The 210,268-nt window shown below is 62.4% G+C and carries 177 protein-coding genes, 2 tRNA genes, 3 pseudogenes and 1 riboswitch (1 of these 183 running past the window's edge); of the genes and pseudogenes, 115 read left to right on the forward strand and 67 right to left on the reverse strand.

Annotated elements, in window-relative coordinates; all coding sequences use genetic code 11:
• The 7 genes in view from gspG to gspM are tightly spaced (at most 2 nt apart) and all read left to right on the forward strand, a layout consistent with a single transcriptional unit that may run on beyond the window.
• Window positions 1-379 carry the 3' portion of a type II secretion system major pseudopilin GspG gene (gspG, locus tag IB266_RS17235; protein WP_192261886.1) on the forward strand. 80 nt of this gene lie to the left of the window's left edge, so only the last 379 of its 459 coding nucleotides appear in the window; its start codon lies off the left edge, out of view; it ends in the stop codon at window positions 377-379.
• A gap of 2 nt (window positions 380-381) precedes the next feature.
• A complete protein-coding gene (gspH, locus tag IB266_RS17240) occupies window positions 382-849 on the forward strand; it encodes a type II secretion system minor pseudopilin GspH (RefSeq protein ID WP_192261887.1) in 468 nt (155 codons plus the stop codon).
• The gene (gspI, locus tag IB266_RS17245) at window positions 842-1,228 is read left to right on the forward strand and encodes a type II secretion system minor pseudopilin GspI (RefSeq protein WP_192261888.1); all 387 of its coding nucleotides are present in this window, start codon (window positions 842-844) and stop codon (window positions 1,226-1,228) included. The genes gspH and gspI overlap by 8 nt, the downstream gene beginning before the upstream one ends.
• Complete coding sequence (locus IB266_RS17250; RefSeq protein WP_192261889.1) at window positions 1,221-1,754, forward strand: type II secretion system protein GspJ; 534 nt, start codon at window positions 1,221-1,223, stop codon at window positions 1,752-1,754. Before gspI ends, IB266_RS17250 begins: the two co-directional genes overlap by 8 nt.
• Window positions 1,751-2,596, forward strand: a complete 846-nt coding sequence (locus IB266_RS17255) for a type II secretion system protein GspK (protein ID WP_192261890.1) — start codon at window positions 1,751-1,753, stop codon at window positions 2,594-2,596. The genes IB266_RS17250 and IB266_RS17255 overlap by 4 nt, the downstream gene beginning before the upstream one ends.
• Window positions 2,596-3,699, forward strand: coding sequence for a type II secretion system protein GspL (gene gspL, locus IB266_RS17260; RefSeq protein ID WP_192261891.1), 1,104 nt, complete (start codon window positions 2,596-2,598; stop codon window positions 3,697-3,699). The genes IB266_RS17255 and gspL overlap by 1 nt, the downstream gene beginning before the upstream one ends.
• Window positions 3,699-4,154: a type II secretion system protein GspM gene (gene gspM / locus IB266_RS17265; RefSeq protein ID WP_192261892.1), complete on the forward strand. Its 456-nt coding sequence runs from the start codon at window positions 3,699-3,701 to the stop codon at window positions 4,152-4,154. The genes gspL and gspM overlap by 1 nt, the downstream gene beginning before the upstream one ends.
• Window positions 4,155-4,357: 203 nt before the next feature.
• Here the strand turns inward: gspM and IB266_RS17270 are convergent, their stop codons facing one another.
• Entirely contained in the window at window positions 4,358-5,614 is a 1,257-nt protein-coding gene (locus IB266_RS17270; RefSeq protein ID WP_412548312.1) for an MFS transporter, read from the reverse strand.
• Window positions 5,615-5,754: 140 nt separating this feature from the next.
• On the opposite strand from IB266_RS17270, the gene IB266_RS17275 reads away from it, so the two are divergent.
• Window positions 5,755-6,648: a LysR family transcriptional regulator gene (locus IB266_RS17275; RefSeq protein ID WP_060739538.1), complete on the forward strand. Its 894-nt coding sequence runs from the start codon at window positions 5,755-5,757 to the stop codon at window positions 6,646-6,648.
• A 31-nt stretch (window positions 6,649-6,679) separates the two neighbouring features.
• Here the strand turns inward: IB266_RS17275 and IB266_RS17280 are convergent, their stop codons facing one another.
• Entirely contained in the window at window positions 6,680-10,768 is a 4,089-nt protein-coding gene (locus IB266_RS17280) for a dermonecrotic toxin domain-containing protein (protein ID WP_192261894.1), read from the reverse strand.
• 163 nt (window positions 10,769-10,931) lie between these two features.
• Here IB266_RS17280 and IB266_RS17285 point away from each other — a divergent pair, with 163 nt between their 5' ends.
• The 10 genes from IB266_RS17285 (at window position 10,932) to IB266_RS17330 (ending at window position 21,878) form a co-directional block, all read left to right on the forward strand.
• Window positions 10,932-11,885, forward strand: coding sequence for a LysR family transcriptional regulator (locus IB266_RS17285; protein ID WP_192261895.1), 954 nt, complete (start codon window positions 10,932-10,934; stop codon window positions 11,883-11,885).
• A 624-nt stretch (window positions 11,886-12,509) separates the two neighbouring features.
• Window positions 12,510-13,421: a dihydrodipicolinate synthase family protein gene (locus IB266_RS17290; RefSeq protein ID WP_192261988.1), complete on the forward strand. Its 912-nt coding sequence runs from the start codon at window positions 12,510-12,512 to the stop codon at window positions 13,419-13,421.
• Complete coding sequence (locus IB266_RS17295; RefSeq protein ID WP_192261896.1) at window positions 13,414-14,931, forward strand: aldehyde dehydrogenase; 1,518 nt, start codon at window positions 13,414-13,416, stop codon at window positions 14,929-14,931. The genes IB266_RS17290 and IB266_RS17295 overlap by 8 nt, the downstream gene beginning before the upstream one ends.
• Window positions 14,928-16,274 (forward strand): NAD(P)/FAD-dependent oxidoreductase, encoded by a 1,347-nt coding sequence (locus IB266_RS17300; RefSeq protein WP_192261897.1) that lies wholly within the window; start codon window positions 14,928-14,930, stop codon window positions 16,272-16,274. Before IB266_RS17295 ends, IB266_RS17300 begins: the two co-directional genes overlap by 4 nt.
• Window positions 16,275-16,344: 70 nt before the next feature.
• On the forward strand, window positions 16,345-17,193 hold the full coding sequence (locus IB266_RS17305) for a glycine betaine ABC transporter substrate-binding protein (RefSeq protein ID WP_192261898.1): 849 nt from the start codon (window positions 16,345-16,347) through the stop codon (window positions 17,191-17,193).
• A 78-nt stretch (window positions 17,194-17,271) separates the two neighbouring features.
• Entirely contained in the window at window positions 17,272-18,390 is a 1,119-nt protein-coding gene (locus IB266_RS17310) for a quaternary amine ABC transporter ATP-binding protein (protein ID WP_060739531.1), read from the forward strand.
• A complete protein-coding gene (locus tag IB266_RS17315; RefSeq protein ID WP_192261899.1) occupies window positions 18,387-19,235 on the forward strand; it encodes an ABC transporter permease in 849 nt (282 codons plus the stop codon). The genes IB266_RS17310 and IB266_RS17315 overlap by 4 nt, the downstream gene beginning before the upstream one ends.
• On the forward strand, window positions 19,232-20,083 hold the full coding sequence (locus IB266_RS17320; RefSeq protein ID WP_192261900.1) for an ABC transporter permease: 852 nt from the start codon (window positions 19,232-19,234) through the stop codon (window positions 20,081-20,083). Before IB266_RS17315 ends, IB266_RS17320 begins: the two co-directional genes overlap by 4 nt.
• 12 nt (window positions 20,084-20,095) lie before the next feature.
• Window positions 20,096-21,094 (forward strand): 4-hydroxyproline epimerase, encoded by a 999-nt coding sequence (locus tag IB266_RS17325; RefSeq protein WP_192261901.1) that lies wholly within the window; start codon window positions 20,096-20,098, stop codon window positions 21,092-21,094.
• A gap of 250 nt (window positions 21,095-21,344) precedes the next feature.
• A complete protein-coding gene (locus tag IB266_RS17330; protein ID WP_192261902.1) occupies window positions 21,345-21,878 on the forward strand; it encodes a PAAR domain-containing protein in 534 nt (177 codons plus the stop codon).
• 678 nt (window positions 21,879-22,556) lie between these two features.
• On the opposite strand, the gene IB266_RS17335 is transcribed toward IB266_RS17330, so the two are convergent.
• The 20 genes from IB266_RS17335 to IB266_RS17430 all read right to left on the reverse strand — a co-directional run bounded on the left by IB266_RS17335 (window position 22,557) and on the right by IB266_RS17430 (window position 40,103).
• A complete protein-coding gene (locus tag IB266_RS17335) occupies window positions 22,557-23,003 on the reverse strand; it encodes a hypothetical protein (protein ID WP_003197008.1) in 447 nt (148 codons plus the stop codon).
• A gap of 43 nt (window positions 23,004-23,046) precedes the next feature.
• Window positions 23,047-24,273 carry a beta-ketoacyl-ACP synthase gene (locus IB266_RS17340; RefSeq protein ID WP_192261903.1) on the reverse strand — a complete coding sequence of 409 codons (1,227 nt, stop codon included), beginning with the start codon at window positions 24,271-24,273 and terminating at the stop codon, window positions 23,047-23,049.
• Complete coding sequence (locus IB266_RS17345; protein WP_072407283.1) at window positions 24,273-25,001, reverse strand: 3-ketoacyl-ACP reductase FabG2; 729 nt, start codon at window positions 24,999-25,001, stop codon at window positions 24,273-24,275. The genes IB266_RS17340 and IB266_RS17345 overlap by 1 nt, the downstream gene beginning before the upstream one ends.
• Window positions 24,998-25,465 (reverse strand): hotdog family protein, encoded by a 468-nt coding sequence (locus IB266_RS17350; RefSeq protein ID WP_092203402.1) that lies wholly within the window; start codon window positions 25,463-25,465, stop codon window positions 24,998-25,000. Before IB266_RS17350 ends, IB266_RS17345 begins: the two co-directional genes overlap by 4 nt.
• Window positions 25,462-26,658 (reverse strand): beta-ketoacyl-[acyl-carrier-protein] synthase family protein, encoded by a 1,197-nt coding sequence (locus tag IB266_RS17355; protein ID WP_192261904.1) that lies wholly within the window; start codon window positions 26,656-26,658, stop codon window positions 25,462-25,464. Before IB266_RS17355 ends, IB266_RS17350 begins: the two co-directional genes overlap by 4 nt.
• Window positions 26,655-27,137 carry a DUF3261 domain-containing protein gene (locus IB266_RS17360; RefSeq protein ID WP_192261905.1) on the reverse strand — a complete coding sequence of 161 codons (483 nt, stop codon included), beginning with the start codon at window positions 27,135-27,137 and terminating at the stop codon, window positions 26,655-26,657. Before IB266_RS17360 ends, IB266_RS17355 begins: the two co-directional genes overlap by 4 nt.
• Complete coding sequence (locus tag IB266_RS17365) at window positions 27,134-27,862, reverse strand: class I SAM-dependent methyltransferase (RefSeq protein WP_192261906.1); 729 nt, start codon at window positions 27,860-27,862, stop codon at window positions 27,134-27,136. Before IB266_RS17365 ends, IB266_RS17360 begins: the two co-directional genes overlap by 4 nt.
• Window positions 27,859-29,118 (reverse strand): NAD(P)/FAD-dependent oxidoreductase, encoded by a 1,260-nt coding sequence (locus IB266_RS17370; RefSeq protein ID WP_192261907.1) that lies wholly within the window; start codon window positions 29,116-29,118, stop codon window positions 27,859-27,861. Before IB266_RS17370 ends, IB266_RS17365 begins: the two co-directional genes overlap by 4 nt.
• A 22-nt stretch (window positions 29,119-29,140) precedes the next feature.
• On the reverse strand, window positions 29,141-31,480 hold the full coding sequence (locus IB266_RS17375; RefSeq protein ID WP_192261908.1) for an MMPL family transporter: 2,340 nt from the start codon (window positions 31,478-31,480) through the stop codon (window positions 29,141-29,143).
• Window positions 31,464-32,057, reverse strand: a complete 594-nt coding sequence (locus IB266_RS17380) for an outer membrane lipoprotein carrier protein LolA (protein ID WP_092173584.1) — start codon at window positions 32,055-32,057, stop codon at window positions 31,464-31,466. Before IB266_RS17380 ends, IB266_RS17375 begins: the two co-directional genes overlap by 17 nt.
• Window positions 32,054-32,479, reverse strand: a complete 426-nt coding sequence (locus tag IB266_RS17385; protein WP_060739517.1) for an acyl-CoA thioesterase — start codon at window positions 32,477-32,479, stop codon at window positions 32,054-32,056. The genes IB266_RS17380 and IB266_RS17385 overlap by 4 nt, the downstream gene beginning before the upstream one ends.
• On the reverse strand, window positions 32,472-34,016 hold the full coding sequence (locus IB266_RS17390) for an HAL/PAL/TAL family ammonia-lyase (RefSeq protein WP_192261909.1): 1,545 nt from the start codon (window positions 34,014-34,016) through the stop codon (window positions 32,472-32,474). The genes IB266_RS17385 and IB266_RS17390 overlap by 8 nt, the downstream gene beginning before the upstream one ends.
• Window positions 33,997-34,941, reverse strand: coding sequence for a glycosyl transferase (locus IB266_RS17395; RefSeq protein WP_192261910.1), 945 nt, complete (start codon window positions 34,939-34,941; stop codon window positions 33,997-33,999). Before IB266_RS17395 ends, IB266_RS17390 begins: the two co-directional genes overlap by 20 nt.
• Window positions 34,938-35,672, reverse strand: coding sequence for a glycosyltransferase family 2 protein (locus IB266_RS17400; RefSeq protein ID WP_092173568.1), 735 nt, complete (start codon window positions 35,670-35,672; stop codon window positions 34,938-34,940). The genes IB266_RS17395 and IB266_RS17400 overlap by 4 nt, the downstream gene beginning before the upstream one ends.
• A 206-nt stretch (window positions 35,673-35,878) precedes the next feature.
• Window positions 35,879-37,558, reverse strand: a complete 1,680-nt coding sequence (locus IB266_RS17405) for an AMP-binding protein (protein WP_192261911.1) — start codon at window positions 37,556-37,558, stop codon at window positions 35,879-35,881.
• Window positions 37,555-38,100 carry a hypothetical protein gene (locus tag IB266_RS17410; RefSeq protein ID WP_192261912.1) on the reverse strand — a complete coding sequence of 182 codons (546 nt, stop codon included), beginning with the start codon at window positions 38,098-38,100 and terminating at the stop codon, window positions 37,555-37,557. The genes IB266_RS17405 and IB266_RS17410 overlap by 4 nt, the downstream gene beginning before the upstream one ends.
• Complete coding sequence (locus IB266_RS17415; RefSeq protein ID WP_030140951.1) at window positions 38,097-38,351, reverse strand: acyl carrier protein; 255 nt, start codon at window positions 38,349-38,351, stop codon at window positions 38,097-38,099. The genes IB266_RS17410 and IB266_RS17415 overlap by 4 nt, the downstream gene beginning before the upstream one ends.
• A 9-nt stretch (window positions 38,352-38,360) precedes the next feature.
• Window positions 38,361-38,618 (reverse strand): phosphopantetheine-binding protein, encoded by a 258-nt coding sequence (locus tag IB266_RS17420; RefSeq protein ID WP_060739511.1) that lies wholly within the window; start codon window positions 38,616-38,618, stop codon window positions 38,361-38,363.
• On the reverse strand, window positions 38,599-39,408 hold the full coding sequence (locus tag IB266_RS17425; protein WP_060739510.1) for a lysophospholipid acyltransferase family protein: 810 nt from the start codon (window positions 39,406-39,408) through the stop codon (window positions 38,599-38,601). The genes IB266_RS17420 and IB266_RS17425 overlap by 20 nt, the downstream gene beginning before the upstream one ends.
• Window positions 39,384-40,103 carry a beta-ketoacyl synthase chain length factor gene (locus IB266_RS17430; RefSeq protein WP_192261913.1) on the reverse strand — a complete coding sequence of 240 codons (720 nt, stop codon included), beginning with the start codon at window positions 40,101-40,103 and terminating at the stop codon, window positions 39,384-39,386. Before IB266_RS17430 ends, IB266_RS17425 begins: the two co-directional genes overlap by 25 nt.
• Window positions 40,104-40,461: 358 nt before the next feature.
• On the opposite strand from IB266_RS17430, the gene IB266_RS17435 reads away from it, so the two are divergent.
• Entirely contained in the window at window positions 40,462-41,229 is a 768-nt protein-coding gene (locus IB266_RS17435; RefSeq protein WP_063323262.1) for a ParA family protein, read from the forward strand.
• Window positions 41,230-41,253: 24 nt separating this feature from the next.
• On the opposite strand, the gene IB266_RS17440 is transcribed toward IB266_RS17435, so the two are convergent.
• The gene (locus IB266_RS17440) at window positions 41,254-42,255 is read right to left on the reverse strand and encodes a GntR family transcriptional regulator (RefSeq protein WP_192261914.1); all 1,002 of its coding nucleotides are present in this window, start codon (window positions 42,253-42,255) and stop codon (window positions 41,254-41,256) included.
• Between the two features lie 348 nt (window positions 42,256-42,603).
• On the opposite strand from IB266_RS17440, the gene IB266_RS17445 reads away from it, so the two are divergent.
• The 8 genes from IB266_RS17445 to IB266_RS17480 all read left to right on the forward strand — a co-directional run bounded on the left by IB266_RS17445 (window position 42,604) and on the right by IB266_RS17480 (window position 50,356).
• Complete coding sequence (locus tag IB266_RS17445; protein WP_192261915.1) at window positions 42,604-43,965, forward strand: amidase; 1,362 nt, start codon at window positions 42,604-42,606, stop codon at window positions 43,963-43,965.
• A gap of 37 nt (window positions 43,966-44,002) precedes the next feature.
• Window positions 44,003-44,884 (forward strand): polysaccharide deacetylase family protein, encoded by an 882-nt coding sequence (locus tag IB266_RS17450; RefSeq protein ID WP_060739506.1) that lies wholly within the window; start codon window positions 44,003-44,005, stop codon window positions 44,882-44,884.
• Window positions 44,885-44,911: 27 nt separating this feature from the next.
• Window positions 44,912-46,252, forward strand: a complete 1,341-nt coding sequence (locus IB266_RS17455; RefSeq protein ID WP_060739505.1) for an MFS transporter — start codon at window positions 44,912-44,914, stop codon at window positions 46,250-46,252.
• Window positions 46,253-46,263: 11 nt separating this feature from the next.
• Window positions 46,264-47,025, forward strand: a complete 762-nt coding sequence (locus IB266_RS17460; protein ID WP_103308862.1) for an SDR family NAD(P)-dependent oxidoreductase — start codon at window positions 46,264-46,266, stop codon at window positions 47,023-47,025.
• Window positions 47,026-47,095: 70 nt separating this feature from the next.
• Window positions 47,096-47,845 carry an SDR family NAD(P)-dependent oxidoreductase gene (locus IB266_RS17465; RefSeq protein WP_192261916.1) on the forward strand — a complete coding sequence of 250 codons (750 nt, stop codon included), beginning with the start codon at window positions 47,096-47,098 and terminating at the stop codon, window positions 47,843-47,845.
• A gap of 14 nt (window positions 47,846-47,859) precedes the next feature.
• Entirely contained in the window at window positions 47,860-48,159 is a 300-nt protein-coding gene (locus IB266_RS17470; protein WP_192261917.1) for a hypothetical protein, read from the forward strand.
• Window positions 48,156-49,160, forward strand: a complete 1,005-nt coding sequence (locus IB266_RS17475) for a CobW family GTP-binding protein (RefSeq protein WP_192261918.1) — start codon at window positions 48,156-48,158, stop codon at window positions 49,158-49,160. Before IB266_RS17470 ends, IB266_RS17475 begins: the two co-directional genes overlap by 4 nt.
• Window positions 49,160-50,356 carry an ABC transporter substrate-binding protein gene (locus IB266_RS17480; RefSeq protein ID WP_192261919.1) on the forward strand — a complete coding sequence of 399 codons (1,197 nt, stop codon included), beginning with the start codon at window positions 49,160-49,162 and terminating at the stop codon, window positions 50,354-50,356. Before IB266_RS17475 ends, IB266_RS17480 begins: the two co-directional genes overlap by 1 nt.
• Before the next feature lie 3 nt (window positions 50,357-50,359).
• Here IB266_RS17480 and trxC read toward each other — a convergent pair whose 3' ends face one another.
• Window positions 50,360-50,782 (reverse strand): thioredoxin TrxC, encoded by a 423-nt coding sequence (gene trxC / locus IB266_RS17485; protein ID WP_060739499.1) that lies wholly within the window; start codon window positions 50,780-50,782, stop codon window positions 50,360-50,362.
• Between the two features lie 175 nt (window positions 50,783-50,957).
• Window positions 50,958-51,584: an isochorismate family cysteine hydrolase YcaC gene (ycaC, locus tag IB266_RS17490; protein WP_025211469.1), complete on the reverse strand. Its 627-nt coding sequence runs from the start codon at window positions 51,582-51,584 to the stop codon at window positions 50,958-50,960.
• A gap of 206 nt (window positions 51,585-51,790) precedes the next feature.
• Here ycaC and IB266_RS17495 point away from each other — a divergent pair, with 206 nt between their 5' ends.
• The 4 genes from IB266_RS17495 to IB266_RS17510 all read left to right on the forward strand — a co-directional run bounded on the left by IB266_RS17495 (window position 51,791) and on the right by IB266_RS17510 (window position 54,082).
• Window positions 51,791-52,696 (forward strand): LysR family transcriptional regulator, encoded by a 906-nt coding sequence (locus tag IB266_RS17495; RefSeq protein ID WP_192261989.1) that lies wholly within the window; start codon window positions 51,791-51,793, stop codon window positions 52,694-52,696.
• Window positions 52,697-52,943: 247 nt separating this feature from the next.
• A complete protein-coding gene (locus IB266_RS17500; protein WP_134922565.1) occupies window positions 52,944-53,222 on the forward strand; it encodes a hypothetical protein in 279 nt (92 codons plus the stop codon).
• Window positions 53,223-53,387: 165 nt separating this feature from the next.
• Window positions 53,388-53,684: a type II toxin-antitoxin system HigB family toxin gene (locus IB266_RS17505; protein WP_192261920.1), complete on the forward strand. Its 297-nt coding sequence runs from the start codon at window positions 53,388-53,390 to the stop codon at window positions 53,682-53,684.
• On the forward strand, window positions 53,681-54,082 hold the full coding sequence (locus tag IB266_RS17510; RefSeq protein WP_092253088.1) for a helix-turn-helix domain-containing protein: 402 nt from the start codon (window positions 53,681-53,683) through the stop codon (window positions 54,080-54,082). The genes IB266_RS17505 and IB266_RS17510 overlap by 4 nt, the downstream gene beginning before the upstream one ends.
• A 114-nt stretch (window positions 54,083-54,196) precedes the next feature.
• Here the strand turns inward: IB266_RS17510 and selO are convergent, their stop codons facing one another.
• From selO to IB266_RS31215, 5 genes and pseudogenes are all read right to left on the reverse strand, one after another.
• The gene (gene selO, locus IB266_RS17515; RefSeq protein ID WP_192261921.1) at window positions 54,197-55,660 is read right to left on the reverse strand and encodes a protein adenylyltransferase SelO; all 1,464 of its coding nucleotides are present in this window, start codon (window positions 55,658-55,660) and stop codon (window positions 54,197-54,199) included.
• Window positions 55,661-55,697: 37 nt separating this feature from the next.
• Window positions 55,698-59,060, reverse strand: a complete 3,363-nt coding sequence (gene mscK, locus IB266_RS17520; protein WP_192261922.1) for a mechanosensitive channel MscK — start codon at window positions 59,058-59,060, stop codon at window positions 55,698-55,700.
• A 34-nt stretch (window positions 59,061-59,094) separates the two neighbouring features.
• Window positions 59,095-60,837 (reverse strand): potassium/proton antiporter, encoded by a 1,743-nt coding sequence (locus IB266_RS17525; RefSeq protein WP_060739492.1) that lies wholly within the window; start codon window positions 60,835-60,837, stop codon window positions 59,095-59,097.
• Window positions 60,838-61,148: 311 nt separating this feature from the next.
• Window positions 61,149-62,021: a methyl-accepting chemotaxis protein gene (locus IB266_RS31210; protein WP_409077846.1), complete on the reverse strand. Its 873-nt coding sequence runs from the start codon at window positions 62,019-62,021 to the stop codon at window positions 61,149-61,151.
• Window positions 62,022-62,051: 30 nt separating this feature from the next.
• Window positions 62,052-62,840, reverse strand: a pseudogene (locus tag IB266_RS31215) (MCP four helix bundle domain-containing protein); the annotation flags it as partial.
• 192 nt (window positions 62,841-63,032) lie between these two features.
• Between IB266_RS31215 and IB266_RS17535 the strand changes: the two are divergent.
• Together IB266_RS17535 and IB266_RS17540 are read left to right on the forward strand one after the other, a co-directional pair.
• A complete protein-coding gene (locus tag IB266_RS17535; protein WP_053117769.1) occupies window positions 63,033-63,263 on the forward strand; it encodes a hypothetical protein in 231 nt (76 codons plus the stop codon).
• Entirely contained in the window at window positions 63,260-63,562 is a 303-nt protein-coding gene (locus tag IB266_RS17540; protein WP_060739489.1) for a cell division protein ZapA, read from the forward strand. The genes IB266_RS17535 and IB266_RS17540 overlap by 4 nt, the downstream gene beginning before the upstream one ends.
• Before the next feature lie 217 nt (window positions 63,563-63,779).
• Here the strand turns inward: IB266_RS17540 and IB266_RS17545 are convergent, their stop codons facing one another.
• The gene (locus IB266_RS17545; protein WP_192261924.1) at window positions 63,780-65,582 is read right to left on the reverse strand and encodes an acyl-CoA dehydrogenase; all 1,803 of its coding nucleotides are present in this window, start codon (window positions 65,580-65,582) and stop codon (window positions 63,780-63,782) included.
• A 274-nt stretch (window positions 65,583-65,856) separates the two neighbouring features.
• The gene (gene putA, locus IB266_RS17550; protein ID WP_192261925.1) at window positions 65,857-69,810 is read right to left on the reverse strand and encodes a trifunctional transcriptional regulator/proline dehydrogenase/L-glutamate gamma-semialdehyde dehydrogenase; all 3,954 of its coding nucleotides are present in this window, start codon (window positions 69,808-69,810) and stop codon (window positions 65,857-65,859) included.
• Window positions 69,811-70,272: 462 nt separating this feature from the next.
• Between putA and putP the strand changes: the two genes are divergently transcribed.
• The 4 genes from putP to IB266_RS17570 all read left to right on the forward strand — a co-directional run bounded on the left by putP (window position 70,273) and on the right by IB266_RS17570 (window position 75,919).
• Window positions 70,273-71,757, forward strand: coding sequence for a sodium/proline symporter PutP (putP, locus tag IB266_RS17555; RefSeq protein WP_192261926.1), 1,485 nt, complete (start codon window positions 70,273-70,275; stop codon window positions 71,755-71,757).
• A 458-nt stretch (window positions 71,758-72,215) separates the two neighbouring features.
• Window positions 72,216-74,273: a type VI secretion system tip protein VgrG gene (locus IB266_RS17560; protein ID WP_192261927.1), complete on the forward strand. Its 2,058-nt coding sequence runs from the start codon at window positions 72,216-72,218 to the stop codon at window positions 74,271-74,273.
• Window positions 74,270-75,001 carry a DUF4123 domain-containing protein gene (locus tag IB266_RS17565; RefSeq protein WP_192261928.1) on the forward strand — a complete coding sequence of 244 codons (732 nt, stop codon included), beginning with the start codon at window positions 74,270-74,272 and terminating at the stop codon, window positions 74,999-75,001. Before IB266_RS17560 ends, IB266_RS17565 begins: the two co-directional genes overlap by 4 nt.
• An 81-nt stretch (window positions 75,002-75,082) precedes the next feature.
• On the forward strand, window positions 75,083-75,919 hold the full coding sequence (locus IB266_RS17570) for a 23S rRNA (adenine(2030)-N(6))-methyltransferase RlmJ (protein ID WP_092203467.1): 837 nt from the start codon (window positions 75,083-75,085) through the stop codon (window positions 75,917-75,919).
• A 156-nt stretch (window positions 75,920-76,075) separates the two neighbouring features.
• Here IB266_RS17570 and msrA read toward each other — a convergent pair whose 3' ends face one another.
• The 5 genes from msrA to aceE all read right to left on the reverse strand — a co-directional run bounded on the left by msrA (window position 76,076) and on the right by aceE (window position 85,753).
• Window positions 76,076-76,723 (reverse strand): peptide-methionine (S)-S-oxide reductase MsrA, encoded by a 648-nt coding sequence (gene msrA / locus IB266_RS17575; RefSeq protein WP_060739480.1) that lies wholly within the window; start codon window positions 76,721-76,723, stop codon window positions 76,076-76,078.
• 84 nt (window positions 76,724-76,807) lie between these two features.
• Complete coding sequence (locus tag IB266_RS17580) at window positions 76,808-79,501, reverse strand: putative bifunctional diguanylate cyclase/phosphodiesterase (protein ID WP_192261929.1); 2,694 nt, start codon at window positions 79,499-79,501, stop codon at window positions 76,808-76,810.
• Between the two features lie 182 nt (window positions 79,502-79,683).
• The gene (locus IB266_RS17585; protein ID WP_192261930.1) at window positions 79,684-81,075 is read right to left on the reverse strand and encodes an alkaline phosphatase D family protein; all 1,392 of its coding nucleotides are present in this window, start codon (window positions 81,073-81,075) and stop codon (window positions 79,684-79,686) included.
• 383 nt (window positions 81,076-81,458) lie between these two features.
• Entirely contained in the window at window positions 81,459-83,096 is a 1,638-nt protein-coding gene (gene aceF, locus IB266_RS17590; protein WP_192261931.1) for a dihydrolipoyllysine-residue acetyltransferase, read from the reverse strand.
• A gap of 11 nt (window positions 83,097-83,107) precedes the next feature.
• Window positions 83,108-85,753, reverse strand: a complete 2,646-nt coding sequence (gene aceE, locus IB266_RS17595; RefSeq protein ID WP_060739476.1) for a pyruvate dehydrogenase (acetyl-transferring), homodimeric type — start codon at window positions 85,751-85,753, stop codon at window positions 83,108-83,110.
• Window positions 85,754-86,135: 382 nt separating this feature from the next.
• Here aceE and glnE point away from each other — a divergent pair, with 382 nt between their 5' ends.
• From glnE to IB266_RS17670, 15 genes are all read left to right on the forward strand, one after another.
• The gene (gene glnE, locus IB266_RS17600; protein ID WP_192261932.1) at window positions 86,136-89,087 is read left to right on the forward strand and encodes a bifunctional [glutamate--ammonia ligase]-adenylyl-L-tyrosine phosphorylase/[glutamate--ammonia-ligase] adenylyltransferase; all 2,952 of its coding nucleotides are present in this window, start codon (window positions 86,136-86,138) and stop codon (window positions 89,085-89,087) included.
• 327 nt (window positions 89,088-89,414) lie between these two features.
• Window positions 89,415-90,449, forward strand: coding sequence for a lipopolysaccharide heptosyltransferase II (gene waaF / locus IB266_RS17605; protein WP_060739474.1), 1,035 nt, complete (start codon window positions 89,415-89,417; stop codon window positions 90,447-90,449).
• 1 nt (window position 90,450) lies between these two features.
• Window positions 90,451-91,509 carry a lipopolysaccharide heptosyltransferase I gene (waaC, locus tag IB266_RS17610; RefSeq protein WP_092175915.1) on the forward strand — a complete coding sequence of 353 codons (1,059 nt, stop codon included), beginning with the start codon at window positions 90,451-90,453 and terminating at the stop codon, window positions 91,507-91,509.
• A complete protein-coding gene (locus tag IB266_RS17615; RefSeq protein WP_192261933.1) occupies window positions 91,509-92,633 on the forward strand; it encodes a glycosyltransferase family 4 protein in 1,125 nt (374 codons plus the stop codon). Before waaC ends, IB266_RS17615 begins: the two co-directional genes overlap by 1 nt.
• Window positions 92,630-93,436 (forward strand): lipopolysaccharide core heptose(I) kinase RfaP, encoded by an 807-nt coding sequence (gene rfaP / locus IB266_RS17620; RefSeq protein WP_092334026.1) that lies wholly within the window; start codon window positions 92,630-92,632, stop codon window positions 93,434-93,436. Before IB266_RS17615 ends, rfaP begins: the two co-directional genes overlap by 4 nt.
• Window positions 93,436-94,170, forward strand: a complete 735-nt coding sequence (locus IB266_RS17625) for a lipopolysaccharide kinase InaA family protein (protein WP_192261934.1) — start codon at window positions 93,436-93,438, stop codon at window positions 94,168-94,170. The genes rfaP and IB266_RS17625 overlap by 1 nt, the downstream gene beginning before the upstream one ends.
• Window positions 94,167-94,919 (forward strand): lipopolysaccharide kinase InaA family protein, encoded by a 753-nt coding sequence (locus tag IB266_RS17630; RefSeq protein WP_192261935.1) that lies wholly within the window; start codon window positions 94,167-94,169, stop codon window positions 94,917-94,919. The genes IB266_RS17625 and IB266_RS17630 overlap by 4 nt, the downstream gene beginning before the upstream one ends.
• Window positions 94,919-96,370 carry a lipopolysaccharide kinase InaA family protein gene (locus tag IB266_RS17635; protein ID WP_192261936.1) on the forward strand — a complete coding sequence of 484 codons (1,452 nt, stop codon included), beginning with the start codon at window positions 94,919-94,921 and terminating at the stop codon, window positions 96,368-96,370. Before IB266_RS17630 ends, IB266_RS17635 begins: the two co-directional genes overlap by 1 nt.
• A gap of 318 nt (window positions 96,371-96,688) precedes the next feature.
• Complete coding sequence (locus tag IB266_RS17640; RefSeq protein ID WP_018614096.1) at window positions 96,689-98,446, forward strand: carbamoyltransferase; 1,758 nt, start codon at window positions 96,689-96,691, stop codon at window positions 98,444-98,446.
• The gene (locus IB266_RS17645) at window positions 98,430-99,560 is read left to right on the forward strand and encodes a glycosyltransferase (RefSeq protein WP_060739466.1); all 1,131 of its coding nucleotides are present in this window, start codon (window positions 98,430-98,432) and stop codon (window positions 99,558-99,560) included. The genes IB266_RS17640 and IB266_RS17645 overlap by 17 nt, the downstream gene beginning before the upstream one ends.
• On the forward strand, window positions 99,560-100,456 hold the full coding sequence (locus IB266_RS17650) for an antimicrobial resistance protein Mig-14 (RefSeq protein ID WP_092175944.1): 897 nt from the start codon (window positions 99,560-99,562) through the stop codon (window positions 100,454-100,456). Before IB266_RS17645 ends, IB266_RS17650 begins: the two co-directional genes overlap by 1 nt.
• An 8-nt stretch (window positions 100,457-100,464) precedes the next feature.
• On the forward strand, window positions 100,465-101,865 hold the full coding sequence (locus IB266_RS17655; protein WP_192261937.1) for a PIG-L deacetylase family protein: 1,401 nt from the start codon (window positions 100,465-100,467) through the stop codon (window positions 101,863-101,865).
• A gap of 84 nt (window positions 101,866-101,949) precedes the next feature.
• Window positions 101,950-102,906, forward strand: coding sequence for a glycosyltransferase (locus IB266_RS17660; RefSeq protein WP_192261938.1), 957 nt, complete (start codon window positions 101,950-101,952; stop codon window positions 102,904-102,906).
• 55 nt (window positions 102,907-102,961) lie between these two features.
• On the forward strand, window positions 102,962-103,726 hold the full coding sequence (locus tag IB266_RS17665) for a glycosyltransferase family 2 protein (protein ID WP_192261939.1): 765 nt from the start codon (window positions 102,962-102,964) through the stop codon (window positions 103,724-103,726).
• A 48-nt stretch (window positions 103,727-103,774) separates the two neighbouring features.
• Window positions 103,775-104,878 (forward strand): glycosyltransferase family 4 protein, encoded by a 1,104-nt coding sequence (locus IB266_RS17670; protein WP_192261940.1) that lies wholly within the window; start codon window positions 103,775-103,777, stop codon window positions 104,876-104,878.
• Here the strand turns inward: IB266_RS17670 and IB266_RS17675 are convergent.
• The gene (locus tag IB266_RS17675; RefSeq protein WP_192261941.1) at window positions 104,864-105,469 is read right to left on the reverse strand and encodes a toluene tolerance protein; all 606 of its coding nucleotides are present in this window, start codon (window positions 105,467-105,469) and stop codon (window positions 104,864-104,866) included. The two genes, IB266_RS17670 and IB266_RS17675, sit on opposite strands and share 15 nt — an antisense overlap.
• Before the next feature lie 107 nt (window positions 105,470-105,576).
• On the opposite strand from IB266_RS17675, the gene IB266_RS17680 reads away from it, so the two are divergent.
• From IB266_RS17680 to hldE, 5 genes are all read left to right on the forward strand, one after another.
• Complete coding sequence (locus IB266_RS17680) at window positions 105,577-106,749, forward strand: O-antigen ligase family protein (protein ID WP_192261942.1); 1,173 nt, start codon at window positions 105,577-105,579, stop codon at window positions 106,747-106,749.
• A 15-nt stretch (window positions 106,750-106,764) separates the two neighbouring features.
• Entirely contained in the window at window positions 106,765-108,570 is a 1,806-nt protein-coding gene (gene msbA / locus IB266_RS17685) for a lipid A export permease/ATP-binding protein MsbA (RefSeq protein ID WP_192261943.1), read from the forward strand.
• 327 nt (window positions 108,571-108,897) lie between these two features.
• Window positions 108,898-109,602, forward strand: a complete 705-nt coding sequence (locus tag IB266_RS17690) for a sulfotransferase family 2 domain-containing protein (RefSeq protein WP_192261944.1) — start codon at window positions 108,898-108,900, stop codon at window positions 109,600-109,602.
• Window positions 109,595-110,203, forward strand: a complete 609-nt coding sequence (gene cysC, locus IB266_RS17695; RefSeq protein ID WP_192261945.1) for an adenylyl-sulfate kinase — start codon at window positions 109,595-109,597, stop codon at window positions 110,201-110,203. The genes IB266_RS17690 and cysC overlap by 8 nt, the downstream gene beginning before the upstream one ends.
• A gap of 99 nt (window positions 110,204-110,302) precedes the next feature.
• Entirely contained in the window at window positions 110,303-111,724 is a 1,422-nt protein-coding gene (hldE, locus tag IB266_RS17700) for a bifunctional D-glycero-beta-D-manno-heptose-7-phosphate kinase/D-glycero-beta-D-manno-heptose 1-phosphate adenylyltransferase HldE (protein ID WP_072407151.1), read from the forward strand.
• Window positions 111,725-111,871: 147 nt separating this feature from the next.
• On the opposite strand, the gene IB266_RS17705 is transcribed toward hldE, so the two are convergent.
• The 4 genes from IB266_RS17705 to IB266_RS17720 all read right to left on the reverse strand — a co-directional run bounded on the left by IB266_RS17705 (window position 111,872) and on the right by IB266_RS17720 (window position 115,404).
• Window positions 111,872-112,837, reverse strand: a complete 966-nt coding sequence (locus IB266_RS17705) for a hypothetical protein (protein WP_014336264.1) — start codon at window positions 112,835-112,837, stop codon at window positions 111,872-111,874.
• Window positions 112,838-112,871: 34 nt separating this feature from the next.
• Window positions 112,872-113,684 (reverse strand): aldo/keto reductase, encoded by an 813-nt coding sequence (locus tag IB266_RS17710; protein ID WP_192261946.1) that lies wholly within the window; start codon window positions 113,682-113,684, stop codon window positions 112,872-112,874.
• Window positions 113,681-114,856 carry an NAD(P)/FAD-dependent oxidoreductase gene (locus tag IB266_RS17715; protein WP_192261947.1) on the reverse strand — a complete coding sequence of 392 codons (1,176 nt, stop codon included), beginning with the start codon at window positions 114,854-114,856 and terminating at the stop codon, window positions 113,681-113,683. The genes IB266_RS17710 and IB266_RS17715 overlap by 4 nt, the downstream gene beginning before the upstream one ends.
• A 215-nt stretch (window positions 114,857-115,071) precedes the next feature.
• Window positions 115,072-115,404, reverse strand: coding sequence for a DMT family transporter (locus tag IB266_RS17720; RefSeq protein WP_003197153.1), 333 nt, complete (start codon window positions 115,402-115,404; stop codon window positions 115,072-115,074).
• A gap of 103 nt (window positions 115,405-115,507) precedes the next feature.
• Here IB266_RS17720 and IB266_RS17725 point away from each other — a divergent pair, with 103 nt between their 5' ends.
• Window positions 115,508-116,398, forward strand: coding sequence for a LysR family transcriptional regulator (locus IB266_RS17725; RefSeq protein ID WP_192261948.1), 891 nt, complete (start codon window positions 115,508-115,510; stop codon window positions 116,396-116,398).
• Between the two features lie 22 nt (window positions 116,399-116,420).
• On the forward strand, window positions 116,421-117,695 hold the full coding sequence (waaA, locus tag IB266_RS17730; protein ID WP_192261949.1) for a lipid IV(A) 3-deoxy-D-manno-octulosonic acid transferase: 1,275 nt from the start codon (window positions 116,421-116,423) through the stop codon (window positions 117,693-117,695).
• Window positions 117,696-117,815: 120 nt separating this feature from the next.
• Here waaA and IB266_RS17735 read toward each other — a convergent pair whose 3' ends face one another.
• Complete coding sequence (locus tag IB266_RS17735; RefSeq protein ID WP_060739449.1) at window positions 117,816-119,255, reverse strand: TolC family outer membrane protein; 1,440 nt, start codon at window positions 119,253-119,255, stop codon at window positions 117,816-117,818.
• 154 nt (window positions 119,256-119,409) lie between these two features.
• Window positions 119,410-119,515, forward strand: a riboswitch (TPP riboswitch).
• 175 nt (window positions 119,516-119,690) lie between these two features.
• Between IB266_RS17735 and thiC the strand changes: the two genes are divergently transcribed.
• Window positions 119,691-121,580, forward strand: coding sequence for a phosphomethylpyrimidine synthase ThiC (gene thiC / locus IB266_RS17740; protein WP_092443845.1), 1,890 nt, complete (start codon window positions 119,691-119,693; stop codon window positions 121,578-121,580).
• A 171-nt stretch (window positions 121,581-121,751) separates the two neighbouring features.
• Window positions 121,752-123,044, forward strand: a complete 1,293-nt coding sequence (gene cytX / locus IB266_RS17745; RefSeq protein WP_060739447.1) for a putative hydroxymethylpyrimidine transporter CytX — start codon at window positions 121,752-121,754, stop codon at window positions 123,042-123,044.
• On the opposite strand, the gene IB266_RS17750 is transcribed toward cytX, so the two are convergent.
• Window positions 123,013-123,756, reverse strand: coding sequence for a DUF3298 domain-containing protein (locus IB266_RS17750; RefSeq protein ID WP_192261950.1), 744 nt, complete (start codon window positions 123,754-123,756; stop codon window positions 123,013-123,015). The genes cytX and IB266_RS17750 overlap by 32 nt on opposite strands.
• A gap of 214 nt (window positions 123,757-123,970) precedes the next feature.
• Here IB266_RS17750 and IB266_RS17755 point away from each other — a divergent pair, with 214 nt between their 5' ends.
• From IB266_RS17755 to IB266_RS17800, 10 genes are all read left to right on the forward strand, one after another.
• Complete coding sequence (locus tag IB266_RS17755; RefSeq protein WP_060739445.1) at window positions 123,971-124,588, forward strand: NUDIX domain-containing protein; 618 nt, start codon at window positions 123,971-123,973, stop codon at window positions 124,586-124,588.
• Window positions 124,579-125,031 carry a DUF1249 domain-containing protein gene (locus tag IB266_RS17760; RefSeq protein WP_024618006.1) on the forward strand — a complete coding sequence of 151 codons (453 nt, stop codon included), beginning with the start codon at window positions 124,579-124,581 and terminating at the stop codon, window positions 125,029-125,031. The genes IB266_RS17755 and IB266_RS17760 overlap by 10 nt, the downstream gene beginning before the upstream one ends.
• Window positions 125,032-125,130: 99 nt before the next feature.
• A complete protein-coding gene (gene cpdA / locus IB266_RS17765) occupies window positions 125,131-125,946 on the forward strand; it encodes a 3',5'-cyclic-AMP phosphodiesterase (protein ID WP_192261951.1) in 816 nt (271 codons plus the stop codon).
• A 1,610-nt stretch (window positions 125,947-127,556) separates the two neighbouring features.
• Complete coding sequence (locus IB266_RS17770) at window positions 127,557-127,889, forward strand: DUF6124 family protein (RefSeq protein WP_192261952.1); 333 nt, start codon at window positions 127,557-127,559, stop codon at window positions 127,887-127,889.
• A 299-nt stretch (window positions 127,890-128,188) separates the two neighbouring features.
• Window positions 128,189-128,797: a YqiA/YcfP family alpha/beta fold hydrolase gene (locus tag IB266_RS17775; protein WP_103310538.1), complete on the forward strand. Its 609-nt coding sequence runs from the start codon at window positions 128,189-128,191 to the stop codon at window positions 128,795-128,797.
• Between the two features lie 41 nt (window positions 128,798-128,838).
• Window positions 128,839-130,743: a DNA topoisomerase IV subunit B gene (gene parE / locus IB266_RS17780; protein WP_192261953.1), complete on the forward strand. Its 1,905-nt coding sequence runs from the start codon at window positions 128,839-128,841 to the stop codon at window positions 130,741-130,743.
• Entirely contained in the window at window positions 130,743-131,729 is a 987-nt protein-coding gene (locus IB266_RS17785; protein WP_192261954.1) for an esterase-like activity of phytase family protein, read from the forward strand. Before parE ends, IB266_RS17785 begins: the two co-directional genes overlap by 1 nt.
• Complete coding sequence (locus tag IB266_RS17790; RefSeq protein WP_192261955.1) at window positions 131,726-132,247, forward strand: TIGR02281 family clan AA aspartic protease; 522 nt, start codon at window positions 131,726-131,728, stop codon at window positions 132,245-132,247. The genes IB266_RS17785 and IB266_RS17790 overlap by 4 nt, the downstream gene beginning before the upstream one ends.
• 10 nt (window positions 132,248-132,257) lie before the next feature.
• Window positions 132,258-134,522, forward strand: a complete 2,265-nt coding sequence (gene parC / locus IB266_RS17795; protein ID WP_060739439.1) for a DNA topoisomerase IV subunit A — start codon at window positions 132,258-132,260, stop codon at window positions 134,520-134,522.
• Window positions 134,523-134,701: 179 nt separating this feature from the next.
• The gene (locus IB266_RS17800) at window positions 134,702-135,406 is read left to right on the forward strand and encodes a membrane integrity-associated transporter subunit PqiC (RefSeq protein ID WP_060739438.1); all 705 of its coding nucleotides are present in this window, start codon (window positions 134,702-134,704) and stop codon (window positions 135,404-135,406) included.
• Between the two features lie 341 nt (window positions 135,407-135,747).
• On the opposite strand, the gene IB266_RS17805 is transcribed toward IB266_RS17800, so the two are convergent.
• Window positions 135,748-137,265: an AhpA/YtjB family protein gene (locus IB266_RS17805; protein ID WP_192261956.1), complete on the reverse strand. Its 1,518-nt coding sequence runs from the start codon at window positions 137,263-137,265 to the stop codon at window positions 135,748-135,750.
• Between the two features lie 133 nt (window positions 137,266-137,398).
• On the opposite strand from IB266_RS17805, the gene serB reads away from it, so the two are divergent.
• Window positions 137,399-138,613, forward strand: coding sequence for a phosphoserine phosphatase SerB (serB, locus tag IB266_RS17810; protein ID WP_060739436.1), 1,215 nt, complete (start codon window positions 137,399-137,401; stop codon window positions 138,611-138,613).
• Window positions 138,614-138,781: 168 nt separating this feature from the next.
• Here the strand turns inward: serB and IB266_RS17815 are convergent, their stop codons facing one another.
• The 4 genes from IB266_RS17815 to IB266_RS17830 all read right to left on the reverse strand — a co-directional run bounded on the left by IB266_RS17815 (window position 138,782) and on the right by IB266_RS17830 (window position 144,009).
• Window positions 138,782-140,539, reverse strand: coding sequence for a molecular chaperone (locus IB266_RS17815; RefSeq protein WP_192261957.1), 1,758 nt, complete (start codon window positions 140,537-140,539; stop codon window positions 138,782-138,784).
• A 193-nt stretch (window positions 140,540-140,732) separates the two neighbouring features.
• Window positions 140,733-141,593, reverse strand: a complete 861-nt coding sequence (asd, locus tag IB266_RS17820; RefSeq protein ID WP_192261958.1) for an archaetidylserine decarboxylase — start codon at window positions 141,591-141,593, stop codon at window positions 140,733-140,735.
• A gap of 19 nt (window positions 141,594-141,612) precedes the next feature.
• Window positions 141,613-142,428: a rhodanese-like domain-containing protein gene (locus tag IB266_RS17825; protein WP_192261959.1), complete on the reverse strand. Its 816-nt coding sequence runs from the start codon at window positions 142,426-142,428 to the stop codon at window positions 141,613-141,615.
• Window positions 142,429-142,470: 42 nt separating this feature from the next.
• The gene (locus tag IB266_RS17830; RefSeq protein WP_192261960.1) at window positions 142,471-144,009 is read right to left on the reverse strand and encodes an HDOD domain-containing protein; all 1,539 of its coding nucleotides are present in this window, start codon (window positions 144,007-144,009) and stop codon (window positions 142,471-142,473) included.
• Between the two features lie 166 nt (window positions 144,010-144,175).
• On the opposite strand from IB266_RS17830, the gene motA reads away from it, so the two are divergent.
• Window positions 144,176-145,027 carry a flagellar motor stator protein MotA gene (gene motA / locus IB266_RS17835; RefSeq protein WP_192261961.1) on the forward strand — a complete coding sequence of 284 codons (852 nt, stop codon included), beginning with the start codon at window positions 144,176-144,178 and terminating at the stop codon, window positions 145,025-145,027.
• A 3-nt stretch (window positions 145,028-145,030) separates the two neighbouring features.
• Entirely contained in the window at window positions 145,031-146,077 is a 1,047-nt protein-coding gene (motB, locus tag IB266_RS17840) for a flagellar motor protein MotB (protein WP_103308786.1), read from the forward strand.
• A gap of 188 nt (window positions 146,078-146,265) precedes the next feature.
• On the opposite strand, the gene rsgA is transcribed toward motB, so the two are convergent.
• On the reverse strand, window positions 146,266-147,297 hold the full coding sequence (gene rsgA, locus IB266_RS17845) for a small ribosomal subunit biogenesis GTPase RsgA (RefSeq protein WP_060739429.1): 1,032 nt from the start codon (window positions 147,295-147,297) through the stop codon (window positions 146,266-146,268).
• A 109-nt stretch (window positions 147,298-147,406) separates the two neighbouring features.
• Here rsgA and orn point away from each other — a divergent pair, with 109 nt between their 5' ends.
• Both orn and IB266_RS17855 read left to right on the forward strand, forming a co-directional pair.
• Entirely contained in the window at window positions 147,407-147,949 is a 543-nt protein-coding gene (orn, locus tag IB266_RS17850; protein WP_192261962.1) for an oligoribonuclease, read from the forward strand.
• 218 nt (window positions 147,950-148,167) lie between these two features.
• Window positions 148,168-148,782, forward strand: coding sequence for a trimeric intracellular cation channel family protein (locus IB266_RS17855; RefSeq protein ID WP_170866829.1), 615 nt, complete (start codon window positions 148,168-148,170; stop codon window positions 148,780-148,782).
• Here IB266_RS17855 and queG read toward each other — a convergent pair.
• Entirely contained in the window at window positions 148,764-149,843 is a 1,080-nt protein-coding gene (gene queG, locus IB266_RS17860; protein WP_060739427.1) for a tRNA epoxyqueuosine(34) reductase QueG, read from the reverse strand. The genes IB266_RS17855 and queG overlap by 19 nt on opposite strands.
• A gap of 63 nt (window positions 149,844-149,906) precedes the next feature.
• On the opposite strand from queG, the gene IB266_RS17865 reads away from it, so the two are divergent.
• From IB266_RS17865 to IB266_RS31225, 13 genes and pseudogenes are all read left to right on the forward strand, one after another.
• Window positions 149,907-151,406 carry an NAD(P)H-hydrate dehydratase gene (locus IB266_RS17865; RefSeq protein WP_192261963.1) on the forward strand — a complete coding sequence of 500 codons (1,500 nt, stop codon included), beginning with the start codon at window positions 149,907-149,909 and terminating at the stop codon, window positions 151,404-151,406.
• Window positions 151,394-151,861: a tRNA (adenosine(37)-N6)-threonylcarbamoyltransferase complex ATPase subunit type 1 TsaE gene (gene tsaE, locus IB266_RS17870; RefSeq protein WP_003197219.1), complete on the forward strand. Its 468-nt coding sequence runs from the start codon at window positions 151,394-151,396 to the stop codon at window positions 151,859-151,861. The genes IB266_RS17865 and tsaE overlap by 13 nt, the downstream gene beginning before the upstream one ends.
• A gap of 3 nt (window positions 151,862-151,864) precedes the next feature.
• Window positions 151,865-153,295: an N-acetylmuramoyl-L-alanine amidase gene (locus IB266_RS17875; RefSeq protein ID WP_053117896.1), complete on the forward strand. Its 1,431-nt coding sequence runs from the start codon at window positions 151,865-151,867 to the stop codon at window positions 153,293-153,295.
• Window positions 153,292-155,205, forward strand: coding sequence for a DNA mismatch repair endonuclease MutL (gene mutL / locus IB266_RS17880; RefSeq protein WP_192261964.1), 1,914 nt, complete (start codon window positions 153,292-153,294; stop codon window positions 155,203-155,205). The genes IB266_RS17875 and mutL overlap by 4 nt, the downstream gene beginning before the upstream one ends.
• Window positions 155,205-156,176: a tRNA (adenosine(37)-N6)-dimethylallyltransferase MiaA gene (gene miaA / locus IB266_RS17885; protein WP_192261965.1), complete on the forward strand. Its 972-nt coding sequence runs from the start codon at window positions 155,205-155,207 to the stop codon at window positions 156,174-156,176. Before mutL ends, miaA begins: the two co-directional genes overlap by 1 nt.
• Window positions 156,177-156,267: 91 nt before the next feature.
• On the forward strand, window positions 156,268-156,528 hold the full coding sequence (gene hfq, locus IB266_RS17890) for an RNA chaperone Hfq (RefSeq protein WP_003186419.1): 261 nt from the start codon (window positions 156,268-156,270) through the stop codon (window positions 156,526-156,528).
• Window positions 156,529-156,540: 12 nt separating this feature from the next.
• Window positions 156,541-157,842, forward strand: coding sequence for a ribosome rescue GTPase HflX (gene hflX, locus IB266_RS17895; RefSeq protein ID WP_192261966.1), 1,302 nt, complete (start codon window positions 156,541-156,543; stop codon window positions 157,840-157,842).
• A gap of 85 nt (window positions 157,843-157,927) precedes the next feature.
• Window positions 157,928-159,100, forward strand: a complete 1,173-nt coding sequence (gene hflK, locus IB266_RS17900; RefSeq protein ID WP_060739421.1) for an FtsH protease activity modulator HflK — start codon at window positions 157,928-157,930, stop codon at window positions 159,098-159,100.
• Window positions 159,100-159,969 carry a protease modulator HflC gene (hflC, locus tag IB266_RS17905; protein ID WP_192261967.1) on the forward strand — a complete coding sequence of 290 codons (870 nt, stop codon included), beginning with the start codon at window positions 159,100-159,102 and terminating at the stop codon, window positions 159,967-159,969. The genes hflK and hflC overlap by 1 nt, the downstream gene beginning before the upstream one ends.
• 313 nt (window positions 159,970-160,282) lie before the next feature.
• On the forward strand, window positions 160,283-161,470 hold the full coding sequence (locus IB266_RS17910) for an ATP phosphoribosyltransferase regulatory subunit (RefSeq protein ID WP_122567304.1): 1,188 nt from the start codon (window positions 160,283-160,285) through the stop codon (window positions 161,468-161,470).
• 54 nt (window positions 161,471-161,524) lie between these two features.
• Window positions 161,525-162,817 carry an adenylosuccinate synthase gene (locus IB266_RS17915; protein ID WP_003186407.1) on the forward strand — a complete coding sequence of 431 codons (1,293 nt, stop codon included), beginning with the start codon at window positions 161,525-161,527 and terminating at the stop codon, window positions 162,815-162,817.
• A 1,125-nt stretch (window positions 162,818-163,942) separates the two neighbouring features.
• Window positions 163,943-163,996, forward strand: a pseudogene (locus IB266_RS31220) (hypothetical protein); the annotation flags it as partial.
• 201 nt (window positions 163,997-164,197) lie between these two features.
• Window positions 164,198-164,902 (forward strand): methyl-accepting chemotaxis protein, encoded by a 705-nt coding sequence (locus IB266_RS31225; protein ID WP_412548313.1) that lies wholly within the window; start codon window positions 164,198-164,200, stop codon window positions 164,900-164,902.
• A gap of 215 nt (window positions 164,903-165,117) precedes the next feature.
• Here IB266_RS31225 and IB266_RS17925 read toward each other — a convergent pair.
• Together IB266_RS17925 and IB266_RS17930 are read right to left on the reverse strand one after the other, a co-directional pair.
• Window positions 165,118-165,204 (reverse strand) — tRNA-Leu (locus tag IB266_RS17925).
• A gap of 176 nt (window positions 165,205-165,380) precedes the next feature.
• Window positions 165,381-165,467, reverse strand: a tRNA-Leu gene (locus tag IB266_RS17930).
• Between the two features lie 227 nt (window positions 165,468-165,694).
• On the opposite strand from IB266_RS17930, the gene rnr reads away from it, so the two are divergent.
• The 14 genes from rnr to IB266_RS18000 all read left to right on the forward strand — a co-directional run bounded on the left by rnr (window position 165,695) and on the right by IB266_RS18000 (window position 184,799).
• Window positions 165,695-168,331: a ribonuclease R gene (rnr, locus tag IB266_RS17935; protein ID WP_060739417.1), complete on the forward strand. Its 2,637-nt coding sequence runs from the start codon at window positions 165,695-165,697 to the stop codon at window positions 168,329-168,331.
• Window positions 168,328-169,086 carry a 23S rRNA (guanosine(2251)-2'-O)-methyltransferase RlmB gene (gene rlmB, locus IB266_RS17940; protein ID WP_060739416.1) on the forward strand — a complete coding sequence of 253 codons (759 nt, stop codon included), beginning with the start codon at window positions 168,328-168,330 and terminating at the stop codon, window positions 169,084-169,086. The genes rnr and rlmB overlap by 4 nt, the downstream gene beginning before the upstream one ends.
• Window positions 169,087-169,391: 305 nt before the next feature.
• A complete protein-coding gene (gene rpsF, locus IB266_RS17945; RefSeq protein ID WP_003186395.1) occupies window positions 169,392-169,820 on the forward strand; it encodes a 30S ribosomal protein S6 in 429 nt (142 codons plus the stop codon).
• A gap of 28 nt (window positions 169,821-169,848) precedes the next feature.
• On the forward strand, window positions 169,849-170,079 hold the full coding sequence (rpsR, locus tag IB266_RS17950; protein ID WP_002551829.1) for a 30S ribosomal protein S18: 231 nt from the start codon (window positions 169,849-169,851) through the stop codon (window positions 170,077-170,079).
• Between the two features lie 36 nt (window positions 170,080-170,115).
• Window positions 170,116-171,006: a hypothetical protein gene (locus IB266_RS17955; RefSeq protein ID WP_192261969.1), complete on the forward strand. Its 891-nt coding sequence runs from the start codon at window positions 170,116-170,118 to the stop codon at window positions 171,004-171,006.
• An 18-nt stretch (window positions 171,007-171,024) separates the two neighbouring features.
• A complete protein-coding gene (gene rplI / locus IB266_RS17960) occupies window positions 171,025-171,471 on the forward strand; it encodes a 50S ribosomal protein L9 (RefSeq protein ID WP_003186385.1) in 447 nt (148 codons plus the stop codon).
• 117 nt (window positions 171,472-171,588) lie between these two features.
• Window positions 171,589-172,986 (forward strand): replicative DNA helicase, encoded by a 1,398-nt coding sequence (gene dnaB / locus IB266_RS17965; protein WP_027911801.1) that lies wholly within the window; start codon window positions 171,589-171,591, stop codon window positions 172,984-172,986.
• Between the two features lie 291 nt (window positions 172,987-173,277).
• Complete coding sequence (locus IB266_RS17970) at window positions 173,278-175,578, forward strand: YgiQ family radical SAM protein (protein ID WP_060739414.1); 2,301 nt, start codon at window positions 173,278-173,280, stop codon at window positions 175,576-175,578.
• A 341-nt stretch (window positions 175,579-175,919) separates the two neighbouring features.
• Window positions 175,920-176,846 carry a hypothetical protein gene (locus tag IB266_RS17975; protein WP_060739413.1) on the forward strand — a complete coding sequence of 309 codons (927 nt, stop codon included), beginning with the start codon at window positions 175,920-175,922 and terminating at the stop codon, window positions 176,844-176,846.
• Window positions 176,843-177,304 (forward strand): hypothetical protein, encoded by a 462-nt coding sequence (locus tag IB266_RS17980; protein ID WP_106274289.1) that lies wholly within the window; start codon window positions 176,843-176,845, stop codon window positions 177,302-177,304. Before IB266_RS17975 ends, IB266_RS17980 begins: the two co-directional genes overlap by 4 nt.
• Before the next feature lie 165 nt (window positions 177,305-177,469).
• The gene (locus tag IB266_RS17985; protein WP_192261970.1) at window positions 177,470-180,763 is read left to right on the forward strand and encodes a DUF2126 domain-containing protein; all 3,294 of its coding nucleotides are present in this window, start codon (window positions 177,470-177,472) and stop codon (window positions 180,761-180,763) included.
• A gap of 144 nt (window positions 180,764-180,907) precedes the next feature.
• Window positions 180,908-183,394 carry a circularly permuted type 2 ATP-grasp protein gene (locus tag IB266_RS17990; protein WP_192261971.1) on the forward strand — a complete coding sequence of 829 codons (2,487 nt, stop codon included), beginning with the start codon at window positions 180,908-180,910 and terminating at the stop codon, window positions 183,392-183,394.
• The gene (locus IB266_RS17995) at window positions 183,394-184,287 is read left to right on the forward strand and encodes a transglutaminase family protein (RefSeq protein WP_192261972.1); all 894 of its coding nucleotides are present in this window, start codon (window positions 183,394-183,396) and stop codon (window positions 184,285-184,287) included. The genes IB266_RS17990 and IB266_RS17995 overlap by 1 nt, the downstream gene beginning before the upstream one ends.
• Window positions 184,288-184,421: 134 nt before the next feature.
• A complete protein-coding gene (locus IB266_RS18000; protein ID WP_192261973.1) occupies window positions 184,422-184,799 on the forward strand; it encodes an NUDIX hydrolase in 378 nt (125 codons plus the stop codon).
• A gap of 73 nt (window positions 184,800-184,872) precedes the next feature.
• Here the strand turns inward: IB266_RS18000 and IB266_RS18005 are convergent, their stop codons facing one another.
• Together IB266_RS18005 and IB266_RS18010 are read right to left on the reverse strand one after the other, a co-directional pair.
• Window positions 184,873-185,061, reverse strand: a complete 189-nt coding sequence (locus IB266_RS18005) for a hypothetical protein (protein ID WP_060739407.1) — start codon at window positions 185,059-185,061, stop codon at window positions 184,873-184,875.
• A 68-nt stretch (window positions 185,062-185,129) separates the two neighbouring features.
• Window positions 185,130-185,717, reverse strand: coding sequence for a TIGR00730 family Rossman fold protein (locus tag IB266_RS18010; protein ID WP_192261974.1), 588 nt, complete (start codon window positions 185,715-185,717; stop codon window positions 185,130-185,132).
• Window positions 185,718-186,057: 340 nt separating this feature from the next.
• On the opposite strand from IB266_RS18010, the gene azu reads away from it, so the two are divergent.
• Entirely contained in the window at window positions 186,058-186,504 is a 447-nt protein-coding gene (gene azu / locus IB266_RS18015; protein ID WP_192261975.1) for an azurin, read from the forward strand.
• A gap of 165 nt (window positions 186,505-186,669) precedes the next feature.
• Here azu and nadE read toward each other — a convergent pair whose 3' ends face one another.
• The 3 genes from nadE to IB266_RS18030 all read right to left on the reverse strand — a co-directional run bounded on the left by nadE (window position 186,670) and on the right by IB266_RS18030 (window position 189,883).
• Window positions 186,670-187,497, reverse strand: coding sequence for an ammonia-dependent NAD(+) synthetase (gene nadE / locus IB266_RS18020; RefSeq protein ID WP_092255588.1), 828 nt, complete (start codon window positions 187,495-187,497; stop codon window positions 186,670-186,672).
• Between the two features lie 23 nt (window positions 187,498-187,520).
• Window positions 187,521-188,726: a nicotinate phosphoribosyltransferase gene (gene pncB, locus IB266_RS18025; protein ID WP_060739403.1), complete on the reverse strand. Its 1,206-nt coding sequence runs from the start codon at window positions 188,724-188,726 to the stop codon at window positions 187,521-187,523.
• 248 nt (window positions 188,727-188,974) lie between these two features.
• Window positions 188,975-189,883, reverse strand: coding sequence for a LysR family transcriptional regulator (locus IB266_RS18030; protein WP_192261976.1), 909 nt, complete (start codon window positions 189,881-189,883; stop codon window positions 188,975-188,977).
• A gap of 181 nt (window positions 189,884-190,064) precedes the next feature.
• Here IB266_RS18030 and IB266_RS18035 point away from each other — a divergent pair, with 181 nt between their 5' ends.
• The 8 genes from IB266_RS18035 to IB266_RS18070 all read left to right on the forward strand — a co-directional run bounded on the left by IB266_RS18035 (window position 190,065) and on the right by IB266_RS18070 (window position 199,975).
• Window positions 190,065-191,555 (forward strand): aldehyde dehydrogenase family protein, encoded by a 1,491-nt coding sequence (locus tag IB266_RS18035; protein WP_092205328.1) that lies wholly within the window; start codon window positions 190,065-190,067, stop codon window positions 191,553-191,555.
• Between the two features lie 156 nt (window positions 191,556-191,711).
• Window positions 191,712-192,995 carry an NAD(P)/FAD-dependent oxidoreductase gene (locus tag IB266_RS18040; RefSeq protein ID WP_192261977.1) on the forward strand — a complete coding sequence of 428 codons (1,284 nt, stop codon included), beginning with the start codon at window positions 191,712-191,714 and terminating at the stop codon, window positions 192,993-192,995.
• Window positions 192,996-193,365: 370 nt separating this feature from the next.
• A complete protein-coding gene (locus IB266_RS18045; RefSeq protein ID WP_192261978.1) occupies window positions 193,366-194,502 on the forward strand; it encodes a branched-chain amino acid ABC transporter substrate-binding protein in 1,137 nt (378 codons plus the stop codon).
• A gap of 164 nt (window positions 194,503-194,666) precedes the next feature.
• Window positions 194,667-195,581: an ABC transporter permease subunit gene (locus tag IB266_RS18050; RefSeq protein ID WP_053181516.1), complete on the forward strand. Its 915-nt coding sequence runs from the start codon at window positions 194,667-194,669 to the stop codon at window positions 195,579-195,581.
• Between the two features lie 2 nt (window positions 195,582-195,583).
• Window positions 195,584-196,864 carry a high-affinity branched-chain amino acid ABC transporter permease LivM gene (gene livM / locus IB266_RS18055; RefSeq protein WP_060739397.1) on the forward strand — a complete coding sequence of 427 codons (1,281 nt, stop codon included), beginning with the start codon at window positions 195,584-195,586 and terminating at the stop codon, window positions 196,862-196,864.
• Window positions 196,861-197,733 carry an ABC transporter ATP-binding protein gene (locus tag IB266_RS18060; protein ID WP_192261979.1) on the forward strand — a complete coding sequence of 291 codons (873 nt, stop codon included), beginning with the start codon at window positions 196,861-196,863 and terminating at the stop codon, window positions 197,731-197,733. Before livM ends, IB266_RS18060 begins: the two co-directional genes overlap by 4 nt.
• Window positions 197,730-198,446, forward strand: a complete 717-nt coding sequence (locus IB266_RS18065) for an ABC transporter ATP-binding protein (RefSeq protein WP_053117959.1) — start codon at window positions 197,730-197,732, stop codon at window positions 198,444-198,446. Before IB266_RS18060 ends, IB266_RS18065 begins: the two co-directional genes overlap by 4 nt.
• Before the next feature lie 764 nt (window positions 198,447-199,210).
• Entirely contained in the window at window positions 199,211-199,975 is a 765-nt protein-coding gene (locus IB266_RS18070; RefSeq protein WP_003197302.1) for an SDR family oxidoreductase, read from the forward strand.
• A 119-nt stretch (window positions 199,976-200,094) separates the two neighbouring features.
• On the opposite strand, the gene IB266_RS18075 is transcribed toward IB266_RS18070, so the two are convergent.
• From IB266_RS18075 to IB266_RS18105, 7 genes are all read right to left on the reverse strand, one after another.
• Window positions 200,095-201,228, reverse strand: coding sequence for an AGE family epimerase/isomerase (locus IB266_RS18075; RefSeq protein WP_192261980.1), 1,134 nt, complete (start codon window positions 201,226-201,228; stop codon window positions 200,095-200,097).
• Window positions 201,229-201,425: 197 nt separating this feature from the next.
• Window positions 201,426-201,998, reverse strand: coding sequence for a HupE/UreJ family protein (locus tag IB266_RS18080; RefSeq protein ID WP_060739394.1), 573 nt, complete (start codon window positions 201,996-201,998; stop codon window positions 201,426-201,428).
• Between the two features lie 30 nt (window positions 201,999-202,028).
• The gene (gene ureG, locus IB266_RS18085; RefSeq protein WP_060739393.1) at window positions 202,029-202,643 is read right to left on the reverse strand and encodes an urease accessory protein UreG; all 615 of its coding nucleotides are present in this window, start codon (window positions 202,641-202,643) and stop codon (window positions 202,029-202,031) included.
• Between the two features lie 9 nt (window positions 202,644-202,652).
• Complete coding sequence (locus tag IB266_RS18090) at window positions 202,653-203,327, reverse strand: urease accessory protein UreF (protein ID WP_192261981.1); 675 nt, start codon at window positions 203,325-203,327, stop codon at window positions 202,653-202,655.
• Window positions 203,324-203,824, reverse strand: a complete 501-nt coding sequence (ureE, locus tag IB266_RS18095) for an urease accessory protein UreE (RefSeq protein ID WP_060739391.1) — start codon at window positions 203,822-203,824, stop codon at window positions 203,324-203,326. The genes IB266_RS18090 and ureE overlap by 4 nt, the downstream gene beginning before the upstream one ends.
• Before the next feature lie 271 nt (window positions 203,825-204,095).
• Window positions 204,096-204,728 carry a TetR family transcriptional regulator gene (locus IB266_RS18100; RefSeq protein ID WP_192261982.1) on the reverse strand — a complete coding sequence of 211 codons (633 nt, stop codon included), beginning with the start codon at window positions 204,726-204,728 and terminating at the stop codon, window positions 204,096-204,098.
• A gap of 157 nt (window positions 204,729-204,885) precedes the next feature.
• Window positions 204,886-205,353: a hypothetical protein gene (locus IB266_RS18105; protein ID WP_192261983.1), complete on the reverse strand. Its 468-nt coding sequence runs from the start codon at window positions 205,351-205,353 to the stop codon at window positions 204,886-204,888.
• A 377-nt stretch (window positions 205,354-205,730) separates the two neighbouring features.
• Between IB266_RS18105 and IB266_RS18110 the strand changes: the two genes are divergently transcribed.
• Window positions 205,731-207,806: an AsmA family protein gene (locus IB266_RS18110; RefSeq protein ID WP_192261984.1), complete on the forward strand. Its 2,076-nt coding sequence runs from the start codon at window positions 205,731-205,733 to the stop codon at window positions 207,804-207,806.
• Between the two features lie 129 nt (window positions 207,807-207,935).
• Here the strand turns inward: IB266_RS18110 and IB266_RS18115 are convergent, their stop codons facing one another.
• Window positions 207,936-208,466, reverse strand: a complete 531-nt coding sequence (locus IB266_RS18115; RefSeq protein ID WP_060739387.1) for a ferritin-like domain-containing protein — start codon at window positions 208,464-208,466, stop codon at window positions 207,936-207,938.
• A gap of 120 nt (window positions 208,467-208,586) precedes the next feature.
• On the opposite strand from IB266_RS18115, the pseudogene IB266_RS30740 reads away from it, so the two are divergent.
• Together IB266_RS30740 and IB266_RS18120 are read left to right on the forward strand one after the other, a co-directional pair.
• Window positions 208,587-208,703: pseudogene (locus IB266_RS30740) on the forward strand (FMN-dependent NADH-azoreductase); the annotation flags it as partial.
• Between the two features lie 120 nt (window positions 208,704-208,823).
• Complete coding sequence (locus IB266_RS18120; protein WP_192261985.1) at window positions 208,824-209,714, forward strand: esterase/lipase family protein; 891 nt, start codon at window positions 208,824-208,826, stop codon at window positions 209,712-209,714.
• A gap of 102 nt (window positions 209,715-209,816) precedes the next feature.
• On the opposite strand, the gene IB266_RS18125 is transcribed toward IB266_RS18120, so the two are convergent.
• A partial coding sequence (locus tag IB266_RS18125) for a transposase (RefSeq protein WP_192261986.1) occupies window positions 209,817-210,268 on the reverse strand: 452 nt, incomplete at its 5' end.

Here is a 210,268-nt window from a genome sequence, read left to right on the forward strand (position 1 = left end):
CATTGGCGTACTGGGCGCCATCGTCGTGCCGCAGTTCATGAGCCGACCCGACCAGGCCAAGGTCACGGCCGCCCGTACCGATATCCAGGCGATCGCCACGGCCCTGGAAATGTACCGCCTCGACAACTTCCAGTACCCCTCGACCCAACAAGGCCTGGAGGCGTTGAGCAAACGCCCGTCCGGTACCCCCGCGGCCAGGAACTGGAATCCCCAGGGTTATCTGAAAAGCTTGCCGGTCGACCCTTGGGGCACGCCCTACCAGTACCTCAACCCCGGACACAAATCCTTCGATGGCGGCTATGACCTCTACTCCCTGGGCGCCGATGGCGTGTCGGGTGGTGAAGGGATGGCGGCCGACATCGGCAATTGGGCCGAGTGAACATGCCGCGCCGTTGCCGGGGCTTCACCTTGTTGGAGCTGATGGTCGTTATCGTCTTGATCGGCGTCCTGGCGGGCATGGTCCGCTTCGCCACCGGGCCGGGCCCGGCGCGTGAAGCTCGCCAGCAAGCCCGGGACTTCGTTGCGCTGGTGCAGCAGTTGCGCGAGCGGGCGGTACTGGACGGGCAGGAATATGGGGTGCACGTGCAGCCCGGCGGTTATCAGGCGTTGCGACTCGAAGTCCAGGGTTGGACGGCCGTGTCGATGTCGCATCGATTGCCCGAGGGCTTGACGCTCGGGTTGGAGCTGGACGGTCATGCCCTGTCGCTCGATGCCGTTCACGGCTCACCCCAGTTGCTGATGCTCAGTAGTGACGAGATCAGTCCGTTCAAGCTGTTCATCAACGTCGCAGGGCAAGCGGTTGCCCGGGTATCGAGCGATGGCCTGGCGGAGCCGCTGACCGATGAGTAACGCGCGCAGGCAGGCCGCCGGTTGCCAGGGTTTCACGCTGTTGGAAGTCATGATCGCCCTGGCGATTTTCGCGACGCTGGCGGCGGCCGTACTTTCGGCCAGCCAGTTCGTGCTCAAGCAAAGCGTCACACTTGAGGACCGTCTGTTCGGCGCCTGGCTGGCGGACAATCAACTGAGCGAACTGCGCCTGGAAGTCATCACGTCGCCCGGACAACAGCGACTGAACCGGCACCTGGACCGCCGCGCTTGGGTCTTGCAACAGCGTATCGCCCCGGCCCGTGATGGACGACTGTTGCAGGTCGAGATCCAGGTCAGCCGCGACGACAGCGCGGCCGTCGCGCACCGCACCATCGGCTGGATCCGCAGCCATCATGAATAGGCAAGCGGGTTTCACCTTGCTGGAGCTGGTCATCGCCATCGCCATTTTTGCCTTGCTCGGCCTGGCCAGTTGGCGGTTGTTCGATGGGGTCGTGCGGACCCAGCAGGGAGTCGCTCAACATGAGCGCGACATCAGGGCCTTGCAGCGCGCTGTCGGTGTGATCGAACGGGATGTGTGGCAGGCGGTTGCCGACTCGGTCGTGCTCGCGCCCGGGCATTTGCAGTTGCAGCGCAGCCATTGGCGCAACCCACTGGACCAGCCTCGCAGCGAACGGCAAACAGTCAGCTATCAGCTCAAGGGCGGCGCGTTATGGCGCGAGAGTGTCGGCGAAGGCATGACGCTTGTGCAGCGGCAGATATTGCTCGACGACGTCCGCAGCCTGAGCTGGCGCGTGTTCGACCGGCAACGGGGCTGGCGCAGTGAAACCGCGAGCGGCACCGTGTCGTTGGCGTTGGAGTTGAGCGTGTCTGCGGGGCGTTTCGAACAGATCCGCCGGGTGCTGCTGTTGCCGGAGGCGTCGCCATGAAGCGCCAACGTGGCGTGGCGCTGATCAGCGTGCTGCTGGTGTTGAGCCTGGCATTGCTGCTGGTCGGTGGGCTGTTGCGCAGCCATCGCCTGCTGTTGCACAGCAGCGCGCAGCAACTGCAACAGGTCCAGTTGCGGCAATTGGGATTGGCTGGGGAAGACTGGGCGCGGGTGGTGTTGGAAAGCAGTGGGATAACGCCATCCGGGCCCGTTGACCTGAGCCAGGATTGGGCCCGGCTCGGGCCTGCCATGGAAATGGACGGCGCCGAGCTGCACATCGGTATCGAGGATTTGTCCGGGCGTCTGAATCTCAATGGGCTGCTGGCCCAGGGGCAAATCGATCAGGTCAGCCTCGGTCGCTGGACCCGCTTGCTGGCCTCGCTGGATCTGCCGTCGCTGTCGTTGCCCCAGGTCGGACCGATACAGGAGTTGAGTCAACTGCGCCTGTTGCCGGGCATCGATGGCCCGACGCTACAGCGCCTGGAGCCCTGGGTGGCGTTGCTGCCCAAGGACGCGCGGATGAACATCAATACCGCCCCGCAGCGCGTGCTGATGACCCTCGAGGGCATGGAGGCCGGGGCCGCCCAGGCGTTGGTCAACCAGCGTCGCCACGCGCCATACCCCAGCGTGCAGGCGTTTACCAACGACCCGTTGCTGTCCGGCATGGGCCTCAGCAGCCATGGGCTGGGGGTGGGCAGTCGCTGGTTTCGAATCACCGTGAGCGTGATCCATGCCGACCGCCGTCTGCGCCTGGCCTCGGATATCGAGCGTGATTCTGTCAGCGGGCGCTGGACGGTTCGTCAGCGACGTTTCTTACCTTTCAGCCCCAGTGAGCTTCCTTGATGAAAACCTGGCTTTACCTGACCGCCGAGGGCCTGACCGCGCCTTGCGCCAACTGGCCGTGCTGCGTGTGGTCGCCCAGCGGCGAGCGTCGTCGCCTGCCGTTGCACGAGGCGGCCGGCGAGTTGAGCGGCCGGCCCGTCGATGTACTGTTGCCGATGGAAATGTGCAGCTGGTTGCGCAGCGATCCGTGGCCCTCTCGACGCCAGCCCCGGCCCCAGGCCCTGGCATTCGCCATCGAAGAACAACTGAGTGAAAACCTGGAGGCGCTGCACATCAGCGTCGGCCCGCGGGACCGTCAGCACCGCTATCCGCTGATGGTGACGGAACGCGCCCGGTTCCAGGCGCTGCTGGCGCTGCTCGTCGAGCAAGGCATCGATACGCGGGCGGTGCATGTCGATGCCGACCTGCTTGCCGATGACCAGGCACTGGGCGTGCGCTGGTTCGGGCGCTGGTTGTTGGGCGCAGGGCTGCCGGCGCGGCTGGCGTTGTCGGCACGGGCCCTGGCGACGCTCAAGCCCGGCTTGCCCGAGGACATTCACTGGCTGGACGAAGAGCGCGATTGCCCTGGCATCGATGAATGGCTGCTGAGCGCGGGTGGACGTCCCATCGACCTGTTGCAAGGTGAGTTCCGTCGACGTCGTCGACCGCTGCCATGGCGTGGCGCTTCGGCGGTGGCACTGGGCATGTTGGTGCTCACCTGGGCTTTTTGCGACGCCCGCGTACGTTTTCTTGAAAGCGAAACCCGGCTTTTGTATGCCCAAAGTGAGCAGCGGTTCAGGTCGCTGTATCCCGGGCAGGAGCGGATTGTCGACCTGGCGGTGCAGTTCCAGGCATTGCAGAGTCGGCGCGGGCAAAGCCACGACACTCAGGTCGCGCGCCTGGCCCGTCTGACCGAGCAGGTCATTGGCGCCAGCAACGTCGAGGTGCAGCGCATCGATTTTCGTGAGGGCGAAGGCTGGAAGATCCAGTTGACGGCGAACAGTTTCGTCGAGCTTGAACAACTGCGTGAACGCGGGCAGCAAAATGGCTTACCCGTCACCTTGGGCAGCGCGAGCAAACAGAACAATCGGGTGCAGGCCATCCTCACACTGGAGAACAGTTGATGAACGTCGATCGATGGCGGGTCTTGAAACAGGCGTGGGGAAGCCTGTCGCGCCGGGAACAAGGGCTGTTGCTGGGGCTTGCCGGGGCGTTGTCGATGGCGCTGGCCTACACCGCGATTTGGCAACCGACCTGGCAACGACGGGAGGTTGCCGAACGCCAGTATCAACAACAGGCCGAACTGAACGCCCGGATCCAGCGTGCCGAACCCACCCGGGACATGACTGTCGCCACGCGACCCTTGTCGGTGCGGGTCAATGAAAGTGCGACAGCGGCGGGGTTGGACATGGCGCAGATGGAGGTCGACGGCGACTCGTTGCGACTCGCCGTCAGTGGTGACGCGAGTGCGTTGCTGCATTGGTTGGATCAACAGGAGCGAGAGGGCGCGGTGCTGCGGTCGCTGACGTTGGAAGTGGAGAATGGTGTGTTGGGCGCGCGAGTGGTTTTGCGCCAATGACACACGGCAGTTTTGATCAGGGCACGAGTGGCCTTTGTGGCGAGGGAGCTTGCTCCCGCTCGGCTGCGCAGCAGTCGTAAACGGGTTTACAGGGTTTACCTGTTGCACCGCGGTGGCTGGTTTTGGGGCGGCTGCGCCACCCAGCGGGAGCAAGCTCCCTCGCCACAAAGTGTCCACTTTGTTCCCGATGTGGATAGCGATGGCTAGACCTGCACATTCCCCGGCAACAACGGCAATTTCGCCAGCTTCACCGCCACCCACAACGCAATCACCAGCAAGCCACCGATGAACAGGCCGATCCCGTTCCAGCCGCCCAGGTGCCAGGCCACGCCGCCGGCCGTACCCGCCACGCTGGATCCGGCGTAGTAACTGAACAGATAAAGTGACGAAGCCTGGCCCTTGGCCCTGAGGGCGCGGCGGCCGATCCAGCTGCTGGCGACCGAATGGGCGCCGAAGAAACCGAAGGTGAACACCAACATGCCCAGGACCACCAGCCACAGCGGGGTGGCCATGGTCAGCACGAGGCCGGACAGCATCAGCGCGATGGTCGCCCAGAGCATTTTGCGGCGACCGAGTCTGTCCGCCAGTGCGCCGACTTTGGCCGAGCTGTAGATGCCCGACAGGTACACCACCGACAGCAACCCGACGAAGGCCTGGTCCAGATGATAAGGCTCGGCCAGCAGGCGGTAGCCGATGTAGTTGAACAGCGTCACGAACGCGCCCATCAGCACGAAGGCTTCGAGAAACAGCAGCGGCAACCCGGCGTCGCGAAAGTGCAGGGTGAAACCCTCCAGCAGACTGCGTGGGTGCAGCGAACGGGGACGGAAGTTGCGTGACTCGGGAAGAATCCGCCAGAACACCGCCGCCGCGATCAACGCCAGGCCGCCAATCACCAGCATCGCGGTGTGCCAACTGACGAAGTCGATCAAGACCCCGGTGATCAGGCGCCCGCACATGCCGCCGATGGCGTTGCCAGCGATATACAGCCCCATCGCCAGGCCGATGTGCTTGGGATGAATCTCTTCGCTCAGATACGTCATCGCGACCGCCGCCAACCCGCTCAACGACAGCCCGACCAAGGCGCGCAGCAGCAGGACGCCTTGCCAGGTCGGCATCATGGCGCTGGCGATCGTGCACACCGACGCGGCGAACAGCGCCGTGACCATCACCGATTTGCGGCCGATGCGGTCGGAAATCGGGCCGGTGATCAACAGGCCGATGGCGAGCAGGCCGGTCGCCACCGACAGGATCAGGCTGCTCTGCGCCGCGTTGATGGAAAACTCCCTGGACAACAGCGGCATCATCGGTTGCACGCAATACAGCAGGGCAAAGGTCGCAAAGCCACCGCAGAACAGTGCCAGCACGGTGCGCATGAACATCGGCGTGCCTTTCTCGATGTAGATGTCCTTGAGTTCGGCGACGGTATCGTCCTGCGCACGCGACGGGATTTCATGGGCCAATGGAGCGACAGCAGTTTTCACGGTGGACCTCGCAAGGACACGATCAGGCAGGCAATGAAAAAAGCATATAGCCAGCTAATGTTTCTATCCAATATATTATTCGACCTGTTTAAGACGTTTAACGACCTATTGGATGACCCATGGAACTGCGTCACCTGCGTTACTTCATCGCCGTTGCCGAAGAACTGCATTTCGGCCGCGCCGCGCTGGCCCTGGGCATCTCCCAGCCGCCGTTGAGCCAGCAGATCCAGGCACTGGAACAGGAGATTGGCGCACGGTTGTTCGAGCGCACCAATCGTCGAGTCGAATTGAGCGAGGCCGGGCGGCTGTTCCTTGAAGAAGCACGACGGGTGTTGGTCCAGGTCGACAAGGCCGCCGACGTGGCCCGCCGTGCCCAACTGGGGGAATTGGGCGAGCTGAAAATCGGCTTTACCTCCTCGGCGCCGTTCAACTCCACCATTCCCCAGGCGATCTTCTCGTTCCGTCAGCGCTTCCCGGCGGTGCACCTGAACCTGCGGGAAATGAGCAGCACCCAAGTGGCCGACGCACTGCTGGATGAGGCAATCGAGGTCGGCATCATGCGGCCCTTGCCGCTGCCCGACGCCCTGAGGGAAATCGAACTCAGCCGCGAACCCCTGGTGGCCGTGCTCAGCGCCAAGCATCCCCTGGCCCAGGGCGATGAAAAGGGCCTGTTCCTCTCGGCGTTGGCTCAGGAACCGTTCGTGTTTTTCCCGCGCAGCTACGGCAGCGGGCTCTACGCGCAGTTGCTGAGCCTGGCCCGCGACGCCGGCTTCAGCCCGCACTTCGCCCAGGAAGCCGGTGAAGCCATGACCATCATCGGCCTGGTCGCGGCAGGGCTGGGTGTCTCGGTATTGCCGGCGTCCTACCAACGCATGCGCATCGATGGCGTGGTCTATCGACCGCTGCTCGATCCGGCGGCGGTCTCGGCCGTGTGGCTGGTGCAGCGCAAGGAACAGCGTTCGCCGATGGCGAAGGCGTTTGTGGATTTACTGACGCAAGGCACTGGCTGTTGATCGCCAACCACTCGACCTCGATTCCATCGACCTATCCTTCCCAGACCGTCGCGGGCTTATTGCCGTGGTAATCATAAAAGCCCTGGAGTATCCAGGTGTCGCCCTTGCGTTCGAACGCGGCGCGCCATGCGCCTTTGCCACCGCCGGGGGACAGTTGGGCCATGGTGTACCAGTAGTACCGATAGATTCGCTTGGTGGTTATCCTGCCGGCGCGGATATCTGCCAGGATTTCCCCGACCTTGGCTTCAGCCTCCTTGGGAAAGCTGGCGTATGCCATCTGTGTTTCGGCCAATGGGCTGGTGCGGGTCTGGAATTTATCCGGTACAAGCTCCGGGGCGGGTAAAACCATGGGGGCGGTGGGTGGGGGTGTCCCTGTCACTTTGTTGGACTTGGCCTGTGTAACGATTTCGATGTCGAAGGGTTCATAGTTTGCGAGCGAACTGGTGAAGTTTGTAATGTCTTCGCTGGTGAGCAGCATGGTATTTCGCTGGGTCTTGCCTTTGTTGACAATGAGATAAGGCACTCGATTGTTCCTTATTTCCGTCAACAGGCCAGGCTTGTGCATGCGCTGCTTCTCTTCCCGAAGCGCAGTGATCATCTCGTTGTAGTAATCCTCCGAAGCCATGTAGTTTCCTCGGGCGGCTTGCTCTTGCGGCCCGTCCCCCGGATGTAACGCCTGGGCCTTGGCATTCAATTTGGCTTCCACGGCGTGCAACATGGCCCGGGTGTCTTTGGATATCTTGTCCATGGCCACTCTTTTCCGGCCTTTATGAGGCGTGAAGGTCATGAAGACTGCGCCGGTCAGGTTGTCGGTGATGATGGTGGTGTGCACCTGGATTCGATCTTCGGTAAAGAACACGTTTTTGTGCGAAATGATCGTGTCATATATTTTTATTTTTTGTGTTTCGCTCAGTTCGACGTCAGGCGCGTTGGCTTCGATGTCTTTATAGCTAAGGGTCACGATTCGCCAAGTGTTCATCTTGTCCAGCAGATCGTCGTGGGCGGCCTGATGCCGGGACAGATTGCCCCGGCCCTGGGTCAGGTCCCTTATTTTCGAGAGATAGGCGTTGAGGTCGAGCGCGCCTATGTCGGCCATGCTTTCGTCGAGTAGGCGTTCGAGCAGCGCGTCGGGCATGGTGTGGAAAATCTCCTTTGCCGTGTTGACGGCTTCGAGGGTGGGGTAGCGATTGTTGACCAGCACCCCTTCCACCAATGCATTGAAAGCTCGCTCTCGCGGCGTCTGCGGGGCTCGTCTGAGCAGGCTCTGGAGCGCGCCGCCTCCGCGTAGACGCTGACGTTCTTCAACCTGCCAACGATCATTTTCCCAAATGACGGTCCGTTGGTTGGAGCGGTTGTCGGGCGCGTAGATGATTTGCTCGCCTGCCTGGACCGCGGTCTTGTAATAGCCGCTCCCCAGCATCAGGTAGCCTTGCCCGCTTGCATCCCGGTACCGGTGGCGACCCTCGTGGATCAATCCGTGGCCGTCGAACCCTTTGAGCCGGTACGGCTCCAGCTCCGGGTCCGTCATGGGGGGGAGCGCCGATAGCACCGGGCGTGCTTGCCTGCGACGGCGTCCGGCGCGGGCCATGATCAAGTCCTGCCCCGCCTCGGCGATGACCTCCCCCAGCCCGCCGATAAAATCAAGGGTCCACTGCTGCAGGCTGCCGTTCTCATCGTCTATCGCCGACACCGCGGCACCGCCGGCCATGGTCGGCAGGATCGCTCGTCCCAGCAGGCCGCCCAGCCGGCCTGCCGGGAATATCGACATCGCCCCCGTCAGCAGCAGGACGGCGCTGCGGCGTCCCTCTTGGGCGTAGGTGCTGTCGCGCTCGGCATGGGTCACCGTCAACATGTCTGCCGTCTTGAGCCCATGGGCGATTTGCGTCTCATGCAACGCTTTGAACACATCCCCCTCGACGATGGGCGAGGCGATGGTCTTCGCGAAATCGTCCTGTGCCCTGTCCTGGGCCCACGCGAAGACAGACTGTGTGACTTTCTTGATTTTTTCCTCGAGCGCCAGGTCCTCCGAGGTCGGTGCCATGCTGGCAAGTTGCTTGGCCTGTTCGAGCAGCGGCAGGTGCGAAATGAGCCAACGGGTCATCTCCGACGTGGCAGTGAGTGTTTGCGCCAAGGTTGTTTCCAACGCCCGCGCGCTTGGTGCATCCACGTCCCTGAACGTCTTGCCGTCGGGGGCGCCTGGTGTGTAAAGCGTCAACGAAGGGCGGCTCGCCGTCGCCTTCACCCCAAACGCCAGCACTTCCCTCAGCACGCTGTCGCCCCATTGCAGTTGGCGGACCACCACCTGGTGCCCGTTGACCTTGTCGCGTGCCGCTGCGGTCGGGCCGTCCAGTGCCGCCAGCACCAGCTTCAAGCCGGTATTGTCCCGGTCGTGCCGCAAGTCTCCCGAAATATGCGCGGCCCACACTTGGGCGCGCATCTGTTGCGCTTTCAGGGCCATCCACTGCGCCTGTCGTTCCCGGGCCACGCGTTGCAGCTCGACCGGGAGCCGGGCGCCGATGTTCGCCCTCTCAATGACGTCCACAATTTGCGCGAAGCTCAGCGGCCCTTCCACGGTTGGGTGAGAGGCATTGCGTTCGTCCTGGGTCAGGTTGGACATCGCCCACTGTGTCAGGGAGCGACGGTCATCGACGATTCCCCTCACGCTGCCTTGCGAGACCCCGGAGCCAAACGGCGAGCTACCCGTCGGTGCGTGGGGATCGACCACGGTTCTTCTGATGCTCAGGGACACGTCCTCAGGGTCGACCGGCGGGTATTTCGCCTTGATGACATCGGCGAGCAACTGACGGGTCCGGTCACGAAGAGCGTCCATGGTGGCCAGCGTCACCGGGTCCGGCGGCGGGGGCTGATCCGTCAGAGCGTTGTGCAGGGCCCGCGTCGCCGCCCACCATGCCAGGCGATCGCTGGCGGTAACGTGCGGGTTGCCGTGCAGCCAGTCATTGAGTCTCTTGAGGTTTAGCCGCAGTTCGCGCTCCTCCATGGCGCTCGCCAGGTCCAGCTTGTGGCCGATGTCCGCCGCCGCATCGACCCTGTTCATCCAGGCGGTGATTTCTTCCGATGCCGCGGGACCGTCCAGCACGGCATCGCGCACGGCGGTTTTCTGCCCTGTCCGCAGTTCCGTGACCAGGCGAGCGAGGAAGTGCTCGGTGACAGGCGCGATGTCGACTTCATCCCCAGCGTTGCCGTCTTGCGCCAGGCCGGCCTTGAGCGCCACCAGGGTGTCGTACAGTTGCAACGGCTGGCCCGGGCGGTACAGCACGGCATGTCCCGAATCGCTGACGTTGTCATACCGCGACAAGGCCACGGCGCCCGACACCGGTACGCTGAAGCTCCAGCGGCGGGGTGTGATCCCCAGGCTGAACACCCCGGGTCGGACCCGTTCCGCCAACTGTGCACGAGATGCTGCGTCCGGCGCCGACAACGCATAGTCGGTCAGCGCCTGGTGCATTTGCGGGCTCAATGTCGTGTCCAGCCGATGCAGATCGGCCTGGGCCTTGAGTTGCCTGGCGAGTTCGTCCGCCAGCCAGTCGCCGACCTTGCGGTCCTGGCTGAAGTCGGCCGGCTTGTTCCAGAACTCATCCAATGCACGGGTGAGCAGTCGTTCATAAAGCGCCGGCGTGGCGCTGATCAGCCGCTTGATTTCAGTTTTTGCGGCGCGCTCGTTCAGGGCGACGGGCGCTGCGGCGGTGCTGTCCCGATGGGTGACAATCTCGATGTCGTCCAAGTCACGGAAGAACGCCCGCGGATCGATCCTGCCAGCGACGACTTGCAGCAAAAGCGTTTCGAGCAAGCGGGTGTCCGTCACCGTCTTACCGGTTGCCGGGCCATCGGCTGTGCGCTGCGCAGGCGCAATCGTCTCTTCGCGCAGCGTGCGCACGGACAGCTCGTGCACCGTCATGCTGCCCGCCAAGGCCGGGAAGGTTCTCCTGAACCAATAATCCAGGTGTTGCCTGATCACATTGGAAGGCCGTGGGATGGCGTCGTTCAGGCGGATCATCTGTTGCTGCGCCGCCTTGAGCTGGCTGACCAGCGGGGCATCCGGCAGCGCGGCGCTGTCGGCGAACGGTAAGTCATGGGACGTTGTAAGGGGGGTGTGTTCCACTGCTTTTCTTCCTGGAGGAATGTTGGCAGTACAACCTATTCAGGAAAAGTTCGGGTGGGTGGTATATAGGTACCGCATGCGGGGAGGGGCGATAGCGTAAGAAGATCTCTATCTCTGTTCCCAGTATCTGCCTATTTCTCAAAATGGATGACTCGTTAAAGCTATGGTCAAGCACATCGATCCAGATTTGACGTTGTTGAAAATGCCTTCTCTCAAGGCCGTCAAGTCCTTCGTGGCAGCCGCCAAATATCAGAGCTTCACCCGTGCCGCAGAGGCGCTGTGCGTGACCCAGGCAGCGATCAGCCGGCAAATTCGCGAGCTTGAAACGTATCTTGGCGTAGAGCTGTTCAGGCGAGTAGGTCGTGCGGTCGAGTTGACCGAAGCAGGCGCCATTTTCTTCGACGCAGCGCAAATGTCATTCGTAAATATCTCCCAGGCGGCTGAGCGCATCCGCACTCATAACGCCGGGAAGCGCGTGCTGACCCTGTGCTGCTCTCCCGCATTTTCGGCACTATGGCTGGCGGCGAAACTGCCTACCTTTTTCAGCCAGAATCCCGATATTGATCTCAACCTGATCACCACCCAGAACTTTCTGTCGATGGAGCCTGGCATTCGCCCGGACATTTTCATCACCAAGATGGCCCGGATTCAGGATGGTTACCGCAGCTATCCGCTGTTCCACGACGTGATCTATCCGGTCTGTACCCCGCAATACCGAGACGCTCACCCGCAGTCGTCGAGCCTGGAAGGGCTGCGCAATGGCGTGCTGCTCAATCTCAGCCCCTACGGCCGTTCGCAGGTGGCGGAACATGTGGACTGGAATGTGTGGTTCGCCTTCCATAACGTCAATCTTGACGAGCGCCCGCACGACAGCCCTCACGTGCTCAATGCCAACGACTACAACCTCATCATCAGCATGGTGCTGACCCATCAGGGCGTGTCTCTTGGCTGGAACCACTTGGTGACAAAGCTGATTGACGACGGGGTGCTGGTGCGGCCGGTCGCTGAAGAAGTTGTGCTCAAGGAAAGCCAGCACTACCTGACGTTCAGGGAAGACCGCGAGCACGACGAGGCCTGTTGCCGGTTCAGGGACTGGGTGCTGTCGCAGTTCGAATGAACCGGCCATCCGCGACGCGAACGACATCCTGAGCGTCCAATCGATAACATTTTTTTATGCATTGCCCAGTGAAAAGGTTTCTTGTTGGCAAGCGCGTTCGACACGTAATCTTCACACAAGCCGCCAGTAATCCTCGGGTCGATGCAAGAGGATTCGAGGCATGCAAAAGCCGATGGAGACCTTCCATACGTGCTGAAAATAAGAAACCGTCGTCACTGCCAATTGGGATAGATACGGTCTGACTATGTTGATTAAAGCGATTGCTCATCTGCCCTGTGTCGAACAGTGTCTGCCTGAGGTAAAGGCCGTGTCTCGACCGAACGTATTCTAAAACTTTAGCGTTTTTTCTGCGGCCTGCTCGATGTACTTGAGTGGGTCTGGAAATGTGTCGCGCTGGGCGATTGCGAAAGAACATTGAAGTTCTGCGTTGATAAAGGTTCAGGATTAAATCCTGAGTCAACGTCATCCTCACACCTGCGGTATTTGTTTTTACATCGGGGCACATCCCGGAAATCAGATGGACTTTATTTCGTGTTCCAGGGCTTCGGCCGCGTACGTTTTGCTGTTGTTAATTGGCCGTTTCTTTTTAAGCGCCACGGCCATTCCTATTCGGAGAATATCGTCTTGAAATTCGAAGGCATTTATACACCGGCGGTCACGCCGCATACGCCTGATGGTGAAATCGACTGGAGCGTCTTTTCCGAGGTTCTCGAATCTCTGATCGAAGCGAAAGTGCACGGGATCATCATTGGCGGTTCCACCGGCGAATATTATGCGCAGACTGCCGAGGAGCGCCTCAAGCTCGCCGCACATGCCAGGGAAGTCATCGGCAGCCGCGTACAGTTGATCATCGGCACCGGCGCCATTCGCACCGAAGACGCGGTGTTGTTTGCCGAGGATGCCAAGCGGATCAAGGCCGACGCGATCCTGGTGACCACACCGCCCTACGCGCTGCCGACCGATCAGGAAAACGCCATCCACGCGCTGACCATCGACCGCGCGGCCAATATGCCGATCATGTTGTACAACTATCCGGGTCGCATGTGTGTGCAAATGAACGAGGAATACCTCGCTCGGGTCGGCAAGTCCAAAAACGTAAAAGCCATTAAAGAAAGTTCCGGCGATATGGGCCGCGTTCATTTATTGGCCCGTGAGTTTCCCCATATCGCCTTGTCTTGTGGTTGGGATGACCAGGCACTTGAGTTCTTTGCCTGGGGCGCCAGGAGTTGGGTGTGTGCCGGTTCCAACTTTCTGCCAAACGAGCATGTTGCGTTATATGAAGCCTGTGTCGTCGAGAAGAACTTCGATAAGGGCCGCCAGATCATGTCCGCGATGATGCCGCTGATGAATGCGCTGGACGGCGGCAAGTTCGTGCAGTGCATCAAGTTCGGTTGTGAATTGAACGGGCTCGCAGTCGGTGACGTACGTGCGCCATTGCGTCCGCTCAATTCGGACGACAAACGCAGCCTGCAGACCGTCATCGCCAACGTGAAACGTACCGTCGCCCACATCACCTCGGGAGCCAACAATGCGTGATCTTCTGACTGCGGCTGAATATGCCGCCATCGCAAAGTCGATGTCGTTTCCGAACACCGCCTTCATCAATGGCGCCTTCAAGCCTGCGATTTCCGGCAATACCTTTGCCACCGTCAATCCGGCTACCGGCGAGCTTTTGACCGAGGTTTCGGCCTGTGCTGCCGAAGACGTGGACTATGCCGTCAGCAAAGCCAGGGAAGCCTTCGAAGATGGCCGCTGGAGGCTACTGCCCCCTGGCGAGCGCAAGGCCGTGCTCCTGAAGTTCGCCAAGCTGCTGGAAAAGAATCGTCACGAACTGGCGGTGCTGGAAAGCCTGGACAGCGGCAAACCGGTGCGTGAATGCCAACTGGTCGATGTGCCAGACACCATTCACACCCTGCGCTGGCATGCCGAGGTGATCGACAAGCTTTACGACCACACCGCGCCGGTGGGCAACGATGCCTTGACCATGGTGGTGCGCGAGCCGATTGGCGTTGTGGGCTGTGTGCTGCCGTGGAACTTCCCACTGTTGATGCTCGCCTGGAAGATCGGCCCTGCGCTGGCCGCCGGTTGTTCGGTGATCGTCAAACCCGCTGAACAAACCACCTTGACCACACTGCGTGTCGCCGAGCTGGCCTTCGACGCGGGTGTGCCCGCTGGTGTGCTGAACATCGTCACGGGTACCGGCAAGGACGTGGGCGAACCCCTCGGCCTGCACAAAGATGTCGACATGGTGAGCTTTACCGGCTCAACCGCAACCGGTCGCCGCTTCCTGCATTACGCCGCCGATTCCAATCTCAAGCGTGTAGTGCTCGAGTGTGGCGGCAAGAACCCGGCCGTGGTCATGGACGACGCCGAGGATCTCGACCTGGTCGCCGAGCAGGTGGTCAACGGCGCGTTCTGGAACATGGGCGAAAACTGCTCGGCGACTTCGCGCCTGCTGGTTCACGCATCGGTCAAAGACGAACTGCTCAAGCGCATGGGCGCCTATATCCGCGAGTGGAAAATGGGCGACCCGCTGGACCCGCAGAATCGCGTGGGCGCACTGGTCAGCAGCGACCATTTCGAGAAAGTGAAGTCCTACCTGGATTACGCCAGTGCGAGCAATCTGGAAGCCGTGTATGGCGGCGATACTCATGACGGCGCCTTTATTCAGCCCACCGTAATCGACGGTGTGGATCGCCACAGCCGCCTGTTCCAGGAAGAGATTTTCGGCCCGGTGCTGTCGGTCACGACCTTCAACTCGATCTGCGAAGCCATTGCCCTGGCCAACGACACCCACTGCGGGCTGGCCGCTTCGGTGTACACCGGCAACCTGCGCCGGGCGATCAAGCTGGCTCGCGAAATCCGTGCCGGGATCGTCACCGTCAACTGCTTCGGCGAGGGTGATGCATCGACACCGTTCGGTGGTTACAAGGAGTCCGGTTTCGGTGGTCGCGACAAGTCAGTGTTCGCCCACGACCAGTACACCGAAATCAAAACCATATGGATCGATGTGTCTGATCGGTCGGTTGACGAGACCGTAAAATGAGCGATCACACCATCAAGCGGCTGCCGGTAGACACCGGTGTTTCAGGTTGGGAGGCGATCTCCACGCGTTCTGCCCCTGTGCGAATGCTTGATGGAAACGTGTCGGCGGACTGGCTGATCATCGGTGCGGGATTCGCGGGTCTGTCGGCGGCGCGTCGGCTGTCCCAGCTACGTCCCGACGACATCATCGTGGTGGTCGACGCCCATGAAATCGCCAAGGGCCCTGCGGGGCGCAACTCCGGCTTCATGATCGATGTGCCCCACAGCCTGTCCTCCGGCGAATACTCGGTGGCCGGTGAGTCCGCCACTGCGCAGGAGATCGCACAGAATCGCTTTGCCATCGACTTTGCGGCTCAGGCTGCGGTTGAGTACGGCATGTCGCGGCAGACCTTCGACCCCTCCGGGAAGATCAACGCGGCAGCCACCGCGCGCGGCTTGAAGCTGAACCTCAAGTACGCGAAATCCCTGGCGAGGATCGGCGAGCGGCATGAGTTGTACGACGCAAAACAGATGCTGGAAATCACCGGCTCGAATTACTACCACGGTGGGTTGTATACCCCCGGCGCGGTGATGATTCAGCCGGCGCAGTACATCCGCGACCTGGCGCAGGGGCTGGGGCAGAAGATCAGCCTCTACGAGCGCTCGCCGATTGTCGAGCTGTCGAAGTCCGGGGCCGGCTGGGTGGCGAAATCCCACAAGGGCCGGGTCTCGGCGCCGAAAGTCATCCTTGCGGTCAATGGCCACATCGAAGACTTCGGGCATTTCAAGGGGCGGCTGCTGCACGTCTTCACCTATGCCTCGATGACCGCCGGATTCAGCCACGACGAATTCAAACGCAACGTGACCGGTCACGACCGCTGGGCGCTGCTGCCCGCCGATCCGATGGGCGCAACGGTGCGCAAGATCACCTCGAACGGGCAATCGCGCATCGTCATTCGCACCAAATTCACCTACGACCCGAACATCACCGTGACGCCGATGCGTGTTGCGGCGGTGGCCGAAGAACAACGGCATTCGCTCGACGCACGCTTCCCGGAGTTGAAATCGACACCCATCGAATTCAGCTGGGCAGGGCGCCTGTGCCTGAGCCGCAACAGCGCGCCAGCCTTTGGCGAAGTGGAAGAAAACCTCTACGCCGCATGCTGCGAGAACGGTCTGGGCACGGTGAAGAGCACCCTGGCCGGGGTCATGGCCGCCGAGTTGGCAAGCGGTACGCAGTCGGAGTTCTTGCAGCGCTACAGCCAGGCCCCAGGGCCGAGCAAGTTGCCACCGAAGTTGTTGACTCAGTTGGGCGTCAGTTCAGTCATTCGCTGGCAGGCACTTAGGGCCGGTCGGGAAGGTTGAGGTCGAGTCGCAAGACCGAGGTTCGTTAAACATCCATAACCAGTTTTATAAACGTAGATCGGGGAACGCCATGAAGAAAATCTGGAAGGCAGTCTGTGCGGTTGCGGTAGCAGGCATGATGAGTCTGCCGGTTCACGCCGAAGAGAAAACCATCACCATGGGCACCATGAACTGGGAGGACTTGACCCCCATCACCGGCATCACCAAGAAGGTGCTCGAGGACTCTGGCTACACGGTCAATGTGGTGGAGTTTTCGGAGTGGGGCATTGCCTATGCAGCCCTGACCAAGGGTGATGTTCAGGTTCTGGCCTCCCAGACCGATTACGCCGCCTCCGATTACTGGAACAAGAATAAAAACCGGCTCGAAAAACTGTCGCCGGTCTCGTTCGGTCTGTACCAGGGGCTGGCGGTGCCCAGCTATGTCGACATCGATTCGATCGATCAACTCAATGCCAACGCAGACAAGCTCGGCGGCAAGATCATCGGCATCGAGCCAGGGTCAGGCTTGATGAGCGATGCCAACAACGTGGTCAAGGCCTATGACCTCAAGCTGAAACTGGTCGAAGGCAGTACCGCTGCGATGACCGCCGCGCTGAAGTCTGCTGTGGACCGCAAAGAGTGGGTGGCGGTCACGGTGTGGGATCCGTCCTGGATGACCAAGAAATTCGACCTGAAGTTTCTGAAAGACCCCAAAGGCATCTTCCCGCCGCTGCAAGGCTATTACTGGATCGGCCATAAAGGTTTCGCCGAGGGCAATCCACGTGCCCGTGAGCTGATGGCCAGTGTTTACGTGCCTATCGCCGACATCACCGCCATGAACGCCGAGGTCAAGGACGGCAAGACCATGGATGAGGCCGTCAAGGGCTGGACCGACAGTCACGCCGATTTGTTGAAGCGCTGGGAAAACGTCAAGAAGTGAAACACAGCGCTTTTTTTGCCACTGCCGCCTTTTGATCAATGAGAGAAGTCAGCCAAAACTGACTCGACGGGTTACGACATGACAACGGCTAAAATTGACACTAACGAAGTGCTGGTAGATTGCCAGAATGTCTGGAAAATCTTTGGGGAAAGCGCACCTGCCGCGATGCAAGCTGTCGTTCAGCAGGGGCTTACCAAGACCCGGATTCTGCAAGATTACAGCTGCGTGGTCGGGGTCTCGAACGTCAGTCTCCAGGTCCGCCGTGGAGAGATCTTTTGCATCATGGGATTGTCCGGCAGTGGCAAATCCACCCTGATCAGGTTGCTCAACAAGCTGATCACTCCAAGTTCCGGAAAGGTCCTGGTCAAGGGCAAGGATCTTTCCACGCTTTCAGCGGCACAATTGCGCGAAGTACGCGCCCGGCACATCGGCATGGTCTTCCAGAGCGTGGCCCTGCTGCCCAACCGCACGGTGCTGGAAAACACCGCGTTCGGTCTGGAAGTGCAGGGCATCGGCAAGGCCGAGCGCTACAAGGTGGCTGAGCGTGCGCTGGCGAAAGTGGGCCTGAGCGAATGGTCGCAGCGTTACCCCAGCGAGTTGTCCGGGGGCATGCAGCAACGTGTCGGCTTGGCCCGGGCGATCACTGCCGACCCGGAAGTGATTCTGATGGACGAGCCGTTCAGCGCCCTCGACCCGTTGATCCGCCGCCAGCTACAGGACGAGTTCCGCCAGCTGACGAAAGAGCTCGGCAAGTCTGCGGTGTTCATTACCCACGACCTGGACGAAGCCATCCGCATCGGCGACCGCATCGCGATCATGAAGGACGGGGTGATCATTCAGGTGGGTACCGCCGAAGAAATCGTCCTCAAGCCTGCCGATGATTACGTGGCCGAGTTCGTCGCGGGCATCTCGCGCCTGCATCTGGTCAAGGCCCACTCGGTGATGACCCCGGTCGCGCCGTTCAAGGCGGCCAACCCCGGCTGTGATATTGCGCGACTGATCAAGACCAGGCTCGATGCGGACATCAACGAGCTGATTGGCCTGACCGTGAAATCCGAGCGCGATGCGTTGGCGGTGGTCGATAACGACGTGGTCGTAGGGATCATCACGCCTCGTGATCTGCTGCGCGGTGTGCAGGGAATTGCGAATGAATTCTCAGCCTCGTCAGCGACCGCTGCGCTGGAGGCTTCGGCATGAGCACCCCCGACTTTTCCAGTCAGTTCGATTCGGCCATCGATTCCAGCCTGGAGTGGCTGGCCGATCACGGCGAGTTCCTGTTCAGCGCCGCCAACGACGCGCTGACAGCGGTCTACAAAGGCGTGCTCTGGTGCATCGCCTTGCCGCCGTTTTACGTCATTGCGCTGCTGTTCGCGTTGATCGGCTGGCGCTTGATCGGCCTTCGTTTCGCGATTCTGTCGGGGCTGGCACTGATGTTTTGCGCCTTTATCGGACTGTGGCCGGAGACCGTGAGCACACTGGCTCTTGTCCTCACCGCGACCTTTCTGGCGTTGTTGGTTGCAATCTCGTTGGGCGTGGTCGCGGGGCTCGCGCCTGCATTCGACCAAGTGGTCGATCCGTGCCTGGATCTGGTGCAGACCATGCCGCCCTACATTTATCTGCTGCCCGCCATTGCGCTGTTGGGATACGGCCCGGCCACGGCGTTGTTGGCGACTTTCATTGTCGCGCTGCCACCGGCCTTGCGCCTGACTTCGCTGGGCATTCGCATGACCCCCAAGGAGTTCATCGAACTGGGTGACGCCAGCGGTGTGACCGGGATGCAGATGTTCTTCAAGATCCGCCTGCCATTCGCGATGCCCAGCATCATGGCCGGCGTCAACCAGAGCCTGATGATGGCGTTCGGCATGGTCGTGATCGCCGGGATCGTCGGTTCCGGCGGCCTGGGTGAGTCGATCTACGGGGCGGTGCGCACGCTGGACATCGCCAAGTCGATCAACGCGGCCATCGCCATCGTCATCCTGACCATGATCCTCGACCGCCTGGCGCAGAGTGCAGCGCGGCCTCGTATGGGAGAAAGCCAATGAGCATCGCCGACCTGCGTTTTTCCCCCGGTGAGTTTCTAGCCCCCGTCGTGGACTGGCTCAACGCCAATCTGCATGGCTTGTTCGTCGTCATCAGCCAAGTGGTAGAGGCTGTGCTGGGGCTGGTCGAGCGCCTGTTGCTGGCACCTCATCCCTACATGATGATCGCCATCGTCTTTGTTGCCGCGTTCATCTTCGCCACCAAACGTGTGGCGGTGTTCGCGGCGCTGATGTTGGCGTTCTGCCTGTTCTCTGGCCTGTGGGTCGCGTCGATGCAGACCATCGCGCTGGTGTCCGTGTCGGTGCTGATTTCGGTGGCGATTGCCTTCCCGCTGGGGGTTCTGGCCGCTCGGGTCAAGCGCGTAGACGATGCGTTTCTGCCAATCCTCAACATCATGCAGACCGTGCCGCCTTGGGTGTATCTGATTCCGGCGGTGATCCTGTTCAGCCTGGGGCGTGTTCCGGCGATCATCGCCACCATCGTCTACGGCATTCCGCCGATGCTGCGCCTGACCACGCTGGCGTTCAAACAACTGCCCAAAGACCTGCTGGAACTGGGGCAAGCGTCCGGTGCGTCGCCGAAGGATATTCTGTTCAAAATCGAATTGCCGACCGCCGCACCCACGCTGCTGGTGGGCCTGAACCAGTGCATCCTGATGTCGCTGGCCATGGTGGTACTCGCCGGTCTGGTGGGGGCGGGTGGCCTGGGGGCTGAAGTCACCAGGGGGCTGTCGCGGATGGAAATGGGCCTGGGCCTGCGCGCCGGTCTTGCCATCGTCGCCATCGCGTTGCTGCTCGATCGCCTGTCTCGCGGCGCGCTGCAGCGCCATTCGCCAAGCAAAATGGTTTAACAGGACGTCACCATGAGACGCAGTTTTTTCTGTATCGATTCCCACGCCTGCGGCAATCCGGTTCGCGTTGTCGCAGGTGGCGGTCCGTTGTTGCCATCGGTTTCCATGGCCGAGCGGCGGGAGATATTCGTCCGCGATCACGACTGGGTACGCACCGCGCTGATGTTCGAGCCTCGCGGCCACGACATCATGTCCGGCGTGATCATCTACCCCTCGACTCGCGAAGATTGCGACTTTGGCGCGTTGTTCATCGAAGTCAGCGGCTGCTTGCCGATGTGCGGCGCGGGGACCATCGGGCTTTCGACGGTGGTCATCGAAGAGGGGCTGGTGACGCCGAAAGAACCGGGCAAGCTGGCGATCGAAACCCCGGCCGGCCGTGTCGATGTCGAATACACCCTGGACGGTGAATACGTCGAGTCGATCAAACTGTTCAACGTCGCCAGCTACCTGCACAGCGCGGATGTTGTGGTGCAGGTGCCTGGCGTCGGGCAACTGACTGTCGACATCGCCTACGGCGGTAACTTTTACGCGGTGGTCGAACCGCAGCAATGCTGGCCAGGCCTTGATGGACACAGCACCGCCGATATCGTCGGTCTGAGTGTGAAACTGCGCGCGGCGCTGGCCGGAATCTGCAATCCGTTGCACCCGGAAAATGAGCGGATCACTGGCGTGCATCACGTCATCTGGTGCGACAAACCGCAGAACAGCACAGCGGATGGTCGTTGCGCGGTGTTTTACGGTGACAAGGCCATTGATCGTTCTCCTGGTGGCACCGGAACTTCCGCCAGGATGGCGCAGTTGTTTGGCAAGGGGCGGCTGAGAGTCGGCGACACCTATCGACACGAGAGTCCGATTGGCACGCTTTACGAAGGCAAGGTCGAGGCGGCGATAAAGGTTGGCGAATTCGCCGGCATACGCCCGAGCATCACCGGTTGGGCTCAGGTGACAGGCTACAACACCCTTTTTGTCGATGACAGAGACCCGCTCGCTCACGGTTTCCAGCTCGCGTAAGCGCCTCTCCAGAGTGCATTCTTCGAGCGATTGAAGCCAAGCTTAACGAATCGCCAGATAAACGCTCTGTGCTGTAGGAAAACGCGCATTTCTAGTTGAGACACTTCCTATTCGTTCCAGGTACCACGCCCTTGGGATTGCCACTCGCCTGCGCTGCGACGTCTTATTCATCATTCCGAATCGTCCGGCTCAGTGCTCCTTCCCAGCGGCAAGGGACGCAGCCTGAAGCCCATGAATAAGGTCCCTGGAAATGCACTCATCTTTGGATGCCCCCTATACCAACGAAATCTCCCGTGAAGCTCTCTGTCATTTGGATGACTTGTACTTGGAGCAACGCCACCTGGAGGGTTACGGCGAAGAAGTCGCGGCATTCGTCAATCGACAAAAAGCATTCGTCCAAGCGCATCCGCCAATCGCTATTTATCGAGTGGCCACCGAGGGTAGCCAGACGCGGTACGGCGGAACGATCCAGCAGGTGTCATCTTCATTGACGTTCACCTTGGATAATGGCTGGAAAGTATGCGCCGCGCAGAAAGGCGACCAAGTGGTGTATGCCGATGGCAGCACGGCACGGATCATCACCGGTGCGGGGCAAGCCAATAGCAATATCGCGCTGGTCGGCAGTCGTTTGAGCAATGGCGACGAAATCATCAATACGCTTCAGAAACGTTTCCTGATCATCGTGCGTGAAGGCGTGCCGATGGCGGAGGATTTCCTGCCTGCTCTTAAACTGGCGGATGTTCATCGCCTGCACTCGAATGGGATGAAGGAAGACATCCAATGAACGAGGGTCTGCTGCGCAGCCCAGCGGGAGCAAGCTCCCTCGCCACAAGGTTCATGCTGAACACTCAAACAGAGTGAAGGTGATCTACCTGATGCCTGTGAAAGCGAGGGTGCCGACAACATATCAAACCCTGTGGGAGCGAGCTTGCTCGCGATGACGGCAGCACAGCCAACATCGCCGGTACTGACCCAGCGCTATCGCGAGCAAGCTCGCTCCCACAGTGGAACTGTGGTGTTCGCAATATCCGGGTCTGCCACCAAACCCTGTGGGAGCGAGCTTGCTCGCGATGACGGCAGTACAGCCAACATCGCCGGTACTGACCCAGCGCTATCGCGAGCAAGCCCGCTCCCACAGTGGAACTGTGGTGTTCGCAATATCCGGGTCTGCCACCAAACCCTGTGGGAGCGAGCTTGCTCGCGATGACGGCAGCACAGCCAACATCGCCGGTACTGACCCAGCGCTATCGCGAGCAAGCTCGCTCCCACAGTGGAACTGTGGTGTTCGCAATATCCGGGTACGGCACCCAACCCTGTGGGAGCGGGCTTGCTCGCGATGACGGCAGTACAGCCAACATCGCCGGTACTGACCCAGCGCTATTGCGAGCAAGCTCGCACATGAGGGTTGCGGGATGGCCTGGCATCAATTGCCAGGCTTCTCTAATGGCCCAAACGGCGCTTTTTACTGCACCTTCGCCAAATCCCCTTTCAACGCAACACCAGCCATGATCGCGCCGGCGTGGCATTCGTAGGTGGTGGGGTCTTTGCGTTCGTTGCTCTTGTAGAAGCTGACGATGTTGGTGACGGCGTTGGCGCCGGCGTTCTTGGCGGCCTGGTGCAGGCTGATCAGGGCTGATTGCAGCACCCATTCGCAGGCCACTTCATCGGACTTGTTGAAGGCGTTGGTTTTCTTGTTGGTCACGGCGCCGGGGCTGACCACGGTGACGTTGCCAGCCGGTTTGTTGCCGGCCAGGTAGAACTTCACGCTGCCGTCGATCTTGCCGGTGCGGATGGCTTCGGCGACGACCTTGTCGAACGGCAGGAACAGCGCGGTATCACGGGCCTGGCTGAGGCTTGGCAGGGTGCTGAGCAACAGGGCGGCGGTCACGGCGATTTTCTTCAACGACATCATGGTCTCCTTGACGTAGGGGTAACGGGGTTTTGAATCCGATTCAGCGCCAGCGGCGGAAGATCAGCGAGGTGTTGACCCCACCAAAGGCGAAGTTGTTGTTCATCACGTATTCGTTGCTCATCGACCTGAACTCGCTGCGCAGGTAGTCGAGCTGGCCGCATTGGGGATCGACCTCATCGAGGTTGAAGGTGTGCACGTACTGGTCGCTCTTCAGCATTTCGATGCTGAACCAGGACTCCAGCGCCCCGCAGGCACCCAGGGTGTGGCCGAGGAAGCTCTTCTGCGAGCTGATGGGCATGTGCTCGCCAAACAGGCTGCTGGTGGCCAGGGTTTCGGCGATGTCGCCCTGTTCGGTGGCGGTGCCATGGCCGTTGACGTAGCCGATGGCCGAGGGTTCGAGGCCGGCATCTTCCAGGGCCAATTCCATGGCCCGGCGCATGGTGACCAGTTCGGGGCGGGTGGCGTGCTGGCCGTCGGCGTTGCTGCCGAAGCCAACGATCTCGGCATGAATCCGTGCGCCCCGGGCCAGGGCGTGTTCCAGTTCCTCGAGCACGAGCATGCCGGCACCTTCGCCGATCACCAGGCCATCGCGGCCTTTGTCGTAGGGACGCGGGCTGGTTTGTGGCGCATCGTTTTTCAGGCTGGTGGCGTAGAGCGCATCGAAAACCATCGCTTCGGTCGGGCACAGTTCTTCCGCGCCGCCGGCCAGCATCAACGGCAGGCGCCCGAACTTGATGGCCTCGTAGGCATAGCCGATGCCGTGGCTGCCGCTGGTGCAGGCACTGGAAGTGGGGATCAGGCGTCCGGTCAGCCCGAAGAAGATGCTGATGTTGGCCGCGGTGGTGTGGGGCATCATGCGCACATAGGAGTTGGCGTTCAGGCCTTCGGCCACGCTGTTGAGCAGCATGTTGCCGAACGCCTTGATCTCATCGGTGCTGCCGGTGGATGAACCGCAGGACACGCCCATGCGCCCGTCCTTGATCGATTCGTCGCCCAGCAGGCCGGCGTCGGCCAGGGCCTGTTCCGCCGACGCGACTGCCAGGCGCGAGACCCGCCCCATGCTGCGCAATTGCTTGCGGGTCCAGTGGGCCGGGACCTGGAAGTCGTCGATGGGGCCGGCCAGGCGCGTGTTCAGTTCGGTGAAACGGTCCCACTCATCCATGCGCCGGATGCCGCTGCGGTTGGCGGCGAAGTTGCTGGCGATGGTTTCCCAGTCGCTGCCCACGGAGGTGATGCCGGCCATGCCGGTGACGACGACGCGCTTCATCAGCACAAGCCTCCGTTGACGGCCAGGACCTGCCGGGTGATGTAGCCGGCTTCGGCGGACATCAGGAAGTTCACCGCGCCAGCCACTTCTTCCGGGGTGCCCATGCGCTGGGCGGGGATCATTTTCATCAGTTCTTCCACGGGTACGTTTTCATCGAGCATGGCGGTGTCGATCAACCCCGGCGCGACGCAATTGACGGTGATCTTGCGCTTGCCCAGCTCGATTGCCAACGCCTTGGCCGCGCCGATCAAACCGGCCTTCGAAGCACTGTAGTTGACCTGGCCGCGATTGCCGATCAGCCCGGAAACCGAAGTGATGCAGACGATCCTCCCGGCGGCGCGACGACGGATCATCGGCATCATCACCGGGTGCAGTACGTTGTAGAAACCGTCGAGGTTGGTGCGCATCACCACATCCCAGTCGTCTTCGCTCAGGGCCGGGAAGGCGCCGTCGCGGGTCAGGCCGGCATTGAGCACCACGCCGTAATAGGCGCCGTGGGCTTCGACATCGGCTTCGAGAATGGCCTTGCAAGCGGCGCGGTCGGCCACGTCGAATTGCAGCACCCGGACGTTGCGGCCCAGGGCCTGGATTTGTGCCTGGACCGCCTCGGCCTCGGCGCGACCGCTGCGGCAGTGCAGCACGATGTCGTGCCCGGCCTGGGCCAGGCGCAGGGCGATGGCGCGGCCGATGCCACGGCTGGAGCCGGTGACCAGTACGGATTCAGTCATGGCGGGGTTCCTGTTGCGGACGGTTCATGAAGGTAATGGGCAGCCTGGGGCGGACGGAATACATTGAGCCGGGCCGTGGCATGGATGCCGGGGGCGTGGATGTGGCATTCGAACACGCCCATGCCGTTGTCGTCTTCCAGGGAGCGCACGCCATGGATGCTCAGCTCGGTGCCGACGGGAAAGCAGTCGACGTTGCATTCGAACTTGCGGGTGCCGAGCAAAAAGCCCAACTCCACGGCATCGCCGCGTCGGCGGGCGTGGCAACCGGCAAACGCCGCGACACTCTGGGCCATCAGCTCGATGCCGACCCAGGCCGGCAGTGCGCCGTCGTCGCGGTTGAACAAACCGCCGGGCTTGACGGTGGCGTGGGTGTGGATCTGTTCGTCATCGAACGACAGGATCCGGTCGATGAGGATCATGTCGCCGGCATGGGGCAGCAGTTCGGCGAGCGGCCAGTCAGTCATGGGGCGTCTCCGATAATCAGGCTGACGTTGTTGCCGCCGAAGGCAAATGAATTGCTCATCAGGCGGCGCGCGGTGGCGGGTTTCAGGCGGGTGTTGGCGGTGACCCAGTCGAGCGCTGGCAGGGCAGGATCGGCCTGGCCGTCCCAGATGTGCGGCGGCAGGGCCTGGGCGGTGTTTTGTGTGCTCAGGGCCAGCCAGCAGAACGCCGCTTCCAGCGCCCCGGCCGCGCCGAGGGTATGGCCGGTCATGGGCTTGGTGGACGAGCAGGGCACGCCCGCCGGGAACAGCCCGGCCACGGCCTGGCTTTCCATGGCGTCGTTGTGTTGCGTGGCGGTGCCATGCAGGTTCAGGTAGTCGATCTGGCGGGCGTCGAGGCCGGCGCAGCGCAGGGCTTTTTCCATGGCCTGGCGCGCGCCGCGACCGCTGGGTTCGGGCGCGGAGATATGGTGGGCATCGGAACTGGCGCCGTCGCCGAGCAAGGCAATCGGCGTTCCCTCGCCTGGCGTTTTGCTCATGAGAAACAGCACCGCCGCTTCGCCAATGTTGATGCCGCTGCGGTTCACCGAGAACGGATTGCAGCGTTCGTTCGACACTGCTTCCAACGCGGAAAAACCGTTGAGGGTCAGTTTGCACAGGCTGTCCACGCCGCCGCACAGCACCGCATCGCACAGGCCCAGGTCCAACAGGCGCCGGGCGCTCATCAAGGCGCGGGCGCTGGAGGTACAGGCCGTGGAAATCACGTAGGACGGGCCGCTCAGGCCGAGCCAGTCGGAAAGAAAGTTGGCCGGCGCGCTGAGTTCCTGTTGCTGGTAGTCGTAGCCGTCGGGGAAGCGCTGCTCGCGCAGGTAGTGGGCAATGCCCTGGCTGGCCTCATCGATGCCCGACGTACTGGTGCCCAGGACGATGCCGATGCGAGCGCGACCGTAGGCCTGGATGGCCTGGTCGATCTCGGTGCGAATCTGCAACCCCGCTTCCAACAGCAGTTGATTATTACGGCTGCGTTGCGCCGCCAGGGCAGGGGGGATGGGCGCGAGTTCACCCGGTACCGCGGCGACCGGCAAGGCCCGTTCGGCCACCCAGCCATCCTCGCTGCGCACGCCCGAGCAGTCGCCGGCAAACAGGTTGCGCGCGACAGTGTGCTTGTCGCGGCCCAGGGCGCAGATCACCCCGAGGGCATTCAGGTAGGCGGTCATGGGGCGTTCTCGGTCAACGGTGTGATGCGGTAGCGGGGGCCTTGGGGCAGGCTCATTTCAAAATCCAGCGGCTGCGTGTAGCGCACCTGCCAGCGATTATCGAGGGTCCGTTGCGACGCCTGTCGCCGGGCCGCCGGATAGTTGCCGGACAGCTCGGCTTCGGGGGTCAGGGCGAACAACAGCGCGGCGAACAACTCCCGGGCCTCGGCATTGGGTGGCAGCAGACCGTCGGCCTGCCACTGGCCGTCGACCAGGCGCTGGCGGGCCACGGGAATGCCCAGCGGGTCCATCATCGACCAACGGATGCCGGTGTCTTCGCGCTGGATCACCAGTAGCCAGTCCTGGCGTTGGCCGGCCAGGGTCCGCTCGATGTGCAGTTGCATCGGCAACGCCAGGGTCGGCGTGCGGGCGGGCAGCGGCGCCTGGCTGGCGCAGGCGCTGAGCAGCAACACACAGGCGATCAGCAGGCCACGGATCATCCGGCAGCCCCTTCGCCAGGTTTGCGCGCCACCACATTGACCAGGGTTTCCTCACGCTCGCCAAATGGCTTGGGCCGGCGCAGGCCAAAGCGCTCCAGCAGGCCGAAATCCTTGGCACGGCTCCACCACAGGTACGGGTAGGAGACGTTGCGGTCTTCGAACCGGAACCCTTGATCGCGGATCATCTGCAGGTACTGCGCGGCACTTTTCTGCACGTGCATGGGGTGGCGGAACAGCCAGCGGATCACCCAGGTATCGATGTAGGCTTCGGTGGATTCGGCGAACATCAAATAGCCGCCGGGCTTGAGTACGCGGTAGAACTCGGCGAGGGCTTTTTCCTGCTCCACCAGGTGATGGAACGTCTGGTGGCAGAACAGCAGGTCGACGCTGGCGTCGGGCACCGCCAAGGTCGCGCAGTCGCTGCCGATCAGTTCCACGGTCATGCCTTGGCGCGCGGCTTCCTCCCGGCTCAGGTCCAGGCTGTGAGGGTCGGCATCCACGCCGATCAGGCGTTGTGGCGCGAACACCTGGCGCAGGTACTGGAATGATTTGCCCTGGCCGCAGCCGGCGTCCAGCAGCACCGGATTTGCTGGCAGCGCGGTGCTGAACAGGCTGCGCAGGTCGTTGATCGCCACGCGCAACACGTGGTGCTGCCAGGTGTGGCTGCGCAGGAACCAGAAGCCGAAGCGGGTTTCTTCGACGTAGTTGTCGCTCAGGTAGCTCATGGTTGCTGACTCGGCGCCGGGCTTGCGCAGATTTCCGAGAGCATGCGCAGGCGCCGCTTGGGTTCACTGACAAACGGGTTGCGTTGATCCCAGGCGTAGCCAGCCAGGATCGAACTGATCATGCGCCGGATGTCGTCTGAACCTTCGGTGTAGAAAATCACGTCCTGGAAGGTGCCGGCGTACCAGCCTTCGACATAGCAGCGGAAGGTGTCGACGCCGCGCTTGAGCGGCTCGGCAAACTCGCTTTGCCAATCGACGCTTTCGCCTTGGAGCTGGCGGTGGAGTACGTCGGCGGCCATGCTCGCCGAACGCATGGCAATGGTCACACCGGAGGAGAACACCGGGTCGAGGAATTCCGCGGCGTTGCCCAACAGGGCAAAGCCCGGGCCGTGCAGGGTCTTGACGTTGGCCGAGTAGCCGCCGATGGTCCGCGCCGGGGTGTCCCACTCCGCATTTTGCAGTACGCCGGCCAGGCTTGGGGTTTCGTCGATGAAACCACGCAGGCAGGCATCGAGGTCGTCGGTGCGGCCGGCGAAATGTTCCGCCGCCGCGACCACGCCCACCGAGCAGCGCCCGCCGCTGAACGGAATGGTCCAGAACCACACGTCACGTTTGCTCGGGTGGGTGGTGATGAGGATCTTTTCCCGGTCGAACGCCGGAGTGTCGATACGATCCTCGATGTGCGTGAACACGGCCTGGCGCAGCGGGAAGTTCGACGGCGCTTCAAGGTCCAGCAGGCGCGGCAGGACGCGACCGTAGCCGCTGGCATCGAGCACGAAGTCAGCTTCGACGCAGTACTGGCTGCCGTCTTCACGCTGCACGCCCAGTCGTGGTTTGACGAGGGTGAAGTCGGCACTGGCAATCGCTTGGCCGTAGCGGATCTCCACGCCTTGCAGGGCGGCCTGGTCGGCCAGCAACTTGTCGAAGTCGGCCCGTTGCACCTGGAAAGTGGTGGGCTTGCCGTTGCTGAAGGTATCGCCGAAGTCAAAGGCGCTGTAGCGCTCGCCCCAGGCAAACGCGGCGCCGTTCTTGCGCTGGAACCCAGCGGCATTCACCGCGTCGAGCATGCCGGCTTCTTCAACGAAATCCAGGCAATGGGACAACAGGCTCTCACCGATGGAGAACCGTGGGAAATGCTGGCGCTCGATGACCAGCACATCGTGGCCCTTGCGCTTGAGCAGCGCGGCGGCAATGGCCCCGGAGGGGCCGGCACCGATGACGACGACCTGGCGATGTTCCGTTTCAGTCACAGGCATTGGGATTCCTCGAGTTCCGTAATCATCGTTGGTCTTCTTGAGCGGATGTGGGGTGTTCGTGACGTCCGGCCCACGGCGCCAGCATGAAACTGAAAGCCAGCCCCAGGCTCACCGCCAGGCCGAAGTTACTCACCGCCGGTGTGCTGGAAAGCGCCAGCAGGCCGAACGACAGCCAGGTAGTGATCGCTGCCAGGAAAGTGCCCAGCAGGCTCACCGCCGCGCCACCAATCTGCTCGCGCATCAGGATCGCGTAATCGACGCCGATGGCCGTCACCAGCAGCAGGCCGAACAGGCTGAACAGGGTCAGTGGCTGCCCCAGCCAGCCGAGGCTCGCCAGGCTGCACAGCGCGGCCAGCAATGGCAGGGCGACGATGCGCAACGCCGCACCGACCCCGAACGGCCAGATCAGCACCAGCACGATCAGCACGCAGGAGGCCAGTTTCAACTCGGCGGCGCTGACCTGCGTGGCGGCGAAGACCCGGTTCAGGTCCCCCAGGCGATCCACCAGTTGTACCCCCGGCAGGTCCACGGCTTGCACCCGCAGCAGCGCGGCATCGTTCAAGCCTTGCAGGCTGATCATGGCGGCCACGCCTTGCGCGGTGGGGCCGAGCCAGAGCGTGCGGTACGGCTCGGCCAGGGGCCCGGCCAGCGCGGCATCGATGTCGGTCACCGGCAAGGCCTGCAATTGCGCCAGTTCCGCTTGCAGCGCGGCGACCGGCACGCCCAGGTCCAGCAACGGCTGCCAGACAGCCGGCAACCGGGCCAGGGCCTCACGCACTTTCTGCTGGTCGGCGGGCGGGCTCACCAGTTGGTTCAGCGACAGGTAGCCCTGGAGTTTTTCCAGGGCGATCAACTGATCCAGCCGCTCGTTGAGGGCGGTCTGGCGCTCCAGCAGTTGAGACTGATTGTCGGCGCGGATCAGGAAGAACTGGCTGGTGGGCTGGAAGCCGGTGATGCGCGCGATCTCGCGGGCTTCGTCGGTGAGGTGCTGAGGCGTGCCGATCCACTGGCGGATGTCGTTTTTCGTGGTCAGGTGCCAGAGGCCGCCCGCGCAGAAACTCAGCAGCAACACCAGCAGCACTGGCGTAGGCACCCGTGCCAACAACGCCTGGCGGATCTGGAGCAGGCATTCGCACAGCCGCAGCGGCCACTGGGCCGGACGCAAATCCGCACCGTTGAGCAGCGCCGGCAACAGGCACACCGCGGTCAAGTAGGCACCCACCAGCCCGGCGGCGGAAAATATCGCGATCTGGGTCAGGGCCGGGAACGGCGTCCAGGCCAGGGCCAGGTAGCCGATGCAGGTGGTCGCCAGGCTCAGGCTCAGCCCCGGCAGGGTCAGGCGCAAGGCCGGCCAGCTGCGCCATGGCTTGAGGCTCCAGCTCTTGGACAGGTAGTGCAGGGGGTAATCCACCGCGACGCCGATCAGGCTGGAACCCAATACCAGGGTCATCACATGCATGCGTCCGAACAAGGCCACGCACGCCACGGCACCGAACAGCATGCCCACCAGCACCGGCACGAACGCCAGCCACACCCGCAGGCGTCGGAAGGCCAGCAACAGCAGCAGCAAAATGCCGACCGTCGCGCCACCGCCGACCCAGGTGATTTCCCGCGACGCCTGTTGCTGGCCGCTGGCGGCGTACAGCAGGCCGCTGGCCGCCAGCAGTTGCCCTTGGGCCTGGCTCGCCTGGTCGCGGCTGCGTTGCAGCAGCTCGGCCACTTGCAGCGGCAGGTTCATGTCGAAGGCGGTGCCCTGGGCACGGGCCCGCAGCATCACCCAGCTTTTACCGTCGGCATCGGCGACCAGGGCCCCGCTGCCGATGTCGAATTTGATCGCGCCGCGTTGGGGCTGGCTGTTCTGGATACGCCCGGTCAGGCCCAGCCAATCGTCCTGGTTCGGCACCAGGCTGAAGCCGCTGAACGGGTCGAACAGGGCCTGTACTCGTTGCTGGATGAACGCCTGGGGCTGTTCGATCAGTTGCTGCCGGTCCGCCGCCGAGAGCATCGCCAATCGCCCGTTGAGCAGTTGCGTACGCAACGCCGGCAAGTCGGCCTGCAATGTCCATTGCACCTTGTCGAACAGGCCGCTGGCCTGCCATTGCTCGCCCAGGGTTTGCGCCAGGGCGATGGCTTGCTGGCGATCGGCATGACCGACCAGCACCAGCACCTCGCGATTCAACGGTTCCTGCATGCGCTGCTCGGCGATCAGTTCCAGGGCATCGGGCGACGTGCCCGGCACCAGTTCCATGAGATTGGCCGACAGCGGCGCGCCGTTGCGCCACTGCCAGCCGGCGAGCGCGAGCACGGCCAGCAGTAGGATCAGGAACAGCCGGGGCAGCATCCGTTCACTCGGCAAAATCATGTTGCTCCGCTTCGCTCAAAGGTTGCGCGCTGGTGGCGTCCTGCATGCGCAGCACGGTGCTGTCGCCCTGGGTTTCCAGCAGTTCGATGCGCTGGACCAGTTCGCCTCCGTCAATGTTGATCTGGTTGAAGACCTGCTTGAGCAGCACCGAGCGCGGGGTCAGGGTGAGTTTCCACTGCTGTGGCTCGCCGGACAGGCTCAGTTCGAAATCCCGTTGCAAGCCACTGCTGTCGCCCTGCAATACCGCCAGGAACAGGCGGTTCTGCTCGGCGCCGGCGCTCTTGTTCGGCAGCATCTGCCAGGCATTGCCATCCCGCCGGGCGATGCCCTGGGCGGTAATGCGGTAGTCCTGTTGCAGCGGGGTTTGCAGCAGCCACAGCAGGCCGTGGTTTTTCGCCAGTACGAAGCGGCCCTTGCTGGTGAGAGGCTGGGGCAGTGCGCGCAGGTGTTTTTCCTGGATGAACTGGCCGTGGATCACCTCCGGGCGGGCCAGTTGGTCGCTCAACTGCTGCAGGTCGAAAGCCTGGGCCAACGGCGCCAGGCAACACAGCAGCAGCCAGATCGACAAGCGTTTCATGGCAGTTTCCTTTCGACGGCTTCGACAAAGACCCGGGGCGAGGCCAGCAGCATTTCGCGGCTGGCGATGTCCACGGCCACTTGTACCGAACTGGCGCGGGTCAAGCGCTCGCCGGTGGCTGCGTCGCTGATCAGGTAATTGATCTTCAGCCGGTTTTCCCACTCCACCAGGCTGGCACGCACGGTCAGGGCCTGGCCGAACACGGCGCTGCGCACGTAGCGCAGTTGCAGGTCGATGACCGGCCAGGCATGGCCGGACTCGAGCATATCGTTGTAGTTGTGGCCGATCAGGTCGAGCAGCGCACAGCGAGCCACTTCCAGGTATTTGACGTAGTGGCCGTGCCAGACCACGTTCATCGAATCGACGTCGAAAAACGGCACCACGATGTGGGTGTCGACGTGCAGAACGCCTTGGCTACGCATGCAGCCTCCAATGTTGTTCGGCAATGCGTTGCAGGCACAGGCGCAATTCGCCTTCCAGGGCGCGGTCTTCGATGACCGGAGCGAAATCCTCCGCCAGTTGCTGGTGCATGGCGGCCAGGGCCGGCGGCAACGGCCGCGCGTCTTCAGCACGGCTGCGCAGCCATACGCCCTGGTTGGCCGCCAGCAACGTGGCGGCGGCGACCTGTTCGGTCAGTTCCAGCACGCGGATCGCGTCCCGGGCGGCGATGGTGCCCATGCTCACCTTGTCCTGGTTGTGACATTCGGTGGAACGCGAGAACACGCTGGCCGGCATGGTGTTTTTCAGCGCCTCGGCGGTCCAGGCGCTGGTGCCGATCTGCACGGCCTTGAAGCCATGGTTGAGCATCGCCCGCTCGGCGCTGGCGCCGGACAGGTTGCTCGGCAGGCCATGGTTGTAGCGCTCGTCCACCAGCAAGGCAAGTTGCCGGTCGAGCAGGTCGGCGACGTTGGCCACCAGGTTCTTCAGGCTGTCCATGGCGAAGGCGATATGCCCGCCGTAGAAATGCCCGCCGTGGAGCACGCGCTCGGCTTCGGCGTCGATGATCGGATTGTCGTTGGCGCTGTTGAGTTCGGTCTCGATGAACGAACGCAGCCAGCCCAGGCTGTCGGCCAGCACGCCGAGTACATGGGGCGCGCAGCGCAGGGAATAGCGATCCTGCAGGCGATGCAGCGGCGCTGTCGGCGCATCGATCGCCAGGTCCTTGCGCAGCCACGCGGCGACCTGCATTTGCCCCGGGTGTGGCTTGGCGGCGAACAGGCGCTCGTCGAAATGTTCCGGGTTGCCTTGCAGGGCGACGACGTTCAACGCGGTGATACGGGTCGCCAGTTGCAGCAGGTAGTCGGCCCGGGCGAAGGCCAGGCAGGCCAGGCCGGTCATCACAGCGGTGCCGTTCATCAGCGCCAGGGCTTCCTTGGGCCGCAGCACCAGTGGGGTCCAGCCCAACTCACGGTGCACATCGGCGGCCAGGCGCCGCTCGCCGCGGAACATCACTTCCCGTTCACCGGACAGCGTGGCGGCGACGTAGGACAGCGGCGTCAGGTCGCCGCTGGCGCCCACTGAACCTTCTTCCGGGATCAGCGGCAGGATGTCGTGTTCGAGAAAGGCCTGGAGCCGCTCCAGCAGTTCCACCCGCACCCCGGACACGCCGTGGCACAGCGACTGCAAGCGCGCCGCCAGCACCGCGCGGGTGGCCTGGGCGTCCAGCAGCTTGCCCAGGCCACAGCCGTGGAACGTGTACAGGTGACGCGGCAGGGCCTCGACATGGTGCAGCGGCACCGCCACCACGCAAGAGTCACCGTAGCCGGTGGTCACGCCGTAGATCACGCCTTCCTTGTCCAGCAAGGAGTCGAGGAATTGCGCACCCTTGGCGATGCGCTGGCGGAACGCCGGGTCATCCTGCAACTGCGTCGCGGCCTGACGGTTGGCCAGGGCCAGCACATCTTCGATGCGCAGGGGGCGTTCGCCGAAGGTTACCGGCTCAAGAGTGGGCATCGTCATCGGTCTTCCAGAAAGGGTAAAAGTTGAACCACTGTTGGGGGCCCTGGAGGCAGTACTGCGCCAGGCGCTCGGCATAGTGGCCGGCCCAATGGGCGATCACTTGTTCGCGCTCGTTGCGTTTCCACACCACGGCATCGGCGAAGGGTTCGAGCGTGACGCGATAGCGCCCCTCGTGCTTGAGGCACATCAGCAGGTTGACCGGGCATTTCAGCAGGCCGGCCAGCAGCCAGGGCCCCTGGGGGAATGCCGCCGGGTGGCCCATGAAGTCCACGGTCACGCTGCGTCCGCCGTGCAGTGGCACGCGGTCGCCGGCAATCGCCAGCCACTCGCCGCGCTCCAGGCGCTCGCTCAGTTGCAACATGATCACCGGGTTCAGCTCACTGACCTGGATCAGCCGCAAGTGCGTGGCACCGGCCTCGCCCAGCAAACGGTTGAACTGCTCGGCGTGCTTGGTGTGCACCAGCACGTTCATGGTCACTTTCTCGCCCAGCTCGGCCAGGGCCCGGCACATCTCCAGGTTGCCCAGGTGCGCGCCCACCAGCATTTGCCCACGGGCATCGCGCAGGTGATTGCGCAGTAGCGCCGGGTCGACGATTTCGATCTGGTCGATGCTCAGCTTGCCGTTCCAGACGTCGAGCTTGTCGAGCAAGGAATCGGCGAACGCCATGAACTGCCCGAACACCCGCCAGCGGGTCGGGCGCAGTTCGGGGCGTGCGCTCCAGTCGGCCAGGCGTTGCTGGTATTGCCAGGCCGCCTGGCGCGCGCTGCGGCCGAAAATGAAAAAGTACAGGACGATGCCGTACAGCACCGGGGTCAACAAGCGTCGGCCGAGCACCTTGGCGGCGAGCGCGGTGAGTTTCATCAGCCAGAAGCTGCCGCGCTCCTGGCGGTCGGCCCAATGTTGCTTGTCTGCCTGAAGGCTCATGTCCGCCACCGTCGCCAGAGGATCAGGGGCGCGCGCACCAGCATGCCGAAGAACAGCCGGGTGTGCATGCTGGAAATCAGCACGTTGTCGTGGAACAGGCGAAAATGCGAAACGCCGTCCTGAGGGTAATGGACTCGGGTGTGCAGCCAGTGCATCGGCTGATTGCGCCAGGCCAGGCGCACCAGGATGTCCGAGTCGAAATCCATGCGTTTGCCGATATTGGCCGAGTCGATCAGCGCCAGGGTCGGTGCCAAGGGGTAGACCCGAAAGCCGCACATCGAGTCGCGGATTTGCAGGGACAGGCTGTTGATCCAGACCATGACGTGGGTCAGGTAGCGCGCGTACAGGCGACCTTTCGGCACGCTGGCGTCGTAGTGCGGATAGCCGCAGATCACTGCGTCCGGGTGGGCACGGGATTGCTCGATGAAGGTCTTCACATCACCCAGATCGTGCTGCCCGTCGGCGTCCACCTGCAAGGCGTGGCTGAAACCCAGGCGCGACGCTTCGCGCAAGCCGGTCATGACCGCGCCGCCCTTGCCCTGGTTGACGGCCAGCCTGACCAGATGCACCTGCTCGCCCTCGGCCAGTCGTTCCAGTACGGCGGCACATGCCGGGTTGCTGGCGTCATCCACCAGTACGCAGGGCAGGCCGTTGGCGAGCAACGCCTGGACCACCGCCGAGATGGCGGTTTCGTGGTTGTAGACCGGGATGACGGCGCAGGGGTTATGCATGCGGCATGTCTCGGTGGCTAAGGTGCATTTTGTGGCGAGGGAGCTTGCTCCCGCTGTAGGAGCTGCCGAAGGCTGCGATCTTTTGATGTTGATCTTTCACTTGCGACTCAACTGTCTGGGACAAGATCGCAGCCTCGTTGCACTCGTCAGCTCCTACGCCGCCCAGCGGGAGCAAGCTCCCTCGCCACAGGAGGGCAGTGTGAGCATTAATCATTCGCCATCCCCAACACAATCCGCCCACTGGAGCAGGCGGCCGTGGCATTGCGGTAGGCAAAGTACAGCTTGCCGCGCTCGCGGTCGAAGCGCAGGTGCAGTTGGATGTCGTCACCGGGGCGAACCAGTTGCTGGAATTTCAGCACCTCCATGCCGACGAACCGCGGCGGCAGGTCCAGCAGTTGGCGGCCCAGGCTCAAGGCCCAGTCGACCTGCACCACGCCGGGCAATACCGGGGCGGTGGGGAAGTGGCCGCTGAAGTACGCGAGGTCAGGCGGCACGACCAGGCGCAGGCTCCACTCACCGTCGGTTTCGACCTGCTCCAACACGTCGGGGGCTTTGGGGCGTGGCGCCATCAGCAGCGCCTCGACCTCGGCCTGGGGCAGCTTGCCCTGGGCGTTGAGCGGCAACTGCCGCAGCCAGCGCCAGCGCCGTGGCAGGGCGAGGGTTTCGCAATGTTCGCTCAGGTGCCGGCGCAGGCCCTCGGTCACGGCCCGCCGACCCTGGTTGCGCAAGGCCCGCAGGCCAGCGTCGCTCAGCACCAGCAGCGCGCCGAGGGAGGCGCGGTTCTCCTGCACCACGCCCAGCCGCGCTTCGCTGACCCAGTCGTGAGCCACCAGCGCCTGTTCGAGCATGGGCAGGGAGATGCGCTTCTCTTCGAGCTTGACGATACGGTCCAGTCGCCCGAGCAGCTCGAAGCGCCCATCTTCGGCGATTCGCGCCGCGTCGGCGGTGTGTTCCACATGCCCGGCGGGCAGATAGGGCGAAGCGATCAGCAAGGCGCCGTCGCTGTCCTGGCTCAGCTTGACGTCGGCAAAGGGCTGCCACCATAGGTCACCCTGGCGCCAGGCGATACCGCCGGTTTCCGAGCTGCCGAAAATTTCCGTCGGCCATTGTCCCAGGCGTCGCTGCAAGCTTTGCGCGGCCTCGGCTGGCAAGGCGCCGCCGGAGGAGAACACCCGGCGCACGCTGCTCAGGGCCGGCCAATCGAGGTTGTCGCCCATGCGCTTGAGCAACGCCGGGCTGGCGACCCAGGCGAACACCGGTTGCTCGCGGCTGGCGCGTTGCAGGTCTTCGGGGAACGCCAATTGCCTGCGCCCGAACGGACGCCCGGCGCACAGCGGCCACAGCACTCGGAACAGCAGCCCGTAGATGTGCTGGGTGGCAACGCTGCCGATCATGCAGGCCGGGCCCAGGTCGGCGCCCCACAGCTGTTCCAGGGCCTGGACTTCGTTACTCAACTGCCGCAGGGTTTTCTCGATGCGCTTGGGCTCGCCGCTGGAGCCGGAGGTGCACAGGCTCAGCCAGCAGTGATCGAGGTCCAGCTCGGCGGCGTCCATCGGCGCGCATCGCAAGTCGTCGGGATGGGTGTCGCCGGGCTGGTCGGTCAGCCACAGGTCCACCTCCGACGCCCAGCGCTGGCGTGTCTGCGCTTGCAGGTCGGCAGGAAGCAGGACGCGCGTGCCGGCGTGCCAGGCACCGAGCAGGGCGATGGCCAGGTCGGCTGCATCTTCCAGGTGCACCGCCACCTGGCGCACGCCCTGGGCTTGCAGGCCGGCCGCCAGGCGCAACGCCGCGTCCCGCAGTTGCGAATGATCCAGCGCCGGAGCGACCGCGACGGTGCGTTCCGGCTGAGCCCTGAGCAACATCCGCTCAAGTGTTATCCAATTCATGGGCGGCCTCTTACCCGTTGTCGTATGAGCCATTCAATGGCAAACAGCAGCCCCATCAATCCGTAGGAAATCAGGCCGGTGTACAACATCCACCAGCTCAGCGGCGCCCAGAGGGTCAGGGCGGCGGCGAGCAAACCGTTACACAGGAAAAACACACTCCAGGCCACCGTGACCTGACGCGTATACACCACCGCCTTGGCCGGCAGCTGCGGTTCGCGCAGGCGGGCCAGGCGTTCGATCATTGGCGGGCCGTATTTCAGGCTCAGGGCGAACAGCCCGAGCATGAACCCGCTGATCAGCACCGGGTACCAGCGCAGCAAAAGCGGGCTGTCGAACAGCGCGAGCAACACGCAAAACACGATCGCCGTGGTTGCCATCCAGCGACTACCGGCGCCGCCATTGCCTAACAACGCCCGGGCCAGCCACAGGCTACCCAGCAGCAGCCCGAACTGCCACGGGGCGAAATGCTCCATGCCGAAATACACCGCAAAGGGGTACAGCAGGCCTGCCAGCAGCAGGCCGAGGCCAATCAGCCGGGTCATGCGGCCGGTTGAACCAGTCGATAGACCGCCTCGACCACGTCATTGACGGTGCGCACCGACTTGAATTCCTCGGCGGCGATTTTCTTGCCGGTCTGGCGCTTGATGTGGTCGATCAGGTCAACCGCATCGATGCTGTCGATTTCCAGGTCCTGGTACAGGTTCGATTCCAGCGTCACGCGCTCTGGGTCCAGCTCGAAGAGCTCGACCAGGGCGTCACGCAGGGTGTTGAAAATGTCGTCACGAGTTTGCATGGTCCGGTCTCAGGGGCGTTTTGCAGTGACGAAGGCCGCAAGGCTTGCCACATTGCTGAAATGGTTACGAGTGTCCTTGGCGTCGGCGTCGATCTTGATGCCGTACTCCTTCTGGATCGCCAGGCCTAGCTCCAGGGCATCCACCGAGTCCAGGCCCAGGCCTTCGCCGAACAGGGTCTGGTGGTCGCCGATGTCGTCGACTCCAATATCCTCCAGGCCGAGGGCGTCGATGATCAGCTGTTTGATGTCACGGTGCAGATCGCTCATCTTCGGCGAGCTCCTTGATGAAATAGTGATGCAAGAAATCGTTGAGCCTGCGCGAAGCCTGGGGAGGCGGGCCGAGCGCGGCGAACGCCTGTGGATCTATATCGGCCCCGACGTGAAAACTGAAGTGCACGCGGCGCCGGGGGATGCGATACCAGGGTTCGGCCTTGGTCAGGGTCGTGGGGTTGACCTTGATCGTGACGGGCGTGAGGATTTTCGCACCCCGCAGGGCGATGGCCGCGGCCCCCCGATGAAAGGCCGGCACCTGGCCTGGCTGGGTGCGCGTCCCTTCGGGAAACACGATCAGCGTCTGGCCATCTTGCAGGGTATCGCTGGCGGCATCGAGCATATCCATGCTGCCGTCGTTGCTGATGTACTGGGTTGAACGCAATGGACCACGGGTAAAGGGATTGTCCCACAGGCTTTGCTTGACCACGCAGTTGGCGTTGGGCACCAGCCCGATCAGGAACACCACGTCGATCAGCGAGGGGTGATTGGCAATGATCATCTGCCCGGGGCGCCCGAGCCGTTCGGCACCATCGATCTGGTAGGTGAGCACGCCGGTACGGGCCATGAACCGGATAAAGAACCAGAACAACCGCCCGACGGTACGACGAGCCCTTTGTCGGTGGGCCTGGGCATCGCCGGGCAGCCACGCCAGCAACGGAAAAACCAGCAAACGCAGGCACAGCCCGCCCAGCCCGAACAGGGCGAAGCTTGCGGCGGTCGCGACCAGGCGCCAGTAATAGGCGTCGCGATGTTTACCGGTCACCGGTTGCGTTGCCAGGTCCATACACGATTCTTCCAGGCATGTTGGCAGGTGGTTTCGTTGTTCAGCAGGGTACGCAACAGGTCCAGGGCATGGGGCCAGTCGCTGCCAGATCGCTGGTTGGCCTGCGCGGACAGGTCCAGTTGCCAGTCGTCGCCCTGCGTCAGCAGCAGGCCCATGGCATAGGGGAAGGGCACGTCATCGACCCACGGTGCGTAGACCTGCGGCGGCTGTTCTTCGGTGATCACCAGCAACACCGCCGGCGAGCCTTCGTTCAACAAGGCGGCGGCCTCCAGCACGCCGTGTTCCAAGCCGTCGCCGGTGGCGGCCAAGGCGGTCATTTCGCTGGTTTCGCCGCGCATGATCGACCACAGGCCGATCACGGCGTTGTGCACCGACAGGCTGAACTGAGTTGGCGACAAGGGCTGGTCGGCCGCCAGATCCTTGAGAATCTCGAAAGTGCGCGGGGTTTCGCCGTGGCGGGAAATAAAGACCAACGGTAGGTCCGGCTGGCCCTCGGCCAGTGGCCAGCCGACACTGAAGGCCATCCTCGCCAGGCGGCTGAGGCGACGACGCTGCATGGCAGGCAGGAACGATACGTCAGGGGCGGCATCGCTGGCCGGCAATACAACCGGCTGTCGGCTCCAGGCCTGCCAGTCGTCCACGCTTTCGAGCCCAGGGGCCCACGCGCGCCATTGGGCGATACTGAAATTGATCAAAACTCATCCCACCCCTGCGGGCTTTTATTGTCACGGTTCAGTGGTTTGACCCGCGTCCAACCCTGCATGGCCTTGCGACCCAAGTGGCGCGCATTATCCCGGTGCGGTTGGCTTGTAGCAAATACTGGTTACATTTTGCCCAGCAAAATGTACGAGTCGGTCCACTCGATGCCTGGCTTGGACCATTATCGCGATCGTCACGGGCTTGTCTGTCGGTTGTTTCTGTCTTTATCCGGGCACGATTGACGTCTGAATCGTTGGAAAAGCCACTGTTGCTGTAGTCCTTCTACGCAGAAGGTAGCTAAGCAGTGTCGCGGCCTACTACACTCGGGAATCTTTGATACACGGAGGTTTTGACATGCGGCGTGTGGTGTTCAATCAGAAAGGTGGCGTGGGCAAGTCCAGCATCGCCTGCAATCTGGCGGCAGTCAGCGCCAGCGAGGGCTATCGCACGCTGTTGGTGGACCTGGATGCCCAGGCCAACTCCACTCAATACCTGACTGGCCTGACCGGCGACGATATCCCCATGGGCATTGCCGACTTCTTCAAGCAGACCCTGTCGTCCGGGCCTTTCTCGAAAAAGAACAAGGTGGATATCTACGAAACGCCGTTCGACAACCTGCACGTGATCACCGCCACGGCGGAGCTGACGGACCTGCAGCCCAAGCTCGAGGCGAAGCACAAGATCAACAAGCTGCGCAAATTGCTCGAAGAGCTGGAGGAGGATTACGACCGGATTTACCTGGACACCCCGCCAGCGTTGAATTTCTATGCGGTTTCAGCGTTGATCGCCGCTGATCGGGTGCTGATCCCGTTCGACTGCGACAGCTTTTCCCGTCAGGCCTTGTACGGCCTGCTGGCGGAAATTGAAGAACTCAAGGATGACCATAACGAAGGCCTGGAAGTCGAAGGCATCGTGGTCAACCAGTTCCAGGCCCGCGCCAGCCTGCCGCAGCAGATTCTCGACGAACTGATCGCTGAAGGCCTGCCGGTATTGCCGGTGTACCTGAGCAGTTCGGTGCGCATGCGCGAATCCCACCAGGCCAGCCTGCCGCTGATCCACCTTGACCCGCGGCACAAGCTGACCCAGCAGTTCGTGGAACTGCATGGGTTGCTGGAAAGCTGAGGGCTGGCCGCCGACCGTGGGCGATCAGCTGATTTTGCTCAGGTAAGGTGGCAAGTCCTGCTCCGGCACGACCGATAGCACCTTGAGGCGTTGCAGCATCCGTTGCCGGGCGCGTTGCAAATGCTCCTTGAGGTTCAGCGCGGCGGCGTCGAAGGCACCGTGTAGCAACAGTTCCAGGATCAGGCGGTGCTCGGCCAGCATGGCGGGGTCCGCGCCGATTCCCAGCAGCCGGGAAAAAATCCGGCTGATGATCATCGGGCTTTGGGCCTGGCGAATCAGTGCTGCCATTTTGCGATTTTGCAGGCCGCCGAGGCAGTGCTGGTGCAGGTCTTCCTCGATGCGCTGGATCGTCTCTTCCGGGCAATGCTCAGCCTGTTGCGCTTGGGTTACCCGTTCCAGCATGGCTTGCAGTTGCTCGCGGCTCAGCCCTGGCGCACTTTGACGTAGCGCCTCAGGCTCCAGGCAGGCGCGCAGCTCATAATCTTCGGTGACTTCCCGGGCAGTGAGCGGGCCGGCCAGCCATTGTGAGTAAGGCTCTTTTTCCAGCAAGCCCCGGTCCCTCAGGCGCATCAAGGCTTCTCGCACCACGGCCCTGCTCACGCCGTAATGCTCGGCGGCGGCTTGTTCATCGAGGCGGTAGTGGCCGAAGGTAATGCAGGTCAGCAACGCGCTGCCGATTTCTTCGTGGATCCGCTCGCCCAGTGGTCGCGTGTCCACCAGTTCTTCGCCACGCGCCAGGCCAAGGTGAACATGGCTCAAGGGCAGGCGCAGCGGCTCGATATCCAAGCCCAGGGGATTGATCAAGTACCCACGCCCGTCAAAACGGCTGATCAACCGCTCTTCGTGCAACAAGTCCAGCGCCTTGCGCACCGGGACACGGCTGGTGCCGAACAGCTCCGCCAGCGGTGCTTCCAGTAACACCAAGCCCTGCAGTGCGGTGCCCTCGGTGATTGCATCACGCAATACCTGATGAATCATCGCGTAGCGAGACGCGGTGCGCGGGTCTTGGGCTGGCGCTGCTTTCATCGATTCCTCTGGGCATGACGGCGATGGAGGGATTCTCTCACAGTGTCCTGTGTCACTGAGGGTCACATTGGCGCGCCCTTTCGTGGGGCTCGCTCCATCAAAACGTTACTTTTATGCACCTAAATGTATCTTTTATAAAAATATACATTAGATAAGCATCCCATCTGGATATTGACCAGGCCCCGCTCATCCAAACCGCCCACCCCCGCTCTAAGCCGATGGTTCCGACGCCTATGGGGACTTTTGCGCTCAGCGGCTATGGACTGCGCAAGCGTAGCTGGCACGAAATCTGCTCCATATAAAATGTACATTTTAATAATAGATACGTTTTTATGGATGCCGTAGCCCATGAACCCATTTTCCTCGCTGGATGCCATTGCACTCGCCGAAGCCTTCGCGTCAGGGCGCACCGATCCGGTCCAGGTGCTGGAGCAGGCGCTGGAGCAAGCCGCTCGCGCCGAACACGTGTTCGTGTCGTTGACCGAGGCCCGGGCCCGGCGTGAAGCGCAGGCCTCGGCGGCGCGCTGGCGTGCCGGGCAACCGTTGAGCGGCTTCGACGGCGTGCCGCTGGCCTGGAAGGATTTGTTCGACGTGGCCGGCAGTGTCACCACCGCGGCAGCGGCGGTGCGCCGGAACGCACCGCCCGCTCTGTTGGATGCCGCCAGTGTCAGCCTGCTCAGCCGGGCCGGCATGGTCTGCCTGGGCAAGACCAACCTCAGCGAGTTCGCCTATTCAGGGCTCGGCCTCAACCCGCACTTCGGCACGCCGGTCAACCCGTTCAGCGATGCACAACCGCGGATCCCTGGCGGCTCCTCCAGCGGTTCGGCGGTGGCGGTCGCGGCGGGCATCGTACCGATCTCCATGGGTACCGATACCGCCGGTTCGATCCGCATCCCGGCGGCTTTCAACGCTTTGGTGGGGTTCCGCGCCAGTTCCCGTCGTTACAGTCGCGATGGGGTATTTCCCCTGGCCCACAGCATCGACAGCACCGGCCCGTTGACTCGCAGCGTGCGTGACGCCTGGATGATCGACGAACTGCTTCAGGGGCGCGACCCACGACAAGCGCCGCCGGTGCGCAGCCTGGCCGGGCAGCGTTTCTGGGTCGAGCAAGCGGTGCTGGAGGATGCCCGTGTCGAGGCCGCGGTGCGGGCCAATGTGCTGGCCGGTGTCCAGGCGCTGCGCACCGCTGGGGCGCTGGTGGAGATTCGGCCATTGCCGGCTTTCCAGGCCAGCCTTGCGCTGATCCGCGACCACGGCTGGCTGGGGGCCGCCGAGGCGTTCGCCTTGCATGAGGCCTTGCTCGACAGCGCCGATGCCGAACGTCTCGACCCGCGGGTACGCCGGCGTCTCGAAGCGGCGCGGCCCATGACCGCCAGCCAGGTGCTCAAGCTTTACGACGCGCGATCGACCTTGCAACGCCAACTCGTCGAGGAACTCGACGGCGCGGTGCTGATCACGCCGACCGTGGCCCATGTCGCCCCGCCGCTGGCGCCTTTGGAGGCTGACGACGAACTGTTTGCCCGTACCAATCTCGCGACCCTGAGCCTGACGATGCCCGGCAGTTTGCTCGACATGCCCGGCGTCAACCTGCCCAGCGGCCGTGATAGCCAGGGGCTGCCCACCGGCCTGCTGCTCAGCGTGCCTCAAGGCGAGGATGCCCGGCTCCTGCGAGTCGCGCGCTCGGTCGAAGCGACGCTGGCCAATTCCTGATTGATGTTTGAACAACCACCACAACCGGAGGCCGATCATGGCTAAAGATATTCTTTGTGCATTTGGGGTCGATGTCGACGCCGTGGCGGGCTGGCTCGGCTCCTACGGCGGTGAAGACTCACCCGACGATATTTCCCGCGGCCTGTTTGCCGGTGAAGTCGGCTCGCCGCGGCTGCTCAAGTTGTTCGAGCGCTACGGCCTGCGCACCACCTGGTTTATTCCCGGGCATTCCCTGGAGACCTTCCCCGAGCAGATGAAAGCCGTGGCCGACGCGGGCCACGAGATCGGCGTGCACGGCTATAGCCACGAAAACCCCATCGCGATGACCCCACAGCAGGAAGAGGCGGTGCTCGATAAATCCATCGAGTTGATTACCCAGGTGACCGGCAAGCGGCCTACCGGCTATGTCGCGCCCTGGTGGGAGTTCAGCAAAGTGACCAACGAGCTGCTGCTCAAGAAAGGCATCAAGTACGACCACAGCCTGATGCACAACGACTTCCATCCCTACTACGTTCGCGTCGGCGACAGCTGGACCAAGATCGACTACAGCCAGCACCCGGACACCTGGATGAAACCGCTGGTGCGTGGCCAGGAAACCGATCTGGTGGAGATCCCAGCGAATTGGTACCTCGACGACCTGCCGCCGATGATGTTCATCAAGAAATCGCCCAACAGCCACGGTTTCGTCAACCCGCGGCACCTCGAAGAGATGTGGCGCGACCAGTTCGACTGGGTCTATCGCGAACACGAGCATGCCGTGTTCACCATGACCATCCACCCCGACGTCTCCGGGCGTCCGCAGGTGCTGCTGATGTTGGAGCGCCTGATCGAACACATCCAGGGCCATGCCGGCGTGCGCTTCGTCACGTTCGATGAAATTGCCGATGACTTCATTCGTCGCAACCCCCGCAGCCGTTGATCCGGCATTTAACCGAGGCGTGTTCTCATGTCCATCTATAACAAACTCGACCTGACTGGCTGGAAACCCGAGCAATTGACGCCGGCCCAGGTGCGCTTCGCCACCTGGATCGCTTTTTTTGCCTGGGTATTTGCGGTCTACGACTTCATTCTGTTCGGCACGTTGTTGCCGGAAATCGGCCGGCACTTCAATTGGAGCGAAGTCGAGCAAGCCGAAATCGCCACCTGGGTGGCGGTCGGCACGGCGGTGGTGGCGTTGGCCATCGGCCCGCTGGTGGACCGCTTGGGCCGGCGCATGGGGATCATCTTCACCGTCAGCGGCGCGGCGATCTGTTCGGCCCTGACGGCCATCGGCGGTGCCTGGGGCAAGTCCCCGTTGATCCTGATCCGTTCTCTCGGCGGGTTGGGTTACGCGGAAGAAACCGTCAATGCCACCTATCTGAGCGAACTCTACGCCGCCTCCGATGACCCGAGGCTGGCCAAGCGACGTGGCTTCATCTACAGCCTGGTGCAGGGTGGCTGGCCGGTGGGCGCGCTGACCGCCGCCGGATTGACCGCCGTGTTGCTGCCGACCATCGGCTGGCAGGGCTGTTTTATCTTTGCGGCGATCCCGGCCATCGTCATTGCGATCATGGCGCGCAAGCTCAAGGAAAGCCCGCAGTTCCAGATCCACCAGCGTATCGGCCAGTTGCGCAAAAGCGGCGCGGTCGCCGATGCCCAGGCAGTGGCGTCCACCTATGGCGTCGACTATGAGGAACACAGCAAGGCCGGCCTGGCGTCGGCTTTTCGCGGCACGTCGCGGCGCGCGACATTGGTGATCGGCGCGGCGATCCTGCTCAACTGGGCGGCGATCCAGGTGTTCAGCGTGCTCGGCACGACGGTGATCGTCAGCGTGCACCATATCTCTTTCGAAAACTCGTTGATCATCCTGGTGCTCTCCAACCTGGTGGGCTACTGCGGTTACCTGAGCCATGGCTGGATGGGCGACAAGATCGGCCGGCGCAATGTCATCGCGTTGGGCTGGATGCTGGGCGGGCTGTCGTTTGCCGGCATGCTCTACGGGCCGAGCAACCTGCCGATGGTGGTCGGTCTCTACAGCCTGGGCCTGTTCTTCCTGATCGGGCCCTATTCGGCGGCGCTGTTCTTCATCGGCGAGAGTTTCCCCACCAGCATCCGCGCCACGGGCGGCGCGATTATCCATGCCATGGGGCCGATCGGCGCGGTGGTGGCCGGGTTCGGTGCCACCCAGGTGCTGGCGGCAGGCGGGAACTGGCAGACCTCGGCGCTGTACTTCGGCGCGCTGCCTTGTTTCCTCTCTGGCGCGCTGATGTTCGCGGCACGCCATGTCCGTCCAGAAACCGTGAAGTAAGGAGGCGGCTCATGACCCGTAGAGTTGCATTGATTACCGGTGCCGCCAGCGGCATTGGCCAGGCCCTTGCCGTGGCGTATGCCCGTCACGGTGTGGCGGTGGCCGCCGGCTATCTGCCGGCGGACCCTCACGACCCGCAAGACACCCGCCAGCAGATCGAGGCGTTGGGTGGCGAATGCCTGATGCTGCCACTGGACGTCACCGACAGTCGTTCGGTGGATAACCTGGCCGAGCAGGCATTCAGCACTTTCGGGCGTCTTGATTATGCGGTGGCCAACGCCGGCCTGCTGCGCCGTGCGCCTCTGTTGGAAATGAGCGACGAGGCCTGGAACGCCATGCTCGATGTCGATCTGACCGGGGTGATGCGCACCTTCCGCGCCAGCGTTCGCTACATGAGCGAGGGCGGTGCGTTGGTGGCGATTTCTTCGATCGCCGGCGGTGTGTATGGCTGGCAGGACCATTCTCATTACGCTGCGGCCAAGGCCGGTGTGCCAGGGCTATGCCGTTCGCTGGCGGTGGAGTTGGCTGGGCAGGGCATTCGCTGCAATGCGGTGATCCCGGGCCTGATCGAGACGCCGCAGTCCTTGGACAGTAAAAATTCCCTCGGGCCCGAAGGCCTGGCCAAGGCGGCCCGGGCGATTCCGCTGGGGCGAGTCGGCCGGGCCGATGAGGTGGCGTCGCTGGTGCGGTTCCTGACCAGCGACGAGTCCAGCTACCTGACGGGCCAGAGCATCATCATTGACGGCGGCCTGACCGTGCGTTGGCCGGATTGAAGCCGGGCGTCACGGGTTTTGTTTTCAGTGATGGCCATCCCTGTTTGCCCTGGATCTGGAGGATTGTCCCATGCAACAACTGTTCAACCGCCGCGCCGTGATCACCGGCGCCGGCAGCGGCATCGGTGCCGCCATCGCGCGGGCTTATGCCGCGCAAGGCGCGCGCCTGGTGCTGACCGATCGCGATGCCGAGCGCTTGTCCACCACCGCAAACGACTGTCGCGCACTGTCGGTCGAGGTGTACGAGTGCGTGGCCGATGTCGGCTCGGTCGAAGGGGCCCAGGCTGGGGTCGATGCGTGCGTCGAGCAGTTCGGCGGTATCGATATCCTGGTCAACAATGCTGGCATGCTGACCCAGGCGCGTTGCACCGAGCTGAGCATCGACATGTGGAACGACATGCTCCGGGTCGACTTGACCAGCGTGTTCATCGCCAGCCAGCGAGCCTTGCCGCATATGCTGGCGCAGCGCTGGGGGCGGATCATCAACGTCGCCTCGCAATTGGGCATCAAAGGCGGGGCCGAGCTCAGCCACTACGCGGCGGCCAAGGCCGGGGTGATCGGTTTTACCAAGTCACTGGCCCTGGAAGTGGCCGCCGACAACGTGTTGGTCAATGCCATCGCCCCCGGGCCGATCGAAACACCGCTGGTGGCCGGCATCAGTGAAAGCTGGAAACAGGCCAAGTCCGCCGAACTGCCTTTGCGACGCTTCGGCTTGGCCACGGAAGTGGCCCCCACCGCCGTGCTGCTGGCCAGTGACCCGGGAGGCAACCTGTTCGTGGGTCAAACCCTGGGACCGAATGCCGGCGACGTCATGCCATGAAGGAGTGCTGAAGCATGTGTGGCTTGTGCGGTCTATTGGGCGAAGATGTGCATTGGAGCGATCCGCTGGGTGATGGGCTGCCCCGGCGTCGCGAGCGATTGCGCCGGATTTCAGCGATCAATCGCGTGTTGGCGCCGTTACGGCTCAAGGTCGAGGATTTCCAGGGCACGGCGTATCTACTGCTGGGCGCCACCGGGCGGCAGGAACTGGCCAGTGGGCTCGACCAGCTGTGGAGCCTGGCAGAGTCGATGACGGGCCGCGCGGCGGATCCCCTCGACCCGGTCCTGCTCCAGTCGTTGGAGCCGGCCTCATGAGCATCGCCCTGAACGTCGTGACCGGGTTTCTCGGCAGTGGCAAGACCACCTTGCTCAACCGTCTGCTGCAAGACGAAAGCCTCGGTGACACAGCGCTGCTGATCAATGAATTCGGCGATATCGGCATCGATCACTTGTTGGTCCAGGAGGTGGCGCCGGACACGGTGTTGTTGCCCAGTGGATGCGTCTGCTGCTCCATCCGTGGCGAGCTGAAAGACGCGTTGCTCGATCTGCTGGCGCGGCGTGACCGGGGCGAGATCCCGCCCTTTCGCCGGGTGATCCTGGAGACGACCGGGCTGGCCGATCCGGCGCCGATCCTGGCGACACTCAACAACGACGTGCAATTGCGCGGACGCTTCCATGTCGGCTTGGTGGTGACGTTGGTCGACGCCTGTCACGCCGAGTTGCAGGCGCGCATCCATCCGGAGTGGCTGGCCCAGGTGGCCGCCGCGGACCGCCTGCTGCTGAGTAAGACCGATCAGGCCGCTGCGTCGGCTGTCAGCGCGTTGCGTCAACGGCTGCAAACGCTGAACCCGGGGGTGCCGCTGCTCGACACCCATGATGTGCTCAGTGGCGATCAATTATTGTTGGGCGAAGGCCTGCGCGGCGCCACGCCTGAAGTCGAGGTGGCCCGTTGGCAATTGCATCGTCCGCTGGGCCAAGTTACGCCGCACGGCGAGGCCCAGGTTTGCTGCCTGACCTTCGATCAGCCGCTGGACTGGATCGGCTTCGGAGTCTGGTTGTCGATGCTGCTAAGATGCCACGGCGAACGCATTCTTCGCGTCAAGGGATTGCTCAACGTGAACAGCCTCCAGGCCCCAGTCGTCATCCATGGCGTGCAGCATTGCCTGCACGCGCCGGTACATTTGTCCCACTGGCCCTGTGCGGAGCGCCAATCGCGGTTGGTATTTATCGTCAGGGGCCTGGACCCGCAGCGGTTGCGGCATTCGTTCGATGTCTTCGCCCGTTGCTTCGCCCCGGCGGTTGAGGTGAGCGCCTGATGACCCGTGGTACGCCCATCACGTTGCGGGTGCTCGGCACCTCCGTCACCTTGCTCGAATCCTTGCGGGTTCGCGCCGAACAGGACCTGGGCATTCGCCTGGTCTATCAGGTCCACAGTGTCGAGCAGGCCCAGCGCATCGCGGTGATGCAACCGGACAGCTACGACCTGTACGACCAGTGGTTTCACAACGTTGATTTCGTCTGGCCGGCACGCGCGATCCAGCCCATCGACACCCGGCGCATCGCCCTGTGGCACGAGATCAACGACCTGCCCAAGCGCGGCCGGTTGTCCGCCGCGGATCGCCCGGTCAGCGGCAGCGTGCCCAATGAGCGCTTGTACGTGCAACACGACGGCAGCCTGGGCAGCACCGTCAGCGACTACATCAGCATGTTGCCGTTGACCCACAACGCCGACAGTTTTGCCTATCGCCCGGAACGCTTGCCCACGGGGTTTTCCCGTGACAACGAGAGTTGGGGCTGGCTGCTCGATCCGGCCTGGAGCGGGCGTACCGCGCTGCAAAGCGACGCGGCGATTGGTGCCATCGACGCGGCGCTGGCGATACAGGGCATGGGTTTGGCGTCGTTCAAGGACATCGGCAATCTCAGCATCGAAGAGATCGACAGCCTGGCCGATGTGTTGGTGCGCAAGCAGCGCGAAGGTCATTTCGCGGCGTTCTGGTCGGATGACGAACAGGCGGCGCAACTGATGCTCAGCCCAACCATCGACATCGAGAGCCTTTGGTCTCCGACCCTCATGCGCCTGCATCGGGCCGGGATCAAGTACCGTCTTGCCGTGCCCCGTGAAGGTTATCGCGCCTGGTTCGGTGGGTTGTCCGTGTCACGCCATGCCCGGGGAGCGGTGCTGGATGCCGCCTATGCGTTCCTTAACTGGTGGCTCTCGGGATGGCCTGGCGCGGTCATGGCGCGCCAGGGGTATTACATCAGCAACCCGCCCCGCAGCCGTGATCATTTGAGCGATGCCGAATGGGACTATTGGTACGCCGGCAAGCCGGCCCGTGAAGTGTTGCCAGGCAGCGATGGCGAACCGCTGATCGACATCGGCGAAATGCGTGACGGGGGTTCGTATGAGCAACGCATGGGCCATATCGCCGTGTGGAACTCGGTGATGGACGAGCACAACTACCTGGTGCGGCGTTGGGGGGATTTTCTGCGTGCTGCCAACAAAGGCCGCTGAGCATCAAATCCCCTGGCTGCGCAACCAGCTCATCAATTGCGGCAACGGAAACGCACCGCTCTGACGCGCCACTTCCCGGCCTTCCTTGAACAGAATCAGGCTGGGAATCGAGCGGATCCCCAACTGCGCCGACAGTTGCTGGTTGGCCTCGCTGTCAAGCTTGGCCAAGCGGCATTTGCCCGCCAACTGCGCGGCGGCCTGTTCGAACACCGGGGCGAAGGACTTGCACGGCCCACACCAATCGGCCCACACATCCACCAGCAACGGCAGGTCGCCCTTGATCTGGCTGGCGTAGTCGCCTTGTTTGAGTTCGAACGGTTTGCTCAATAACACCTGGGCCTTGCAGCGCCCGCATTTGGGTTGGTCGCCGAGGCGTTCGGCGGGTATGCGGTTGAGCCCGTTGCAATGGGGGCAGGGGATCAGCATCAGGTCAGTCTCCAGGAAAAATCATTGGCACAGATTGAACACTATATAGAAACCAGCACAAAAACCTGTGGGAGCGAGCTTGCTCGCGATGGCGGTGTATCAGTCAATACTGCATCGACTGTCAGACCGCTATCGCGAGCAAGCTCGCTCCCACAAGGGTATATCGGTGAGGCTGTTACTTGGCGTTGGTCAGCGTGTTGTAGCTGGTCATCAGGTTGCGGTAGTCCGGGATGTGGTTGGAGAACAAGGTCGCCAGACCTTCCACATCGTTGCGCCAGTCGCGGTGCAGTTCACAGGCCAGGCCGAACCAGGTCATCAGTTGCGCACCGGAGGACGACATGCGGTCCCAGGCCGATTGACGGGTCAGTTCGTTGAACGTGCCGGATGCATCGGTGACCACGAACACGTCGAAACCTTCGGCCAGGGCCGACAGTGCCGGGAAGGCTACGCAGACTTCGGTCACCACGCCGGCGATGATCAGTTGCTTCTTGCCGGTGGCCTTGATTGCCTTGACGAAGTCTTCGTTGTCCCAGGCGTTGATCTGGCCAGGGCGAGCGATGTACGGCGCGTCCGGGAACAGCGTCTTGAGTTCTGGCATCAACGGGCCGTTGGGGCCGGTTTCGAAGCTGGTGGTGAGGATGGTCGGCAGTTGGAAGTACTTCGCCAGGTCGGCCAGGGCCAGCACGTTGTTCTTGAAGCGGTCCGGGTCGATATCGCGGACCAGGGACAGCAGGCCGGCTTGGTGATCGACCAGCAGAACGGCGGCGTTATCTTTGTCGAGACGGTTGTAGGAAGTGGTCATGGCGTAGCCCTCATTAAGTTTTGGTTGCCGAAGGTTTCGGCGTGGTTAAGGTTTTTAATATCGGTGTTGCGATTGATCGGTGACTCATCCGGTCGAAGCGCCCGGCTTCAATCCGTGTTGCGTTTCGATGGGTGTAGATTAAAACTGGCACCTTTGATGCGCTAGACTGCAAAAATCCGCCTTAGCGTTCTATCTGGAGAACGATCATCGAAGACCTCAACACGCTGTACTACTTCACCCAGGTCGTGGAACACCGTGGGTTCGCCGCCGCCGGCCGGGCACTGGACATGCCCAAGTCCAAGCTCAGCCGGCGTATCGCCCAGTTGGAAGAGCGACTCGGGGTACGCTTGCTCCATCGCACCAGCCGCCATTGCACGTTGACGGAGATCGGCCAGGCCTATTACCAGCGCTGCCTGGCGATGCGGGTCGAGGCCGAGAGCGCGGCGGAAGTGATCGAGCGCAACCGTTCCGAACCCCAGGGGCTGGTGCGTATCAGTTGCCCGACGGCGCTGCTCAATAGTTGGGTCGGGCCGATGCTGACCCGCTACATGCTCAAGTACCCGCGAGTGGAGTTGTTCATCGAGAGCACCAACCGCCGGGTCGACCTGATCCATGAAGGGTTCGATATCGCCTTGCGGGTGCGCTTTCCACCCCTGGAAAACACCGACATGGTCATGAAGGTGCTGAGCAACAGCACCCAATGCCTGGTGGGCAGCCCGGCTTACCTTGAGCGCTTGTCTTCACCCGCTTCGCCGGCGGACCTCAACGGCCTGCCGAGCGTGCATTGGGGTGGGGCGCAGCGGGAATATCAGTGGGAATTGTTCGGCCCGGACGGCAGCCGCGCATTGATCCGCCATGAACCGCGCATGGTCACCGACGACCTGCTGGCCCTGCGGCACGCCGTGCTGGCCGGCATCGGCGTCGCCCACTTGCCCACCGTGGTGGTACGCGAAGACATAGCGGCTGGCCGGCTGGTGGAACTGGTGCCGGGCTGGACGCCCAAGTGCGGGATCGTCCACGCGATCTTTGCCTCACGACGCGGGTTACTGCCGTCGGTGCGTACGCTGATCGATTTTCTGGCTGAGGAATTCAGCCAGAGTGATATGGCGTAGCGTGGAGGCAGCCATGCCAGCGGATTCTTCTTGTGGGAGCGGGCTTGCTCGCGAAGACGGTGTGCCAGTCAACATCTATGTGTCTGATACGCCGCATTCGCGAGCAAGCCCGCTCCCACAGGGACTCACACTCCAGGCTTTTCCAAGGACGTTTATCAAGGCTGCCATTCATCAGGTGCGCCGCACTGAAAAGCTGTCAGGGCCTCAAAAAGACACCACGTATCTGTTTGCAGACTCAGGAGGTCCCATGAGCCATCCTCAAGACCCAGCCACTCCCCAAGCAGTGGACAACCCCAACGACGACGGCTTCGTACTCGGCACCGCCGGCCGCGACGAAGACCCCAACGCCGCCCCATCCTACGCCACCGACCGTCGCCACGACCGGGACGAACTGACTCCCGAAGACGCCCGCGGCATGCCCGGCTATCCCGAGGAAAAACCAGCGGCCAAACCCAAGGAGAAGGGGGTTGAAGAGGCGGAGCCGGGGATCGAGACGCCTGAGCAGGGGAACGATAAGGTTGGGTGAGCAGGACTCATATCTGCTCACATTTCTTACCGAGACCTAAATCTTTTGGCGACTAGGCTGGAAACCAGCAAGAGCTAACCATTTGTCTAACTGGCGCTATCGCAATTTGCGATGCGCCAGATTTGTGTTTAACTTCCCCATAGCAAAATGCGATAAGGACGTTGCATGCATGTGATCACTGAGAAACGCATTTGGGAGGCCAAGGAGAAATGGCCACATTCAGCGAATGCGTTGGATCAATGGTATCGGCTGATCAAGCGCAATAGCCCGGCTGATTTCGCGGCGATGAAATCCATATTTCCGGCAACCGATGAGGTCGGTCCGCTGCATGTGTTTGACATCGGTGGAAACAAGTTGCGGCTGATTGCGGTGATTCGATACCGAGCACAGCGTCTGTATATCAAATGCGTGCTTGACCATCGGGAATACGACAGAGGCAAGTGGAAGGAGGAAAAGGGATGAGTGCACTGATCGAACAAGTCGCCGCCCATTGGGAGTTTGTGTCGCCCCTGCTGCGTAAGCCCAGGAGCGAAGAGGATTACGACCGGTTGGCGAGTGCTCTTGATGAGCTGTTGGCGTTGGTGGGCGAAGACGAAACCCATCCTCTCATGAGCCTGGTGGATATTATCGGCGAATGGATCGAGGCATGGGACCAGCAGCACCGGCCAATGCCCAAGGCGAGCGGTGTCGAGGCGCTGCGTTACCTGATGCGTGAACATGGCATGAGCCAGAGCGACTTGCCGGGCGTTGGTACCCAGTCGGTGGTATCGGAGGTATTGAGCGGTAAGCGTCAGCTCAATTTGAGGCAGATCCGCTGGTTGGCCGAGCGCTTCGGCGTATCGGTGGAAACCTTCATTTGATGGCTAGGCACGCTCATTGTGGCGAGGGAGCAAGCTCCCTCGCCACAGGGTTAACCATGCCCCCAAACAGTTATGTGTTGGGCGGGAAGGTGATGTCAGCCGAGGGGGCTTGGGTTACGACGAACAACTGATCTCCAAGTGCTTGCCCCACTCCGGCGGACGTTGCGCGTAGCTGTCCATGCCCGGCTGTTCCTCGAACGGCTTGCTCAGCACGGTGTGCAGGCGGCGCACTTCGTCGTAGTCGCCTGACTCGGCGGCGTCGATGGCTTTTTGCGCCAGGTAGTTGCGCAGCACATACAACGGGTTGACGGCGTGCATGCGCGCGCGGCGTTGGTCTTGATCGACGGTGCCTTCGCGGTTGACGCGGGCAACATACAATTCGCCCCAGGCATCGAAGCCCTTGAGGTCGACAAAGTCATCGCGCAGGGTCGCGACGGCCTGCTCGGGGGATTGGTCGCCCAGTCGGCGGAAGAACAGGCTGTAGTCGACGCCGCTGTTCTGCATCAGTTGCAGCAAGCGCTCCAGCAGTTTCTGGTCGTCTTCTTCGGCGCGGGTCAGGCCGAGGCGGCGGCGCATCAGGTCCAGGTAATGGGCCTGGTACAGCGGCAAATACAACCCGAGGGTCTCGCGCAGGGCCTCGACGCTGATGAACGGCGTCAGGGCCTGGGCCAGGGCGCTGAGGTTCCACTGACCGATGGGCACCTGGTTGCTGAAGGAGTAGCGGCCCTGGTCATCGGAGTGGTTGCAGATGAAGTTGGCATCGAAGTCGTCGAGGAAGGCGAACGGTCCGAAGTCGAAGGTGATGCCCAGGATCGACATGTTGTCGGTGTTCATCACGCCATGGCAGAAACCGTAGGCCTGCCATTTGGCAATCAGCTCGGCGTTGCGCTCGACGATTTCGCGGAACATCGCCAGGTACGGTTCCGGTTGCTCGCGGCACTCGGCAAAATGCAGGTTCAACACGTGCTCGGCCAGGGCCGCCTGCAGTTCGGGTTTCTTGGTGTAGTAGAAGTATTCGAAATGCCCGAAGCGCACATGGCTGGGGGCCAGGCGCAGCACCATGGCGGCGCGTTCCTGCTTTTCCCGCCACACCGGGGTGTCCGAGCCGATCACGCACAAGGCCCGGGTGGTGGGAATACCGAGGGCGTGCAGGGCTTCGGAGGCGAGGAATTCGCGGATCGAGGAGCGCAGCACCGCACGCCCGTCGCCCATCCGTGAAAACGGCGTCTGGCCGGCACCCTTGAGGTGCAGGTCCCAGTGCTCGCCCGCCTCGTTGTACACCTCGCCCAGCAGCAAGCCTCGGCCGTCGCCCAGTTGTGGGTTGTAGTGGCCGAACTGATGCCCGGAATACACCATCGCCCGTGGCTCGGTTTCGGCCCAGAGCTTGTGGCCGCCAAAGATCTCGGCGAACAGCGGTGCCTGGGCTTCTGCCGGGTCCAGGTCCAGCAACGCCATGGCCGCCGGGCTGACGACCACCAGCCGTGGATTGTCGATGGGCTCGGGCAGCACGTGGGTCGAGAAACCGTCGCCCAGGCGGGCGAAACGGTTATCGAAGGTCAGGGTTTCCAGCGTTTTCATGGCCGTCTCCGGCGGGACGCCCGCAGGCAACCCGCGATCAGTCGAGTGTGCCTTGCGGCGGCTCAGGCACCGGCTTGATGCTGGCGACAGCCGACGGCACGGGCGTGATGGTCTTTTTGTCGGGCTCGGCAGGCACCAGTTTGTATTCCTGGCCTTGCATGTTCTTCAGATAGATTTCCATCTGCCGGAAGGAGATGTTGATGTGCTCCTTCTTGAATTCCCGATTGATGAAGCGGTTGATCTCGTCCAGCACCGGGTTGCGGTCACCGAGGTCGCGTACGTGCATGCGCAACTCATGGTCGAGGGTACTTTCACCGAAGTTCAGGAAGTACACGATCGGTTCCGGTTCCTTCAGCACCCGAGGGTTGTCGCGGGCGGCCTTGAGCAGCAACTCACGCACCAGGTCCAGGTCCGAGCCGTAGTCCACGCCCAGTTTCAGGGTTACCCGGGTGACGGTGTCGGTCAGCGACCAGTTGATCAGTTGCCCGGTGATGAACGTCTTGTTCGGGACGATGATGTCCTTGCGGTCGAAGTCGGTGATGGTGGTCGCACGAATGCGGATCTTGCTCACCGTACCCGACAGGTTGCCGATGGTGATGGTGTCGCCGATGCGCACCGGGCGCTCGAACAGGATCATGATCCCGGAGATGAAGTTGGCGAAGATCTCCTGCATACCGAAGCCCAGGCCCACCGACAGCGCGGCCACCAGCCATTGCAGTTTGTCCCAGCTCACGCCCAGGGTGGACAGGGTGGTGACGAAACCGACGCCGGCGATCACATAGGACAGCAGCGTGGTGGTGGCATAGGCACTGCCCTGGGCCAGGTTCAGCTTCGACAGCACGAACACTTCCAGCAGCCCCGGCAGGTTGCGCGCCAGGGCGAAGGTGATGCCGATGATGATCAGCGCCCCGAGCATGTCGCCGATGCTGATGGGCACCATGCTCATGTTGGCGCCGGTGCCGCTGGTGTATTCGTAGAGGGTGATGTTGTCCAGGTACGAGAACACGCTGATCAGGTCCGACCAGACCCAATACAGCGCGGCGATGAAACCGCCCAGCAGGGCCAGGCGGATCAGGCGCAGGGACTGTTCGTTGACCTTCTCGATGTCCAGCGTCGGCTCCTCGACCACCGCTTCGCCATCGCCGGCTTCCTTGGCCGCCTGGCGCTTGGCCAGGGCGCGCTGGTAGGCCAGGCGCCGCGCCGCCACCGACAGGCCGCGGACGAAGGTGGCCTCGATCACCAGCCAGAACATCAGCAGGTACAGGGTATTGATCAAGCGGTCGCTGAGCTTCAGCGCGGTGTAGTAGTAGCCAAAGCACACCGCCACGAACAGCGCGATTGGCAGCGCAGTGAACAGCACCCCGACGGCCTTGCGGAACAGCGAGGTGTTCCTGTGCGTCGGGCTGCTGAGCAACAGGCGGCTGAGCAACCACGCCATCAGTGCGTAGCAGGTCAGCACCACCGGCATGCCGAGCACGTCATCGGCCAGGGTCGCGGGTTGCAACTCGGCCACGGCCACCACGGCCACCAACGCCAGCACTACCAGCCCGAGGCGGCGGATCCAGCCCTGGAGGAATTCGACCTGGGGTTTCTCCCAGCGGAAATGCAACTCGGCCACGCCGCCCGGCGACAACACTCGATAGGCGGTGTAGAACACCAGCCAGGCCTGGCCGATCTGCAGCAGCGCCGCGCCGAGGTTGGCGTTCTGGCCGCGGGCGTCGATCTGCAAGGCATAGCCGCAGAGGGTCAGCGCCAGGGCCACCGGCATGGCCAGCAGGATATTGATCAGGATCGCCTGGGGGGTGTGCCACTGGCTGTCGCGCTTGAAGTGGCCGACGTCTTGGTGAACCTTGTTCAGGCGGGCATAGAGATGCTTGCGCCGCCACAGCAGCGCACCGATCAGCAGCGCCAGGGGCAGGAACAGCAGCGGCCGCTGGGTCAGGCCATCGGCCAGCTCGCTGAGGCTGGAGGCCCAGGGCAACGAGTCGATCTGTTTTTCCAGGCGCGTCGGTACGGCACGCATCCATTCGAAATCCAGCGGTTTATTGCTGGGAATCCAGAACATCTGCTCTTCGAGGGTCGCCCGCAGGTTCTGGGCGGTGCTGAGCAGTTGTTTCTGGTTGAGCTGCAAGGTGATGGATTCGTTGAGCACCGCGCTCAATTCGCGGTTCAGGCGTTCCAGCAGGTCGACGCGGGTCAGGGCCAGTTCCAGCAAGGTCTTGCGCAGTTGCGGGGTGACTTGTTCCGAGGGCTGGGAGGCCAGCAGGCTGTCGACGTAGGCGCTGGGGTTGTTCAGCAGTTCACGTTGCTGGCTGACTTCGAACTGGTACAGGCGGATGTCGGCGATCTGGTCGGCCAGGTTCTGGTCGAGCTTGAGGCGCGGCAAGGTCTGGCGCTGCTTGTAGAGAATCTTGGAGAGCAGCAGGCTGCCCTTGAGCACGCTGATCTGCTCGTCCAGGGCCGCGTCGGTCTGGGTCACGCTGTCCAGCAGTTGCTTGGTCTGCAGGTTCTGCTGGGTGACTTCGTTGAGGCGGTCGGTGCTTTTGAGCAGGTAGTCGGAGAGCTTCAGGTTGGCCGCGCTTTCGGTCGCCAGCAAGCTGCTGCCACCGGCCTTCTGGGCTTCGATGGATTGCTGGGTCACTGTCTCCTGGGATTGGGCCAGGCGCTTCTGGTTGATCAGGTTCTGCAGGTCCTGGATTTCCTGCTCCATGCGGGCGATTTTTTCCATCAGCAGATCGTGCTGACCGTTGCCCAGGTCCTGCAGTTGGCTGTTACCGGCCAGTTCCTGGCGGCGCAACGGGATCAGCGCATTGAGCGCCGCCAACTCGGCGTTGAGTTGGTCGCGCTGCTCGCCGCTGAGGGTCTTGCCGGCATCCCGGCCGGCCTTGAGGATGGTATTGATCTGCTGGATGCGGGTCTGGCTGCTGGAAATTTCCGCCTGGGCACGTTCGGGACGGGTCTGGGCGGTGATGATCAGGCTGTTGGCATCGGCCAGGGCTTTTTGCAGATCACTCTGCTGGGTGGAGCGATCCGTGAGCATTTGCTCGAGCTGGGGAATCGGCAGGTTGGCGTAGCGCTGCGCCACCGGCACCACCGTGGTGCCCTTGAGCCGCGCCAGTTCGCGCTGGTTCTCGATGTTCTGCTTGGGCGCAGTGGCCAGTTGCTGCTTGAGCGCCTGCAGCTTCTGCTCGTAGTCGGCCTTGTTGTTGAGCTGGGTCAGCGTGCTCTGCAAGACGGCCTGCAGGGCTTTCTGGTCGGCTTCCGGCAGTTTGCGGTCGGCGATCTTGTCCAGGCTGGCCTGCACCGAAGCGCTGGTGGGAAGATCAGCGGCTTGCAGCGTGCAGATGGAGAGACTCAGGCCCAGCAGGGCGGTGGCGAAAAAGGAGCGCAGGGTAGGCATAGAGACCGGTCAAGCAAGTGAGAGTGGGAGCAGTTTAGAGGAACAAGCCGGGACCCGGGCGACTTCCTTCGGGGAATCTGACGCCCACTTTGCCGATCTTGTTCCCGTCCATGGCCGCGACGGTCCACAGGGTGTTGTTCCAATCCACCTGGTCGCCGACCACGGGCGCGCCGCCCACTTTCTGGGCGATGAAGCGGCCCAGGGACATGTCCGGATCGATGCCGTCCAGCTTCAACCCGTACAGCGCGGCAACCGCGGCCAGCTGGGCGTCTCCTTCGAGTACGAAGTCGCCGAAGAAGCGCAGATCCAGGCCCCGTTGCGGCGCCTGGCTGAACAGTTTTCCAAGGGCCGGCAAGTCGTGTTCATGGCCGATAACACACAGCAAATCATCGACTTCCAACACCGTACTACCCGACGGATGGAGCAGTTGCTGGCCACGAAACAGGGCGGCGATGCGGGTGCCTTCGGGCATTTTCAGGTCCCGCAGGGGCGAGCCGATGCACCATTTTTCCGCGCCCAGGCGATAAATGAACAGCTCCCACTCGCTGGTGACGTGCACTTCCAGCGCGGCCCGGGAAATCGGCAGCGGTTCGGGCGGGACGGTCACGTGCAGCAACTTGGCGACCCACGGCAGGCTCGTGCCCTGTACCAGCAGCGAGACCAGCACGATAAAGAACGCCAGGTTGAAGTAGAGCTGGGCGTGGGGCAGGCCGGCCATCAACGGGAACACGGCCAGGATGATCGGCACCGCGCCGCGCAGGCCGACCCAGGAAATGAAGGCTTTCTCGCGACCATGAAACGCCTTGAACGGCAGCAGGCCCACTATGACCGACAACGGACGGGCAAACAGGATCATCCACAGCGCCAGGCCCAGGGCCGGCAGGGCGATCGGCAGCAGGTCGTGGGGCGTGACCAGCAGCCCCAGCACCAGGAACATGCCAATCTGGGCCAGCCAGGCCATGCCATCGAGCATGTGCAGGATGCCGTGGCGGCTGCGCACCGGACGGTTGCCGATCACCAGGCCGCACAGGTACACCGCCAGGAAGCCGCTGCCATGCAGGGCGTTGGTCAAGGCGAACACGGCCAGGCCGCCACTGATGACGAGGATCGGGTAGAGGCCGTTGGCCAGATTGATGCGATTGACCAGCTGCAGCATCAGCCAGCCACCGCCCAGGCCGAGTACCGAGCCAATGCCGAACTCACGCAACAGGTGCCCGAGCAGGCTCCAGTGCAAGCCGGTTTCGCCACTGGCGAGCATGCCGATCAGGGTGACGGTGAGGAACACCGCCATGGGGTCGTTGCTGCCGGACTCGATCTCGAGGGTGGCACTGACCCGCTCGTTGAGGCCCTTGCCGCCCAGCAGCGAAAACACCGCCGCGGCATCGGTCGAGCCGACGATGGCACCGATCAGCAGGCCCTGGATCAGGTTCAGATTGAACAGCCAGGCCGCCGCCAATCCGGTCAGCCCGGTGGTGATCAACACACCGACCGTGGCCAGCGACAACGCCGGCCACAGCGCCACGCGGAAACTCGAGACTCGCGTGCGCAAGCCGCCGTCCAGCAGGATGACGGCCAAGGCGAGGTTGCCGACCAGATAAGCCGTGGCGTAGTTATCGAAAAGAATACCGGCGCCGTCGACACCGGCCACCATGCCCACGGCCAGGATGATCACCAGGATCGGGATGCCCAGGCGGGACGAAAGAGAACTGACCAGGATGCTCGCACCTACCAGCAACGCGCCGATCAAGAACAGGCTGTTGATGGTCGCTGCAGTCAAAGGCGTTACTCCGGGAAAACTGAGGGGCGGGCACAGACTGCCCATGCAGTCTGCGTGCCAGCGATTCTAACCTGTTGAAATGTGATGCTGTCAAAAAAGGTTTTGGATTGGGGGGGGGCGCAAGCCCCGTCATCATTTATTTACAGGAAGAAAGTGAGTCTGCTTTTGTGGCGAGGGGATTTATCCCCGCTGGGCTGCGGAGCAGCCCCCAAATCTGTGTAGTCATGCAGTCCAAAGACGAGCGCTTCGCACTCGATCGGGGATAAATCCCCTCGCCACAGGAAGCTCTCGCCACAAAGGCAGGTGAAGCCTTAAAGGCTGAACCGCCCAACCATGCTGTTCAAGTCCACGGCCAGGCGCGACAGTTCGGCGCTGGCGGCGGTGGTCTGGTTGGCGCCGGTGGCCGATTGCACCGACAGGTCGCGGATGTTCACCAGGTTGCGGTCCACTTCACGGGCCACCTGGGCCTGTTCCTCGGCGGCGCTGGCGATCACCAGGTTGCGTTCGTTGATCTCGACGATGGCCGTGTTGATGGTGTCCAGGGACAGGCCGGCGCCGCGGGCGATGTTCAGGGTCGACTCGGCGCGCTCGGTGCTGTTGCGCATCGAGTCCACGGCGTGTTCGGTGCCGCTCTGGATGCTGCCGATCATGCGTTCGATCTCGCTGGTCGACTGCTGGGTACGGTGGGCCAGGGCGCGGACTTCGTCGGCCACCACGGCAAAGCCACGACCGGCCTCACCGGCACGGGCGGCTTCGATGGCGGCGTTCAGAGCCAGCAGGTTGGTCTGGTCGGCCAGGCCGCGGATCACGTCCAGCACTTTGCCGATATCGCGGGACTCATTGGCCAGGTTACCGATCAGCGTGGCGGTGCTTTGTACGTCGGCACTCATGCGTTCGATGGCACCGACGGTTTCCTGCACCAGGTCGCGGCCGTCGCCAGCGGATGTGGTGGCGTGTTTCGACGCTTCCGACGTGCTGACCGCATTGCGTGCGACCTCTTCCACGGCGCTGGTCATTTCGTTGACCGCTGTCGCGGCCTGTTCGATTTCGTTGTTCTGCTGGGTCAGGCCCCGGGCGCTTTCGTCAGTGACGGCGTTGAGCTCTTCGGCCGCCGACGCCAGCTGTGTGGCCGAGCCGGAGATCCGTTGCAAGGTATCGCGCAGTTTTTCCTGCATGGTCGACATCGCCCGCAGCAGGCGACCGGCTTCGTCGCTGCCGTCAACGGTGATCGGCCGGGTCAGGTTGCCCTTGGCGATTTCTTCGGCGGCATCCAGCGCGTTGGCGATCGGCTTGGTGATGCTGTTGGTCAGCAGCCAGGCGAACAGCAGGGTCAGGCCGGTGGCGATGACCAGCAGGGTGACCACCCAGTTGAAAGCGCTTGAATATTGTTGCGCCGCACCCTTATTGAGCGCCTCGGCTTGCAGGTTGTTGATCTCCAACAAGCGGCCGACTGCGACATTGATGGCATCGGAGTTGCTCAGCAGTTCAGTGTTGAGCAACGTGCGCAGTTCATCGACCTGATTGTTGCGTGACAGGGTTTTCATGCGCTCTTCGAGCTGACGGTACTGCCCGAGCAATTGCACATACTGATCGTAGGCGGCCCGTTCGTCCGGGGCGCTGATGAGCTTTTCGTAGGCGGCCTGGGCGGCGCGGATCTGTTGGCCGCGTTGTTCGAGCAGATCGTAGGTTTTCTGCTGGATGTCCGGCTCGCGGTTGACCAGCAAGCGATAGGACAAGACGCGCAGGCGCAGGGTGAGTTGGGTGAACTCATCCAGGGCCTTGATACTGGGCACGCTGTTCTGGGCGATGATTTCGCCAGACCCGCGGATTTTGCTCATCTGGGTCAGGGCGAATACCCCAAGGGCCAGCATCAGGGCGCCGATCAAGGCAAACCCCAGGAACGCCCGCGGCGCGATGTTCATATTACGTAGGGACATGGAAAGTACCGAAAATAGATGCGTCCGTGCGGGGCTTAGACTGCTGTTCACTGACTTATCGGTCATGGGCCTGAAGTCTTGAGGCGTTGTGGGCTTTTGTCGCAGGACAAGGCGTGTCACGCGACGAAGGGTAGGAACCCGATGCTTGAATCGCAGTCTCTACAGCTCGCGAGCCAAGCACCGCCACCTTGTAAAGCGTGGCATCGGCGGTGACTTTTCTTTATCGTACGCGCCCCTTGGAAAAGCCTGGAAATCAATATGTTGGAAACATCCCTCAGCCAACTGGAGCAACTGGTCAACGACTTGGTGCAACAGAACCTGCACCTCACCGGCCTGAACGAAACCCTGAGCGCTGAACTTGCCCGGGCCAAGGATGAAAACGAAAGCCTGCAACTGAGCCTGATGGAACAGGAAGAACTGCACGGCGCCACCGCCGCCCGCATCCAGGCCCTGATCGAGCGCGCCAGCGCCGGTCCTGTCAGCGCATGAAGCACGGCGCCGATGGGGTGACGGTCATCTCGATCCTGGGAGAAGACTATTCAATCAAAGCGCCGGCCGGGCAGGAACAGGCCCTGTTGGACGCCGCTTCGATGCTCAAGGCCGCACTGGCCGACACGAAAAGGAAATACCCGACGCTGATCGGTGATCGCCTGCTGGTATTGGCGGCCATGAACCTGTGTTCGCAACAGATCGAAATGCAGAAGAGCCATCAGGCGGAACTCGACCGTTACCAAGAGCAAGTCAGCGCCACGGTCGAGGTGATTGCCAAGACGATCCAGCAGGCCTGAAACCGTTAACGAATGTTGACTGTGGGGCTTGTGTGGGAGCGAGCTTGCTCGCGATGGCGTCAGCACAGCTGCCTGTGTGTTGGCTGAAACACCGCTATCGCGAGCAAGCTCGCTCCCACAGTGGAACGGTGGTGAACGCAGATGTCGTGTTCACTTGGAACCCCTGTGGGAGCGAGCCTGCTCGCGATTGGATCTCAGCCGTGCCACGAGTCTTGCCTCAGAACCACTCATCCCGCATCCCCAGGCACGTATCATCCCGCGCCTCGAGAATCGCCAGCTCATGGTGACACCCCGGCACTTCCCAGGTCAGGAAGTAGCGCGCCGCTTGCAGCTTGCCTTTATAGAAGTCGCTGTCCGCGGCGTTGCCCCTGGCCAGGCCTTCCTCGGCACGAATCGCCTGTTCCAGCCAGCGCCAGCCGATCACCATGTGCCCAAACACTTTCAGGTACAGCGCCGAGTTGGCGAGGCTGCTGTTGACCTTGCCCTGGGCCAAGTCTGTCAGCAGGCCCAGGGTGACGGTTTGCAGCCGCGCCACCAACGCTTCCAGCGGCTGGCGTAATGGCGTCAACGATGGGTGCGCCTGGGCCCGTTCAGTGGTGTCGGCCACCAGGCGGATCAACTGCTTGAGCCCGGCGCCGCCGTTCTGCGCCAGCTTTCGCCCCAGGAGGTCCAGGGACTGGATGCCATGGGTGCCTTCATGGATCGGGTTCAGGCGGTTGTCGCGATAATACTGCTCCACCGGGTATTCGCGGGTGTAGCCGTGACCGCCCAGGATTTGGATCGCCAGTTCATTGGCTTTCAGGCAGAACTCCGAGGGCCAGGATTTGACGATGGGGGTCAGCAGGTCCAGCAGTTCATGGGCGCGCTGGCGCTCGGCTTCGCTGTCCAGGGTGGTGGTGTCGTCGAACAGCCGCGCCGCGTACAAGCCCAGGTCAAACGAACCCTCGACGTAGGCTTTTTGGGTCAACAGCATGCGGCGCACGTCGGCGTGCTGGATGATCGCCACCGGGGCGGTGGTCGGGTCCTTGCTGTCTGGCACCCGGCCTTGCGGACGTTCGCGGGCGTATTCAAGGGAATACAGGTAGCCGGCGTAACCCAGCATCACCGCACCCATGCCGACACCGATGCGCGCCTCGTTCATCATCTGGAACATGTAGCTCAAGCCGTGGTGCGGCTTGCCCACGAGGTAACCGACACATTCGCCGTTGTCGCCGAAGTTCAACGCGGTCGACGTGGTGCCGCGCCAGCCCATCTTGTGGAACAGCCCGGCCAGCAGCACGTCGTTACGCGGGCCGAGGCTGCCATCGTCGTTGACCAGGAACTTGGGCACGATAAACAGCGAAATGCCCTTCACGCCCGGCGGTGCGTCCGGCAATTTCGCCAGGACCATGTGCACGATGTTTTCCGACAGCGGATGATCGCCGCCGGAGATGAAGATCTTGTTGCCCTTGAGTCGATAGGTGCCATCGGACGCAGGCTCTGCCCGTGTACGAATATCCGACAGCGAAGAGCCTGCATGGGGCTCGGTCAGGGCCATGGTGCCGAAGAAGCGGCCGTCGATCATCGGTTGCAGGAAACGTTGCTTCTGCTCCTCGCTGCCGAAGCTTTCGATCAGGTTCGCCGCGCCCATGGTCAGGAACGGGTAGGAGGTCGATGCGGCATTGGCCGACTGGAAGTGTGCGAAGCAGGCCTGGGACAGCAGTGTCGGCAACTGCATGCCTCCGGCATCGAAGCTGCGCGCGGCATTGAGAAAACCGGCCTCCAGAAAGGCATCCACCGCCGGCTTTACCTCGGGAATCAGGATCGCCTGGCCGTTCTCGTAGCGCGGTTCGTTTTCATCGTTCTTGCGGTTGTGGGGCGCGAAGAATTTTTCTGCGATGCTGCGGGCCGTGCCGAGGGCTGCGTCGAAGGTTTCGCGATTGTGTTCAGCAAACCGCTCGCGCTGGGTCAGGCCCTCGGCATCGAGGACTTCATACAGCTCGAAAGCCAGATTGCGGGAACTGAGCAACGTCTCGGACATGGCGGCCTACCTTTTTTTGGAGTGGGCCGAGTCTAGGCGTGGCAATGGAGGCTGAACAGGATGATTGATTTGAGTGATGGAGGAGCGAGGGTGACGCTAATCAAAATTTGGGAGCGAGCTTTGTGGGAGCAAGGCTTGCCCGCGATGAAAGCGCCGCGGTTCTCTTGAGTACCGCAGTGCCTGGATCGCGAGCAAGCTTTGCTCCCACAGAGTTCATGCCCACAGGGATTTCGTTGACCAGGCACCCATTGCAGATGCCTGGTCTACAGCGGGTTTAGCCGATGGTCATCAGGCTGGCGTTACCCCCGGCCGCAGCGGTGTTGACGCTCAAGGCCCGCTCGATCACCAAACGCTCCAACGCAATATTGGTCTCGCCCTGGGACAAACCATGCACCCCGACGATGGCGCCGGCGCGCTTGGCCACCTGCTGGCAAACGTCGCGCAGTTGGTCCGAATCGCCGTGGTGCAGGACCGCGTCGAACAGCACATCGTCCTTGGTCCAGTCGGCAACCCGCTGGATGCGTGCCTGAATCTCTTTCGGCAAGCGGGCGAACAAGGCCTTGCTGGTGTCGGTTTCCGGCCATACGGCCGAGCCGCCCACGGCCAGTACGGCCGCCAGTTGCGTCAGTAGGTCGCCTTCCACGTCGGCCAGGCACAGCACGTGCTCGCGCGGCAGGATGGCATAGCTGTTGCGTTCGCCGGTCGGGCCGGTCAACTGGCGGGTGATGCCGCTTTGCGACTGGGCCGCGAACTGCACGCACAGGGCGCTCAGTTCGGCGAGCTTCTGGCTGTCGGCCCAGGCTTGCAGGGCGGTCAGCGGTTTGCTCATGGCATCGCGCAAGCGCAGGTCCGGCGCAACCAAGGCATCGCCACGGACGAAGGACTGCTGGATCGCATCGGTAGGACGAGTCGACAGCAGGCGGTACAGGTACAGCGGGCCACCGGCCTTGGGACCGGTGCCCGACAGGCCTTCGCCACCAAACGGCTGCACACCGACCACGGCGCCGACAATGTTGCGGTTGACGTAGACGTTACCGGCATGGACGTTGTCGATCACCTTGGCGATGGTCTCGTCGATGCGTGTGTGCACGCCCAGGGTCAGGCCGTAGCCGGAGGCGTTGATCTGGTCGATCAACTGACCGAGTTCCTTGCGCTTGTAGCGCACCACGTGCAGCACCGGACCGAAGATCTCCCGCTGCAGTTCGTCGAAGCTTTCCAGCTCGATCAGGGTCGGCATCACGAAGGTGCCGCGCTTGCACTCGTCGCTGTCGGCGATTGCCATCTGGTAGACGGTGCGCCCCTTGTCGCGCATGGCCTGGATGTGTTTCTCGATGCCAGCCTTGGCTTCGGCGTCGATCACCGGACCGATGTCCACGGACAGGCGCTCCGGGTTGCCGAGGCGCGATTCGGCCATGGCACCCTTGAGCATTTCGATGACGCGGTCGGCGGAATCTTCCTGCAGGCACAGGACCCGCAGGGCCGAGCAACGCTGGCCGGCACTGTCGAAGGCCGAGGACACGACGTCGATAACCACTTGTTCGGTCAGGGCCGAGGAGTCGACGATCATGGCGTTCTGGCCGCCGGTCTCGGCGATCAGCGGGATCGGCCGGCCCTGGTTGTCCAGGCGTCCGGCGATGTTGCGTTGCAGCAGGCGGGCGACTTCGGTGGAGCCGGTGAACATCACGCCTTTGACCCGATCGTCGCCGACCAGGCGGGCGCCAACGGTTTCGCCACGGCCCGGCAGCAGTTGCAGGACGCCTTCCGGAATGCCGGCTTCGAGCATCAGGCGCACCGCCTGGGCAGCCACCAGCGGCGTCTGCTCGGCGGGCTTGGCCAGAACCGGGTTGCCGGCGGCCAGTGCGGCGGCAACCTGGCCGCTGAAAATCGCCAGCGGGAAGTTCCACGGGCTGATGCAGACCACCGGACCCAGTGGGCGGTGGGCGTCGTTGGTGAAATCGTTGCGCGCCTGCACCGCGTAGTACCGCAGGAAATCCACGGCTTCACGCACTTCGGCGATGGCGTTGGCGAAGGTCTTGCCGGCTTCGCGGGCCAGCAGGCCCATCAGCGGCTGGATCTCGCCTTCCATCAGGTCGGCGGCACGCTCCAGGATCGCGGCACGTTCGGCTGGCGGCGTGGCCTGCCAGATCGGCCCGGCATTGAGGGCGCACTGGATGGCGTTGTCGACGTCGGCAACCGTCGCTTCCTGCACATGACCGACCACATCGCGGTGATCGGACGGGTTCAGCACCGCTGCCGGGGTTTCTTCGCTGGCCGCGCAACCGAGCATCGGCGCGGCTTTCCAGTCGTTATGGGCGGTGGCCAGCAGGGCGCAGGACAGCGACGCCAGGCGATGCTCGTTGGCCAGGTCGATGCCGCTGGAGTTGGCGCGGTCGCTGCCATACAGGTCGCGTGGCAGCGGAATACGTGGGTGCGGCAGGCCGAAACCGCCTTCCAGGGTTGCCATCTGCTCGATGCTGGCCACTGGATCGGCCACCAGCTCCTGAATGGAAATCGACTGGTCGGCGATGCGGTTGACGAACGAGGTGTTCGCGCCGTTTTCCAGCAAGCGGCGTACGAGGTAGGCCAGCAGTGTTTCGTGGGTGCCGACCGGGGCGTACACACGGCATGGACGGTTCAGCTTGCCTTCGGAGACCTTGCCTACAACTTGTTCGTACAGCGGTTCACCCATGCCGTGCAGGCACTGGAATTCGTACTGGCCCGGGTAATAGTTCTGACCGGCGATGTGATAAATGGCCGACAGGGTATGGGCGTTGTGCGTGGCGAATTGCGGGTAGATGACTTCCGGCACCGACAGCAGCTTGCGCGCGCAAGCGATGTAGGACACGTCGGTGTACACCTTGCGGGTGTACACCGGATAGCCTTCCAGGCCTTCGACCTGGGCGCGCTTGATCTCGCTGTCCCAGTACGCGCCTTTTACCAGGCGAATCATCAGGCGGTGGCGGCTGCGCCGGGCCAGGTCGATGACGTAGTCGATCACGTACGGGCAACGCTTCTGGTAGGCCTGGATCACGAAGCCGATGCCGTTCCAGCCGGTCAGCTGTGGCTCGAAGCACAGGCGCTCCAGCAGGTCCAGGGACAGTTCGAGGCGGTCGGCTTCCTCGGCGTCGATGTTCAGGCCGATGTCGTATTGCTTGGCCAGCAGGGTCAGCGACAGCAGGCGCGGGTACAGCTCGTCCATGACGCGCTCGTACTGGGCGCGGCTGTAGCGCGGGTGCAGGGCCGAGAGCTTGATGGAAATGCCCGGGCCTTCATAAATCCCACGGCCATGGGACGCTTTACCGATCGAGTGAATGGCTTGTTCGTACGAGGCCAGGTACTTCTGGGCGTCATGTTCGGTGAGTGCGGCTTCACCCAGCATGTCGTAGGAATAGCGGAAGCCCTTGGCTTCGAACTTGCTGGCGTTGGCCAGGGCCTCGGCGATGGTTTCGCCGGTGACGAACTGTTCGCCCATCAGGCGCATGGCCATGTCGACGCCCTTGCGGATCATCGGCTCGCCGCTCTTGCCGATGATGCGGCTCAGGGAGGAGGTCAGGCCCGTTTCGTTATGGGTGGCGACCAGCTTGCCGGTCAGCAACAGGCCCCAAGTGGCGGCATTGACGAACAGCGACGGGCTGTTGCCCAGGTGCGGCTGCCAGTTGCCGGTGCTGATCTTGTCGCGGATCAGCGCATCACGAGTGCCTTTGTCCGGGATGCGCAGCAGCGCCTCGGCCAGGCACATCAGGGCTACGCCTTCCTGGGACGACAGGGAAAACTCCTGCAGTAAGCCCTGAACGATACCGGCACGGCCGCCGGCACTTTTCTGGTTACGCAGTTTTTCCGCAATCGAAGCCGCCAGCTTGTTGGTGGCTTCGGCCATTTCCAGCGGCAGGCGGGCCTGCTCGATCAGCATCGGCACCACTTCCGGCTCAGGGCGACGGTAAGCGGCGGTAATGGAGGCGCGCAGGACCGATTGCGGCAGGATGCTCTCGGCAAATTCGAGGAAGCATTGGTGAGCATGGTCGACTTGTACGTCGCCGGCATCATCGCTGTCGGCGCGGGGTGAACCGTTCAGCTCGGTCAGGGTTGCACCACCCTCGAGTTTTTCCAGGTAATTGAAAATTGCCTGCTTGATCAGCCAGTGCGGCGTGCGATCGATCGAGGTTGCGGCCGCCTTGAGGCGTTCGCGGGTCGGGTCATCGAGTTTGACCCCAAGGGTGGTGGTAGCCATATTTTTATCCTCATGTTTACCACGTATGGCGTGGCATCAGCTGGCGGCAAGATTAGCTGTGGGATGAATGAGGTGCAACCGGGTGCAACCCTTTTTTTCTTGAAATGACAGGCAGCTCATCCGGAAGCCAGGGCGACCCCATCAATCCTGCACCGGCTTAGTGCTTTGGCTTCTAGTGATGCGCTACGGACTGCACTAAAAGGGAGCAAAAAACGGCGTTTTTGCGATAAAACCGATCAGGTGCAACTTATTCGAGCGAAACTGGTTGCACCTTATTTGATTTGTTGAATAGCATTCGCGGCCAAGGTGCAACCGGCTCAAAGCCGAGGGGCATCGGCTGATGGCTTTCCTGGGGAAACATCAGTCATAAATTCGCGGAACTGCAAATCGTCGCTACAACGTCTGCGTTGTCGGCGCTTCCAACTGCCACCGCACCATAAAAACAAAGCCAGGGCGTAACTCATGAGTGTTAGTAATCCCACCTTGATCACTTTCGTGATCTACATCGCAGCCATGGTCCTGATCGGCCTGATGGCTTACCGCTCCACCAATAACCTTTCCGACTACATCCTGGGCGGTCGCAGCCTGGGCAGCGTGGTCACGGCATTGTCCGCCGGTGCTTCCGACATGAGCGGTTGGTTGTTGATGGGTTTGCCGGGTGCCATCTATATGTCTGGCCTGTCGGAAAGCTGGATCGCCATCGGCCTGATCGTCGGTGCCTACCTGAACTGGCTGTTCGTGGCCGGTCGCCTGCGGGTACAGACCGAGCACAACGGTGATGCCCTGACGCTGCCGGATTACTTCTCCAGCCGTTTCGAAGACAAGAGCGGCCTGCTGCGGATCATCTCCGCGGTGGTGATCCTGGTGTTCTTCACCATCTACTGTGCTTCCGGCATCGTGGCCGGTGCCCGTCTGTTCGAAAGCACCTTCGGCATGTCCTACGAGACAGCGCTGTGGGCCGGTGCCGCAGCGACCATCGCCTACACCTTCGTTGGCGGTTTCCTGGCCGTGAGCTGGACCGACACCGTACAAGCCACCCTGATGATCTTCGCGCTGATCCTGACGCCGATCATCGTGCTGCTGGCGACCGGTGGCGTGGACACCACGTTCCTGGCCATCGAAGCGAAAGATCCTTCGTCCTTCGACATGCTGAAAAACACCACCTTCATCGGCATCATCTCGCTGATGGGTTGGGGCCTGGGTTATTTCGGCCAACCCCACATCCTGGCGCGCTTCATGGCGGCGGACTCGGTCAAGTCGATCGCCAATGCCCGTCGCATTTCCATGACCTGGATGATCCTGTGCCTGGGCGGCACCGTGGCGGTGGGCTTCTTCGGTATCGCTTACTTCTCGGCGCACCCCGATGTGGCCGGTCCCGTGACCGAGAACCCAGAGCGCGTGTTCATCGAGCTGGCGAAGATCCTGTTCAACCCGTGGCTTGCGGGTGTGTTGCTGTCGGCCATCCTGGCCGCGGTGATGAGTACCTTGAGCTGCCAGTTGCTGGTGTGCTCCAGCGCCCTGACCGAAGACTTCTACAAGACTTTCCTGCGCAAGAGCGCTTCCCAGCTGGAACTGGTCTGGGTCGGTCGCGCCATGGTGTTGCTGGTGGCCTTGGTCGCCATTGCCCTGGCTGCTAACCCGGAAAACCGCGTACTGGGTCTGGTGAGCTATGCCTGGGCCGGTTTCGGTGCTGCCTTCGGCCCGGTTGTCCTGATCTCCGTCATCTGGAAGAACATGACCCGCAATGGCGCGCTCGCCGGCATTCTGGTGGGTGCGATCACCGTGATCGTCTGGAAGCATTTCGCGCTGCTGGGCCTGTACGAAATCATCCCGGGCTTCATCTTCGCCAGCCTGGCCATCTACCTGGTCAGCAAGATGGGCTCGCCTACCGCGGGCATGCTGCAGCGCTTCGATGCGGCGGAAAAAGATTTTCGTCTGAACCAGTAAGGCCTCCAGCGCGGCTTCGAGCCCGCTGGTGATCCGTTGTGGCGAGGGAGCTTGCTCCCGCTGGGCTCTGTAGGAGCTGGCGAAGCCTGCGATCTTTTGATCTTTCACTTGAGGCTCAAGTGTCTGGGGAAAGATCGCAGCCTCGCTCCGCTCGACAGCTCCTACCGCTGGGCTCTGTAGAAGCCTGCGAGCTATAGAACCTGAACATAGCGTCCTGGCCCCAGATCTCTGATTGCCCGCACCAGGAACCATTCGCCGCCAGATCGAGCACGTTGCAAGAAATTGCTGATTCATGTGCAGGATGGCGGCGATGCTTCGAATGTCTATCGGAAAATGCATCACGCTTTGCAGCTTTTAGCTTCTTGGATGTAGGGCAAATCTGTTTTTCCTGACCTCCCATACACGTCCCCTACTGCTCGTGCAGAATCGCCCGCCTCCATTCAGCAGAGGCACATCGGATGTTCCCGCCTGCCAATCCACCGCGTTTCACGCTGACGCTCGACAGCGGGCCGAATGAACTCAAGGTGCTGGAGTTCAAGGGCACGGAAACCATCAGCCAGCCCTATCGCTTTGACGTGGAACTGGTCACCGAGCGCTGCGACCTGGTACTGGAAGAACTTCTGCATCGCCAGGCATTCCTGCGGTTCGATGGCCGGGGAGGGGGCGTGCACGGTCAGGTCTATAGCGTAGCCCAAGGCGACTCGGGCAGACGCCTGACCCGTTACCAGATCAGCCTGGTGCCGCGCCTGGCCTACTTGCGCCATCGCATCAACCAGCGGATTTTCCAGCATTTGAGCGTGCCCGATATCGTCGCCCGGGTGTTGAAGGAGCACGGGGTCCTGGAGGGAGCCTTCCAGTTCATTCTCGCAGGGCACTATCCCGAGCGTGAATACTGTGTGCAGTACGCCGAAAGCGACCTGGCGTTCATCGAGCGGATCTGTGCCGAAGTCGGTATCCACTATCACTTTCGGCACCGCCCTGACGGCCATCTGCTGGTGTTCGGCGACGATCAGACCGGGTTCCCCCGCCTGCCCGAATCGACGCTGTACCTGGCGGACAGCGGCATGGCTGCCGACGCACCGGCCATCAAGCGTTTGGCGGTGCGACTCCAGACCCGCGCCACGGCCGTAACGTTGCGCGACTACGACTTCCGCAAGCCCGGCCTGTTGTTGCAAACCCACCTCGACAATCGGCAGTTGCCAGCGCTCGAGGACTATCGCTACCCCGGTGGGTTCTGCGACCGGGACGATGGCAAGCACCTGGCCCGGCGTGCCCTTGAGCGTCACGGCGCCGATCATCGCGTGGCGCAGGGCAGCAGTGATGACAGCGCTTTCGTCAGCGGGCATTTCATGCGTATCAAGGGCCACCCCAGGGAGCAGTGGAACGATCTCTGGCTCCTGACGCATATCGACCATCATGGCCGCCAACCCCAGGTGCTGGAAGAAACAGCCGCCGCCGGCCCGGATGAATTCCAGGGCTACAGAAACACCTTTCTCGCCACACCGTGGGAAGTGTTTTTTCGGCCGCCCCTGCACCCTGAAAAGCCCCGTGCCGGCGGCTATCAGTCAGCGGTGGTGACCGGGCCGGTGGACAGCGAGATCCATTGCGATGAGTTCGGGCGGGTCAAGGTGCAACTGGCCTGGGATCGCGACGGCCAGCGCGACGAACATTCCAGTTGCTGGCTGCGAGTGGCCTCGGGTTGGGCCCATGATCACTATGGTGCAGTGCTGATTCCCCGGGTCGGCATGGAAGTCCTTGTGGGGTTCATCGATGGCGACGTGGACAAGCCATTGGTGGTGGGTTGCCTGCCCAACGGCGCCAACCCGGTGCCGTTGGACCTGCCGGCGGACAAGACCCGCAGTATTTGGCGCAGCCAGAGCAGTCCCGGTGGGGCAGGCTATAACGAGTTGCGCATCGAGGACCGCAAGGGGGCCGAGGAAATCTACCTGCGGGCCCAGCGCAACTGGACCCAGCACGTGCTGCACGACCAGCGGGTGCAGGTCGATCACGAGCGCAGCATCGTCGTCACCGGTACGGCACGGCACGAACTCAAGGCCGATGAGCAGCGCGTTACCCATGGCCGGCGCCAGGCTGAAGTCCGCCAGGACGATCATCTGCTGGTGAGCGGCGAGCGGCATGTTCGCGTGACCGGCCAGGTCCTGAACGCCAGCCGGCAGTTTCATGTCAGCGCCGGCCAGCAAGTGGTCCTGGAGGCTGGCGCCAGTGTGACCCTCCAGGCTGGCGGTCATTGGATCAACATTGGCGCCAGCGGGATTTTCAGCAGCGTGCCGATCGAGGTCGGTGGGGCGCCGATGGCGGTCATGGGGGCGGTGGCGGGTTCGCCGGACAGCTCCGGGCAGCAGGTCGCTGCGCCGGCCCCTCGGCTTTCCCTGGCGCAAATCCTCAGCTTCCAAGGCTCGGCGCCGTTCTGCGAGGAGTGCGAGCGGTGCAGAAACGGCGTCTGCGCAGGGCCATCGGTCTTCCACAAAACTGTCGACACACAGGAGCGCCCATGAACAGCGGTCAAACGCCCCGCGCCTGGCTTGAGCACCATCCGTTGCAGGCGTCCGAGCAACTTTTCGCCATTTTCAGCAATGCCAGCAGCGCTGGGGCGTTGGCGGCCTGGCGGCGTTCGATGGCCGCGACACCCACGGCGATCTGGGCCGACACGCCGTACGCCGAGTGGGAAGCGGTCATGCCCTATGTAGGGCTTGTTCGCGCAGACTGTGGGTTTCTTGATTGGGTAGCGGCCACCGACTCGCTCGATTGGGGTTGGCTGGCGGTGTCGTGTGCCAGCCAGGAAACCCTTGCCGAGCATTTGCGTGGGTTGACGCAGGTGCTGTTACCGGGTGGCAAGCCGGTTTTCCTGCGTTTTTGGGATGGGCGCTTCATGGGACCGCTCCTGCAATCGACGGCGGTGGATGGCGGGGAGCTCCTGCCGGTCATCAATCGTTGCCTGATCAACGGTCAATCCGTTGAGTTAGTCGGAAACGTCCAGCGGCCGGCGCGGACTTTTCCTTGGTGGGAAGTGCCGGTGGCGCTGCTGGACGCCATGACCGAGGCCCCGACGAATTGTCTGGTGGATAACTTGCTCACGTGGCTTGGCCAAGAGCATCCGTCTCTGTGGGAGCGGGTCGACCCGCGCATCCTGCGGCGCAAGATTGCTCACTTTCTTGAGCGATCGAAGCCGGTTGTCGCGCCAAAGGCGCCCTTGCAGGCGTACTTGCTGCGGGAGCTGGGCTGATCGTGGCGTGTCCGCCGGGCTGCCAACCCCTGACGTTCGGCGCGCTTCAAGGTAAACTCGTCGCCCTTCGCAGGAGCCGCCATGAATTATCGCCACGCCTTCCACGCCGGCAATCACGCCGACGTGTTCAAACACCTGACCTTGACCCGCCTCATCGCGCTGATGTCGCGCAAGGAACAGCCCTTCGCCTACCTCGACACCCACGCGGGCATCGGGCTGTACGACTTGCAGGGTGACCAGGCCAACCGTACCGGTGAGTACCTGGAAGGCATTGCGCGGTTGTGGGGCGAAGGCGACCTGCCGCCATTGACCGCCGATTACATGAAGGTGCTGCACGAGATGAACCCGGACGGGCAACTGCGCTACTACCCGGGCTCGCCGGAACTGGCGCGGCGCCTGACTCGGCCCCAGGACCGTGTGCTGCTCAACGAAAAACACCCTGAAGACGGTGTGTTGCTCAAGGACAACATGAAAGGCGACCGTCGCGTGGCGGTACACCTGGGTGAAGGCTGGCATGTGCCGCGGGCGTTGCTGCCGGTGGCCGAAAAGCGTGCCTTGATGCTGATCGATCCGCCCTTCGAGCAGCTTGACGAGATGCAGCGCTGCGCCGCCTCGCTCAAGGAGGCCATTGGCCGGATGCGCCAGACGGTGGCGGCCATCTGGTACCCGGTGAAGGACCAGCGGATGTTGCGCCGCTTCTACCAGGACCTGGCCGGTACGGGAGCGCCGAAGCTGTTGCGCGTGGAGCTGCTGGTGCACCCACTGGCGACGCCCAACAGCCTGAACGGCTCCGGCCTGGCGATTGCCAATCCGCCGTGGGGGCTGGAAGAGGAGTTGCGTGAGCTGCTGCCGTGGCTGTCGAAAAAGCTGGGGCAGACCCAGGGCGGGTGGCAGATGGATTGGTTGATCGCTGAGTGATGTTTTGCTGGCGTCCGGAAGGGCGCTATCGCGAGCAAGCTCGCTCCCACATGGGGTCCAGGTGTACCCACCTGTGGGAGCGAGCTTGCTCGCGATGACGGCGGCACATTCAACATCACCGCCCCAGGCCCACCGCTATCGCGAGCAAGTTTTTAGTCAGATCGGGCAGGTCACGCCGGTCCCGCCAATCCCGCAATAGCCTTCCGGGTTCTTCGCCAGGTACTGCTGGTGATAGGTCTCGGCGAAGTAGAACGTCGGTGCTTCTTCGATTTCGGTGGTGATGGTGCCTTTGCCGGCCTTGGTCAACTCAGCCTGGAAGACTTGTTCGCTGTGTTTGGCCGCCGCCAGTTGGTCCGGGTTGGTGGCATAGATCACCGAACGGTACTGGGTGCCGATGTCGTTGCCCTGGCGCATGCCCTGGGTCGGGTTGTGCAGTTCCCAGAACATCTTCAGAAGCTGTTCGTAGCTGACTTTCGCGGGCTCGTAGACCACCAGCACCACTTCGCTGTGGCCGGTAAGGCCCGAGCAGACTTCTTCGTACGTCGGGTTCGGCGTGAAACCACCGGCGTAACCCACCGCGGTACTGACCACACCTTCGCGCTGCCAGAACTTGCGTTCCGCGCCCCAGAAGCAGCCGAGGCCGAAGATCGCGAAATCCACGTCCATGGCAAACGGGCCCAGCAGGGGCGCGTCGAGGACGAAGTGTTTGTCCGGCACGGTCATCGGGGTTTCACGGCCAGGCAGGGCTTGTTCTTGAGTAGGAAGCACGTTTTTATTCACCAGGATTTCCGAGCGCAAGACCATTATCAGTCCTCTCAGTCAGATTGAATTGAGCGAAATAGACCGTCAGTGTGCCTCAGAAAAGCCGCCGCAAGCTATACGCAGCTGTCAGACCAGAGGCCCGCGCGGGTAGCGCTTGAGCTTTTCGACCAGCTCCGCGCCGGGGATCGGACGGTCGAACAGGTAGCCCTGGCCGACATCGCAGCGGTGACGGCGCAGGAACGCCAATTGCTGGGAGGTTTCGATGCCTTCGGCCACGACCTTGAGTTTCAGGTTGTGGGCCATGGCGATCACCGCCGAGGTGATTTCCATGTCGTCCTGGTTGTCCGGGATCTCATGGATGAAGCTGCGATCGATCTTGATGATGTCGATCGGGAATTTTTTCAGGTAGCTCAGGGATGAGTAACCGGTGCCGAAGTCGTCCATGGCCAGGGTCAGGCCCAGGCGCTTGAGCTGGTCGAGCTGCAAGTGGGTGTCTTCGGTGGCCTCCAGCAGCAGGCCTTCGGTCAACTCCAGTTCCAGCAGGCGGGCCGGCAGTTGTTCCTCCTTGAGGATGCTGGCGATGGAGGCGACCAGGTCCGGGTCGGAGAACTGCTTGGGCGACAGATTGATCGCCACTTGCAGGTTGCCCAGGCCGGCCGCGGTCAGCTGTTTGCTCATCCGGCAGGCCTGGCGGGCGATCCATTTGCCGATGGGGATGATCAGGCCGGTTTCTTCGGCCACGCTGATGAACTGGTCCGGGCGGATCATGCCCTTTTCCGGATGGTTCCAGCGCAGCAGCGCCTCCATGCCCAGCAGCCGGCCGCTGCGCAGGCACAGCTTGGGCTGGTAGAACACGTCCAGTTCATTCTGGGTCAAGGCGCGACGCAGGTTGTTTTCGACGAACAGCTTGTAGCTGGCCTCGGCATTCAAAGCCTCGGTGAACACCTGGACCTGATGCTTGCCGTTGGCCTTGGCCTTGTGCAGGGCGAGGCCGGCGTTGCGCATCAGCGTCTGCGGATCACGGCCGTGCAGCGGCGCGCAGGCCAGGCCCACGGAGCCGGTCACGCTGATCAGTTGGTTATCGACGAACATTGGCTTGTCGAGGGTCATCAGCAATTGGCTGGCGATCTGCTGCCCGGCTTCCAGGCTCGTGTCGTCCAGCAGCACGGCGAACTCGTTGCTGGCGAAGCGCGCCAGGCTGCCGCTGGGGCTCAGGCTGTTGCGCAGGCGCCGGGCCAGGCTGATCAGCAGCTTGTCACCGGTCTGGTGGCCGAGGCTGTCGTTGATGCGCTTGAAGTTGTCGATGTCCACCAGCAGCAGGCTGATGGGCGAGTCGCTGTCCCGGGCAAAGCGCTCATCGAGGTTGCGAATGAACGCCGGGCGGTTGCCCAGGTTGGTCAGGTTGTCGGTGTAGGCCAGGCGCTCGATGCGCTGCTGGGCCAGTTTGGTCTGGGTGATGTCTTCGTAGATGCCGATGTAGTGGGTCAGCTCGCGGTTGTCGCCGTAGACCTTGGAAATCGACAACTGGCCCCAGTAGGGTTCCAGGTTCTTGCGCCGGCTCTTGAACTCGCCCTGCCAACTGTTGCTCTGGGCCAGCGCCGAGGGTGCGTCGAACAGCAGCTCGCTGAGGTTCTCCAGGGCCGGCAGTTCCGAGAGGCGTTGGCCGTGGACTTCCTCGGTGGTGTACTGGGTGATCGCGGTGAAGCTTGGGTTGACGTACTCCACCACTCCGTCGCAATTGACCAGCAGGAACGCGTTGGCGCTTTGCTCCACGGCGCGCTGGAACAGGTGCAGGGCGCTGGTGGCGGTGCGGCGGTTGTGGTTGTTGATAACCTGGGCGAACTGGTCCGCGAGCTCGCCGGCGAAGGCGATCTCATCCGACTGCCAGGCGCGGGTGGCCCCCACTTGTTCCAGGCACAGCACGCCCACCACTTGGCCGTCGATGCGCACGCTGGCGTCGAGGATGGCGTTGACGTCGCGGGCGCGCAGGCTCTCGGCCATCTCCCGGGTGCGTGGGTCGCGCATCGCATTGTGGGCGTCGATGGCGCGACAGGTCTGCAGCGCCTCCATGTAGTCGGGAAACTCGCTGGCGTCGATGACTGCCGGCAGGAAGTACTCCTGGGAGGCGCGGTTGTAGGCGGAAATCGGCACCAGTTTGCCGTCATCCAGGTTCCAGATACTGGCGCAGTCGATCTGGTAGATGTCGCAGGCGCTGCGGGTGATGAGTTCGGCCGCTTCGAGCAGGGAGTTGTTGGCGCTGTAGCGTTGACGGGTCAGCAGCAGGATGAGGTCTTGTTGGGCGCGTACCCGGTCCAGGTGCTGGAGCTGCTCTTGCTGGGCGCGCTGGTTCAGTTCCAGGGCGATCTGCAGGCGCGAGTTCTGGGTTTCCAGGTCCAGGGCCGGCAGGGAGGGTTCGCTTTGCAGCAAATTGTCCACCACCAGCAAGTAACCGCGCAGCAGATGACGATTGTGCTGTCTGTAGGCTTCGCCCGTCTCCAGCACATTCATCGGGCCCTTAGCGGTGTGGAGCGTGTAGCGAATCTGGTAATGCGCGGCCTGGGCCAGTTGCTGCTGGATGGCGTCGTGCAATTGATAGCGCGCTTCGGGTTCCATCAGGCTGGCGTAGGGCGAGCTGACCAGCGAGCACAGTTCCACCGCCGGCAGGCCGAAGTGTCGCTCGCAGTTGGGGTCGAGAAACAACAGCGCCCAGCTAGCTTCATTCAGCCGTTCGAAACGCAGCATACCGAGCCGCGCGGGCACCGGTAACTGCGTCACTACCTCGGCCGCCATACGGCTGGCGGCATCGGGTTGGCTTTTCATGGGGAAACTCGCTTCGAAAATGCTGATCGCGCCGGGCTGACGCCCTCGTTATTACGGATTGGCGCAAGGTTGCATCATTGCGGCACTGGCTGACAAGAGAGATGAAGGCCAAGTGCTATAAACCTTTTATCGGCCGACAACGGGATTTCTCCAGTCGCCAGCCGATCAGAGGGCATGGAAGTTCATCGCAGGGCAATATCGAGTGCCTGCAAGGGCTCGCCGTCACGGTCGTGGAACGTAACGTGAAGGCTCTGTGCCGTGACCTGCAGGCGGGCGAAGTTGTTCTGGCTCACCACTTCGCTGGTCAGTTCATAGCGGTACTCACCGCTGTCCGTGCGGGCCATGGGCTTGTGGAAAATAAAATCCGCGGCTTTTGCAAAAGGCAGCAATTTGCTGTTGTAGAACGGCGAGGAAACGACGGTGTTGACCTCGAAATCAGGATCCTGAGTGTGACGCAGGCGGCTGGTCATGGAGCCGTGGACGTCCCCCGAGATGAACACCACGTTTTTGATCCGATGGCGGCGGATGGTTTCCAGCAGGCGCAGGCGTTGTTCCGGGAAGGCCTGCCAGGCATCGCCGTCATTGCGCTGGCGGTCAGGGAAAAACATCACGCTGGTGACGACGAGCTTGACCCGGGCGGGGCTGCTGACGAGCCATTCGAGCAGGGATTGTTCCTGGTCCGCGTCGAGGATGCGCCGATCGTTCGCCGAGAGGTTGCGTTGCGTCCGGCTGTCGGTGACGAACCAGTGGATATCGCCATGGGCAAAGGTGTACCAGTAGCGGGTCAGCGACTTGTTCAATGTTCCGTCGCTCGACAGTTCATGGGCGGGCCCATGGCTGGCCTGGTAAAGCCCATAAGCGCTCATGGCATTGGCATACAGGACGTCGTCGTGGCCGGTTTTCCTGGCGGGCCAGTTGTCTTCGATTTCATGGTCGTCGAGGATCATGTAGGTCGGCGTGCCAGACATCAGCTTTCTGATGTACGGCTGGGTAAATACCGTTCGGTATCTGAAGAGGATGTGTTTATAGCTTCGGTCCGGGCCGATGATATTCAGGTCATCGAGATAAACCTGGTCTCCGGTCATCAACACCGCGCTGATCGGCGGGTCGGCCTGTTCGACGATGCGATTGATGCCGGCAAAGGTGCGATCCCCAAGGCTGGGGAGTAACGGGGTACTGGCGGCGATCCGCAAGTAGCGACATGAGCCCACGATATAAGCCCGTGGCGCATCGGGTTTGTCGGCCGGCGTGTGCAAGCAATAGGTGTTCCGAGGCCATTGCAGTGGCAGTTCCTGGATGGTTTCCACGGTATGGGTCGGGCTCAAGGGGCTGAGCCAGCCGGCCTGGTATTCGTAGGCGGTGTCGGGTTGAAGGTCTTTCAACACGATCACATCGGACATATCGCGGTAGGCCTTCAACTGGACAAAGTGCCCTTTTGACCAGCGTGTGTCTCCTCGGCGCCGGTGTCGGATACCGGCGAATACCCGGTTGTTGCCGTGATCGCCCCGCAGGAATATCCGGGCGTGGTCAGTGGTCGTGTGCCCGACAATGGGGCCGACGGTAGGTTTGAACATATTCGAATCCATTCGAAGTTTTAGTCGGTGGGTGCCAGCATCAAGTGGCCTTGGCGGTGTTGATGCTAAAGCCCGGCGCGCCATAAATATCGACGGGGAAGGGGGCGCAAGTTGTGGGCAATGACCAACAGGTGGTGTAGTCATTTAAAACTTGCGGGGTAGGAAATACCGCTATCGCGAGCAAGCTCGCTCCCACAGGAGCACCGTAAATCCACTGTGGGAGCGAGCTTGCTCGCGATGAGGCCGCCAGATCCCCCATCCATGCACCTGGCTTGAATGCCAGGCAAAAAAAAGCCCCGCCAAACGGACGGGGTTGAGGTACGAGCGTGGCGCTCGGAAAACGGTGCTCCGAATGGCCCTCCCCAAGGGAGGGCCGCCCGGTGTTACAGCAGGATGGTGCGGATGTCGCCCAGCAAGTCGCTCAAGCGCTTGGTGAAGCGTGCAGCGGCGGCGCCGTTGATCACACGGTGATCGTAGGACAGCGACAGTGGCAGCATCAGCTTCGGCTGGAAGGCTTTACCGTCCCAGACTGGCTGGATGGTGGCCTTGGAAACACCCAGGATCGCCACTTCCGGCGCGTTGACGATCGGCGTGAAGCCGGTGCCGCCAATGTGGCCGAGGCTGGAGATGGTGAAGCAGGCGCCCTGCATGTCGTCGGCGGTGAGCTTCTTGTTCCGGGCTTTTTCGGCCAGGGCAGCGGCTTCGCCAGCCAGTTGCAGCAAGCTCTTCTGGTCGACGTTGCGGATGACCGGTACCAGCAGGCCTTCCGGGGTGTCGACGGCAAAGCCGATGTGCACGTATTTCTTGCGGATCACAGCCTTGCCGCTTGGGGCCAGGGAGCTGTTGAAGTCCGGCAGTTCCTTGAGCAGGTGTGCACAAGCCTTGAGCAACAGTGGCAGCACGGTCAGCTTCACGCCGGCCTTTTCCGCCACGGCTTTCTGCGCGACGCGGAAAGCTTCCAGCTCGGTGATGTCGGCCTGGTCGAACTGAGTCACGTGCGGAATGTTCAACCAGCTGCGGTGCAGGCTCGACGCGCCGATCTGCATCAGGCGAGTCATGGCCACTTCTTCGGTTTCACCGAAGCGGCTGAAGTCCACTGCCGGGATCGGCGGGATGCCCGCGCCGCCGGTGGCGCCTTCGGCCGGTGCGTTCTTGGCCTTCTGCATCATGGCCTTGACGTAGGCTTGCACGTCTTCCTTGAGCACACGACCGTGCGGGCCGCTTGGGCCAACGGCCGACAGCTCGACACCGAATTCCCGGGCCAACTGACGCACCGCCGGGCCGGCGTGCACCTTGGCACCGCTTGGCGCAGGCGCGGCGGCGACAGGGGCAGGCGCTGCTTCGGCCTTGGCGGCAGGCGCGGCGGCTGGCGCTGGAGCTGCTTCAGCCTTGGCGGCAGGTGCAGCGGCCGGGGCGGGCGCGGCTGGTGCCGAGGCACCCGCCACTTTGAGCTTCAGGATCAGGTCGCCGGTGCCGACTTCGTCTTCCAGCTTGATCTCGATGCTTTCCACCACACCGGCGGCCGGCGATGGGATTTCCATGCTGGCCTTGTCGGATTCCAGGGTGATCAGCGACTGGTCGGCTTCGACGGTGTCGCCGACCTTGACCAGCACTTCGATGATCTTGGCCTTGCCCGACGAACCGATGTCCGGGACATGAATGTCCTGGACCGTGGCCGCGGCAGGGGCGGCTGCCGGAGCGGGAGCCGCTTCGGCAACTGGTGCGGCGGCAGGCTTTTCAGCCGCGGCCGGGGCAGCAGGAGCGGCTGCTTCAGGCGCCGCAGCGGCGCCCTCGACTTCCAGCTCCAGCAGTTCGTCGCCTTCTTTCAGGCGGTCGCCCAGCTTCACTTTCAGGCTCTTGATGACACCGGCCTTCGGCGCAGGCACTTCCATGCTGGCCTTGTCCGATTCAAGCGTCAGGATGCTCTGGTCGGCTTCGATACGGTCGCCGACCTTCACAAACAGTTCAATTACTTCACCTTCACCGCTGCCGATGTCAGGTACGCGAATGAGTTCGCTCACGAAAATTCTCCTCAGCAGTCCAGTGGGTTGCGTTTTTCCGGATCGATGCCGAACTTGGCGATGGCTTCGGCCACCACTTTAGGTTCGATATCGCCACGGTCAGCCAGGGCTTCCAGGGCTGCCAACACAACGAACTTACGGTCGACTTCGAAGAAGTGACGCAGCTTCTTGCGGCTGTCGCTACGGCCGAAACCGTCGGTGCCCAGCACTTTGAATTCCTTGGACGGAACCCACTGGCGGATCTGCTCGGCGAACAGCTTCATGTAGTCGGTAGAAGCGATGACCGGACCTTTGCGGCCGTTCAGGCACTCTTCGACGTAGCTCAGCTTTGGCTTCTGGCCAGGGTGCAGGCGGTTGCTGCGCTCTACGGCCAGGCCGTCGCGACGCAGTTCGTTGAAGCTGGTGACGCTCCAGACGTCGGCACCGACGTTGAACTCTTCACGCAGGATCTTCGCTGCCTCGCGCACTTCGCGCAGGATGGTGCCCGAGCCCATCAACTGGACGTGGTGCGCCGCTTCGCGGGTGTCTTCCTCGAGCAGGTACATGCCCTTGACGATGCCTGCCTCGACACCGGCCGGCATGGCTGGCTGCTGGTAGGACTCGTTCATCACGGTGATGTAGTAGAAGACGTCCTGTTGCTCTTCGGTCATCTTCTTCATGCCGTCCTGGATGATCACCGCCAGCTCGTAGCCGTAGGTCGGATCATAGGTGCGGCAGTTCGGGATGGTCCCGGCCAGCATGTGGCTGTGGCCGTCTTCGTGCTGCAGGCCTTCACCGTTGAGGGTGGTGCGGCCGGCGGTGCCGCCGATCAGGAAGCCACGGGTACGGCTGTCGCCAGCGGCCCATGCCAGGTCGCCGATGCGCTGGAAGCCGAACATCGAGTAGAAGATGTAGAACGGCAGCATCGGCTGGTTGTGGCTGGAGTACGAAGTACCGGCGGCAATGAAGGAGCTCATGGCGCCCGCTTCGTTGATGCCTTCTTCGAGGATCTGGCCCTTCTTGTCTTCACGGTAGAACATCACCTGGTCTTTATCGACTGGCTCGTAGAGCTGGCCGACGGACGAGTAGATGCCCAACTGACGGAACATGCCTTCCATACCGAAGGTACGGGCTTCGTCCGGGATGATCGGGACGATGCGCTGGCCGATTTCCTTGTCCTTGACCAGTTGCGCGAGGATTCGCACGAAGGCCATGGTGGTGGAGATTTCACGGTCGCCCGAACCGTCCAGGATCGCCTTGAGGGTCTCCAGTGGCGGGGTCGGAACGCTGAAGCTCTTGGCGCGACGCTGGGGCACGAAACCGCCCAGTGCGGCACGGCGCTCGGCCAGGTAACGGGCTTCGGCGCTGCCTTCTTCGGGCTTGAAGAACGGCAGGTTTTCCAGCTCGCTGTCCTTGACCGGAATGTCGAAGCGGTCGCGGAACAACTTCAGGCTGTCGACATCGACTTTCTTGGTGTTGTGCGCAGTGTTCTTCGCTTCGCCGGCACCGGTGCCATAACCCTTGATGGTCTTGGCCAGGATGACGGTCGGCTGTTCTTTGTGATTGACCGCCTGGTGGTACGCCGCGTAGACCTTGTACGGGTCGTGGCCGCCACGGTTGAGCTTCCAGATCTCGTCGTCGGACAGGTCGGCAACCATGGCCTTGAGTTCAGGCGAGTTGAAGAAGTGCTCGCGGACGAACGCGCCGTCCTTGGCCTTGTAGTTCTGGTACTCGCCGTCGATGACTTCGTCCATGCGGCGTTGCAGGATGCCGTCGACGTCCTTGGCCAGCAGTGGGTCCCAGAAGCGGCCCCAGATGACTTTGTTGACGTTCCACTGGGCACCACGGAACACGCCTTCGAGTTCCTGGATGATCTTGGCGTTGCCGCGAACCGGGCCGTCGAGGCGCTGCAGGTTGCAGTTGATGACGAAGATCAGGTTGTCCAGCTTCTCGCGGCCGGCCAGGGAGATCGCGCCCAGGGATTCCGGCTCGTCGCACTCGCCGTCGCCCATGAAGCACCAGACTTTCTGCTTGCCTGGCTGGATGAAACCGCGGGCTTCCAGGTACTTCATGAAGCGCGCCTGGTAGATCGCCTGGATCGGGCCCAGACCCATGGACACGGTCGGGAACTGCCAGAAGTCCGGCATCAGCCAAGGGTGCGGGTACGAGGACAGGCCGTTGCCGTCCACTTCCTGGCGGAAGTTGTTCATCTGGTCTTCGGTGATGCGGCCTTCCATGAACGCACGGGCGTAGACGCCTGGCGATGCGTGACCCTGGAAGTAGATCAGGTCGCCGCCGTGTTCGTCGGTCGGGGCCTGGAAGAAGTAGTTGAAGCCGATGTCATACAGCGTCGCGCTGGAGGCGAAGCTGGAGATGTGACCGCCCAGGTCAGAATCTTTCAGGTTGGTACGCATGACCATGGCCAACGCGTTCCAGCGTACCAGCGAGCGAATGCGGCGTTCCATGAACAGGTCGCCAGGCATGCGTGCTTCGTGGGTAACAGGGATCGTGTTGCGGTACGGCGTGGTGATGGCGTAGGGCAGTTGCGAGCCGCTGCGGGTCGCGAGTTCGCCCATACGGGTCATCAGATAATGAGCACGGTCTTCGCCTTCTTTGTCGAGAACCGATTCCAGGGCGTCCAGCCATTCCTGGGTTTCGACGGGATCGAGGTCTTGCATGGCTTGCTCCAGGGCGGAAAGGCTACCAGAATCGGTTGCCTGAGTTTGCGACTGGCCTTGTGGGCAGACGATATAAATTCTTGGATTGCCGAAGGTTGTTTCGGCGGCGTGTAGTTTTACTACAAATCGTCGGCCGTTTCAGCCTTTCGAATGTATAGACGAGTAGTAAAACTACACATGAGCGGCGTATGGCCTCTCATTTCGTTGTGAGAATAATCGTTACTGTTGGTCTTTAGCCAACTCGAACAGGTAAAAACTTGATGCCGGCTGCCAATAAAACCAGATTTTCAGCTATTTATCATCTTTGTTCGACAGTCGATCAGGTAGTGTCTTTTGAGAAAACACTACATCCAGCCTCTCCCGCGCCGATCAAGGATAGACCATGAGCCTGCCTTCGCTTGCCCCAATACCGGAAATGGTACCGGCCATTCTCCAGTCATTGGTCAACCGTGCCGAGCAGTCGTTCCGTGCGGCGGTCGCCTCCCTCGACGATGATCGCGGGCTGTCGGCCTGGACCCCGGAACGCTGGGAAGCGTTCAACCGTATTGCCGCCGCCAGCGACTTTGTCATCGAGCAGAGTGTCCGTGACCCGGCGATGCTGCTGGAGCTGGTACGCAGCGGCGAATTGGACCGCAGCCTGGCTCCCGGTGAAATGCGCGCGCAGATTGCCGCCGCCGCGCAGGCTGCCGAAACCGAAGACGAATTGGGCCGCGTCCTGCGCCGCCAGCGTACCCGCCAGCAGGTGCGGATCATCTGGCGGGACCTGACCCGTCAGGCCGATCTGGTCCAGACCTGTCGCGATCTCTCGGACATGGCCGACACCTGCATCGACCAGGCTTACCACTGGTTGTACCAACGCCTCAGCCAGCAATTCGGTACGCCCACCGGACGGCGCAGCGGCGAGCCGCAGCAGATGGTCATCCTGGGCATGGGCAAGCTGGGTGCCGTGGAGCTGAACCTGTCGTCGGACATCGACCTGATCTTCGCCTACCCCGAGGGCGGCGAAACCGTGGGCGTCAAGCGGCCGCTGGATAACCAGGAGTTTTTCATCCGTGTCGGCCAGCGCCTGATCAAGGCCCTGGACCCGATGACCGTCGACGGCTTCGTGTTCCGCGTCGACATGCGCCTGCGCCCCTACGGCTCGGCCGGTGCGCTGGTGCTGAGCTTCAATGCCCTGGAGCAGTATTACCAGGATCAGGGGCGCGACTGGGAGCGCTACGCCATGATCAAGGCGCGAGTGGTGGCGGGCGACCAGTTGGCCGGCGCGCAATTGCTCGACATGCTGCGTCCGTTCGTCTATCGGCGTTACCTGGATTTTTCCGCCATCGAAGCGCTGCGCACCATGAAGCAACTGATCCAGCAGGAGGTGCGGCGCAAGGGCATGGCCGACAACATCAAGCTGGGTTCGGGCGGCATTCGCGAGGTGGAGTTCATTGCCCAGGCGTTCCAACTGATCCATGGCGGTCGGGACTTGAGCTTGCAGCAGCGCCCGCTGCTCAAAGTGTTGAGCACCCTGGAGGGCCAGGGGTACCTGCCGGCCAAGGTGATCGACGAGCTGCGCCAGGGCTATGAGTTCCTGCGCTATACCGAGCATGCGATCCAGGCCATCGCCGACCGCCAGACCCAGATGCTCCCGGACAGCCCGCAGGATCAGGCACGCATTGCATTCATGCTGGGGTTCGCCGACTGGTCGGCCTTTCACGAGCAGTTGATGTACTGGCGCGGGCGGGTGGCCTGGCATTTCGGCCAGGTCATTGCCGACCCGGATGAAGAAGAGGGCAGTGAAAGCGAAGTGGTGGTGGGCGGCGAATGGTTGCCATTGTGGGAAGACAGCCAGGATGAAGGGGCGGCGTGCCGTCAGTTGGAAGAGGGCGGCTTCACCGATGCGCCCAAAGCCCTCAAGACCCTGGCCGCCCTGCGCGCCAGCCCGCAATTGCGCGCCATGCAACGCTTGGGGCGCGAGCGCCTGGATGCGTTCATTCCACGCCTGCTGGCCCAGGCCGTGGAGCATGCCGATCCGGACCTGGTGCTGGAGCGGGTACTGCCCTTGGTGGAGGCCGTGGCCCGCCGTTCGGCCTATCTGGTGTTGTTGACGGAAAACCCCGGCGCCCTGCGGCGTTTGCTGACGCTGTGCGCGGCGAGCCCGTGGATTGCTGAACAAATCACCCGTTTCCCGTTGCTGCTCGATGAGTTGCTCAATGAGGGGCGGCTGTTCAAGCCGCCCCTGGCGCCGGAGTTGGCCGCGGAGTTGCGTGAGCGCCTGACGCGCATTCCCGAGGATGACCTGGAGCAGCAAATGGAGGCGTTGCGGCATTTCAAGCTGGCGCACCGCTTGCGGGTGGCGGCTTCGGAAATCGCCGGCAGCCTGCCGCTGATGAAGGTCAGCGATTACCTGACCTGGCTGGCCGAGGCGATTCTCGAGCAAGTACTGGCCCTGGCCTGGCGCCAGACGGCCGCCAAGCACGGCGTGCCATTGCGCACCGACGGCAGTCTGTGCGATCCGGGCTTCATTATTGTCGGTTATGGGAAAGTCGGCGGCCTGGAATTGGGGCATGGTTCCGACCTGGACCTGGTGTTCATCCACGATGGCGACCCGCAGGCGGAAACCGACGGCCCGAAACCCATTGACGGCGCGCAGTTCTTTACCCGGCTCGGCCAGCGGATCATTCACCTGCTGACGGCCCAGACCAACTCCGGGCAGTTGTATGAAGTGGACATGCGCCTGCGGCCCTCCGGGGCGTCGGGGCTGCTGGTCAGTTCCCTCGGGGCGTTTGCCCGTTATCAGGAGAACGAAGCCTGGACCTGGGAGCATCAGGCGCTGGTGCGAGCCCGTGTGCTGGTGGGCAGCCAGGATGTGGGCCAAGCGTTCGAGAAGGTCCGCGTCCAGATATTGGGACGCAAGCGTGACTTGCCGACGCTGCGCCAGGAAGTCAGCGAGATGCGCGCCAAGATGCGCGATAACCTTGGCAGCAAGGCCACCGCCGCCGGGACCGCGGCGAATGCCTTCGAGGCCACGGCGCCCTTCGATCTCAAGCAGGACGCCGGAGGTATCGTCGATATTGAATTTATGGTGCAATACGCGGCCCTGGCGTGGTCCCAAGAACATCCATCGCTGGTGCGCTATACCGATAACATCCGCATCCTGGACGGGTTGCAAGAGCTCGGGTTGATGCCGGCCGAAGATGCCACGCTGTTGCGCGAAGCCTACAAAGCCTACCGCTCCGCCGCCCACCGCCAGGCCTTGCAGAAAGATGCCGGGGTGATCGCAGGCGACCAGTTCGTGGATGAGCGTCGGCAGGTATTGCGGATCTGGCGGGAATTGGGACTGAGCTGAAGCTTTAAATGTGGGGGCGAGCTTGCTCGCGAAGGCGGAGTGCCAGGCGACATTGATGTTGGATGTGATGGCCTCTTCGCGAGCAAGCTCGCTCCCACAGTGGATTTGTGGTGTTGCACGGTACTTGAAACCTATGCAGGACCCTTGTGGGAGCGAGCTTGCTCGCGAAGGCGGAGTGTCAGGCGACATGGATGTTGAATGTGATGGCCCTATCCCGAGCAAGCTTGCTCCCACAGTTGTAGATTAGGGCAACAGGCAACGACCTAAGCCACAGTGATTCTCGAGGCGGGGAGGCGTAGGCCTCCCCGCATCGTTTTTGGAAAGCACATGAATATTCTGATCGTTGGGCCCAGTTGGGTCGGTGACATGGTAATGGCGCAGACACTGTTCCAGTGCCTGAAGCAGCGTCATCCGCAGTGCGAAATCGACGTCCTGGCCCCCGAGTGGAGCCGGCCGATCCTGGAGCGCATGCCCGAAGTGCGCAAGGCCTTGAGCTTCCCGCTCGGCCATGGCGTGCTGGAGCTGGCGACCCGTCGACGCATCGGCAAATCCCTGGCCGGTCAGTACGACCAGGCGATCCTGTTGCCCAATTCCTTGAAATCGGCGCTGGTGCCGTTCTTCGCCGGTATCCCCAAGCGCACCGGTTGGCGTGGCGAGTTTCGCTACGGCCTGCTCAACGACGTGCGCGCCCTGGATAAAGACCGTTACCCGCTGATGATCGAACGTTTCATGGCCTTGGCCTACGCGCCGGGGGCCGAGTTGCCCAAGCCGTATCCGCGGCCGAGCCTGCGGATCGACCCGGTGACCCGTGACGCGGCGCTGGCCAAGTTCGGCCTGAGCCTGGACCGTCCGGTGCTGGCCCTGTGTCCGGGCGCAGAGTTTGGTGAGTCCAAGCGCTGGCCGGCAGAACACTACGCCCAGGTTGCCGAGGCGAAGATTCGCGACGGCTGGCAAGTCTGGCTGTTCGGCTCGAAAAAAGATCACCCGGTGGGCGAGGACATTCGCTCGCGGTTGATCCCGGGCCTTCGGGAAGAGTCGGTGAACCTCAGTGGCGACACATCCCTGGCCGAGGCCATCGACCTGCTGTCCTGCGCCGATTCGGTGGTGTCCAACGACTCGGGCCTGATGCACGTGGCCGCAGCCCTTAACCGTCCCTTGGTGGCGGTCTACGGTTCCACCTCGCCAGGCTTCACGCCGCCGCTGGCCGACCAGGTCGAAGTCGTGCGCCTAGGCATCGAATGCAGCCCGTGCTTCGACCGCACCTGCCGTTTCGGCCATTACAATTGCCTGCGCCAGCTCATGCCGCCGTCGGTGAACGAGGCCCTGGAACGTTTGCAGGGCACACCCGTGGAGGTTCGGTAACTTGCGGGTATTGCTGATCAAGACCTCTTCGCTGGGGGATGTGGTCCACACCCTGCCGGCGCTGACCGATGCGGCTCGGGCGATTCCTGGCATCAAGTTCGATTGGGTGGTGGAAGAAGGCTTCGCCGAAATCCCCACCTGGCACCCGGCCGTGGGCAAGGTCATTGCGGTGGCGATCCGGCGCTGGCGCAAGAACCTCTGGCAAACCATCAAGAGCGGCGAATGGCGACGCTTCAAGCAGAGCGTGCGCGCCGAAAAATATGACTTGGTAATCGACGCCCAGGGCCTGCTGAAAAGCGCCTGGCTGACCCGTTACGTCAAGGCGCCAGTGGCCGGGTTGGATAAAAACTCGGCGCGTGAGCCCCTGGCGGCGCGCTTTTATTCCCGGCGCCTGGCGGTGGCCCGTGGTCAGCATGCGGTCGAGCGCGTGCGCCAGCTGTTTGCCGTGGCGCTGGGGTATGACTTGCCGCAGACGCTGGGTAACTACGGCCTCGATGTCGACCGGCTGGTGGAGTTGCCACGCCCTTATCCCTACGTGGTGTTCCTGCACGGCACCACCTGGGAGTCCAAGCATTGGCCCGAACTTTACTGGCGCCAGCTCACTGAGCGCATGGGGCAGTTCGGTGTGGTCGTCAAACTGCCGTGGGGCAACCCAGCCGAAAAGGCCCGGGCCGAACGCATCGCCAGCGGGCTGCGCAACGCCTTGGTACTGCCGAAGCTGAACCTTGGCGGCATGGGCAAGGTACTTGCCGGCGCCCAGGCCTGCGTGGCCGTGGACACCGGCCTCGGGCATCTGGCCGCGGCCCTGGACGTGCCGACCATTTCACTGCTCGGCCCGACCAATCCGGTGCTGACCGGTGCCTATGGCAAGGGCCAGATTCACCTCGCCAGTGATTTCCCTTGCGCGCCGTGCATGCAGAAACACTGCACTTACCCGCCGACCGCCGAAGATGCCCGGCGGTTTGACCTGAAACGCGAGCAGCCCCTGTGCTTCACGCGTCTGAACCCCGAGCGTGTTGCCAGCCACCTGAGCACGTTATTGGCTGAGGAGCCGCGCTGATGCAATTGGCTTTTGTCCTTTACAAGTACTTCCCCTTCGGTGGCCTGCAGCGTGACTTCATGCGCATCGCCCTGGAATGCCAGCGACGCGGTCACCAGATCCGTGTCTACACGCTGATTTGGGAAGGTGACGTGCCGCCCGGCTTCGAGGTGCTGGTGGCGCCGGTCAAGGCACTGTTCAATCATCGCCGCAACGAGAAACTCAGCGCGTGGATGGAAGCCGACCTGGCCAAGCGCCCGGTGGACCGTTTGATCGGCTTCAACAAAATGCCCGGCCTGGACGTGTACTACGCCGCCGACGGCTGTTTCGAAGACAAGGCGCAGAACCTGCGCAACTCGCTGTACCGGCGCTGGGGCCGCTACCGGCATTTCGCCGAGTACGAGCGAGCCGTGTTCGCCAAGGATGCAAAAACCGACGTACTGATGATTTCCGAAGTCCAGCAGCCGCTGTTCATCAAGCATTACGGCACACCGCTGGAACGCTTCCATCTGCTGCCACCGGGCATCGCCCAGGACCGCCGGCGGCCCGTCGATGCCGATCAGATCCGCGCCGCGTTCCGGGCCGAATTCGAGCTGGCCGACGACGACCTGCTGCTGGTGCAGATCGGCTCGGGGTTCAAGACCAAGGGTGTGGATCGCAGCCTCAAGGCCCTGGCCGCATTGCCAGCCGAGCTGCGAAAACGCACCCGGCTATTTGTAATTGGCCAGGACGACCCCAAGGTATTCCAACTGCAGGGCGCCGCGCTGGGTCTGGGCGACAACGTGCGGTTCCTCAAGGGCCGCAGCGACATCCCGCGTTTCCTGCTGGGCGCCGACCTGTTGATCCATCCGGCGTACAACGAGAACACCGGCACTGTACTGCTCGAAGCGCTGGTGGCCGGGTTGCCGGTACTGGTCAGCGCGGTGTGTGGGTACGCCCATTACATCGCCGAGGCCGACAGCGGCCTGGTGCTGGATGAGCCGTTCGAACAAGCCCAGCTCACCGAATACCTGGGCCGCATGTTGAACGATGCCGATGCCCGGGCGGCCTGGAGCCGCAACGGTCTGGCCTTCGCCGAGACGGCCGACCTCTACAGCATGCCGCAGCACGCGGCCGATGTGATATTGGCGGAGCACGCACAATGAAGTTGATGCTGGCCGAACCGTTCAAGAGCCTTTGGGCCGGGCGCGATGCGTTCACCGAAGTCGAAGCGCTCAAGGGCGAGGTCTATCGTGAACTGGAAGCCCGGCGCACCTTGCGCACGGAGGTGGACGGTCGCGGCTTTTTCGTGAAGATCCACCGTGGCATCGGTTGGGGCGAGATCTTCAAGAACCTGTTCACCGCCAAGCTGCCGGTCCTCGGTGCAGGGCAGGAGTGGAAGGCTATCCAGCGTTTGCAGGAAGCCGGCGTGCCGACCATGACCGCTGTCGCCTACGGCGAGAAGGGCAGCAATCCGGCGGACCAGCATTCGTTCATCGTCACCGAAGAACTGGCGCCGACCGTCAGCCTCGAAGATTTCAGCATTGACTGGGTCAAGCAGCCGCCGCAACCGACGCTCAAGCGTGCGCTGATCGCCGAAGTAGCGCGTATGACCGGCATGATGCACCGCGCCGGCGTCAATCATCGTGACTGCTACATCTGTCACTTTCTGCTGCACACCGACAAGCCGGTGACCCCAGGGGATTTCAAACTCTCGGTGATCGACCTGCACCGCGCCCAGACCCGTCCCGCCATCACCACTCGCTGGCGCAACAAGGACCTGGCGGCGCTGTATTTCTCGGCGCTGGACATCGGCCTGACCCGTCGCGACAAGCTGCGTTTTCTCAAGGGTTATTTCCAGCAGCCGCTGCGGCGGATCCTCGCCGAAGAGGCTTCGTTGCTGGCCTGGCTCGAAGGCAAGGCCAACAAACTGTATGCCCGCAAGCAGCGGTACGGGGACGCGCTCTGATGTCGGGTTGGAATCTGGAGCCGGAATACCTCGAGCTGGCGGAGGATTTTGGCAGCCTTGAAGCGGTGTTCGCGTTGCAAGGGGAGCGTTTGACCCGAGACCCGTTGTCGGAGGTGATCCGGGTGCAGCGCAACGGCGTGAACTATTACGTCAAGCGCTACGTTGGTGCCGGCAAAGGCTTACGACGCTACCTGGGCAAGCCACGGGTCAAGTCCGAATGGCAGAACCTCAAGCGCTTCGCCAAATGGGGCATTCCCACCGCCGAAGTCGTGGGCTGGGGCTTGGAGCGAAACGGTGCGAGCTACGCCCGTGGCGCGCTGATCACCCGCGAACTGCCCCACACCGAAGACCTCTCGGCGCTCGCCGAGCGTCACGATTCGCGGCTGGCGGACCGTGCCTGGGTCGATCATGTCAGTCGGCAGTTGGCCAGCTATACGCGGACCATGCACGACCACCGCTTCACCCATAACGATCTGAAGTGGCGCAACCTGCTGATCGACGACCGCTCGCAGCTATTTCTGATCGACTGCCCGAACGGGGATTTCTGGCGTGGTTTCTGGCTCAAGTATCGCATCACCAAGGATTTGGCATGCCTGGACAAAGTGGCCAAATACCATTTGTCGGCCACGCAGCGCCTGCGCTTTTACCTGCAATACCGCCAGCGCGACCGGCTCGATGCGTGTGACAAGAAACGCATCCGTCACGTGGTGAGATTTTTCGAGGGGCGTGAATGACTGACTTTCTGGCCGCTGAAGACCGAGCGTTGTTGCAACGCCATGGTCTGGACAGCTTCGAGGCCTTGTGGGCGCGGCAACTGGATGCGGTGGACGAACCCAACACCTCGGGCGACGGCTGGAGCAGCGTGTTCCGGCTGGAGCTGGACGGGCAGGGCTATTACCTCAAGCGCCAAAGCAATTACCTGACCCGGACCTGGTCCCACCCTTTTGGCGAGCCGAGTTTTTCCCGGGAGTTTCGCAACATCAGCCGTTATCGGCAGTTGGGGATTCCGGCCCTGCAAGCGGTGTTCTATGGTCAGCGCAAGGTGGAGGGCGAGGTGCGGGCGATCCTGCTGACCCGGGCCCTGGATGGCTGGGACGACCTGGACTCGCTGTTGCAACGCTGGCCGAGCCTGACGGCGACGCAGCGCACCACCGTCCTCGACGCCTGCGGGCAGTTAGCACGGCGCCTGCATGGTATGCATCAGGTGCACGGTTGCTTCTATCCCAAGCACATCTTCCTGCAAGCCACCGCCGACGGTTATCAAGCGCAATTGATCGATTTGGAAAAGACTCGGCCGCTGCTGTTTGGTCAGCGTGATCGGGTCAAGGACCTGGAGCCGCTGTTGCGGCGCGCCTCCATCTGGAGTGATGCCGATGTACGCCAGCTGTTGTCTGCCTACCTGGCTCAACCGCTCGATGCCGGGCTGGTCGACAGCTGGATGGAGCGCCTGAGCGCCCGACGCAGCCACAAGGGAGCCCGTTGATGCATTTGTCCGAATTGAAGAATGCCGGCCGCAGCCCTAGCCTGCCATTGAGCCTGGAACTGGCCGACGCCGCCGGCCCGGCGCGATTGCAGCTGCTTTCACTGTTGCGGGTGTTGCCGGGGCAGCGCTATGTCGGGGCGGGCATCTGGCGTGGTCGGCCGGTGCTGGCCAAATTGTTGGTGGGCAACAAGGCTGCCCGGCATTTCCAGCGGGAACTGCAAGGCGTGCGCTTGCTGGCGGAGCAAGGGCTGACGACGCCGCTGTTGCTCGCCGATGGCTTGAACGAGGCTGAAGGCGGCTGGTTGTTGTTCGAATTGCTCGAAGGCGCCGAGAGCCTGGGGGAGGCCTGGCAACGGGTCGAACAGCTGCCCTTGCTGGCCGACGAACAGACGGCGGTGCTGGCCGAAGCCCTGGGCGCCATTGCGCAACTGCACGGCAAAGGCCTGTGGCAGGAAGACCTGCACCTGGACAATCTGCTGCGCCACGACGGCAAGCTCTACTTGATCGACGGTGCCGGCATCCGCGCCGAAACCCCGGGGCAACCGTTGTCGCGGCAGAAAGTCCTAGAGAACCTGGGGGTGTTTTTCGCCCAGCTTCCCAAAGCCCTCCAACCGTTCAATGAAGAGCTGTTGGTGTATTACCTGTTGGGCAACGCCGAACACGCACTGCCCATGGAAGCGCTGCAAAAGCAGATCGACAAGGTGCAGGCCTGGCGCCTGAAGGACTTCCTCGAGAAAGTCGGGCGCGAGTGCAGCCTGTTCAGCGTGCAGCGCGGGGCGTTCGGCTTGCGGGCGATCCGTCGGGATGAAGAAGCGGCCATGACGCCGGTGCTGGAGCAGGCCGATGCGCTGCTCGACCAGGGCCATCTGTACAAGACCGGCGGCGCGGCCAGTGTCGGCAAAGTCGAGGCGAACGGTCGCACCTTGGTGATCAAGCGCTACAACATCAAGAACTTCGCCCACTGGCTCAAGCGCTTCTGGCGCCCGAGCCGCGCCTGGCATTCGTGGCGCGAAGGCCATCGCCTGGCCTTCCTCGGCATTGCCACGCCCAAGCCACTGGCCTTGCTGGAAAAACGTTTCCTGTGGCTGCGCCGCGGCGCCTATCTGGTCACCGAACACCTGGCGGGGCCGGACATCATCGAGCGCTTCGGCCCTTACGTGCAGAGCGGTGAAGCCCCCGAAACTGAGTTGCTGGCGCTGGATCGCTTGTTCGCCGACCTGATCCGCGAGCGCATCAGCCATGGCGACTTCAAGGGCCATAACCTGTTCTGGCAGCACGACCGCTGGGCGCTGATCGACCTCGACTCGATGTGCCAACACCGCACCCAGGCCAGCTTCGCCCCGGCGTATGCGCGGGATCGGGCCCGGTTCATGCGCAACTGGCCGCAGGACAGTGCGTTGTATCGGGTGATCGATCAGCGGCTGCCCAAAACAGTCGATAGCGCCTCGTAGAGTCCTGTGGCGAGGGCGCTTGCTCCCGCTGGGCTGCGCAGCAGCCCCAAAAGCCATCCAGCGCGGTGCGCCAGGAAGAAAACGGCGGGCAGGTTTACGACTGCTGCGCAGCCGAGCGGGAGCAAGCTCCCTCGCCACGGGGGCGGTGCTTTGCCTTCCCAATTAACACCCGACAGCGACCTGCCACTCACCGCTAGAGGCTTAAGATCGCTTTTAAGCTATAATCCCGCCCTTTAGCTGCCCCGCGCCCCTGGCGCGCGGCACATCCTTTTTTCGAGGCGCTTGTCGCCCGTATGCAGACATAAGAGGCTAGACCCTGTGGCATTGACGATTCTTGGCCTGTCCGGCGCCCTTAGCCATGATCCTTCCGCAGCGCTGTACATAGACGGCAAGCTGATCGCGGCGGCCGAGGAAGAGCGCTTCGTACGCGATAAACATGCAAAGAACCGCATGCCTTACGAGTCGGCAAAGTTCTGCCTGGAACAAGCCGGCATCAAGCCTTCCGACGTCGATGTGGTGGCGATACCGTTCGCCCCGATCAGCCTGTTCGGCGAGGCGCGCTGGCACTACGCCAAGCGTTACTGGTACGCCCCGGATCGAGCCCTCGACGCGATCCTGATGGGCAACCGTCGCTACAAGCGCTATCGCCGCAAGATCGTCTGGTGCCTGGAGCAACTGGGCTTCGATCCGAAGAAAATCAAGATCGAGCCGGTCGAGCACCACCTGGCCCACGCCTCCAGTGCCTACCACTGCTCGGGCTTCCAGGAAAAAACCGCGATCCTGGGCATTGACGGCAAGGGCGAATACGCCACGACCTTCTTCGGCTACGGCGAAAACGGCAAGATCCACAAGATCAAGGAATTCTTCGACCCGGACTCCCTGGGCGGGCTGTACGGCGCAATCACCGAGTTCCTCGGTTTTGAAATGCTCGACGGCGAATTCAAGGTCATGGGCATGGCGCCCTACGGCGATGCCACCAAGTACGATTTCTCCCGCCTGGCCTCGTTCGAAAACGGCGAGTTGGTGATCAATACCGACTACGCCAACGTGATCGGCCTGCGCCGCTATAAAGAGAAGGGCAAGGGCTTCTACTTCTCGCCGAAGCTGATCGAATGGCTTGGCCCGAAACGCGAAGGCGACATCGCCGACGAGCCGTACATCCACTACGCGGCGAGCATGCAGGCGCTGTTCGAGAAGCTCGCGCTGCAAATGATCGACCACTACCTGGGCGACGTGCTCAAGGAAACCGGCAAGCTGGCCTTCGCCGGTGGCTGTGCGTTGAACGTCAAGCTGAACCAGAAGATCATTGCCCGTGACGACGTCAAGGAGCTGTTCGTGCAACCGGCTTCCGGTGACGCCGGTACGGCGGTGGGTGCGGCGGCGTATGTGTCCCACGCCCGTGGCGTGCCGGTGGAGAAGATGGAGCACGTCTATCTCGGCCCGGCCTACAGCAACGAAGACGTGATTGCCGCGTGCGCCCGTCATCCGAGCAAGCCTGTCTGGCGCAAGATCGACAACACCCCCGAGCGCATTGCCAAGATCATGGTCGACGGCAACCCGGTGGCCTGGTTCCAGGGCCGCATGGAGTTTGGCCCGCGTGCCTTGGGCGGCCGCTCGATCATCGGGTGCCCAAGCGCCAGCGGCGTGGCTGATCGGATCAACGAACAGATCAAGTTCCGTGAGCGCTGGAGGCCTTTCTGCCCGTCGATGCTCGACACCGTTGCACCGCAGATGATCAAGGTCGATCACCCGGCACCGTTCATGACCTTTACCTTCGAAGTGGCCGAAGAATGGAAAACCCGCGTGCCGGAAGTCGTCCATGAAGACGGCACCTCCCGGGCCCAGGTGCTCAAGCGCGAATACAACCCGCGCTACTACGACATGATGAAGGCCCTGGAAGTGCTGACCGGCAACGGCGTGTCGCTGAACACCTCGCTCAACCGTCGTGGCGAACCGATGATCTGCTCGCCGACCGACGCGCTGAACATGTTCTTCGGTTCCGACCTGCAGTACCTGATCATGGAAGACATCCTGGTGGTCAAAGACGGCGTGGACGCTTATGACACGCTCGGCTGAGCGACATGTGCTGCAGTTCTGCCACGGTTATGACGGGCCGTTCCTGGACTGCGCCCGTCAGTACGCCAGCTTGTTCGCGGGTACTGGCTATCGCGTGACCACGGTGTTCCTCACCGGGGCGGCCGATGCCGAAGTCGCGGCCGCCTGTGCCTCGGACGAGGTGCTGTTCATGGAATACAGCTCCAGCGCCATTCGTGGCCTGAAGCTGGGCGCCATCGGCGATCTGCGCAAGATCGCTGCCTCGCGCAATTTCAGTTTCTGCATTGCCCATCGCTTCAAGCCGATCTACATCGCCCTGCTGGGTACTCGCTTGCCGGTGATCGGTGTGCACCATGCCTTCGGGGACTACCAGCGGCGCACTCGCCGGTTGTTCGCCCACGTTTACCGCAAGCGCCTGAGCCTGCTCGGGGTTTCCGATGCGGTGCGTGACGACATGCGCCGCTGCCTGCCGAAATGGCCGGCTGCCCGGATCCAGACCCTCTACAACCGCATCGACCTTGATGCCGTCCAGGCCAGCCTGGTCTCCCGGGAGGAGGCGCGGCATACGCTGGGGCTGGATACGGACACCTGGATTGTCGGCAATGTCGGCCGTCTGCACCCGGACAAGGACCAGGCCACACTGTTGCGCGGCTTTGCCGCGGCGCTGGGGCATCTGCCGGTCAACAGCCAGTTGGCAATTCTCGGCAAGGGCCGCCTGGAGCAGGACCTCAAGGCACTGGCCCGAGAGCTGGGCATTGCTGATCGTGTGCTGTTCCTCGGCCAGGTGCCCGAAGCGCGCCGTTATTTCCGTGCTTTTGATGTGTTCGCCCTGAGCTCCGACCATGAACCGTTCGGCATGGTGCTGCTCGAGGCCATGGCCGCCGGCGTACCGTTGCTGGCTACGGCCTGCGGTGGTGCCAAGGAGGTGGTCGAAGGCGTTGGCATCCTGTTTCCGCTGGGCGACGCCGAGCACATGGCCCAGGGGCTGCAGCACCTGGCGGCCATGGACGATCTGCAGCGTCGCCAATGCGCCGAGCTGATGCTCGATCGCTTGCGCGAACGTTTTTCGGATCGCGCCGTACGCGAGGCATTCTGGCGTTTGCCCCAAGTCACCGAACTGGCGCCGAGGGCCTGATGCTCAACCGATTCCAAGGCTGGCGCGAGCGTGGCTGGACCGCCGTCGATGCGTCGATTTATGCCCAGGCCTGGCAGCGTTTTGGCGGCAGCGTGGCCACTCATCCCCTGGTGGTCGAGCGCCTGGCGGCCCTGGCTGGGATTCCCGTGCGTTACCTGGCGTTCGAGCAGGACGGTGAGCTCAAGGCGGCCATACCGACCTGGGGCCGCGACCTGGCGCTGTCCAAAGATGTGCTCAAGCGCAGCGGCAAGAAGGGCTTGTTCGACCTGGGCAATGCCGAGCTGATCCTGCCGGCGGCGCCCGACGCGCAAGCGCCGTTGCGTCATCGTGGACGTTACCTGTCGGCCCTCAACGAGGGGCGCTTCAGCGGCTTGAAGTTGCAGCAGGAACAACTGGCCATGGCCCGCACGCCGGAAGAGCTGTCCAAGAAGTTTCGCTACAACCAGCGCCGTGAATTGCGTTTGCTGGAAGAGGCGGGCGGGGTGGTGCGGCCGGTCGGCGAGTTTTCCAGCGCCGAGCTGGCCTCGATCTACTGCGACCTGTTCCTGCGTCGCTGGGGCTTTGCAGCCACCGGTGCCGAGCGCATGGGCGAGGTGATCGAGCTGCTGCGCGAATGGCTGATCGGCTCGGTGATCTTTCTCAACGATGCGCCGATTGCAATCCAACTGGTGTATCGCGTCGAAGCGCCCGAGTGGATCAGCGTCGAGTACATCAACGGTGGCGTCGACCCGCAGACCCGCGAATTCAGCCCCGGCAGCGTGTTGAGTTTCCTCAACACCCAAAGCGCCTGGGAACATGCCCGGGCCGCCGGCAAGCCGTTGCGTTTTTCATTCGGTCGGGCGGACCGGGAATACAAGGACCGTTGGTGCAACCCCGTGCCGGTGTTTACCGTATGAACCCACCCATGAGTCGCAAGCAACAGTTACTCAGGCGTCACCGTCGCAACAAGCGCGTGGGGTTGTTACTCGCCCTTGTGGTGTTGGTGTCGCTGGGCGTCGGGGTGGCCTGGTGGCTGCCCCTGGTGCTGGCGGTGCTGGGCTGGATCGCCCACGAGGCGTGGTTCGCCGATCACCTGTTCTATTCGCCCCGGGACGATTACCAATACAGCTTCCCGCCGTTCACCCAGCAACCCAAGGTGCATTTGAATGCCGGGCGGCTTCGGTTGGACGAAGGCGTGATTCTGGATGATGGCGCGACGCTGATCCTCGCACTGCGGATCAAGAGCACCTGGCTGGGACGTTTCATCGACCCGCTCGTCGAGTTGTCGGGGGGGGAAAGGGACCTGCAAACCTTCGAGCGCGGGGTCAACGGCCTGCGCTATCTCAACCTCAGCGAACAGGGCCCGGCGTTGTCCCGGGGCGAGCTGCGCCTGCGCGGGCGTCATTGCCGTCTGCTGGGCGAGCCGACGCTGTGGTCCTTCACGCCGCCGCCAGTGCAGCATCAGCGGGTGATGGTCATCGCTCCCCATGCCGATGACGCGGAGCTGGCTGCCTACGGTTTGTACAGCCAGGCTGACGAGGCCTGGATCGTGACGCTGACAGCGGGTGAAATCGAGGCCGGGCATTATCGGAAGATGGGCCTGGACAGCGTCGAAGCCGCGCGACTCAAGGGTCGTTTGCGAGCCTGGGACAGCATTGCCGTACCCCGCTGGGCCGGAGTGCCTCAAGCGCACTGTGTGCAGTTGGGCTACTTCTGTCTGCAATTGGCGGCGATGCAGGCCGCGCCGAGCCAGCCCCAGGGCTCTCGCGAGGCGGGGCTGAGCGATACCCGGCTGTTCCGCCAGTTGAACCCGTTCGTCCTGCCTGGCGATGACGACGGCGCGCCAACCTGGAACAACCTGCTGGCGGACCTGCGCGAGCTGCTGCTCAAGGCGCGTCCCGAAGTCATTGTATTGCCACACCCGACCCTTGATCCGCACCCCGATCATCTCTGCGCCCATCATGCCGTCCTGCAAGCCCTCGAAGGCCTGGAGTGGCAACCGACCACGCTGTTGGGCTATGCCAATCACCTGCACGACAATGACCGCTGGCCCATGGGGGATGCGGGTGCGGGCATTGCGTTGCCGCCGTGTTTCGAGCCGGCCCTGCCGATGCAGCCTGTCAGCCTGCCGCTGGCCTTGCCTGAGCAGCGCGACAAGGCCATGGCGCTGGGCATGATGCATGACCTGCAACCGCGCGCGCCGTTCAAACGTCGCCTGCGCCGTGGTATCCAGCGTCTACTGGCGGGGCGCACGGGCTCGGTGTATGGCGAGAACGAATTTTTTCGCAAGGCTGTGCGTCGCCATGAACTGTTCTGGCGGCTGTAGAGGCCCAAGGCGGGGCATCTTTGCGCTACGGCGCAAACCGGCCTCCGGTTATTTATCAAGTCGTTCGGTGCCGCAAGGAAAACGATGAAAGTTCTGTTTCTGGTGCAGAAAGAACAGCGGGCCATCCTGGACCGACTCTACGAAGGCGTGGCCGCTCATTGCGAGTGCGACCTGCGCTGGCTCGACAGCAAGGAACAACGCAACCTGCGGGGGTATTTCCGCCAGCATGTGGACGTATCGCGTTATGACCGGATCATATTTTTCCTGCGTTTCAAGCAGGAGATCCGCCAAGCCGGCTTCATCCGCACGATCCCCAACCTGGTGATCCTCGAGCACGATGCCTACCAGAATTACATTCCGTGCAAATACACCGGAAAGTTCAGCGCGCATTACCGTCGCCTGCCGTGGGTGCGGGTGATCAGTTCCGGCTTCATGGTGACCGAGCGTCTGCGCGGCGAAGGTTTCGATGCGGTATTCGTGCCCAAGGGCTACGATCAGTCGTTGTTGCAGGATCAGGGGCGTGAACGGGATATCGAGTTGGCCTTCGTCGGCAGCACCAACAGTGTTGCCTATAGTGGTCGCAAGGCGCTGCTGGATGAGCTTGGCCAGGTTGAGCCACTGGTCGTGACCCGGACCAAGTCCGGCGAAGAGTATTGCGAGACCCTCAACCGTATCCGCTTTTTCGTCAGTGCCGATGTGGGCATGGGCGAATTCATGATCAAGAATTTCGAAGCCATGGCCTGCGGCTGTGTGCTGCTGGCGTTCGATCAGGGCATCGACGAGGCGCGGGCGCTGGGGTTGCAGGACATGCATAACGTGGTGTTGTACCGTGACATCCCGCAACTCCAGGAAAAGCTTTCCCGGCTGCGCGCCGACCCCGAGTTGGCGCGCAATGTGGCGCACAACGGCCAGAAGCTGGCGCTGGAACAGTTCAGTTTCGCGCGCATCGGGCAGAAAATCGTTGAAGCATTGGAGCCGCCGCTGCGGCCTCGTGCCCCGTTGAGTCTGCTGGAGACATTGCGCCTGAAGCTGGGCGTTTGATACGAACCGTTGAGCCATCCGGTGTTCAGATGGCGTTTGACTAAATGGTATTTCAGTGCAGTTTTCCGACGATAGTGACATTACCCTGGTGGTAACCAGTTGCGGCCGGCTCGATCTGCTCAAGCAGACCCTGGAGAGCTTTGACCGTTTCAATACCGCGCCGATCCGTGAGGTCTTCATTACCGAAGATGCCGGCGACGAAGGCGTGCATGCCGTCATTCCCGCTCACTGGAAGGACCGCACGACGGCCTTCGTCAATCGGCCGAAGCTGGGACAACTGGCTTCGATCGACCTGGCGTACGAGCATGTCAAGACGGCTTACATCTTTCATTGTGAGGATGACTGGGCGTTCTATCGTCCGGCGTTCGTGGAAGATTCGCGCACGATCCTGGAGCAGCGACCGGATGTTCTTCAGGTGTGGTTGCGCAACTATGTCTACGATTTGTGCGTACACAGTCCTTACATCCGCCTGGGCGAGCGTGAAGTCATTGGCGGCGTGCCCTGTTATCCATTGATTTCAGATAAGGCCGAATGGCAAAGCTTCTCGCTCAATCCTGGCCTGCGGCGGTTGAAGGAGTACCGGCTTTGTGCCCCTTTCGCCGGTTTCGGCGGTGAAAAAGCCTTGTCGCTTCGTTATGCCGAGTTGAACTTGACGGCGGTCACGCTCGAAGGGGATGCTGTTTTGCATACCGGATTCGGGGTCCATGTGGAAGTGCCCGTGGAGCGCCAGCGCAAGGCCCGCCGCAAGCGCCGCGAGCAGATCAAGTTGTCCTTGGTTCTCTTGCTCGGAGTCTGTATTGGCTGGCTTATCAACTACTGAATGCCGCGAAGCATGAATCCTGGTCCGCGATAAAAGGTTTGCTGCTCGATGAGCATTATCAATGTCATGTGGGCGGGCGGTGCACCGTTCGCTTCGGTACACAAGGTCCATAATCAGATTCTCTCGCGGATGGAACCAGCGATGCCTGTCAAGACGTGGCTCTTGCAGGGGTCGGCGGCTGCCTGCCAGATCGATGTCGGGGCGACGCTTGAGTGGAATATGACATCGGCCCGGCTCAAGGGCCGACACGTTTGGCGCCTGCTCAAACCCCTGATGCGCAGTCGTTTCCGTCAGGCGTTGCTCGACAGCGATGCGCGTGTGGTATTGCTCGATGGCATCGGCGTGGCCCGTACCTTGTTGCCGGTCCTCAAGGCTATGCCGCAGATCCGCGTGGTGGTGATTTTCCATGGTGCGACGCGCCTCAATCCTTCGGGTCGCGAACTGCTGCGCGGCTTCCCTGCCTCCCGCCTGACCCTGGCAGCGGTCTCCCAGACCCTGGCGACATCGCTCCAGGACGAGTTGGGCATGCAGGTCGCTGCGCTGCGTAGCGCGTTCGATCCGGCGCAGTTCCAGGCCGCGCTGTTGCCTCGCGAAGCGGCACGTGCCCGACTGGGTTTGCCTGGCCCGCAGATGCGCATATTTGGCGCGGTGGGACGGCTGGTGGACAGCAAGGGGTTCGCCTGTCTGTTGGAGGCCTTTGGCCGGGTAGCGGCCCACCATCCCGATTGGCGCCTGGTGATTGTCGGCGAGGGGCCGAGGCGCGAAGCGCTGCAAGCGCGGATCGCCCGACCGGACCTGGTCGACAAGATCTTGCTGGTCGGGCATCTGGAGGATGTGGCGACGCTCTATCGGGCATTTGACTGGGTGTTGATCCCGTCCCTGGACGAGGGCCTTGGGCTGACCCTCCAGGAGGCTGTCCTGGCTCGTGTTCCGGTGCTGGCCAGCGAACTTGCGGTCTTTCGTGAACAGTTGGGCGACACCGGCTGGTATGCGATGCCCAACGACGAAAGCGGCTGGAGCGAGGCGATCGAACGAGCGGCGCAGGCTTCAGCCGATACGGTCGCCGCGGCCCAGTACCGGGCACTGGCCCCTGACGAGGCCTGGTCGAGCTTCAGCCAGGTCGCGCGGCAGCTGATCTCAGGCAGCCAGTAGGGCGTTCTCCAATGCTTGCATCGGAAAGCTCTCGTTCAGGTTCTCTCGGGCAATATAACGAGCGAAATGCTGCAAGTTGCGACGTGCCAGGTAGCGTGGCAGCGGCGAACGCAGGAAGCGCATGTCGGCCACATCGATCAGCCCCAGTTGGTTTTCAGGCGTGACAACGATGTTGCCCAGGTGCAGCGAGCGAAAATAAATACCGCTGGCATGCAGGCTGCGGATCAACTCGACAAGCGCTGGAAGGGTATGCTGCCAGCTGAAATTTTCCTGATTCGATAATTGACGCAGGGTTTTACCGGGAAGCGGGCGATACAGTACGGCGGTCATGCCGGGCTTTTGCAGTTTGTAGAGGGCCAGCACTTCGAGGGTCGGTACGCCGAGCCTCTGCAGGCGGGCCGCATTATTGATGAATCGCGTTGAATAAGGCCTTAGCAGGGCCGAAGAAAACAGCCGCTTGCGGCGAAACAGCTTGAGGATATTCCCATCCTGCAGCAGATAGACTTTTGGGCCGTAGCTGTCGGCCTCCAGAATGCTGGCGCCTTCAATCAATTGATTCAAAGCGGCTTGGGGAAGCCGTGAGGATTGCATCGTAGGGAAACCTTGTTGAAAGAACCGGTGCCGTGGCGGGCCATGATGCCCAAAAGTTTTTGTTTTCACCATGCCGGTTTGGCTGGTAGACCGTTTAGGAGCGTTAGATGCAGGCAACACGTTGGGCACAGGGCTGGATGGCCTTTGGCTTGTTATGGTTTTTGCTGGCGATAGCCCTGGCACCGACCAACAAGGTTTATCAACAGGGGTTGGTTGCATTTGTCTGGCTGCCGGTGATCGTCTTCGCCTGGCCGGCCCGTCATCGATTGGCCGAGTTATGGCGTGCCCAGCGCGTGATCTATACGGCGTTGCTGGCGCTGATGGCGTGGGCCCTGGTGACACTGGCCTGGGCCGAAGTGGCGGAGCCTGCCCGCGAAGCCAAGCGATTGCTCTACATCCTGGCGTTCCTGTTGTTTTTCCCGATCTTTGCCAACGGCCAACCCGAACGCGTGATTCGCGTCATGCAATGGGGTGGCCTGGGGCTTGCGCTGACGGCCTTGATGGCCATCATCTATTTCTACGGGTATACGAACCATCCTTGGAATGCGCGCCTGCAAGGGCTGGGGGAGTTGTCCCATCCCATCCTCGGCGGCTATGTGATCGGGTTGGCGGCGATCTGGATGTTGCATTGGATGCCGCGTCATATGGGGCTGCAAGTGCTTTGGGTCGTGGCCTTGGGGCTGTTGGGAATATTCGTGGTGGCGAGCCAGAGTCGCGGCGCTGCGCTGGCCCTGCTGCTCAGCGTGTTGGCCATGCCGATCTATTGTCGGGACCAGCGGGTCCGGATTATCGCCGCCACGACCCTGGTGCTGGCCATGCTGACCTTCTGGTTGCTCGAGCCGCTGGTCATGGCGCGCGGTGCTTCCTATCGGCCCGAGATTTTCATGTCGAGCCTGCACATGATTGCCGAACGCCCATGGGGTGGTCTTGGCGTGGCGGCCGACTATCGGGTTATCAGTCACGGCCTCAAGTTCGATCACGCCCACAATCTGTTCAGCCATGTCGCCATTCAACTCGGGCTGCCGGGGCTGCTGCTGTGGTGCATTGTCTGGTTCGGGGTGTTGCGCGAAGCCTGGCGCGCCCGGGAAAGCCTGCTGGGTCGGGGCGTGCTCGGCATGTGGGTGTTTTCGTTCCTGGCAATGCAGTTCGATGCCGCGAGCCTGACCGGAACCCCCCGCGCCGAATGGTTCATTACCTGGCTGCCAATTGGCCTGGCCAGCGTTTTGACCTGGGCGCAGGCCAATGCCGGTGGCTGTGATAAAATTCCGCGTTCTTCCTAACCAGTGAGCCCGACGATGAGTGACGCACCGCCCAAAGCGGAACAGGATTCCAGCCTGAAGATCTATTTTCGGTTGCTGGGATACGTCAAACCCTACGCGGGCATTTTTCTGCTGAGTATCCTGGGTTTCGTGATATTTGCTTCGACCCAGCCCATGCTGGCCGGGATTCTCAAGTATTTCGTCGACGGCTTGAGCAACCCCGATGCGGTGCTCTTTCCCAACGTGCCGTACCTCAAGGACTTGAAACTGCTGATGGCGGTGCCGCTGCTGATCATTCTGATCGCTGCCTGGCAGGGCCTGGGCTCGTTCCTGGGCAACTATTACCTGGCCAGGGTTTCCCTGGGGCTGGTGCATGACCTGCGGGTCGAGTTGTTCAAGAAGTTGCTGGTGCTGCCTAATCGCTACTTCGACACCCACAACTCCGGCCATCTGATCTCCCGAATCACCTTCAACGTGACCATGGTCACCGGTGCGGCCACCGATGCCATCAAGGTGGTGATCCGCGAAGGTCTCACCGTGGTGTTCCTCTTCGCCTACCTGGTGTGGATGAACTGGAAGCTGACCCTGGTGATGTTGGCGATCCTGCCGCTGATCGCGGTCATGGTCAGCAGTACCAGCAAGAAATTCCGCAAGCAGAGCAAAAAGATCCAGGTGGCCATGGGCGACGTGACTCACGTTGCCTCCGAGACCATCCAGGGCTACCGCGTGGTGCGCAGCTTTGGCGGCGAGGCCTATGAAGAGCAGCGCTTTACCAACGCCAGCCAGGGCAACACCGACAAGCAATTGCGGATGACGCGTACCGGCGCGGTCTATACGCCGATGCTGCAACTGGTGATCTACACCGCCATGGCGGCCTTGATGTTTCTGGTGCTGTTCCTGCGCGGTGACGCGACGGCCGGTGACCTGGTGGCCTACATCACGGCTGCCGGCTTGCTGCCCAAGCCGATTCGCCAACTCTCGGAAGTCAGCTCCACCATCCAGAAAGGCGTGGCCGGTGCCGAGAGCATCTTCGAGCAACTGGATGTCGAGCCGGAGGTCGACGGGGGGACGGTCGAGCAGGAACGGGTCAGCGGTCGTCTCGACGTGCGCAACCTGAGTTTCACCTACCCCGGTGCTGACCGCGAGGTACTCAAGGACATCAGCTTCAGCGCGGCGCCCGGGCAGATGATTGCGCTGGTGGGGCGTTCGGGCAGCGGCAAGTCGACCCTGGCGAGCCTTATCCCGCGCTTCTATCACCACGAGGTCGGCCAGATCCTGCTCGATGACGTGGAAATCGAAGACTACCGCCTGCGTAACCTGCGTCGTCATGTCGCCCAGGTGACCCAGCATGTCACCCTGTTCAACGACACGGTGGCCAACAATATCGCCTACGGCGACCTGGCCGGTGCGCCACGGGCCGACATTGAAAAGGCGGCCCGGGATGCCTATGCGATGGACTTCATCGAGCAGTTGCCCAATGGCCTGGACACCGAGGTGGGCGAAAACGGCGTGCTGTTGTCCGGCGGCCAGCGCCAGCGCCTGGCCATTGCCAGGGCATTGTTGAAGAACGCGCCGCTGCTGATCCTCGACGAAGCCACCTCGGCGCTGGACACCGAGTCCGAGCGGCATATCCAGGCCGCGCTGGACCAGGTGATGAAAGGCCGTACGACCCTGGTCATCGCCCACCGTTTGTCGACCATCGAAAAGGCCGACCTGATCCTGGTGATGGACCAGGGCCGGATCGTCGAACGAGGGACCCATGGCGAGCTCTTGGCGCAGAACGGCTACTACGCGCGTCTTCATGCCATGGGGCTGGACGCTCCCGCCCAGAATATCGCCTGAGTTCGGACCCCAGGCTGTGAGCCGGCCGGTTTCTCTCGGCCGGCTTCGCTCCCCCAGGTTCGGTGTTGGACACACATGTTGCATGCACCTCAGAACCAATGTGGGAGCGAGCTTGCTCGCGATAGCGGTGTGTCCGGGCCGGTGATGTTGAATGTGCCGGTGCCATCGCGAGCCCGCTCGCTCCCACTGAGTTTGTATCGAAAACTTTACCTGCGTTGACCAATCCACAATAAATCCGCGATTCGTGACTGCTAAGGTTTGGCTCCAGGACTTTCCTGACCAACTCCAGTCATCGAGGAGGGGCATCCCTCCCGCGCGGGTGTTTGAATGCTGCAACGTTATCTCTGGAAGCTGCTGCCCAAGTCGCAGCGCTCCTTTCTGTTGGGGCGCCTGTCGGTTGTCGACCGACAGGTCGTGAACAAGTCGATGTCGGCCAATTGCCGTTTTCCCGATGCGTTTGCCCAACGCGCCTGCCTGTTCATCCATGTGCCAAAATGCGCCGGCAGCAGTGTTTGCGTGGGGCTTTTCGATGGTTACAGCCCGGGCCACTTGCCGCTGTATTGGTACGAAGAGCAGTTTGCGCAGCAGTACGCCGCGAGTTTCAAATTTGCCTTTGTTCGCGATCCGCTGGAACGTGCGTATTCAGCCTATGCTTTCCTGCGGGGCAATACGTTGGGCGCGCGCGATCAGGCGGCGCAGAAAATGGTGGGCCAATACCGCGACTTCGATGATTTCGTCGCGCGATGGCTGCACCCGGAGAACATCACCCGGCAATTGCATTTCGCCGCCCAGACGGATTTCCTCATCGATTCCCTCGGCCACCTGGCGATGGACTTCATCGGCTATCAGGAATACCTGGATCGGGACTATCAGCGAGTGTGCGAGCACCTGGGGGTGGTCGCGAGGTTGCCCCATGTGAACCACAGCTGGCAGCGCGCCACGGTGCCGGTCAGGGACATTTGCTCAGTGCGGACCCGCCGACTGGTGCGGCGGGTGTACCAACGTGATTACGAGATGCTTGGTTATGAATGAAACGTCAAACGTATCGATGCAGCAGGCGCAGATCAGTCCTTATGCACAGGCGCTCACGCCGGCGGATCGAGCGGCCATCAAGGCCCAGCGGCCACGCTGCATCTGGCTGACGGGACTTTCGGGGGCGGGCAAGTCGACCCTGGCCAATGCCTTGGAAGTGCAGCTCAACCAGCAGGGCTTGCACACCTCCCTGCTCGATGGCGACAACCTGCGCCAGGGGTTGTGCCGGGGCCTGGGCATGGATGCCGAGTCCCGCAAGGAAAATATCCGCCGCATCGCCGAGGTCGCGCGCCTGATGGTCGATGCCGGCCTGATCGTCATCGTTGCGGCCATCTCACCGTTTCGGGCCGACCGGGAAGCTGCCAGGCAGTTGTTTCCCGAGGGCACCTTCGTGGAGGTCTATGTGAGTACACCTTTTGACGTCTGCGCCCGGCGTGACCCCAAGGGGTTGTACCGTGAGGCCTGTGCCGGGCGGATCAAGAACTTCACCGGGCTCGACAGCCCCTACGAGGCACCCCTTGCGCCAGCCTGCGCGATCGATACCAGCGAGGTGGAGCTGGCCCAGGCCTGTGCGCGGCTCTCGGCGTTGCTGCAAATCTGATGGAGCGAACGTCCTGGCTTCGCGTTGCAGCCATGGACAAGCCTTCGCCAACCCTGTGCTAATATCGCGGCCCTGTTCATTTTGTATGTGGGATGCTCCATGAAGTTGTCCATGCCGCGATTCGATCAAGCCCCTGTATTGGTGGTCGGCGATGTCATGCTCGACCGCTACTGGCATGGCGGTACCTCACGGATTTCCCCTGAGGCGCCGGTACCGGTGGTCAAGGTCGAGCACATCGAGGATCGCCCCGGCGGTGCCGCCAACGTTGCCCTGAACATCGCTGCCCTCGGCGCACCGGCCTCCCTGGTGGGCGTGACCGGCGACGACGAGGCTGCCGACAGCCTGACCAACAGCCTCAAGGGCGCGGGTGTTCGTGCGATATTCCAGCGCGTTGCGCACCAGCCGACCATCGTCAAGCTGCGGGTCATGAGCCGTCACCAGCAACTGCTGCGCATCGATTTCGAAGAACCTTTCGCCACCGACCCCCTGGCCCTCGGTGCCGAGGTCGACAACTTGCTCGAAGGCGTCAAGGTCCTGGTGTTGTCGGACTACGGCAAAGGCGCGTTGAAGAATCACCAGGCGCTGATCCAGGCCGCCCGTGCCCGTGGCATTCCGGTCCTGGCCGATCCCAAGGGCAAGGATTTTTCCATCTACCGTGGCGCCAGCCTGATCACGCCGAACCTCAGCGAATTCGAAACCATCGTCGGCGGTTGCGTCGATGAGCACGAACTGGTGAGCAAAGGCGCGCAACTGATGCAAGACCTCGACCTCGGCGCCTTGCTGGTGACCCGTGGCGAGCACGGCATGACCTTGCTGCGCCCCGGTCACCCTGCGTTGCACCTGCCGGCCCGTGCCCGTGAAGTGTTCGACGTGACGGGGGCCGGCGACACCGTGATTTCCACGCTGGCCGCGGCGATCGCTGCCGGCGAGGAACTGCCCCATGCGGTCGCCCTGGCTAACCTGGCGGCGGGCATCGTCGTCGGCAAGCTCGGCACGGCAGCCATCAGCGCCCCCGAGCTGCGCCGCGCCATCCAGCGCGAGGAAGGCTCCGAGCGCGGAGTGCTGGGCCTGGAGCAACTGCTGCTGGCCGTTGACGACGCCCGTGCCCACAACGAGAGCATCGTCTTCACCAACGGTTGCTTCGACATCCTGCACGCCGGCCATGTGACCTACCTCGAGCAGGCCAGGGCCCAGGGGGATCGCCTGATCGTCGCGGTCAATGACGATGCCTCCGTGAGCCGTCTCAAAGGGCCGGGGCGCCCGATCAACAGCGTTGACCGGCGCATGGCGGTCCTGGCCGGCCTGGGCGCGGTGGACTGGGTGATCAGCTTCAGCGAGGGCACGCCGGAAAACCTGCTGCGTCAGGTCAAGCCGGACGTGCTGGTCAAGGGCGGTGACTACGGGATCGACCAGGTCGTCGGCGCCGACATCGTCGCTGCCTACGGCGGTACCGTGAAGGTATTGGGGCTGGTGGAAAACAGCTCGACGACGGCGATTGTGGAGAAGATCCGCAACAACTGATGCGTCAGGCAAAGCGCAGAACCTGTGGGAGCGAGCTTGCTCGCGATAGCGGTGTGTCAGCCAAATCGAGGCTGAGTGATCCAACGCCATCGCGAGCAAGCTCGCTCCCACAGGGCCCATTGTCCAGCCAGAAAGTGGACATCAGGCCTAACGAGCCACCTTGCGCGGCACGATCTTCTTGAGCAACTGCCTGGCCTTGCCCTTGAGTCGGGTCAGGCCCGACTCCTTGCCCGGTGGCGTCAGCCCTTGCTGGCGCAGCCAGTCCTTCCAGCGAATCCGCTCGTCACGCACCAGCCAGCCGTCCTGCCGGGCGAAACTTTCCGCCAGGTACAGCCCCCGGGTGCTGGCCGGGTACAGTTGATCCTTTTTCAAGGTGTACAGCTCGGGCAAGGGCTGCCCATCCTGCAGCGGCATCAGGTACAGGTCCGGTCGCTTGCGGTCCAGGCGTGCCACCAACTGGTCGCCTTCCAGGCGCTCATCGACGTGAAACAGGCTCAGGGACTTGGCTTCCTTGGGCACGTCCAGGCGCAAGTCATAGATCAATTGCAGGGATGCCGTCGGCAGGTGCACGTAGGCCCGTGGCCGTTCGATCAGTTGCAGGTTGGCGCTGCGCACCGGGCGGGCCGAGCCCGACAGGGGCGTCAGGCGAAACGGCAAGGCCTCGCGGTAGTGCAAGGCCGTGGCGTAGGGGGCTGGCAGCCAGGTGTCGTTGAAGCGCCCGCCCAGCCAGCCTTCAGGGGTTTCCAGCAGGCATTCTTCGGCGATCTCGCTGATGGCGGTGAGCAGCGGCAGGTTCAGTTCGTGGGCGGGGACGTAGCCGGAAATCAGCTTGAGTACCACGTCGCCGCGATCCTGCCGACGCTGGCGCACCAGCACCCAATAGTCGCGGTTCTGCCAATGCAGGGTCAGGCGCACCGAGACGCCCAGGTTCGCCAGCTCCAGGGAAAAACGCTCGGCATCGGCCACTGCGACAGGACGGCGGCGCTGCAAGGTCTGGGCAAAATTCAGCGGCATCCCGACGCTCTGGTAAGTCAGGCCTTCGGGGGTCGCTTCGACGAACAGGGGCAGGGTCTTGAAGTTACTCGGATTCTTTCTGATGAGCGTACGCGGCATGTCGGCTCCTTCCTTCAGGCCGCGTAGGGCGGCGTCAGTGTTTACGCAGGACCGTGGCTACGGTCGCGACGTTATGGGCGAGGTGCAGCGGATTGATGGTGCCGACAATAGCACTGGCGACCCCAGGATGCTCAAACAACAGTTCGAAACTGGCACGAACCGGGTCTACCCCAGGGCTCAGGCAGGCGTGGCCGCTGGCCAGGGCCTTTTTCACCAGGATCGCTTTGCCGTGTTCGTTGGCGTAGTCAATGACCGTCTTTTCGCCTCGTTCGTTCAGATTGTAGGTGACCATCGCGCAATCGCCTTGCTCCAGGGCCTTCAAGCCGCCCTCGACGGTCTTGCCGGAAAAGCCGAAGCCGCCGATCTTGCCTTCGCGCTTGAGCGCCGCCAGGGTCGGGTAGACCTCGCTGTCGTTGAGGATCGCCAGGTCGTTGCCGTCGGAATGTACCAGGACCAGATCGATGTAGTCGGTTTCCAGGCGCTTGAGGCTGCGCTCCACCGAGAATCGGGTATGGGCGGCACTGAAGTCGTGGCGTGACTGGCCGTCACTGAATTCTTCGCCAACCTTGCTGACAATCACCCAGTCATGACGTTGGCCGCGCAGCAGCGGGCCGAGGCGTTCTTCGCTGCGACCATAGGCCGGTGCGGTGTCGATCAGATTGATCCCCAGGTCGCGCGCGAGTTTGAGCAACATGCGCGCTTCGTCGTCATCGGGGATCTGAAAACCGTTGGGGTATTTGACGCCCTGGTCACGGCCCAGCTTGACGGTGCCCAGGCCCAGGGGGGAAACCCGCGGGCCGTCATGGCCCAGAGGGCGATAGAGGTCATGCAGGGTCGCTTGGCTCATGGCAGCAGTTGCTCCCAGGCAGGCACGCCCATGGGCGGCTTCGGCAGGTCCGGCAGCGGAGCCGGGTGACTGGGCTGGATGCCATCGCGTTGCAGCGCGTGGACCACCCGATCGGCGAAGTCCGGCGCCAGGGCCAGTTTGGTCGGCCAGCCCACCAGCAGGCGATCCTGCTCGGCGAGGAAGGCGTTGTCCGGGCGGGTCAGGCCCGACTGCAATGGCTCGGCGCGGTCAACCCGCAACGTGGCCCATTGCGCGGTGCTGAGGTCGATCCAGGGCAGCAACTGGCCCAGTTCTTTCTGTGCGACGGCGATCTGCTCGGCGGGCTCTCGGGCGATGGCATCGCCCTCGGCGAGGTCGCCCCCCAGGTACCAGACCCATTGGCCATTGGCGGCCGGGTGGGTGGTCACGGTGACGCGTGGCTTCGGTCCGCCGCCCAGGCAATGGGCGTAAAGCGGCTTGAGGCTCGGCCCCTTGGCCAGGACCATGTGCAACGGCCGGGTCTGCATGGCCGGTTTGTCCAGGCCCAGGGCTTTGAGCAGGTCAGCGGTGCCAGCGCCCGCGCTGAAGACAATGCGCTGGGCCCGAATCTCACGGTCGTCGACCTTCAGTCCGACCCACTCACCTGCTTCGCGCAGTGGCTCGATGCGCTGCCCGGCCAGCAGGCTGTCGCCGGCCAGTTCCGCCAGGCGCTCGATCAGGCTGGGAACATCCACCACCAGCTCGGCCAGGCGATAGACCTTGCCCTTGAAGCGCTTGTCTTGCAGGGCCGGCGGCAATTGCTCACCCTTGACCTGGTCGACCCGTCCGCGCACGGCCTTGCTGGCAAAGAAACTGGTGAGGTTGCCGGCCAGGGTGCCGGGGGACCAGAGGTAATGGGCATCGGACAGCATGCGCACGCCGGACAGGTCCAGCTCACCGTCACCCTTCAGGGCTTCGCGCCAGCGGCGCGGCATGTCGGCGATGGCTTCCGAGGCCCCGGTCAGGGCACCATGCAAGGCATACTTGGCGCCGCCATGGATGATGCCCTGGGATTTGACACTCTGCCCGCCACCGAGGCTGGCGCTTTCCACCAGCACGGTTGAAAACCCCAGGCGGCGCAAGCGCGCGTTCAGCCAGAGGCCGGCGACTCCGGCGCCGACAATCAGGATGTCGGTGGAAATAACGGATGGCATGCAGCGACCTCAGTGTTCAAGACGAGGGCGCAGTATACAGACTCGATAGGGATGGGATTTTGTTGGTGATCAATCGCGATGGCGATAAACCTGTGGCGAGGGAGCTTGCTCCCGCTTGGGTGCGAAGCGCCCACTAGAAATGGGACCGCTTCGCGATCCAGCGGGAGCAAGCTCCCTCGCCACAAAAGTATTCCAGTTTAATGATCAGTGTGTTTTCAGTGCCCGGCGGTCTTGGAAAACAGCTGGATCACCACCACCCCCAACACAATCAGCGCCATTCCCAGCATCGCTGGCACGTCCAGTTTCTGTCCGTAGATGAACAGCGCCGCCACGCTGACCATGACGATCCCCAGCCCGGCCCAGACCGCATAGGCCACGCCCACCGGTACGGTGCGCACCACCAGCGTCAGCATCCAGAACGCGGTGCCGTAGCCGACGATGACCAGCAGCAAGGGCAGGGGTGTGCTCAGGCCCTTGATCGCTTTCATCGAAACAGTGGCGATCACTTCGGCGCAGATGGCGATGGCCAGGTAGTAGTAGGCGTTCATGGGCAGTTCCTCTTTGACGGTTGCGTCTTTCGATGGGGTCATTCTAGAGATCGTCCAGATGCGGTAAAGTCATTACCTATCTGTAATGGAGATAGGTTGAGCCATGAACGTACAGTGGAACCTGGAGCAATTGCGGCTGTTTGTCGGGGTCGCCGAGAAACGTTCGTTTTCCGCCGTGGCCCGGGACCAGCGCAAGGCGCAATCGGCCATCAGCAGTGCGATCGCCATGCTGGAAGACGACTTGGGGGTGAGCCTGTTCGAGCGCAGCAGCGGCCGTCAGCCCAGGCTCACCGACGCGGGGGAAGCCCTGCTCGAAGAGGCCAGGGAGGTGCTGCGCCAGTGCGAGCGTCTCAACGGTCGGGCCCTGGCCTTGATGCGCGGGCAGGAAGCGTCGCTGCGCCTGGCCCAGGATGAAGCCATGCCCTATCAACCGGTCATCGACAGTCTGGCGGCCCTGGCCGAGCAATTTCCTACCCTCGAAGTGCAACTGGCCAGCGCCGCTCAGGGCGACGTGGCGCGCAAACTGGTGGAGCGGCGCGCCGACCTCGGCTTGCTGTTCTACCACGACCAGATCCCTGAGGCGTTGGAGCGCCGGGTACTGGGCAGCGTCGAAATGGTCACGGTGTGCGGCCGGGACCATCCCCTGGCGAACCATGGTTATGTGACCTGCCGGGAAATGGCCCGGCACCGCCAGTTGTTGATGGCGACTCAGTCCAGCGTCTATCCCGGCAGCGAGCAGGCCAGCCCGCAGGTCTGGCGGGCCGACAGTTTCTATGTGTTGGCCGAGTGGTTGAGGAGTGGCCTGGGCTGGGCCTGGCTGCCACGGCACGTGGTGCAGTACCCGGCGTACCTGGGGGACATGGTCGAACTCAGCAGCGAATGGACCCCGCCGGCCCTGGTGGTGGAACTGGTCTGGCGCCGCGACGAACCCCTGGGGCCGGCGGCCCGTTGGCTGGCGGAACGTTTTGCCGTGCAGTTGCAGGCGATCGGCTGAAAAACCGATAAACTCCGCCGCCATGAACAGAACTCTCTATAGCGCATTGTTTTATCTGGGGCTGCCACTGGTAGCGATTCGGCTGTGGTTGCGGGCACGCAAGGCGCCAGCGTATGCCCGGCGCATCGGCGAGCGGTTCTCCTGGGGGCTGCCGGTCATGGTGCCGGAGGGTATCTGGGTGCACGCGGTGTCGGTGGGCGAGAGCATTGCCGCCGCGCCGATGATCCGCGCCTTGCTGCAACGTTATCCACAGTTGCCCATCACCGTCACCTGCATGACGCCCACCGGGTCGGAACGGATCCAGGCGATGTTCGCCAACGAGCCGCGCATCCAGCACTGTTATCTGCCTTACGACTTGCCCTGTGCCGCCAAGCGTTTTCTCGACCGGGTCCGCCCGGTCCTGGCGGTGATCATGGAAACCGAGCTGTGGCCCAATCACATTCACCAATGCGCCAGGCGCGGCATTCCGGTGGCCCTGGCCAACGCGCGGTTGTCGGAGCGTTCGGCCCGGGGTTATGCACGCTTTCCCAAGCTCACCCGGCCCATGCTCGCCGAGATGAGCCTGTTCGCCGTACAGACCGAAGCCGAAGCCGAGCGTTTTCGCCAGTTGGGCGCCCGGATGGAAACCGTCGAGGTCACCGGCTCCATCAAGTTCGACCTGACCATCGACCCGCAACTGCTCGAAGACGCCAGCGCCTTGCGCCGCCAGTGGCAGGCAACCGAGCGCCCGGTGTGGATCGCCGCCAGCACCCATGAAGGTGAAGACGAAGTGGTACTCGCTGCTCACCGTCGGCTGCTCGACAGTTATCCCGATGCGTTGCTGATCCTGGTGCCGCGTCATCCCGAGCGCTTCGACTCAGTGCACCAGTTGTGTGAAAACGAAGGCCTGGTCACGGTGCGGCGCTCCAGCGGCCAGCCGGTTACCGCCCAGGCTTCGGTGCTGCTCGGCGACACCATGGGCGAACTGCTGTTTCTCTATGCGTTGGCCGACAGCGCGTTTGTCGGTGGCAGCCTGGTGCCCAACGGTGGGCACAACCTGCTCGAACCGGCGGCCTTGGCGAAACCGGTGCTCAGTGGGCCGCACCTGTTCAACTTCCTCGAAATCGCCGCGCAACTGCGTGCTGCCGGTGCGCTGGCAGAAGTGGAAGATGCCGAGAGCCTGGCCCTGGCGGTGCAGCGTTTGTTCGAACTGCCCCGGGATGCCCAGCGCATGGCCGAGGCAGGGCTGAAGGTGATGCGCACCAACCAGGGCGCGTTGCAGCGGTTGCTGGAGGGGTTGGGGCGGTTGCTCGGCTGAGTGGTGGGGCAAGGCCTGTGGGTGCAAAGTCTGTGGGAGCAAGCTTTGCTCCCACAGGCCTTGCTTCCCACAGTTCTACTTCAAAAGGCCTGACCCTACAGCCATGCTCCTACAGGTTTTTCACTGCGCCGGCCGCGAGCGCAACTGTTGTGCCGCTGCCTGGGCCAGGTCCGGCGGCAGGAAGTCGCGGTCGGGGTTGTAGTCGGGCTTGAGGTAGCGCGACAGGTCCTGCAGGTCCGCCGGGCTCAACGTCCCGGCCGCTTGCTTCAGACGCAGGTTGTCGAGGATGTAGTCGTAGCGGGCGTTGTTGTAGTTGCGCACCGAGGTGTACAGCTGCCGCTGGGCATCGAGCACATCGACGATGTTGCGGGTGCCCACCTGGTAGCCGATTTCCGTGGCTTCCACCGCGCTCTGGTTGGAGATGATCGACTGGCGCCGGGCCTGGACCTGCTCCACGTCCGTGTTGACCGCACGGTGCAGGTTACGGGTGTTTTCCACCACCTGCCGGCGCAGGCCTTCGCGTTGCTGTTCGGTCTGGGTGAGCTGCGAGTACGACTCGCGCACTTGGGAACTGGTCAGCCCGCCGCTGTAGATCGGGATACTCAATTGCAAACCGATGGTGCGTTGCTCGGCATCACCGCCATAGCGCTGCCCGGTCGGGCTCGGGTTGGTGAAGCCGAGGCCGTCGTTGTCGCCTTTCTTGTACTGGGCGATCGCATCGAGGGTCGGCGCATGACCGGCCTTGCGTTGGCGCAGGGTGTCTTCGGCGGCATCAACGGCGTAGTTGCTGGCCAGCAGGTTCAGGTTCTGCTTGGCCGCCGTGTCGACCCAGGCCTTGGCATCGTTCGGTGCCGGCGGCAGGATCGGCAGGGTGTGGACGATGCCCTGGAGCGAGTTGTACTGGCGGTTGGTCAGGGTGATCAAGGCTTCGAAGGCGTCGTCGACCTGACGCTGGGCAAGGATCCGGTTGGCCCGCGCCGTATCGTAGCTGGCCTGGGATTGCAGCACGTCGGTCTTGTCCGACAGGCCCACGTCGAAGCGCTCGTTGGACTGGTCGAGCTGGCGCTTGAACGCCGCTTCCTCAGCCTTGGTCGAGGCCAGGTTGTCCTGGCTGCGCAGTACATTGAAGTAGCTCTCGGCGCTTTGCAGGATCATGTTCTGTTCGGTGGCCGACAGTTGCAGCGAGGCTTGTTCGTTGACGGACTTGGCCGCCTGCAGTTGGAACCAGCGGTCGGCACGGAAAATCGGTTGGGACAGCGTGGCCTGGTAGACCGTGGAGCTGCGGGTAGCGGTCATTGCCGGCTGGTCGAGCTCGGTACGGGTGTTGTTCAGGTCGGCGCCGGCCGAAAGGTTGGGCAACAATCCGGCACGCGCCTGGGGCACCACTTCCTTCTGGACGCCGTATTGGGCGCGGGCGGCGGCCAGGTCGGCGTTGTTGTCCACCGCTTCCTGATACACGCTCACCAGATCGGTTTTGGTGGTCAGGGGCGCTTCGGCAGCCCAGGCCATTCCGTTGGACGCACAAGACACGGCGAGGGCCAGTGAAAGTTTGCGCAGCATGAGGCGATCCCTACTTCTCGAATGTTTGCGCACAAGAGGCGCGGCGTAGCGAGTGTAGTTGCGCGCAGGCACGGCAACAATCCTGTATATGCGCCATTCATCACGGCTTTTACCCGAGTGATGGCGTTCTGTGGTGGTTGTGTCTAGACTGGCCGGGTTCTTGTCGGGGTGCCTTGCTATGAGGCTGAGATCGAATAATTTCGGATCCCGTTGAACCTGATCAGGTTAACGCCTGCGTAGGGAACAAGATTTCTCGTCACCCGGCGAGTCCTCTTGTGCTTCGTCCGGGATGTTGTTCGACCATCGACTTTCGATCTTCGAGCATCCTCGAACAGCAAGCACAGCGTCCGCACTTTCGTGCAGGGACGTGTCCATTCGTTACAGGTTCGCTCCGACAAAAATCCACTGCCTGGATGTGTGTCTGGAGAGCCCGTGATGACGACAAAAGCAAAAAACGCGACCAACCTCAGCGATTCGGCCAAGGTCGATGAGCAATCGGTCCAGCCCTTTACCCGCTCGCAAAAAATCTATGTCCAGGGCAGCCGCCCGGATATCCGCGTACCCATGCGCGAAATCAGCCTCGACGTGACCCCCACCGACTTTGGCGGCGAAATCAACGCGCCAGTGGTGGTGTACGACACGTCGGGCCCGTACACCGACCCGAACGTGATCATCGACGTGCGCAAAGGCCTGGCCGACGTGCGTTCTTCGTGGATCGAAGCCCGTGGCGACACCGAGCGCCTGGCGGGCCTGAGTTCCAACTTCGGCCAGGAACGCCTGGCCGACCCCGAGCTGACCAAGCTGCGCTTTGCCCACGTGAACAACCCGCGTCGGGCCAAGCCGGGCGCCAACGTCAGCCAGATGCACTATGCGCGCAAAGGCATCATCACCGCCGAGATGGAATACGTCGCCATCCGCGAAAACATGAAACTGGAAGTGGCCCGCGCCGCCGGCCTGCTGGACCAGCAACACGCCGGCCACAGCTTCGGCGCCAGCGTGCCGAAAGTCATCACCCCGGAATTCGTGCGCGATGAAATCGCCCGTGGCCGCGCGATCATCCCGGCCAACATCAACCACACCGAACTGGAACCGATGATCATCGGCCGTAACTTCCTGGTGAAGATCAACGGCAACATCGGCAACAGCGCGCTGGGTTCGTCCATCGAAGAAGAAGTGGCGAAGCTGACCTGGGGCATCCGCTGGGGTTCGGACACGGTCATGGACCTGTCCACCGGCAAGCACATCCATGAAACCCGCGAGTGGATCATCCGCAACTCACCGGTGCCGATCGGCACCGTGCCGATCTACCAGGCCCTGGAAAAAGTCGGCGGCGTGGCCGAAGACCTGACCTGGGAGCTGTTCCGCGACACGCTGATCGAGCAGGCCGAGCAGGGCGTCGACTACTTCACCATCCACGCCGGCGTGTTGCTGCGCTATGTGCCGATGACCGCCAAGCGCGTCACCGGGATCGTCAGCCGTGGCGGTTCGATCATGGCCAAGTGGTGCCTGGCGCACCACAAAGAGAACTTCCTCTACACCCACTTCGAAGACATCTGCGAAATCATGAAGGCCTACGACGTCAGCTTCTCGCTGGGCGATGGCCTGCGTCCGGGCTCGATTGCCGACGCCAACGACGAAGCGCAGTTCGGCGAGCTGGAAACCCTCGGCGAGTTGACCAAGATCGCCTGGAAGCACGATGTGCAATGCATGATCGAAGGCCCCGGCCACGTGCCGATGCAGTTGATCAAGGAGAACATGGACAAGCAACTCGAGTGCTGCGACGAGGCGCCGTTCTACACCCTCGGCCCACTGACCACCGACATCGCGCCGGGCTACGACCACATTACTTCCGGCATCGGTGCGGCGATGATCGGCTGGTTTGGTTGCGCCATGCTCTGCTACGTCACGCCGAAGGAGCACCTCGGCTTGCCGAACAAGGATGACGTGAAGACCGGGATCATCACCTACAAGATCGCCGCCCACGCGGCCGACCTTGCCAAGGGCCACCCGGGCGCGCAGATCCGTGACAACGCCTTGAGCAAGGCGCGTTTCGAGTTCCGCTGGGAAGACCAGTTCAACCTCGGCCTGGACCCGGACACTGCCCGGTCGTACCACGACGAAACCCTGCCGAAGGACTCGGCCAAGGTGGCGCATTTCTGTTCGATGTGCGGGCCGAAATTCTGCTCGATGAAAATCACCCAGGAAGTGCGCGAGTACGCCGCCAACCAGCGCATTGAAGCGGTGGATGTCGACGTTGCCCAAGGCTTGGCGGAGCAGGCGGAGCGGTTCAAGAAGGAAGGTAGTCAGCTTTACAAGAAAGTGTGATGTGAGCCGAGGGGGCGGTGTTTTCACTGCCCTCATCGCGAGCAAGCTCGCTCCCACAGGGGATCTACTGTGGACACAAAAAACTGTGTGCACCTGTGATCCCTTGTGGGAGCGAGCTTGCTCGCGATAGCGGCCAAAAAAACAACAGATATCCTTCTGAGATAACCACCCTTGAACATCCAACCCAGCACCTACTCCCCTGACGCCGCGGTCCCCCTGGACAAGCGCGTGTTCGGCGCCCGCGATCTGTTTTCCCTGTGGTTCTCCCTCGGCATCGGCCTGATGGTCCTGCAAGTCGGCGCCTTGCTCGCGCCGGGCCTGGGCCTGAGCGGTTCGTTGCTGGCGATTTTCCTCGGCACGCTGGTGGGCGTCCTGCTGCTGGCGGCGGTCGGGGTGATCGGCAGTGACACTGGCCTGTCGGCCATGGCCGCCCTCAAGCTCAGCCTGGGCGGCAAGGGCGCGAGCGTGCCGGCGGTGTTGAACTTGCTGCAATTGATCGGCTGGGGCTCGTTCGAAATCATCGTCATGCGTGACGCCGCCAGTTTGCTCGGCGCGCGGGCCTTCAGCGAAGGCAGCCTGGGTTCGAACCCGCTGCTGTGGACGCTGTTCTTCGGCGCCCTGGCGACCCTGCTCGCGGTGAGTGGGCCGTTGACCTTCGTGCGCAAGGTCCTGCGCAAGTGGGGCATCTGGTTACTGCTGGCGGCCTGCATCTGGTTGACCTGGAACCTGTTCGCCAAGGCTGACCTGGCCGCGTTGTGGGCCCAGGCGGGCGATGGTTCAATGCCGCTGGCGGTGGGGTTCGACATCGCCATTGCCATGCCGCTGTCGTGGTTGCCGCTGATCGCCGACTACTCACGCTTCGGCCAACGCGCCAAGAACGTCTTCGGCGGCACGGCCGTGGGTTTCTTCATCGGTAACTTCTGGCTGATGAGCCTGGGCGTGGCCTACACCCTGGCCTTCGCGCCGAGCGGTGAAGTCAACGCGTTGCTGCTGGCCCTGGCCGGTGCTGGGCTGGGCATTCCGTTACTGCTGATTCTGCTGGACGAGTCGGAAAACGCCTTCGCCGACATCCACTCGGCGGCAGTGTCCAGCGGCATGCTGTCGGGGTTGAAGGTCGAGCACCTGGCCTTGGCGATTGGCGTCATCTGCACCTTGATCGCCTGCTTTGCACCGTTGGCGCAATACCAGAACTTCCTGTTGCTGATCGGCTCGGTGTTCGCGCCGCTGTTCGGCGTGGTGCTGGTGGACCACTTCATCCTGCGCAAACGCAGCAGCCAAGTGGTGTCAGCCGCGTTGCGCTGGCCGGCCCTGTTGGCCTGGCTGGGTGGGGTGAGCACTTATCACTTGCTGGCCAACCTTTATCCGGATGTCGGTGCAACCCTGCCGTCGCTGATTCTGGCAGGGTTGCTGCAACTGCTGTTGGGTCGGGCTTTCAGCTACGGCCGGGGAACAGCTCGGGCTTGAGGATGCCATTGAGGCGCGGATAGGCGATCTTCAGTTCGATGTGACCCAGGGCGTACGGCGCGATGGTGCTCACTTCGTACTTGAGGATCACCCCGCCGTAGGTCAGCGCCACGTGCGGGGTTTTCTGGAAGGACCACTGTTTCAGGAACTCGGGCTCCTGATCCAGCTTGGTGCTGATCAGCCAACTGTTGTGGGCGACTTGCGCGGCTTTCCAGAAGGCTTCTTCCTGGCCAGGCAGCAGCATGTCCGACAGGGTCAGCACCTTGTGTTGCTGGCGTGAATAGTTGATGAAGCCGCGCCCTGGAGTGCCATGGGCACCGCCGGTGTCCAGGTAGCTGGACAATTCGATGATCACCAGGCCGTCATGTTGCTCGCGTACCTTGGCCTGCAAATAGCTGCTGTTGCGCGGCGCGGCGTTGCGCAAGAACTGTTCGCGGTAGGCGGCCAGCGTCGGTGCCTCCGGGGCGTCCGGAGTGCGGGTCATTTGCAGCAGGCGTTTTTCGACGATGCCGTCCAAGGCAGGCTCGGTGGGAAAGTGCAGGGTATCGATGTTCACCAATGGGCAGTCGGCGCTGGCGCAGCCGGGTTGCAGTTGTTCCGAAGCGTCGCGGGTGGTCTCCAGCGGTGCGCGATAGTTGGGTTGGAACAGGCTTTGGCAAGCGCCCAGGGTCAGGGCAATGGCAGCCACGGAGGCGGTTTTGAAAAGCGACATGGGCGTCCTTCATGAAACACGGAAAGGCAAAAAGTTACCCGCTTCGACTGTCGGCAAGGCAATCAGTTCGCCACTAAGCTCATTAGAGTGATTTTCAGCGCAGCCGTCCATCCCGATCACCGGAAAGGGGCTGCATCAAAGGGTACGGGCGCGTTAGGATGGCGCGAAGCCGAGGTTGGAACCTCGTATTGATCCATTGCACACGAGGATTGTCATGACCGACTTCGCCAACGCCGCACCGAACACCGTGGACATCGTCAAGCGTGAAACCTGCTTCAAGGGTTTCTATAAGCTCGACCGCCTCGTCTTGCGCCACGAGTTGTTTGCCGGTGGCATGAGCCGTGAGATCAGCCGTGAACTGTTCGTGCGTCATGACGCGGTGTGCGTGCTGCCCTACGACCCGCAGCGCGATGAAGTGGTGCTGATTGAGCAGTTTCGCGTGGGGGCCATTGGCAAGACCACCAACCCCTGGCTGGTGGAACTGGTGGCCGGCCTCATCGACAAGGATGAGCAACCGGAAGAAGTTGCTCATCGCGAAGCGCAGGAGGAAGCTGGGCTTGTCTTCGCTGCGCTTTGGCCGATGACTCAGTATTTTCCATCGCCAGGCGGCAGCAATGAATTCGTACATTTGTTCTTGGGGCGTTGCGACAGCACGGGGGCAGGCGGCCTGCATGGCCTTCTGGAAGAAGCCGAAGACATTCGGGTGAAGGTCTGGGCCTACGAAGATGCCTTGCAAGCCGTGCGCGACGGGCGTATCTGCAACGCGGCCAGCATCATTGCCTTGCAATGGCTGGCCTTGAATCGCGATGAAGTGAGGGGGCTATGGTCCTGAACAAGCTGCGCGACCGCTATCGCGTCGATCTGGTGGGGTTGCAGGCCGCCTGCGAGGCCAACTACGCCCGCCTGATGCGCTTGTTGCCGGACATGCGCAACGACCCGTTGCCGCGCCGCATCGCCGTGACCCACGGCGACCAGATGCTCGGCGTGCTGGCCCTGGAAGTGCTGCAGACCTGTCCCTACACCACCACCTTGCAGGTGCGCCAGGAACACAGCTTGCCCTGGTTGCCGGTGCCACAGCTGGAAGTGCAGGTCTATCACGATGCACGCATGGCCGAAGTCGTCAGCGCCGAGCATGCACGACGCTTTCGTGGCATCTATCCTTATCCCAATGCCTCGATGCACCAGCCGGATGAAAAGGCCCAGTTGAACCTGTTCCTGGGCGAGTGGCTGAGTCATTGCCTGGCGCTGGGCCACGAGTTCGAAGTCGTTCGGTAGTTGTGAACCGGTTCCGGTTCGCGGGTTTCCCCTTTCGATCGTCCCCCAGCATAATTGCGGCTTCATGCAACGGCGTGATTGCGCCTGGGAGAAAGCGATTTGCCGAGCGTATCCAGCTTGACCACTGCCGATGCGGCGTTGTTGGTCCAACTGTCCGATAGCCATCTGTTCGCCGAGGCCGATGCCTCGTTGCTGGGCATGAATACCCGTGACAGTTTGCGGGCAGTCATCGATCTGGTGCTCAAGCAGCAGCCGGACATTGACCTGATGCTCGCCACGGGGGATCTGTCCCAGGACGGCACGCTGGAGTCCTACGCGGCGTTTCGCCAGTTGACTGCACGAATCGATGCGCCGGCGCGGTGGATTCCCGGTAACCATGACGAGCCGCGGGTGATGCTCGAGGCGGCGGTCAAGAGTGCGTTGCTCGATCCGGTGGTGGACATCGGCAATTGGCGGGTGACGATGCTGGACTCGGCCGTGCCGGGTTCGGTGCCGGGTTTTTTGGCCGAGGAGCAATTGATTCTTTTGGCCAATGCGTTGAGCGAGGCACCGGAGCGGCATCATCTGGTGTGTCTGCACCATCATCCTGTTTCGATTGGGTGTGTGTGGATGGAGCCGATTGGGTTGCGTAATCCGGAGGCTTTGTTTGCGGTGTTGGATCGGTTTCCACAGGTGCGGGCGGTGCTCTGGGGGCATGTGCATCAGGAGGTCGATCGGGTGCGCGAGGGGGTTCGTTTGTTGGCTTCGCCTTCGACTTGTATTCAGTTTGAGCCGGGGAGTGAGGATTTTGCGGTGGGCGCGCAGGCGCCGGGGTATCGGTGGTTGCGGCTTTGGCCGGATGGGCGGTTGGAGACGGGGGTTGAGCGGGTGGTTGGGTTTGCGTTTACCCCGGACTATGACTCCAACGGGTACTGAGTTCGGTCCAACTGTGGGAGCGAGCTTGCTCGCGATGGCGGTCTGACAGTCGGCCAGGATTTTGTTGGTCGAGTACATATCCATTTCTGCGGTAACGGCTGCTGACGGTTCCGCTCTTACAGCGGCTCACTTTTGAGAAGCCTGCGCGGCCCGGCGAAAAGTAAGCAAAACGCTTTATGCCCCACCACTCGGTGCCTCGCCTAGGCTCGGCATGCCCGAACGAAGGTATTGCTCCGTGGGCCCGCCGCGAAGGGCCATCCATGGCCCAGCGCGGCTACCTCGGCATCCATGCCGAGGTGCCCACTCCACAATACCTGCGTTCGGCCAGCGTGGTTAACGGGGCGCCGAAATCAACGTCCACCGCGAGGCGGCCTGATAGCCGGCCTGGCTCTTGCGGGGGGTGTACACCCATCAGACTTGTTTGAGCTGGACCTGTGGGAGCAAAGCTTGCTCGCGAGGCGGCCTTACAGCCGACCTGCCCTTGCAGGTGTACCTAGTCCAATTGTGGGAGCGGGCTTGCTCGCGAAGGCGGCGGCACATTCAGCATTGATGCAAGCAGACCCACCGCTATCGCGAGCAAGCTCGGCTCCCACCGGGATCGGCGGTGGACACTGATCTTATAAACGACCAAAAACCTGTGTGGGAGCGAGCTTGCTCGCGATGGCGGTCTGATTGAGTACATATCCATTGCTGCGGTAACGGCTGCTGACGGTTCCGCTCTTACAGCGGCTCACTTTTGAGAAGCGCAAAAGTAAGCAAAACGCTTTATGCCCCACCACTCGGTGCCTCGCCTAGGCTCGGCATGCCCGAACGAAGGCATTGCTCCGTGGGCCCGCCGCGAAGGGCCATCCATGGCCCAGCGCAGCTATCCCGGCATCCATGCCGGGATGCCCACTCCACAATACCTGCGTTCGGCCAGCGTGGTTAACGGGGCGCCGAAATCAACGTCCACCGCGAGGCGGCCTTATAGCCGGCCTGGCTCATGCGGGGGTGTACACCCATCAGACTTGTTTGAGCTGGACCTGTGGGAGCAAAGCTTGCTCGCGAGGCGGCCTGATAGCCGACCTGCTCTTGCAGGTGTACTCAGTCCAATTGTGGGAGCGAGCCTGCTCGCGAAGGCGGCGGTACATTCAGCATTGATGCAAGCAGACCTACCGCTATCGCGAGCAAGCTCGGCTCCCACCGGGATCGCGGTGGACACTGGTCTTATAAACGACCAAAAACCTGTGTGGGAGCGAGCTTGCTCGCGATGGCGGCCTGACAGCCGACCAAAATTTGTGGGAATGGTCGGACACACTTTCTGATTCAAGTAGATTTTTCCGACGAGTTCTGGCGGTTGCCGGGTGGGAAGGGCTGTCGTTAACCTTTTTCCGTCGCTGCAAATTCAGCGACCGGGCTTGGAAATCCGATAAGTAGACGGCGCGAAAGCGCCCTTCATAACGTATGCTTGCGGTCGTTTTTTGACCATGCTTTCGTTATGGCGGCTGTGCGCGGGAGACCTTCGGGTCTGTCGGGCTCGTTTACCCCGGTTTTCCAACCTGCGTACGGCTGCCACCCCCTCGCTTGGAAACGAACGTGGCAGCTCCAACCAGTAAACGGAGTGTCACCCTATGTTCAAAGCCACACCCAATCCCCCCGAAACCGATTCCCAAAAGCACGATGAAGCCGCCAAGCGCGCCCTCGATTATTATCTCGACCCCAAGCCTCAAGCCAAAAAGACACAACCCTCAAGCCAGCTGTTCTCTGTCGCGGAAAGCGCAGACACCGAAACTCTCCTAGCCAACCTCAGCGAAACCCTGGCCTCCGCCAGCGCCATGCTTGGCGACCTAACCTTTGACCTGGAAGGCTCGCGTCGGCATTTCGCCCTGGGAGTCCAACAGATGATCGAGCTCAGTGAGTTGTTGGCGAATCGGGCGCTGGATATCGTCGACCCGAGACAATAAAAGAGATAACGACCTAAACAACTTGTAATGGTCGGCAAATCACCCGTGGCGAGGGAGCTTGCTCCCGCTGGCCTGTAGGAGCTGTCGAGTGCAACGAGGCTGCGATCTTTCCCCAGGCACTTGAGTCTCAAGCGAAAGATCAAAAGATCGCAGCCTTCGGCAGCTCCTACAGAGCCCAGCGGGAGCAAGCTCCCTCGCCACAAAGGCCAATGGGCGACTTGGGAACGGTGTTAAAACACCCAAACCCCTTCAATCTCCCTGTAAACTCCGGCCTTTGCCCAACACCCAGGGAGTCGGCAATGTCGGGTTCTATCCTTTATATCCACGGCTTCAACAGCGCCCCAGCGTCGACCAAGGCCACTCAGTTGATCGACGTAATGGCGCAATTGGGCCTGAGCGACCACCTACAAGTCCCAGCTCTGCACCACCACCCCCGCCAAGCCATCGGTCAGCTGGAACAGGCGATTGCACAACTGGGGCGGCCGCTGCTGGTCGGCAGCTCGCTCGGCGGCTACTATGCGACTCACTTGGCCGAGCGCCACGGCCTCAAGGCCCTGTTGGTCAATCCGGCCGTCAGCCCGCATCGGATGTTCGACGGTTACCTGGGCACACAGAAGAATTTGTACACCGACGAAACCTGGGAATTGACCCACGACCACGTGACGGCCCTGGCCGAGCTGGAAGTGCCGGCGCCCCGGGATCCGCAGCGGTATCAGGTATGGTTGCAAACCGGTGACGAAACGCTGGATTATCGCCACGCCCAGCAGTATTACCGCGCCTGTGCCTTGCGCATCCAGGCCGGCGGCGACCACAGTTTCCAGGGGTTTGCCCAGCAGTTGCCGGCGCTGTTGAGTTTTGCCGGCATTGGCGCCGATTTGTACCAGGCGATCGACTTCACCTCGCTGTGAACCATCGCCCCTTTTTCATTGAACACTGACGACGAGACCCCATGGCCACTCCCAGCGCTAGCTCTTATAACGCAGACGCCATCGAAGTCCTCTCGGGCCTCGACCCGGTGCGCAAGCGCCCCGGCATGTACACCGACACCAGTCGGCCGAACCACCTCGCCCAGGAAGTCATCGACAACAGTGTCGACGAAGCCTTGGCCGGGCATGCGAAGTCGGTGCAGGTCATCCTGCACGCCGATCACTCGCTGGAAGTCAGCGATGACGGCCGCGGCATGCCGGTGGACATACACCCTGAAGAGGGTGTGTCGGGCGTCGAGCTGATCCTCACCAAGCTCCACGCCGGCGGCAAGTTTTCCAACAAGAACTACCAGTTCTCCGGCGGTTTGCACGGGGTGGGTATTTCCGTGGTCAACGCCTTGTCGACCCAGGTGCGGGTGCGGGTCAAGCGTGACGGCAACGAATACCAGATGACTTTCGCCGATGGCTACAAGGCCACCGAGCTGGAAGTGGTGGGCACGGTCGGCAAGCGCAACACCGGGACCAGCGTGTATTTCGCCCCGGACCCGAAATATTTCGATTCACCGAAGTTTTCCGTCAGCCGCCTCAAGCACGTGCTCAAGGCCAAGGCCGTGTTGTGCCCGGGGCTGCTGGTCAGTTTCGAGGACAAGGCCACCGGCGAGGAAGTCGAATGGCATTACGAAGACGGTCTGCGCTCTTACCTGGTGGACGCGGTCAGCGGTTTCGAACGCCTGCCCGACGAGCCGTTCTGCGGCAGCCTGGCCGGTAACAAGGAAGCGGTGGACTGGGCGCTGTTGTGGTTGCCCGAAGGTGGCGAAAGCGTCCAGGAAAGCTACGTCAACCTGATCCCTACGGCCCAGGGCGGCACCCACGTCAACGGCTTGCGCCAGGGCCTGCTCGATGCCATGCGCGAGTTCTGCGAGTTCCGCAACCTGCTGCCCCGTGGCGTGAAGCTGGCGCCGGAAGACGTTTGGGAACGCATCGCCTTTGTCCTGTCGATGAAGATGCAGGAGCCGCAATTCTCCGGCCAGACCAAGGAGCGCCTGTCGTCCCGTGAGGCGGCGGCGTTTGTTTCCGGTGTGGTCAAGGATGCGTTCAGCCTGTGGCTCAATGCCAACCCGGAAACCGGCCTGGCCTTGGCGGAGCTGGCGATCAACAACGCCGGCCGTCGTCTCAAGGCCAGCAAGAAGGTCGAGCGCAAGCGCATCACCCAAGGGCCGGCCTTGCCGGGCAAGCTCGCTGATTGCGCCGGGCAGGACCCGATGCGTTCCGAGCTGTTCCTGGTGGAAGGTGACTCCGCCGGTGGTTCGGCCAAGCAGGCGCGAGATAAAGAGTTCCAGGCCATCCTGCCGTTGCGGGGCAAGATCCTCAACACCTGGGAAGTGGACGGCAGCGAAGTGCTGGCCAGCCAGGAAGTGCATAACATCGCTGTCGCCATCGGGGTCGACCCGGGCGCCGCCGACATGAGCCAACTGCGCTACGGCAAGATCTGTATCCTTGCCGACGCCGACTCCGACGGCCTGCACATCGCCACGTTGCTCTGCGCCTTGTTCGTCCAGCATTTCCGCCCGTTGGTGGATGCCGGTCACGTCTATGTGGCGATGCCGCCGCTGTACCGCATCGACCTGGGCAAGGAAATCTACTACGCCCTGGACGAAGCCGAGCGCGATGGCATTCTGGATCGCCTGGTGGCCGAGAAGAAACGTGGCAAGCCGCAGGTCACCCGATTCAAGGGCCTGGGCGAAATGAACCCGCCGCAGTTGCGCGAAACCACCATGGATCCGAACACTCGCCGCCTGGTGCAGTTGACCCTGGATGATTTTGAAGCGACCTCGGAAATGATGGACATGTTGCTGGCGAAGAAGCGCGCCGGCGACCGCAAGTCCTGGCTCGAATCCAAAGGGGACCTGGCCGAGGTGTTGGCCTGATGCGCAACGGGTTCGCCCTGGCGTTGTGGCTGTGGGCGGGGTTGGTAGTCGCAGGACCTGCGCCGGAACTGAAGCTGCTGTCCGAGCACGCCGTCGATGGCATGCGCGGTGGCAACCTGTCCGGGCTGGCGCTGTGCGGCGGCCAGATGTGGACGGTGTCCGATCGCGACGATGACCGGATCTATCGCCTCGCACCCTCCGAGGCACCGGTCTGGCAGGCCGAGGTGGTTGAAATCGAGGTGCCGAAGGTGCCGGACAGCGGTTTGCCCTGGGGCTTGCGTTCCCGGACCTGGGCGGCGTCGTTCCTGCGTGGTGGCGAGCTGGATTTCGAAGGCATCAGTTGCGACAGCGCTGGCAATCGCTATGTGGTCAGCGAGTCTCATGCCGCGGTATTGCAAGTGTCGCCCTCGGGAGACGCATCCTGGTTGAAAATCGCCCCGACTCTGATTCGTCAGGCCCGGGGCAGTGGCATGTTGCTGCATTTCAACGCCTTGTTCGAAGGTCTGGCGATCAACCCGGACGGTGACCAGCTGTGGTTGGCGGCCGAGCGCGAACGTCGCGGCCTGCTGCTGATCAAGCGTCAGCAGACGGTGTGGGACTGCGATGGCAATTGCGTGTTGCTGAGCGAAGCGGGGCTGGAGATGCAGCCGGCGCAGTTCCCCAAGGCCAAGGCGGTTTCGCGGGATTTCGCTGACCTGTCATTGTTCAATGGCAAGCTGTTTACCCTGGAGCGCAACGCCTATCAGGTCTGCCGGCGTGACCCGCAGACCGCCCAGGTCGAGCGTTGCTGGTCGTTCGCCGCCGAGGCGTTGCAGGATAACCGCCGTTATCCCCAGGCCTACGGGCTGGCCGAAGCGCTGGTGGTGGATGCCGAGGGGGCATGGATCGGCCTGGACAACAACGATGGCAGGCGGGCCGATGGCGAGCAGCGGCCAATTGTCTGGCGCTTCGCCGCGCCCGAGGGTGGCTGGAGTGCCTCGCCGTGAGCCAGCCGTTGCCGGGCAAGCGCGCCGGCCGGGTGCTGATGATCCTGGCCTGGTGCGCCGCGCTGTTTCTGGCGACGCGGTTTTTTGCTCAATGGGAGCAGCGTCAGCAAAACCCCAATACCCAGGTGTACTCGCAAAAAGGTGAAGGTTTTATCGAGGTGAAGCTGGTCGGCAATCAACAGGGACATTTCGTCGCCAGCGGCCACATCAACGGCCAGCCGGTGGACTTCATGCTCGACACCGGTGCCACTGACGTGGCAATTCCGATGGAGCTGGCCGAGCGCCTCAAGCTGGAAAAAGGGTTCGGCGTGACCTTGAGTACCGCCAACGGTGTGAGCGAGGGCTACCGTACCCGCGTCGACCGGCTGCAATTGGGTGACATCGTCTTGCGCGATGTCCGTGCCCTGGTGGCGCCCGGCCTGGGTGGCACGCAAGTGCTGCTGGGCATGAGTGCCCTGAACAAACTTGAATTTACCCAGCGCGACGGCACCATGCTGCTGCGCCAGACAACGAACTGATGAGGCCCGCATGAGCGACATTCTTGCAGACAGCTTAGACGGCGTAGAACGCCGATCGCTGGCTGACTTCACCGAAAATGCCTACCTCAATTACTCCATGTACGTGATCATGGACCGTGCCTTGCCGCATATCGGCGACGGCTTGAAGCCGGTTCAGCGGCGGATCATCTATGCCATGAGTGAGCTGGGGCTGGATGCGGATTCCAAGCACAAGAAATCGGCGCGTACCGTCGGTGACGTGCTCGGTAAATTCCACCCCCACGGCGACTCGGCCTGCTATGAAGCCATGGTGCTGATGGCCCAGCCGTTCAGCTATCGCTACACGCTCGTGGACGGCCAGGGTAACTGGGGTGCGCCGGACGATCCCAAGTCCTTCGCAGCCATGCGTTACACCGAGGCGCGGCTGTCGCGCTATTCCGAGGTGCTGCTCAGCGAACTGGGCCAGGGCACTGCGGACTGGGGGCCGAACTTCGACGGCACCCTCGACGAACCCCTGGTTCTGCCAGCACGTTTGCCGAATATCCTTCTCAATGGCACCACCGGCATCGCCGTGGGCATGGCCACCGACGTGCCGCCCCACAACCTGCGGGAAGTGGCCACCGCGTGCGTGCGTCTGCTGGACGAGCCGAAAGCCACGGTGGAGCAGCTCTGTGAGCACATCCAGGGCCCGGACTATCCGACCGAAGCCGAAATCATCACCCCGCGCGCCGACCTGCTGAAAATCTACGAGACCGGTCGCGGTTCGGTGCGCATGCGCGCCGTGTACCACATCGAAGACGGCGACATCATCGTCACGGCGCTGCCGCATCAGGTCTCCGGGGCCAAGGTCCTGGAGCAGATTGCCGCGATGATGCAGGCAAAACCGTCGAAAGCGCCGCAAGTGGCTGACTTGCGCGACGAATCCGACCACGAAAACCCGTGCCGCATCGTGATCATCCCGGTCAACAGCCGGGTCGACCACGACGCGCTGATGCAGCACCTGTTCGCCAGCACCGACCTGGAGTCCAGCTACCGGGTCAACATCAACATCATCGGCCTGGACGGCAAGCCGCAGTTGAAAAACCTGCGGGCACTGCTGGTGGAATGGCTGGAGTTCCGGGTCAAGACCGTGCGCCGGCGCCTGCAATTCCGCCTGGACAAGGTCGAGCGCCGCCTGCACCTGTTGGACGGCTTGCTGATTGCCTACCTCAACCTGGATGAAGTGATCCACATCATCCGCACCGAGGAGCACCCCAAGGCCAGCTTGATCGCCCGCTTTGACCTGAGCGAAATCCAGGCCGACTACATCCTCGACACCCGCCTGCGGCAGTTGGCGCGCTTGGAAGAAATGAAGCTGCGCGCCGAGCAGGATGAATTGCTCAAGGAACAGGCCAAGCTGCAAGCCCTGCTGGGCAGCGAAGCCAAGCTCAAGAAGCTGGTACGCACCGAGCTGCTCAAGGACGCCGAAACCTATGGCGACGACCGTCGCTCGCCGATCGTCGAACGTGCCGAAGCCAAGGCCCTGACTGAGCACGATCTGCTGCCGAACGAGAAAGTCACCGTCGTGCTGTCGGAAAAAGGCTGGGTACGTTCCGCCAAGGGTCATGATATTGACGCGACGGGGCTTTCCTACAAGGCCGGGGACGGCTTCAAGGCCTTGGCGGCCGGGCGTTCCAACCAGTTTGCGGTGTTCGTTGACTCCACTGGGCGCAGTTACTCCGTGCCGGCGCATACCTTGCCGTCGGCTCGCGGCCAGGGCGAACCGCTGACCGGTCGTTTAACGCCGCCGCCGGGTGCAACTTTTGAATGCGTGCTGATGCCTGATGATGATGGACTGTACGTCATTGCATCGGACGCGGGTTACGGGTTCGTGGTCAAGGGCGAGGACCTGCAAGCCAAGAACAAGGCGGGCAAGGCGCTGTTGAGCCTGCCGAACAACGCCAAGGTGATTGCGCCGCGCCCGGTGGCCGATCGGGAGAGCAACTGGCTGGCGTCGGTGACCACCGAAGGCCGCTTGCTGGTGTTCAAGATCAGCGACCTGCCACAACTGGGCAAAGGCAAGGGCAACAAGATTATCGGTATTTCCGGCGAACGAGTCGCCAGCCGTGAGGAATATGTCACGGATATTGCAGTGTTGCCGGAAGGCGCCACGCTTGTGCTACAGGCAGGAAAGCGTACGCTTTCGTTGAAGGCGGACGATCTTGAACACTACAAGGGTGAGCGTGGTCGGCGGGGCAACAAGCTTCCGAGGGGATTTCAGCGGGTCGATGCGCTGCTCGTCGAAAACCTCAATTAGGCGTAGTAGAGGGCTCGGTCTGCGATTAAATGCCGCGGATCGATGCTTTCGCGCTGGAGTCGGCGCGCATATTCACGGATGATAGGCCCTTTCAAGCGCCGGCGTAGCCGAGCGTTCTTCACATTGACCGAGTATTTTTTCACTGTGGCAAGCCTTGTGGCTGCCACCTGGACGGAACGATGACTGCTCTGCGCCTCCCTATTTTGTGGCTCGCCGGCCTGCTTGGCCTGGCGGGCTGCAGCATGAACCAGCCGGTGTCGCTGTACCAACTGGACAGCGGAACCCCGGCCCAGCCTGCGCAAAGCACAGGCATGGCCGTATTGCTCGGCCCGGTTCTGATCGCTGACTACCTGCAGCGTGAAACCTTGTTGCAACGCCAACCGGACGGCAGCCTGCAAGCCGCCACTGACGGCCGTTGGGCCGGCAGCCTGTCCTCTGACATCGATCAGTTGCTGTTGCGCCAGGTCGCCGGGCACCTGGACAGCCAGCGCGTGGTGCTGGCACCGGCGACCCAGGGGTTCACCCCGGATGTGCAGGTACTGCTGTCGATTACCCGCCTGGACTCGGGTAAAGCCCAGCCGGCAGTGCTCGATGCCCAATGGCGGTTGATCGACCGTCGTGGCAAGGTGCGCGAGAACCGCATCGTTCATCTGCAAGAGCAACATGCCGGTACTACGGCGGCGCAGGTCCAGGCCCAGGGCGTGCTCCTGCAACGCCTGGCCGAACAGCTGTCGGTGTCGCTCAAGCCCCTGGCCAACCAGCCGCCTGTCGCCGAAGTGCCCCGCAAGGCCGCGCCTGCCCCGGCCAAACCGGTAGAGAAGGAAAAGGACAAGATTCCCATGGCCTTGCCGATTCGTACGGACATGGAAGTGTTCAGGTTCTGACGGTTGGACCCGGATACACCACAAAGCCCGCGTTGATGCGGGCTTTGTTGTTTCTGCCGGTTGGATTCTCGGGTGCCTGGGCCGGCCCTATCGCGAGCAAGCTCGCTCCCACACTGGGTCTGAGGCCTGCAGACATCTCCCTGTGGGAGCGAGCCTGCTCGCGATGGCGGCGCTGAAGGCAACAAAAAGCCCGCAGACAATCACTCATCTCCCACAGCAGGCCTGAGTCTTGCAGAGACCCCTGTGGGAGCGAGCTTGCTCGCGATGGCGGCGCTGAAGGCGATAAAAAAGCCCGCAGACAATCACTCATCGGCGGGCTTCGTTACTTCATGTCCTGAAACTCAGGCCTGGCGCTCATGCATCCGCGCCAATTGCCGCTCCAGCATCGACGGATAAGGCTCCATCAAGCGCTCCACGCAACACGCGCCTTCGGGGCTGGCGATGGGGCGGATGCGCGCGCGCTGGCGGATCAGGGCGTCGTCGTTGATCTTGCGCTCCACTAGCAGCAGGTTGCGGCTGTGTTGCGACAGCGCCAGGGCGTCCTGGGCGGTTTCGGTCAGCAGCAGGTCGATCTGGCTCAAGCCGAACAAGCCATCGCCCAAGGTCAGGCCCAATTGCAGTTGCAGGGTGATGCCGCTGTCGGCGACTTCGATCTGCAACTGGTGACCCAAGGCGCGGAGCAACTCACCGCAGCAAATGGCATTGGTCAGGTAGTCGTCGCCGCTGTCTTCGGTGTGGAACAGCATCAGCGTGCTGCCGTCGTTCAAGGTGTGCAATTCGCCCTGATAGAGCGATGCGGCCTGGTCGAGGCAGTCGCGGTAGCGCTCGAGCAACTCCTTCAGGCGCGCCTGGGGCAGGCGACGCAGTTGATCCTGGGCGCCCAATTGCACGGCCAGTACAGCGCTGTGCTGGGGCAGGTTCGAGGCCACAGGCTTGGCGACCGGTTGAGGTGCCCCATCGACCGACTCGTCACGCAGGTCGGCGAAAGCGTCGTCGTCTTCCTCGTCCTCTACCGCGCGCACCACATGGCGTGGCGCTGGTTTGGAGGTTGGCATCGGCTGGCTTTCGTCGAAGCCCGGGTCGCGCAGGTTACGCACTTCGAAGCCTGGCTCGGCATCGTCGTCGTCCGCATAGTCGAGGTCTTCAGGTTCCGGCAGGGGCTCGGGTTCCGGGGCGAAGCTGGCGTGCAGTTGCCGGGCCAGGTCGCCGATTTCGTCCTGGCGCTGGGTGGCCGGCGTGTGTTCGTCGATGTCCCGCAGCCAGACGCGCAATTGCAGCAGCGGCGTGGAGATGTGCCGGCCCAGGCGCAGGCTCAGGGCCAATGCCAGGGCCAGCAGGATCGCGCTGAGGATACCCATGCTTTGCAAGCTGATGGTCATCGGTTGCTGGAACTGGTCCATGTCCAGGCTGATGCGCAGTTGCCCGGCGGTCACGTCCTGGAAGGTGATCTTGCTCTGGTACATGCCGCCGGACTCGCCCAGCAGGCCAGGCTTGGGCCGCTGGCCGGCCTCGGCGAGGATGCGGTTGTCCACGCTGTAGATGGCGGCGTGGGCCACCAGCTTGTTCTTGGTCAGGTTGTTGAGCAGCACGTTGAGGCTGAGGATGTCGTTGGACACCAGCAGCTCGGTGGCGGACGTGGCGGTCTGGGTGGTCAGGCTTTCACCCAGGGCATCGGCCTGCTCGTGCATGGCCTGCTTGAACTGCAAACCCATCACGCAGGCATAGATGACCAGGGCCAGGGCGACCAGGATGACGTTATGGCTGGCAATGCGCAATGCGATCGGCACACGACGGTGACGCAGCGCACGGAAGATCAGCAGGAAGAAGTTGTCGGTTTTGACTGGCGTGGGCCGGTTCACTGAGCTCGGCTCTTTGTCCGTGAAATTGACGCGCAGTATAGCGACAGCCCCATGACCGGCAAAGCACTGGCGGTGCCCGATGGTCACTGAATGTGGGTAGAATGCGGTTTTTTTCCACCTGCGGGGGTGCGCCTTGCGCGAAATCGTCCTGATAAACATCACTGGCAGCGACCGTCCGGGTCTGACTGCGGCCATTACCGGCGTTCTGGCCCAGGGTGGTGTGAACATTCTCGACATCGGTCAGGCGGTGATCCATGACACGCTGTCGTTCGGCATCCTGGTTGAAATCCCGGACGCCGAACAAAGCAAGTCCGTGCTCAAGGACATCCTGTTCACCGCCTACAAGCTCGACCAGCAGGTGCGTTTCACCCCGGTGTCCGAGGAGGATTACCAGCATTGGGTGGCCGGCCAGGGCAAGAAGCGCCATATCGTGACCCTGTTGACCCGTAAGGTCACCGCCGAGCAATTGCAGCGCGTCAGTTCGATCACCGCCCAGTATGGCCTGAACATCGACCACATCGACCGCCTGTCCGGGCGCATGCCGCTGGACACCCCGGCCGACAAGGGCAAGGGCTGCATCGAGTTTTCGGTGCGCGGCGAGCCGGCCGATCCCCAGGCGTTGCGTGCCGAGTTCCTCAGCGTGGCCCAGGAACTCAACGTCGACATCGCCTTCCAGGAAGATTCGCTGTTCCGCCGCAACCGCCGCCTGGCGGTGTTCGACATGGACTCGACGCTGATCGAGGCCGAGGTCATCGACGAATTGGCCAAGGCGGCCGGCGTGGGCGACAAGGTCTCGGCCATCACCGAGCGAGCCATGGCCGGCGAGCTGGATTTCCGTGCCAGCTTCAAGGAGCGCCTGGCCTTGCTTAAAGGTCTGGATGTCAGCGTGCTGGATTCCATTGGCGCTTCCCTGCGCCTGACCGAAGGCGCCGAAACCCTGTTCGCCGAACTCAAGCGCCTGGGCTACAAGACCGCCATCCTGTCCGGCGGCTTCACCTACTTCGCCAAGCAGTTGCAGGCCAAGCTCGGTATCGACTATGTATTCGCCAACGAGCTGGAAGTGGTGGACGGCAAGGTGACCGGCGTGGCCGTCGAGCCGATCGTCGATGCCCAGCGCAAGGCGGACCTGCTGCGTGAACTGGCTGCAAAAGAAGGCCTGCGCCTGGAGCAGACCATCGCCGTGGGCGACGGCGCCAACGACCTGCCAATGCTGGCGATCGCGGGCCTGGGCGTGGCATTCCGCGCCAAGCCGCTGGTCAAGCAGTCGGCCAGGCAAGCGATTTCCACCCTGGGGCTGGATGGGGTGTTGTACCTGCTGGGCTTCAGGGATCGTGACGGGCAGCTTTGACTGACACACTGATTTTGGAGCAAGTGCACTTGTGGCGAGGGAGCTTGCTCCCGCTGGGGCGCGAAGCGGCCCTGAAACCTGGGGCCTGAGTGTGTCGGATCGACCGCAGGGGCCTGCTGCGCAGGCCAGCGGGAGCAAGCTCCCTCGCCACAACGGGTTGCGTGCTGTTCAAAGCGATTTCCACAACGAATCAAAATTCCCTTCCTGGTCGCCGCCATCCCCGGTTTCGGTTGAGTCTTCCGGGTGATAGGAAAACTGGTTGAAACTGTGGGTGCTGGTCACGCGGCGGTCCAGGCCGGCGCGGCGTTCCTGGCCGTTGGTGTTGATCAATACCCGCTGGCCTTCCTGGAAGGGCAGGCGTGGGGCGATCATGGTCGGAGGCAGGTCAATGGCGCTGATCTCGGGGAGTAACAGGCCGCGCAGGTAGTGGCCATGCTCGTTTTCCCGGACCAGTTGCAACCCGCAAGGCTGGGCATGGGGCGCGACCAGTTCGATGCCCATTTGCATGGCGCCGTTGCGCACTTGGCGGATCCAGCGCACCACGGCGACGCTCCAGGCTTGGTCGCTGCTGTCGCGGATGCCGATCATTTCCCCGGCTTGCAGTTGTTCCGGCACCTCCTTGGGCCAACCGAGGCAATAGCCGCCAGGGCTGTGGTTGATGATCGGCAGGTCGTAGGTGGGGAAGTGATGCTGGTTGTCGGAGCTGGTGCCATCGTCATCGGCCGGGTTGACCGGGTACTCGATTTCTTCATAGGGCAGCAGGTCGCTGTCGCCGGCGGGAGCGGCGTCGAACGCTTGCTTCCAGGTGTCGTTTGTCTTGCTCTGCGAGGCTTCGAAGCGGGCCTTGCGGGTGGCGGGGCTTTTCAGGATTTCGTTGAACGAGCGCTCGCCGCCCAGGTAGTAGTGCAGCGCACTCATGCCCACGCACAGGGTCAGCGTGCCGTTGCCCTCGGTGCGCTGGAAGCTGCGTTCAGCCGCTTCGCCCCAGGCGGCTTGCAGGTGATGCAAAGTGTCGGCGCTCATGCCCCCAGGGACTGGCAACGTATTATCGGCAGGTTGTTCCAGGTGAGTGGCGATTGCACGCACCAGTGGCTGGGGATCGAAGCCCTGCAAGGTCGGCTGCTGTTCGGCCCGGAACTTGGAGCGGTAGCGTGGCCCGACATCCAGCTCTGGAGCGACGGCGAACAGGCTGCTGGCAGCGGTGGCAGGGTCCAGCTTGACCCACTGGCTCCAGGATTCGAGCACTTCGGTCAGTCGCCCGATCTGGCTCTGGCGCAATTGATTGCTGCGTGACGCGCCCAGCAACAGGGCGACGACATAGGTTTGCTCGGCGTTCAATTGATGAACCTGGCTGGCCAGCTCGTCACTCACGCTCAGGTGTTGCAAGCGGTGCAGGCAGGCGATCCGGTACAACTGATGCAAGTCGAGCCACAACCCCTCGGGCACTGGGCTGTACAGCTGGCTGGCACGCAGCAGCGGGCCGTTGAGGGCATGTATTGCCCGTTGCAGCGCGGTGCTCAGCAGGCGGGCCCGGTCCTTGGTGTATTTCGACGCGATACGCGCCACGATCTGTTTGTAGCCCGTCGCCAGTTGGGTTTGCAGGGCCTGGCACAGGTTGACGATCTTGCGCGAGCGATCATCCAGCACGATGGCCTGTTGCAGGAAGTGCCGTTCCAGGTGCTTGCAGACGTAATACACCTCGGGTCGCAGCAGTTCGAGCAGTTGCAGGCGATTGTCGCTGGGCGTGAGCAGTTGGTTGAGTTCACCAAGGGCCTGGTACAACAGGCGGGCCGTTTCGCCGATGTTGGCCTTGGGCAGGTTGGCGATCCAGCGCTTGAGGTCCCGTGGCGTAGCATCGCAGAACGACAGGCGTGGTTGTGTCGGGGTCAGGACGCGCAATAGCTGGAGAGGGCTGGTCTCATTCATGCCGTGTACGGGCTCCGGCGGGAAATAAACGTGATGTTTCCAACTCTAGCAGCTGACAGGCAGGCGTGTTGCCCTGAAAGTGCTGTGGGAGCAAAGCTTGCTCGCGATGCAGGCGCCGCGTTTTTTAGACCGCGTTATCGTTCATCGCGGGCAAGCCTTGCTCCCACAGACCTGCTTCAAGGGCGGGTGTGACTCAGCCTTTGGGCAGCGCCAGGCCCTGGCCCATCTGCACTGGCGACCCGGCCACCAGGTCTTCGGCCCATTTCACCTGGCCTGGACCGAACAGCACGATGGCGGTCGAACCCAGCTTGAAGCGTCCCAGTTCGGCGCCTTTTTCCAGATGGATCGGCGCGCGGGCGGCTTCGTCGTAACGGAAGGTTTTCAGCTCGCGCTTGGGTGGCGTCACCAGCCCGGCCCAGACGGTTTCGATGGAGGCCACGATCATCGCGCCCACCAGTACCACGGCCATCGGCCCGCGCTCGGTGTCGAAAATGCAGGCCACGCGCTCGTTGCGGGCGAACAGCTCCGGAACGTTTTCGGCGGTGGTCTGGTTGACCGAGAAAATCCGCCCGGGAATGTAGACCATCTCCCGCAGGGTGCCGGCCAATGGCATGTGCACGCGGTGGTAGTCCTTGGGGGACAGGTAGATGGTGGCAAAATCGCCGCCCATGAACGGCGCTGCGTTGGCCGCGTCACCACCCAGCAGCTCCAGCACGCTGAAGCTGTGGCCCTTGGCCTGGAACACCCGGCCGTGCTCGATCGGGCCGAGCTGGCTGACGGCGCCGTCGGCGGGGCTGAGGATCGCGCCCGGGGTTTCGTCCAGCGGCCGCGCGCCGTCTTTCAGGGCGCGGGTGAAGAAGGCGTTGAAGTGCTCATACGCGGTCAGGTCTTCCACCATGGCCTGGGACATGTCCACTTGATAGCGCTTGGCGAACCACGCGGTGAAGGCATTCTTGAACCAACGCACGCGGCATTCGGCAATGCAACCGGCCAACCGCGACAACAGGTGGTGGGGCAGCAGGTATTGAGTGAGGATGAACAAACGGTTTTTCATTAACTGTCCTTAAGAACCTTCAAAGCTCGATGGGCGTGTCGGGATGGTTGCCCCATTCGCCCCAGGAACCGGCATAGCCTTTGACTCGTGGATAACCGAGCGCCTTGGCCACCAGGTAGGTGAAGCCAGAGCGGTGGTGAGTCTGGCAGTGGGTGATGATTTCTTTGTCGGGCGTGATGCCCAATCGTTCGAGGATCTGCGGCATATCCTTGCGAATGCGCAGGTTGCGCGCCGGGTCCATGCCGGCGGTCCATTCGAAATTGACCGCCCCTGGAATATGTCCGCCCCTGGCTGCAACGACTTTCTCGCCGGAGTATTCCAGCGGGCCGCGCGCATCCCAGATGGCCAGGTCGGCGGCACCGAGGCGGCTTTGCAGGTATTCGCGGGTGGCGGTGGGGGCATCGTGCAACGTCAGGGGCACCGGGCCGGCAACCGGTGCAGGAACATCGACGGACACCGGCAGGCCTTCGTCCAGCCAGGACAGCAGGCCGCCGTCGAGGTAGTGATAGTTCGAGTGGCCGATCACGTCCAGCAGCCAGATAAAGCGCCCGGCCCAGCCGCCGCCTTCGTCGTCGTAGACCACGTAGACCGCGTCCGGGTTATGCCCAAGCTCGCCGAACAGGGTTTCCAGGTCGGTTTTGGCCGGCAGCAGGCCCGGTGCCGGCGGTTGGCCAAGCTGGGTGCGCTTGGGGTCGACGAAACGTGCGCCGGGGATGTGCCCGGTGCTGTAGCGCGCGGCGCTGGTCAGATCCACCAGAATCAGTTCGCGGGCGTCGAGACGCGGCAGCAGTTCGCTCGGCTCGATCACCAGCGGCAAGCCAGAGAAGTCAGGCATGTGAGGTCTCCAGGGGCGCAAAGGGAAAGGATTGTAGCAAGTTCAGCGACCGCGGTTGGTAAAGGTATGCAGGGCCCTTTCGATGCATTGCACGGTTTTGCCGAAGGCTTGCACGGTGATATCCGAGAACGGCCCGCCGCCCTGGTCTACCGCCACCAGCATGATCACCCGGCCATTGCAGGTCAGTGAGCGCAACAGCAGGTGCTCACCCCGGAACAGGCTGCGCAGGCCCGGCGGCAATAGCGCCGAAAACTGCGCGTTGTTGTCCGGGTTCAGGCGAACCTGGGCCTGCTGGGCCAGCAACCGCTGCAATATTTTGCTCTGGCTGATGGTAAAGCTCATGGCCGCGGCCTCCTTGGGCAGGCCGGCGGTCTGGTGTACGCGCATGCTGCTCTGGTTGCGGTCGGCCATCAGGATCATCACTCGGCGCATGCCACAGGCCACCAGGATGTCCCGTGCCGAGGTGGTCAGGTGCATGGCATTGCGGAAGGGGCTCGGCTCCACCAGCATGGCGGAGCATTGCGTGCGCCACTGGCTCAGGTCTTGGGCGCTGGGCGGGGCGGCGGGCAGCAAGCCGGGATGGATGCGGCGGCTGCCCGAAGGCCAGATCAGCGCCACGGCCGGGTGCCAGAGGTCCGGCATGGCGTGATGGTGGGCGCTGTTGGCCGCTTGTTGGTGCAGCTGTTGCTGGACCTCATCCATCGACATCTGCAGATACAAACTGGTGAGGTACTGCCAGCGGGTGAGCGCGGGGCTGTCCCAGGCCTGTTGTGCGGCCAGTGCCAGGCCGTTGGCCAGCAATACGGTGTTGGCCGGCTGGTTGAGCCAGCGTCGCAGGATCGGGTCGTCGTCCAGGCGATTCTGCTGGCGCAGGGGGTGTTCGCTGTCCCGGGCGATGCGCAGGACTTTCACCAGCTCGCGGCGTTCATTGAGCAGCAGGCGATACCCTTGCGCCACCCAGATGGGCAAGCGCCAGGTTTCCACCAGCGCCAGGCAGATTTCCAGCAGGCTGACGCCGAACAGTTCGCGCTCTACCTTGGGCGCGGGTTCGCCTTTATGGGCGACCCGCAATTCCCATTCCCCGAGCAATCGTGGATGGGTCAGGGCCAGGGGCCAGAGCGGCGACAGGAACAACAGGCTGCCCCAGTGTATGTCTTGCCACAGCCGCGCCAGACGGCTGGCAAAAAAACCATTGGCCTGTTGCGTGGCGTGCTGGCTGATCAATTGCAACTGGCGCAAGGCGATGGGTATTTCATGCGCCGGCAACGACGGCAAGCGGGCGAGCAACTCCTCGGTACGCTTGAGGCCGAGGCGGTTGATGGCCACTTCGAGGTTTTCCGCAGGTTCTGCAAGGCTGCCATGGGTGTGATGGTTGGCTTCGCGGATGACGCTCAGGGCCAGGGCGGGGCTGTCCTGCATCAGGTCGGCGATGTCGCGCAAGGAGCGGCGGCTGTCGGCGAGGGCCTTGCAGACCAGGTCGTGGCTGGCCTGGGGTACCGGCAGATGCACGCCTTTGAGCAGCGTCACCCAACCTTCGAGGGTGGTCGGTCGGGGCGTTGGAACCTTGGTTTCGTTAGTCATGGCTGGACGTGATCATCGTATGAATTCTCTACGCCCGGAACGGGGCAAATTGGCTTTTCGCCAGAACAGCCTATAGTCTGGCGCAGTTTTGCCGATAAGTAGAAGAAGAGATTTTTCAGCTTCCGAATATGACCTTGAACCCGACTTAAATAAGTACTTTCTATCTATGGCTAAAATTATCGGCATCATTGTCGTGTTCGCGAGCGTGCTCGGCGGATACGTGCTCTCCCATGGCAAGATTGCCGCCCTGATCCAGCCCTTCGAGGTGTTGATCATCGGTGGCGCGGCCCTCGGTGCATTCCTGCAGGCCAACCCTGGCTATATGACGATGCACGTGCTCAAGAAATCCCTGGGCATGTTCAGTTCGCGCTTTAGCCACACCTTCTACCTCGAGGTGCTGGGGCTGATCTACGAGATCCTCAACAAGAGCCGCCGCGAAGGCATGATGGCGATCGAAGGCGACATCGAAGATGCCGCCGCCAGCCCGATTTTCGCCAAGTACCCGGCTGTGCTCAAGGACGCCCGCATGACGGCGTTCATCTGTGATTACCTGCGCATCATGTCGTCCGGCAACATGGCTCCCCACGAGCTCGAAGGCCTGTTCGACATGGAGCTGTACAGCCTCAAGGAAGACCTGGAGCATCCCTCCCACGCGGTCACCGGGATCGCCGACGCGATGCCTGGCTTCGGTATCGTCGCGGCGGTACTGGGGATCGTGGTGACCATGGCCTCCCTGGGCGACGGTGACCAGAAGTCCATCGGCCTGCACGTGGGTGCGGCCTTGGTGGGTACGTTCTTCGGTATCTTGGCGGCGTATGGTTTCTTCGGGCCGCTGGCCACCTCCCTGGCCCATGACGCCAAGGAAGAGCTCAATATCTACGAAGCCATCAAGGCTTCCCTGGTGGCCTCGGCCTCGGGCATGCCGCCATCGTTGGCGGTGGAGTTCGGGCGCAAGGTCCTGTACCCGGCGCACCGTCCAAGCTTCGCCGAGCTGGAACAAGCGGTTCGCGGTCGCTAAGTTATGGAAAATAACCAGCCGATCATCATCAAGCGCGTCAAGCGCATAGCCGCTGGGCATCACGGGGGCGCCTGGAAAATCGCCTTCGCCGACTTCGCGACGGCGATGATGGCGTTCTTCCTGGTGCTGTGGCTGTTGTCCACGGCGACGCCAGAGCAGAAGATCGCCATCGCCGGCTACTTCAAGGACCCGGTCGGCTTTTCCGAAAGTGGCACGCCCTACATCATCGACCTGGGCGGCTCACCGACCCTGGCCCCGGAAAATACCCTTAACCCTGAGGTCAAGTCCCAGCCCCAGCCTGACAAGGTGACGGTGGATTCCGAGCAGGTCGAAGGCATGGCCGAACAGGTCGAGCGCGAGCGCCTGGAACTGCTGTTGCAGGAATTGCAGAACAAGGTCGAAGAGAACCCGCAACTGCAGAAATTCAAGGACCAGATCCTGTTCGAAATCACCCCGAACGGCTTGCGCATCCAGATCATGGACGCCGAGAACCGGCCGATGTTCGACTCCGGCAGCGCGCGCCTGAAGCCGTATTTCGAGGACATCCTGCTGGCCATGGCCGACACCATCAAGGCGGTGCCGAACAAGATCAGTATCAGTGGTCATACCGATGCCAAACCCTACATCGGCAAGGGTGACTACGGTAACTGGGAGCTGTCCGCCAACCGCGCCAACGCGGCCCGTCGCGCCCTGGTTGCCGGCAGCTATCCGGACGAGCAGGTGGCGCGGGTGGTCGGTTATGCGTCTTCGGCGCTGTTCGACCGCAAGGATCCGTTCAACCCGGTCAACCGGCGTATCGATATCGTGGTGTTGACCAAGAAGGCGCAGAAAGCCATCGAGGGCTCGCAAACCGATGATCCGGCGCCCGATCCGGTCCCGGGCGAGGGGGCGCCGGGTGAAGCGCCTGCTCCGTCCGCCACACCAGGTGCGGCGGTCGATCCGAACGCGTTGCCGGCAGACCAGCAACCCGTGCCGGCCCATGAACTGCGCGAGCGGCTGAATCTGTTCGACGACGCCGCGCCCAAGCCTCCCGGAGCGCCGGCGCAGTGACCTGAAGGTTTGTCGATGGACCTGTGGCGAGGGAGCTTGCTCCCGCTCGACTGCGAAGCAGTCGTAAACCGGCGGGTGCGGTGTGTCTGATGCTCCGCATTTGGCAGGTTTTGGGGCCGCTTCGCAGCCCAGCGGGAGCAAGCTCCCTCGCCACGATGGTGTCCGGCTTCCCTTCCCTTCCTTTCAGCTCAGTAACCGCTTTCCGGCAGGCTGGCGATGATCGAGCGGTAGCTGTTCATCCGTTGCTGATGCACGCGACCTTCTTCCAGGGCCTTGAGCAGGGCGCAACCGGGTTCGCGGTCGTGCTTGCAGTCGCGGAAGCGGCAGGTGCCGATCAACTCGTTGAACTCGATGAACCCGGCTTCGACATCGGCCCGGCTGACGTGGCCCAGGCCGAATTCGCGGATACCCGGCGAGTCGATCAATTCACCGCCGCCAGGGAAATGGAACAGCCGCGCGGTGGTGGTGGTGTGGGTGCCTTGGCCGGACAGCTCGGACAGCGGCCCGACGCGCGTCTCGACTTCCGGCAGCAGGCTGTTGACCAGCGAAGACTTGCCCACGCCAGACTGGCCGACGAACACACTGATGCGCCCGTCCAGTTGCTGTTGCAACTGCTCCATGCCGTTGCCGTGATGGGCCGAGACCTCCAGCACCGGGTAACCCAAATCCCGATAGACCGACAGCAGGGCGTTCAGCGCCGGGGCGTTGTGTTCGTCGATCAGGTCGAACTTGTTGAGCAGCAGCAACGGACGGATACCCGCGTGTTCGGCGGCCACCAGGTAACGATCGATCAGGTTGGCGTGGGGCTCGGGCAACGGGGCGAACACGATGACGATCATGTCGACGTTGGCGGCCACGGGCTTGAGCTGGCCTCGGCTGTCCGGCCGACACAGCTCGGTGTGGCGCGGCAACTGCGCGACGATCACGCCGATGCCCTGGTTGCCGGCCCGCCAGACCACCTGGTCGCCCGTCACCAGCGCCGGCAGGTTGGCGCGCAAGTGGCAGCGGAACACCTGGCCGGCCAGTTCGCCTTCCTGGGCCTCTACCTCGACCTGCACGCCGAAGTGGGCGATCACCAGGCCGGTCTGTTCAGGGCCCAGGTCGCCACCCTCCAGGGCTTCGACAGCACTGGATTCGCGTTTGGCGGCGCGGGCGGCGCGCTCGCCCTGGATCTTTTCGATGCGCCAGTTCTGACGACGATTGAGTTGGCGTTTGGCCATGGGTGTTCCGTATGAAGAAATGCAGCGAATAGGGTAAAACGGCGGCGAGTTTAGCACGCCCAAGGGCCTGCCTAAGCTAAACTGCGTGGCTACGCCGAGGAGCTTCCCTATGCAAAACCCGCAGAACCTGATCTGGATCGACCTGGAAATGACCGGTCTGAATCCTGACACCGACGTCATCATCGAAATGGCCACCATCGTCACCGACAGCGACCTCAACACCCTGGCCGAAGGCCCGGTGATCGCGATCCACCACAGCGACGCAATCCTGGCCGGCATGGACGAGTGGAACACGCGCCAGCACGGCGGCTCGGGCCTGACCCAGCGGGTGCGCGAGAGCAAGATCAGCATGGCCGAGGCCGAGGCCCAGACCCTCGCCTTCCTGGAACAGTGGGTGCCGAAGGGCAAGTCGCCGATCTGTGGCAACAGCATCTGCCAGGATCGTCGCTTCCTTTATACCCACATGAAATCCCTGGAAAGCTACTTCCACTACCGCAACCTGGACGTCTCCACCCTCAAGGAGCTGGCCGCCCGCTGGGCGCCGGAAGTGCGCGACAGTTTCCAGAAGGGCAGCACCCACCTGGCCCTGGACGACATACGCGAGTCCATCGCCGAGTTGCAGCATTACCGCAAGCATTTCATCAAGTTCTGATGCGCAGCGCGTTCTTGTGGTGATGGGGCTGTGGGAGCAAAGCTTGCTCGCGAAACAGGCGCCTCGGTCTTTGAAAGTCCGCATTGCCTTCATCGCGGGCAAGCCTTGCTCCCACAGATATCCTGGCCACAGACTCCTTGTTTGACATGGTCGATGGCTGCCCTCTTTTGGTGCCTGCCCAAACTGGCTAGACTGCGCGCCTTCCTGCAAGGACCGCCATCATGTTGCTGATGCTTTATCTGATCGCCATCACCGCCGAAGCCATGACCGGCGCCTTGTCTGCCGGGCGGCGGGGCATGGACTGGTTCGGCGTGGTGCTGATCGCCTGTGTCACGGCGCTGGGTGGCGGCTCGGTGCGCGACGTGCTGCTCGGTCATTACCCACTCACCTGGGTCAAGCACCCGGAGTACCTGGTGCTGACCACCGCGGCGGCGATGCTGACGGTGTTCCTGGCGCGCTGGATGCGCCATTTGCGCTCGCTGTTCCTGGTGCTCGACGCCGTGGGCCTGGTGGCGTTCACCCTGATCGGCTGCATGACGGCCCTGGAAATGGGCCATGGCATGCTGGTGGCGTCGGTCAGTGGGGTGATCACCGGGGTGTTCGGTGGCATCCTGCGGGACATCTTCTGCAACGATATTCCGCTGATCTTCCGTCGCGAACTCTATGCCAGCGTCTCGTTTGCCGCGGCGTGGTGTTATCTGCTGTGTGTCTTCCTGCAACTGCCGAACGAGCAGGCGATCCTCATTACCTTGTTCGGCGGTTTCCTGCTGCGGCTCCTGGCGATTCGCTTTCACTGGGAAATGCCGAAATTCGTCTACAACGACGAGGTTTGACGCTCGGCATGTTGGCGCAACGCCCACGCCACGTGCTCGCGCACCAGTTCCGACGGGTAGTCGCGCCGCGCCTCCAGCGCTTGCAGCACGGGAATGGTTGACGGCGCATTGCCCAGGCCCACCGCCAGGTTGCGCAGCCAGCGCTCGTAACCGGCTCGGCGCAACGGTGAACCCTCGGTGCTGCTGAGGAATTTCTCTTCGTCCCACATGAACAGCTCGGCCAACCCGGCATTGTCCAGGTTGTGCCGTGGCTTGAAGTCGCTTTCCCCGGACGGTCGGGCAAAGCGGTTCCACGGGCAGACGATCTGGCAGTCGTCACAGCCGAACACCCGATTGCCGATCAGTGGCCGCAGCTCTTCAGGAATGGCGCTTTTCAGCTCGATGGTCAGGTAGGAAATACAACGGCGAGCATCGAGCACGTAAGGTCCGACGAAGGCATTCGTAGGACAGATGTCCAGGCATGCGGTGCATTTTCCGCAATGCTCGGTGCCGTGGGGTGGATCGATGGGCAGCGGCAGGTCGACAAACAGCTCGCTCAGGAAGAAATAGCTGCCGGCCTTGCGGTTCAACACCAGGGTGTTTTTACCGATCCAGCCCAGGCCGGCCTGTTCGGCAATGGCTTTTTCCAGCACCGGTGCGCTGTCGACAAAGGCACGGTAGCCAAAGGGGCCGATGACCGCCTGAATTTTTTCCGCCAATTGCTGCACGCGTTTACGGATCAATTTGTGGTAATCGCGGCCCAATGCATAACGCGAGACGTAGGCTTTTTCCGGTTGGCCGAGCAATTGCGCCATTTGCGTATCGCCCGGCAAGTAATCCATGCGCAGGGAAACCACCCGCAGCGTGCCCGGCACCAGTTCCTCGGGGTGCGAGCGTTTGCTGCCATGGGCGCCCATATAGTCCATTTCGCCGTGGTAGCCGGCTTCGAGCCAGCGTTGCAGGTGTTGTTCATGCTCGGCCAAGTCCAGGCCGCTGATGCCGACCTGCTGGAAACCCAGCTCGCGGCCCCATTCCTTGATGGATTGGGCGAGGGCGGGGAGGTCTGTGGGAATGGCAGGCATGAGGCGAGAGAAACCGGAGCTGAGATGCGTATAATTCTGCCAGACATCGGAGCCCGAAGACGCATGCCGCACACTAAAGATGATTTTCCCGACGCGCTGTACAGCGCCGCGCAGGTCCGGGCCCTCGATGCTCAACTGATCGCGGCAGGCACCGCCGGTTTCGAATTGATGCAGCGCGCTGCCCGCGCCACCTGGCGAGCGATCGTCCGACGCTGGCCTGATGCCGGCGAGCTGACCGTGCTGGCCGGCCATGGCAACAATGCCGGCGATGGCTACCTGGTCGCGACGCTGGCCCGGCGCGCCGGCTGGTCGGTGCGGGTGCTGACGGTGGGCGAGCCCCGGCGATTGCAGGGGGACGCCGCCAATGCCCATGCCGAGGCCGTGGCGGTGGGCGTGCCGATGGAGCCGTGGTCGGATGAGGCCGAGTTGCGCGGCGTGCTATTGGACGCGCTGCTCGGCACCGGCCTGAATGGCGATGTGCGCGAACCTTATGTGCAGGCCATCGATACGATCAACGTCAGCGGCCTGCCGGTCGCGGCGGTGGATATCCCTTCGGGGTTGTGCGCCGACACCGGCCGGGTGCTGGGCACGGCGGTGGCGGCCGACCTGACCGTGACTTTCATTGGCTTGAAACTGGGGTTGTTCACCGGCGAGGCGGCGGACCGGGTCGGTGAGCTGGTGTTCAATGACCTGCACGCCGATCCGGATATTGTTGAAACGGCACCGGCCAGTGCCAGACTGCTCCTGCCCCACAATCTGCCTCGTCTGACAACTCGTGCCGCCACTTCCCACAAAGGCAAGTTCGGTCATGTGCTGTTGATCGGTGGCGACCGGGGCTTCGGCGGCGCCATCCAGATGAGCGCCGAAAGCGCCCTGCGCTGCGGTGCGGGCATGGTTTCGCTGGCGACGCGCAGTGAGCATGTATCCGCCGCGCTGATGCGTTTACCGGAAGTGATGGTGCAGGGCACCCATTCGGCGAACCAATTGATGGGCCTGCTCCAGCAGGCCAGCGTGCTGGTGGTCGGGCCGGGCCTGGGCCAGGCTGCCTGGGGACGCAGCCTGTTGTCGGCGGCGGCCAATGCGCCACTGCCGCAAGTGTGGGATGCCGATGCACTGAACCTGCTGAGCAGGGGCGATGTCCGTTTGCCTGAGCAGTGCGTCATCACCCCGCATCCGGGGGAGGCGGCGCGGCTGTTGGAGATGTCCACCGCCCAGGTGCAGGCCGACCGCCCGGCGGCGGCCCATGCCTTGAGCCAGAAATACAGCGCCACGGTGATCCTCAAGGGCGCCGGCAGCCTGATCGCCAGCCCGGACGGTCGCCTGGCGGTTTGCAGCCAGGGCCATCCGGCCATGGCCACCGCCGGTCTGGGGGATGTGCTGGCCGGTGTGGTCGGGGCCTTGCTGGCCCAGGGCATGGACGGCTTCGAGGCCGCGTGCCTGGCAGTCTGGCTGCATGCCAGTGCCGGTGCCCAGGTCGGTCGCTCGGGCCGGGGATTGGCGGCGACCGATCTGATCCCGGCCATTCGTCAGTTGTTGGAGGAGCATTCACCGTGTCTGAAGTAACCCTGTACGTGGCGGACGAACAAGCCATGACACAATTTGGCGCCCGCATCGCGCAGATCACCGCCGGCCACGGCCTGATTTTTCTCGAAGGCGACCTCGGCGCGGGGAAAACCACCTTGTCCCGTGGCATCATTCGCGGCCTCGGGCACGTCGGTTCAGTCAAGAGCCCGACGTTCACCCTGGTCGAGCCCTATGAGATCGGCGACATTCGCGCCTTCCATTTCGACCTGTATCGACTGGTGGATCCTGAGGAGCTGGAATTCCTCGGCATTCGCGATTATTTCGAAGATGATGCCTTGTGCCTGATCGAATGGCCCCAGAAGGGTGCAGGCTTTTTGCCAAAGCCCGACCTGACCATTACCATTGGCGCGCAGAACGGCGGGCGTTCGCTGAAACTGACGCCGCAAGGCTCCCGTGGTGAGTCGTGGTGTGCCGCTTTGGCATTGGAAAACTAATTGATGATGGGGTTTGGTATGCGCTTTCGCGCGGTGGTTGCTGTCGTAGGACTGTTGCTTACGGCACTGGCCGTCGATGCTGTGGCCGAGACAAAGGTCAACAGCGTTCGCCTCTGGCGGGCGCCGGACAACACACGGCTGGTGTTTGACCTGACGGGGCCGGTGCAGCACAGCGTATTCACCCTGACCGCCCCGGATCGCCTGGTGATCGACATCAACGGGGCGTCCCTGGGGGCGCCGCTGAACGTCGCTACCGCCAACACGCCGATCACCGCGATGCGCTCGGCCCAGCGTACGCCGACCGACCTGCGGGTGGTCATCGACCTGAAAAAAGCCGTGACCCCGAAAAGCTTCACCCTGGCCCCCAACGCCCAGTACGGCAACCGGCTGGTGGTGGACCTGTTCGACAACCCGGCCGATGCCGAGCCACCGCCACCGCCGCCAACCAATGTGGCCACGGTGCCAGCGGTGCCGGTGACCCCGACCGAGCCTGCGCTCAAACTGCCACCGGCCCCGGCGGGCAAGCGCGACATCATTGTGGTGATCGACGCCGGTCATGGTGGCGAAGACCCGGGCGCCTCGGGCTCGCGCGGGCAACGTGAAAAAGACGTGGTGCTGTCCATCGCCCGTGAGTTGCAGCGCCAGGTCAACGGCATGAAAGGCTTCCGCGCCGAACTGACCCGCACCGGCGACTATTTCATTCCCTTGCGCGGACGCACCGAAATCGCCCGCAAGAAAGGCGCTGACCTGTTCGTCTCCATTCACGCCGACGCCGCACCTTCGGCGGCAGCGTTCGGGGCCTCGGTGTTCGCCCTGTCCGACCGTGGCGCGACTTCCGAGACCGCCCGTTGGTTGGCCGACACTGAAAACCGCTCCGACCTGATCGGCGGTGCCGGCAACGTCAGCCTCGACGACAAGGACCGGATGCTCGCCGGTGTATTGCTCGACTTGTCGATGACCGCCTCGTTGACCTCCAGCCTGAACGTCGGCCAGAAGGTCTTGAGCAACATCGGTCGCGTCACGCCGCTGCACAAGCAGCGCGTCGAACAGGCCGGGTTCATGGTGCTCAAGTCGCCGGACATCCCGTCGATCCTGGTGGAAACCGGGTTCATTTCCAACGCCAACGAAGCCTCGAAACTGTCGACGTCGAGCCATCAGCAGGCCCTGGCCCGCTCCATCAGCAGCGGCGTACGGCAGTTCTTCCAGCAGAACCCACCGCCGGGCACCTACATCGCCTGGCTGCGGGACTCCGGCAAGATCGCCCAGGGGCCACGGGATCACCGCGTCAACCCGGGCGAAACCCTGGCGATGATTGCCGTGCGCTACCAGGTGTCGCCCGCCACCTTGCGCAGTGCCAACAATCTCAAGAGCGATGAGCTCAAGATTGGCCAGACCCTGACCATTCCGGGCAATGAAGTGGCGGCCAAGCAATGAGTGACGAAGTGATCGGCAACACCGCCCGTATCGAACTGCTCAGCCCTCGGCTGGCGAACCAGATCGCCGCCGGTGAAGTGGTCGAGCGTCCGGCGTCGGTCATCAAGGAACTGCTGGAAAACAGCCTCGATTCCGGGGCCCGGCGCATCGATGTGGATGTCGAGCAGGGCGGCGTCAAGCTGTTGCGGGTGCGCGATGACGGTGGCGGGATTCCCTCTGACGACCTGCCGCTGGCCCTGGCGCGTCATGCCACCAGCAAGATCCGCGACCTGGAAGATCTCGAGCGGGTCATGAGCCTGGGCTTCCGGGGCGAGGCACTGGCGTCCATCAGTTCGGTGTCGCGCCTGACCCTCACCTCCCGCACCCGTGATGCCGAGCAGGCCTGGCAGGTCGAGACCGAAGGCCGCGACATGGCGTCTCGCGTCCAGCCCGCGGCGCATCCGGTGGGCACCTCGGTGGAAGTGCGCGACTTGTTCTTCAACACCCCGGCCCGACGCAAGTTTCTCAAGGCCGAGAAGACTGAATTCGACCACCTGCAAGAAGTCATCAAGCGCCTGGCCCTGGCGCGTTTTGACGTGGCGTTCCATTTGCGCCACAACGGCAAGACCATCCTCAGCCTGCACGAGGCCCACGACGATGCCGCCCGCGCCCGGCGCGTGGGCGCGGTGTGCGGTGCGGGGTTCCTGGAACAGGCCTTGCCCATCGAGGTGGAGCGCAACGGCCTGCACCTGTGGGGGTGGGTCGGCTTGCCAACGTTCTCCCGCAGCCAGGCGGACTTGCAATATTTCTACGTGAACGGCCGGGCGGTGCGCGACAAGCTGGTGGCCCACGCGGTGCGCCAAGCCTATCGCGATGTGCTGTTCAATGGCCGGCATCCGACCTTCGTGCTGTTTTTCGAGGTCGATCCGGCGGTGGTGGACGTCAACGTGCACCCGACCAAGCACGAAGTACGCTTCCGTGACGGGCGCATGGTCCACGATTTCCTCTATGGCACCCTGCACCGTGCCCTGGGCGATGTGCGGCCGGAAGACCAACTGGCGGCTCCGGCGGCTGTGGCTGGCATGGTCCGGCCCACGGGACTGGAAGCCGGCGAATTCGGGCCCCAGGGCGAGATGCGCCTGGCGGCCAATGCCCTGCTGGAGCAACCCCAGCCTCAGCCCAGCTACAACACGGCCGGCAGCGGTGCTGGCAGCGGCTATCAGTATCAATACACCCCGCGCCCGCAATCCAACGTGCCGGCAGCCGAGGCCCAGGCGGCCTATCGCGAGTTCTTCAAGCCCTTGCCGGAAGCCGGTGCGGCGGCAATGCCCGACGGCCAGGGCGATATCCCGCCGCTGGGCTATGCCCTGGCGCAACTCAAAGGCATCTATATCCTCTCGGAAAATGCCCAAGGCCTGGTGCTGGTGGACATGCACGCCGCCCATGAGCGGATCATGTACGAGCGGCTGAAAATCGCCATGGCCAGCGAAGGCCTGAGCGGCCAGCCGCTGTTGGTGCCCGAGTCCCTGGCCGTCAGCCAGCGCGAAGCCGATTGCGCCGAAGAGCATGTGGCCTGGTTCCAGCGCCTGGGCTTCGAATTGCAGCGCCTGGGCCCGGAAACCCTGGCGATCCGCCAGATTCCGGCCTTGTTGAAGCAGGCCGAGGCCAATCGCCTGGTCAGCGACGTGCTGGCGGACCTGATGGAGTACGGCACCAGCGACCGGATCCAGGCGCACCTGAACGAACTGCTCGGCACCATGGCCTGCCACGGCGCGATCCGTGCCAACCGGCGCCTGGCCCTGCCGGAAATGAACGGTCTGCTGCGGGACATGGAAAACACCGAGCGCAGCGGTCAATGCAACCATGGCCGGCCGACCTGGACCCAACTGGGCCTGGACGACCTGGACAAACTGTTCCTGCGCGGTCGTTGATGAGTCCGTTGCCACCCGCGATTTTCCTGATGGGGCCGACCGCCGCCGGCAAGACCGACCTGGCCATCGAATTGACCAAAGTCCTGCCCTGCGAGTTGATCAGTGTCGATTCGGCCCTGGTCTATCGGGGCATGGACATCGGCACCGCCAAGCCGTCAAAAGAACTGCTGGCCGAATTTCCCCACCGCCTGATCGACATCCTGGACCCGGCCGAGGCTTATTCGGCGGCCGATTTCCGGCGTGACGCGCTCCAGGCCATGGCCGAAATCACCGCGCGGGGCAAGATCCCGCTGCTGGTGGGCGGTACGATGCTGTACTACAAGGCCTTGGTCGACGGGCTGGCGGACATGCCGGCGGCCGATCCCGAGGTCCGCGCGCAGATCGAAGAAGAGGCCGCGCGCCTGGGCTGGCAGGCCCTGCACGAGCAATTGGCGGTCATCGATCCGGAGTCGGCGGCGCGTATTCACCCCAATGACCCGCAGCGGCTCAGTCGGGCGCTGGAGGTTTATCGGGTCAGCGGCCAGAGCATGACCGCCCTGCGCCAGCGACAATCTGCGCAAAGTACTGAAGCAGCCGCTTCGGGACTGCAACAATTGCCCTATACTGTCGCGAATCTGGCCATCGCTCCGGCGAACCGGCAGGTGCTGCATCGGCGCATTGAACAAAGATTCACATTAATGTTGGAACAGGGGTTCATAGACGAGGTCGTAGCCCTGCGTGAGCGAAGTGACCTGCATGCCGGGTTGCCGTCTATACGTGCGGTAGGTTATCGGCAAGTCTGGGATTACCTGGACGGCAAGCTGACGTCAGCCGAGATGCGGGAGCGTGGGATCATTGCCACGCGCCAATTGGCGAAACGCCAGTTCACCTGGCTGCGCAGCTGGACTGACCTGCATTGGCTCGACAGTCTCGATTGCGACAATCTGCCACGCGCCTTGAAATACCTCGGGACCATCTCCATATTGAGCTGAGTCCTTGCAATTGCCGTCTATCCTTGGGGGTGTGACGGCCCAAGCCATCTGATTCCGATTTTTATAATTGATCCTTAAAGGAGTGCGGCACATGTCAAAAGGGCATTCGCTACAAGACCCTTACTTGAACACTTTACGTAAAGAGAAAGTTGGGGTGTCCATCTATCTGGTCAACGGGATCAAACTGCAAGGCACGATCGAGTCTTTCGACCAGTTCGTCATCCTTCTGAAAAACACCGTCAGCCAGATGGTCTACAAGCACGCGATCTCGACAGTGGTGCCAGTTCGTCCAATTCGTCTGCCTAGCGCAACCGAATCCGAAGGCGGTGACGCTGAACCGGGTAACGCCTGATAGGAGCCTCCTTTGTTCTTTGAGCGCCACGGTGGTGGTGAACGGGCCATTCTCGTTCACTTGGATGGACAGGACCCTGAGGCGCGCGAAGATCCGCAGGAGTTTCAGGAATTGGCACTTTCGGCCGGCGCCGAGACCGTCGCGTTTTTCAACGTGCCGCGTCATCGGCCAACCGCCAAGTTCCTGATCGGCAGTGGCAAGGTCGAGGAGTTGCGCGACCTGGTCAAGGCCGAGCAGGTCGATCTGGTGATTTTCAATCACATCCTCACGCCCAGTCAGGAACGTAACCTCGAACGTGTCTTCGAGTGTCGCGTGATCGACCGCACGGGGCTGATCCTCGATATCTTCGCCCAGCGCGCCCGCACCCATGAAGGCAAGCTCCAGGTCGAACTGGCCCAGCTTGAGCACATGAGTACGCGGCTGGTCCGCGGCTGGACTCACCTTGAGCGGCAGAAAGGCGGTATCGGCCTGCGCGGCCCGGGGGAAACCCAGCTGGAAACCGACCGACGCCTGTTGCGGGTTCGCCTGCGCCAGATCAAGGGGCGGCTGGAAAAGGTCCGCAGCCAGCGCGAGCAGTCGCGACGTGGTCGCAAGCGCGCGGATATCCCGACGGTTTCACTGGTGGGCTATACCAACGCCGGCAAATCGACCCTGTTCAACAATGTCACCCAATCCGACGTCTACGCCGCCGACCAGTTGTTCGCCACGCTCGACCCGACCCTGCGCCGGCTCGACCTGGACGACCTCGGGCCGATCGTGCTGGCCGACACCGTGGGCTTTATCCGTCACCTGCCGCATAAACTGGTCGAGGCTTTCCGGGCTACGCTCGAAGAGTCGAGCAACTCCGACCTGCTGCTGCACGTGATCGATGCCGCCGAGCCGGACCGGATGCTGCAGATCGAGCAGGTGATGGTGGTGCTGGGCGAGATCGGAGCCCAGGACTTGCCGATCCTCGAGGTATACAACAAACTCGATTTGCTCGAAGGGGTGGAGCCGCAGATCCAGCGCGATGCCGATGGCAAGCCGCAACGGGTCTGGCTGTCGGCCCGTGATGGCACCGGCCTGGACCTGCTCAAGCAGGCCGTGGCCGAGCTGTTGGGCAGCGATCTGTTTGTCGGCACCCTGAAATTGCCACAACGTTTTGCCCGGCTGCGTGCGCAGTTTTTCGAGCTGGGGGCCGTGCAAAAAGAAGAACACGACGAAGAAGGTGTCTGCCTGCTGGCTGTTCGCCTGCCTCGGACGGAGCTCAACCGACTGGTCAGTCGCGAAGGGCTGCAACCGATGGAATTCATCGAGCAACACACTTTGCAATAAAAGCCTGAGAAAGCGGTGTCAGGCATTCTGTAGCATTGGTCGGCGCGCCGTGGGTGCGTCTTTGCTTTATCAGATGGAGAGCGCTATGGCTTGGAATGAGCCGGGTGGCAACTCGAATAATCAGGATCCTTGGGGTGGCAAGCGTCGTAACAACGGCGACCGCAAGGGGCCGCCAGATCTCGACGAGGCCTTCCGAAAGCTGCAGGAAAGCCTGAACGGTTTGTTCGGTGGTGGTAAGAAACGCGGTGACGAGGGTGGCGGTCGTTCGGGCAAGGGTGGCGGTTTCGGCCTGCTCGGCATCGGTCTCGTCGTGCTGGCGGCTGTCTGGCTGTACAGCGCGGTCTATGTCGTGGACGAGCAGGAGCAAGCCGTGGTGCTGCGCTTCGGCAAGTACTACGAGACGGTTGGTCCGGGCCTGAACATCTATTTCCCGCCGATCGACCAGAAGTTCATGGAGAACGTCACGCGTGAGCGGGCGTACACCAAGCAGGGCCAGATGCTGACCGAAGACGAGAACATCGTCGAGGTGCCGCTGACCGTGCAATACAAGATCACCAACCTGCAGGACTTCGTGCTGAACGTCGATCAGCCGGAAACCAGCCTGCAGCACGCGACCGAAAGTGCCCTGCGCCATGTGGTGGGTTCCACCGCCATGGACCAGGTGCTGACCGAAGGTCGTGAACTGATGGCCAGCGAAATCAAGGAACGCCTGCAACGGTTCCTCGATACCTATCGCACCGGTATCACCGTCACCCAGGTCAACGTCCAGAGCGCAGCGGCACCGCGTGAGGTCCAGGAAGCCTTCGACGACGTGATCCGTGCCCGTGAAGACGAGCAGCGTTCGCGCAACCAGGCTGAAACCTATGCCAACGGCGTCGTGCCGGAAGCTCGTGGCCAGGCCCAGCGCATCATCGAGGATGCCAACGGTTACCGCGATGAAGTGGTCTCCCGTGCCAAGGGTGAGGCCGATCGCTTCACCAAGCTGGTGGCCGAGTATCGCAAGGCCCCTGAAGTGACCCGCCAGCGTCTGTACCTGGACACCATGCAGGAAGTCTTCAGCAACACCAGCAAGGTCCTCGTGACCGGCAACAAGAACGGCCAGAGCAATCTGCTGTACTTGCCGCTGGACAAGATGGTCGAGAGCGGTCGCAACACCAGCACGCCACCGGCCAGTTCGGCGGCGGCCAGCAATGAGGCCGGCACCCGCGCAGCGGCGGACCTGCAACAACAGCAAGCACGTACCAGGGAGAGTCGCTGATGAGCAATAAATCGCTGATCGCCCTTATTGTCGGTGTCGTCGTGGCGATCGCTGCCTGGAACTGCTTCTACATCGTGGCTCAGACCGAGCGCGCGGTGTTGCTGCAATTCGGTCGCGTGGTCCAGGCTGATGTCCAGCCGGGGCTGCATGTGAAAGTGCCCTACGTCAACAAGGTGCGCAAGTTCGACGCTCGCCTGATGACGCTGGATGCGCCGACGCAACGCTTCCTGACGCTGGAAAAGAAAGCCGTGATGGTGGACGCCTATGCCAAGTGGCGCGTGAAGGATGCCGAGCGCTTCTACACCGCGACCTCGGGCCTGAAGCAGATCGCCGACGAGCGTCTGTCCCGTCGTCTCGAATCGGGCCTGCGTGACCAGTTCGGTAAGCGCACGTTGCATGAAGTGGTGTCCGGTGAGCGTGATGCGCTCATGGCCGACATCACCCGTTCGCTGAACACGATGGCGGAAAAAGAGCTGGGTATCGAAGTGGTCGATGTCCGGGTCAAGGCCATCGACCTGCCGAAGGAAGTGAACCGCAGCGTGTTCGAGCGGATGAGCACCGAGCGTGAGCGTGAAGCCCGCGAGCACCGCGCCAAGGGTAACGAGCTGGCCGAAGGCATCCGTGCCGACGCCGATCGCCAACGCCGCGTGCTGCTGGCCGAAGCCTATCGTGAATCGGAAGAGGTCCGGGGTGATGGTGATGCCCAGGCCGCTTCGATCTACTCCAAGGCTTATGGTCAGGATCAGGAGTTCTACGCGTTCTACCGTAGCCTGCGTGCCTACCGTGAAAGCTTCGCGAACAAATCCGACGTCATGGTCCTGGACCCAAGCAGCGACTTCTTCCACTACCTGGAAAAGTCCAAGCCTTGATGCGGCGTTGACCTGAAACACTCCGCCCGGCGGCTAAAGCGTCGGGCGGGGTGATCCTTTGGGAAAACGTGTGTATGATGCGGCAGCCGGGAAATTCCCGGCTTTTTTGCGTCTGCACGTTTGATTGTGGTTTTGGTTGCAGGCGTCGGGTTGAACGACTCGACAGGTTTTTCGAGGAAAGTGCTGGGCGAGGCCGATTGCTGGCCATTCGTCACGTCGCTCATGCGCGTGTTTTGCGCGTGGGCCAAGTATTTTCTGCTTCACTCAAGGCTTGCCCGAGGGCTGGCCGCCCGGACCATAGGGGAATGGCGTAATGGCAACGGTAGACCGCTGGCTGCTGCCAGATGGCATCGAAGAAGTACTGCCACCGGAAGCTGCGCGTATCGAAGTAGCGCGTCGGCAGGTGTTGGATCTGTTCCAGAGCTGGGGTTACGAGTTCGTCGTCACCCCGCATATCGAGTACCTGGAATCCCTGCTCACCGGCGCGGGCCAGGACCTGGATCTGCGCACCTTCAAGGTGATCGACCCGCAGTCGGGCCGGCAGATGGGCTTTCGTGCAGACATCACGCCGCAAGTGGCGCGCATCGATGCCCATACCCTGCGCCGTGAAGGCCCGAGCCGCCTGTGCTACGCCGGCAGCGTGCTGCATGCCCAGCCGCGTGCCTTGTCATCTTCGCGCAGCCCGATCCAGCTGGGCGCCGAGTTGTATGGCGATGCCAGCCCGAGCAGCGACGTGGAAGTCATCAGTCTGATGTTGGCCATGCTGCAACTGGCTGACGTGCCTGATGTCCACATGGACCTGGGGCATGTCGGCATCTATCGCGGCCTGGCCCGTGCGGCCGGTCTGTCCGGCGAAGTGGAACAACAGTTGTTCGACGCCTTGCAACGCAAGGCCATCGACGAAGTCATCAGCCTGACCGAAGGCCTGCCGGCCGATCTGTCGGGCATGCTGCGGGCGCTGGTGGACCTGTGTGGTGGGCGTGAAGTGCTGACCGCCGCCCGCGAACGCCTGGCCCATGCGCCGGCGCCTGTATTGGCGGCACTGGACGATTTGCTGGCGATTGCCGAGCGTCTGTCGGTGCGTTTCCCCGAGTTGCCGCTGTATTTCGACCTGGGCGAGTTGCGCGGTTATCACTATCACACCGGCGTCGTGTTCGCCGTGTTTGTACCGGGCGTGGGCCAGTCCATCGCCCAGGGCGGCCGTTATGACGACATCGGTGCCGACTTCGGTCGCGCCCGTCCGGCGACCGGTTTCTCTACCGATTTGAAAACCCTGGTGACCCTGGGGCGTGCTGAAGTCGAGCTACCGTCTGGCGGTATCTGGATGCCTGACAGTACGGATGCAGCACTCTGGCAGGCAGTCTGTCAGTTGCGCAGTGAGGGTCAGCGTGTCGTCCAGGCCTTGCCTGGGCAGCCTTTGGCCGCCGCCCGTGAAGCGGACTGCGACCGGCAATTGATTCAGCAGAACGGGCTTTGGCAAGTATTGCCGCTGGCTTCTTGAGTTTTCCCGCCGGCCGTGGCCGGCACCAAGTTTGCGCGAATGAGGACAAGTGTTATGGGTAAGAATGTCGTAGTCCTGGGCACCCAGTGGGGTGATGAGGGCAAAGGCAAGATCGTTGATCTGCTGACCGAACATGCTGCCGCCGTAGTGCGCTACCAGGGTGGCCACAACGCAGGCCACACCTTGGTAATCGACGGTGAAAAAACCGTCCTGCACCTGATTCCGTCGGGCGTGCTGCGCGAAGGCGTCCAGTGCCTGATCGGCAATGGTGTGGTGGTTGCGCCAGATGCCTTGCTGCGGGAAATCATCAAGCTGGAAGAAAAAGGCGTACCGGTGCGCGAGCGCCTGCGTATCAGCCCGTCCTGCCCGCTGATCCTGTCCTATCACGTGGCGCTGGACCAGGCCCGTGAGAAGGCCCGTGGCGAACTGAAGATCGGCACCACCGGTCGTGGCATCGGCCCGGCCTACGAAGACAAGGTGGCCCGTCGTGGCCTGCGCATCGGTGATCTGTTCCACCGTGAGCGTTTCGCCGCCAAGCTGGGCGAGTTGCTGGACTACCACAACTTCGTCCTGGTCAATTACTACAAAGAGCCGGCCATCGACTTCCAGAAGACCCTGGACGAGTGCATGGAGTACGCCGAGCTGCTCAAGCCAATGATGCTCGACGTCACCGCCGAGCTGCACGAGCTGCGCCGCGCCGGCAAGGACATCATGTTCGAAGGTGCCCAGGGTTCGCTGCTGGACATCGACCACGGTACCTACCCGTACGTCACCAGCTCCAACACCACTGCCGGCGGCATCGCCACCGGTTCGGGGTTCGGCCCGATGTACCTGGACTACATCCTGGGTATCACCAAGGCCTACACCACTCGCGTCGGTTCGGGTCCATTCCCGACTGAGCTGTTCGACGACGTCGGTGCCTTCCTGGCCAAGCGTGGCCACGAATTCGGTGCCACCACCGGCCGTGCCCGTCGTTGCGGCTGGTTCGATGCTGTCATCCTGCGTCGCGCCATCGACGTCAACAGCATCTCGGGCCTGTGCCTGACCAAGCTGGACGTGCTGGACGGCCTGGAAACCATCAACATCTGCGTGGGCTACAAGAACCAGGACGGCGCAGTCATCGACGCACCGACCGACGCCGACAGCTACATCGGCCTGGAGCCAGTGTACGAGCAGATGCCAGGCTGGACCGAATCGACCGTCGGCGCCAAGACCCTGGAAGAGCTGCCTGTGGCAGCGCGCAACTACATCAAGCGCGTCGAAGAGTTGGTCGGTGCGCCGATTGACATTATTTCGACGGGGCCGGACCGCAACGAAACCATCGTTCTGCGTCATCCGTTTGCCTGATAAGCCTTTGATGTAAAAAACAAAGGGCCCTCGCTGGGGCCCTTTGTCGTTTCTGCCTGCCGGGCGGCACGACACTTGCTATGCAACTCCATTAAGGCACCGCTTTCCTGAGTGCCATCAAATTAATGGCGTTTGGTAGAGGGATTTCACGTGTCGGCCGTTCTCTCACTGTTACAAAGCCGTTTGCTACGGCCAGTGTTCGTTACCCTGGGTATCGCCCTTTTGGTGCAGGTACTGGTAGCCGTTGCGCTGACCCGAAGCACCGTCACGGCGCTGGAAGCCGATCTGGGCGCGCGGTTGGGGGCGGACAGCCAGAAGCTTTCCGCCGAGCTGGAGCAGGCCGGGCGAGAGGTTACGTCGAGCCTGGACAGCCTGTCCGCCAATACCCGTCAGCGGCTCAATGCCGGCCTGTCTGCTCGCCTGAAGGATGAGCAGGCGCAGTTACGTGGCACCTTGGAGAAGGACTTGAGGGATTCCGCCAATGATATGGCGCAACTCCTGGCTTCCGTTGCGCCGCGTGCCATGTGGGATAACGACGTGCCCACCCTCTCTGAATTCGCCCGTCGGGCCCAGCGCAATCCCAACGTGCTGTTCGTCATCTATGACGACGCCGCGGGTGAGCACCTGACGCGCTACCTGAACCGGGAAAACCCGATCAACAAGGCGCTGCTGGAAAAAGGCAAGGGCGAGCGGGCGTTGGACAAGGTGCTGGACGCGGCGAAGAACGATCCGTCGGTGTATTACCTCGAAGCCTCGATCAACCCCAACGGCGTCGAGATCGGCAAAGTCTTGATGGGGGTTTCCACGGCGGCCGTTGAAACCGACCTGAAGGCGCTGGACCAACGCTTCTCGGCCTTGATCGCCAGCAGCGATCAATTAGTCGGCGACAGCCTCAAGGGCGCGGCGGCTGACAGTGCCACGGCCATGCGCGGTCGCCTGGAGTCGGCCCAAGCCACGGCCACGCAGATGCAGACCAACACCGCCAGCACCGTGCAGGACGCTGCGGGCACCTTGCGCTGGCGCATCGGCCTGGGCCTGGCGCTGGTGGGCTTCGGCGTGCTGGTGTTGCTGGCCGTGGTGCTGGGGCGTCGGGTGGTCAATCGCTTGAAGCTACTGATCGCAGCCATGAACGACCTGGCGGCGGGCGAGGGTGACCTGACCAAGCGAGTGCAAATCAACAGCAAGGACGAAATCGGCGACATGGCCGCGGCGGTCAATCGCTTTGTGGATAAGTTGCAGCCCATCGTGCGCGAGGCGGGCGACGTGGCCCAGCGCACCGGTGTGGAAATCGGTGCGATGACCTTGCGTAACTCCGGCGCCGATGCGGCGGCCGGGATGCAGCGTGATGAAGTGGCCGAGAGCCTGCGCGCGCTATCGCAAATGGCGGACGAGGCTCAATCGGAAAGCCAGGCGATGCAGGCGGCCCTGCAGCAAGTGGTGGAGATCCGCCAGGCCACCGATGAAAACACGCGCACTTCGGCCAAGGTCAGCAGCTTGATCGAGGCTCTGGCCGGCCAGGTCGATACCGGGGCGGCAGTGATCGAGCGGTTGGCGCAGCAGAGCGAACAGATTGAAGTGGTGCTGACGGTGATTCACGGCATCGCCGAGCAGACCAACTTGCTGGCCTTGAACGCGGCCATCGAGGCGGCGCGGGCCGGGGAAACCGGGCGCGGCTTTGCGGTGGTGGCGGATGAGGTGCGGGCGTTGGCGAGCAAGACCCAGAGCTCCACGGGCGATATCCAGGCGCATATCGTGGCCTTGCAGCAGGGGGCTCGCGAGGCGGTGGCCGCCATTGGCCAGGCCGGGCGCCAGGCCAGCGAAGGCTTGTTGGTGCTGCGTGACAGCGCGCGGTTGCAGCAGTCGGTGCAGGCGTCCGTCGAGCAGGTGCATGCGGCCATCGGCCTGGCGACCCAGGCGGCGGCTCATCAGGCCCAGGGCGCGCAAGCGGTGCGTGGGCGGGTGGAAACCATCCATGCCCAGGCCGAGAAAGCGGCCCAGGCTGTAGTCGAGACCACCGCCAGCGGCAAGGTGCTGGACAACCTGGCGGCGCAACTGAAGGCAAGTTTGGGGCAGTTCAGGGCCTGACCGGGTGGCCGGGCTGGGCCCATCGCGAGCAAGCTCGCTCCCACATGGGATTGCAGTGAACACAAAATCTGTGTGCACTTGAGGTCAAGTGTGGGAGCGAGCTTGCTCGCGATAGCGATTTCAGAGGCTCAGATACATTTCCAATACCCAGAAACGCAAAAACCCGCTTTCGCGGGTTTCTGTGAGTTTCAAGGCGGTGACCTTGAAGCTTGAATTGGTGCCCAGAAGAAGACTCGAACTTCCACGACCTTGCGGTCACCAGCACCTGAAGCTGGCGTGTCTACCAATTTCACCATCTGGGCAGCATCTTCAGCGTTGCCGCTGTTGATGTGGCGCACTATACGGAGCGCGTTTTGATCTGTAAACCCCTGTTTTTGTTTTAGTAATTGCCCGGTGCAATTCCAGGGGGCGGAAATGCAAAAACCCGCTTTCGCGGGTTTTTGTTAAGCTGCCAGGTCATTGACCTGCTGCTTGAAATTGGTGCCCAGAAGAAGACTCGAACTTCCACGACCTTGCGGTCACCAGCACCTGAAGCTGGCGTGTCTACCAATTTCACCATCTGGGCAGTATCGGCTACGTGTGTACGTCGTCGATGGCGCGCACTATACGGAGCGTGTTTTTAACTGTAAACCCCTGCGGAGAAAAAAACCGCTAAATTTCACGAGCGGTGCGTTCCGGGGGCTTCGAAGGCAGGTCAAATGATCCTGGAAACGCTATCGGATGCTTGAAATTTCCCGTTTCATTAAGCCTATGCCAAACTAACCCGCATATAGACAAGGTGAAAACTCTCTAATGGCCGATTGGCAGTCCCTCGATCCCGAGGCCGCTCGTGAAGCGGAAAAATATGAAAACCCTATTCCTAGCCGTGAACTGATCCTGGCGCATCTCGCCGATCGGGGTTCGCCTGCTAGCCGCGAGCAGTTGGTCGAAGAGTTCGGTCTGACCACCGAGGACCAACTCGAAGCCCTGCGCCGCCGTCTGCGCGCCATGGAGCGCGACGCTCAACTGATCTACACCCGGCGCGGCACCTATGCACCGGTGGACAAGCTCGACCTGATCCTGGGCCGCATCGCCGGTCACCGTGACGGCTTCGGTTTCCTGATCCCGGACGACGGCAGCGACGACCTGTTCATGAGCCCGGCGCAAATGCGCCTGGTGTTTGACGGTGACCGGGCCCTGGCCCGCGTGTCCGGCCTGGATCGTCGTGGTCGCCGTGAAGGCGTGATCGTCGAAGTGGTGTCCCGTGCCCATGAAAGCATCGTTGGCCGTTACTTCGAAGAAGGCGGTATCGGTTTTGTCGTGCCGGATAACCCGAAGGTTCAGCAGGAAGTGCTGATTACCCCGGGCCGTAATGGCGCCGCCAAGGTAGGTCAGTTCGTCGAGGTGAAAATCACCCATTGGCCAACTGCGCGCTTCCAGCCACAGGGCGATATCGTTGAAGTGGTCGGCAACTACATGGCGCCGGGCATGGAAATCGACGTTGCGCTGCGCACCTACGACATTCCTCACGTCTGGCCCGAGGCTGTGCTCAAGGAAGCCGCCAAGCTCAAGCCGGAAGTCGAAGAGAAAGATAAAGAAAAACGCATCGACCTGCGCCATCTGCCGTTCGTCACCATCGACGGCGAAGATGCCCGCGACTTCGACGATGCGGTCTATTGCGAAGCCAAACCCGGCAAGTTGCGCCTGTTCTCCGGCGGCTGGAAGTTGTTCGTCGCGATTGCCGACGTGTCCAGCTACGTGAAGATCGGTTCGGCCCTGGATAACGAAGCCCAGGTGCGCGGTAACTCCGTGTATTTCCCTGAGCGCGTGATTCCGATGCTGCCTGAGCAGCTGTCCAACGGCCTGTGCTCGCTGAACCCGAAAGTCGACCGTTTGGCCATGGTGTGCGAGATGACCATCTCCAAGACCGGCGAAATGACCGACTACCAGTTCTACGAAGCGGTGATCCACTCCCAGGCGCGCCTGACCTACAACAAGGTCAGCACCATCCTGGAAACGCCGAAGACCAGTGAAGCCAAGGCGTTGCGTACCGAATACGCTGGCGTGGTGCCGCACCTCAAGCAGCTGTACTCGCTGTACAAGGTGTTGCTGGGTGCCCGTCACGTGCGTGGCGCGATCGATTTCGAGACCCAGGAAACCCGGATTGTCTTCGGTTCCGAGCGCAAGATCGCCGCGATCACCCCGACGACCCGTAACGATGCGCACAAGCTGATCGAAGAGTGCATGCTGGCGGCCAACGTGGCCACCGCCGAATTCCTCAAGAAGCACGAGATTCCTGCGTTGTACCGCGTGCACGATGGCCCGCCGCCGGAGCGTCTGGAAAAACTGCGCGCCTTCCTCGGCGAGCTCGGCCTGTCCCTGCACAAAGGCAAGGACGGCCCGACGCCGAAGGACTACCAGGCACTGCTGGCCAGCATCAAGGACCGTCCGGATTACCATGTGATCCAGACAGTGATGCTGCGCTCCCTGAGCCAGGCGGTGTACAGCGCTGACAATCAGGGCCACTTCGGTCTGAATTACGAGGCGTACACCCACTTCACCTCGCCGATCCGCCGTTATCCGGACCTGCTCACGCACCGCGCGATCCGCAGTGTGATCCATTCCAAGCAGAACACCCCGCACGTCAAGCGCGCCGGTGCCATGACCATTCCGAAGGCGCGGATCTATCCGTACGACGAAGCGGCCCTGGAACAGTTGGGCGAGCAGTGCTCCATGAGCGAACGCCGCGCCGACGAAGCCACTCGCGACGTGGTGAACTGGCTCAAGTGCGAGTTCATGAAAGACCGCGTGGGCGAGTCGTTCCCAGGCGTGATCACTGCCGTGACCGGCTTTGGTTTGTTTGTCGAACTGACCGACATCTACGTCGAGGGCTTGGTGCACGTCACCGCCTTGCCGGGTGATTACTACCATTTCGATCCTGTGCATCACCGCCTGGCGGGCGAGCGCACCGGTCGCAGCTTCCGCCTGGGCGACACCGTGGAAGTGCAGGTCATGCGCGTCGACCTCGATGAGCGCAAGATCGACTTCGGCATGTCTGACAAGCCCGCCGAAGCACCGACTGGTCGTAAAAAACGTGGCAGCGAGACCGCAGCGCCTGCGACCAAAGGTAAAGGTAAGGGTGCTCCTGCAAAAGCTGCGGAGCCTGAGCCAGCCAAGGCCGGCCGCCGTTCGTCTGTCAAGGACAAGGCTCCCGAAGCCTACCGCCCCAGCGACGCAGCGGCGAAAAACGCCGAACTGCGCAAGAGCCGCGAGTTGAAGCAGCAGTTGCTCAACGAAGCCAAAAGCGGTGGTAAAGCGGCGTCTGGGGGAAAGTCCCACGGGGCGGAAAAGCCGTCGAGCAAGCCGAGTAAACACCGTAAAGGCCCGCCAAAAGCGGGGTCGGCCCCCGCGAAAAGCGGCGGGTCGCGCAAACCTAAGGCCAAGTCATGAGTCTGGAAAAAATCTACGGCGTTCACGCCGTAGAAGCACTGCTGCGTCACCACCCCAAACGTGTCAAGCAAGTGTGGTTGGCGGAAGGTCGCAGCGAGCCGCGCGTGCAAGCGTTGGTCGAGCTGGCCACCCAGAACAAGGTTGCCATCGGCCAGGCCGAGCGTCGTGAAATGGACGCGTGGGTCGAAGGCGTTCACCAGGGTGTGGTGGCGGACGTAAGCCCGAGCCAGGTCTGGGGCGAGGCGATGCTCGACGAACTGCTCGATCGCACCGAAGGCGCCCCTCTGCTGCTGGTGCTGGACGGCGTGACCGACCCGCATAACCTCGGCGCCTGTCTGCGTTCGGCGGATGCCGCCGGTGCATTGGCGGTGATCGTGCCCAAGGACAAGTCGGCAACCCTGACGCCAGTGGTGCGCAAGGTGGCGTGCGGCGCGGCGGAAGTGATCCCGTTGGTGGCGGTGACCAACCTGGCGCGCACCCTGGAAAAACTCCAGCAGCGCGGCCTCTGGGTGGTCGGCACGGCGGGCGAGGCCGAGGTCAGTATCTATGACCAAGACCTGACGGGCCCGACGATCCTGATCATGGGCGCCGAAGGCAAGGGCATGCGTCGCCTGACCCGCGAGCATTGCGACTACCTGGTCAAGCTGCCGATGGCTGGCAGCGTCAGCAGCCTCAACGTCTCGGTGGCCACCGGCGTGTGCCTGTTCGAGGCGCTGCGCCAGCGGAGCGTCAAGGCTGTCGCCAAAAAGCCCTGATCCAGACGCGTATCAAATGTGGGAGCGAGCTTGCTCGCGATGACGGTGTATCAGTGCCAGAAATGTTGACTGGCACACCGCTATCGCGAGCAAGCTCGCTCCCACAGTGTTTTGTGCAAGGTGAGGATCGGCGGCTGTTCAAATAATCGCCAATTGCCTTGCGCCGCCCTCGGCCCTTCTCTACAATTGCGCCCCTTGCTGTGATGGCAGGCACTTATGTGTCTAGCGTCCACAAGTCCATAAGTGTCATTCACTCCTTGTCTGACCGTTTTTGAGCGGCAGGCTACAACCCGTAAGGAGCATTCATGCGTCATTACGAAATCATCTTTTTGGTCCACCCGGATCAAAGCGAGCAAGTCGGCGGCATGGTTGAGCGTTACACCAAGCTGATCGAAGAAGACGGCGGCAAAATCCACCGTCTGGAAGATTGGGGCCGTCGTCAACTGGCCTACGCAATCAACAATGTTCACAAGGCTCACTACGTGATGCTGAACGTTGAGTGCACTGGCAAGGCCCTGGCCGAGCTGGAAGACAACTTCCGCTACAACGATGCAGTGATCCGTAACCTGGTCATCCGTCGCGAAGAAGCCGTCACCGGCCAATCCGAGATGCTCAAGGCTGAAGAAAACCGCAGTGAGCGCCGTGAGCGTCGCGACCGTCCTGAGCACTCTGACAGCGCCGATGGCGATGACAGCGATAGCGACAGCGACAACAGCGATAACGCTGACGAGTAATCCACGGACCTTTTAAGGAGCCAATCACATGGCACGTTTCTTCCGTCGTCGTAAATTCTGCCGCTTCACCGCTGAAGACGTGAAAGAGATCGATTACAAAGATCTCAACACTCTGAAAGCCTACGTATCCGAGACCGGCAAAATCGTTCCAAGCCGTATCACCGGTACCAAAGCTCGTTATCAGCGTCAGCTGGCCACCGCTATCAAGCGCGCCCGCTTCCTGGCCCTGCTGGCCTACACCGACAGCCACGGCCGCTGAGACCGGGCAGTCGACGAGTAGTAAGGGATTGAATGCATGCGCGCCTTAGCTGACTTCATCATGCGGGGACGTGTGCAGGCCACGTTGGTTGTGGCCGGATCCGCGGCATTGCCGCTGTTGTTCTGGTTGAGTGCCGCCGCTGGGTGCCTTGTGCTCCTGCGGCGCGGTTCGGACGCCTTGAGCGTCCTGGGTGTCGGGTTGTTGTCAGCGTTGGTGAGCTGGTACTTCCTGAAGGACCCGACAACACTTTTGGTGTTGCTCGGGGCTGGTGGCCTGGCGTTGGTTTTGCGCGCCGGCCATACCTGGAACCGCGTGCTGCTGTGCAGCGTGGCCGTGGGGTTGTTGTGTGCGGTGAGCCTGGGAACTGTATTCAGTTCCTTCATCGAGTCACTGGCGCAGACGTTCGAACACGTCCTGCCGCTGGCGATGGGTGAGGTCTACGAGACATTCTCGGCAGACCAGAAGGCGTTTCTCACCGCCCTGAGCGCTCCGCTGATGATCATTTCGATAGCGTCTTCGCTGCAGATCTTTAGCGTGCTGTGCCTGATTCTTGGGCGCTATTGGCAGGCGTCGTTGTATAACCCCGGTGGTTTCGGTCGCGAGTTTCGCGCCATCCGATTCCCCAAGAGCGTGGCGCTGTCACTGCTGGCCGTCATGTGTGTCGCTCCGTTCTTCGGGCTGCATGCACTGATCCTGTTGCCGTTGTGCAGTGTTGCGCTGGTCTTCGCCGGCCTGGCCCTGATTCACGGGCTGGTGGCGCAGAAGCGACTGGCCACGTTCTGGTTGGTGGGGATATACGTGACGTTGTTGCCTTTCATGCACTTGCTCGGTCCGTTGCTCGTGGTCTTGGCCATCGTTGACAGCCTGATTGATTTTCGCGGTCGTATGGCGCCGAAAGACGCCGACAACGCGAACGGTGAAGGTTAAAAGTTAGAGGATTTTCACATGCAACTGATCCTTCTGGAAAAAATCGCCAACCTGGGCAACCTGGGCGACAAAGTAAACGTTAAGGCCGGCTACGGTCGTAACTACCTGCTGCCTTTCGGCAAAGCCACCGCTGCGACCGCTGCCAACCTGGCTGCGTTCGAAGAGCGTCGTGCCGAGCTGGAAAAAGCCGCCGCAGACCGTAAGGCATCGGCTGAAAGCCGTGCTGCCCAACTGGCCGAGCTGGAAGTGACCATCACTGCCACCGCTGGCGACGAAGGCAAGCTGTTCGGTTCTATCGGCACTCACGACATCGCTGACGCACTGACCGCCTCCGGCGTTGAAGTGGCGAAAAGCGAAGTTCGTCTGCCGAACGGCACCATCCGCAACGTAGGCGAATTCGACGTAGCCGTGCACCTGCACGCCGAAGTTGAAGCCACCGTACGCGTTGTCGTGGTAGCAGCCTAAGCAACACCTGTCGGTTGGCACCCTCGGGTGCTAGCCGGTAACATCGGGCACGATCCTGTTTACAGGTCGTGCCCTTTGTCTTTCTGCAATTGCTGAATTTCATAACCAGACGTGGCCATGAACGAAATCACCGCTCCCGAGCAATACGATCTGCAAACCGCTGCCCTGAAGGTGCCTCCGCATTCCATCGAGGCCGAACAGGCCGTGCTCGGTGGCCTGATGCTGGACAACAACGCCTGGGAACGCGTGCTCGATCAAGTCTCCGACGGCGATTTCTACCGGCATGACCACCGCCTGATTTTCCGTGCGATCGCCCGTCTGGCCGATCAGAACATGCCGATCGACGTCGTCACCCTGGCCGAGCAATTGGACAAGGAAGGGCAGACGTCCCAGGTTGGCGGCCTCGGTTACCTGGGCGAACTGGCGAAAAACACGCCGTCGGTCGCCAACATCAAGGCCTATGCGCAGATCGTCCGCGAGCGGGCGACCTTGCGTCAGTTGATCGGCATCAGCACCGAGATCGCCGACAGCGCTTTCAACCCGGAAGGTCGTACCGCCGCCGAGATCCTCGACGAAGCCGAACGGCAGATCTTCCAGATTGCCGAGGCTCGGCCGAAAACCGGTGGCCCGGTGAGCGTCAACGACCTGTTGACCAAGGCCATCGACCGCATCGACACCTTGTTCAACACTGACAACGCCATCACCGGCCTGTCCACCGGCTACACCGACCTCGACGAGAAGACCAGCGGCCTGCAACCGTCCGACCTGATCATCGTCGCCGGCCGTCCGTCCATGGGTAAGACCACCTTTGCGATGAACCTGGTGGAAAACGCCGTGCTGCGCAGCGACAAGGCGGTGCTGGTGTACTCCCTCGAGATGCCAGGCGAATCGCTGATCATGCGTATGCTCTCGTCCCTGGGGCGCATCGACCAGACCAAGGTCCGTTCCGGCCAACTGGAAGACGACGACTGGCCGCGCCTGACCTCGGCGGTCAACCTGCTCAACGACCGCAAGTTGTTCATCGACGATACGGCCGGTATCAGCCCGTCGGAAATGCGCGCCCGGACCCGGCGCCTGGTGCGTGAGCACGGTGATATCGCGCTGATCATGATCGACTACCTGCAGCTGATGCAGATCCCCGGTTCCAGCGGCGACAACCGGACCAACGAGATTTCCGAAATCTCCCGTTCCCTCAAGGCCCTGGCCAAAGAGTTCAACTGTCCGGTGGTGGCGCTCTCCCAGCTGAACCGTTCCCTGGAACAGCGCCCGAACAAGCGCCCGGTGAACTCCGACTTGCGGGAATCCGGAGCGATCGAGCAGGACGCCGACGTCATCATGTTCGTGTACCGCGACGAGGTGTATCACCCCGAGACGGAGCACAAGGGCATCGCCGAAATCATCATCGGCAAGCAGCGGAACGGCCCGATCGGCTTCATCCGCCTGGCGTTCATCGGCAAATACACGCGCTTCGAAAACCTGGCGCCGGGTAGCTACAATTTCGATGACGATGAGTAAGCCGTTCGCTCAATCGGATATTGCCTTTGTGGCGAGGGAGCTTGCTCCCGCTCGACTGCGCAGCAGTCGCAAAGCCAGCGAATGCGGTCTGCCAGGGTAAAAGTGGATATAGCTGTGGGGCTGCTGCGCAGCCCAGCGGGAGCAAGCTCCCTCGCCACAATTGATGTCTGTCTGGCTTGAATTCTGGGGGCGAGCCACAAAATCGATTTCCGACCATAGCCGTCGGAATTGGTCAAAATTTGTGCTATATTCCGCGCCCGCGATTTTTCATCCTTTATACCGGTCATCGACATGCAAGCAGCCAAGCCGTTATTTGACTATCCCAAGTACTGGGCCGAATGTTTCGGCCCGGCGCCGTTCCTGCCCATGAGCAGGGAGGAGATGGATCAGCTCGGCTGGGATTCGTGCGACATCATCATCGTGACCGGTGATGCCTACGTCGATCACCCATCGTTCGGCATGGCGATCATTGGCCGTTTGCTGGAAGCCCAGGGCTTTCGCGTGGGGATCATTGCCCAGCCGAACTGGCAGTCCAAAGACGACTTCATGAAGCTTGGCGAGCCCAACCTGTTTTTCGGTGTCGCGGCCGGCAACATGGACTCGATGATCAACCGCTACACCGCCGACAAGAAAATCCGCTCCGATGACGCCTACACCCCAGGTGGCCTGGCGGGCAAACGGCCGGATCGCGCGAGCCTGGTCTACAGCCAGCGCTGCAAGGAAGCCTACAAAAACGTGCCGATCGTGCTGGGTGGTATCGAAGCGTCGCTGCGCCGCATCGCCCATTACGACTACTGGCAGGACCGGGTCCGTAACTCGATCCTGATCGACGCCTGCGCCGACATCCTGCTCTACGGCAACGCCGAGCGGGCGATTGTCGAAGTCGCCCAGCGCCTGTCCTATGGCCACAAGATCGAAGACATCACCGACGTGCGCGGCACCGCATTCATCCGTCGTGATACACCGCAAGGCTGGTACGAAGTCGATTCCACGCGCATCGACCGCCCGGGCAAGATCGACAAGATCATCAATCCGTACGTGAACACCCAGGACACTCAAGCCTGCGCCATCGAGCAGGAGAAGGGGCCGGTTGAGGACCCGAGCGAAGCCAAGGTCGTGCAGATCCTGGCGAGCCCGAAAATGACCCGCGACAAGACCGTGATTCGCCTGCCGTCGGTGGAAAAGGTCCGTGGCGACGCGGTGCTCTACGCCCACGCCAACCGTGTGCTTCACCTGGAAACCAACCCGGGTAACGCTCGCGCCCTGGTGCAGAAACACGGCGAAGTCGACGTCTGGTTCAACCCGCCGCCCATTCCGATGACCACCGAAGAAATGGACTACGTGTTTGGCATGCCTTACGCACGTGTTCCCCATCCGGCGTATGGCAAGGAGAAGATCCCGGCCTACGAGATGATCCGTTTCTCGGTGAACATCATGCGTGGCTGCTTTGGTGGCTGCACCTTCTGCTCGATCACCGAGCATGAAGGCCGGATCATCCAGAACCGCTCCGAAGAGTCGATCATCCGCGAGATCGAAGAGATCCGCGACAAGGTTCCAGGTTTCACCGGGGTGATTTCCGACCTCGGCGGCCCGACCGCGAACATGTATCGCATTGCCTGCAAGAGCCCGGAAATCGAATCCGCGTGCCGCAAGCCGTCCTGCGTGTTCCCTGGCATCTGCCCGAACCTGAACACCGACCATTCTTCGCTGATCCAGCTGTACCGCAGCGCCCGGGCCTTGCCTGGGGTGAAGAAGATTTTGATTGCCTCCGGCCTGCGTTACGACCTGGCGGTCGAGTCGCCGGAATACGTCAAGGAGCTGGTGACCCACCACGTTGGCGGTTACCTGAAGATCGCTCCGGAGCACACCGAGGAAGGCCCGCTCAACCAGATGATGAAGCCGGGCATCGGCAGCTATGACAAATTCAAGCGGATGTTCGAGAAGTACACCAAGGAAGCCGGGAAAGAGCAGTACCTGATTCCCTACTTCATCGCTGCCCACCCGGGCACCACCGACGAAGACATGATGAACCTGGCGCTGTGGCTCAAGGGCAACGGTTTCCGGGCCGACCAGGTGCAGGCGTTCTATCCGTCGCCGATGGCCACGGCCACCGCCATGTACCACTCGGGCAAGAACCCGCTGCGCAAGGTCACCTACAAGAGCGATGCGGTGACCATCGTCAAGAGCGAGGAGCAGCGCCGCCTGCACAAGGCCTTCCTGCGGTATCACGACCCCAAGGGCTGGCCGATGCTGCGTGAGGCGTTGACCCGCATGGGCCGCGCCGACCTGATCGGGCCGGGCAAGAACCAATTGATCCCGCTGCACCAGCCGGCCACCGACAGCTACCAGAGCGCCCGTCGCAAGAACTCGACGCCAGCCGGCAGCCACAAGGTGGCCAAGGAAACCACCAAGATCCTGACCCAGCACACCGGCCTGCCGCCGCGGGCCAGTGATGGTGGTAACCCGTGGGACAAGCGCGAGCAGGCCAAGGCCGCGGCTTTCGCCCGCAACCAGCAGGCCGCCAAGGAGCGCAAGGACGCCGCCAAGGGCAAGGGGCCGAAGCCGGCACGCAAGCCTGTCGTGCCACGCTAACGGGTCAATCTACGATGTAAAACGCCAGCCTCAGTGCTGGCGTTTTGCTTTCTAGCGACGGTGCTGCCCATTTGCTATCTTGGCCGCCGCCGGTGCCAGCCTAGCCAATGCAATAAAGCCGAGCGCAGCTCTTGTGGCGAGGGAGCTTGCTCCCGCTCGGCGGCGTAGGAGCTGTCGAGCGAAGCGAGGCTGCGATCTTTCCCCGGACACTTGAATCCCAAGCGAAAGATCAAAAGATCGCAGCCTTCGGCAGCTCCTACAGAGCCAGCAGGGATAAATCTCCCCACCATAGGGGTTCAGTGTGGATAAAGACTCACTTCCGATTCTCAAGGACGATTCATATGAGCAGCGCTACAACGGGCATCGGCATGGACCTGAGCTTCTCCCAGTTCATGGCCCGCAAACGCATCGAAAGCCAGATCAACCTGCCGCGCCTGTTTGCTGCCATTGACGCCGATCCTGGCATCGCCGGGGCGGGTGTGGTGTATGTCGATTCCGAATACAACGTCGTGACCCTGCGCGAGTTCAAGCCGATTTGCAGCATCGCGCCCAAGCGCATCATTTTGCGCGAGGCGAAAAAATACATCGCGCCGCAGCAGTTCATCGATCAGGTCAAAAGCAGCCCGCGCGAGTCCAAGCTCGGGCTTGAAGCAACCAATGCCGGCTTGTCCTGTGTCGCCGCGGTGATCGGTTGGGTGGTGGTGTTCAGTGGCAGCGTCGCGGTGCCCTTTACGGCGGGGGCAAGTGCCTTTGTCGTTGCCCTGGGTGCCGCTGCCGCGACGGCCAGTACCGCGCAATGCGTCATCGGCGGGATGCGGGTGGCCAATGAGCTGAGCAATCCGACCGGCAACGATGAGATGAACGACGCCGACTGGTACAACATCGTGTCGCCGATCCTTGACGGGGTTTCCCTGGTGGGGGTCGGTGGCTCGGCCCTGACGACTGTCCGGCTGCTCAAGGCCAACAAGGCGGCCGCCACCGGAAAGAGTTGGTATCAGTTGCTCAAGGGGCTGAATCGGCAAGAGCGCAGCAAACTGACCAAGGAGCTGTTGACGCTGAGGGACCCGAGCCTGACCGCGAAGCTGCTCAAGCTGCAGCAGCGCGCGGGAGCCCTGCCCAAACGTTATTCGTCTGCCGAGATCAGGCACGCGACACTGACGCAGATAAAGGACTCCCTCGGAGGCGCGCTGGGGGTCATTGGCAGTTATACCGGTGATGGCGCCGTGAAGACGGTTGCCGTCGGCCTGTACGAGGAGTTCACGGAATGATCGGGGGCGGATCGCTGAAGCCATTCCTCGCCCGTTATTTTCCGGTGTTCATGGGGACGATCCTGCTGGGCTGCTTTTCCGGGTCCACGCTGCTTGTGCTGGCCGGGGCCACCTATTGGCGTGCCCTGGAGCCGTCAGCCAGGACCGACTATGTCGGGCTCGGCACCTTGGCCCTGGTGCTCGTCCTGGTCCTGGGCAACCTCTTGATCGCTCGCGGGCGCGCCTGGGCGGTCTGGTGGGTGGCGGGGTATTTCCTGGCCTGTCTGGCGGCGGTGCTGCCGACGTTCGCTTATGGAGCGCATCAGGGCGTATACCTGTTCGCTGTGCTGTTGCCACTGCTGGGGCTGTTACTGCTCAACAGCAAGCGGCATCGGGAAATGCGCAGCAAACTCGTCGATATCCGCCGCCAACGCGCGCTGATCATTCAGGCCGCCAAGACCTCGCGCCCACGTCGCTGAGTCGATTCGCGCCGCATTTATGTGCATTCCTTTACAGATGAATACGGGCATCGCGCGTTTTTAGTGCTCTACTGCCTTGAGTAGACAAAGAAAGTGTCGGGCCTGCCTGCATGGCATAAGTCTTGCGCCGCTTTCGATACCGCCCAGGCTCGCAGGAGGCACGTCGTGTCGATCCATGTCGCATTGCATCACGTCACGCATTACCGCTACGACCGCGCCGTCGAACTCGGCCCGCAGATCGTTCGCCTGCGTCCGGCAGCCCACAGCCGCACGCGGATTCTGTCCTATGCGCTGAAGGTTTCGCCCGAGCAGCATTTCATCAACTGGCAGCAAGACCCCCAGGGCAATTACCTGGCGCGGCTGGTATTCCCCGAGAAAACCCGGGAGCTGCGGATCGAAGTCGATCTGCTGGCGGAAATGGCGGTGTTCAATCCGTTCGATTTCTTTCTCGAGCCCTACGCCGAGAAAATTCCGTTTGCCTACGCGGCTGACGAACGCAAGGAGCTGGCGCCTTACCTGGAAACCCTGCCGCTGACGCCGAGGTTCCAGGCCTACCTGGACGGCATTGACCGTACGCCGTTGCCGGCGGTGGATTTCCTGGTGGCGCTCAACCAGCGCCTGAGCGAAGACATCAACTACCTGATCCGCATGGAACCCGGCGTCCAGACCCCGGAGCATACCCTTGAGCACGCGTCCGGCTCGTGCCGCGACTCGGCCTGGTTGTTGGTGCAGCTGTTGCGCAACCTTGGCCTGGCCGCGCGGTTTGTCTCCGGTTACCTGATCCAGTTGACCGCCGACGTGAAGAGCCTCGATGGCCCGTCCGGCACCGACGTCGACTTCACCGACTTGCATGCCTGGTGCGAGGTCTACCTGCCCGGTGCCGGCTGGATCGGCCTGGATGCGACGTCCGGGCTGTTCGCCGGTGAAGGCCACATTCCGCTGGCCTGCAGTCCCGATCCGTCCTCGGCGGCACCGATCAGTGGCCTGGTGGAGCCCTGCGAGTGTGAGTTCAGCCACGAAATGTCCGTCGAGCGGGTCTGGGAGGCGCCGCGGGTGACCAAGCCTTACACCGACGCGCAATGGCTGGCGATCCAGGCCCTGGGGCGGCAGATCGATGCCGACCTGCTGGAGGGCGACGTGCGCCTGACCATGGGCGGCGAACCGACCTTTGTCTCCATCGATGACCCGGACGGTGCCGAGTGGAACACCGCGGCACTCGGGCCGGACAAGCGCCGGCTCTCCGCCGAGCTGTTCCAGCGCATGCGCAATCACTATGCGCCCAAGGGGCTGGTGCATTTCGGCCAGGGCAAGTGGTACCCCGGCGAGCAACTGCCGCGCTGGTCGCTCAATTGCTATTGGCGGCGCGACGGGGTGCCGATCTGGCACAACAGCGCGTTGATCGCCGACGAGCAGGAGCATTACGGTGCCGATGGCGAACTGGCCGGGCGCTTCCTGGCGAGCGTCGCCGAGCGTTTGAAGATTCCGGCGCGGTTCGTGTTTCCGGCCTACGAAGACAACTTCTATTACCTCTGGCGCGAAGGCGCACTGCCTTCGAACGTCACAGCCGAGGACCCACGCCTGGAGGACGCTCTGGAGCGTGCACGGTTGCGCAAGGTCTTCAGCCAAGGCCTGGACAAGGTCATCGGCCAGGTCCTGCCGTTGGCTCGCACCGCCAAGGGGGATCAATGGCAAAGCGGTCGCTGGTACCTGCGGGACAACCACTGTCGCCTGGTGCCGGGGGATTCGCCCCTGGGGTATCGCTTGCCACTGGCGTCCCAGCCTTGGGTGACGGCGGCCGAGTACCCGTTCATCCACCCCACCGACCCGAACCAGGACTTACCCGAACTGCCCGGCACCGAGCAACTGGCGCGTCACGGCGAGCCGGCCGCCGAGCAGGAGCGTGTCCCGGAAATCGACAAGTCCGCTGACTGGCTGACCCGTACCGCCTTTTGTGCCGAGGCCCGCGAAGGCCGGCTCTATCTGTTCATGCCGCCCCTGGAGCGGGTCGAGGATTACCTGGAATTGGTCAGCGCCATCGAGGCGACAGCTGAGGAACTGCGGTGTCCGGTGCTGTTGGAAGGCTACGAGCCGCCGAGCGACCCACGCCTGAGCAATTTCCGCATTACCCCGGACCCCGGTGTGATCGAGGTCAACGTACAACCCTCGGCGACCTGGGATGAGTTGGTCGAGCGCACTGAATTTTTGTACGAAGAAGCGCGACAGACCCGACTGACCACCGAGAAATTCATGATCGATGGCCGGCACACCGGCACGGGCGGCGGCAACCATTTCGTACTGGGTGGCGCGACACCGGCCGACTCGCCTTTCCTGCGACGTCCCGACCTGCTGCGCAGCCTGATCAGTTACTGGCATAACCACCCGTCGTTGTCCTACCTGTTTTCCGGGTTGTTCATCGGCCCGACCTCCCAGGCGCCCCGCGTGGACGAGGCGCGCAACGACGCCTTGTACGAGCTGGAGATCGCGTTCGCGCAAATGCCACAGCCCGGTGAAGCGTGTCCGCCGTGGTTGGTCGATCGCTTGTTGCGCAACCTGTTGATCGACGTGACCGGCAATACGCACCGCGCCGAATTCTGCGTCGACAAGCTCTATTCACCGGACGGCGCCACTGGGCGTCTCGGCCTGTTGGAGTTGCGTGCGTTCGAGATGCCGCCCCACGCCCGCATGAGCCTGGCCCAGCAATTACTGCTGCGGGCGCTGGTGGCGCGGTTCTGGCGCGAGCCTTATGCGCCGGCGAAACTGGCGCGCTGGGGCACCGAGCTGCATGACCGTTTCCTGCTGCCGCACTTTATCGAGCAGGATTTTGCCGACGTCATCCATGAGCTGAACGCCGCCGGCTACCCGCTGCGGGCCGAGTGGTTCGCCGCGCACCTGGAGTTCCGCTTCCCCAAGGTGGGCGATTACGCGGTCAGCGGTATCGAGCTGCAATTGCGCCAAGCCCTCGAGCCTTGGCATGTGCTGGGGGAGGAGGGCGCGGTGGGCGGCACCGTGCGTTACGTGGATTCCTCCCTGGAGCGTTTGCAGGTCAAGCTCAGCGGCCTGGCGCCGCAACGCTACCTGCTGACCTGCAATGGCGTGCCGGTACCGTTGCAACCGACTGGTCGGGTCGGTGAATTTGTCGCTGGGGTGCGTTTCCGAGCGTGGCAACCGGCCAACTGCCTGCAACCGACCATCCCGGTGCATGCGCCGCTGGTTTTCGACTTGCTCGACACCTGGATGCAACGTTCCGTGGGCGGTTGCCAGTATCACGTGGCCCATCCGGGCGGGCGCAACTATGACAGCTTGCCGGTGAATGCCAACGAGGCCGAGAGCCGGCGCATGGCGCGCTTCTTCCGTCTCGGACACACGCCGGGGAAACTGCCGATACCCAGCCTGGCAGTGGATGACGAGTTTCCACTCACGCTCGATCTGCGACGTTTTCAAGGGGCACCCAAGGTCTAAGTGAACCCCGTGGCGAGGGAGCTTGCTCCCTCGCCACGATGATTGCAGTCCGAAAGCCAGGCCGGATCCAACATAAAACACACCTATCCGGGCGTCATGCGCTTGCGCTAGTCTCACCTTTCATTGCCGTCTGCCGAGCTTTCCATGCCTGACCTGCTTGACCGTTACCCGCTGACGACGGGCACCTATCACGAATTAATGGACGACAGCGGTGCGGTACGTACGCACTGGCGGCGGCTGTTCGACCAGTTGCAGCGCAGCACGCCGGCCCAGTTGCTCCAGCGCCAGGCCCTGCTAGCCCGGCAGATCCAGGAAAACGGCGTGACCTACAACGTCTACGCCGATCCGAAAGGCGCCGACCGGCCGTGGGAACTGGACCTGCTGCCCCATGTGATCGACCCGCAGGAATGGCAGCATCTGTCCGCCGGAATCGCCCAGCGTGCGCGATTGCTCAATGCGGTGCTGGCCGACCTGTACGGGCCGCAGCGGCTGATCAGCGAAGGGCTGTTGCCGGCAGAGCTGGTGTTTGGGCACAACAATTTCCTCTGGCCCTGCCAGGGCATCGCGCCGCCGGACGGCAGTTTCCTGCACCTGTATGCAGTGGATCTGGCGCGCACGCCCGACGGCCGCTGGTGGGTCACGGCAGACCGGACCCAGGCGCCTTCAGGGGCCGGGTACGCGCTGGAAAATCGCATGATCGTTTCCCGCGCCTTCCCCGACTTGTATCGCGACTTGAAGGTGCGGCACCTGTCCGGATTTTTCCGCACCCTGCAGGAAACCCTGGCGCGACAGGCACCCAGCGACGGCGAGTCACCGCTGGTGGTGCTGTTGACGCCGGGGCGGTTCAACGAAAGCTATTTCGAACACCTTTACCTGGCGCGCCAGCTGGGCTATCCGCTGGTGGAGGGCGGCGACCTGACGGTTCGCGATGCTACGGTCTACCTCAAGACCCTCAGCGGCCTGCGCCGGGTCCACGCCATCATGCGTCGGCTCGACGACGATTTCTGCGACCCCCTGGAGCTGCGCACCGATTCGGCCCTCGGCGTGCCGGGGTTGCTGGAAGCCGTGCGCCAGGGCCGGGTGCTGGTGGCCAATGCCTTGGGCAGTGGCGTGCTGGAGTCGCCGGGCCTCCTGGGCTTTCTGCCGAAGATCAACCAGTACCTGTTCGGCGAAGAACTGCTGCTGCCGTCCATCGCCACCTGGTGGTGCGGTGAGCCGCCGGTGTTGGCCCAGGCCCTGGAAAAATTGCCGCAACTGTTGATCAAGCCGGCGTTTCCTTCCCAGAGTTTCAGTCCGGTGTTCGGTCGTGACCTGAGCGAGGCGCAGCGCGGCCAACTGGCGGCGCGCATGCAGGCGCGGCCTTATGCCTATGTCGCCCAGGAACTGGCGCAACTGTCCCAGGCACCGGTCTGGCAGGCCGAAGATGGGCAAATCCAGCCCCGGGCGATCGGCATGCGCATGTATGCCGTGTCCGGCAAGGATGATTATCGGGTGCTGCCGGGTGGCCTGACCCGGGTGGCCGCCGAGGCCGATGCCGAAGTGGTGTCGATGCAGCGCGGTGGCGCCAGCAAGGACACCTGGGTCTTGGGAGAGCAGGCGCCCGGTGGTGAACAATGGAAGGCCCAGCGAACCGTGGGGGTCCATGACCTGGTTCGACGGGATCCGTACCTGCCTTCGCGGGTGGTGGAAAACCTGTTCTGGTTCGGCCGCTACTGCGAGCGTTGCGATGGCAGCGCGCGGTTGTTGCGGATCATGCTGGCGCGTTATGTCGATGGCGACGATCCGCAGGCCCTGCAATCGGCGGTGGCGCTGGGCGAGAGCCTGATGCTGCTGCCCGAAGAGGGCGAACTGCCCGAGCGTTTGCTGGCGGCACTGCTGGGGGATGACTGGTCGTTCAGCCTGCGCTCCAACCTGCAGCGTTTGCAATGGGCCGCCTCGCAGGTGCGCGGCAAGCTGTCCCGGGAGAACTGGCAGGCGCTGGTGGAGTTGCAGCGCGAAGCCATGGAACTGGAAACCGAGGAAGCGGATTTCGGCGAGTTGCTGGATTTCCTCAATCGGCTGGTGATGTCCCTCGCGGCGTTGTCCGGATTCGCCCTGGACGACATGACCCGCGACGAAGGCTGGCGCTTCCTGATGATCGGCCGGCGCCTGGAGCGCCTGCAATTTCTCAGCAGCAGCCTGGCGGCGTTCCTGCGCAGCGATGCGGTATTCGATCAGGCTGGGCTGGAGTGGTTGCTGGAACTGGGCAACAGCAGCATCACCTACCGCTCGCGTTATTTGGCGGTGGCCCAGCTGATCCCGGTGCTGGACTTGCTGCTGCTGGACGAACAGAACCCCCACGCGGTGCTCTTCCAGTTGAAGCTGGTGACCCGCACGCTCAAGCGCTTGAACGATGATTTTGCCGCCCCCAGGGAAACCGCCTTGCCGGACCTGGTCGCACGCCTGTCACGCTTTGACCTGCGTTGCCTGGAAAACCCATTGTTCGGTGAAGCCAGCCTGCGCGCCGCACTCGATGGGCTGGCCGACCTGTTGCAGGAAGTGGCCGATGCCAGCGGCCAGGTGTCCGATCGCCTGGCCTTGCGTCATTTCGCCCACGTCGATGACGTCAGCCAACGCACGGTGTCCGTCTGATGAACGCTCGTTACCAGATCCTCCACGACACCCATTACCACTATGACAGCCCGGTGTCCCTGGCCCAGCAGCTCGCTCATCTGTGGCCACGGGCCTGTGACTGGCAGCGTTGCACCGAACAGCAACTGTTGATCAGCCCGGAACCAACGACCCGGCGCGATGAACAGGACGTGTTCGGCAACCCGCTGACCCGGCTGGCCTTTGAGCGGCCCCATGATGAGCTGCTGGTCAATGCCCGCCTGAGCGTCGAGGTGCTGGCCCGTCCCGAGCTGGATTTCAACCTGTCCCCGGCCTGGGAGTCGACCCGCAACGCGCTGACCTACAGTGGCCGGCCACTGGCGGCACCGTTGCTGGAGGCGTGTCGCTATCGTTTCGAATCACCGTATGTGCACCTCAAGCGCAGCTTCGTCGAGTTTTCCGAAAGCTGCTTCCCGCCGGGACGACCGTTGATGGTCGGTGTTCGAGCGCTGATGGAGAAGATTTTCGAGGAATTCACCTTCGATGCCGAGGCGACCCAAGTGGCGACGCCGCTGGTGGAGGTGCTGGAACGGCGGCGGGGCGTATGCCAGGACTTCGCCCACCTGATGCTGGCTTGCGTGCGCTCTCGCGGCTTGGCGGCGCGTTACGTCAGCGGCTACCTGCTGACCCAGCCGCCGCCCGGCCAGCCCCGGCTGATTGGCGCGGATGCGTCCCATGCCTGGGTCTCGGTGTATTGCCCGGTGTTGGGGTGGGTGGACTTCGACCCGACCAACAACGTCCAACCGGCCCTGGAACACATCACCCTGGCCTGGGGCCGGGATTTTTCCGATGTGTCACCGTTGCGGGGGGTGATCCTGGGGGGCGGTGCCCATGATCCTGAGGTGCGGGTGACGGTGATGCCGTTGGAGTCGTAAGGAGATCCCTTTGTGGGAGCGGGCTTGCTCGCGAAGGCGGCCTGTCATTCAACATAGATGTCGACTGAACCACCGCTTTCGCGGGCAAGCCCGCTCCCACAGGTTGTGTGTCCTACGGATGATGAGGTTTGCCCATGTTCCCGGTGTCCATCAAAGGTGTGCTGCAATCCCCCGAAGGCCTGGTTGTGCTGATGCTCAACGAGCGCGATGAATGGGAGCTGCCCGGCGGTCGGATCGAGCTGGGCGAAACGGCGCCGCAATGCCTGGCGCGGGAAATCGCCGAGGAGCTGGCGGTTGAGGTGAGCGTGGGGGCGCCGCTGGATTCGTACCTGTTCGAGGTCATTCCCGGCAAGCACGTCTTCATCTCCACGTACCGCTGCCAGTTGCTGGGCGGTTTTGTGCCGACCATCAGTCATGAGCACAAGGAGATCGGGCTGTTCGCGCCGGACCAACTGCCGGTGAACCTGCCTGCGGGGTATCGCCAGTCGATTATCAAGGCGCTGGGATTGTAAGGGTCGGCAGCGGGGCTGCCGGCCCTGGATACAGAACCGGGGGGCCGGATCGGATCATCGGGCCCTGGGGGAATCAGGCGTCGGGAGCCTGATCTTTCGGTGCATCGACATCATCTTCTGCTGCTACTTCGCCTTCGGTATCCGGGCTCAGTGCGGCTTCTTCTTCAGCTGTGGCTTTCTTGCGCTGCAGCTTTTCCTCTTTCTTCTGCTCCTTGGCCAAGTCTCTCTGACGTTTGGCGAAGGAATAATTGGGTTTGGCCATGGGCGATCCTCTGGGGTCGAAGGTGAGGTTGAGCGGCGCATATTCTGCCCTGTATCGGGGCCGAGCCGTTAGCTGGGTTTTTGTTCGGCCCATTTCGGCTGTACGGACGGTTGCCATTCGTCCAGGGCATCGAGCAGGTTCTGCGCGGATTCGCTCACTTGCAGCATGTCACGATGGGGCGCGCGGACGAAGCCTTCGCCGACGATATGATCGAGAAAAGCGGTGAGCTTGCTGTAGAAACCGTTCACTTCCAACAGCCCCAGCGGTTTGCCGTGGTAGCCGAGCTGGCCCCAGGTCCAGACTTCGAACAACTCCTCCAGCGTGCCGAGGCCGCCGGGCAGGGCGATGAAGGCATCACTGAGTTCAGCCATGCGCGCCTTGCGAGCATGCATGCCGTCCACCACTTCCAGGCGGGTCAGGCCGCCGTGGCCGATTTCCTTGTCCTTCAGGCTTTGCGGGATGATGCCGATGACTTCGCCGCCAGCCGCCAGGGCCGCGTCGGCGACGACACCCATCAGGCCGACGGCCCCGCCGCCGTAGACCAGGGTCAATTTTCGTTCCGCCAACGCCCGACCGAGGGCCTGCGCCGCTTCACGATACGCTGGGTCGGTGCCAGTGCTGGCGCCGCAAAATACACAAACAGACGCGATGGACATGCTTTACTCCGTGGTCAGTCACCGCACCAGAGTAAAGCCTGGCCTATGCTGCGCAAAGGACTAAACCTCGCGCAGGGGTTTTTCATAGGTGCCACTGGCGCCACAGGCGTAGGCGGCGAGCAAGCTGCATAACAGGCTATTGAAGTTCATGGCGATCGCTCCAGAGGTTGATGGGGCTGATCATAAAGGCGCGTCATACTGATGGCTGGTTGATTATGTCCATCAGGCTGATAGCCTTAAGTTGTATACAATCTTTGACTCAGGTCATAGGAACTTGCCGGAAAATCAGGCAGTCTTTCCCTTTGACGGATTTTTGTTAACCATGCCTTGGAGATTCACGATGTTTGCCAAACTTGTTGCAGTATCCCTGTTGACGCTGGCCAGCAGCCAACTGATGGCAGCGGAGTGCAAGACCACCATCGACTCGACCGACCAGATGTCCTTCAACACCAAGGCCATCGAGATCGACAAGAGCTGCAAGACGTTCACCGTCGAGCTGACGCACTCGGGCAACTTGCCGAAAAACGTCATGGGCCATAACTGGGTGCTGAGCAAAGAGGCCGACATGCAGCCGATCGCCACCGATGGCCTCGCTGCCGGTATCGACAAGAACTACCTCAAGGAAGGTGATGCGCGCATCATCGCCCACACCAAGCTCATCGGGGCCAAGGAAACCGACTCGGTGACCTTCGACGTGTCGAAACTTGATGCCGCTGAAAAATACGGCTTCTTCTGCTCGTTCCCGGGCCATATCTCGATGATGAAAGGCACCGTTACGCTGAAGTGATCAATTTCAGGTACAAAAAAAGCGCCCCATGCAGGGCGCTTTTTTATGCCAGGCAACCGCTCCTTGTGGGAGCGAGCTCGCTCGCGATGGCGGCAGCACATCCAACATCAATGCAAACTGACCCACCGCTATCGCGAGCAAGCTCGCTCCCACAGAGATTGCCGGTCACGGGGCGTAAGGCATCACCCGCTTGTGCTCGGTCTTGCGATAGGTGTCGCAAATGATCCTGGCCGCCTCTTCGCGAATCGGTTGGCCATGCAGGAACGCATCGATCTCGGCGTAGGTCACGCCGTGGGAGGCTTCATCCGGCTTGCCTGGCGACAGGTCTTCAAGATCGGCGGTGGGGACTTTTTCCACCAGCGATTCCGGCGCGCCAAAGTCACGGGCGATGGCCCGGACCTGGTTTTTCACCAGGCCGCTCAACGGCGCCAGGTCGCAGGCGCCGTCACCGAACTTGGTGAAGAACCCCATGACCGCTTCGGCCGCATGGTCAGTGCCGATCACCAGGCCCTGCTCGGCCCCGGCGATGGTGTATTGCGCCACCATGCGCATCCGCGCCTTGGTGTTGCCCAGCACGAAGTCCCGCGAGACCGCCGCCTTGCCTTCGAACGCGGCGACTTGCTCGGCCAAGGCCTTGACCGCCGGGCCAATATTGACGGTATGGCGCTCGTCGGGATCGATGAAGTCCACGCAGGCCTGTGCTTCATGCTCGTCGAACTGGGTGTCGTACGGCAGGCGCACGGCGATGAACTTATAGGCCGCGTTGCCGGTTTTCTCCCGCAGTTCGCGCATGGCACGTTGGGCCAGCAGCCCGGCGGTCAGTGAGTCGACGCCACCGCTGATGCCCAGCACGAGGGACTTGAGCCCGGAATTGACCAGGCAATCCTGGATAAAGCTCACTCGCCGGGCGATTTCGGCCTTGAGGTCGGCGTCATGGGCGAACGGTGGCTGGACCTTGAGCTGTTCAGCAATCTCACGCTGTACGGCTTGCATGAATTCACTCCTTGCTTGATGTATCAAAGGGCGGCAGGTACTTGGAAAACGTGTCGCATGTAGGCGACGAAATTCGGGTCCTTGCAGTGGGTCTTGCCGGGCTCGTCTGAAATCTTGGCCACGGGTTGCCCGTCACAGCTGATCATTTTAAGCACGATGCTCATGGGCTCGACACCCGGAATGTCGCAGGTCAGGTTGGTGCCAATACCGAAGCTGACATTAATGCGACCACGCAACGCCCGAAAAATCTCCAGGCATTTGGGCAGTGTCAGGCTATCGGAGAACACCAGGGTCTTGCTCATCGGGTCGATGCCGAGCTTGTGGTAGTGGGCAATGGCTTTTTCGGCCCAGATCACCGGGTCGCCGGAGTCATGGCGCAAACCGTCGAACAGCTTGGCGAAGAACAGATCGAAATCCTTGAGGAACGCGTCCATGGTGATGCAGTCGGTCAGGGCGATCCCCAGCAGGCCCCGGTACTCGCGCACCCAGCAATCGAGGGCGGCGATCTGGCTGTCGATCAGTCGTGGGCCCAATTGCTGGTGGGCCATGATCCACTCATGGGCCATGGTGCCCAGGGGTTTCATGTCCAGCTCCCGGGACAGGTGCACGTTACTGGTGCCGACGAAACGCCCGGGGAAATCATGCTTGAGCACGTTGACCACTTCTTCCTGGACGCGGAAGGAAAACCGCCGCCGGGTGCCGAAATCCGCGACTTGCAGTTCGGACAGCTCCTCGGCGCTGGCGTTGGCGCTCAGCCAGTCGAACTTGCGATACAGCTGCTCGCGGGCCTGCTCCAGGACGATTTCACGGTAGCGATAGCGATTGCGCACTTCGCTGACAATGGCCAGCAGCGGCACTTCGAACAGAATCACGTGCAACCAGGGGCCGCGCAGGCGGATGAACAGCTCGCCGTTGTCGATGCCGGTGTGGACGTAGCGCAGGTTGAAGCGAAACAGGCCCAGGAACCGCAGGAAGTCCGGCTTGAGAAAGCTGATACGTTCCAGGAAACCCAACTGGTCGGCGCTCAGGCTCAGCTCCGCCAGGCGCTCGATCTGGAAGCGGATCTCCGCCAGGTACGGACGCAGGTCTTCGCTGTTGCGGCAACGAAACTCCCACTCGACTTCGACGTTGGGGTAGTTGTGCAGCACCGCCTGCATCATCGTCAGTTTGTAGAAGTCGGTGTCGAGCAGGTTCTGCACGATACGATCGGCAAATACGCTCTCGCTCATAGGGTTCTCCTGACAGGCCGCTGCGGCGGGCAGCGGGGTGCGGCGGTTTGGGATGAGGGGGTTAGTGGCGCATAACCTGGGTGGGGATTGCCAGTGATTTTTGGTCACCGGTTCTTCTCTGGCAAGGTATCTTTCTGTGGCGAGGGAGCTTACTCCCGCTCGGGTGCGCAGCGCCCGCATGGAAAAGGGCCGCTTCGCGCCCCAGCGGGAGCAAGCTCCCTCGCCACAGGGTTTGGTGCTGGCTGCTGCTATTGCGGCACATCAGGGCTATCGAGCTGTTCCAGCATCCACTCCACGAAAAGCCGCACCTTGGGCACTTCCGCCGAATGTTCCGGGTAGGCCAAGTAGTAAGCATCGGTGCTCGGCATCGCATGCTGCCAGGGAATGACCAGTTTGCCGTCGGCCAGTTCTTCTTCCACCAGAAACCGCGGCAGCAGGGCGACGCCGCAGCCGACCTGGGCGGCCCGGATGCACATGTAGAAGGTTTCGAAACGCGGCCCGTGGTAGCTGTGTTCGGTGTGGTAGCCCTGGCTGTCGAACCAGTCATGCCAGGCCTGGGGGCGCGAGGCGTTTTGCAGCAGCACCAGCTCGGCCAGTTGGGTCGGGTCGGTGAAGGCCTGCTCAGGCAGGCTGCCGGGCGCACAGACCGGCACCAGCTCTTCGTCGAACAGTCTCCGGGATTCGGTGCCAGGGCGTGAACCCTGGCCGAAGTAGAACGCCAGGTCGCTGCGCCCCTGCTGCAAGTCGTCGGCTTCCTGCTCGCTGCGCAGGTCCAGATGAATTTTCGGATGACGCAACCGCCAGCCCTTCAGGCGGGGCACCAGCCAGCGGGCACCGAAGGTCGGAGGCGTGGAAACACGCAGCACTTCGGTATCGCCACCGTAGGAGCGCAGGTAGTGGGTGGACATCTCCACCTGGGTAAGGATTTTTCGCACTTCCCCCAAGTACAACTCCCCGGCCGGTGTCAGTTGCAAGCGGCGGCGCACACGCCGAAACAGCAGGTGCTGCAACAGTTCCTCGAGCTGGGCGACCTGTTTGCTGACGGCGCTCTGGGTCAGATGGAGTTCTTCGGCGGCACGGGTAAAGCTCAGGTGGCGAGTCACGGCTTCGAAGCACTGGAGTGCGGTAATCGACGGTAAATAGCGCTTATTGAGCATGACGAGGGCCTTTTTTCTTGTTGCTCTATAAATCGAGTCAGGGGCAGCATGAATAAACGGAATGATATCTCGCTTAATGGTCGTTTGTTGGCAAGACTCGGGCCAGCTAAAACTAGAGGCCTGAGCGTACGGTGATGGTCCGTCCGCCAATCTTTTATCGCTCGTTTAGAGGAGTTACCCCATGGTTGCTGCATTGCTTGATCGTCTGGGCGTCAATCCGGCCTTGTACCAGGGCGGCGCACAGCCGGTGCATTCGCCTATCGATGGCAGCCGCATCGGCGCCGTGAACTGGGAAGGCGCCGCTGAAGTCGAGCAGCAGGTCAGCCGTGCCGAACACGCCTTCGACCTGTGGCGCCAGGTGCCGGCCCCGCGTCGCGGCGAGCTGGTGCGTCAATTCGGCGACCTGTTGCGTGAATACAAGGCCGACCTCGGCGAGCTGGTGTCGTGGGAAGCCGGCAAGATCACCCAGGAAGGCCTGGGTGAAGTGCAAGAGATGATCGACATCTGCGACTTCGCCGTCGGCCTGTCCCGCCAGCTGTACGGCCTGACCATCGCCTCCGAGCGTCCGGGCCACCACATGCGTGAATCCTGGCATCCGCTGGGCGTGGTCGGGGTGATCAGTGCCTTCAACTTCCCCGTCGCGGTCTGGGCCTGGAACACCACGCTGGCCCTGGTCTGTGGCAACTCGGTGATCTGGAAACCCTCGGAAAAGACCCCGCTCACCGCCCTGGCGTGCCAGGCGCTGTTCGAACGCGTGCTGAAGAACTTCAGCGACGCACCACCGTACCTGAGCCAGGTGATCATCGGCGGTCGCGATGCCGGTGAAGCCCTGGTGGACGACCCGCGCGTGGCCTTGATCAGCGCCACCGGCAGCACCCGCATGGGCCGTGAAGTGGCGCCGAAAGTCGCCGCGCGTTTCGCCCGCAGCATCCTCGAACTGGGCGGTAACAACGCCATGATCCTGGCGCCGAGCGCCGACCTGGACATGGCCGTGCGCGCCATCCTGTTCAGCGCCGTCGGCACCGCCGGCCAGCGTTGCACCACCCTGCGCCGGCTGATCGCCCACGAGTCGGTGAAGGAAGAAATCGTCACCCGCCTCAAGGCCGCCTACTCGAAAGTGCGCATCGGTCATCCGCTGGAAGGCAACCTGGTCGGGCCACTGATCGACAAGCACAGCTTCGACGGCATGCAGGACGCGCTGGAGCAGGCCCTGAGCGAAGGCGGGCGCGTGTTTGGTGGCAAGCGCCAGCTCGAAGACCAGTTCCCGAATGCCTATTACGTCTCGCCGGCCATCGTCGAGATGCCCGAGCAGAGTGATGTGGTACGCCACGAAACCTTCGCACCGATCCTGTACGTGGTCGGCTACAAGGACTTCGCTGAAGCCCTGCACCTGAACAATGCCGTGCCCCAGGGCCTGTCGTCCTGCATCTTCACCACCGACGTGCGTGAGGCCGAGCAGTTCATGTCGGCCGTGGGCAGCGACTGCGGCATCGCCAACGTCAACATCGGCCCGAGCGGCGCGGAAATCGGCGGTGCATTCGGTGGCGAAAAAGAAACCGGCGGCGGTCGCGAGTCCGGTTCCGATGCGTGGCGCGGCTACATGCGTCGCCAGACCAACACCGTGAACTACTCGCTGGAGTTGCCGTTGGCCCAGGGGATTACCTTCGACTGAGGCTTGAGCCAAGCAGTGATCCTATGTGGGAGCGGGCTTGCTCGCGAAGGCGGTGTATCAGTCGACATCAATGTTGGATGACCGTCCGCTTTCGCGAGCAAGCCCGCTCCCACAATTGAATGTGTAGTGGTTGGGTTTCTTTTTCGGAGTCTGGCAATGCCGTTACGCGAAGAATGTCTGTGGGAAAAACTGACGCCGCAAAGGCCTGAAAACACTGCCCTCACCGGCGAAATCACGGTGGATGTCTGTGTGATCGGCGCAGGGTTCACCGGGCTGTCGGCGGCGGTGCACTTGCTCGAACAAGGCAAGCGCGTGGCCGTGCTGGAAGCCCATCGGGCCGGGCATGGCGGATCGGGGCGTAATGTCGGCCTGGTGAACGCCGGGCTGTGGATCCCGCCGGATGACATCGAGGCCGGATTCGGCGAGGCGGTGGGCAGCCAGCTCAACCGCATGCTGGGGGGCGCGCCGGCCCTGGTGTTCAGCCTCATCGATAAATACAACATCGATTGCCAGTTGCGCCGCGAAGGCACCTTGCACATGGCCCATAACGCCCGGGGCGAGGCTGACCTGCGCAGTCGCGAAGCTCAATGGAAGCGCCGTGGCGCCCCGGTGGAATTGCTCACCGGCCAGGCCTGTGCCGAGGCCACCGGCACCTCGAAAATCGCTGCGGCATTGCTCGACCGCCGCGCCGGCACGCTCAATCCGATGGCCTACACCAGCGGGCTGGCCAAGGCCGCCACGGACCTGGGTGGCCAGTTGTTCGACCATTCGCCGGTGACGCGCCTGGAACGTCAAGGCCAGCGCTGGTCGGTGCAGACCGCCCAGGGTTCGGTACTGGCCGAGCAGGTGGTGATTGCCTCCAATGCCTATACCGAGGGTGACTGGACCGAACTGCGGCGCAATTTCTTCCCGGGTTATTACTATCAGGTCGCGTCCGTCCCGCTGACCGACGAGGCCGCCCAACGCATTCTTCCGGGCGGGCAGGGCTCGTGGGATACCCGCCAGGTGCTGAGCAGCATCCGCCGGGACAAGGACGGTCGTTTGCTGCTGGGCAGCCTGGGCAACGGCAACCGCAAGCCGACCTGGTTCCTCAAGGCCTGGGCCGACCGGGTGCAGCAACACTACTTTCCTTATCTCAAGCCGGTGGAGTGGGAGTGCACCTGGACCGGTTGCATCGCCTTCACTCCCGATCACTTGATGCGCCTGTTCGAACCCGCTCCCGGGCTGGTGGCCGTGACCGGCTACAACGGCCGAGGCGTGACCACCGGTACGGTGGTCGGCAAGGCGTTTGCCGATTACCTGTGTCACGGTAATGCCCAGGCCCTGCCGATCCCGTTCGCCCCCATGCAGCCACTGGCCGGGGTGGGGTTGCGCAGTTGCCTGTATGAGGCGGGCTTTTCGCTGTATCACGCGGGCCAGTGCCTGCGGATCGTCATTTGAGTGTTGAAAATTGTTGCTGGAAGCCGCGTTTTCCGGCGTAGCGTCTAGCCTGTTATGGTGCGGGTTGTAGCAGTCGCGCACCGACAGTGTGCAGTTCGGTGACGTGGGTTGTTACACAGTGGTTGCACGCCGTTTCGCGCCATGGTTGCAATGATGGCTCATGGAGGGTTTTACCCGTTTGGATAAAAGGTTGCACCTTGTGCGGTTTAGACGGTTGCACGCCCCATGAAAAAGGGCCCGAAACAGTCGAAATAACAATAAAGCAGCGACTTTTTTCAGAATAAAAAACCGATGGCACGGCCCTTGCTCTGAGCTTTTCAGTGAAATGAAGTCGCAGTGCCAACTAAAAAAAACCTTGGAGCACCACCTCATGTCCCAGACGTTTTACAAGAAAGGTTTCCTGGCCCTCGCAGTGGCAGCTGCGCTGGGTGTTTCTGCGTTTGCCCAAGCTGATGTGAAATTCGGTGTGGCGGGGCCGATGACCGGCGCCAACGCCGCATTCGGCGAGCAGTACATGAAGGGTGCCCAGGCGGCAGCCGATGCCATCAACAAGGCCGGCGGCGTCAACGGCGAGAAAATCGTACTGGTCGCGGGTGATGATGCCTGCGAACCCAAGCAGGCCGTGGCAGTGGCCAACCGCTTGGTCGACCAGGACAAGGTGATCGGCGTGGTCGGGCACTTCTGCTCGTCCAATACCATCCCGGCCTCCGAGGTCTACGACGAAGCCGGCATCATCGCCATCACCCCGGGCTCCACCAACCCACAGGTCACCGAGCGCGGCCTGAGCGCAATGTTCCGCATGTGCGGTCGTGACGACCAGCAGGGCATCGTGGCAGGTGACTACATCGTCGACGTGCTCAAGGGCAAGAAAGTGGCTGTGCTGCACGACAAGGACACCTACGGCCAAGGCCTGGCGGATGCCACCAAGGCACAACTGGCCAAGCGCGGTGTGAAGGAGGTGCTGTACGAAGGCCTGACCCGCGGCGAGAAAGACTTCAGTGCCGTGGTCACCAAGATCCGTTCGACCGGTGCCGACGTGGTCTATTTCGGTGGCCTGCACCCGGAAGCCGGCCCACTGGTTCGCCAGTTGCGTGAGCAGGGTCTCAAGGACGTGAAGTTCATGTCCGACGATGGCATCGTGACCGACGAACTGGTCACCACCGCCGGCGGCGCGCAATACGTCGATGGTGTGTACATGACCTTCGGTGCCGACCCGCGCCTGCTGCCAGACAGCAAGGCCGTGGTTGAAGAGTTCCGCAAGAATGGTACCGAGCCTGAAGGCTACACCCTGTACGCCTACGCTTCGGTCCAGGCCCTGGCCGCCGGGTTCAATGGCGCCAAGTCCAATAAAGGCGAAGACGCGGCCAAGTGGCTCAAGGCCAACCCCGTCCAGACCGTGATGGGCAAGAAGGAATGGGACACCAAGGGCGACTTGAAAGTCTCCGACTACGTGGTCTATCAGTGGGACAAGGACGGCAAGTACCACCAGTTGGAAAAACAGAAGTAAGGGCTGACGCGACCGTCAACGCCTCCTTTGGGGGCCGGGCAAACCCCGGTTTCCAAAGGGCGCGTGCAGGTCGTGCCTGACATTGCTCCGACGTTAATCTGTATTTTCCTTAGAAGAACCGCGCACCCGAAGGTGTGCAGGTTCTCACTGCGTGAGATTGCGTTATGGATGGTATTTTCCTGCAGCAACTGATCAATGGCCTGACCCTCGGGTCGGTCTATGGTCTGATCGCCATCGGCTACACAATGGTCTACGGCATCATCGGCATGATCAACTTCGCCCACGGCGAGGTTTACATGATTTCCGCTTACCTCGCGGCAATCAGTCTGGCTCTGCTGGCTTACTTCGGTATTGAATCCTTTCCGCTCATGATCCTTGGCACGCTCGTGTTCACGGTGGTGGTCACCGGGGTCTACGGCTGGGTCATCGAACGCGTCGCCTATAAACCCCTGCGCAACTCGACCCGGCTGGCACCGCTGATCAGTGCCATCGGTATTTCGCTGATCCTGCAGAACTACGCACAGATCAGCCAGGGTGCCCGTCAACAGGGTGTCCCGACGCTGCTCGAAGGCGCCATGCGCGTCGACATCGGCAGCGGTTTCGTCCAGCTCACCTACACCAAGATCTTCATCCTGATCGCCGCATTCGCCGGGATGGCGTTGCTGACCTACATCATCAAGTACACCAAGCTCGGACGCATGTGCCGCGCCACCCAGCAAGACCGCAAGATGGCCTCGATCCTGGGGATCAACACCGACCGGGTGATTTCCTACGTATTCATCATCGGTGCGGCCATGGCGGCCCTGGCCGGCGTGCTGATCACCATGAACTACGGCACATTCGACTTCTATGCCGGCTTCATCATCGGCATCAAGGCGTTCACCGCGGCGGTACTCGGCGGCATCGGTTCCCTGCCTGGGGCCATGCTCGGCGGGATCATCCTCGGGATTTCCGAGTCGCTGTTCTCCGGTCTGATCAACTCCGACTACAAAGACGTGTTCAGTTTCTCGCTGCTGGTGCTGATTCTGATTTTCCGTCCCCAAGGCCTGTTGGGTCGCCCACTCGTGGCGAAGGTATAAGTATGTCTGCTGCCAATAAACCGCTTGATATCAAACAGAGCGTCATCGACGCGATCCTGGCTGGCTTGATCTCGCTGATCGTGTTCGGGCCAATTGTCGGCGTGGTGCTCGACGGCTACAGCTTCAACCTGCAACCGGCCCGCGTCGGCTGGCTGGTGGCGATCGTGATGATCGGGCGCTTCGCCTTGAGCCTGTTCCTGCAAACCCCCAAGGGACTGAAGATTCTCCAGGGTTTCGAAAGCACCGGCTCCGGCGTGCACGTGTTGCCGCCGGACTACAAATCGCGGCTGCGCTGGATCATCCCGGCACTGATCGTGATTGCCATCGTGTTTCCGTTCTTCGCCAACAAATACGTGCTCACGGTGGTCATTCTCGGGCTGATCTATGTGCTGTTGGGCCTGGGCCTGAACATCGTGGTCGGCCTGGCGGGGCTGCTCGACCTGGGTTACGTGGCGTTCTACGCCATCGGCGCCTATGGCCTGGCGCTGGGCTACCAATACCTGGGGCTGGGCTTCTGGACGGTGCTGCCGCTGGCGGCCATCGCGGCGGCGATGGCGGGGTGCATATTGGGATTCCCGGTGTTGCGAATGCACGGTGACTACCTGGCCATCGTGACCCTGGGCTTTGGCGAGATCATTCGCCTGGTGCTCAACAACTGGCTGTCGTTCACCGGTGGACCGAATGGCATGCCGGTTCCTTCACCGACTTTCCTGGGCCTGGAATTCGGCAGGCGGGCGAAGGATGGCGGGGTGCCGTTCCATGAGTTCTTCGGCATCGACTACAACCCCAACATCAAATTCCTGTTCATCTACATCGTGTTGTTCATCACTGTGCTGCTGGTGCTCTACGTCAAGCATCGCCTGACCCGCATGCCGGTCGGTCGTGCCTGGGAAGCCCTGCGCGAGGATGAAATCGCCTGCCGCTCCATGGGCCTGAACCATGTACTGGTCAAGCTCTCGGCGTTCACTATCGGTGCGTCCACGGCTGGCCTGGCCGGGGTGTTCTTCGCCAGTTACCAAGGCTTCGTCAACCCGTCGTCGTTCACCTTCTTCGAATCGGCGCTGATCCTGGCGATCGTCGTGCTCGGCGGCATGGGCTCGACGGTCGGCGTGGTGATCGCGGCATTCGTGCTCACCGTGGCGCCGGAGCTGCTGCGCAGCTTCTCCGAATACCGGGTGCTGCTGTTCGGCGTACTGATGGTGTTGATGATGATCTGGCGTCCACGCGGCCTGATCCGTATCAGCCGTACCGGCGTGACGCCGCGCAAGGGGGTAGCGCCATGAGCGAAGTCGTACTCTCAGTCGAAAACCTGATGATGCAGTTCGGTGGGATCAAGGCCCTCAGCGATGTCAGCCTGCAAGTCAAACGCAACTCGATCTTTGCCCTGATCGGCCCCAACGGCGCGGGCAAGACCACGGTGTTCAACTGCCTGACCGGTTTCTACAAGGCCACGGGCGGCAAGATCGAGCTCAATGTGCGTGGCGAGCAAACCAACGTCATCAAGCTGTTGGGAGAAGCGTTTCGCCCGACGGACTTCGTCTCGCCGAAGTCCTTCGCCAGCCGGCTGTACTACAAGATGTTCGGTGGCACCCACCTGGTGAACCGCGCTGGTTTGGCCCGTACTTTCCAGAACATTCGCCTGTTCAAGGAAATGTCGGTGCTGGAAAACCTGCTGGTGGCCCAGCACATGTGGGTCAACCGCAGCATGCTGGCGGGTATCCTCAACACCAAGGGCTACCGCAAGGCCGAAAGCGATGCGCTGGACCATGCCTTCTACTGGCTGGAAGTGGTGGACCTGGTGGATTGCGCCAACCGCCTAGCCGGGGAGCTTTCCTACGGCCAGCAACGGCGCCTGGAAATCGCCCGGGCCATGTGCACCCGCCCGCAGATCATCTGCCTCGACGAACCGGCCGCCGGCCTCAACCCTCAGGAAACCGAAGCGCTGAGCGCGATGATCCGGCTGCTGCGCGACGAGCATGATCTGACCGTGGTGCTGATCGAACACGACATGGGCATGGTAATGAGCATTTCCGATCACATCGTGGTGCTGGACCACGGCAACGTGATCGCCGAGGGCGGTCCCGAGGCGATTCGCAACGATCCGAAGGTGATCGCGGCCTACCTGGGTGCCGACGAAGAGGAACTGGTATGAGTGGACCTATCCTCGAACTCAAGGAATTGGACGTGTTCTACGGGCCGATCCAGGCCCTGAAAAAGGTCTCGATGCACATTGGCGAAGGTGAAACCGTGAGCCTGATCGGCTCCAACGGTGCCGGCAAGTCCACGTTGCTGATGTCCATCTTCGGCCAACCCCGTGCGGCGGGCGGGCAGATCATCTACCAGGGCGTGGACATCACCCACAAGTCGTCGCACTACATTGCCTCCAACGGCATCGCGCAGTCGCCGGAAGGGCGACGGGTATTCCCGGACATGACCGTCGAGGAAAACCTGCTGATGGGCACCATTCCCATCGGTGACAAATACGCCAGCGAAGACATGCAGCGCATGTTCGAGCTGTTTCCACGGCTCAAGGAGCGTCGCAACCAGCGGGCCATGACCATGTCCGGTGGTGAGCAGCAAATGCTCGCCATCGCCCGGGCATTGATGAGCCGGCCCAAGTTGTTGCTGCTCGATGAGCCGAGCCTGGGGCTGGCGCCGATCGTGGTGAAACAGATCTTCGCCACCCTGCGTGAACTGGCGTCCACCGGGATGACCATCTTCCTGGTGGAACAGAACGCCAACCACGCCCTCAAGTTGTCGGACCGGGCCTATGTGATGGTCAACGGTGAAATCCGCCTGACCGGCACTGGCAAGGAACTGCTCGCCAACGAGGAGGTGCGCAACGCGTACCTGGGCGGGCATTGAGGCGGCTGCTGTAATGTAAAAAACCGGCGAGAGATCGCCGGTTTTTTTATCTCTTCAAACCACCACCCATTCCCACAAGGGACTTTGGTCGCTTGGGAGAATTGTGGACAACAATCCTGAGCCCCTGTGAAACCGCGACATAAAGTCGCCGCAAACAGTTGTTTTGTCACGGTTTTGACTTGTCCCCGTTTGCTGTGGAGCTGGCTGTGGGTAACGTGGGAGTAGCTGGCTGAAAGCCTTTGAATCCGTGGCTTGCAAGGCTGTGATCGTTTTTTGATCAGGCGTTTTTGGTCAGGCGGGAGCGGCTGTTGTCAACACTTTTATGAGCGCCGGAATGGACTCCAAAGACAGTGGGCAAGCCTGTGGATAAGTCTGTGACTAAACTCTGGAAAGACCGCGCTGAGGGCCGTCGTTACTGGCTTGGAGCCATCGCCTATTTCGCAGTGGCTTATAGCAGATAACTTGCGCTGCACAACCTCACTTGCAGGGTCAAGCGAAAAAAAATTCCAAATACCCCGAAAAGCCTTATGCACAGCGGCCTGCGAGATTTGCACTTGCCCCCGATTACTGTGGACGTGCCTGTGGATAAGGTGCGAGCAACCGGCTGCGGGCCTTGTTGGGCGAGGCCTGGCGTGGATTGGTTGTTTTATGAGCAGCCGTGGGCCAAAAGCTCATGCGAAGCCTTGCCCCTGGCGTGCCAGGCCGGGCATGCTGTGGGCCGATTTCCATTCAATGGCTTTTGCAGTTCAAACAAGGAGAACACGATGTCTGACACCCTGTTTATCACCGGCGCGACGTCCGGTTTTGGTGAAGCCTGTGCCCGTCGGTTTGCCGAGGCCGGTTGGAAACTGGTGCTGACTGGTCGTCGTGAAGAACGCCTCAATGCCCTGTGTGCCGAATTGTCGAAGCAGACCGAAGTCCATGGCCTGGTCCTGGATGTGCGTGATCGCAAGGCCATGGAAGAGGCCATCGCCAACCTGCCGCCATCCTTCGCCAAGCTGCGCGGGCTGATCAACAATGCCGGCCTGGCCCTGGGCGTCGACCCGGCCCCCAAGTGCGACCTCGATGATTGGGACACCATGGTCGACACCAATGTCAAAGGGCTGATCTACAGCACGCGCCTGCTGTTGCCGCGCCTGATCGCCCACGGCCGTGGCGCCGGGATCGTCAACCTGGGTTCCATCGCCGGCAACTACCCGTATCCGGGCAGCCACGTGTATGGCGCGAGCAAGGCGTTCGTCAAACAGTTCTCCCTGAACCTGCGTTGCGACCTGCAAGGCACGGGCGTGCGGGTGAGCAACATCGAGCCGGGCCTGTGCGAGAGCGAGTTCTCCCTGGTGCGCTTCGGTGGCGACCAGGAGCGCTACAACGCGACGTATGCCGGCGCCGAGCCGATCCAGCCACAGGACATCGCCGATACGATTTTCTGGGTGCTCAACGCCCCGGCACACATCAACATCAACAGCCTTGAGCTGATGCCGGTGAGCCAGACCTGGGCCGGGTTTGCCATCGAGCGCAACAAAACATAAGACTGCGTTATCGTTCATCGCGGGCAAGCCTTGCTCCCACAGGCTTGATTCATTCCTGGGAAGTAGGGCTGCTCAAATCCCTGTGGGAGCAAGGCTTGCCCGCGATAGCGGTTTGCCAATCAGCCTAGATAATCGGCCAGCCCGCGATAGCAGGTCAGCAGGTGATAGGGCGTGGTGGACGGCATGTCCCGGCGGCTGACGATGCCGTTGGCGTCCAGGCATTCATTCCAGCCCTTGGCATGCAGGAAGTGATGCTGCAAAGCCTGCAATTGACGCAGTAACACTCCCTGGTTGCCAGGGCGTAATGTCAGTGCCCGCAGGTACTCGGCCTGAGCCCAGATGCGTTGGGTGGCATCGCGCGGGTTTGCTTGTGGTTCCTGGTCCAGCATCGCGCACACCGCGCCGGATTCCGGATCGACGCCGCGTTGTTCGGTATGGTCGAAGCTGCGCTCCAGGGCGGTGTGCAGCTTGCCGTTACGCAACAACGGCGATGAGGCCAGCAAGTAATACCATTCGAACTGGTGCCCCGGCTCGAACCAGTTATCCACAGCCTTGAGCGGTTTTTCCATCATGACCCGTTGCTGCGGCTCGATGAAATGCTTGGCCATTCCGTCGCACAAGCTCAGCAATGCTTGACGGACGTTGGCGTCTTCGCGGACCGAAAGCGTGGCGAGGAAAGCTTCGGCCAGGTGCATCAAGGGGTTTTGCAGCGGGCCGGAGCCGGTCGTTGACCAATCGCGCGCGAGGCTGGCTTCGTAGAGACCGTCTGCGCTGGCAAAGCGTTGGGCGATGACCTCCAGGCTGGCGTTGAGCACCGATTCCACCAGCGGTTCGCGGACCTTGTCCCAGTAATGGGCGCAGGCGAACAGGATGAAGGCGTGGGTATAGAGGTCTTTGCCGGTGTCCAGCGGCGCGCCTTGGGGGTCGATGCTGTAGAACCAGCCGCCGTGTTCGGCATCATGGAAATGTCGTTGCAGCGAGCGGAACAGGGCACTGGCCCGCTCCTCGGCCTGGGGGACTTCGCCAATCAGGCTGGCGAACACATACAACTGCCGCGCACAGGCCATGGCGCGGTAGCGCTGGGGCGGCAGCGGCGCATGTCCGGCATCCAGGGATTCATAGGGCAGCGCCAGTTCGGCATTCCAACCCGGGCCTTGCCACATCGGCACGATCACGTCGTGAAAATGCTGACGCACTGTTGCGAACAGGGCGATCAATTCAGGCTGGGGGACGGGGCGGGAAACGTCAGGCATCGGCGGAAGTCGTCACGGCTGGGGGAGGCGATTGCGCGACATGGTAGCAGAGTGACCGACTCCAGAGAGATGGCGCTTGTAAGTCCGTCATCGCGAGCAAGCTCGCTCCCACAAGGGCCACCGATCAAAGTGTGGAAGCCCGAACAAACTGTGGGAGCGAGCTTGCTCGCGATGGCGGCCAGGCAGGCGCTAAAGAATCAGCTGGCCAACAACCAAACCCCAGCCCCCGCCGAAGCCGCCCCGGCCAACCTGACCAACGGCGCCGCCGCTTGCGGCAACACCCGCACCAGCGCAAAACCTGCGCCATGCAGCGCCGCCGTGGCCGCGACGAAGCCTGCCGCATAGGCCCATGGGCTCGACATGTCCGGCAGTTCCAAGCCATGGGCCACGCCATGGAACAGCGCAAACAGGGCGGTTGCACCGACCGCCAGGCTCAACGGCGGACGCACCGCCAGTGCCACCGCCAGGCCCAGGGCGAGCACCGAGGCGGCGATGCCGCTTTCCAGCGCTGGCAGGTCCAGGCCTTCAAAGCCCAGCAGGCCGCCAAGCAGCATCGTACCGACGAAGGTACATGGCAGTGCCCAGCGCGCGGCGCCTTGTTGTTGTGCAGCCCACAGACCGACCGCCAGCATCGCCAGCAAATGGTCGAGCCCGCCGATGGGATGGCCGAGGCCGGCGATCAGCCCGTTGTCGCCGTGGCCGGGGTGAGCGAAGGCCAGGGCCGGGGTCAGCAGCAGGGCGAGGGCGCCGAGAATGCGTTTGAACGTCATGGATAAGCTTCCTTGTTGTCAGTCGAAAAATCAGGCGGCGCTCAGCAGGCCCTGGCGCTCGATGAAGGCGATGATGTCGTCCAGGCCTTGGCCGGTCTTCTGGTTGCTGAACACGAAAGGCTTGCCGTTGCGCATCCGCCGGGTGTCGCTGTCCATCATCTCCAGGGACGCGCCCACCAGGGGGGCCAGGTCGATTTTGTTGATGACCAGCAGGTCGGATTTGCAGATGCCCGGCCCGCCCTTGCGCGGCAGCTTGTCGCCGGCCGAGACGTCGATCACATAGATCGTCAGGTCCGACAGCTCGGGGCTGAAGGTCGCCGACAGGTTGTCGCCGCCCGATTCCACCAGGATCAGGTCCAGGCCCGGGAAGCGCCGGTTCAACTGGTCCACCGCTTCAAGGTTGATCGACGCATCTTCGCGAATCGCCGTGTGCGGGCAGCCGCCGGTTTCCACGCCGATGATCCGCTCCGGCGCCAGGGCCTCGTTGCGCACCAGGAAGTCGGCGTCTTCGCGGGTGTAGATGTCATTGGTGACCACCGCCAGGTTGTAGCGTTCACGTAGAGCCAGGCACAGGGCCAGGGTCAGGGCGGTCTTGCCGGAGCCCACCGGGCCGCCGATACCGACGCGCAGAGGTTGTGTATTCATGTGTGTCTCCTAGGAACGGAACAGGCGGCTGTACTGGCGCTCATGGGCCATGCACGCCAGGGACAGGCCAAATGCGGCGCTGCCGTAATGATCGGGGTCGATGTTCGAGGCGTCGTGCTGGGCCTGTTGCAACAGCGGCAGCAGTTCGCTGGTCAGGCGCTGGGCCGCTTGTTGGCCCAGGGGCAGGGTTTTCATCAGCACCGCCAGTTGGTTTTCCAGCCAACTCCACAGCCAGGCGGCGAGAGCGTCCTGGGGGGCGATCTGCCAGGCGCGGGCGGCCAGGGCCCAGCCCAGTGCCAGATGCGGCTCGCTGCGCTGTTCGAGAAAGCCTCGCGCGGCGTGGTCGAGTTCCGGCAGGCCTGCGAGCAATTGCTGCAACGAGTAGCCCATCTGCCGGCTCTCCTGATACAGCTCGCGGGTTTCCCGGCTGGCGCGGTGCTCTTCGCAATGTTGCAGCAGCGCGTCCCAATCGTCAGCGGCGGCTGCGGTGCAGTGCGCCAGCAGCAAGGGCGCTTCGAAGCGTGCCAGGTTCAACAGCAATTGATCGCTGATCCAGCGCCGCGCGTCGTCGGGGTTTTTCACCTGGCCATTGTCCACCGCCATCTCCAGCCCCTGGGAATAGCTGTAGCCGCCAATCGGCAGCTGCGGGCTGGCCAGACGCAGCAGCGCCCAGGCCGGGTTCATGTGCGCACGCCAAACTGATGCAGGCGCGGCGCGTAGTTGAAGTCTTCGTCGCCGTGCCGGGAATGATGATGGCCGCCGCCATAGGCACCGTGTTCTGGCTGGAACGGGGCTTCGATGGATTCGACGCTGGCGCCCAGTTGCTCGAGCATTGCCTTGAGCACGTAGTCGTCCAGCAGGCGCAGCCAGCCGTCGCCCACTTGCAGGGCCACGTGGCGATTGCCCAGATGATAGGCGGCGCGGGTCAGTTCGAAGGCGTTGGCGCAGGTGACGTGCAGCAATTGTTCGGCGCGGGCGCAGACGCGCACGATGCGCCCGTCTTCGGCCTGCAGGCATTCGCCGTCGTACAGCGGCGGCTGGCCTCGTTCCAGGAACAATCCCACGTCTTCACCTTCGGCACTGAAACAGCGCAGGCGGCTTTTGCTACGGGCGTCGAAGGTCAGGTGCAGCTCGGCGTCCCAGCGCGGTTGAGTGTCGATTCTGCGGTGGATCACCAGCATCGGAGTGCTTCCAGCAATGAACGGTGCTGTGTTTAGAGCAAGGGGCTTGCCAATCGAAGAAGGTGTAGGAAATAGCTGGGATGGCGTTTCAGGATGGGGCGGATTGCGTGCCATGTTGGTGCGTGTCGGGATGTCGCGCACCATTTTGCGGCTTGCACAAAAAATCTGTGGGAGCGAGCTTGCTCGCGATAGCGGTGGGTCAGTCAGCATTGATGTCGCTGACAGACCGCAATCGCGAGCAAGCTCGCTCCCACAGTGGATACATTCGGGGTTATTCGGTACTGCCCAACCCTTGCCAATGCTTGAGGCCAATGAAGATGAACCGCAGTTGCTGGGTAATCTTCGCCTGGGGCGTGAGGTGTTCGGGGAGGGCTTGGGCCGGTGGGTCGATGATGTCTGGCAGGGTGGCGAACACGCTCTTGACGATGAGGTCGGCCATCACGCCCAGGGCGGCCAGGTCCAGGTGCTGCAGCTTGGGCATCAAGGCCAGGTCGGCGGCCAGGTCCGAGCTGATGCCTTCGCGCAATTGGGCGATGGCCTGGCGCACCGGCAGGGAGCCGCCGTATTGCTCGCGGGCCAGGAACAGGAATTGGGATCGGTTGGCTTGCACCACATCGAGAAAGATCCGCACCGACGCATCGATAATGCCGCCCATGACGAACTCGTTGTGGCGTACCAGGCGGATGGTCTCGCGAAAGGTCTGGCCGACTTCGCTGACCAATGCCAGGCCCAGTCGGTCCATGTCCTCGAAGTGCCGGTAGAATCCGGTGGGCACGATGCCTGCCGTCCTGGCGACTTCCCGCAGGCTCAGGCTGCCGAAGCCCCGGCCGCACTCCATCAAATGGCGGGCTGCGTCCATCAGGGCAATTCGGGTCTGTTGTTTCTGTTCGGCGCGGGGCAGCATCGCAAGGCTGACTTCTGATTCACGGGAGCGACGCACTCTAGCAAATCGGCTTTGCCGACGTCGAACGGTAGAGAGGGATCGGGCGGGGAAAACGAGGGGTTTGAAAAGTCAAAAGCCCGATTGCAGGAATCGGGCTTTTTTCTGGGCCACCATGGGCTCAGCTCACTGCACTGTTGCGTTCGATCACGCGGTCACCACCGTCAGCTGCCAAGGTCTGGCCTTGTGGAGTGCGGTCGGAACCGTCAGCTGCCAAGGTCTGGCCTTGTGGAGTGCGGTCGGAACCGTCAGCTGCGAGGGTCTGGCCTTGTGGAGTGCGGTCGGAACCGTCGGCTGCCAAGGTCTGGCCTTGTGGAGTGCGATCGGAACCGTCAGCTGCCAAGGTCTGGCCTTGTGGAGTGCGGTCGGAACCGTCAGCTGCCAAGGTCTGGCCTTGTGGGGTGCGCTCGGAACCATCTGCTGCCAGGCCTTTTTCCTTCAGGCGATCACTTCCGCCTTCAGCGACGGTCTGGCTGTAGACAGAATGGCTGTCCTTGACCTGTGGCGTGGCTTGTTCGGAAGCTGGCAGTGCGAAGGCGGTAGAGGCCAGCAGAGAAAGTGAAAGACTCATCAGTAATTGGCGTTTCATGATCGTTGCTCCTTGGGAGGGCGATAAAGTGGGTACGAGGGCAATGCTACTCTCGATAAGTCGATATAAAAGTTCATAAAGACAATGGTAATAATCAACGGAATTGATTGTTCTGGGGGAAGGCTCTAGATCGGGCGTTTCCGGGGTTCGGTTTTGCACTGCGGTGGGTATTTTGTACCCATTGGCGCCTCGTAAATGTGCGGGTGCGGTAACAGTTTGTTGGCTGATTGGTCAGGATCCAGGCATTTTTTTGTGCCGTTCATCGGCACCTGTTGGTCGTTTCATCAGTCCAACCTTTCATGACGAACCGACTGCGGGTTCGTATTTCCAACAGCGCCGTGGTTGCGGACGCTGACTTGTCATCAGGAGCCTTGTGCATGACGCGCACCTCGAAAATCCTCGCCTGGAGCTTTGCCAGCCTTGTTGTCCTGCTGGCGGTGCTGGTCCTGGTCATCGCGTTCTTCGACTGGAACCGCATCAAGCCCCCGCTCAATGCCAAGGTTTCCGAGGAGTTGCATCGCCCCTTCGCCATCAACGGCAACCTGGCGGTGGTCTGGCAGCGCGAACCGGGAGAAGGTGGCTGGCGCGCCTGGTTGCCGTGGCCCCATGTGGTGGCCGAAGACTTGAGCCTGGGTAACCCGGACTGGTCGAAAAACCCGCAAATGGTCACGCTCAAGCGTGTCGAGCTACGCGTTTCGCCCTTGGCCTTGCTGGCCCGGCGAGTGGCGATTCCGCGCATCGACCTGACGGAGCCCAACGCCAACCTGCAACGCCTGGCGGACGGTCGCGCCAACTGGACCTTCCAGTTCGACCCGAAGGACCCGGACGCCGAGCCGTCCAGCTGGGTGGTGGACATTGGCGCCATCGGCTTCGACAAGGGCCACGTCACTCTGGACGACCAGACGCTCAAGACCCGGCTCGACCTGTTGATCGATCCGTTGGGCAAACCCATTCCGTTCAGCGACATTGTTGGCGACAAGGCCGCCAAAAAAGCCCAGGACCAAGGCGCGACGCCGCAGGACTATGCGTTCGCCTTCAAGGTCAACGGGCAGTATCACGGGCAAAACCTGACCGGCTCCGGCAAGGTCGGTGGCTTGCTGGCGTTGCAGGATGCGTCACAACCCTTTCCGCTCCAGGCCCAGGCGAAGATCGGCGACACTCGCATCGAACTGGCTGGCACCCTCACCGACCCGCTGAACCTCGGGGCCCTGGACTTGCGCCTGAAGCTGGCCGGCAAAAGCCTCGCTCATCTTTACCCGCTGACCGGCGTGACCTTGCCGGATTCGCCGCCTTACGCCACCGATGGCCGCTTGATTGCCAAGCTGCATGAGCCGGGTGGGGCGCTGTTCCGCTACGAGGCGTTCAACGGCAAGATCGGCGACAGCGATATCCATGGCGACCTAGCCTATGTCGCCAGCCAGCCGCGGCCGAAACTCAGTGGTGCGCTGGTCTCCAATCAACTGCTGTTCAGCGACCTGGCGCCGCTGATCGGTGCGGACTCCAATGCCGAGCAAAAGGCCCGGGGCGGCGCCAGCAAACAGCCGACCGACAAGGTCTTGCCCGTGGAAGAGTTTCGCACCGAGCGCTGGAGCGTGATGGACGCCGATGTGGAGTTCACCGGCAAGCGCATCGTTCACAGCGAGCAGTTGCCGTTCAGCGATCTTTATACCCACCTGGTGCTCAATGATGGGCAGTTGAGCCTGGAACCCCTGCGCTTCGGTGTGGCCGGTGGCCGCCTCGATGCGCAGATCCGCCTCAACGGGCACACCCAGCCCCTTGAAGGCCAGGCGAAGCTGACGGCGCGAGGGTTCAAGCTCAAGCAACTGTTCCCGGGTTTTGAACCGATGAAAACCAGTTTCGGCGAATTGAACGGCGATGCCGACATCGCCGGGCGCGGCAATTCGGTGGCGGCACTGCTGGGCACGGCCAATGGCACGCTGAAAATGCTCATCAACGATGGCGCCATCAGTCGGGAATTGATGGAGCTGGCGGGACTGAACGTCGGCAACTACGTGGTGGGAAAAATCTTTGGCGACAAAGAAGTGAAGATCAACTGCGCGGCGGCGGACTTCGACATCAAGACGGGCCTGGCGACCACGCGGCTGTTCGTGTTCGACACGGAGAACGCGATCATCTACATCGACGGCACGGCGAACATGGCGAGTGAACAACTGGACCTGACCATCACTCCCGAGTCCAAGGGCTGGCGTCTGATTTCCCTGCGCTCGCCGTTGTACGTGCGCGGCCCGTTCGCCAAGCCCGCCGCTGGCGTCAAGGCCGTGCCCCTGATGCTGCGCGGTGCCGGAATGGTGGCGTTGGGCGTGATCGCCGCGCCGGCGGCCGGGTTGCTGGCGCTGGTGGCGCCCAGTGGGGGTGAGCCGAACCAGTGCGCGCCGCTGCTGGAGCAGATGAAGGCGGGCAAGGCGCCGGTGACGGTCAAGCCTACCCGGTAGCCCGGTTGTGCGGTGAGGTGGCTGGCCTCATCGCGAGCAAGCTCGCTCCCACATTTTGACCGCATTCTTTCAGACAGAATGCAGTCCCCTGTGGGAGCGAGCTTGCTCGCGATTGGGCCCTGAAGGCTATTACAGATCGGCCAGGATATCGGCCATGTCATCGGCATGCTCTTCTTCCTGGGCCAGGATGTCTTCGAAGATGCGCCGGGTGGTCGGGTCTTTTTCGCCGATGTACTGGATGATTTCCCGGTAGCTGTCGATGGCGATCCGTTCGGCCACCAGATCCTCGTACACCATTTCCTTGAGGGTGTTGCCCGCAACGTACTGGGCGTGGGAATTGCGGGTCAACAGGTCAGGGTTGAACTCCGGCTCGCCGCCCAACTGCACGATGCGCTCGGCGAGTTTGTCGGCGTGTTCGGCTTCCTGGTTCGCGTGTTCGAGGAACTCACTGGCCGCCACGCTGGCCTTGAGGCCGGAGGCCATGAAGTAGTGACGCTTGTAGCGCAGCACGCAGACCAGTTCGGTGGCCAGCGCTTCGTTGAGCAGGCGGATGACTTCCTGTCGGTCGGCGCCATAGCCTTCGGTCACTGCGCCGTTCTGCACGTTCTGCCGCGCACGTTCGCGCAGGGTGGTTACATCGGATAAGTGCATGTCGCTCATCTCGTTCTCCTGGAGGCTGATCCGGTTGGAGCGTCACGCTCTGCTGGCGCGATCACTTCTTAGGTGGAGTGAGGAACGAGGCAAAAAGTTTAATGAAATGTGTCAGTGCAATTCCCATTCGGCATCACCGATGTGACGGTGGTGGCGGCCGAAGGCGAAGAGTCAGCCGAGCGCAGCTTCGCGTTGTCTTGTGCCGAGGCCGAGGAGCGCTTGCTGGCCTTGGCGCGATCTTTCTGAGAGGGGGCTGCGGCGCAGCCCAGCGGGAGCAAGCTCCCTCGCCACGGATTCATCTGGGTGTCATAGACTGGTCATCATCGGTATTGATGCTGATCCCTTCTTGATCACAAGGATGTCGCCATGTCGCAACGCTGCGCCACTCGTTATCCGCTGGTACTGGTCCCGGGCATGTTCGGGTTCATACGCCTGGTGCTGTACCCGTACTGGTATGGGATCGTCTCGGCGTTGCGTCGCGGTGGGGCCGTGGTGGTGGCGGTGAAGGTTTCGCCGTTGCACTCGTCCGAGGTGCGCGGCGAGCAGTTGCTGGCATTGATCGACGACATCCTGCGGCAAACCGGTGCGCAGAAGGTCAACCTGATCGGCCACAGCCAGGGCAGCCTCACCGCCCGTTATGCCGCCGCCAAACGCCCGGACCTGGTGGCGTCGGTCACGTCGGTGGCCGGCCCCAACCATGGCTCCGAACTGGCCGATTACCTGCAGGCCCACTACCCGGCCGACAGTGCCAAGGGGCGTGTGCTCAGTGCCGTGCTGAGCCTGATCAACGCCCTGATGAGCCTGCTGGACACCGGCTATCGGGGGCCGAAGCTGCCAGTGGACATCCATGCTTCCCACGCCTCCCTGACCGCCGCCGGGGTGGCGCTGTTCAATCAAGGTTATCCACAGGGCCTGCCGGTTACCTGGGGTGGGCACGGGCCGGAAGAAGTCAATGGCGTGCGCTATTACTCTTGGTCCGGCACCTTGCAGCCGGGCAAGACCGATAAAGGGCGCAATCTGTTCGACGGCACCAACCGCACTTGCCGTTTATTTGCCCGCACCTTTGTCAGGGAAGCGGGACAGTGCGACGGTTTGGTCGGACGCTACAGCTCACACCTGGGCACGGTCATCGGCGATGACTATCCGCTGGACCACTTCGACATCGTCAACCAGTCGCTGGGGCTGGTGGGCAAGGGGGCCGAGCCGGTCCGGTTGTTTGTCGAGCATGCGCAGCGGTTGAAGGCGGCCGGGGTGTAGGGTTTCGAATCGAGTTGTCCGCCATCGCGAGCAAGCTCGCTCCCACAATGGGCCGAGCGCTGCAAACCCCCTGTGGGAGATTCTATGGTTGAGGGGAAGCCCTCAAGCCGCTTTGGGTTGGTATTTGCTTTGCTCTTTCAGCAGAGCGAATACGATCCGAGCAAGCTTGCGAGCCAGCATTACCAACGCCTGAGTGGTAGTGAAACCACGAGCTCTTTGCTTTTCATAGAAGCCTCTCCAGGCAGATGTGCGGCTAGCCGACATGGCGGCATTGTGTAACAGCCGACGAACTTCCGGGTCGCCTCGTTTACTCAAGCTGCGGCGCCCGTCTTTTTGTCCTGATTTCGACACTCGCAAGTCCATCCCCAAGAAGGCAATGAAGGCGTCTGCGCTTCTGAAATCCCCTCGCTGAAATGCCGTAAGCAAGCGGGCTCCGGTCAGAAAGCCAATGCCCTCAACCTTCAAGCAACGGTTCAGCTGACCCAGCAAACCAGCATCCCTCAGATGATCCTTGATCGTTTTCTCGATCAATGTCTCAAGCCTCTGCATGGCTG

Source organism: Pseudomonas sp. Pdm06, from assembly GCF_014851795.1.
GTDB classification, from domain to species: Bacteria; Pseudomonadota; Gammaproteobacteria; order Pseudomonadales; family Pseudomonadaceae; genus Aquipseudomonas; species Aquipseudomonas fluorescens_AA.

Coding starts and splice junctions, on each gene's coding strand:
- msbA (WP_192261943.1), top strand. CDS start 106,765: ATGAGTGACGCACCGCCCAAAGCGGAACAGGATTCCAGCCTGAAGATC.
- IB266_RS17500 (WP_134922565.1), top strand. CDS start 52,944: ATGAGCCATCCTCAAGACCCAGCCACTCCCCAAGCAGTGGACAACCCC.
- hfq (WP_003186419.1), top strand. CDS start 156,268: ATGTCAAAAGGGCATTCGCTACAAGACCCTTACTTGAACACTTTACGT.
- IB266_RS17470 (WP_192261917.1), top strand. CDS start 47,860: ATGTGTGGCTTGTGCGGTCTATTGGGCGAAGATGTGCATTGGAGCGAT.
- gspI (WP_192261888.1), top strand. CDS start 842: ATGAGTAACGCGCGCAGGCAGGCCGCCGGTTGCCAGGGTTTCACGCTG.
- IB266_RS17755 (WP_060739445.1), top strand. CDS start 123,971: ATGACCGACTTCGCCAACGCCGCACCGAACACCGTGGACATCGTCAAG.
- IB266_RS17420 (WP_060739511.1), bottom strand. CDS start 38,618: ATGAGCGATCTGCACCGTGACATCAAACAGCTGATCATCGACGCCCTC.
- IB266_RS18070 (WP_003197302.1), top strand. CDS start 199,211: ATGTCTGACACCCTGTTTATCACCGGCGCGACGTCCGGTTTTGGTGAA.
- IB266_RS17760 (WP_024618006.1), top strand. CDS start 124,579: ATGGTCCTGAACAAGCTGCGCGACCGCTATCGCGTCGATCTGGTGGGG.
- IB266_RS18100 (WP_192261982.1), bottom strand. CDS start 204,728: ATGCTGCCCCGCGCCGAACAGAAACAACAGACCCGAATTGCCCTGATG.
- waaA (WP_192261949.1), top strand. CDS start 116,421: ATGAACAGAACTCTCTATAGCGCATTGTTTTATCTGGGGCTGCCACTG.
- IB266_RS17680 (WP_192261942.1), top strand. CDS start 105,577: ATGCAGGCAACACGTTGGGCACAGGGCTGGATGGCCTTTGGCTTGTTA.
- gspH (WP_192261887.1), top strand. CDS start 382: ATGCCGCGCCGTTGCCGGGGCTTCACCTTGTTGGAGCTGATGGTCGTT.
- IB266_RS17335 (WP_003197008.1), bottom strand. CDS start 23,003: ATGTCGTTGAAGAAAATCGCCGTGACCGCCGCCCTGTTGCTCAGCACC.
- IB266_RS17360 (WP_192261905.1), bottom strand. CDS start 27,137: ATGATCCGTGGCCTGCTGATCGCCTGTGTGTTGCTGCTCAGCGCCTGC.
- IB266_RS17660 (WP_192261938.1), top strand. CDS start 101,950: ATGAAAGTTCTGTTTCTGGTGCAGAAAGAACAGCGGGCCATCCTGGAC.
- IB266_RS17540 (WP_060739489.1), top strand. CDS start 63,260: ATGAAGCACGGCGCCGATGGGGTGACGGTCATCTCGATCCTGGGAGAA.
- msrA (WP_060739480.1), bottom strand. CDS start 76,723: ATGGTCTTGCGCTCGGAAATCCTGGTGAATAAAAACGTGCTTCCTACT.
- IB266_RS17395 (WP_192261910.1), bottom strand. CDS start 34,941: ATGAGCCTTCAGGCAGACAAGCAACATTGGGCCGACCGCCAGGAGCGC.
- IB266_RS17535 (WP_053117769.1), top strand. CDS start 63,033: ATGTTGGAAACATCCCTCAGCCAACTGGAGCAACTGGTCAACGACTTG.
- trxC (WP_060739499.1), bottom strand. CDS start 50,782: ATGCTGATCCCCTGCCCCCATTGCAACGGGCTCAACCGCATACCCGCC.
- IB266_RS17710 (WP_192261946.1), bottom strand. CDS start 113,684: ATGAGCCAAGCGACCCTGCATGACCTCTATCGCCCTCTGGGCCATGAC.
- IB266_RS17955 (WP_192261969.1), top strand. CDS start 170,116: ATGCGCGCCTTAGCTGACTTCATCATGCGGGGACGTGTGCAGGCCACG.
- IB266_RS18010 (WP_192261974.1), bottom strand. CDS start 185,717: ATGTCCATCGCGTCTGTTTGTGTATTTTGCGGCGCCAGCACTGGCACC.
- IB266_RS17645 (WP_060739466.1), top strand. CDS start 98,430: ATGACACGCTCGGCTGAGCGACATGTGCTGCAGTTCTGCCACGGTTAT.
- IB266_RS17255 (WP_192261890.1), top strand. CDS start 1,751: ATGAAGCGCCAACGTGGCGTGGCGCTGATCAGCGTGCTGCTGGTGTTG.
- ureG (WP_060739393.1), bottom strand. CDS start 202,643: ATGAATACACAACCTCTGCGCGTCGGTATCGGCGGCCCGGTGGGCTCC.
- IB266_RS17345 (WP_072407283.1), bottom strand. CDS start 25,001: ATGACTGAATCCGTACTGGTCACCGGCTCCAGCCGTGGCATCGGCCGC.
- parC (WP_060739439.1), top strand. CDS start 132,258: ATGAGCGACATTCTTGCAGACAGCTTAGACGGCGTAGAACGCCGATCG.
- IB266_RS17725 (WP_192261948.1), top strand. CDS start 115,508: ATGAACGTACAGTGGAACCTGGAGCAATTGCGGCTGTTTGTCGGGGTC.
- hldE (WP_072407151.1), top strand. CDS start 110,303: ATGAAGTTGTCCATGCCGCGATTCGATCAAGCCCCTGTATTGGTGGTC.
- azu (WP_192261975.1), top strand. CDS start 186,058: ATGTTTGCCAAACTTGTTGCAGTATCCCTGTTGACGCTGGCCAGCAGC.
- IB266_RS17375 (WP_192261908.1), bottom strand. CDS start 31,480: ATGATTTTGCCGAGTGAACGGATGCTGCCCCGGCTGTTCCTGATCCTA.
- IB266_RS17425 (WP_060739510.1), bottom strand. CDS start 39,408: ATGGACCTGGCAACGCAACCGGTGACCGGTAAACATCGCGACGCCTAT.
- IB266_RS17825 (WP_192261959.1), bottom strand. CDS start 142,428: ATGCCTGACTTCTCTGGCTTGCCGCTGGTGATCGAGCCGAGCGAACTG.
- IB266_RS17565 (WP_192261928.1), top strand. CDS start 74,270: ATGAACAGCGGTCAAACGCCCCGCGCCTGGCTTGAGCACCATCCGTTG.
- IB266_RS17455 (WP_060739505.1), top strand. CDS start 44,912: ATGTCCATCTATAACAAACTCGACCTGACTGGCTGGAAACCCGAGCAA.
- IB266_RS18050 (WP_053181516.1), top strand. CDS start 194,667: ATGGATGGTATTTTCCTGCAGCAACTGATCAATGGCCTGACCCTCGGG.
- IB266_RS17625 (WP_192261934.1), top strand. CDS start 93,436: ATGTCGGGTTGGAATCTGGAGCCGGAATACCTCGAGCTGGCGGAGGAT.
- IB266_RS18005 (WP_060739407.1), bottom strand. CDS start 185,061: ATGGCCAAACCCAATTATTCCTTCGCCAAACGTCAGAGAGACTTGGCC.
- IB266_RS18120 (WP_192261985.1), top strand. CDS start 208,824: ATGTCGCAACGCTGCGCCACTCGTTATCCGCTGGTACTGGTCCCGGGC.
- IB266_RS17570 (WP_092203467.1), top strand. CDS start 75,083: ATGAATTATCGCCACGCCTTCCACGCCGGCAATCACGCCGACGTGTTC.
- IB266_RS18030 (WP_192261976.1), bottom strand. CDS start 189,883: ATGCTCAATAAGCGCTATTTACCGTCGATTACCGCACTCCAGTGCTTC.
- nadE (WP_092255588.1), bottom strand. CDS start 187,497: ATGCAAGCCGTACAGCGTGAGATTGCTGAACAGCTCAAGGTCCAGCCA.
- IB266_RS18110 (WP_192261984.1), top strand. CDS start 205,731: ATGACGCGCACCTCGAAAATCCTCGCCTGGAGCTTTGCCAGCCTTGTT.
- IB266_RS17300 (WP_192261897.1), top strand. CDS start 14,928: ATGAGCGATCACACCATCAAGCGGCTGCCGGTAGACACCGGTGTTTCA.
- IB266_RS17510 (WP_092253088.1), top strand. CDS start 53,681: ATGAGTGCACTGATCGAACAAGTCGCCGCCCATTGGGAGTTTGTGTCG.
- IB266_RS17415 (WP_030140951.1), bottom strand. CDS start 38,351: ATGCAAACTCGTGACGACATTTTCAACACCCTGCGTGACGCCCTGGTC.
- IB266_RS17830 (WP_192261960.1), bottom strand. CDS start 144,009: ATGACTAACGAAACCAAGGTTCCAACGCCCCGACCGACCACCCTCGAA.
- rsgA (WP_060739429.1), bottom strand. CDS start 147,297: ATGGCCAAACGCCAACTCAATCGTCGTCAGAACTGGCGCATCGAAAAG.
- IB266_RS17560 (WP_192261927.1), top strand. CDS start 72,216: ATGTTCCCGCCTGCCAATCCACCGCGTTTCACGCTGACGCTCGACAGC.
- IB266_RS17705 (WP_014336264.1), bottom strand. CDS start 112,837: ATGCCGCGTACGCTCATCAGAAAGAATCCGAGTAACTTCAAGACCCTG.
- motA (WP_192261961.1), top strand. CDS start 144,176: ATGGCTAAAATTATCGGCATCATTGTCGTGTTCGCGAGCGTGCTCGGC.
- IB266_RS17480 (WP_192261919.1), top strand. CDS start 49,160: ATGACCCGTGGTACGCCCATCACGTTGCGGGTGCTCGGCACCTCCGTC.
- putP (WP_192261926.1), top strand. CDS start 70,273: ATGAGTGTTAGTAATCCCACCTTGATCACTTTCGTGATCTACATCGCA.
- IB266_RS17915 (WP_003186407.1), top strand. CDS start 161,525: ATGGGTAAGAATGTCGTAGTCCTGGGCACCCAGTGGGGTGATGAGGGC.
- IB266_RS18065 (WP_053117959.1), top strand. CDS start 197,730: ATGAGTGGACCTATCCTCGAACTCAAGGAATTGGACGTGTTCTACGGG.
- gspM (WP_192261892.1), top strand. CDS start 3,699: ATGAACGTCGATCGATGGCGGGTCTTGAAACAGGCGTGGGGAAGCCTG.
- IB266_RS17670 (WP_192261940.1), top strand. CDS start 103,775: ATGAGCATTATCAATGTCATGTGGGCGGGCGGTGCACCGTTCGCTTCG.
- IB266_RS31225 (WP_412548313.1), top strand. CDS start 164,198: ATGGCGGACGAGGCTCAATCGGAAAGCCAGGCGATGCAGGCGGCCCTG.
- IB266_RS17630 (WP_192261935.1), top strand. CDS start 94,167: ATGACTGACTTTCTGGCCGCTGAAGACCGAGCGTTGTTGCAACGCCAT.
- IB266_RS17970 (WP_060739414.1), top strand. CDS start 173,278: ATGCAAGCAGCCAAGCCGTTATTTGACTATCCCAAGTACTGGGCCGAA.
- IB266_RS18035 (WP_092205328.1), top strand. CDS start 190,065: ATGGTTGCTGCATTGCTTGATCGTCTGGGCGTCAATCCGGCCTTGTAC.
- IB266_RS17250 (WP_192261889.1), top strand. CDS start 1,221: ATGAATAGGCAAGCGGGTTTCACCTTGCTGGAGCTGGTCATCGCCATC.
- IB266_RS18105 (WP_192261983.1), bottom strand. CDS start 205,353: ATGAAACGCCAATTACTGATGAGTCTTTCACTTTCTCTGCTGGCCTCT.
- IB266_RS18075 (WP_192261980.1), bottom strand. CDS start 201,228: ATGCCTGACGTTTCCCGCCCCGTCCCCCAGCCTGAATTGATCGCCCTG.
- parE (WP_192261953.1), top strand. CDS start 128,839: ATGGCCACTCCCAGCGCTAGCTCTTATAACGCAGACGCCATCGAAGTC.
- IB266_RS17715 (WP_192261947.1), bottom strand. CDS start 114,856: ATGCCATCCGTTATTTCCACCGACATCCTGATTGTCGGCGCCGGAGTC.
- cysC (WP_192261945.1), top strand. CDS start 109,595: ATGAATGAAACGTCAAACGTATCGATGCAGCAGGCGCAGATCAGTCCT.
- aceE (WP_060739476.1), bottom strand. CDS start 85,753: ATGCAAGACCTCGATCCCGTCGAAACCCAGGAATGGCTGGACGCCCTG.
- IB266_RS17275 (WP_060739538.1), top strand. CDS start 5,755: ATGGAACTGCGTCACCTGCGTTACTTCATCGCCGTTGCCGAAGAACTG.
- IB266_RS17865 (WP_192261963.1), top strand. CDS start 149,907: ATGCCGCACACTAAAGATGATTTTCCCGACGCGCTGTACAGCGCCGCG.
- dnaB (WP_027911801.1), top strand. CDS start 171,589: ATGAACGAAATCACCGCTCCCGAGCAATACGATCTGCAAACCGCTGCC.
- IB266_RS17875 (WP_053117896.1), top strand. CDS start 151,865: ATGATGGGGTTTGGTATGCGCTTTCGCGCGGTGGTTGCTGTCGTAGGA.
- IB266_RS17585 (WP_192261930.1), bottom strand. CDS start 81,075: ATGTTCAAACCTACCGTCGGCCCCATTGTCGGGCACACGACCACTGAC.
- IB266_RS17445 (WP_192261915.1), top strand. CDS start 42,604: ATGAACCCATTTTCCTCGCTGGATGCCATTGCACTCGCCGAAGCCTTC.
- IB266_RS18080 (WP_060739394.1), bottom strand. CDS start 201,998: ATGACGTTCAAACGCATTCTCGGCGCCCTCGCCCTGCTGCTGACCCCG.
- IB266_RS17400 (WP_092173568.1), bottom strand. CDS start 35,672: ATGCATAACCCCTGCGCCGTCATCCCGGTCTACAACCACGAAACCGCC.
- IB266_RS17410 (WP_192261912.1), bottom strand. CDS start 38,100: ATGACCCGGCTGATTGGCCTCGGCCTGCTGCTGGCAGGCCTGCTGTAC.
- IB266_RS17325 (WP_192261901.1), top strand. CDS start 20,096: ATGAGACGCAGTTTTTTCTGTATCGATTCCCACGCCTGCGGCAATCCG.
- IB266_RS17505 (WP_192261920.1), top strand. CDS start 53,388: ATGCATGTGATCACTGAGAAACGCATTTGGGAGGCCAAGGAGAAATGG.
- IB266_RS17370 (WP_192261907.1), bottom strand. CDS start 29,118: ATGCCTGTGACTGAAACGGAACATCGCCAGGTCGTCGTCATCGGTGCC.
- IB266_RS17320 (WP_192261900.1), top strand. CDS start 19,232: ATGAGCATCGCCGACCTGCGTTTTTCCCCCGGTGAGTTTCTAGCCCCC.
- IB266_RS17305 (WP_192261898.1), top strand. CDS start 16,345: ATGAAGAAAATCTGGAAGGCAGTCTGTGCGGTTGCGGTAGCAGGCATG.
- IB266_RS17385 (WP_060739517.1), bottom strand. CDS start 32,479: ATGCGTAGCCAAGGCGTTCTGCACGTCGACACCCACATCGTGGTGCCG.
- IB266_RS17580 (WP_192261929.1), bottom strand. CDS start 79,501: ATGAAAAGCCAACCCGATGCCGCCAGCCGTATGGCGGCCGAGGTAGTG.
- IB266_RS17295 (WP_192261896.1), top strand. CDS start 13,414: ATGCGTGATCTTCTGACTGCGGCTGAATATGCCGCCATCGCAAAGTCG.
- IB266_RS18040 (WP_192261977.1), top strand. CDS start 191,712: ATGCCGTTACGCGAAGAATGTCTGTGGGAAAAACTGACGCCGCAAAGG.
- IB266_RS18000 (WP_192261973.1), top strand. CDS start 184,422: ATGTTCCCGGTGTCCATCAAAGGTGTGCTGCAATCCCCCGAAGGCCTG.
- IB266_RS17995 (WP_192261972.1), top strand. CDS start 183,394: ATGAACGCTCGTTACCAGATCCTCCACGACACCCATTACCACTATGAC.
- IB266_RS17310 (WP_060739531.1), top strand. CDS start 17,272: ATGACAACGGCTAAAATTGACACTAACGAAGTGCTGGTAGATTGCCAG.
- IB266_RS17815 (WP_192261957.1), bottom strand. CDS start 140,539: ATGAATGAGACCAGCCCTCTCCAGCTATTGCGCGTCCTGACCCCGACA.
- IB266_RS17910 (WP_122567304.1), top strand. CDS start 160,283: ATGGCAACGGTAGACCGCTGGCTGCTGCCAGATGGCATCGAAGAAGTA.
- IB266_RS17785 (WP_192261954.1), top strand. CDS start 130,743: ATGCGCAACGGGTTCGCCCTGGCGTTGTGGCTGTGGGCGGGGTTGGTA.
- IB266_RS17380 (WP_092173584.1), bottom strand. CDS start 32,057: ATGAAACGCTTGTCGATCTGGCTGCTGCTGTGTTGCCTGGCGCCGTTG.
- IB266_RS17340 (WP_192261903.1), bottom strand. CDS start 24,273: ATGAAGCGCGTCGTCGTCACCGGCATGGCCGGCATCACCTCCGTGGGC.
- putA (WP_192261925.1), bottom strand. CDS start 69,810: ATGGCTACCACCACCCTTGGGGTCAAACTCGATGACCCGACCCGCGAA.
- rfaP (WP_092334026.1), top strand. CDS start 92,630: ATGAAGTTGATGCTGGCCGAACCGTTCAAGAGCCTTTGGGCCGGGCGC.
- miaA (WP_192261965.1), top strand. CDS start 155,205: ATGAGTCCGTTGCCACCCGCGATTTTCCTGATGGGGCCGACCGCCGCC.
- livM (WP_060739397.1), top strand. CDS start 195,584: ATGTCTGCTGCCAATAAACCGCTTGATATCAAACAGAGCGTCATCGAC.
- IB266_RS17405 (WP_192261911.1), bottom strand. CDS start 37,558: ATGAATTGGATAACACTTGAGCGGATGTTGCTCAGGGCTCAGCCGGAA.
- IB266_RS17980 (WP_106274289.1), top strand. CDS start 176,843: ATGATCGGGGGCGGATCGCTGAAGCCATTCCTCGCCCGTTATTTTCCG.
- IB266_RS17750 (WP_192261950.1), bottom strand. CDS start 123,756: ATGTCGCTTTTCAAAACCGCCTCCGTGGCTGCCATTGCCCTGACCCTG.
- IB266_RS18045 (WP_192261978.1), top strand. CDS start 193,366: ATGTCCCAGACGTTTTACAAGAAAGGTTTCCTGGCCCTCGCAGTGGCA.
- mutL (WP_192261964.1), top strand. CDS start 153,292: ATGAGTGACGAAGTGATCGGCAACACCGCCCGTATCGAACTGCTCAGC.
- orn (WP_192261962.1), top strand. CDS start 147,407: ATGCAAAACCCGCAGAACCTGATCTGGATCGACCTGGAAATGACCGGT.
- mscK (WP_192261922.1), bottom strand. CDS start 59,060: ATGCCTACCCTGCGCTCCTTTTTCGCCACCGCCCTGCTGGGCCTGAGT.
- IB266_RS17770 (WP_192261952.1), top strand. CDS start 127,557: ATGTTCAAAGCCACACCCAATCCCCCCGAAACCGATTCCCAAAAGCAC.
- IB266_RS18090 (WP_192261981.1), bottom strand. CDS start 203,327: ATGAACCCGGCCTGGGCGCTGCTGCGTCTGGCCAGCCCGCAGCTGCCG.
- IB266_RS17390 (WP_192261909.1), bottom strand. CDS start 34,016: ATGACGATGCCCACTCTTGAGCCGGTAACCTTCGGCGAACGCCCCCTG.
- IB266_RS18060 (WP_192261979.1), top strand. CDS start 196,861: ATGAGCGAAGTCGTACTCTCAGTCGAAAACCTGATGATGCAGTTCGGT.
- asd (WP_192261958.1), bottom strand. CDS start 141,593: ATGAAAAACCGTTTGTTCATCCTCACTCAATACCTGCTGCCCCACCAC.
- IB266_RS17450 (WP_060739506.1), top strand. CDS start 44,003: ATGGCTAAAGATATTCTTTGTGCATTTGGGGTCGATGTCGACGCCGTG.
- IB266_RS17330 (WP_192261902.1), top strand. CDS start 21,345: ATGCACTCATCTTTGGATGCCCCCTATACCAACGAAATCTCCCGTGAA.
- IB266_RS17675 (WP_192261941.1), bottom strand. CDS start 105,469: ATGCAATCCTCACGGCTTCCCCAAGCCGCTTTGAATCAATTGATTGAA.
- ureE (WP_060739391.1), bottom strand. CDS start 203,824: ATGCTGGTGATCCACCGCAGAATCGACACTCAACCGCGCTGGGACGCC.
- waaF (WP_060739474.1), top strand. CDS start 89,415: ATGAATATTCTGATCGTTGGGCCCAGTTGGGTCGGTGACATGGTAATG.
- IB266_RS18115 (WP_060739387.1), bottom strand. CDS start 208,466: ATGAGCGACATGCACTTATCCGATGTAACCACCCTGCGCGAACGTGCG.
- IB266_RS17800 (WP_060739438.1), top strand. CDS start 134,702: ATGACTGCTCTGCGCCTCCCTATTTTGTGGCTCGCCGGCCTGCTTGGC.
- IB266_RS17615 (WP_192261933.1), top strand. CDS start 91,509: ATGCAATTGGCTTTTGTCCTTTACAAGTACTTCCCCTTCGGTGGCCTG.
- IB266_RS17315 (WP_192261899.1), top strand. CDS start 18,387: ATGAGCACCCCCGACTTTTCCAGTCAGTTCGATTCGGCCATCGATTCC.
- IB266_RS17635 (WP_192261936.1), top strand. CDS start 94,919: ATGCATTTGTCCGAATTGAAGAATGCCGGCCGCAGCCCTAGCCTGCCA.
- pncB (WP_060739403.1), bottom strand. CDS start 188,726: ATGAGCGAGAGCGTATTTGCCGATCGTATCGTGCAGAACCTGCTCGAC.
- rpsF (WP_003186395.1), top strand. CDS start 169,392: ATGCGTCATTACGAAATCATCTTTTTGGTCCACCCGGATCAAAGCGAG.
- motB (WP_103308786.1), top strand. CDS start 145,031: ATGGAAAATAACCAGCCGATCATCATCAAGCGCGTCAAGCGCATAGCC.
- queG (WP_060739427.1), bottom strand. CDS start 149,843: ATGCCTGCCATTCCCACAGACCTCCCCGCCCTCGCCCAATCCATCAAG.
- gspL (WP_192261891.1), top strand. CDS start 2,596: ATGAAAACCTGGCTTTACCTGACCGCCGAGGGCCTGACCGCGCCTTGC.
- rnr (WP_060739417.1), top strand. CDS start 165,695: ATGGCCGATTGGCAGTCCCTCGATCCCGAGGCCGCTCGTGAAGCGGAA.
- IB266_RS17285 (WP_192261895.1), top strand. CDS start 10,932: ATGGTCAAGCACATCGATCCAGATTTGACGTTGTTGAAAATGCCTTCT.
- IB266_RS17465 (WP_192261916.1), top strand. CDS start 47,096: ATGCAACAACTGTTCAACCGCCGCGCCGTGATCACCGGCGCCGGCAGC.
- IB266_RS17475 (WP_192261918.1), top strand. CDS start 48,156: ATGAGCATCGCCCTGAACGTCGTGACCGGGTTTCTCGGCAGTGGCAAG.
- ycaC (WP_025211469.1), bottom strand. CDS start 51,584: ATGACCACTTCCTACAACCGTCTCGACAAAGATAACGCCGCCGTTCTG.
- hflK (WP_060739421.1), top strand. CDS start 157,928: ATGGCTTGGAATGAGCCGGGTGGCAACTCGAATAATCAGGATCCTTGG.
- rpsR (WP_002551829.1), top strand. CDS start 169,849: ATGGCACGTTTCTTCCGTCGTCGTAAATTCTGCCGCTTCACCGCTGAA.
- IB266_RS17655 (WP_192261937.1), top strand. CDS start 100,465: ATGAGTCGCAAGCAACAGTTACTCAGGCGTCACCGTCGCAACAAGCGC.
- IB266_RS17545 (WP_192261924.1), bottom strand. CDS start 65,582: ATGTCCGAGACGTTGCTCAGTTCCCGCAATCTGGCTTTCGAGCTGTAT.
- thiC (WP_092443845.1), top strand. CDS start 119,691: ATGACGACAAAAGCAAAAAACGCGACCAACCTCAGCGATTCGGCCAAG.
- IB266_RS17990 (WP_192261971.1), top strand. CDS start 180,908: ATGCCTGACCTGCTTGACCGTTACCCGCTGACGACGGGCACCTATCAC.
- IB266_RS17735 (WP_060739449.1), bottom strand. CDS start 119,255: ATGCTGCGCAAACTTTCACTGGCCCTCGCCGTGTCTTGTGCGTCCAAC.
- IB266_RS17720 (WP_003197153.1), bottom strand. CDS start 115,404: ATGAACGCCTACTACTACCTGGCCATCGCCATCTGCGCCGAAGTGATC.
- IB266_RS31210 (WP_409077846.1), bottom strand. CDS start 62,021: ATGTCGACCATGCAGGAAAAACTGCGCGATACCTTGCAACGGATCTCC.
- IB266_RS17355 (WP_192261904.1), bottom strand. CDS start 26,658: ATGACCGCCTACCTGAATGCCCTCGGGGTGATCTGCGCCCTGGGCCGC.
- IB266_RS17460 (WP_103308862.1), top strand. CDS start 46,264: ATGACCCGTAGAGTTGCATTGATTACCGGTGCCGCCAGCGGCATTGGC.
- hflC (WP_192261967.1), top strand. CDS start 159,100: ATGAGCAATAAATCGCTGATCGCCCTTATTGTCGGTGTCGTCGTGGCG.
- rplI (WP_003186385.1), top strand. CDS start 171,025: ATGCAACTGATCCTTCTGGAAAAAATCGCCAACCTGGGCAACCTGGGC.
- IB266_RS17975 (WP_060739413.1), top strand. CDS start 175,920: ATGAGCAGCGCTACAACGGGCATCGGCATGGACCTGAGCTTCTCCCAG.
- IB266_RS17690 (WP_192261944.1), top strand. CDS start 108,898: ATGCTGCAACGTTATCTCTGGAAGCTGCTGCCCAAGTCGCAGCGCTCC.
- IB266_RS17650 (WP_092175944.1), top strand. CDS start 99,560: ATGCTCAACCGATTCCAAGGCTGGCGCGAGCGTGGCTGGACCGCCGTC.
- rlmB (WP_060739416.1), top strand. CDS start 168,328: ATGAGTCTGGAAAAAATCTACGGCGTTCACGCCGTAGAAGCACTGCTG.
- IB266_RS17775 (WP_103310538.1), top strand. CDS start 128,189: ATGTCGGGTTCTATCCTTTATATCCACGGCTTCAACAGCGCCCCAGCG.
- IB266_RS17365 (WP_192261906.1), bottom strand. CDS start 27,862: ATGAGCTACCTGAGCGACAACTACGTCGAAGAAACCCGCTTCGGCTTC.
- glnE (WP_192261932.1), top strand. CDS start 86,136: ATGAGCCTGCCTTCGCTTGCCCCAATACCGGAAATGGTACCGGCCATT.
- IB266_RS17440 (WP_192261914.1), bottom strand. CDS start 42,255: ATGAAAGCAGCGCCAGCCCAAGACCCGCGCACCGCGTCTCGCTACGCG.
- IB266_RS17350 (WP_092203402.1), bottom strand. CDS start 25,465: ATGACTGACTGGCCGCTCGCCGAACTGCTGCCCCATGCCGGCGACATG.
- IB266_RS17435 (WP_063323262.1), top strand. CDS start 40,462: ATGCGGCGTGTGGTGTTCAATCAGAAAGGTGGCGTGGGCAAGTCCAGC.
- selO (WP_192261921.1), bottom strand. CDS start 55,660: ATGAAAACGCTGGAAACCCTGACCTTCGATAACCGTTTCGCCCGCCTG.